At 63.0% G+C, this 223142-nt stretch carries 223 protein-coding genes, 1 tRNA gene and 4 pseudogenes (2 of these 228 cut by a window edge); 111 read left to right on the forward strand and 117 right to left on the reverse strand.

Annotation, left to right across the window (positions count from 1 at the left end; translation table 11 throughout):
• A protein-coding gene (locus NKI52_RS05630; protein ID WP_023676998.1) for an HAD family hydrolase crosses the window boundary here: on the forward strand, positions 1-224 show its 3' end. It extends 409 nt beyond the left edge of the window; only the last 224 of its 633 coding nucleotides appear in the window; the start codon falls outside the window, past its left edge; the stop codon is at positions 222-224.
• A 22-nt stretch (positions 225-246) separates the two neighbouring features.
• On the opposite strand, the gene NKI52_RS05635 is transcribed toward NKI52_RS05630, so the two are convergent.
• From NKI52_RS05635 to ureC, 7 genes are all read right to left on the reverse strand, one after another.
• Complete coding sequence (locus NKI52_RS05635) at positions 247-1014, reverse strand: class II aldolase and adducin N-terminal domain-containing protein (protein WP_023676999.1); 768 nt, start codon at positions 1012-1014, stop codon at positions 247-249.
• A gap of 80 nt (positions 1015-1094) precedes the next feature.
• On the reverse strand, positions 1095-1736 hold the full coding sequence (gene ureG, locus NKI52_RS05640) for an urease accessory protein UreG (protein WP_023677000.1): 642 nt from the start codon (positions 1734-1736) through the stop codon (positions 1095-1097).
• Complete coding sequence (locus NKI52_RS05645; protein WP_023677001.1) at positions 1733-2173, reverse strand: DUF3995 domain-containing protein; 441 nt, start codon at positions 2171-2173, stop codon at positions 1733-1735. Before NKI52_RS05645 ends, ureG begins: the two co-directional genes overlap by 4 nt.
• Complete coding sequence (locus tag NKI52_RS05650) at positions 2170-2871, reverse strand: urease accessory protein UreF (protein WP_031211833.1); 702 nt, start codon at positions 2869-2871, stop codon at positions 2170-2172. The genes NKI52_RS05645 and NKI52_RS05650 overlap by 4 nt, the downstream gene beginning before the upstream one ends.
• Positions 2852-3436: an urease accessory protein UreE gene (locus tag NKI52_RS05655; RefSeq protein ID WP_023677003.1), complete on the reverse strand. Its 585-nt coding sequence runs from the start codon at positions 3434-3436 to the stop codon at positions 2852-2854. Before NKI52_RS05655 ends, NKI52_RS05650 begins: the two co-directional genes overlap by 20 nt.
• Before the next feature lie 57 nt (positions 3437-3493).
• Positions 3494-4087: a hypothetical protein gene (locus tag NKI52_RS05660; protein WP_023677004.1), complete on the reverse strand. Its 594-nt coding sequence runs from the start codon at positions 4085-4087 to the stop codon at positions 3494-3496.
• A 47-nt stretch (positions 4088-4134) separates the two neighbouring features.
• Positions 4135-5847 carry an urease subunit alpha gene (gene ureC / locus NKI52_RS05665; RefSeq protein ID WP_031211834.1) on the reverse strand — a complete coding sequence of 571 codons (1713 nt, stop codon included), beginning with the start codon at positions 5845-5847 and terminating at the stop codon, positions 4135-4137.
• Positions 5848-6026: 179 nt separating this feature from the next.
• Here ureC and NKI52_RS05670 point away from each other — a divergent pair, with 179 nt between their 5' ends.
• Positions 6027-6410, forward strand: coding sequence for a hypothetical protein (locus tag NKI52_RS05670; protein ID WP_023677006.1), 384 nt, complete (start codon positions 6027-6029; stop codon positions 6408-6410).
• A 126-nt stretch (positions 6411-6536) separates the two neighbouring features.
• A complete protein-coding gene (locus NKI52_RS05675; RefSeq protein ID WP_023677007.1) occupies positions 6537-7031 on the forward strand; it encodes a hypothetical protein in 495 nt (164 codons plus the stop codon).
• A 26-nt stretch (positions 7032-7057) separates the two neighbouring features.
• Here the strand turns inward: NKI52_RS05675 and NKI52_RS05680 are convergent, their stop codons facing one another.
• The 5 genes from NKI52_RS05680 to NKI52_RS05700 are packed head-to-tail and all read right to left on the reverse strand — an operon-like array spanning position 7058 to position 9443.
• Complete coding sequence (locus NKI52_RS05680; RefSeq protein ID WP_023677008.1) at positions 7058-7363, reverse strand: urease subunit beta; 306 nt, start codon at positions 7361-7363, stop codon at positions 7058-7060.
• A 7-nt stretch (positions 7364-7370) separates the two neighbouring features.
• Positions 7371-7964, reverse strand: coding sequence for a HupE/UreJ family protein (locus tag NKI52_RS05685; protein WP_352697270.1), 594 nt, complete (start codon positions 7962-7964; stop codon positions 7371-7373).
• Between the two features lie 28 nt (positions 7965-7992).
• Positions 7993-8250, reverse strand: coding sequence for a DUF1272 domain-containing protein (locus NKI52_RS05690; RefSeq protein WP_352697272.1), 258 nt, complete (start codon positions 8248-8250; stop codon positions 7993-7995).
• A 19-nt stretch (positions 8251-8269) separates the two neighbouring features.
• Positions 8270-8572: an urease subunit gamma gene (locus NKI52_RS05695; RefSeq protein WP_023677011.1), complete on the reverse strand. Its 303-nt coding sequence runs from the start codon at positions 8570-8572 to the stop codon at positions 8270-8272.
• 28 nt (positions 8573-8600) lie between these two features.
• Positions 8601-9443, reverse strand: coding sequence for an urease accessory protein UreD (locus NKI52_RS05700; RefSeq protein ID WP_502897740.1), 843 nt, complete (start codon positions 9441-9443; stop codon positions 8601-8603).
• 202 nt (positions 9444-9645) lie between these two features.
• On the opposite strand from NKI52_RS05700, the gene NKI52_RS05705 reads away from it, so the two are divergent.
• From NKI52_RS05705 to NKI52_RS05715, 3 genes are all read left to right on the forward strand, one after another.
• On the forward strand, positions 9646-9900 hold the full coding sequence (locus NKI52_RS05705) for an acyl carrier protein (RefSeq protein ID WP_023677013.1): 255 nt from the start codon (positions 9646-9648) through the stop codon (positions 9898-9900).
• Between the two features lie 4 nt (positions 9901-9904).
• Complete coding sequence (locus NKI52_RS05710) at positions 9905-11113, forward strand: beta-ketoacyl-[acyl-carrier-protein] synthase family protein (protein WP_352697274.1); 1209 nt, start codon at positions 9905-9907, stop codon at positions 11111-11113.
• 136 nt (positions 11114-11249) lie between these two features.
• A complete protein-coding gene (locus NKI52_RS05715) occupies positions 11250-11954 on the forward strand; it encodes a glutathione S-transferase family protein (RefSeq protein ID WP_352588686.1) in 705 nt (234 codons plus the stop codon).
• Positions 11955-11975: 21 nt separating this feature from the next.
• Here the strand turns inward: NKI52_RS05715 and NKI52_RS05720 are convergent, their stop codons facing one another.
• From NKI52_RS05720 to NKI52_RS05735, 4 genes are all read right to left on the reverse strand, one after another.
• Positions 11976-12104, reverse strand: a complete 129-nt coding sequence (locus NKI52_RS05720) for a hypothetical protein (protein ID WP_302893450.1) — start codon at positions 12102-12104, stop codon at positions 11976-11978.
• Positions 12091-12351, reverse strand: a complete 261-nt coding sequence (locus NKI52_RS05725; protein ID WP_352697276.1) for a hypothetical protein — start codon at positions 12349-12351, stop codon at positions 12091-12093. The genes NKI52_RS05720 and NKI52_RS05725 overlap by 14 nt, the downstream gene beginning before the upstream one ends.
• Before the next feature lie 70 nt (positions 12352-12421).
• Positions 12422-13042: a nucleoside triphosphate hydrolase gene (locus tag NKI52_RS05730; RefSeq protein ID WP_352697278.1), complete on the reverse strand. Its 621-nt coding sequence runs from the start codon at positions 13040-13042 to the stop codon at positions 12422-12424.
• Between the two features lie 76 nt (positions 13043-13118).
• A complete protein-coding gene (locus NKI52_RS05735; RefSeq protein WP_352697280.1) occupies positions 13119-14225 on the reverse strand; it encodes a hypothetical protein in 1107 nt (368 codons plus the stop codon).
• 237 nt (positions 14226-14462) lie between these two features.
• Between NKI52_RS05735 and NKI52_RS05740 the strand changes: the two genes are divergently transcribed.
• Positions 14463-15353 carry a D-alanyl-D-alanine carboxypeptidase family protein gene (locus NKI52_RS05740; protein ID WP_352588698.1) on the forward strand — a complete coding sequence of 297 codons (891 nt, stop codon included), beginning with the start codon at positions 14463-14465 and terminating at the stop codon, positions 15351-15353.
• 33 nt (positions 15354-15386) lie between these two features.
• On the opposite strand, the gene NKI52_RS05745 is transcribed toward NKI52_RS05740, so the two are convergent.
• A complete protein-coding gene (locus NKI52_RS05745; RefSeq protein ID WP_352697282.1) occupies positions 15387-16193 on the reverse strand; it encodes an AraC family transcriptional regulator in 807 nt (268 codons plus the stop codon).
• A gap of 202 nt (positions 16194-16395) precedes the next feature.
• On the opposite strand from NKI52_RS05745, the gene NKI52_RS05750 reads away from it, so the two are divergent.
• The 6 genes from NKI52_RS05750 to NKI52_RS05775 all read left to right on the forward strand — a co-directional run bounded on the left by NKI52_RS05750 (position 16396) and on the right by NKI52_RS05775 (position 27124).
• Positions 16396-17316, forward strand: coding sequence for a zinc-binding dehydrogenase (locus NKI52_RS05750; RefSeq protein ID WP_352697284.1), 921 nt, complete (start codon positions 16396-16398; stop codon positions 17314-17316).
• Positions 17317-17481: 165 nt separating this feature from the next.
• Positions 17482-17558 (forward strand) — tRNA-Arg (locus NKI52_RS05755).
• A gap of 171 nt (positions 17559-17729) precedes the next feature.
• Entirely contained in the window at positions 17730-21053 is a 3324-nt protein-coding gene (locus NKI52_RS05760) for a helicase-related protein (RefSeq protein ID WP_352697286.1), read from the forward strand.
• A complete protein-coding gene (locus NKI52_RS05765; protein WP_352697288.1) occupies positions 21046-25146 on the forward strand; it encodes an Eco57I restriction-modification methylase domain-containing protein in 4101 nt (1366 codons plus the stop codon). The genes NKI52_RS05760 and NKI52_RS05765 overlap by 8 nt, the downstream gene beginning before the upstream one ends.
• Positions 25143-26684 (forward strand): AAA family ATPase, encoded by a 1542-nt coding sequence (locus NKI52_RS05770; RefSeq protein ID WP_352697290.1) that lies wholly within the window; start codon positions 25143-25145, stop codon positions 26682-26684. Before NKI52_RS05765 ends, NKI52_RS05770 begins: the two co-directional genes overlap by 4 nt.
• Before the next feature lie 206 nt (positions 26685-26890).
• The gene (locus NKI52_RS05775; protein WP_352682983.1) at positions 26891-27124 is read left to right on the forward strand and encodes a hypothetical protein; all 234 of its coding nucleotides are present in this window, start codon (positions 26891-26893) and stop codon (positions 27122-27124) included.
• A 106-nt stretch (positions 27125-27230) separates the two neighbouring features.
• On the opposite strand, the gene NKI52_RS05780 is transcribed toward NKI52_RS05775, so the two are convergent.
• The 3 genes from NKI52_RS05780 to NKI52_RS05790 all read right to left on the reverse strand — a co-directional run bounded on the left by NKI52_RS05780 (position 27231) and on the right by NKI52_RS05790 (position 29492).
• Entirely contained in the window at positions 27231-27545 is a 315-nt protein-coding gene (locus NKI52_RS05780) for a hypothetical protein (protein ID WP_352697436.1), read from the reverse strand.
• A gap of 73 nt (positions 27546-27618) precedes the next feature.
• A complete protein-coding gene (locus NKI52_RS05785; protein ID WP_352697293.1) occupies positions 27619-28914 on the reverse strand; it encodes a cytochrome P450 in 1296 nt (431 codons plus the stop codon).
• Positions 28915-28964: 50 nt separating this feature from the next.
• The gene (locus NKI52_RS05790) at positions 28965-29492 is read right to left on the reverse strand and encodes a metallophosphoesterase (protein ID WP_352617723.1); all 528 of its coding nucleotides are present in this window, start codon (positions 29490-29492) and stop codon (positions 28965-28967) included.
• A gap of 227 nt (positions 29493-29719) precedes the next feature.
• Here NKI52_RS05790 and NKI52_RS05795 point away from each other — a divergent pair, with 227 nt between their 5' ends.
• Together NKI52_RS05795 and NKI52_RS05800 are read left to right on the forward strand one after the other, a co-directional pair.
• Positions 29720-30049, forward strand: coding sequence for a hypothetical protein (locus NKI52_RS05795; protein WP_352697295.1), 330 nt, complete (start codon positions 29720-29722; stop codon positions 30047-30049).
• Positions 30050-30143: 94 nt separating this feature from the next.
• The gene (locus NKI52_RS05800; RefSeq protein WP_352697297.1) at positions 30144-30692 is read left to right on the forward strand and encodes a DNA-3-methyladenine glycosylase; all 549 of its coding nucleotides are present in this window, start codon (positions 30144-30146) and stop codon (positions 30690-30692) included.
• Positions 30693-30729: 37 nt separating this feature from the next.
• On the opposite strand, the gene NKI52_RS05805 is transcribed toward NKI52_RS05800, so the two are convergent.
• Positions 30730-30996, reverse strand: coding sequence for a DUF3606 domain-containing protein (locus tag NKI52_RS05805; protein WP_352697299.1), 267 nt, complete (start codon positions 30994-30996; stop codon positions 30730-30732).
• Positions 30997-31171: 175 nt separating this feature from the next.
• Here NKI52_RS05805 and NKI52_RS05810 point away from each other — a divergent pair, with 175 nt between their 5' ends.
• Both NKI52_RS05810 and NKI52_RS05815 read left to right on the forward strand, forming a co-directional pair.
• Positions 31172-31690, forward strand: coding sequence for an EF-hand domain-containing protein (locus NKI52_RS05810; RefSeq protein WP_352697301.1), 519 nt, complete (start codon positions 31172-31174; stop codon positions 31688-31690).
• A gap of 153 nt (positions 31691-31843) precedes the next feature.
• Positions 31844-32173, forward strand: a complete 330-nt coding sequence (locus tag NKI52_RS05815; RefSeq protein WP_352697303.1) for an antibiotic biosynthesis monooxygenase family protein — start codon at positions 31844-31846, stop codon at positions 32171-32173.
• A 26-nt stretch (positions 32174-32199) separates the two neighbouring features.
• Here the strand turns inward: NKI52_RS05815 and NKI52_RS05820 are convergent, their stop codons facing one another.
• The 11 genes from NKI52_RS05820 to NKI52_RS05870 form a co-directional block, all read right to left on the reverse strand.
• Positions 32200-33033, reverse strand: coding sequence for an SMP-30/gluconolactonase/LRE family protein (locus NKI52_RS05820; protein ID WP_352697304.1), 834 nt, complete (start codon positions 33031-33033; stop codon positions 32200-32202).
• A gap of 13 nt (positions 33034-33046) precedes the next feature.
• On the reverse strand, positions 33047-34822 hold the full coding sequence (locus tag NKI52_RS05825; protein WP_352697306.1) for a CoA-transferase: 1776 nt from the start codon (positions 34820-34822) through the stop codon (positions 33047-33049).
• Positions 34819-35604, reverse strand: a complete 786-nt coding sequence (locus NKI52_RS05830) for an enoyl-CoA hydratase/isomerase family protein (protein WP_352697308.1) — start codon at positions 35602-35604, stop codon at positions 34819-34821. The genes NKI52_RS05825 and NKI52_RS05830 overlap by 4 nt, the downstream gene beginning before the upstream one ends.
• Before the next feature lie 2 nt (positions 35605-35606).
• Positions 35607-36812 carry a CaiB/BaiF CoA transferase family protein gene (locus NKI52_RS05835; protein ID WP_352697310.1) on the reverse strand — a complete coding sequence of 402 codons (1206 nt, stop codon included), beginning with the start codon at positions 36810-36812 and terminating at the stop codon, positions 35607-35609.
• An 18-nt stretch (positions 36813-36830) separates the two neighbouring features.
• Positions 36831-37616, reverse strand: a complete 786-nt coding sequence (locus NKI52_RS05840) for an SDR family NAD(P)-dependent oxidoreductase (protein WP_352697312.1) — start codon at positions 37614-37616, stop codon at positions 36831-36833.
• A gap of 1 nt (position 37617) precedes the next feature.
• Positions 37618-38613 carry an ABC transporter permease gene (locus NKI52_RS05845; RefSeq protein ID WP_352571836.1) on the reverse strand — a complete coding sequence of 332 codons (996 nt, stop codon included), beginning with the start codon at positions 38611-38613 and terminating at the stop codon, positions 37618-37620.
• 30 nt (positions 38614-38643) lie between these two features.
• The gene (locus NKI52_RS05850) at positions 38644-40176 is read right to left on the reverse strand and encodes a sugar ABC transporter ATP-binding protein (RefSeq protein WP_352571837.1); all 1533 of its coding nucleotides are present in this window, start codon (positions 40174-40176) and stop codon (positions 38644-38646) included.
• Complete coding sequence (locus NKI52_RS05855) at positions 40166-41149, reverse strand: ABC transporter permease (protein WP_352571838.1); 984 nt, start codon at positions 41147-41149, stop codon at positions 40166-40168. The genes NKI52_RS05850 and NKI52_RS05855 overlap by 11 nt, the downstream gene beginning before the upstream one ends.
• A 139-nt stretch (positions 41150-41288) precedes the next feature.
• Positions 41289-42320: a sugar ABC transporter substrate-binding protein gene (locus tag NKI52_RS05860; protein ID WP_023677042.1), complete on the reverse strand. Its 1032-nt coding sequence runs from the start codon at positions 42318-42320 to the stop codon at positions 41289-41291.
• Between the two features lie 23 nt (positions 42321-42343).
• Positions 42344-43195 carry an IclR family transcriptional regulator gene (locus tag NKI52_RS05865; protein WP_023677043.1) on the reverse strand — a complete coding sequence of 284 codons (852 nt, stop codon included), beginning with the start codon at positions 43193-43195 and terminating at the stop codon, positions 42344-42346.
• The gene (locus NKI52_RS05870) at positions 43195-44337 is read right to left on the reverse strand and encodes an ABC transporter substrate-binding protein (RefSeq protein ID WP_352697314.1); all 1143 of its coding nucleotides are present in this window, start codon (positions 44335-44337) and stop codon (positions 43195-43197) included. Before NKI52_RS05870 ends, NKI52_RS05865 begins: the two co-directional genes overlap by 1 nt.
• 623 nt (positions 44338-44960) lie before the next feature.
• On the opposite strand from NKI52_RS05870, the gene cyoA reads away from it, so the two are divergent.
• The 4 genes from cyoA to cyoD are packed head-to-tail and all read left to right on the forward strand — an operon-like array spanning position 44961 to position 48965.
• Positions 44961-45884, forward strand: a complete 924-nt coding sequence (gene cyoA, locus NKI52_RS05875) for a ubiquinol oxidase subunit II (protein WP_352620540.1) — start codon at positions 44961-44963, stop codon at positions 45882-45884.
• Positions 45885-45886: 2 nt separating this feature from the next.
• On the forward strand, positions 45887-47893 hold the full coding sequence (gene cyoB, locus NKI52_RS05880) for a cytochrome o ubiquinol oxidase subunit I (RefSeq protein ID WP_023677047.1): 2007 nt from the start codon (positions 45887-45889) through the stop codon (positions 47891-47893).
• Complete coding sequence (cyoC, locus tag NKI52_RS05885) at positions 47890-48540, forward strand: cytochrome o ubiquinol oxidase subunit III (protein ID WP_023677048.1); 651 nt, start codon at positions 47890-47892, stop codon at positions 48538-48540. Before cyoB ends, cyoC begins: the two co-directional genes overlap by 4 nt.
• Positions 48537-48965: a cytochrome o ubiquinol oxidase subunit IV gene (gene cyoD, locus NKI52_RS05890; RefSeq protein WP_023677049.1), complete on the forward strand. Its 429-nt coding sequence runs from the start codon at positions 48537-48539 to the stop codon at positions 48963-48965. Before cyoC ends, cyoD begins: the two co-directional genes overlap by 4 nt.
• A gap of 153 nt (positions 48966-49118) precedes the next feature.
• Here cyoD and NKI52_RS05895 read toward each other — a convergent pair whose 3' ends face one another.
• Positions 49119-49607, reverse strand: coding sequence for a YbhB/YbcL family Raf kinase inhibitor-like protein (locus NKI52_RS05895; protein ID WP_352571840.1), 489 nt, complete (start codon positions 49605-49607; stop codon positions 49119-49121).
• A gap of 136 nt (positions 49608-49743) precedes the next feature.
• Here NKI52_RS05895 and NKI52_RS05900 point away from each other — a divergent pair, with 136 nt between their 5' ends.
• The 3 genes from NKI52_RS05900 (at position 49744) to NKI52_RS05910 (ending at position 51619) form a co-directional block, all read left to right on the forward strand.
• On the forward strand, positions 49744-50925 hold the full coding sequence (locus NKI52_RS05900) for a DUF3182 family protein (protein ID WP_023677051.1): 1182 nt from the start codon (positions 49744-49746) through the stop codon (positions 50923-50925).
• Positions 50926-51014: 89 nt separating this feature from the next.
• Positions 51015-51386, forward strand: a complete 372-nt coding sequence (locus NKI52_RS05905) for a SpoIIAA family protein (RefSeq protein WP_023677052.1) — start codon at positions 51015-51017, stop codon at positions 51384-51386.
• A 17-nt stretch (positions 51387-51403) separates the two neighbouring features.
• Complete coding sequence (locus tag NKI52_RS05910) at positions 51404-51619, forward strand: hypothetical protein (RefSeq protein WP_031211849.1); 216 nt, start codon at positions 51404-51406, stop codon at positions 51617-51619.
• Positions 51620-51658: 39 nt separating this feature from the next.
• On the opposite strand, the gene NKI52_RS05915 is transcribed toward NKI52_RS05910, so the two are convergent.
• Together NKI52_RS05915 and NKI52_RS05920 are read right to left on the reverse strand one after the other, a co-directional pair.
• Positions 51659-51982 carry a hypothetical protein gene (locus NKI52_RS05915; RefSeq protein ID WP_023677054.1) on the reverse strand — a complete coding sequence of 108 codons (324 nt, stop codon included), beginning with the start codon at positions 51980-51982 and terminating at the stop codon, positions 51659-51661.
• A 204-nt stretch (positions 51983-52186) separates the two neighbouring features.
• Positions 52187-52624 carry an Lrp/AsnC family transcriptional regulator gene (locus NKI52_RS05920; protein WP_023677055.1) on the reverse strand — a complete coding sequence of 146 codons (438 nt, stop codon included), beginning with the start codon at positions 52622-52624 and terminating at the stop codon, positions 52187-52189.
• Positions 52625-52753: 129 nt separating this feature from the next.
• Between NKI52_RS05920 and rocF the strand changes: the two genes are divergently transcribed.
• Together rocF and ocd are read left to right on the forward strand one after the other, a co-directional pair.
• On the forward strand, positions 52754-53674 hold the full coding sequence (gene rocF, locus NKI52_RS05925; protein WP_023677056.1) for an arginase: 921 nt from the start codon (positions 52754-52756) through the stop codon (positions 53672-53674).
• Between the two features lie 3 nt (positions 53675-53677).
• Positions 53678-54745, forward strand: a complete 1068-nt coding sequence (gene ocd / locus NKI52_RS05930; protein ID WP_023677057.1) for an ornithine cyclodeaminase — start codon at positions 53678-53680, stop codon at positions 54743-54745.
• A gap of 16 nt (positions 54746-54761) precedes the next feature.
• Here the strand turns inward: ocd and NKI52_RS05935 are convergent, their stop codons facing one another.
• A complete protein-coding gene (locus tag NKI52_RS05935; protein ID WP_023677058.1) occupies positions 54762-54923 on the reverse strand; it encodes a hypothetical protein in 162 nt (53 codons plus the stop codon).
• Between the two features lie 271 nt (positions 54924-55194).
• Between NKI52_RS05935 and NKI52_RS05940 the strand changes: the two genes are divergently transcribed.
• From NKI52_RS05940 to NKI52_RS05955, 4 genes are read left to right on the forward strand one after another with little or no spacing between them, the layout of a single operon-like run.
• A complete protein-coding gene (locus tag NKI52_RS05940; protein WP_023677059.1) occupies positions 55195-57144 on the forward strand; it encodes a PrkA family serine protein kinase in 1950 nt (649 codons plus the stop codon).
• Positions 57145-57163: 19 nt separating this feature from the next.
• Entirely contained in the window at positions 57164-58486 is a 1323-nt protein-coding gene (locus tag NKI52_RS05945) for a YeaH/YhbH family protein (RefSeq protein ID WP_023677060.1), read from the forward strand.
• On the forward strand, positions 58486-60024 hold the full coding sequence (locus tag NKI52_RS05950) for a SpoVR family protein (RefSeq protein WP_023677061.1): 1539 nt from the start codon (positions 58486-58488) through the stop codon (positions 60022-60024). The genes NKI52_RS05945 and NKI52_RS05950 overlap by 1 nt, the downstream gene beginning before the upstream one ends.
• 11 nt (positions 60025-60035) lie before the next feature.
• A complete protein-coding gene (locus tag NKI52_RS05955) occupies positions 60036-60620 on the forward strand; it encodes a DUF1772 domain-containing protein (protein WP_352620755.1) in 585 nt (194 codons plus the stop codon).
• 112 nt (positions 60621-60732) lie between these two features.
• On the opposite strand, the gene NKI52_RS05960 is transcribed toward NKI52_RS05955, so the two are convergent.
• Both NKI52_RS05960 and NKI52_RS05965 read right to left on the reverse strand, forming a co-directional pair.
• A complete protein-coding gene (locus tag NKI52_RS05960) occupies positions 60733-60978 on the reverse strand; it encodes a hypothetical protein (protein ID WP_023677063.1) in 246 nt (81 codons plus the stop codon).
• Positions 60979-61026: 48 nt separating this feature from the next.
• Positions 61027-63027, reverse strand: coding sequence for a protein-L-isoaspartate(D-aspartate) O-methyltransferase (locus tag NKI52_RS05965; protein WP_023677064.1), 2001 nt, complete (start codon positions 63025-63027; stop codon positions 61027-61029).
• 298 nt (positions 63028-63325) lie between these two features.
• On the opposite strand from NKI52_RS05965, the gene NKI52_RS05970 reads away from it, so the two are divergent.
• Together NKI52_RS05970 and NKI52_RS05975 are read left to right on the forward strand one after the other, a co-directional pair.
• The gene (locus NKI52_RS05970; RefSeq protein ID WP_352697317.1) at positions 63326-65737 is read left to right on the forward strand and encodes a phosphoketolase family protein; all 2412 of its coding nucleotides are present in this window, start codon (positions 63326-63328) and stop codon (positions 65735-65737) included.
• Positions 65737-66918, forward strand: a complete 1182-nt coding sequence (locus NKI52_RS05975) for an acetate/propionate family kinase (RefSeq protein ID WP_352697319.1) — start codon at positions 65737-65739, stop codon at positions 66916-66918. Before NKI52_RS05970 ends, NKI52_RS05975 begins: the two co-directional genes overlap by 1 nt.
• Positions 66919-66955: 37 nt before the next feature.
• Here NKI52_RS05975 and NKI52_RS05980 read toward each other — a convergent pair.
• Positions 66956-67111: pseudogene (locus NKI52_RS05980) on the reverse strand (histidine kinase); the annotation flags it as partial.
• A 163-nt stretch (positions 67112-67274) separates the two neighbouring features.
• Complete coding sequence (locus tag NKI52_RS05985; protein WP_352697321.1) at positions 67275-67490, reverse strand: KTSC domain-containing protein; 216 nt, start codon at positions 67488-67490, stop codon at positions 67275-67277.
• Between the two features lie 111 nt (positions 67491-67601).
• On the opposite strand from NKI52_RS05985, the gene NKI52_RS05990 reads away from it, so the two are divergent.
• Positions 67602-68204 (forward strand): alpha-ketoglutarate-dependent dioxygenase AlkB, encoded by a 603-nt coding sequence (locus NKI52_RS05990; RefSeq protein ID WP_352684387.1) that lies wholly within the window; start codon positions 67602-67604, stop codon positions 68202-68204.
• Between the two features lie 54 nt (positions 68205-68258).
• On the opposite strand, the gene NKI52_RS05995 is transcribed toward NKI52_RS05990, so the two are convergent.
• Complete coding sequence (locus NKI52_RS05995; protein WP_352684389.1) at positions 68259-68723, reverse strand: NUDIX hydrolase; 465 nt, start codon at positions 68721-68723, stop codon at positions 68259-68261.
• A 119-nt stretch (positions 68724-68842) separates the two neighbouring features.
• On the opposite strand from NKI52_RS05995, the gene ku (NKI52_RS06000) reads away from it, so the two are divergent.
• The 4 genes from ku (NKI52_RS06000) (at position 68843) to NKI52_RS06015 (ending at position 72161) form a co-directional block, all read left to right on the forward strand.
• Positions 68843-69676 carry a non-homologous end joining protein Ku gene (gene ku, locus NKI52_RS06000; RefSeq protein ID WP_352697323.1) on the forward strand — a complete coding sequence of 278 codons (834 nt, stop codon included), beginning with the start codon at positions 68843-68845 and terminating at the stop codon, positions 69674-69676.
• 93 nt (positions 69677-69769) lie between these two features.
• Positions 69770-71170 (forward strand): PAS domain-containing HWE histidine kinase family protein, encoded by a 1401-nt coding sequence (locus tag NKI52_RS06005; RefSeq protein ID WP_352684393.1) that lies wholly within the window; start codon positions 69770-69772, stop codon positions 71168-71170.
• 75 nt (positions 71171-71245) lie between these two features.
• Positions 71246-71617, forward strand: coding sequence for an avidin/streptavidin family protein (locus NKI52_RS06010; protein ID WP_352577667.1), 372 nt, complete (start codon positions 71246-71248; stop codon positions 71615-71617).
• 127 nt (positions 71618-71744) lie between these two features.
• A complete protein-coding gene (locus NKI52_RS06015; protein ID WP_352697325.1) occupies positions 71745-72161 on the forward strand; it encodes an HD domain-containing protein in 417 nt (138 codons plus the stop codon).
• 31 nt (positions 72162-72192) lie between these two features.
• Here NKI52_RS06015 and NKI52_RS06020 read toward each other — a convergent pair whose 3' ends face one another.
• Positions 72193-72603: a DUF427 domain-containing protein gene (locus NKI52_RS06020; RefSeq protein ID WP_023677075.1), complete on the reverse strand. Its 411-nt coding sequence runs from the start codon at positions 72601-72603 to the stop codon at positions 72193-72195.
• Positions 72604-72785: 182 nt separating this feature from the next.
• Here NKI52_RS06020 and NKI52_RS06025 point away from each other — a divergent pair, with 182 nt between their 5' ends.
• From NKI52_RS06025 to NKI52_RS06035, 3 genes are all read left to right on the forward strand, one after another.
• Positions 72786-73601, forward strand: coding sequence for an endonuclease/exonuclease/phosphatase family protein (locus NKI52_RS06025; RefSeq protein ID WP_023677076.1), 816 nt, complete (start codon positions 72786-72788; stop codon positions 73599-73601).
• A 62-nt stretch (positions 73602-73663) separates the two neighbouring features.
• Entirely contained in the window at positions 73664-75064 is a 1401-nt protein-coding gene (locus NKI52_RS06030) for a phospholipase D family protein (RefSeq protein WP_352637313.1), read from the forward strand.
• A 479-nt stretch (positions 75065-75543) separates the two neighbouring features.
• The gene (locus NKI52_RS06035; RefSeq protein ID WP_352577673.1) at positions 75544-75831 is read left to right on the forward strand and encodes a hypothetical protein; all 288 of its coding nucleotides are present in this window, start codon (positions 75544-75546) and stop codon (positions 75829-75831) included.
• A 47-nt stretch (positions 75832-75878) separates the two neighbouring features.
• Here NKI52_RS06035 and NKI52_RS06040 read toward each other — a convergent pair whose 3' ends face one another.
• From NKI52_RS06040 to NKI52_RS06095, 12 genes are read right to left on the reverse strand one after another with little or no spacing between them, the layout of a single operon-like run.
• Positions 75879-76133, reverse strand: a complete 255-nt coding sequence (locus NKI52_RS06040) for a cytochrome C oxidase subunit IV family protein (protein WP_023677081.1) — start codon at positions 76131-76133, stop codon at positions 75879-75881.
• Complete coding sequence (locus tag NKI52_RS06045) at positions 76130-76768, reverse strand: cytochrome c oxidase subunit 3 (RefSeq protein WP_352577674.1); 639 nt, start codon at positions 76766-76768, stop codon at positions 76130-76132. The genes NKI52_RS06040 and NKI52_RS06045 overlap by 4 nt, the downstream gene beginning before the upstream one ends.
• Entirely contained in the window at positions 76765-78402 is a 1638-nt protein-coding gene (gene ctaD / locus NKI52_RS06050; protein WP_023677083.1) for a cytochrome c oxidase subunit I, read from the reverse strand. Before ctaD ends, NKI52_RS06045 begins: the two co-directional genes overlap by 4 nt.
• Positions 78399-79370, reverse strand: coding sequence for a cytochrome c oxidase subunit II (gene coxB, locus NKI52_RS06055; protein ID WP_352697327.1), 972 nt, complete (start codon positions 79368-79370; stop codon positions 78399-78401). Before coxB ends, ctaD begins: the two co-directional genes overlap by 4 nt.
• On the reverse strand, positions 79367-80116 hold the full coding sequence (locus NKI52_RS06060) for an SCO family protein (protein WP_352577676.1): 750 nt from the start codon (positions 80114-80116) through the stop codon (positions 79367-79369). The genes coxB and NKI52_RS06060 overlap by 4 nt, the downstream gene beginning before the upstream one ends.
• Positions 80113-80565, reverse strand: a complete 453-nt coding sequence (locus tag NKI52_RS06065; protein WP_352577677.1) for a hypothetical protein — start codon at positions 80563-80565, stop codon at positions 80113-80115. The genes NKI52_RS06060 and NKI52_RS06065 overlap by 4 nt, the downstream gene beginning before the upstream one ends.
• Positions 80558-81706: a hypothetical protein gene (locus tag NKI52_RS06070; protein WP_352697329.1), complete on the reverse strand. Its 1149-nt coding sequence runs from the start codon at positions 81704-81706 to the stop codon at positions 80558-80560. The genes NKI52_RS06065 and NKI52_RS06070 overlap by 8 nt, the downstream gene beginning before the upstream one ends.
• Complete coding sequence (locus tag NKI52_RS06075; RefSeq protein WP_023677088.1) at positions 81703-82236, reverse strand: c-type cytochrome; 534 nt, start codon at positions 82234-82236, stop codon at positions 81703-81705. The genes NKI52_RS06070 and NKI52_RS06075 overlap by 4 nt, the downstream gene beginning before the upstream one ends.
• A gap of 2 nt (positions 82237-82238) precedes the next feature.
• The gene (locus NKI52_RS06080; protein ID WP_023677089.1) at positions 82239-82766 is read right to left on the reverse strand and encodes a DUF3341 domain-containing protein; all 528 of its coding nucleotides are present in this window, start codon (positions 82764-82766) and stop codon (positions 82239-82241) included.
• Entirely contained in the window at positions 82763-84130 is a 1368-nt protein-coding gene (nrfD, locus tag NKI52_RS06085; protein WP_352697331.1) for an NrfD/PsrC family molybdoenzyme membrane anchor subunit, read from the reverse strand. The genes NKI52_RS06080 and nrfD overlap by 4 nt, the downstream gene beginning before the upstream one ends.
• Complete coding sequence (locus NKI52_RS06090; protein ID WP_352697333.1) at positions 84123-87113, reverse strand: TAT-variant-translocated molybdopterin oxidoreductase; 2991 nt, start codon at positions 87111-87113, stop codon at positions 84123-84125. The genes nrfD and NKI52_RS06090 overlap by 8 nt, the downstream gene beginning before the upstream one ends.
• Entirely contained in the window at positions 87097-87687 is a 591-nt protein-coding gene (locus NKI52_RS06095; protein ID WP_352697335.1) for a cytochrome c3 family protein, read from the reverse strand. Before NKI52_RS06095 ends, NKI52_RS06090 begins: the two co-directional genes overlap by 17 nt.
• Positions 87688-88014: 327 nt before the next feature.
• On the opposite strand from NKI52_RS06095, the gene NKI52_RS06100 reads away from it, so the two are divergent.
• From NKI52_RS06100 to NKI52_RS06125, 6 genes are all read left to right on the forward strand, one after another.
• Positions 88015-88290, forward strand: a complete 276-nt coding sequence (locus NKI52_RS06100; RefSeq protein ID WP_051406139.1) for a hypothetical protein — start codon at positions 88015-88017, stop codon at positions 88288-88290.
• 9 nt (positions 88291-88299) lie between these two features.
• Positions 88300-89397, forward strand: coding sequence for an FAD-dependent oxidoreductase (locus tag NKI52_RS06105; RefSeq protein WP_352588836.1), 1098 nt, complete (start codon positions 88300-88302; stop codon positions 89395-89397).
• 62 nt (positions 89398-89459) lie between these two features.
• The gene (locus tag NKI52_RS06110; protein ID WP_023677096.1) at positions 89460-90431 is read left to right on the forward strand and encodes an SDR family oxidoreductase; all 972 of its coding nucleotides are present in this window, start codon (positions 89460-89462) and stop codon (positions 90429-90431) included.
• A 4-nt stretch (positions 90432-90435) separates the two neighbouring features.
• On the forward strand, positions 90436-92151 hold the full coding sequence (locus NKI52_RS06115) for an HAD family hydrolase (protein WP_023677097.1): 1716 nt from the start codon (positions 90436-90438) through the stop codon (positions 92149-92151).
• Positions 92152-92352: 201 nt separating this feature from the next.
• Positions 92353-92505, forward strand: coding sequence for a peptide ABC transporter permease (locus NKI52_RS06120; protein ID WP_352457805.1), 153 nt, complete (start codon positions 92353-92355; stop codon positions 92503-92505).
• Between the two features lie 24 nt (positions 92506-92529).
• A complete protein-coding gene (locus NKI52_RS06125) occupies positions 92530-92973 on the forward strand; it encodes a PPC domain-containing DNA-binding protein (protein WP_352697337.1) in 444 nt (147 codons plus the stop codon).
• A gap of 10 nt (positions 92974-92983) precedes the next feature.
• On the opposite strand, the gene NKI52_RS06130 is transcribed toward NKI52_RS06125, so the two are convergent.
• The gene (locus NKI52_RS06130) at positions 92984-94246 is read right to left on the reverse strand and encodes a DUF763 domain-containing protein (protein ID WP_352697339.1); all 1263 of its coding nucleotides are present in this window, start codon (positions 94244-94246) and stop codon (positions 92984-92986) included.
• 202 nt (positions 94247-94448) lie between these two features.
• On the reverse strand, positions 94449-95153 hold the full coding sequence (locus tag NKI52_RS06135; protein ID WP_352577685.1) for an MgtC/SapB family protein: 705 nt from the start codon (positions 95151-95153) through the stop codon (positions 94449-94451).
• 225 nt (positions 95154-95378) lie between these two features.
• Between NKI52_RS06135 and NKI52_RS06140 the strand changes: the two genes are divergently transcribed.
• Complete coding sequence (locus NKI52_RS06140) at positions 95379-95546, forward strand: hypothetical protein (protein ID WP_023677102.1); 168 nt, start codon at positions 95379-95381, stop codon at positions 95544-95546.
• 30 nt (positions 95547-95576) lie between these two features.
• A complete protein-coding gene (locus NKI52_RS06145) occupies positions 95577-96575 on the forward strand; it encodes an ATP-dependent DNA ligase (protein ID WP_352697341.1) in 999 nt (332 codons plus the stop codon).
• Between the two features lie 136 nt (positions 96576-96711).
• On the opposite strand, the gene NKI52_RS06150 is transcribed toward NKI52_RS06145, so the two are convergent.
• Together NKI52_RS06150 and NKI52_RS06155 are read right to left on the reverse strand one after the other, a co-directional pair.
• Positions 96712-97239, reverse strand: a complete 528-nt coding sequence (locus NKI52_RS06150; protein ID WP_352571875.1) for a YciE/YciF ferroxidase family protein — start codon at positions 97237-97239, stop codon at positions 96712-96714.
• A 169-nt stretch (positions 97240-97408) separates the two neighbouring features.
• Positions 97409-98083 (reverse strand): Crp/Fnr family transcriptional regulator, encoded by a 675-nt coding sequence (locus NKI52_RS06155; RefSeq protein WP_502894902.1) that lies wholly within the window; start codon positions 98081-98083, stop codon positions 97409-97411.
• Positions 98084-98641: 558 nt separating this feature from the next.
• Between NKI52_RS06155 and NKI52_RS06160 the strand changes: the two genes are divergently transcribed.
• Positions 98642-98839, forward strand: coding sequence for a hypothetical protein (locus NKI52_RS06160; protein WP_292655400.1), 198 nt, complete (start codon positions 98642-98644; stop codon positions 98837-98839).
• A gap of 262 nt (positions 98840-99101) precedes the next feature.
• Here NKI52_RS06160 and NKI52_RS06165 read toward each other — a convergent pair whose 3' ends face one another.
• A complete protein-coding gene (locus tag NKI52_RS06165; protein WP_023677107.1) occupies positions 99102-99266 on the reverse strand; it encodes a DUF3309 family protein in 165 nt (54 codons plus the stop codon).
• 308 nt (positions 99267-99574) lie between these two features.
• Here NKI52_RS06165 and NKI52_RS06170 point away from each other — a divergent pair, with 308 nt between their 5' ends.
• Positions 99575-99886 carry a hypothetical protein gene (locus NKI52_RS06170; RefSeq protein ID WP_023677109.1) on the forward strand — a complete coding sequence of 104 codons (312 nt, stop codon included), beginning with the start codon at positions 99575-99577 and terminating at the stop codon, positions 99884-99886.
• A 75-nt stretch (positions 99887-99961) separates the two neighbouring features.
• On the opposite strand, the gene NKI52_RS06175 is transcribed toward NKI52_RS06170, so the two are convergent.
• Positions 99962-100192, reverse strand: a complete 231-nt coding sequence (locus tag NKI52_RS06175) for a hypothetical protein (RefSeq protein ID WP_156937349.1) — start codon at positions 100190-100192, stop codon at positions 99962-99964.
• Between the two features lie 245 nt (positions 100193-100437).
• Here NKI52_RS06175 and NKI52_RS06180 point away from each other — a divergent pair, with 245 nt between their 5' ends.
• Positions 100438-100992: a DUF4142 domain-containing protein gene (locus NKI52_RS06180; protein WP_023677111.1), complete on the forward strand. Its 555-nt coding sequence runs from the start codon at positions 100438-100440 to the stop codon at positions 100990-100992.
• A gap of 247 nt (positions 100993-101239) precedes the next feature.
• Positions 101240-101482, forward strand: coding sequence for a polymerase (locus NKI52_RS06185; RefSeq protein ID WP_352571521.1), 243 nt, complete (start codon positions 101240-101242; stop codon positions 101480-101482).
• Positions 101483-101587: 105 nt separating this feature from the next.
• On the opposite strand, the gene NKI52_RS06190 is transcribed toward NKI52_RS06185, so the two are convergent.
• On the reverse strand, positions 101588-102484 hold the full coding sequence (locus NKI52_RS06190; RefSeq protein ID WP_352571522.1) for a DUF1236 domain-containing protein: 897 nt from the start codon (positions 102482-102484) through the stop codon (positions 101588-101590).
• A 96-nt stretch (positions 102485-102580) separates the two neighbouring features.
• Here NKI52_RS06190 and NKI52_RS06195 point away from each other — a divergent pair, with 96 nt between their 5' ends.
• From NKI52_RS06195 to NKI52_RS06210, 4 genes are all read left to right on the forward strand, one after another.
• Positions 102581-102880 (forward strand): DUF1236 domain-containing protein, encoded by a 300-nt coding sequence (locus tag NKI52_RS06195; RefSeq protein WP_023677114.1) that lies wholly within the window; start codon positions 102581-102583, stop codon positions 102878-102880.
• Between the two features lie 345 nt (positions 102881-103225).
• A complete protein-coding gene (locus NKI52_RS06200; protein ID WP_352571523.1) occupies positions 103226-104074 on the forward strand; it encodes a MetQ/NlpA family lipoprotein in 849 nt (282 codons plus the stop codon).
• A gap of 133 nt (positions 104075-104207) precedes the next feature.
• On the forward strand, positions 104208-105272 hold the full coding sequence (locus tag NKI52_RS06205) for a methionine ABC transporter ATP-binding protein (RefSeq protein ID WP_352697435.1): 1065 nt from the start codon (positions 104208-104210) through the stop codon (positions 105270-105272).
• Entirely contained in the window at positions 105253-105909 is a 657-nt protein-coding gene (locus NKI52_RS06210; protein WP_023677117.1) for a methionine ABC transporter permease, read from the forward strand. The genes NKI52_RS06205 and NKI52_RS06210 overlap by 20 nt, the downstream gene beginning before the upstream one ends.
• Positions 105910-105954: 45 nt before the next feature.
• On the opposite strand, the gene NKI52_RS06215 is transcribed toward NKI52_RS06210, so the two are convergent.
• From NKI52_RS06215 to NKI52_RS06225, 3 genes are read right to left on the reverse strand one after another with little or no spacing between them, the layout of a single operon-like run.
• The gene (locus NKI52_RS06215; protein ID WP_023677118.1) at positions 105955-106329 is read right to left on the reverse strand and encodes a hypothetical protein; all 375 of its coding nucleotides are present in this window, start codon (positions 106327-106329) and stop codon (positions 105955-105957) included.
• A complete protein-coding gene (locus NKI52_RS06220; protein ID WP_352571524.1) occupies positions 106326-108011 on the reverse strand; it encodes a hydantoinase B/oxoprolinase family protein in 1686 nt (561 codons plus the stop codon). The genes NKI52_RS06215 and NKI52_RS06220 overlap by 4 nt, the downstream gene beginning before the upstream one ends.
• 1 nt (position 108012) lies before the next feature.
• On the reverse strand, positions 108013-110097 hold the full coding sequence (locus NKI52_RS06225; RefSeq protein ID WP_352697344.1) for a hydantoinase/oxoprolinase family protein: 2085 nt from the start codon (positions 110095-110097) through the stop codon (positions 108013-108015).
• A 218-nt stretch (positions 110098-110315) separates the two neighbouring features.
• On the opposite strand from NKI52_RS06225, the gene NKI52_RS06230 reads away from it, so the two are divergent.
• The 5 genes from NKI52_RS06230 (at position 110316) to NKI52_RS06250 (ending at position 116661) form a co-directional block, all read left to right on the forward strand.
• Positions 110316-111143, forward strand: a complete 828-nt coding sequence (locus tag NKI52_RS06230) for a ferredoxin--NADP reductase (protein ID WP_352571526.1) — start codon at positions 110316-110318, stop codon at positions 111141-111143.
• A 162-nt stretch (positions 111144-111305) separates the two neighbouring features.
• Entirely contained in the window at positions 111306-112355 is a 1050-nt protein-coding gene (gene deoC, locus NKI52_RS06235; protein ID WP_031211867.1) for a deoxyribose-phosphate aldolase, read from the forward strand.
• A 13-nt stretch (positions 112356-112368) separates the two neighbouring features.
• The gene (locus NKI52_RS06240) at positions 112369-114741 is read left to right on the forward strand and encodes an aldehyde dehydrogenase family protein (RefSeq protein WP_352697346.1); all 2373 of its coding nucleotides are present in this window, start codon (positions 112369-112371) and stop codon (positions 114739-114741) included.
• Between the two features lie 176 nt (positions 114742-114917).
• The gene (locus NKI52_RS06245; protein ID WP_023677124.1) at positions 114918-115649 is read left to right on the forward strand and encodes an SDR family oxidoreductase; all 732 of its coding nucleotides are present in this window, start codon (positions 114918-114920) and stop codon (positions 115647-115649) included.
• 166 nt (positions 115650-115815) lie between these two features.
• Complete coding sequence (locus NKI52_RS06250; RefSeq protein ID WP_352697348.1) at positions 115816-116661, forward strand: fumarylacetoacetate hydrolase family protein; 846 nt, start codon at positions 115816-115818, stop codon at positions 116659-116661.
• A gap of 210 nt (positions 116662-116871) precedes the next feature.
• Here the strand turns inward: NKI52_RS06250 and NKI52_RS06255 are convergent, their stop codons facing one another.
• The 6 genes and pseudogenes from NKI52_RS06255 to NKI52_RS06280 form a co-directional block, all read right to left on the reverse strand.
• Entirely contained in the window at positions 116872-117870 is a 999-nt protein-coding gene (locus NKI52_RS06255) for an ABC transporter ATP-binding protein (RefSeq protein ID WP_352527632.1), read from the reverse strand.
• Positions 117871-117885: 15 nt separating this feature from the next.
• Positions 117886-118947 (reverse strand): Gfo/Idh/MocA family protein, encoded by a 1062-nt coding sequence (locus NKI52_RS06260; protein WP_352697350.1) that lies wholly within the window; start codon positions 118945-118947, stop codon positions 117886-117888.
• Positions 118944-119782: pseudogene (locus NKI52_RS06265) on the reverse strand (carbohydrate ABC transporter permease). The gene NKI52_RS06260 and the pseudogene NKI52_RS06265 overlap by 4 nt, the downstream one beginning before the upstream one ends.
• 8 nt (positions 119783-119790) lie before the next feature.
• Positions 119791-120714: a carbohydrate ABC transporter permease gene (locus tag NKI52_RS06270; protein WP_352575248.1), complete on the reverse strand. Its 924-nt coding sequence runs from the start codon at positions 120712-120714 to the stop codon at positions 119791-119793.
• A gap of 239 nt (positions 120715-120953) precedes the next feature.
• Complete coding sequence (locus NKI52_RS06275; RefSeq protein ID WP_023679841.1) at positions 120954-122213, reverse strand: ABC transporter substrate-binding protein; 1260 nt, start codon at positions 122211-122213, stop codon at positions 120954-120956.
• Between the two features lie 2 nt (positions 122214-122215).
• Complete coding sequence (locus NKI52_RS06280; RefSeq protein ID WP_352697352.1) at positions 122216-123175, reverse strand: N-acetylmuramic acid 6-phosphate etherase; 960 nt, start codon at positions 123173-123175, stop codon at positions 122216-122218.
• Between the two features lie 199 nt (positions 123176-123374).
• Between NKI52_RS06280 and NKI52_RS06285 the strand changes: the two genes are divergently transcribed.
• Genes NKI52_RS06285 through nagA form a run of 4 tightly spaced genes read left to right on the forward strand, consistent with a single transcriptional unit; the run spans position 123375 to position 127229 of the window.
• A complete protein-coding gene (locus NKI52_RS06285; RefSeq protein WP_352697354.1) occupies positions 123375-124256 on the forward strand; it encodes a glucosamine kinase nucleotide-binding domain-containing protein in 882 nt (293 codons plus the stop codon).
• Positions 124253-125035, forward strand: a complete 783-nt coding sequence (locus NKI52_RS06290) for a GntR family transcriptional regulator (RefSeq protein WP_023679844.1) — start codon at positions 124253-124255, stop codon at positions 125033-125035. The genes NKI52_RS06285 and NKI52_RS06290 overlap by 4 nt, the downstream gene beginning before the upstream one ends.
• Entirely contained in the window at positions 125032-126063 is a 1032-nt protein-coding gene (locus NKI52_RS06295) for an SIS domain-containing protein (RefSeq protein WP_036239401.1), read from the forward strand. The genes NKI52_RS06290 and NKI52_RS06295 overlap by 4 nt, the downstream gene beginning before the upstream one ends.
• Positions 126060-127229 (forward strand): N-acetylglucosamine-6-phosphate deacetylase, encoded by a 1170-nt coding sequence (gene nagA, locus NKI52_RS06300; protein WP_352697355.1) that lies wholly within the window; start codon positions 126060-126062, stop codon positions 127227-127229. The genes NKI52_RS06295 and nagA overlap by 4 nt, the downstream gene beginning before the upstream one ends.
• Positions 127230-127231: 2 nt before the next feature.
• On the opposite strand, the gene NKI52_RS06305 is transcribed toward nagA, so the two are convergent.
• The 4 genes from NKI52_RS06305 to NKI52_RS06320 all read right to left on the reverse strand — a co-directional run bounded on the left by NKI52_RS06305 (position 127232) and on the right by NKI52_RS06320 (position 135444).
• Positions 127232-128755: a malonate--CoA ligase gene (locus tag NKI52_RS06305; protein ID WP_352697357.1), complete on the reverse strand. Its 1524-nt coding sequence runs from the start codon at positions 128753-128755 to the stop codon at positions 127232-127234.
• 40 nt (positions 128756-128795) lie between these two features.
• The gene (rpe, locus tag NKI52_RS06310; protein ID WP_352697359.1) at positions 128796-129473 is read right to left on the reverse strand and encodes a ribulose-phosphate 3-epimerase; all 678 of its coding nucleotides are present in this window, start codon (positions 129471-129473) and stop codon (positions 128796-128798) included.
• Positions 129474-129692: 219 nt separating this feature from the next.
• The gene (locus NKI52_RS06315) at positions 129693-133472 is read right to left on the reverse strand and encodes a DUF7929 domain-containing protein (RefSeq protein WP_352697361.1); all 3780 of its coding nucleotides are present in this window, start codon (positions 133470-133472) and stop codon (positions 129693-129695) included.
• A gap of 10 nt (positions 133473-133482) precedes the next feature.
• The gene (locus NKI52_RS06320) at positions 133483-135444 is read right to left on the reverse strand and encodes a hypothetical protein (protein ID WP_352697362.1); all 1962 of its coding nucleotides are present in this window, start codon (positions 135442-135444) and stop codon (positions 133483-133485) included.
• Positions 135445-136015: 571 nt separating this feature from the next.
• On the opposite strand from NKI52_RS06320, the gene dnaK reads away from it, so the two are divergent.
• The 6 genes from dnaK (at position 136016) to NKI52_RS06350 (ending at position 141683) form a co-directional block, all read left to right on the forward strand.
• On the forward strand, positions 136016-137932 hold the full coding sequence (gene dnaK / locus NKI52_RS06325) for a molecular chaperone DnaK (protein WP_023679851.1): 1917 nt from the start codon (positions 136016-136018) through the stop codon (positions 137930-137932).
• Between the two features lie 213 nt (positions 137933-138145).
• On the forward strand, positions 138146-139276 hold the full coding sequence (gene dnaJ, locus NKI52_RS06330) for a molecular chaperone DnaJ (RefSeq protein ID WP_023679852.1): 1131 nt from the start codon (positions 138146-138148) through the stop codon (positions 139274-139276).
• A 117-nt stretch (positions 139277-139393) separates the two neighbouring features.
• A complete protein-coding gene (gene pmtA / locus NKI52_RS06335; RefSeq protein WP_023679853.1) occupies positions 139394-139999 on the forward strand; it encodes a phospholipid N-methyltransferase PmtA in 606 nt (201 codons plus the stop codon).
• Between the two features lie 60 nt (positions 140000-140059).
• Positions 140060-140656: an NADPH-dependent FMN reductase gene (locus tag NKI52_RS06340; protein ID WP_352571544.1), complete on the forward strand. Its 597-nt coding sequence runs from the start codon at positions 140060-140062 to the stop codon at positions 140654-140656.
• Positions 140653-141366, forward strand: a complete 714-nt coding sequence (pyrF, locus tag NKI52_RS06345; protein ID WP_023679855.1) for an orotidine-5'-phosphate decarboxylase — start codon at positions 140653-140655, stop codon at positions 141364-141366. Before NKI52_RS06340 ends, pyrF begins: the two co-directional genes overlap by 4 nt.
• Positions 141367-141395: 29 nt before the next feature.
• Positions 141396-141683 (forward strand): DUF1330 domain-containing protein, encoded by a 288-nt coding sequence (locus NKI52_RS06350; RefSeq protein ID WP_023679856.1) that lies wholly within the window; start codon positions 141396-141398, stop codon positions 141681-141683.
• On the opposite strand, the gene NKI52_RS06355 is transcribed toward NKI52_RS06350, so the two are convergent.
• From NKI52_RS06355 to NKI52_RS06380, 6 genes are all read right to left on the reverse strand, one after another.
• Positions 141680-142738 carry a D-alanine--D-alanine ligase family protein gene (locus tag NKI52_RS06355; protein WP_352620806.1) on the reverse strand — a complete coding sequence of 353 codons (1059 nt, stop codon included), beginning with the start codon at positions 142736-142738 and terminating at the stop codon, positions 141680-141682. The genes NKI52_RS06350 and NKI52_RS06355 overlap by 4 nt on opposite strands.
• A gap of 267 nt (positions 142739-143005) precedes the next feature.
• Positions 143006-143887, reverse strand: a complete 882-nt coding sequence (locus NKI52_RS06360; protein ID WP_352620807.1) for an SMP-30/gluconolactonase/LRE family protein — start codon at positions 143885-143887, stop codon at positions 143006-143008.
• Complete coding sequence (locus NKI52_RS06365; RefSeq protein ID WP_023679860.1) at positions 143887-144525, reverse strand: 2-dehydro-3-deoxy-6-phosphogalactonate aldolase; 639 nt, start codon at positions 144523-144525, stop codon at positions 143887-143889. Before NKI52_RS06365 ends, NKI52_RS06360 begins: the two co-directional genes overlap by 1 nt.
• The gene (locus NKI52_RS06370; protein WP_031212749.1) at positions 144522-145472 is read right to left on the reverse strand and encodes a 2-dehydro-3-deoxygalactonokinase; all 951 of its coding nucleotides are present in this window, start codon (positions 145470-145472) and stop codon (positions 144522-144524) included. Before NKI52_RS06370 ends, NKI52_RS06365 begins: the two co-directional genes overlap by 4 nt.
• Positions 145472-146239, reverse strand: a complete 768-nt coding sequence (locus NKI52_RS06375; protein ID WP_023679862.1) for an SDR family NAD(P)-dependent oxidoreductase — start codon at positions 146237-146239, stop codon at positions 145472-145474. Before NKI52_RS06375 ends, NKI52_RS06370 begins: the two co-directional genes overlap by 1 nt.
• A 132-nt stretch (positions 146240-146371) precedes the next feature.
• Positions 146372-148174, reverse strand: a complete 1803-nt coding sequence (locus NKI52_RS06380) for a hypothetical protein (protein ID WP_023679863.1) — start codon at positions 148172-148174, stop codon at positions 146372-146374.
• A gap of 130 nt (positions 148175-148304) precedes the next feature.
• On the opposite strand from NKI52_RS06380, the gene NKI52_RS06385 reads away from it, so the two are divergent.
• The 4 genes from NKI52_RS06385 to NKI52_RS06400 all read left to right on the forward strand — a co-directional run bounded on the left by NKI52_RS06385 (position 148305) and on the right by NKI52_RS06400 (position 152547).
• Positions 148305-149312, forward strand: coding sequence for a glycosyltransferase (locus NKI52_RS06385; protein WP_031212751.1), 1008 nt, complete (start codon positions 148305-148307; stop codon positions 149310-149312).
• A gap of 7 nt (positions 149313-149319) precedes the next feature.
• On the forward strand, positions 149320-149694 hold the full coding sequence (locus NKI52_RS06390; protein WP_023679865.1) for a GtrA family protein: 375 nt from the start codon (positions 149320-149322) through the stop codon (positions 149692-149694).
• Positions 149695-149912: 218 nt separating this feature from the next.
• On the forward strand, positions 149913-150854 hold the full coding sequence (gshB, locus tag NKI52_RS06395; protein ID WP_352575276.1) for a glutathione synthase: 942 nt from the start codon (positions 149913-149915) through the stop codon (positions 150852-150854).
• Positions 150855-151017: 163 nt separating this feature from the next.
• Positions 151018-152547 carry a YifB family Mg chelatase-like AAA ATPase gene (locus NKI52_RS06400; RefSeq protein WP_352636259.1) on the forward strand — a complete coding sequence of 510 codons (1530 nt, stop codon included), beginning with the start codon at positions 151018-151020 and terminating at the stop codon, positions 152545-152547.
• A 253-nt stretch (positions 152548-152800) separates the two neighbouring features.
• Here the strand turns inward: NKI52_RS06400 and NKI52_RS06405 are convergent, their stop codons facing one another.
• From NKI52_RS06405 to lepA, 7 genes are all read right to left on the reverse strand, one after another.
• Positions 152801-154972, reverse strand: a complete 2172-nt coding sequence (locus NKI52_RS06405; RefSeq protein ID WP_352697364.1) for a malate synthase G — start codon at positions 154970-154972, stop codon at positions 152801-152803.
• A 259-nt stretch (positions 154973-155231) separates the two neighbouring features.
• Complete coding sequence (locus tag NKI52_RS06410; RefSeq protein ID WP_352697366.1) at positions 155232-157259, reverse strand: hydantoinase/oxoprolinase N-terminal domain-containing protein; 2028 nt, start codon at positions 157257-157259, stop codon at positions 155232-155234.
• 245 nt (positions 157260-157504) lie between these two features.
• Positions 157505-158128, reverse strand: coding sequence for a CDGSH iron-sulfur domain-containing protein (locus NKI52_RS06415; RefSeq protein ID WP_352620813.1), 624 nt, complete (start codon positions 158126-158128; stop codon positions 157505-157507).
• 547 nt (positions 158129-158675) lie between these two features.
• Complete coding sequence (locus NKI52_RS06420; protein ID WP_023679031.1) at positions 158676-159047, reverse strand: hypothetical protein; 372 nt, start codon at positions 159045-159047, stop codon at positions 158676-158678.
• Positions 159048-159314: 267 nt separating this feature from the next.
• Positions 159315-159827: a hypothetical protein gene (locus tag NKI52_RS06425; RefSeq protein ID WP_023679030.1), complete on the reverse strand. Its 513-nt coding sequence runs from the start codon at positions 159825-159827 to the stop codon at positions 159315-159317.
• A 126-nt stretch (positions 159828-159953) separates the two neighbouring features.
• Complete coding sequence (locus tag NKI52_RS06430) at positions 159954-162740, reverse strand: NACHT domain-containing protein (protein WP_023679029.1); 2787 nt, start codon at positions 162738-162740, stop codon at positions 159954-159956.
• Between the two features lie 304 nt (positions 162741-163044).
• Positions 163045-164850 (reverse strand): translation elongation factor 4, encoded by a 1806-nt coding sequence (gene lepA, locus NKI52_RS06435; protein WP_352509385.1) that lies wholly within the window; start codon positions 164848-164850, stop codon positions 163045-163047.
• A 191-nt stretch (positions 164851-165041) separates the two neighbouring features.
• Between lepA and NKI52_RS06440 the strand changes: the two genes are divergently transcribed.
• From NKI52_RS06440 to msrA, 4 genes are all read left to right on the forward strand, one after another.
• Complete coding sequence (locus NKI52_RS06440; RefSeq protein WP_352640911.1) at positions 165042-166094, forward strand: TadE/TadG family type IV pilus assembly protein; 1053 nt, start codon at positions 165042-165044, stop codon at positions 166092-166094.
• 179 nt (positions 166095-166273) lie between these two features.
• Positions 166274-166984 carry a DUF1223 domain-containing protein gene (locus tag NKI52_RS06445; protein WP_352620818.1) on the forward strand — a complete coding sequence of 237 codons (711 nt, stop codon included), beginning with the start codon at positions 166274-166276 and terminating at the stop codon, positions 166982-166984.
• 79 nt (positions 166985-167063) lie between these two features.
• On the forward strand, positions 167064-167384 hold the full coding sequence (locus tag NKI52_RS06450) for a hypothetical protein (protein ID WP_352571561.1): 321 nt from the start codon (positions 167064-167066) through the stop codon (positions 167382-167384).
• A 77-nt stretch (positions 167385-167461) separates the two neighbouring features.
• Complete coding sequence (gene msrA, locus NKI52_RS06455) at positions 167462-168190, forward strand: peptide-methionine (S)-S-oxide reductase MsrA (protein WP_352697368.1); 729 nt, start codon at positions 167462-167464, stop codon at positions 168188-168190.
• 199 nt (positions 168191-168389) lie between these two features.
• On the opposite strand, the gene NKI52_RS06460 is transcribed toward msrA, so the two are convergent.
• The 3 genes from NKI52_RS06460 to NKI52_RS06470 all read right to left on the reverse strand — a co-directional run bounded on the left by NKI52_RS06460 (position 168390) and on the right by NKI52_RS06470 (position 173398).
• Entirely contained in the window at positions 168390-170924 is a 2535-nt protein-coding gene (locus tag NKI52_RS06460; protein ID WP_352620822.1) for a mechanosensitive ion channel family protein, read from the reverse strand.
• Positions 170925-171023: 99 nt separating this feature from the next.
• Positions 171024-172028 (reverse strand): cytochrome d ubiquinol oxidase subunit II, encoded by a 1005-nt coding sequence (locus tag NKI52_RS06465; protein WP_352571564.1) that lies wholly within the window; start codon positions 172026-172028, stop codon positions 171024-171026.
• Complete coding sequence (locus NKI52_RS06470) at positions 172025-173398, reverse strand: cytochrome ubiquinol oxidase subunit I (RefSeq protein ID WP_352571565.1); 1374 nt, start codon at positions 173396-173398, stop codon at positions 172025-172027. The genes NKI52_RS06465 and NKI52_RS06470 overlap by 4 nt, the downstream gene beginning before the upstream one ends.
• A 263-nt stretch (positions 173399-173661) precedes the next feature.
• On the opposite strand from NKI52_RS06470, the gene NKI52_RS06475 reads away from it, so the two are divergent.
• The 4 genes from NKI52_RS06475 (at position 173662) to NKI52_RS06490 (ending at position 176694) form a co-directional block, all read left to right on the forward strand.
• Positions 173662-174588 carry an ABC transporter ATP-binding protein gene (locus tag NKI52_RS06475; protein WP_352571566.1) on the forward strand — a complete coding sequence of 309 codons (927 nt, stop codon included), beginning with the start codon at positions 173662-173664 and terminating at the stop codon, positions 174586-174588.
• A gap of 14 nt (positions 174589-174602) precedes the next feature.
• The gene (locus NKI52_RS06480) at positions 174603-175364 is read left to right on the forward strand and encodes an ABC transporter permease (RefSeq protein ID WP_352451914.1); all 762 of its coding nucleotides are present in this window, start codon (positions 174603-174605) and stop codon (positions 175362-175364) included.
• A gap of 161 nt (positions 175365-175525) precedes the next feature.
• Positions 175526-176017 carry a MarR family winged helix-turn-helix transcriptional regulator gene (locus NKI52_RS06485; RefSeq protein ID WP_023679020.1) on the forward strand — a complete coding sequence of 164 codons (492 nt, stop codon included), beginning with the start codon at positions 175526-175528 and terminating at the stop codon, positions 176015-176017.
• Entirely contained in the window at positions 176014-176694 is a 681-nt protein-coding gene (locus NKI52_RS06490) for a GNAT family N-acetyltransferase (RefSeq protein WP_352697370.1), read from the forward strand. Before NKI52_RS06485 ends, NKI52_RS06490 begins: the two co-directional genes overlap by 4 nt.
• Positions 176695-176794: 100 nt before the next feature.
• On the opposite strand, the gene NKI52_RS06495 is transcribed toward NKI52_RS06490, so the two are convergent.
• A complete protein-coding gene (locus NKI52_RS06495; protein ID WP_352697372.1) occupies positions 176795-178786 on the reverse strand; it encodes a PhoX family protein in 1992 nt (663 codons plus the stop codon).
• A 201-nt stretch (positions 178787-178987) separates the two neighbouring features.
• Here NKI52_RS06495 and NKI52_RS06500 point away from each other — a divergent pair, with 201 nt between their 5' ends.
• The 3 genes and pseudogenes from NKI52_RS06500 to NKI52_RS06510 all read left to right on the forward strand — a co-directional run.
• Positions 178988-179326, forward strand: coding sequence for a hypothetical protein (locus NKI52_RS06500; protein WP_023679017.1), 339 nt, complete (start codon positions 178988-178990; stop codon positions 179324-179326).
• A gap of 14 nt (positions 179327-179340) precedes the next feature.
• Positions 179341-180042, forward strand: a complete 702-nt coding sequence (locus NKI52_RS06505; RefSeq protein ID WP_352571569.1) for a phosphatase PAP2 family protein — start codon at positions 179341-179343, stop codon at positions 180040-180042.
• Positions 180043-180300: 258 nt separating this feature from the next.
• Positions 180301-180550, forward strand: a pseudogene (locus NKI52_RS06510) (sodium-independent anion transporter); the annotation flags it as partial.
• Positions 180551-180566: 16 nt separating this feature from the next.
• Here NKI52_RS06510 and NKI52_RS06515 read toward each other — a convergent pair.
• The gene (locus NKI52_RS06515; RefSeq protein WP_352571571.1) at positions 180567-181427 is read right to left on the reverse strand and encodes an SMP-30/gluconolactonase/LRE family protein; all 861 of its coding nucleotides are present in this window, start codon (positions 181425-181427) and stop codon (positions 180567-180569) included.
• Between the two features lie 115 nt (positions 181428-181542).
• On the opposite strand from NKI52_RS06515, the gene NKI52_RS06520 reads away from it, so the two are divergent.
• Positions 181543-182346 (forward strand): helix-turn-helix domain-containing protein, encoded by an 804-nt coding sequence (locus NKI52_RS06520; protein ID WP_352571572.1) that lies wholly within the window; start codon positions 181543-181545, stop codon positions 182344-182346.
• A 126-nt stretch (positions 182347-182472) separates the two neighbouring features.
• Here NKI52_RS06520 and NKI52_RS06525 read toward each other — a convergent pair whose 3' ends face one another.
• From NKI52_RS06525 to NKI52_RS06535, 3 genes are read right to left on the reverse strand one after another with little or no spacing between them, the layout of a single operon-like run.
• On the reverse strand, positions 182473-183273 hold the full coding sequence (locus NKI52_RS06525; protein ID WP_352571573.1) for a C40 family peptidase: 801 nt from the start codon (positions 183271-183273) through the stop codon (positions 182473-182475).
• A gap of 41 nt (positions 183274-183314) precedes the next feature.
• Positions 183315-184262: a CHAD domain-containing protein gene (locus NKI52_RS06530; protein ID WP_352571574.1), complete on the reverse strand. Its 948-nt coding sequence runs from the start codon at positions 184260-184262 to the stop codon at positions 183315-183317.
• A complete protein-coding gene (locus NKI52_RS06535) occupies positions 184259-184732 on the reverse strand; it encodes a CYTH domain-containing protein (protein WP_352571575.1) in 474 nt (157 codons plus the stop codon). The genes NKI52_RS06530 and NKI52_RS06535 overlap by 4 nt, the downstream gene beginning before the upstream one ends.
• Before the next feature lie 88 nt (positions 184733-184820).
• On the opposite strand from NKI52_RS06535, the gene NKI52_RS06540 reads away from it, so the two are divergent.
• Genes NKI52_RS06540 through NKI52_RS06555 form a run of 4 tightly spaced genes read left to right on the forward strand, consistent with a single transcriptional unit; the run spans position 184821 to position 188549 of the window.
• Entirely contained in the window at positions 184821-185537 is a 717-nt protein-coding gene (locus NKI52_RS06540) for a CerR family C-terminal domain-containing protein (protein ID WP_352571576.1), read from the forward strand.
• On the forward strand, positions 185534-186487 hold the full coding sequence (locus NKI52_RS06545) for an HlyD family secretion protein (RefSeq protein ID WP_352571577.1): 954 nt from the start codon (positions 185534-185536) through the stop codon (positions 186485-186487). Before NKI52_RS06540 ends, NKI52_RS06545 begins: the two co-directional genes overlap by 4 nt.
• Complete coding sequence (locus NKI52_RS06550; RefSeq protein WP_023679007.1) at positions 186484-187404, forward strand: ABC transporter ATP-binding protein; 921 nt, start codon at positions 186484-186486, stop codon at positions 187402-187404. Before NKI52_RS06545 ends, NKI52_RS06550 begins: the two co-directional genes overlap by 4 nt.
• A gap of 8 nt (positions 187405-187412) precedes the next feature.
• Entirely contained in the window at positions 187413-188549 is a 1137-nt protein-coding gene (locus tag NKI52_RS06555; RefSeq protein WP_023679006.1) for an ABC transporter permease, read from the forward strand.
• A gap of 36 nt (positions 188550-188585) precedes the next feature.
• Here the strand turns inward: NKI52_RS06555 and NKI52_RS06560 are convergent, their stop codons facing one another.
• The 3 genes from NKI52_RS06560 to NKI52_RS06570 all read right to left on the reverse strand — a co-directional run bounded on the left by NKI52_RS06560 (position 188586) and on the right by NKI52_RS06570 (position 190833).
• On the reverse strand, positions 188586-189239 hold the full coding sequence (locus NKI52_RS06560) for a glutathione S-transferase family protein (RefSeq protein ID WP_352571578.1): 654 nt from the start codon (positions 189237-189239) through the stop codon (positions 188586-188588).
• 92 nt (positions 189240-189331) lie between these two features.
• Positions 189332-190309, reverse strand: a complete 978-nt coding sequence (locus NKI52_RS06565; protein ID WP_352571579.1) for a threonine ammonia-lyase — start codon at positions 190307-190309, stop codon at positions 189332-189334.
• 206 nt (positions 190310-190515) lie between these two features.
• Positions 190516-190833, reverse strand: coding sequence for a hypothetical protein (locus tag NKI52_RS06570; RefSeq protein WP_023679003.1), 318 nt, complete (start codon positions 190831-190833; stop codon positions 190516-190518).
• A gap of 181 nt (positions 190834-191014) precedes the next feature.
• Between NKI52_RS06570 and mbfA the strand changes: the two genes are divergently transcribed.
• Complete coding sequence (mbfA, locus tag NKI52_RS06575) at positions 191015-191998, forward strand: iron exporter MbfA (protein ID WP_352451856.1); 984 nt, start codon at positions 191015-191017, stop codon at positions 191996-191998.
• 6 nt (positions 191999-192004) lie between these two features.
• Here the strand turns inward: mbfA and NKI52_RS06580 are convergent, their stop codons facing one another.
• The 3 genes from NKI52_RS06580 to NKI52_RS06590 form a co-directional block, all read right to left on the reverse strand.
• A complete protein-coding gene (locus NKI52_RS06580; protein ID WP_352571580.1) occupies positions 192005-192349 on the reverse strand; it encodes an antibiotic biosynthesis monooxygenase family protein in 345 nt (114 codons plus the stop codon).
• Positions 192346-192678, reverse strand: coding sequence for an NIPSNAP family protein (locus NKI52_RS06585; protein WP_352571581.1), 333 nt, complete (start codon positions 192676-192678; stop codon positions 192346-192348). Before NKI52_RS06585 ends, NKI52_RS06580 begins: the two co-directional genes overlap by 4 nt.
• A 97-nt stretch (positions 192679-192775) precedes the next feature.
• A complete protein-coding gene (locus NKI52_RS06590) occupies positions 192776-192991 on the reverse strand; it encodes a DUF1127 domain-containing protein (protein ID WP_352571582.1) in 216 nt (71 codons plus the stop codon).
• Between the two features lie 69 nt (positions 192992-193060).
• Between NKI52_RS06590 and NKI52_RS06595 the strand changes: the two genes are divergently transcribed.
• A complete protein-coding gene (locus tag NKI52_RS06595; protein WP_352571583.1) occupies positions 193061-193735 on the forward strand; it encodes an ArsR/SmtB family transcription factor in 675 nt (224 codons plus the stop codon).
• A gap of 111 nt (positions 193736-193846) precedes the next feature.
• Here the strand turns inward: NKI52_RS06595 and ligD are convergent, their stop codons facing one another.
• From ligD to NKI52_RS06610, 3 genes are all read right to left on the reverse strand, one after another.
• Complete coding sequence (gene ligD, locus NKI52_RS06600) at positions 193847-196345, reverse strand: DNA ligase D (RefSeq protein ID WP_352571584.1); 2499 nt, start codon at positions 196343-196345, stop codon at positions 193847-193849.
• A 9-nt stretch (positions 196346-196354) separates the two neighbouring features.
• Positions 196355-197206 (reverse strand): non-homologous end joining protein Ku, encoded by an 852-nt coding sequence (gene ku / locus NKI52_RS06605; RefSeq protein WP_352571585.1) that lies wholly within the window; start codon positions 197204-197206, stop codon positions 196355-196357.
• Positions 197207-197325: 119 nt separating this feature from the next.
• Entirely contained in the window at positions 197326-197832 is a 507-nt protein-coding gene (locus NKI52_RS06610) for a YciE/YciF ferroxidase family protein (RefSeq protein WP_352473615.1), read from the reverse strand.
• A gap of 407 nt (positions 197833-198239) precedes the next feature.
• Here NKI52_RS06610 and NKI52_RS06615 point away from each other — a divergent pair, with 407 nt between their 5' ends.
• From NKI52_RS06615 to NKI52_RS06625, 3 genes are all read left to right on the forward strand, one after another.
• Complete coding sequence (locus NKI52_RS06615; protein WP_023678994.1) at positions 198240-198386, forward strand: hypothetical protein; 147 nt, start codon at positions 198240-198242, stop codon at positions 198384-198386.
• Positions 198387-198643: 257 nt separating this feature from the next.
• Positions 198644-199024: a thiol-disulfide oxidoreductase DCC family protein gene (locus tag NKI52_RS06620; protein ID WP_245274773.1), complete on the forward strand. Its 381-nt coding sequence runs from the start codon at positions 198644-198646 to the stop codon at positions 199022-199024.
• Positions 199025-199073: 49 nt separating this feature from the next.
• Positions 199074-200825 carry a saccharopine dehydrogenase family protein gene (locus NKI52_RS06625; protein WP_352697377.1) on the forward strand — a complete coding sequence of 584 codons (1752 nt, stop codon included), beginning with the start codon at positions 199074-199076 and terminating at the stop codon, positions 200823-200825.
• Here the strand turns inward: NKI52_RS06625 and NKI52_RS06630 are convergent.
• The 3 genes from NKI52_RS06630 to NKI52_RS06640 form a co-directional block, all read right to left on the reverse strand.
• Positions 200714-201097: a DUF1850 domain-containing protein gene (locus NKI52_RS06630; protein WP_352571587.1), complete on the reverse strand. Its 384-nt coding sequence runs from the start codon at positions 201095-201097 to the stop codon at positions 200714-200716. The genes NKI52_RS06625 and NKI52_RS06630 overlap by 112 nt on opposite strands.
• Entirely contained in the window at positions 201094-203190 is a 2097-nt protein-coding gene (locus NKI52_RS06635) for a TRAP transporter permease (RefSeq protein WP_352575331.1), read from the reverse strand. Before NKI52_RS06635 ends, NKI52_RS06630 begins: the two co-directional genes overlap by 4 nt.
• A 161-nt stretch (positions 203191-203351) precedes the next feature.
• Entirely contained in the window at positions 203352-204311 is a 960-nt protein-coding gene (locus NKI52_RS06640) for a TAXI family TRAP transporter solute-binding subunit (protein ID WP_352697380.1), read from the reverse strand.
• 258 nt (positions 204312-204569) lie between these two features.
• Here NKI52_RS06640 and NKI52_RS06645 point away from each other — a divergent pair, with 258 nt between their 5' ends.
• Both NKI52_RS06645 and NKI52_RS06650 read left to right on the forward strand, forming a co-directional pair.
• Positions 204570-204923: a YciI family protein gene (locus NKI52_RS06645; protein WP_023718846.1), complete on the forward strand. Its 354-nt coding sequence runs from the start codon at positions 204570-204572 to the stop codon at positions 204921-204923.
• The gene (locus NKI52_RS06650; protein ID WP_352591729.1) at positions 204923-206179 is read left to right on the forward strand and encodes an RNA polymerase sigma factor; all 1257 of its coding nucleotides are present in this window, start codon (positions 204923-204925) and stop codon (positions 206177-206179) included. Before NKI52_RS06645 ends, NKI52_RS06650 begins: the two co-directional genes overlap by 1 nt.
• 15 nt (positions 206180-206194) lie before the next feature.
• Here NKI52_RS06650 and NKI52_RS06655 read toward each other — a convergent pair whose 3' ends face one another.
• From NKI52_RS06655 to hrcA, 6 genes are all read right to left on the reverse strand, one after another.
• A complete protein-coding gene (locus NKI52_RS06655) occupies positions 206195-206818 on the reverse strand; it encodes a glutathione S-transferase family protein (protein WP_352575452.1) in 624 nt (207 codons plus the stop codon).
• 175 nt (positions 206819-206993) lie between these two features.
• A complete protein-coding gene (gene cysK, locus NKI52_RS06660) occupies positions 206994-207974 on the reverse strand; it encodes a cysteine synthase A (RefSeq protein WP_023678986.1) in 981 nt (326 codons plus the stop codon).
• Positions 207975-208140: 166 nt separating this feature from the next.
• A complete protein-coding gene (locus NKI52_RS06665) occupies positions 208141-208758 on the reverse strand; it encodes a LysE family translocator (RefSeq protein ID WP_352591732.1) in 618 nt (205 codons plus the stop codon).
• Positions 208759-208845: 87 nt separating this feature from the next.
• On the reverse strand, positions 208846-210201 hold the full coding sequence (locus NKI52_RS06670; RefSeq protein WP_023678984.1) for a PQQ-dependent sugar dehydrogenase: 1356 nt from the start codon (positions 210199-210201) through the stop codon (positions 208846-208848).
• A gap of 99 nt (positions 210202-210300) precedes the next feature.
• Positions 210301-210498 (reverse strand): hypothetical protein, encoded by a 198-nt coding sequence (locus NKI52_RS06675; protein WP_023678983.1) that lies wholly within the window; start codon positions 210496-210498, stop codon positions 210301-210303.
• A 36-nt stretch (positions 210499-210534) separates the two neighbouring features.
• Positions 210535-211647 carry a heat-inducible transcriptional repressor HrcA gene (gene hrcA / locus NKI52_RS06680; protein ID WP_036239090.1) on the reverse strand — a complete coding sequence of 371 codons (1113 nt, stop codon included), beginning with the start codon at positions 211645-211647 and terminating at the stop codon, positions 210535-210537.
• A 146-nt stretch (positions 211648-211793) separates the two neighbouring features.
• On the opposite strand from hrcA, the gene rph reads away from it, so the two are divergent.
• From rph to NKI52_RS06705, 5 genes are read left to right on the forward strand one after another with little or no spacing between them, the layout of a single operon-like run.
• On the forward strand, positions 211794-212510 hold the full coding sequence (gene rph / locus NKI52_RS06685) for a ribonuclease PH (protein ID WP_352697382.1): 717 nt from the start codon (positions 211794-211796) through the stop codon (positions 212508-212510).
• A gap of 32 nt (positions 212511-212542) precedes the next feature.
• A complete protein-coding gene (locus NKI52_RS06690; RefSeq protein ID WP_023678980.1) occupies positions 212543-212953 on the forward strand; it encodes a VOC family protein in 411 nt (136 codons plus the stop codon).
• Positions 212953-213615, forward strand: coding sequence for an RdgB/HAM1 family non-canonical purine NTP pyrophosphatase (gene rdgB, locus NKI52_RS06695; RefSeq protein ID WP_352697384.1), 663 nt, complete (start codon positions 212953-212955; stop codon positions 213613-213615). The genes NKI52_RS06690 and rdgB overlap by 1 nt, the downstream gene beginning before the upstream one ends.
• Positions 213612-214775 (forward strand): radical SAM family heme chaperone HemW, encoded by a 1164-nt coding sequence (gene hemW / locus NKI52_RS06700; protein ID WP_352575340.1) that lies wholly within the window; start codon positions 213612-213614, stop codon positions 214773-214775. Before rdgB ends, hemW begins: the two co-directional genes overlap by 4 nt.
• Before the next feature lie 4 nt (positions 214776-214779).
• Positions 214780-215103: a low molecular weight protein tyrosine phosphatase family protein gene (locus NKI52_RS06705; protein WP_023678977.1), complete on the forward strand. Its 324-nt coding sequence runs from the start codon at positions 214780-214782 to the stop codon at positions 215101-215103.
• Between the two features lie 70 nt (positions 215104-215173).
• On the opposite strand, the gene NKI52_RS06710 is transcribed toward NKI52_RS06705, so the two are convergent.
• Together NKI52_RS06710 and NKI52_RS06715 are read right to left on the reverse strand one after the other, a co-directional pair.
• Complete coding sequence (locus NKI52_RS06710; protein WP_023678976.1) at positions 215174-215359, reverse strand: hypothetical protein; 186 nt, start codon at positions 215357-215359, stop codon at positions 215174-215176.
• A gap of 7 nt (positions 215360-215366) precedes the next feature.
• On the reverse strand, positions 215367-215552 hold the full coding sequence (locus NKI52_RS06715; protein ID WP_023678975.1) for a hypothetical protein: 186 nt from the start codon (positions 215550-215552) through the stop codon (positions 215367-215369).
• A 176-nt stretch (positions 215553-215728) separates the two neighbouring features.
• Between NKI52_RS06715 and rsmI the strand changes: the two genes are divergently transcribed.
• From rsmI to NKI52_RS32720, 5 genes and pseudogenes are all read left to right on the forward strand, one after another.
• Complete coding sequence (gene rsmI / locus NKI52_RS06720; protein ID WP_352697386.1) at positions 215729-216655, forward strand: 16S rRNA (cytidine(1402)-2'-O)-methyltransferase; 927 nt, start codon at positions 215729-215731, stop codon at positions 216653-216655.
• Positions 216648-217025 (forward strand): YraN family protein, encoded by a 378-nt coding sequence (locus tag NKI52_RS06725; protein WP_023678973.1) that lies wholly within the window; start codon positions 216648-216650, stop codon positions 217023-217025. Before rsmI ends, NKI52_RS06725 begins: the two co-directional genes overlap by 8 nt.
• 192 nt (positions 217026-217217) lie before the next feature.
• Positions 217218-218186 carry a complex I NDUFA9 subunit family protein gene (locus NKI52_RS06730; protein WP_352620850.1) on the forward strand — a complete coding sequence of 323 codons (969 nt, stop codon included), beginning with the start codon at positions 217218-217220 and terminating at the stop codon, positions 218184-218186.
• 83 nt (positions 218187-218269) lie between these two features.
• Positions 218270-218506, forward strand: coding sequence for a metallothionein (locus NKI52_RS06735; RefSeq protein ID WP_254817997.1), 237 nt, complete (start codon positions 218270-218272; stop codon positions 218504-218506).
• A 99-nt stretch (positions 218507-218605) separates the two neighbouring features.
• Positions 218606-218733: pseudogene (locus NKI52_RS32720) on the forward strand (YraN family protein); the annotation flags it as partial.
• 75 nt (positions 218734-218808) lie between these two features.
• On the opposite strand, the gene NKI52_RS06740 reads toward NKI52_RS32720, so the two are convergent.
• Positions 218809-220059: a flavin-containing monooxygenase gene (locus tag NKI52_RS06740; protein ID WP_352575346.1), complete on the reverse strand. Its 1251-nt coding sequence runs from the start codon at positions 220057-220059 to the stop codon at positions 218809-218811.
• Positions 220060-220153: 94 nt separating this feature from the next.
• Positions 220154-220960, reverse strand: coding sequence for an undecaprenyl-diphosphate phosphatase (locus NKI52_RS06745; protein ID WP_352575348.1), 807 nt, complete (start codon positions 220958-220960; stop codon positions 220154-220156).
• 162 nt (positions 220961-221122) lie between these two features.
• On the opposite strand from NKI52_RS06745, the gene NKI52_RS06750 reads away from it, so the two are divergent.
• The 3 genes in view from NKI52_RS06750 to NKI52_RS06760 are tightly spaced (each overlapping or abutting the next) and all read left to right on the forward strand, a layout consistent with a single transcriptional unit that may run on beyond the window.
• Complete coding sequence (locus NKI52_RS06750; protein ID WP_352476844.1) at positions 221123-221815, forward strand: glutathione S-transferase family protein; 693 nt, start codon at positions 221123-221125, stop codon at positions 221813-221815.
• The gene (gene queG / locus NKI52_RS06755; RefSeq protein ID WP_023678967.1) at positions 221796-222956 is read left to right on the forward strand and encodes a tRNA epoxyqueuosine(34) reductase QueG; all 1161 of its coding nucleotides are present in this window, start codon (positions 221796-221798) and stop codon (positions 222954-222956) included. The genes NKI52_RS06750 and queG overlap by 20 nt, the downstream gene beginning before the upstream one ends.
• A protein-coding gene (locus tag NKI52_RS06760; protein WP_352570185.1) for an SDR family oxidoreductase crosses the window boundary here: on the forward strand, positions 222953-223142 show its start. 719 nt of this gene lie beyond the right edge of the window; the window shows 190 of its 909 coding nt (coding positions 1-190); it begins with the start codon at positions 222953-222955; its stop codon lies beyond the right edge, outside the window. Before queG ends, NKI52_RS06760 begins: the two co-directional genes overlap by 4 nt.

The following is a 223142-nucleotide window of genomic DNA, read 5'->3' on the forward strand; positions in this document are numbered from 1 at the left end:
TGCGTGAAGGCAAGCCGCATGCCGAACCTTTCCTGCGCGCCGCCTGGTTGGCCGACGTCGATCCCGCCGAGGCCGTGGCGGTCGACGACAGCGTGACCGGCGCCACGGCGGGGCTGGCAGCTGGAATGAAGACGATTTTCTGGCCAGAGGTGCCCATGGAGGGGCCGCCGGGGGCGATTGTCATCAACAGCGCCGGCGAATTGCGGGCCGAACTCGGGCTTTAAGCCAGGCCCGGCGGGACCGCGCTCAACTCCGGTAGGCAGGCTCCTGCTCGTCGAGGATCGCCTTCAGTTCGGAAAGGTGGCGCTCGGCCTGGCCGGGATAGTCTTCCTGTTCCCTTGCCGCTTTCTCCGCGATCTCATCCGACAGTACCCGCAGCGGCCGGCCGGTCCACAGCGCCTTGATATAGGTTTCGGCGGCGCGCTCGAAATAGAACATGCGGTTGAAGGTGTCGGCGACGCTGTCGCCGATGACCAGCACGCCATGGTTGCCCATCACCATCACCTTGACCTTCGGGTCGACAAGAAGCTGCGAGCAGCGCTCGCCCTCTTCCTCGAAGGCCAGCCCGCCATAATGAGCGTCGACGACATGGCGGTTGAAGAAGATCGCCGAGTTCTGGTCGATCGGCGGCAACGTCGAGTCAGCGAGCGAGGCAAGCACGGTGGCGTGGATCGAGTGGACATGCATGACGCAGCGTGCATGACGCACGTTGCGATGGATGGCACCATGCAGGCCCCACGCCGTCGGGTCGGGCGCATTCGGGCCGACCAGCGTGTCGGGATCATTGGCGTCGATCAGAAGCAGATCGCTCGCCTTGATACGCGAGAAATGCACCTGGTTAGGGTTCATCAGGAATTGCGAGCCATCGTCGTTGACCGCCAGCGAAAAATGATTGGCCACCGCCTCATGCATGTTAAGCCGCGCCGTCCAGCGGAAGGCGCAAGCCAGATCGACGCGCTCCTCATAGAACGGCAGGTTGGTCAGCACTTCCTTCTGCAGGCGCGTGATGCTCATCGTAACCTCCGTGAAAGAAGCAAGGATGCCGCGCGGCTGGAACACGCGCAACCGGTTTCGTTTGGTACAGGCGAGCGCCGTTATGCCGCCGTGCTGGTGGCCGCGCCGACCCGAAGCCCGCCATGCTCGACGATGAAATCGATCACCTCCTGCAGGCCCTTGCCGCGCGACAGGTCGGTGAAGCCAAACGGCCGTTTGCCGCGCATGCGGGCAGCGTCGCGTTCCATGATGTCGAGATTGACGTTCACATAGGGCGCAAGGTCGCTCTTGTTGATGACCAGGAAATCGGACCGGGTGATCGCCGGTCCGCCCTTGCGCGGAATCTCCTCGCCCTGGCAAACCGAGATGACATAGAGCGTCAGGTCGGCAAGGTCCGGCGAGAAGGTGGCGGCGAGGTTGTCGCCGCCCGATTCGATGAAGACGATGTCGAGATCCGGGAATTTTTTGGTCATCTCGGCGATCGCCTGCAGATTGATCGAGGCGTCCTCGCGAATGGCGGTGTGCGGGCAGCCGCCGGTCTCGACGCCGATGATGCGATCCTCGGGCAGCGCCTGAAGCCGGGCCAGCATCATGGCATCTTCCTTGGTGTAGATGTCGTTGGTGACGACGGCGATCGAGAACTCGTCACGCAGCGCCTTGCAGAGCTTTTCGGTGAGCGTCGTCTTGCCGGAGCCGACCGGGCCGCCGATGCCGATGCGAAGAGGACCGTTGGCTTGTGTCATCTAGGGAACTCCGTGATGGCAAGAATGGCGAAGCCGAGCCCGATCAACAGACAGAGCGGCGAATAGTAGCTGACATCAAGCCGCGCGAAAGGCTGTTCGGGCGCCAGCCGGCGCCACCACGGCGTGAAGCCGGCAATGCCGCGCGCCAGGAAGACCAGCGCGATGAGCAGCGCCGTGGCGGCCAGCCCGGCCTTGGGAAAGGGCGTGGCGAACACGCCTTCGAGCGCCATCGGCCACAGCGTCGCCAGGCCGAGGCAGGCGGCAACGGCGAAGCTGGCGAAGGGTGCCGGCATCTCGTCGACGCCGCGAAAGCCGATGACCGCGCGAGCGCAGGAGGCGGCGTCCCTGCCCGGCCAGATGCCGCCAATGCCCCAATAGACATGCAGTGCTGTGATCAACAGCAGGACCAGCGAGAGCGCGAAAGCGAGGACGATCATGAGCGGAACAGCCGCGAATACTGGGCTTCGTGCTTCATCGCCGTGACGTCGGAGATGAAAGCGCAGCCGCCGAGATCATCGAGGGTCGAGCCGGCAGCGCGGTCGGCCGTGGCCAGGGCAAGCGGTTCGAAGGCGGCCAGTAGCGTCATCGCGGCACTCTGGCCAACGATGCCGAGCCGGATCGCGGCCTGGACGAGATTGGAGAAGAAGGCCTGCAGAAAGGCCGCCAGGGCGTCCCGCAGCGCAATGCCGTGATCGCCGGCAACGGCGCCGACGGCAACGCAATAGGCACATTCGGCCGGCAGGCGATCCAGCACCTGGCACGGCCAGGCGAAGGCCGCCTTCAGGAAAGCAGCGCCCTGCAGCATGGTCTCGGCATGGCGCTCGCGCGAGCCTGCCAGAGCTTCGGCAAGGGCGACGATTTCATCGAGATCGCCGGTTTCGCGCCCCCTGCGCCAGCTTTCGGCAAACAGCACCGCATCATTCCAGCCCGAACCCATCTCGACCAGCGTTTCCAGCCACGCGGCGAGCTCTTTGCTGTCGGCAACCAGCCCGGCATGCACGGCTTGCTCGAGACCATGGCTGTAGGAAAAGCCGCCGACCGGGAAGGAAGGCGACAGCCACGCCATCAGCCGCAACAAAGCAATATTGGAAGGCTGGGCAACGTTGGAAGGCTGGTCAGTCATGGTCATGGTCATGCGAATGGCTGTGGGAATGCGATTCGCTATGGGTATGGGAATGCGCTTCGGCGTGGCTGTGCGCATGCGCCTCGGCATGAGCGTGGCCGTGGCCGCCATGCCCGGAATAGGCGCCGCGCACCGGCTTGAACGGCTCGGAGACGTCGCTAACGGTGGCGCCCAATCCCTCCAGCATCGCCTTGATGACATGGTCGCGCAGAATGAGGATGCGCCCAGCTTCGATGGCGGCTGCGAGATGGCGGTTGCCGATGTGCCAGGCAAGCTCTGCCAGATGGACAGGGTCGCTGGCCCGGACGTCGTAGAGCGCCTCCTCGGCCGCGATGATCTCGATGTGGCGGCCATCCTCCAGCACCAGCCGGTCACTATGGTTCAAGGTCACCGGTTCGGGCAGGTCGACCAGCACCTTGTCGCTACGGGCCGTTTCGATGGCGCGACGGCGCAGATGCCGCTCGTCATGGGCAAGCACCGCACTGTCGTATGGCGTGGTGGTTCCGGCTTCGCCCGCGGCCAGGACGGAGACGGCGCGCGGGAATTTGGTGAAGTCGGTGCGAATATCGAGCTTCATGTAAAAACTGCCTCTCCCAAAAAGCCTAGCCTATCGCGTCCGCCGCCCCAATGGGGCTCAGACGATCGTGTCGAAGAGCCGCAGGATGAACGATATCTGATAGACGAGCGCGCCGGCGACAAAGGCGATGTGAAAGCGGCGGTCGCGCAGCAGGATCGCAATGACGCAAAGCGCGACGAAAACCGGCGTGCGGATCAGATATTCGACGCCAAAATGGGCGAAATGCTCCGGCCCTTTCAGCAGCGTATCGATCACGTCGAGCAGATAGGTCGCCGCCAGCAGGCCGAAGAACCAGGCCCGGCGCGAATAAAAGAAATCCTCATAGCTGGTGTAGTCCAGCATCGAATCCGGAAACAGCAGTGCGCAGAGCAGGAACAGCGTGACGGCGTAGAAGATGATGAACAGGTATTTGCCGAAGGTCCAATTCTCGATCTGGAACAGGCCGAACTCCCACCACCAGAAATGCACCAGCATTAAAAGCACCGACGCAACCCAGGCGAGGTGCACGGGATAGAGCCGGTATTGGCCGGGATGCTGGACGATGCGGGCGACCCCCGACAGCAGGCGGGTGACGCCGAGGCCGATCACCATGCCCAGGACGATGCGGATATGCGGGAAAATGTCGTGGGCGTAGGGGAGTTGCGGGTCCATAAGCCTGGCGCGGCATGTTCTACATCGGTCGTTCTAACGCCTATGGTTCAGAACAGGAAGTAGCGTTGCGCCATCGGCAGCACGGTAGCCGGCTCGCAGGTCAGGAGTTCGCCGTCGGCGCGGACCTCATAGGTTTCGGGGTCGACCTCGACATGCGGCGTGGCGTCATTGAGCACCATCGAATGCTTGCCGATGCCGCCGCGGGTGTTTTCGACCGCGACCATCTGCTTGTCGACGCCGAGCCTGCCGCGCAGGCCTGCGTCGAGCGCGGCCTTCGAAACGAAGGTCACCGACGAATTGGTCATCGCCTTGCCGTAGGCCCCGAACATCGGCCGGTAATGCATCGGCTGCGGCGTCGGGATCGAGGCGTTGGGATCGCCCATCGGGGCGGCGGCGATCATGCCGCCGATCAGCACCATGTCCGGCTTGACGCCGAAAAAGGCCGGATTCCACAGCACGAGGTCGGCGCGTTTTCCCACCGCCACCGAGCCGATGTCCTTCGACAGACCATGCGCGATGGCCGGATTGATGGTGTATTTGGCGATGTAGCGGCGGACGCGGAAATTGTCGTTGTCGCCGGTCTCCTGCGGCAGCGAACCGCGCTGGCGCTTCATCTTGTCGGCGGTCTGCCAGCAGCGGATCGCCACTTCGCCGACACGGCCCATGGCCTGGCTGTCCGACGAGATGATCGAGAAGGCGCCGATGTCGTGCAGAATGTCTTCGGCGGCGATGGTTTCCTTGCGGATGCGGCTTTCGGCAAAGGCGATATCTTCGGGGATCGACGGCGACAGATGGTGACAGACCATCAGCATGTCGAGGTGTTCGGCCAGCGTGTTGATCGTGTAGGGGCGTGTCGGGTTGGTCGAGGACGGAATGACGTTAGGCAGGCCGCAGACCTTGATGATATCAGGCGCGTGGCCGCCGCCGGCGCCTTCGGTGTGGAAGGCATGGATGGTGCGGCCCTTGATCGCCGCGACCGTGTTTTCGACGAAGCCGGACTCGTTCAGCGTGTCGGTGTGGATCATCACCTGCACGTCGTAATCGTCGGCGACCGACAGGCAGCAGTCGATTGCAGCCGGCGTCGTGCCCCAGTCCTCGTGCAGCTTCAGCGAGCAGGCGCCGGCGAGCACCATCTCCTCGAGCGCGGCAGGCAGCGACGCGTTGCCCTTGCCCGACAGGCCGATATTCATCGGGAAGGCGTCGAAAGACTGGATCATGCGCGCCAGATGCCACGGCCCAGGCGTGCAGGTGGTGGCCAGCGTGCCGTGCGCCGGGCCGGTGCCGCCGCCGAGCATGGTGGTGATGCCCGACATCAGCGCTTCCTCGATCTGCTGCGGGCAGATGAAATGGATATGCGCGTCGAAGCCGCCGGCGGTCAGGATCTTCCCCTCGCCGGCGATGATCTCGGTGCCGGGACCGATGATGATGGTGACGCCGCCTTGGGTATCCGGATTGCCGGCCTTGCCGATCGCGGCGATACGGCCGTCCCTGAGGCCGATATCTGCCTTGACGATACCGGCGGTGGCATCGACGACCAACGCATTGGTGATGACGGTGTCGACCGCGCCTTGCGCGCGCGACACCTGGCTCTGGCCCATGCCGTCGCGGATGACCTTGCCGCCGCCGAACTTCACCTCCTCGCCGTGAAGAGTGAGATCCCTTTCGACCTCGATGAACAGCTCGGTGTCGGCGAGCCGGACCTTGTCGCCGACGGTCGGGCCGTACATCTGCGCGTAGGCGGCGCGGGTGATTTTAGCCATCAGCAATTGCTCCCGAAATACAGCCCGGAAATACCGCTTGTCGAAGCCGGGCCCCACATTGCCGCCATCCTATGGTCACGCAATGACCCGCTGAGCGACACTTTCCGATCCCATTTAGCGTTTGAGGTGGCCGGGCCACCCCAAAACGACCATTTGCCAATCGATGGAAAGGAACATCCATGCGCAAAACGACCCTTCTGGCAGCCGCCGCCACGCTGGTGCTCGCAACCGCCGCCAGCGCCCAGCAACAGCCTGCGCAGCAGCCCAGTCCGGCGCCGGCTGCGCCTGCTCCTGCCGCGCCCGGGGCGCAGCCGCAGGCGCCCACCATCCAGGCGATCAACGTCGTCGATATCAAGGATCTGCCCGCGGACACTCAAGCCAAGGTCAACGAGGTGATCGCCAAGCGCAGCGATGCCGACCTGCAGAAACTGCGCGGCTCGATCGACGCGACACCGCAGGTCAAATCCGCGCTCGAAGCCAAGGGGCTCACCTCGGCGCAGGTGATCGCCGCCAGCATGAGCACCAATGGCGCGCTGACGCTGATCACCAAGAAAGCGAGCTGACGAGACGAGGCGGCGGGCCGGCGCCCGGCCAGCCCGCCGCATCGCAAAGGGAACCTTCACGGGGGACGTTACGTTTCGGTCCTGTCGCCCTGACACGAGCCTCGAAAAGGACCCTGAGAACGAGCGATGGCGATCACCACCTTCTCCGACACCAGATGGCTGCATGGGATTGCCGCGACCGCGTTTCTGGCAGCCAGCATTCCGCACGCCGCGCTGAACGCGCAGAGCCTCGACAGCGCCGAGACCGTCAACCGGATCGTCGGCTCGGAGGTCGGCCAGGAAGAGACCCAGACAAATGCGGAAGCCGGCAAGGTCAGTTCGGCGATCGACCGCACGCGTGAAAACATCGCCGCCGTGCGCAAGACATCCAAGCTCGACAAGGTCGATATCGTGTTTCTTACCGATGCCGCGCGCACCGAAGGCGGCCCGCCGCCGGCGATCGAAAACAAGGTCAGGCAGCATCGGGACGACATCGCCGAGCTGCGCAAGGAGATCGAGGCGAACGCATTGCTGTTCAACGCCATCGATTCGCGGCGAGTGCAAACCGAGGACGTTCTGGCGGTGGAATTCGACGATCCGGGAAAGGTCGTCATCTATGCGGCGGCCAAGCCGCCCGGCTGAGCCGAAACTGCTCAACGCCTTCGATCTCACAGCGCGCCCATGATCTTCTGCTGAAATCCGTAGACCTCGCGCTTGCCGCCGAACGGCACCAGGGTAACGTCGCGCTCTTGGCCGGGCTCGAAGCGCATGGCGGTGCCGGCGGCGATGTCGAGGCGCATGCCGCGGGCCTTGTCGCGATCGAATCTCAGTCCCTCATTGGTCTCGAAGAAATGATAATGGCTGCCTACCTGGATCGGCCGGTCGCCGCTGTTGGCTACCTTCAAGGTGACCGTCGCCAGACCCTTGTTCAGTTCGATCTCGCCGCTTGCCGTGATGATTTCGCCGGGGATCATCGCGGCCTCACACGACGCCGAAAGCGAGGCCGGCGCCAATCGCGGCACAAGCGGCGCCAGCGGCGCGGGCAAGCCCGCGGAAGCGCCAGCCGAGGCCGAGACCGGCCGCGATGCCGACGGCGTGGAGCAGTGCCGTGGCAACGGCAAAGCCCGCCATATAGCCGAGTCCGCCGACATTCTCAGGCACCTCGGTGCCATGGGCATAGCCGTGGAACAGCGCGAACAGACCGATGACGGCAACGCCGGCCGAGACGGGAAGATCGACGGCGAGCGCAACCAGCAGCCCGAGCACCACGACGGACGCCAATATAGCAGGCTCGACGAAGACCATCGGCACATGCAGCATGCCGAGCGCGCCGCCGGCCAGCATGACGCTTACGAAGGCCAGCGGCCATGCCCAGATCGCTTTGTCGCCCTTGAGCGCGGCCCATAGCCCGACGGCAATCATCGCCGTCATGTGATCGAGGCCGGAGAGCGGGTGGGAGAAGCCGGCGGTGAAGGACCAAACCGTGCCGACGCCGACATGGGCATAGGCTGGCATTGCTGCCGCCAGCAGCAGGACCGCCGACAGCGTTGAGCGTTTCATCGTAGCGGTGATCATCGGCGTAGCTTCCATCTTCGAGTACCTCTCACGCCGCCTTGCGGGCCGGAGCGCAGCCCTCTGCCTTGAGGACGCGCTTGGTGGAGGCCGGATATTTCGTCAGCAGCGCTGCCGGACGGATCGGGCGGGCCGAGAAGTTGCCGCCGCAATTCGGACAGGCGCCGCCGAGCACGTTTTGTGCGCAGTCGGCGCAAAAGGTGCATTCGAAGGTGCAGATCACCGCATCCGTCGCATCGGGCGGCAGATCCTTGTCGCAGCACTCGCAGTTGGGACGCAGCTCAAGCATTTTCCTCTCCTTGGCGGTGTTATCTGATCGGCTCGTGCACAGTCACCAGCTTGGTGCCGTCTGGAAACGTCGCCTCGACCTGCACATCGTGGATCATTTCTGCAATGCCTTCCATCACCTGGGCCCGGGTGACGACATGGGCGCCGGCCTCCATCAGCTCGGCGACCGCGCGGCCGTCGCGGGCACCCTCGACGACGAAATCGGTGATCAGCGCGATCGCTTCCGGATGATTGAGCTTGACGCCGCGTTCGAGCCGCTTGCGGGCCACGATCGCCGCCATGGCGATCAGCAGCTTGTCTTTCTCCCTCGGCGTCAGATTCATGCTTTTTCCTGCGGTGGCAAAATCGAAATCAGAGTGACCATAATTTGGGCAGGCCCGCCCGTCCGTTGAGCAATTCGACAAGCGGCACCAGCCGCTTGCGGAGCTGGTAGCCGTCCTCGGCGAACAGCCTCGCAAGAAGCTTGCCAGATTTCCGCACGCTCCAGAAACTGACGCCGCCCTGGCCGCCGACTATGCCCCGGGCCGGCTCGAGCAAAGCCTCTGCCCGTGGCGACACCATCAGCAGCGTCGCCACGGCGACGGCACCGCCGGCCGCTGCGGGACGGCTCAAGGTGGCCGCAACGTCCGGCCCGATGCGGAACTCCTCTGCATGGACCAGCGCCCCGTCCTGGCGGACGCGCCAGCGGTCGTGGAAATGGCCTTGCGAAGCCCGTTCACCCATGGCCAGGCGGCCGAAGACGGTAGCCTCCAGGATCAGCGCCTCGGCTCCGGTGGCAAGCTCCACGTCAAGGCTGCGGGCAAAGGCCGAGCGGTCGAAGACGATGGTTTCCTGTGGCAGCCAGGCAATGTGGCCGTCTTCTCCGACAGTCAGCTGCACCCGCACTTCGGCGCGGTCGGATGCGGCGCGATAGATTTTCTCGCAGGCCTGCGTTGTTATGGTTGCGGAGGCGCCGGCACCGACATCGACCTCCCAGGCGAGACGGTCGCCACCGGTCAGCCCACCGGCGGTGTTGATCAGGACGGCTTCGAGCGGATCGGCCGAGACCGCCGGCATGCGGATCTTGGCCGAACCGTCCTGGTACAGACGCCGAAGACGCGTGCGGCCTCCGTTCCAGTCGCAGCCAAGCCGCGCGACGCCGGCAACACGCTGGGCCGGCGGCACTGAAGTCTGGCTATATGCGATCGTATCCACGACACCAACGTTAAGCACTGCGGCGGCTTTGTCGATATATAGCTTGTTGCTTGACAGCGTTTCGGTTTCTATAGAGGGAGCCACCTTGGTACGGTCACCGGCGCCTGGCGGGGGTAAAAGGCGACGATGACGACGTAATCGAGGACAAAAGGGGCGCTGATCAGTTGGCGTCGGGAAACGACAGAGTTGGGGAAGAAACCGAATGGCTGACCAGCTGGCAAACGATATCATCGCCAAGATCAAGGCTCATGCCGAGCCGGGCGGCGAGGAAATCACCACCAGTACCGAACTGACCGCCCTTGGCATCCATTCGCTGGAACTGACGGAGATCATCTTCGATCTCGAGGAAGAGTATGGCATCGAAATCGAGATGAACACTGTCGATGCCTGGAGCAATCTGAAGAATGTCGGCGACATGGTCGAGGCGGTTCGCGCGCTGATCGCGAAAAAAGCCTGACTGAATGCACAAGCGCGTCGTCATCACGGGCATCGGCGGATTATGCGGGCTCGGCACCAATGCACCGGCAATCTGGAATGAAATGCGCGCCGGCCGTTCGGCAATCGGCGCGATCGACAATCCGCTGCTGCATGATCTGAAGGTCAAGGTCGGCTGCGAAATCAAGGCGCTTCCCGAGCACGGCATCGACCGCAAGCAGGTCGTGTCGATGGACCGCTTCAGCCTTCTGGCGACGATCGCCGCGCGGGAGGCGGCACAGCAGGCGAGATTGAACCCGCACGCGGCCAACACCTACCGGATGGGCACCATCGTCGGCGTCGGCGTCTGCGGCTGGGAGGCAATCGAAGAGAACTATCGCGCCATCCTGCTCGAAGGCAAGAACCGCGCCGGCATCTTCACCGTCCCGAAAGTAATGCCGGGCGCTGCAGCCGGCCATGTCAGCATGAATCTTGGTCTGCGCGGGCCGGTGTTCGGCATCACCTCTGCCTGCTCGTCATCCAACCACGCCATTGCCTCGGCGGTCGATCAGATCAGGCTCGGCCGGGCCGACGTCATGGTCGCCGGCGGCACCGATGCGCCGCTGGTCTGGGGCATCCTCAAGGGCTGGGAGGCCCTGCGGGTACTGTCGCCGGACACCTGCCGGCCGTTTTCGGCCGACCGCCAGGGGCTCGTGCTCGGCGAAGGCGCCGGCATGGTGGTGCTGGAAACATATGAGCATGCCATGGCGCGCGGCGCCGCCATCCTTGCCGAAATCGCCGGCGTCGGCCTTTCCGCCGACGCCTCCGATATCGTCGCGCCAACCATCGAAGGGCCTGAGGCGGCGATGCGCTTCTGCCTCGTCGATGCCGGGCTCAATCCCGAGGACGTCGACTATCTCAACGCGCATGGCACCGGCACCAAGGCCAACGATCAGATCGAGACGGCGGCGATCAAACGCGTGTTCGGCGGCCATGCCTACAAGCTTTCGGTGTCCTCGACCAAATCGATGCACGCCCACTGCCTCGGCGCCTCCGGCGCGCTGGAAATGATCGCCTGCGTGATGGCGATCCGCGAAGGCATCGTGCCGCCGACCGCCAATTATCGGGAAGCCGACGCCGACTGCGATCTCGACATCACGCCGAACGTGGCGCGCGAACGCACCGTGCGCACCGCGATCAGCAACAGCTTCGCCTTCGGCGGCACCAATGCGGTGCTGGCGGTCAAGGCCGTGTGACCGCACCCCTTGCGGGTCCTTCACCGGGGCCGGCGAAACTTTCCATGCGCATATTGATCGCGCCAGGCGTCGCGCCTAATTCTCTGCGACCTGCCATGACCGTGCCGCTCGGCGCGGTCCCCTACCAGGAGTTTCGATGACCGATCTGTCCGCGTTTCCGATTGCCAGGCGCTGGCCGGCGAGCCACCCCGACCGCATCCAGCTTTATTCGTTTCCGACGCCGAACGGGGTGAAGATATCGATCGCGCTGGAGGAACTTGGCCTGCCTTACGAGCCGCATGCCGTCGATCTCGGCAAGAACGAGAGCTGGACCCCGGAATTCCTGTCTTTGAACCCGAACGGCAAGATACCGGCGATGATCGATCCGGACGGCCCGAGCGGCAAGCCGATCGGCTTGTTCGAATCCGGCGCCATCCTGCTTTACCTCAGCGACAAGACCGGCAAGCTGGTGCCGGCAGACGCGACGCTGCGTTATGAGACGATCCAGTGGGTGTTCTTCCAGATGGCTTCGATCGGGCCGATGTTCGGCCAAGTCGGATTCTTCCACAAATTCGCTGGGCGCGAAATCGCCGACAAGCGCCCGCTGGAACGTTATCGCGACGAGTCGCGACGGCTGATCGGCGTCCTCGAAACGAGGCTCAAGGGCCGCAGCTGGATCATGGGCGACGATTACACCATCGCCGATATTTCGATGCTTGGGTGGGTGCGCAATCTGATCGGCTTCTACGAGGCGCGGGAACTCGTCGGTTTCGACGATTTCCCCAGCGTGGGCGCATGGCTGGAGCGTGGCCTCGCCCGGCCGGCGGTGCAGAGGGGCCTCACCATTCCGGCCAGAAGCTGATCTTACATCGATTCCGCTCGGCTATTTTGCCTTGGTCCGGGGTTTTGAGCCGCCCTTGCCGACTACGGAAGCAGCAAGCGACGCCGCACCTTTGGCGGTGGCAAGCACGGCACCGGCGGCGACATTGGCCGTTGCTTTAACAGTGCGCATTGCGCTGCCTGCGATCGATCCTCTGCTGCTTGCCGATCTTTTGGGCTTGGGTGCAGCGGCTTTGGTCGCGGCAGGCATCACCTTTTTCGGCGCCGCCTTGCCAAAGCTGGGCTTTGCCGCATCCTTGGAGCGGGCCGCCGCTGCCGGGCCGGCGCTGGTTTTCACTCGAGTGGCTTTTGATCGTGTTGCCCTGCCCTTGGCGGGCGCAGGCTTTCTTGCCATGGTTTCCATCGAACGGTTCCCTCATGGGCACAATTGCCGTATCCGGGATAACGGCCTGAAACTGTCAAGGTTCCGGCCGGGCGGTTCCTTGCAAGTCAGGCCAGGTCGCCGACCACCAGGTCGGCGGGCCGCCGACGGGCAAGCACGCGGTCGATGTTCGGCATATCGTTAGAGGCGATCCAGGCGCGCGCGTCCTCGTCGGAGCGGCCGTGCTCGTGCCATCGCGCCAGCAGTCGGCGCTCGAGCTCGGCGCGCGGCACATCGACGAAGATCGAGAAGTCGAACAGCGGCGCCAGCCGCGTCCAAGGTTCTTCGTCGAGCAGCAGATAATTGCCTTCGACCAGGATGAATTTGGTCTCGGCGGCGACGATAGCAGCGGCGGCGCGCGACAGCTCCATGCTGCGGTCGAAGACCGGGATGGCGATATCCGGCTCGCCGGCGCGGATGCGCTTCAGCAACGCTTCGAAGCCGGCAAAATCAAAGGTTTCCGGGGCACCTTTTCGCGCGCGAAGGCCGCGCCGCTCGAGCATGACATCATCGTAATGGAAGCCATCCATCGGCACGACTTCCGCCGTGCCTTCCGGCAGCAAGTCGTGCAAGCCTGCCGACAATGTCGATTTGCCGGCGCCGGGAGGGCCCGCAATGGCAACGATGAAGCGCGGTGCCTTGCCGGCGCGCTTGAAAATGACAGCAGCGATGTGGGCGATTTCTGACATTGGCATCCATAAGATGGTTCTGGCGCATTTTGGCGGCAGTTTTCGAAAATTTCAAACGCCGGATTGTGCCAAGCCTTCAATCGGGCCTGGATTGACCGATCCGCAGGAAATCGCCGTCGAAGCCGATGTCGCGCACGGCACCGTCAGCCGCCAGGATGCGCATGCGGCCCGGCGAGGTCGTGACGTCGTGCGGCGGCTCGCCGGATAGCCATGGCAGTGCGCCGATGACATGGCGGAACGAAAAGCGGCGCCCTTCGGAAAGGGCAAAGGCGGTCGCCACGCCTTCGCGCTTCAGCCAATTGTCGCCGAGCGATGCGGCGTGGCCGACGGCCGTGCGGCCGTCCTCGATGCCGAGCACGCCGCGGTGGCGGCCACTCCATGGCGCATAATCGCGCCCGCCATTGCTGACCCACAGCATGGTGACCGGCAGTTCGGCCGGGTTCTTCAGCACCAGCAAGAGATCGGCTTCCGCCTGGCGCGCCAGCGCGGTCCAGCCCGGCCCGCCATGATCAGCCTCGACCAGCGTCACGAAGTCCTCACGCAGCTGGTCCATGCGATAGGTGGTCAGGTCAATCGTGCCGCCGTTGGCGGCGGGAAAGCGCGTCAGGTCGGCGGTTCGCGCCGGGTAGGCGAGCAACGAGCGGCCGCGGGCGGGATTGGGCTCCGGCGCCTCACTCGGCGTTGCGGCAAGGCGCTTGGGCGAGAAGGCCAGTCTGCCGCCGGCCGTCATCACCGTCATCGGGTGGTGGGCGACGGGAATGGCGCCGGCGCCGCCGGAAAAGACGTGTTCCTGATAGAGAAAGGGATGATCGTCGCGCAAGGTCAGGATCTTGTCGACGGTTGCGCCCATAACCGGGCGCTGCAGGCGGAAGACGGCGCGCCAGCCGTCGGCCGTTGCCGCGCTGTCGACGACGTCCCAGCGACTATTTGCCGGCCAGCCATGCAAAGGTGCCGCTTCGACGTCGCTGATCGAGAAGGGTGCGCAGAGGAAATCGCCGGACAGGTGGACCGTCCCTTCAGGCAGGTCTTTCGGCAGCATCTCGCGCGGCTCGCCGACCCAGGGCGCGCGATGCAGCGGCTTCAGCCGGCGGCCATCGATATCGATCGCCATGTCGGCGAGATGGCCGACGGCAAGATCGACCGATACCGAAATGCCCTTCGCCGTGATCGTGACCATATCCATGTGCACCTACCGATTCTGCCAGCCCGATTCTGGCGGCCCGATTCTGCCGGCGCCAGCAAAGCCCACTCGCCGCCGGTTGCGCAAACGCGGTGGCCGGCAATTCACATCAGGCGGCGCCACGTCGGCCTGTGGACAGGGCACCGTTCGAGGGCCAGACCGATATTAACCAAATGGACTGTGCCTTTGCGTTAAGATAGCTTCGCCTCGTCTCAGAAACTGCCTGCCTTCGGAACTGACTTGTCCGCCTTCCGGTTCTTTTCGTCCATCCACAAATGCGTCGCGGTGCTGGCGCTGCTGCTGTTTGCTGCCGGCTGCACGACTGTCACGCCGCCCGACAGCGTGCTGGCGGTACCGGCGCCGCCGCAGAAATATGCCGCCATGGTCATCGATGCCGGCACCGGCAAGACGCTGTTCGAGGTCAATTCGACGGCGCCGCGTTATCCGGCGTCACTGACCAAGATGATGACGCTCTACCTCCTGTTCGAGGCGCTGGACCAGGGCCGCATCAGCAAGGAGACGCAAATCCCGGTGTCGGACAACGCCGCCCGGCAGCCGCCGACCAAGCTGCGGTTCAGGCGCGGCGAGACCATCGACGTCGATTCGGCGATTCGCGCCATCGTCGTCAAATCGGCCAATGACGTGGCGGTCGCAATTGCCGAATATCTCGGCGGCAGCGAAGAGGCGTTCGCCGGCATGATGACCGCCAAGGCGCGTCAGATCGGCATGAGCAGCACCGTTTTCCGCAACGCCTCGGGCCTGCCGGACGGCGACCAGCACACCAGCGCGCGCGACATGGCGGTGCTCGGCATGGCGCTGCACGCCCGCTTCCCGCAGCATTTCCACTATTTCTCTGAAAGCGACTTCATGTTCCGCGGCAGGCTGGTGCGCGGCCACAACGACATGCTCGGCCGGGTGCGCGGGGTCGACGGCATCAAGACCGGCTACATCAGGGCTTCGGGCTTCAACATCGTCACCTCCTATAATGCGGACGGGCACAGGCTGATCATCGTGGTGATGGGCGCCGACAGCGCGCGCCAGCGCAACGACCACGTCGAGGCGCTGATCCAGCGCAGCCTGTTGCCGACCTCCGAGGCAAAGACGCGGCTGCTGTATGCCGAGGAGCAGTGACAGTTGAAGTCCGAGTGTTGACCGCGTGCGGGTTCAGGCGACAAACGCAGAGCCGCCGTTTTGCGCGACACTGCTGAGATACTTTGCCGGCGGCTTGCCAAGCGCTTTCTTGAACATGGTGATGAAGGCGGTGACCGATTCGTAACCGAGATCGGCCGAAACCTGCTGCACGCTGGCGCCGGAGGCCAGCTCGCGCATTGCGACGATCAAGTGCAGTTGCTGGCGCCAGCGCCCGAAGGTCAGCCCTGTCTCTTTCACCACGAGACGTGCGAGACTGCTCTCGCTGAGCGCGACGCGACTGGCCCATTCCGCCAGGGTACTGCGATCGGCAGGATCTTGCGCCAACGCCGCCGCGATGCGCCTCAAGCGCGGCTCGGACGAGATCGGCAAATGCAGCTGCTGGACAGGCATGCGCGGCAGTTCGGTGAGCAGAGCCCTGGTCAGGAGCTCGCCCCTCGCGTCATCGTCCTCAACGCGATCCGTCAGCTCTAAGATGAGCTCGCGCAGCAACGGCGTGATCGAAAGCGTGCAGCACCGGTCCGGCAGGTCGGCAGCTCCCGGCTCGATATAGACGAAGAAAATCCGGGCATTGGCGGTCGCGATATTGCTGTGCTCCATGTCGCCGGGAATCCACACCGCGCAATGCGGCGGCACCATCCACAGGCCGCTGGGGACGCGACATGTGACGCCACCGCCCAGTGCGAAGACGAGTTGCCCTTTGCGGTGGTGGTGGTCCGGCACCTCCGCCCTGGTTTCGGTAACGTCAACGCGCACGGCGATTGCCGGCGCGAGGACATCATCCGGATCGAAAGGCCAGGGGTAGCGGAGAGGCTGTCTCATATTGACTGATTTTAGCGATCAACTGCCAAGATATCTAAATTACTCAAACAGGAAAGTCGATAGTTTAGGGATGAGTAACTCAGAAGCCGACAGGCGGCCTTCCATTTAGTCATGCCCTGCTTGCGTTCTGAACGTCGGACCAACAAGCCCGGCGCACGAAAACAGGCTGGCGTCCGCCACGCAGCAAGAAGGGACGATAGCAATGCTCGCCTTGGTCACATCTTCCGACAGCGCCACCGGGTTGCGGCTCGCCGAGCTTGGCGAGCCCGAGCCCGCCCCGCATGAGGCGCTGGTCTCGGTCCGGGCAGTCTCGCTGAACCGCGGCGAACTGCGCCTGCTCAACATCCGTCCGAACGGCTGGGTGCCTGGCCAGGACGTCGCCGGAATTGTCGAGCGCGCCGCGGCCGACGGCTCCGGGCCGGCCGTCGGCGCCCGGGTTGCGGCTCTGGTCGACGAGGCCGGGTGGGCCGAACGGGTCGCCGTTCCGACCGACCACCTCGCCGTCCTGCCGGACGACGTCAGCTTCGTCGCCGCCGCCACTGTTCCGGTCGCGGGCACGACCGCGCTGCGGACCCTGCGCCTCGGCGGCGACCTGGCCGGCCAGCGGGTCCTGATTACCGGCGCAAGCGGCGCGGTCGGCCGTTTCCAGATCCAGATCGCCCGCCAGCAGGGCGCGTCGGTGGTGGCGGTCGCCGCTGAACGGCATGCCGACGATCTCCGCGGCCTCGGAGCCGAGCGGGTCGTCGAAACGATCGAGCTGGCCGAAGGACTGTTCTCGCTGATTACCGAATCGGTGGGCGGCGATAGCCTCGCCCACGCGATCGAACGGATCGGGCCCGGCGGGACCGTCGTCATGTTCGGCTCGAGCAGCGGCGAACTCACGCCCATCGGCTTCCGCCAGTTCGTTCCGGGTCACGAAGGCGCGCGGCTGCAGACCTTCGCCTACTACGCTTCCGGTCCGGAGGTTGGCGCCGACATCGCCTCGCTGCTCGCGCTGATCGCAGCCGGCCGGCTGGAAACGCGCGTGGTCCTGACCGTGCCGTGGCGGGACGTCGCCCAGGCTCTCGACGCGCTGCGGCAGCGCAGCATCAGCGGCAAGGCAGTGCTTACCGTGACAGAATGAGCAGGCGGTGGCGCCGGACGGGACGGTGTCTGTCTCCCCCCGGGCTGCTACGGCAACTTGAGCCCGCTGGCGATTGCCCGTTGAAGCCGGCGCCTGCTTCCGCTAAGAAGCCGTGGCTGGCCGGTTTACCGGCTGGTTCGTTTTTTGGGATCACCGATCCTGAAGGCACCCGTAGCTCAGCTGGATAGAGCGCTGCCCTCCGAAGGCAGAGGTCACAGGTTCGAATCCTGTCGGGTGCGCCAATTCTGTCTGATTTCATTTGGAATTTCTGCTCGTCGCTTGACACGGGCATACATCAAAATTGCTAACCTTGGCGCACTTAGTTTTTATGGTGATGCAACCCGCGATCGGTTATAGCCAACACGCGGCGACCGAGAAAGCTATTGATCCGTCGCCTACGGCGGGATGGAAAGATGGCTGATTTGTTGCCAGGATCGATGAGCGGAATACGCGATAACCATTCGCGAGGAAGTGTCGCAGACTTCTTGAAGTTAAGGATTTTGGATGGAAGTGCGCTGTCAGTTGTTTCAGCATACTTCACAATCCATGCCTACCAAGCCCTCAAGCCCACTCTCGATGGAATTGATCGGTTGCGGTTCCTATTCGGTGAGCCCCGGTTCATCGGATCCTTAGACCCTGAGAAAACGGAGCGGAAGCGGTTCGCTCTCGAAGACGACGGTTTGGAGCTCGCAAACCGCCTCCAGCAACGACAAGTGGCGTTCGATTGCGCCCACTGGCTGAACGAAAAGGTCGACATTCGTTCTGTTCTCGACGCAAATTTCCTCCATGGGAAAATGTATCACGTCGACGACGGCCGTCGTGAGCATGCGATCGTTGGAAGCTCAAACTTCACCCGGCGTGGATTGGGTATATCAAGCGCGCCAAACATCGAACTCAACCTGATCGTAGATAGCGACCGCGATCGCTCGGACCTGAAGGCATGGTTCGACGCAATATGGGATAATCAGAACCTCGTTTCGGATGTAAAGGAAGAAGTTCTTCGCTATTTGGAACAGCTCTACGTCAATCATCCGCCAGAGTTCATCTATTTTAAGACGCTTTACCATGTGTTTGAGCGGTTTATTTCGGGACAAGACGCGGATGCAGCACTTTTCGAGCAAACCGCGATCGTCGACACGGATATCTGGAACGCACTTTTTGATTTTCAGAAAGACGGTGTGAAAGGTGCAATCCATAAGATCAACGCGCATAACGGCTGCATTCTTGCGGACAGTGTCGGTCTAGGTAAGACGTATTCGGCTCTCGCGGTAATCAAGTACTTCGAGCTCCGAAACCACCGGGTTCTGGTGCTCTGCCCTAAAAAACTTCGGGATAACTGGACCGTTTTCCTCGCGCATAACAACAGCGATCTGAACCCGTTCCTGCGGGATCGCTTCAGCTACACGGTGCTCTCCCATACAGACCTGTCGCGCGAAACCGGGAAGGTTGACGGGATCGATCTATCAACGATCAACTGGAGCAACTTCGATCTGATCGTGATCGATGAATCACATAACTTCAGGAACAACACCAAGGGCAAGCGCGACGAGGACGGTAACATCGTCCGAAAAAGCCGTTACGAACGGCTTATGGACGATGTGATCAAGAAGGGCGTCAAGACCAAAGTCCTTTTGCTGTCGGCGACTCCTGTCAACAACGATCTTCGCGATCTTCGAAACCAAGTTTACTTTGTCACGGAAGGCCGCGACGCGGCGTTTGCTCCAGACTTGGCGATCAACAGCATCAAAGACACTCTATCTACCGCTCAAAGGACCTTCATGGAGTGGGCTCGGCGCAGCGGCGAACGAGATGCGCGCGACCTTATGGATCGACTTCCGGCAGCATTCTTTACGCTGCTCGACGAGCTTACGATTGCCAGGTCTCGGAACCACATCAAAAAGTACTACCGAGCATCGCTCGAAAAGATCGGCCATTTTCCAAGGCGCCGCAAACCGCTTTCGGTGTTTTCCGAGATCGATCTTAGGGGCAGGTTTCTGTCCTACGATCGGCTGAACGACGAGATTTCGAAATACGAACTCTCGCTATTCAATCCTTCGCGATACGTCCTGCCCTCTTTTTCGGCCGAATACGAAGAGCGGAAGATCGCGAACTTTTCGCAAGCAAATCGCGAAAGGTTCCTGATCGGGATGATCAAGGTCAACTTTCTCAAGAGGCTTGAAAGCTCGGTCCACGCTTTTGCGATCACGATGGAACGGACACTCACAAAGATTGAGGGGCTTGAGAAGCGGCTCCGCGATTACAAGCTTCACACACGGGCAACGGCCGAAGCTTTGCAGCCTGATTTATTTGCAGCCGAGGATGAAGACGACGAGGATCTGACGCAAGCCTTTCAGGTCGGCTCCAAGCTCAAATTCGAGATGGCGCACCTCGATGTAGATCGTTGGCTAAAGGACCTCGCCACGGACAAACAGCAGCTAGCGTTGCTCGCCGATGCAGCGAAATCCGTCGATAGTTCTCGCGACGCGAAATTGGCCGAAATTAAGAAGCTAATCGAGCACAAAGTCAGGTATCCCGAACGCAACACTCAAGGCGAGGAGAATCGCAAAGTCGTTGTGTTCTGCGCCTTCGCTGACACCGCCGCCTATCTTTACGACTCCTTGCAAGAATGGGCGCGTAAGACGCTTGGCGTTCACATCGCGCTTGTGTCCGGAGGCTCGAAGTCAAACCGCACGACCTTCGGAAAGGCCGAGTTTTCGCAAATTCTGGCCAATTTTTCACCCCGCGCGAAACAACGCGCAAGGATCAAATCTATGCCGCAGGATGGCGAGATCGACATTATGATCGCCACCGACTGCATTTCGGAAGGCCAGAACCTTCAAGATTGCGACTATCTCATTAACTACGACATTCACTGGAACCCGGTTCGGATAATCCAGCGCTTCGGGCGAATTGATCGTATCGGCAGCCTTAACCGCGATATCCAACTGGTGAATTTCTGGCCCACGCCCGATCTCAACAAATATATCAACCTCAAAAATCGGGTCGAAGCGCGTATGGCGCTTGTCGATATCTCGGCAACATCTGAGGACAACATCCTTCAAACCAAGGATATCGAAGAGCTAATCCAAGACGATCTCCGCTATCGAGACAAGCAATTGCTCCGCCTGAAGGATGAGGTTCTCGACCTTGAGGACTTCAACGAATCGGTTGCCTTGAATGAATTCACGCTCGACGATTTCAGGATAGAGTTGTTGGGCTATATCGAGGCGAACCGTGAACGGCTCAACGATGCACCGCTAGGACTCTATGCGGTGGTGCCGCCGCATCCTGATTATCCCACCATTCAGCCCGGAACGATCTACTGCCTCAAGCAACTGATCACGTCGACGGGAACCGAAACGGTAAACCCGCTCCAGCCATATTTTCTTGTCTATGCGCGCGAAACAGGCGAAATCCGTTACAATTTCACGGCGCCGAAGCAGGTGCTGGAAATCTTCCGTGCGGTTTGCCAGGGAAAAACCGAGCCGTATGCAAAGCTCTGCAACTTGTTCGATGAAGAGACATCGGACGGCAGGGCAATGGGGCGGTACAGCACCTTGCTTGACGCCGCCATCAGCGCCATTGCATCCCAGTCCGACAAGAAGAATATCGGAAATCTTTTCGCCGGGCGCGGCGGTAAGCTGGTCGACGATACAAAACTGCCGAAAACGGCTTCCGACTTCGATCTCGTGACATGGTTAGTCATCAAGCGGGAAACGGAAGCCCCCGATGTCTGACATGCGCGCCCAGGTTCAAGCTGCTTTGAAGGCGCTGGCGGGGCATCCCGCTAAGCAGGCCACCACGGGGCTTTTTGGTGCGCTTGGTTACGCCAGCCGCAAGACAGTTGATCTCGACGGCACGCCAGCAGCCTTCCTTCAGTTCATCGACAGGTCAGAGACACTTGCGACCAAGCGCGACGCCCAGACAGCCAAATGGAAACACGTTGATTTCTTATTCCAACTGACAAACGACGAAATTCCGATCCTTGCTCAAGGCAACCGCGATTTGTTTGCGAGCCAGCAGGATTATCGAACTTCGATCATCGAGTCCTTCGTCTTCCTGGCGATTGAACTTGAGGGTGAGGAGTGGAGCCGTGGCGCGCTGGCGGGTATCACCCGCGAGATCAACCGGCTGTTCCCGATGCCGGCCTTGATCCTGTTCAAGCACGGTGGCTTCGCTTCGCTCGCCGTCATCGACCGCCGCCCGAACAAGAAGGACGGCTCGCGCGATGTCGTCGAAAAACGCATCTCGATCGTCAAAGACATCAAACTTGCCGCGCCACATCGCGCTCATGTCGATATTCTCTGCGATATCGCGCTGGCCAATGTGAGAGTGCGCGGACGTGGTACGCCAACGAATTTTCGGGATCTCTATGACGGCTGGATCGAGGCTCTGTCGGCGCAGACGCTCAACAAGAAATTCTATCAGGAACTGGCGAACTGGTACTTCTGGTCGGTAAAGCAGGTCGAGTTCCCTGCAGCCTTCCGCGCGCGCGACAACGCGTCCGATCCGAAAGCTAAGAAGGAAGCCTTCGAGGCACAGAACCAGATAGCGGTCATCCGCCTTCTCACACGGCTTATCTTTGTCTGGTTCATCAAGGAAAAGGACCTCGTCCCCGATGCCTTGTTTGATCCGGTCGAGCTGAAAAAGCTGCTGAACGAAGACGCGGCCCTCCGACGCGAGAGCAGCACCTATTATAAGGCGGTGTTGCAAAACCTGTTCTTCGCCACCCTCAACACCGAGATGTCCGATGATCGGAAATGGAGAACCAAGGCGACCGCTGGCGGCCTCGATGGACAGTATCTGATCCACACGGTCTATCGGTTCCGGGACGCCTTCCGCGATCCTGATGATGCACTAAGGCTGTTCAAGCAGGTTCCGTTCCTGAATGGCGGGCTCTTCGAATGCCTGGATCGCGAAGTCTCGGCGCGCGATCTGGAACGCAATCCAGATCTTAGGTGGCGCCTAGTCAAAGAAGGCACGCGGGATGTCATCCGCATCGACGGCTTCTCCGAGCGCACGGAAAACCCGCTTAAGGTGCCCAACAAGATTTTCTTCGCCAAGGCCGAGAAGGTCGATCTCAACGAGGAATACGACACCAAGGGCAGGACCTATGAGGCAGATGGCCTGATCGAACTCTTCTCCCGCTACAAATTCACTGTTGAGGAGAACACGCCAGTCGAGGAAGAGGTAGCGCTCGATCCGGAACTGCTCGGCAAGGTCTTCGAGAACCTGTTGGCAAGCTACAACGCCGACACGCGCACTACGGCGCGCAAGAAATCCGGCTCGTTCTACACCCCGCGCGAAGTGGTCGACTACATGGTCGATGAGGCGCTGGTGGCGTATTTCGAGCGCCGCCTGTCGACAAAGCCCGTGGAGCCCGAGCGCGGTAAGCCGAAGCAGCAGGCGCTCGACATGGCAATGCCCGGCGAGTTCGATCTTACCGGCGCGTCGCAGTCGAACGGCGGCACAGTGGCCGACAGCGCCGATCTTGGCTCGCGCTTAAGAAGCCTCCTATCTTTCAAAGAGAGCGGCAACCCGTTCGGCAATACCGAAACAGGCACGCTGATCGCCGCGATCGACGGTTTGAAGGCGCTTGATCCGGCCTGCGGATCGGGCGCGTTCCCTATGGGCCTGCTTCAGAAACTCATACATGTGTTGCACCGGCTTGATCCGGACAACGCACGGTGGAAGGCACAGAACCGACGCCCGCTCGAAATCCGCCTGGTGGCGGCAAAGCAAACACCCGATCCTTCTCGCCGCGAAACCGAGATCGACGAGGCCGAAGCCGTCCTTGCTAAACTCGATCACGATTTCTCGGACGCTAACAAGCCGGACTACGCGCGCAAGCTGTATCTAATCGATAAATGCTTGTTCGGTGTCGATATCCAACCCATTGCCGTGCAGATCGCGAAGCTGCGCTTCTTCATCTCACTAGTGGTGAGCCAGAAGATCGACCGCGATCAGGATAACGCCAATATCACGGCGCTTCCCAATCTGGAAACCAAGCTCGTCGCTGCCAACAGTCTGATCCCGATCGAGAGGTCCACTCAAACCGATCTGTTCCGCAATACAAAGATCGCGGAGAAGGAAGCTGAACTCCAGTCCATGAACGCTCGCTACTTCAGCGCTCGCACAGCGCGGACGAAGCGCCTGCGTCGCGAGGACATCGCCCGCCTGCGCGATGAACTGGCGGACCTTCTCAAATCCGATCGCGGCCTGCCGGAAACAGATGCGAAGCTGATGGCGTCGTGGGACCCATTCGATCAAAATGCAGCCGCCCCCTTCTTCGATCCCGAATGGATGTTCGGCCTGTCCGCGCGGTTCGATCTCGTCATCGGCAACCCCCCTTATGTCCGCCAGGAGGCAATCAAGGATCAGAAGCCGCTGCTCGAAAAATACTATGGCGGTAAGGACAAAAATGGGAACCCGCTCGGCGCCTACGCGGGCACAGCGGATTTGTTTGTCTACTTCATCCAGCGCGGCGTCGAACTTCTCAATCACGGTGGCGCCTTTGCCTACATCACGTCGAACAAATGGTATCGCGCCAAGTACGGCACGAACTTGCGCGGCTGGATGAACAGGCAGACGAAGCTCCGCCGCATTGTCGATTTCGGCGACGCCGAAGTGTTCGACGCCATCGCCTATCCCACCATCATCATTGCCACACGCCGCACTGCTCTGGTCCAGATGCCGAAAGATACCGATAGCCTGCGTGTGATGAACTGGCCGGCAGATCGTGACAAATCCGAGGTCGAGGGCTTTCCGAAGCTGGTGGATGAGATCGGCTTCGACATGCCGCAGAGGGCGCTTACCACTGATGGCTGGCAACTGGAGCCGCAGGCAGAACGCGGGCTTTTGGAACGCATCCGAGCGGCGGGCATGCCGCTTGGCCAATACGTTGAGGGGTGCTTCTACTATGGCATCAAAACCGGCTTCAATGACGCCTTCGTCATCGACGGACAAACCAAGGATCAGCTGATCGCCGATCATGCGAGCTCCGCCGAAATCATCAAGCCATTTCTGCGTGGACGCGATATCAAGCGCTGGCGCGTAGAACCGCAAGACTTGTGGCTGATCTTCACGCGGCAGGGGATTGACCTTGAAGCCTATCCGGCGATAGCGGCTCACCTTGCACGCCATCAGGAGGCGCTAGCTCCCAAGCCCTCAAGCTGGAAAGATGCTCAAAATGGAGCATGGAGAGGCCGGAAGGCCGGTTCGTACAAATGGTATGAAATCCAAGACAATGTTGCGTATTGGCAGTCGTTCGAAAAGCCAAAAATATTTGTCCCTGAAATTCAAGGCAGCGCTCAATATGCCTTGGACTATGACTCATTCTACTGTGTGAACAAGGCGAGCTTCATTGTACATGAGGATATTGAATATATAATAGGAATCCTAAATAGCGCGCTCTCATGGTGGATAACGCAGCACACTTTTGCGAGCAAGCAGGGTGGTTTTTTTGAGTTTACGCAGCAATACGTTTCCCAGATTCCGATTCCGAAAGCTCCGAAATCGCAACAGGCGCTGATCGAGACGCTGGTTCTGGCAATCATAGGCAATCGTGACGACAACCGTCTTGAACAACTACTCAACGGGCTCGTCTATGAACTCTTCTTCCAAACCGATCTCCATGCCCGAGGCCTTACCCTGTTCGACGAGGCCGAACGCGCGGGTCTTGGCCAGCTCGCGGGCCTAGAAGGTGTGGTGCTGGTGAAGGCGGCCGAGGAGTTCAGCAATCGTGTGTTCGTGTCCTCGCACCCGCTATACGCGATGCTCTTCGATCTACAGGCCCTCGAGGTCGTGCGTATTATTGAGGGCAAGGAATGACCCAGGAAATCAATGTCGTACCACCTCCCGCTGGCGAGCAAGCTGCGGCGCCAAAGGCCTTGCGGATCAATACACTTTCTCTTTGCGATTTCCGTGCCTTTCCGAACCCCATCACGTTTGATCTGGCAGGAAAGAATCTGCTGGTCTATGGGGAAAACGGCGCCGGCAAGTCGTCGATCTTTCAAGCGTTGCGCCACTTCTTCGCAATGCGGCCGCCGGTAATCGCTTCGGTCAAGAATGTCTTTTCGGGCCGACCCGACACAGACTTTCGGATAGATGTTGTGTTCAACGACGGAACTCCTTCAATTCCTTGGTCGAGCACTCGGCATCCTATACGCTTGCCCGGCGCTGATGCGCGTGTAGCTGAAGCCGCATTACGGAAATCGTGCCTCGATTATCGTGCTCTTCTGGATACCAACTACATCCACGGCAACGATCGACCGAATCTCTTCGACATCTCGGTGACGGTGCTGCTCGCCGATTTTGCTGTGGCAACGGAAGGCGGCATCATGAAGACGATCGGCCAACTTTGGGCGGAAATTGAGCGTTCAAAGCCCTGGAACTACAATAGTTCGCTAGAGCCGGTTCAGAAGGCTTGCATTGCATTCAACGAAGGCTTCCGCATAGCGCTTGAGGCCCTGCATCCTCGATTAGTTAAGCTGGTTCACACAATGCTAGGTGCTTCCGTCGAGGTCAAATCATTCACATTTGGCGGGGTCACCTATCAGCACCAATGGTGGAAGCGGGACCGGATTATCACCGGACGGGAGCTATTCCCCGCGATCGCTTTCAACGGCAAGGACCTGCGTACGCCCCAGACGTTTCTCAACGAGGCGCGCCTTTCTGCTTTCGCGCTAGCGATGTATCTCGGCGGGCGCCTTGCCTGCGTGCCGGAAGGCGGCGAACGACTGAAACTGCTCGTTCTCGATGATGTTTTGATCGGCCTTGATCATGACAATCGCATTCCCGTGCTTCGCCTACTCCGAGAATATTTTCCGGATTGGCAGACTGTGATCCTTACCCACGATCGGGTCTGGTTCGATATGGCCCGTCAGTTCCACGATGGTTCAGATGCATGGACCTGGGCCGAGATCTACGCTGATGGGGATGGTGGTAGAGCCACCCCATCGGTGAAGACGCCCAACGGCGATGTGCTTCGCGCAACGCTGGACGAATGCGCGGCGCAGCTCGCGGCCAATGCAATTCCTTCGGCCGCAACATCAGCGAGAAGGGCGTTCGAGTGGGGTCTGAAGCGTTTCTGCGAACGACGCCGAGTTCAAACGGCTTTCACGATGAATCCCAAAGACAACGATTCTGAAGTCTTGTTGAATGCAATAGCTGCATGGACTGCTCTACCCGGCCAAAATCGTGCGCAGAGATTGGGGCCAATACTTAATGATCTTCGGATGTACCGCGCTGGCGTTTTAAACCCGCAAACGCATGCCAACGCACCTAGTCCCTCCAGGCAAGAAGTAGAAGGTGCGACGACAGCAATACAGGCGCTCGAGGCCGTACGAACCGACAATACGATCACCTAGCTGAACCGTGCGGCGTGGGGCTAGCGCGCCCGGCCGGCAGGCACTAGAATTTTTAGCCGCTCGGTCGACCATTGCTGCATCGCCACCTCGTAAAGCTGAACGTCGAATCAGTCCTGCCCACCGCGCTCACGTTTTATCTAACCGGTGGCCTGGAACCCAATCCGCTTCGGAAAACTTTTCTGGGTAGTTCTCGAAAGGAGCGCCCCGTGTCCGCACCGCCCGAAATGGATGTCGTCCTCGAAAAGCTGCCTTTGAGGATCGGCGCCTATATCCCCGACGACTTGCTGGAGGACTGGTTTGCGCCGGGAACCGGCATGAACCCGGTCAGCAAGGAGGCGCTTGCCGCCGCCAAGAATTACGGTTGGCGCTTCGAATGCGAGTTCAAGCACTACCCCGAACGCAAGGAAGGCGTGTTCTGGAAGTGGGTGCCGGCGATCTGACCGGCGCTGGACGGTTCATCGTTCCGCGGAAACGCAGAACCGGCCTATCTTATTGTTTGACGCAAATACCGGACGGAAAACCGCTTCACACTTTTCCTGGAATTGCTCAGCCTCCGCCTATCGGCGTCGTCACCTTGCCGGTTCCGCCGCATTCGGGGCAGGTGCGGCCGTCGATCATGCCTGACCCTGCACAGCGGCGGCAAATATTCTCGCCAGCGCCTGGAGTGCCTGCGGGGACTTCGTCCGTGTTGGTCTGACCGGCTTGCCGGGGCTTGCCCCGCAGCTTGTTTCTCAGCCGGGCGACCCAGCCTTCGTCGACCTCGAGCGGCCTGCTGCTGTCGTCCGGCAGGCCTTCGCCGGATTGGCCGATGGTTTCATTGCGCGGCCGGTCGTTCGCGCCTGTCGTGATCTTCTGAGCCATTGCGTTTGCCTTTACGCCTTGCAATTTTCGAACGCCTCAGCTCCGCAGAGGTTCCGGTTCGACCGGCAGCCTTTCAGCCGGGTTTTCGCCGCACATTATCTATCCTGAACCCGGATTTCGGCCGCGCCGGCATGCGGGCAAGCGAGACGGTCATATCCTGATCAGGCACCTGGTAGGCCATCGACCGCGTCAGCAGGCGAACCGCTTCCATGATCAGCGCGACGGTGACGGCTTCTCCGGGGCAGCGATGGGTAGTCGCCGGATCTCCGCCGCCATGCGGGATGAAGTCGAAGCCGTGGGTTTTCCAGCTCAAGCCGCGCTCCGGGATAAATCGGTCCGGCTCCACAAACAGGCGGCGATCGTGGTTGGTGCCGTGCAGGTCGAGCAGAACCCAGTCGCCTTTGCCGAAGCGGTAGCCCTTCCATTCGAAGGGGTGGCGGGCGCGGCCGCCGATGAACGGGAAGAACGGATAGAGCCGGCGAACCTCCTCGGCGAAGGCTTCCAGCCCGTTGTCATCGCCGGCGGCGAACTTATCGTACCATTGGCGGTGCTGGTGAAGCGCCAGCGCCGCAAACACGATGAAGCGGCCGATGGCGACAACCGGCCGGATGACGTTGATGATCTCGACCGCAGCACTGGCAAGATCGAGCGGCATTCCCTCGGCATCGACATATTCGCTGACCAGGCGGACCGGGCTGTTTGCCGGCAAATCAAGCGCGCCGCTTCGAACGCGCCATACAAGCTCGCCGATAGTGCGTTCGGTCCGGCGTCGCCGCCACAGCGCCAGCATGGTCGATCGCCCAATGCCGCCGGCGTTCTCGACCATGCCGCTGAGCTCGCGGCAGAGTTCGGCGCGATCCTTGTCGGCGGGGATGCCGGCCCAATCCGCTGCCGCCTGGGTCAGGACGAGGTTTACGGCGTCGAACAGGACGATCTCGTCACGCCGCTGCCAGTCTTCCAGCTGGTCGAGCCAGGCGCGACAGAAGGTTGCGCGGAGCCGCTCGATCTGGTCACCATCCAACAGGATCGACAGGAAAAGCGCCTTGCGGTGGCGGTGAGCGGCGCCGTCGAGCGCCTGGACGCTGCCCTTGTCCTGCAGCAGACGCAGCGTGGTCTGCGGCATCGCGCCAATTCGGGTAAAATGGTCGCCGCCATAGAACATTTCGGCAGCCTCGGCACCGCGGACACAGATTGCCGGCCGCAGCATCAGGCGCGTGGCAAAGATGTCGGTGTTCATGCGCCGGCAGCGGGCCGAAATGAAGTCATAGCCTTCGCGCAGCAGGGCCAAGGTGCTATCGAACGCGGCGCGCGGAATGGGTTTTGCGGCATGATTGCCGCCATCGGCATCGATCAGTTCACGTCTGTTCATGGCGTGCTCCCTGGCGTTGAAATTCCTCAACGCACGGCCGGCACTTTCGATCACTCGACTTTTTGACGGCTTTGCCGCGCCGCCCTTCGGCCGCGGCCGGCAAGGATGGTGGTCAGCGTGACCGGACGAAAATCCCAGCTGTCGACGCCGACGTCATACTGGCGCGTCACCGGGGTCAGCCTGCCGTGGGAATGGCCATGCAGGTCGATCGATTTCCTGCCGATCTGGTTCCAGGTGCGAAAAGGGTAGTGACAAAGGATCAGCAGACTGCCGTCGAGCGCCAGCTCCTTGTAGTGCTGGGTGCTCGCCCAACCTGTGGCCTCGATGGTGGCCGCAGCATCGTTGTTGCCGATGATCAAATGCTTGCTGCCATGAAGAGACGCCAGAAGCGACGACACGAACGCGGCCGATCCCCTGGCAAAATCGCCGAGATGCCAGACCTCGTCGTCCGGCCCGACAGTCTCGTTCCAGAACGCAATGAGCGACCGGTCATGTTCCGCCAGCGAGCCGAACGGGCGGCGGTCGATGCGCAAAATGCGCGGGTCGCTGAAATGCGTGTCGGCGGTGAAGTAGATCATGCGCTGGAGCCTGTTTCGAACTGCCGATCTGGGCGCGTGGCGCACCAAGTCCATGTTGCTCTCCCGATGCTTGCTCAACCCGCTCGATCGCCGGTTGTTCCTGGAAGCAGGCCTAGGCGGTTTCCGCTCGTTGGCACTTTGAAACGGGGGAACCTTGAAACGGGGGAACTTTGAAATGAGACGCAGGTTAGAATGCTTGAGGCCGATGCTCTGAAAGGACCTCGACGATGACCGACGCAGAACCTCTTGGGCGAAGCCCGGCGCAAGCGCGGGGCGATATCGATGCCGGGCGCGAAGGGGACAAGACCCCGGGCATCGATCCGGCTGCGGCTCCCATGGAGACCGACGCTGAATCAGCCGGGAACGCTCCGCCGAAGAGCCCTGCCGCGCGCCATGAAACGCCGAAGTTTAGCAACCAGGCGAGCTATGCCAATGCGATGCGCCCGCTGAAGGATGAGCCCGACGTCCAACCGAGCAGATATTGGCCGGTCCTGGTGATTGCCGCCATCGTCGTGCTGGCCGCGGCGGTTTTCATCGGCGCAGCCATGCTGCACTGAATATCTTCATCCGAGCGCTGCGGCTGGACATTTTGTGTCCGGTCCGGGACCTTGTTGTCGCGTCAGGTTCAGGCGCGACCGAGTCTGCTGCACAATGACCACCACCCATCAATTCTTTGCCCGTGACGCCACCATCGTGGCGCGCGACATGATTGGCGCCACGCTGCTTGTGCACGGCGTTGGCGGCGTCATCGTCGAGACCGAGGCCTATCGCCCGGATGACCCGGCTTCGCATGCTTTCGGTGGCAGGACGGTGCGCAACGGTGCAATGTTCGGCACCCCAGGCAGCGCGTACGTCTATCGCTCCTATGGCCTGCATTGGTGTCTCAATGCCGTGTGCCTGCCCGGCAGTGCCGTGCTTATCCGCGCAATCGAACCGCGATTAGGGCTGGAGGTGATGCGGGCCAATCGCGGCGTTGACGACCCCCGGCTGCTTTGTTCGGGACCGGGTCGCCTTTGCCAGGCGCTGGCAATCGACAAATCCCTTGACGGGCTGCCCCTGGACCTGCCGCCATTCGAATTCAGGCCGCCGGGCGACGCCGGCGCCGTTCTGACAGGCCGCCGGATCGGCATTTCCAAGGCTGTCGATGCCGAGTGGCGGTTCGGACTGCGCGACTCGGATTATCTGAGCCGCAGGTTCTGATGCCCGCGGCAGCGGCAGAGCAGCTGCCCCCGCGGCATCACTCGTCGGGTTTGCCGAGATGCATGGGTGTCGCCTGCTGGCGGGCTTCCCTGGTCACCTCGTCGGCTCCGGCAGGTGAAATCCCTCGCAACGCTTTCGCGGCTACGGTCAGCCGGCCGCGATCATTGCCAAAGCTTTTGATCAACTGACGGACCTGGTCGGCGGTGATGCCGTTCTGTTGGGCAAAATACTCGACCTCACGGTCGTCTTCCGCAGCAACGCGATCGCGGTTGCGGAAATCCCGCTTGCTCTTATCGTCAGCCATTTTTTCCTCCTGGTGGAGCTTCGCATCAATGGCAACGTGGGCAAGCGGCTTTCGTTGCCGCGACCAGGCGGACTTTTGCGCCGTCGTGCCGACTGCCCAGGAACCATGAGGCGAGCAGCCGGTTTGGCTTGGATGCAGACATATTCGGCTACAATTCATACCGATGGAGAATACGATGACGCTCGCAAGCAAAACCACCGTAATTGCCGCGGCGCTGGCCATGTTGGCCGCGCCGGCATTCGGCCAGACGAGCCCACCTGCGCCCGCCGCGCCGGCACCGGATCGTGGCGCCGAACCGTCGCCCGCAATGAGCGGGCAGAGCCAGGATGCCATGCGCGAAATGATGCGCCAGATGATGACTGAAATGCTGGAGGAGAGAATGCAGGAGGATCGCGCGCCCCGGGCAGAACGGCGAGGTCCCGACCGCTGGCATCGCGGCTACAGGATGGGCCCGCCTGACCGAGGTTGGGAGATGGGAGGCCGCGGTGACATTGCACGCGGGATGCATGGCGCGAGGATGCGCATGATGTTCGCCACAGTAGATGCGGACGGCGATGGCGCGGTTTCTCAAAGCGAAGTCCAGGATTTCGTCGGGCGAATATTCAACGCCGTCGATGAGAACGGTGACGGCAGCGTCGACATGCAGGAAATCCGGTCCTTCTTCCACGGAGGAGGCGCCGAGGATCAGGAGTAGGTCTCCTAGCGGTCGGCAATGAGGCCCCTAGCGGAGGTAGCGCCCACGTCAACCGGGGGGCGAAAACCGTCGCTTGCAGATGCATTCCCTGGCTGGCCTTGCCAAGCCGAATGCCGGGTCGGAACGGTTCAAGACAGCAGGAATTCAATGGCTATGACAGAGAAAACTCCAAACATCGCCCGTGTCTGGCGCGGCAGAACCGTGCCTGAAAAGGCGGATGCCTATGAGAGTTACAACTATCAAGCCGGCATCAAGCCGCTGATCGAGAAGGCGCTGGGCGTGCAGACCTTTCGCGAGGACACGCCGACCCATTCGGAATTCGTGACGATCTCCTATTGGGAAAACGTCGAGGCGATGGCGGCGTTCACCGGCGGCGATCCGACGAGGATCCACCATCTCGAGCGGGACGAAGAGTTCCTGATCGAGCTGCCGTCGCGGGTGCAGGTGTTGCGCATCCGATCGAGTCACGGGCGGCTGGGATAGGGCAGCGCCGCCCGGTTCGGCCCGATCTAAGAAATCGCCGTCAAGTCGATTTCGGTGATGTGCCAGCGGCCGAGATTTGCGGTGTAGAGCTTGTCGCCCTTGAAGGCGATGTTGGTGGGGTGGGCGAGCGTCGTTGCCGCCGGATCCTCGATCACCACCTCGAGCCCGCTATCCTTTCGCCAGCGGTAGATGCGGCTCGGCTCGTAGCAAGAGATGAACAGCGACCCGTCCGGTGCCAAGGCGACGCCATCGGGAACGTTGTTCACGCCCTCCACAACGAGCTGGCGAGACCCTGCCGTGCCGTCGGCACGGATCGGCACATAGCTGAGGCAGGCCGCATGGCTTTCCACGACGTAAAGCCCATCGCCACCCGGCGCCATCGCCATGCCGTTGGCGAAGGCCATGGTCTCGCGGCACCACAGGCCGCCTTCGCCGGTCTTCAAATCGTAGCGAAAAATGCCGGAGCGGTTGTCTTCGCCTACGCTGTCCGACACGTAGAGCCAGCCGCGTGTCTCGTCGATCACGGGATAGTTCGGCACGCGGATGCCGGCCGAGGCGAAGCGCGTCATATCAGCGGTCGCGGCATCCCAGCGAAAGATCGCCGAATGTCTCAAATCGCATGCAAAACAGTTTCCCGCGCTATCGAAGGCGATGCCGAGCAGAAAGCCGTCCGTGCCGCCCATGCGTTCGACCGAGCCGCCATCGGCGGCCAAGCGCAGCAGGTCGCCGGTTTCGGTGCCGCACCAGATCGAGCCGTCGCGATGGATGGCCACGCCTTCCGGATGGGCGACGCGCGGGCTGGTGAAGATGCCATCGAAGAAGACCCTCGCGGCCGACATTTCGAGCAACGGCTTTGCCATGCGCCACCCCTCTTCAATCCGGTGCAGCATGCGACCGCTGTGCGGCGATGCAGCGCTCGACCATCCGCCGGTCGGTGGCCAGGATCTCGGCGATCAGCGCGCTGCGCTCCCTGGCGCTGACGAATTCGAGGCGCCGCAGGCCGAGCGGGTCGATGCGGTTTCGCAGGATGTCGAGCGTCTCGTTCGAGGGTAGCGCAACTTGGCGGCAATCGGCATCGAATGTCAGGGCAAAGCCGGTGGCATCCTGGAGCTGCTGGCGCGTCACGCCCGGCATGGTCTCGATGACGGCCAATTGCCGGCTCTCCCCGTCGAGCCGAAACACGCAAAGGTCGGTGAACACCAATGCCGCGCCGGTCCGATAGCCCATCGGCTCGCGTTCGGCCTCAGTCAACAGGCCGCGCGCCGAGCTGGCAATCTCGACCGTCTCGACCAGCGACTGCACGGAATGGCGGGGGACGTAGAGCAGATAATCGCGATGCATGTTGGCGACGTCGGCCATGCCGCCTTGCCCGGGCAGCCGGATAAGGCTGCCGTCACGCTTGCGCAGCGCAATGGTGTTGACGCGCCCACGGCGGTCGACCTGCGCGGCACCGACGATCTCATGCGTCACCGCGCCGGCCTGGTAGTAGGTCGAATAGGTGTCGTCGCCGCCGGCATGCGCCACCGCCGTCTCGCAATCGAGGCTTTCGATCAGCGACAGGATCATCGGGCTCGGTGCTATGTCGAGATGGCCGCAACTCATGGTGGCGATGATCATGTCCGGCGCGTGCGTCGCTTTGGCCAGCCGGTAGGCGACATTGGCGAGCGGCGACACCGCGCCGGCACTGGCAAAGCTCTCATTGTCGAGCTCAGCGGCGATGCGGGCGGCGATGATCTCGTCGATGGACGCCTCCTTGTTGCCGTGCACGAGCCTGGGCATTGCGAGGACTGTTTCAGCGCGGACTTTTGCAGCGTCTTGAACCCGCTCCGGCACGCCTTCCGAAGGCATGCTCAGGCTGTCCGACAAAGGTATTTCCTTGGCCGCGAACGCCCCCGCCAACGCTTGATAATCCGTCACATAGAATGGCAGGCAGGAGGCGGGATAGGCGCCGCCTGGTGCCAGCGCGATCGCCGACACCTGGTTGCGGGTCAAAATGCTCTGCCGACCATCATGCCGCAGCGCTCCGACCGGGACGATTTCCTCGACCGTGACCAGCACCTGGCGCGCCGCCCCGGCCATGGCGAAGTCCAGCGCCCGTGGCCCGATGATCTGGACATTGCCGCTCTCGTCGGCACGCTGGGCATGGACGACGAACGTATCGAGCCGCAAGGCCGGGATGATCCCGGTCGTGATTCCCGCGATCGGATCGGGCGCGGCGATCGCACCCGGCACGCGCGCCAGCATGTCCGAACCCTCCGGAAGCTGAAACGGCATCGACGGCAGGTTCTGCTGCCCCGCCCGCAGCGCCTGGATCATCGCCAGCGCCGTCCAGTCGCGAACCGGCACGGCATTCGTCTCGGCAGCCGCGCGGAAGCGCGGCGGCAAGCCAAAAATATCGAGGCTGGAAAAGCAGATATCGACCTCCGCCACGGCATTCGCTTCGAGAAGCAGTTCGAGCGGCAGGCCGCCGGCCCAGCAGACATAGCGAAGATCCTTGACGCCCAAGCGGGCGATGGCCCGCAACAAGGCGATCGGCAGCCGGGCAAAATGATGGCCACCGACACCGAAGACGTCGCCGCCGCCGACCATCGCGGCCAGGCCCTCGACATCGGTGAAGCGCGGCCGGTTTTGCTTGACCAGGGACGTCATTTCGCAGCCTTCGGCCGCGTCGCGCTCTTTTCAGCAAATTCCTTGACGCGCCGCTGGCCGGTCTCGCTGCGGTACAGGCCACCCAGGACATCGCGCTCCATGGCAAGGCCGTCGGCCAGATCGCCCGAAACGGCATGCGCGGTCAGCGCTTTCAGCCCTTCGATCGCTGCGGCCGGTTCGGCGGCGATCATCTCGGCAAGGTCCAGCACCCGCGGCATCAGCCTTTCGGCATCGACGATCTCGTTGACCAGACCGGCGCCGACGAACTCGGAAGCCGGCACGATGGCGCCGGTCATCAGCAGAAAATTGGCGCGGTTGCGGCCGAGCTTCTGGACGCTGCGCTGGGTGCCGCCGCCGCCGGGGACCAGCCCGAGCTTGATCTCGGGCAGGCCGAGCTTCGCGAACTGGTTGGCGATGACGATGTCGCAGCACAGCACCAGCTCCATGCCGCCGCCGAGCGCAAAGCCGTTGACCGCGGCGATGACCGGCTTGCGGTTGTTCTCGACCGCCGCATACATGCGCGTGCCGGCGGCCTGGAAGGCGTCGAACTCGATAGCTGTCTGGGCAGCGTATTCCTTGATGTCGGCGCCGGCCATGAAGCCGCGCCCCTCGCCGGTCACCACGATCGCGCCGACGCCGTCATCCTGCGACAGCGCCTCGAAAACATCGGTGATCTCGCTTTGCATCAGCTGGTTCATGGCGTTGAGCTGATCGGCGCGCCGGAAGGTGACGACTGCGACGCGCCCGGATATTTCCAAGCTGAGTGTCTGGTAAACGCTCATCGTCAGACAGCATCCACGGTCATGTCGCCGGACGCCTCAAGCGCTGCAATCTCGCCGCTGGAGAGGCCGAACTCGGCCAGTATCTCGCGGCCATGCTGGCCGACCAGCGGTGCCGGCCGCTCTATGGTAGGCGGCGTCTCGCTCATCTTGACCGCCGGCGCGACCACCCTGACCTTGCCGCCGCGCGGATGATCGTAGCTGGTGATCATGCCCAGGTGCTTGACCTGCGGGTCCTCGGCTGCGCGCCTTATGTCCTTCACCTCGGCACACCAGATGTCGGCTGCCAGCAGCCGCGCCAGCAGGTCCTGCGTGGCAAACTTCCTGGTTTCGGCGTTGACCTTGTCGAACACCTCGTCGCGCCTGTCGAACAGCGTCTTCAGATCGTCGTAGACAGCAAGCTGCGGCGCCTCCAGCACTTCATACAGCGTCTTGAACGGGCTCATGGCGATCGACACATAGCCGCCGTCCTTCGCTTCATAGACACCGAACGGCGCCTGCATGCCGGGGTGGCCGATGCCGGAATTCGGGCGCACGAAATCCTCGCCGAGATTGAGCACGGCGACATATTCCTGATTGAGATGCGCCAGCATGCCGGCGAGCAGATTGACCTCGATCTTCTGGCCCTTGCCGGTCTTCTCGCGATAGTAGAGCGCCGACAGGATACCATAGACCATGTTCATGGCGCCGATCTGGTCGGCCAGGCCGGCACCGGCCGGAACAGGAGCCTGATCGCCGCGGCCGGTGTTGGAGATCAGCCCGGACAATCCCTGGATCAGCATGTCCTGGCCGGGGCGCTCGACATAGGGGCCCTCCTCGCCATAGCCGGAGCCCGAGCAATAGATGATGGCGGGATTGACCGCCTTGAAGTCCTCGTAGCCATAGCCGAGCCTGGCGAGCACGCCGGGGCGGAAATTCTGCACCACCACATCGGCCTTCTCAGCCATGTCCATGATGATGGCATGCACCTTGCGACTTTTCAGGTTGAGCGCGATGGAGCGCTTGTTGCGGTTCCAGGCGAGGAAATTCGGGCTTTCGGAGCCGCCGACCCATTTGGCGAAGAAGGTCATGCCGCGGAACATGTCGCCGGCGCCGGCACGCTCGATCTTGATGATGTCGGCGCCCATGTCGCCGAGCAGCTGCGTGGCGAACGGCCCTTGCAGCAGATGGCTGAAATCGAGAATGCGGACGCCTTCGAGGGCTTTGTTCATTTCATGTCTCGTTGGTTGTCAAAGCAGGTCGGGTACGTAGCGGGGTGCTGCGGTGAGGCCGCCGTCGACGCGCAGGTCGGTACCGGTGGTGAAGCCGGCGGCGTCGGAGGCCAGATAGACGGCGGCTTCGGCCACCTCGGACGGTTTGCCGATGCGGCCGAGCGGATGCATCTTGACCCAGGCCTTGGCGAGATTGCCGCCGATCTCCTTGACCAATTTGTCGTTCATCGGCGTGTTGATGGTGCCGGGCGAGATCGAGTTGACGCGGATGTTGAGCGGGCCGAACTCGACCGCCATCTGGCGCGTCATCGCCATCACCGCACCCTTGGCGCCGGCATAGGCGGTCCAGCCGTCGAGCCCGATATGACCTTGCGCCGAGGCCATGTTGATGATCGAGCCGGATTTCTGCGCGATCATGTGCGGCAGCGCATATTTGCAGCCGCGGAACACGCTGGTCAGGTTGACCGCGATCAGCCGGTGCCACTGCTCGTCGGTCATCTCATGGACCGGCATGCCGCCGATGGCGATGGCGGCATTGTTGACGAGAATGTCGAGATGGCCGGTCTTGCCGACGGCTGCGGCGATAAGAGCGGCGATATCGGCCTCGTCCGCGACGTCGCAATGGATGTAGTCGGCGCGGTGGCCGGCGGCGCGCAGCTCGGCTGCGAATTTTTCACCCTTCTCGTCGGCGATGTCGCCGAGGAAGACGTGCGCGCCTTCCCTTGCCATCGCCTCGCTGATCGCGTGGCCGATGCCGTCGGCGGCGCCGGTGACGATTGCGGTTTTCCCTTTGAGACGATCCATATCAGCCTCCAATGGCGTGCCGGCGCTTTGCTTCGTCGAAGGCGACGGCGGCAATGATGATCATGCCGGTGATGACCAGTTGCCACTCGGTCGGCAGGCCGAGACCGCGCAGCCCGTTGGACAGGAACTGCAGGATCAGCACGCCGAGCGCCATGCCGGTCAGGCTGCCTATGCCGCCGGCAAGGCTCACCCCGCCGAGCACGGTGGCGGCAACGACCTGGAACTCGAAATTCAGCCCGGCCGTATGCTGCGCCGAACCGACGCGGGCTGCCAGGATGATGCCGGCTACCGTCGCCAGCAGCGCGCTGATGATGAAGCAGGTGAACTTGACGCGGCGCACGTCGTAACCCGCCAGCCGTGCCACTTCCGGATTGCCGCCGACGGCATAGATCTGCCGCCCGAACGGCCGGTGCTGCATCACGTAGGCGAAGACGGCGAGCAGGACGATGGCGATGACAGCCGAATAGGGAACGACGTTGAACAGGCGGCCGTCCGACAGCGCGATGAAGCTGTCGAGCGCGGCATCGTCTGGAATAGCACGCTGGCCGGTATAGAGATAAACGCCGCCGCGCATGATGAACATCGTGCCCAGGGTCACGATCAGCGAGTTGATGCCGGCATAGGCCGTCAGATAGCCATTCACGACGCCGATGATCAGCCCGAACAGCAGCGCGCCACTGATGCCGAGCACAAGCGAGTTGGTGTCGTTCATGATGATGATCAGCGGCAGCGCGATCGTCGCCAGCAGCGAGCCGATCGAGATGTCGACCTCGCCTGATATGAAGACGATGGCGCAGCCGATGCCGGCTGTCAGCGCCAGCGAAGCCTGACCGAGCACATTGGTGATGTTGCGCACGGAGAAGAAATTCTCGGCGGTGAAGGAAAAGAACGCGATCACCAGGATGAGGCAGAGGAGCAATGCCAATTCCTGCCGCGCGACGAGCCGCGCCAGCATGGACGGCCCAGCTTTCATGGTGTCGGTGCTTGCCAGGCTCATCGCTTGGTCCCTTTGCGAAGCGTCATCGTCTTAGCCGATCGCCGCATTGAGGATGTTCTCCTGCGTGGCCTCGTCGCGAGGCATGATCGCGGTGAGGCGGCCTTCGCACATCACCGCGATGCGGTCGGCAAGCCCCAGCAGCTCGGGCATTTCGGACGTCATCATGACGACCGCCAGGCCCTCGCCGGCGAGCCGGTCGATGAGCGCAAAAATCTCCGACTTGGCGCCGACGTCGATGCCGCGGGTCGGCTCGTCGACGACGATCACCTTCAGGCCTCGCATCAGCCAGCGCGAGATCAGCACCTTCTGCTGATTGCCGCCGGACAGATTCTTGACCTGCTGGAACAGGCTGGGCGTCCGGATGCGGAAACGGTCGACATAGTCCTGCACCGCCTTGCGTTCGCTGACCTTGTCGACGAAGCCCATTCTGGCGAAGGCGCCGAGTGAGGCGAGGCTGGCATTCTGGTAGACCGGCAACTCGCCCATCAGCCCCTCGCTCTTGCGGTCCTCGGTGAGCAGGCCGATGCCGAGCCGGACGCCGGTGTGCGTTTCGTGCGGCAGCAGCCGGCTGCCATCGACCGAAATGGCGCCGGAAGTGATCGGGTCGAAGCCGACGATGGCCTTGGCGAGCTCGGTCCGGCCGGCCCCCATCAGGCCGAAGAAGCCGAGGACCTCGCCGGCATGCGCCTCGAACGACACATCCTTCAGCTTCTTGGCGGTGCTGAGCCCTTCAACGGAAAGCGCGACCTTGCTGCCCGGCGCGCCGCGCTTGCGAGGGAACAGGTTTTCGATGCGCCGGCCGATCATGTCCTGGATCAGCGTGTCGTTGGTGTGCTCGCCGATCGGCCTGGTCGAGACGTGGCGGCCATCGCGCAGCACGGTCACGGTGTCGGCGATCTCGAAGACCTCGTCGAGCTTGTGGCTGACATAGAGCACCGCGATGCCGAGCGCGGCCAGCCGGCGGATGACGGTGAACAGCAGCGAGACCTCGTTCGGCGTCAGCGAGGAGGTCGGCTCGTCCATCACCACGACGCGGGCCTCATGGGCGAGTGCGCGGGCGATCTCGACCATCTGCTGCTGGCTGACCGGCAGCGATCCCGTGCGCGCCGCCGGGTCGACATTGAAGCCGATACGCTTGAACAGAGCGGCCGCATCGGCACGGATCTTCTTCCAGTCGATCGAGCCGCCTTTGCCGGTCGGATAGCCTTCGAGGAAGATGTTTTCGGCGACGCTGAATTCAGCGATCAGCGCGATCTCCTGGAACACCACCTTGATGCCCTCTTTCAGGCTATCGCGCGGCGACTTGATGTCGGCCTCGCGGCCGCGCAGGCGGATGGTGCCGGCATCCTTGCCGTAGACCCCGGCCATGATCTTGATCAGCGTCGACTTGCCGGCGCCGTTCTCGCCCATCAGGGCATGGATTTTGCCGGGTTCCAAGGTCAGATCGACATTGTCCAGCGCCACCACGCCGGGAAAACGCTTGCCGATGCCGCGCATCTCCAGCGCCGGCACGCTTTTGTCGACGGCCGCGGTTTTGCCGGGGTGAAGGAAATCAACCGACATTGGCTCTGTTCCGGACGATGTCGAGATAGGTCGCCAGGATGATGACGATGCCAGGCACCACCATCTGCAGGTCCTGGTTCCAGCCGAGGATGATGATGCCGTTGTCGATGACCTTCAGCACCAGCACGCCCAGCAACGTGCCGAGCAGCGAACCGCGGCCGCCAAGCAGGCTGGTGCCGCCGAGGATGACGGCGGCAATCACCGTCAGCTCGAAGCCGCGGCCGGCGGTCGGCTGGCCGGCATTCATCAGCGACGACAGGATCATGCCGGCGATGCCGACGCACAGGCCGGTGACGACGAAGGCGAACAGTTTCAGCCGTTGCGAGCGCACGCCGGAGAGACGAACCGCGCGCTCGTTGGCGCCGACAGCGTAGAGATAACGGCCGAGCGTGGTGAAGCGCAGCGTTGCCGCGGCCAGCGCGAAAATCAGCGCGGCAATGACTACGGGCAGCGGGATCGCGCCGAGATAGCCGGCGCCGAGATCGGTGAAGCCGGCAAGCCGGTGGTGGTTCTGCACCGCCTCGCGGGTGAACAGATAAACGCCGCCCTGCAGCATCATCATGGTGCCGATGGTGGCGATCAGCGAGTTCACTTTGAGCCTGGTGACGACCAGCCCGTTGAACAGGCCGACGGCACCGGCAAAGGCGAGCGCCGCCAGCAGCCCGAGCGTCAGGCTGTGCGTTGAATTCAGCACGGCCATGCCGATGCAGCCGACAAAAGCCAGCGATGCACCGACCGACAGGTCGACTTCCGCGGTGATGATCAGCATCGTCATGCCGGAGGCGACGATCAGCACCAGCGCGCATTGGCGCAGGATGGCGATGATGTTGGCCTCGGAATAGAATTGCGGCGCGGCAATCGAAATGGCGATGCAGAGCACGGCCAGGATCACGCCGAGCACCAGCTGGCTGCTGCCCAGCAGCTGGCCGCCGATGAAACGCCTTGGCGCGGAGGATTGCGTAAGCTCGCTCATGTCCATTTCATTTCCGGGCCCGTATCGGTGCCGTCGCCGTCTGGAACTGCCGGCCAAAACAGGACGGTTGCCCTGTTTTGCCGTCGGCATATCCGATCCGCCACCCTTCCCGCCGTGCGGGAAGGGCTACCCGGAATCCTTACTTCTTCAGATCGGCGGAAGTTTTCATGCATTTTTCCGGTGGCTGAAGCGCATTGACGGCATCCCATTTGATTTTGCGTGTGGTGCCATCGTAGTCGTAGAACTTCTTCCAGTCGTCACCGTTCATCGGCGCGGTGGGGCTGACGATGTGTTCCGGCACCTCTTCGCCGTTGAAGAGCTTAACCGCTGCATCGATGGCGGTGTAGCCTTCCTTTTCCGGGAACATCGCGGCTTCGATGCGATAGGACGGCTCGTTCTGCATTGCATTGATGAAGGCGAGGCCTTCGCCGCCGGTGCCGACCGTCAACAGGCCGTCCTGCGACTTGCCGGCCGCTTTCCAGGCCTGAAGGCCGCCGAGCGAGGAGGAATCGTTGATGCCGTAGATGATGTTGATGTCGGCGTTCTTGGCAAGTGCCGCCGAAGAGACCTCGAGCGCGCGATCGGGATTGCCGCCACCGTCGAGGTCGTGGACCATGACCGCGTCGGGGATGATGGTCTTCAGGCCATCCATGAAACCCTGCGACCGCAGCACCGTGGCGGACAGCAGCGGCAAGCCGACATTCATCACCTTGGCTTTGCCTTCGAGCTTTTCCTTGGCGTATTTGCCGGCTTCGACGCCGGCGGTGTAGCCGGTGTCGTAGTCGCAGATCGCGACCATTGTGGTCATGCCCTTGACCGGATTGCCTTCGAGCACGACTGGAACGTTGTTGGATTTCGCCTGGCGCAGCAGCGGCACGACGCCTTCCTCGTTGACGGGCGTGATGATCAGGACGTCGACGCCCTTGGCCATGAAATCTTCGGCGGCGGAGACCTCCTTGGCAACGTCCAGATTGGCGTCCTGCACCTCGAGCTCGATACCAAGTTCCTTGGCGCGGGACTGCATGCCCTTGATGACGTTCTGATACCACTCATGCGTGGCGTAGTTGGTGACGTAGCCGATGCGCTTCGGCATGTTTTCGGCGTGTGCCGCGGCGGCGCTCAGAGCAAGCACCGCCGCCGAGGCAAACAGCATCGATTTGGACCAGTTCATGTTTCTTCTCCCTGTATTTCTTGTCAGTTGCTGAACGGATAGTCCCGCCGTTCCGGGTCGGCACGTGAAGAGGCGGCAGCTTCGCCCGCGCCCAGCGCCGCCGATATCGTCTCGGCCGCCGCCTTCGTCCGCTCGAAGACGGTGCTGCGATCGAAGCGGGCGGCCTTTTGCGGCAGGAAGGGGACGGTGAGCGCGGCAATGACGGCGCCGGTATGGTCGCGCACCGGCATCGAGATGTTGGTGCAGCCCTCGACAGCCAGCGAGGCGCGCATTTCATAGCCGAGCCTTGCGACCTCGTTCAGCCGCGCTTCGATTTCCGTCCGGCTGCCTTGGCCTTCGCCTGCGGCGACGATCCGTTCGACGATGCGGTCGCGCTCGGCGCGGCTCGAATGCGCCAGCAGCACCGCGCCGGAGCTCGTTTCGAGTATCGGGAAATGCGAGCCAAGGGCAACCGAATAACGCATCGGCAAAGGCGAATCGATCTGCAGCACGACCAGTGCGCTCTCGCCTTCGCGCACGACGAGATGGCAGCTCTGGTCGGCATTGGCGGCCAGGCCGCGCATCACCGGCAGCGCACATTCGACCAGGCGGTTTACCGGCGGATGCATATGCGCCAGCTCGAACAGCTTCAGCGACAGGCGGAAGCGGTCCGATTGCGTCCGGAAAATGTAGCCGCGCTTCTCCAGCAACAGCAGGATGCGGTAGATCTCGTGAATGGAGCGCCCCATTCCGGTGGCGATCTCGGTTTGGGTCAGCGGCTCGCCGCTGGCAGCCATGAATTCCAGTATGTCGAGCGCCTTCTCCACCGCCGGCACCCGATAGCCGTTGCGGCCGCTTTCGCCTTCGTCGACGATCTGGGCAATATCGGCGGCCATTACGCGACGCTCCGTTGCGGCTGGCCATGCCTGGTCTCGCGATAGAGCCGGTTCAGCCGATCCGCGAGCTCGGCCGCCTGCAATTCGCCGGCGATCGCCGCCGCGGCATGAGGGGCGCATTGGCGGAAGAAGCTGATGAAGCCCGGATGGGTCGGGCGCAGATAGGAGGCTTCGATCGTCGCCAGAGTCGAGGCGAAGAAGCCGCCCGAGAGCGCGTTGACCTCGGTATCCTGCCACGCCGCCAGCGACCCCGGCTGTCCGCCGGATTTCACATAGTCGCCGCGCTGATAGCCGGGCGAGCACAGAAATAGCGCATAATCGATGGCTGCCTGCTTGTCTTTCGATTGGGCGCTGACGCCGATGCCGGCGCCGCCGAGCAAGGCGCCGGCGGATCGCGGCGTCGGCACGTCGGCGAAGCGCAGATACGGCCTGTCTGCCTTAGAGGCGTAGTTCACATAGCCGAAGGCGAACGGCACGTAGACCACGTCGTCATGCGCGATCATCTGATCGTAGCAACGGATCGGGTTCCATTTCGGCGAGTTCGGGTGCGACAGCGCCGCAAGCTGGCGCAACTGCCCGACGGCCTGCTCGATTTTTTCCCCGGCGATGAACTCGTCGCCGTCTTCCCGGGGCTCACCCAGCGTCAAAAGCAGGCACATGGCGTCAGTCGGCACCAACGGCAGCCCAAGCCATTTGCCGTCCTTCAAGGCGCGCCGGCCGAGCTCCAGCACCTCGTCATGGCTGCGCGGCAGCGGCCCGTAGCGCTCCAGCAGATCGGGGCGATATGAGGCAACCTGACAGGCAGCATCGATCGGCAACGCCCATTGGCGCCCGTCCCTTGCGTAGGATTGCCAGGACGCGCCGACCGAATCCCGTTCGAAGCCGCGGCGCTGCTCGGCCGACAAATCGAACGGCACCATCAGCCCGCCTTCGGCAATATCGCCGATGAACGGATGGTCGAACACGACAAGATCATAGGCGCCGAGCACCGGACCAAGCGCGCCCTCGCCGAACTCGTAGAGGCTGCGGCGGTCCCATTCGATCTCAAGACCGGGATTGGCGGCACAATACGGCCCGATGCTGGCGTCGAGCGGACCCCAGCAGCGTCGGTGATCCCACGCGAGGCCGCGCAGTCTTGTCATGCCGAAATTCCTCCCAGAGGCGGCCATGCGCCGGCCCAGCCGATTAGTAGCAACTATTTTCACCTAGACAAGTAGTTTTTACATACGCAAAGCCAGTCCTCGCTTCTGTTTGGCGAGAAAGCCGCCCAACCATCCTTGGTGCGCATCGCGTTGCCGCCGGCCTGCAACCAAAGGCTGCGATGGATCTGGCTTTTTGGGAACTTTCGCGACGAACATTCGTTCGGTTGGCGCAGCCATCTGGAGCAGCATCACTGGGCAGCGTCACTGGATTCAGCGCCGAGTCGCGGGGAGCGGACTAAAATGGACAACGGTGGGCGCGGCCATGAACCGGTTTACCGCCTTGGCATTCGCCACGTTTCTGGCGATAACTTCGATCTGGGTCCTGTCGCTGGTTTCTTAAGATTTGGCTCTGGTTGCTTGGGATTTGCCGCTGGTTTTTAGGATTTGGAGGGGTTCTCGACAGGTCGACCGCTTAACGATGACGTCCGCCGCATGTGGTTCTGCCAGCCGGAGCCGCGTGCGTGAAGAAACTGTCGCCAGGAGCACACCGGCGCGCACATTCGGGGTTGGCAGCCACGCTGCCTGCAACGTTCCAATCGGTTTTCAGGAAACGGCGAGATCTCATGCTGCTGAGGGTGATCGTTCGAAACTGTGCCGCCATCCGTCTTGGCTGCCTCGGCGCGACGATTTTGCTGGTCGGGCTGCTTGCCGGCTGCCAGGGCGGCGTGCTCGATCCGCAAGGGCCGGTGGGGGCGGCGCAGCGGACGATCCTGCTCAATTCGGTCGCCATCATGCTGGCCATCGTCATCCCGACGATCGTGGCGACGCTCGGCTTTGCCTGGTGGTTCCGGGAAACCAACACAAGAGCGCGGTACCTGCCGGAATGGGCCTATTCCGGACGCATCGAACTGGTGGTCTGGTCGATCCCCATCCTCGTCATCCTGTTTCTGAGCGGCATCATCTGGATCGGGTCGCATGACCTCGATCCAATGAAGCCGCTGGATTCGCAGCAAAAGCCGCTTGAGGTGCAGGTCGTCTCGCTCGACTGGAAATGGCTGTTCATCTACCCCGAGCAGAATGTGGCGAGCATCAACCAGCTCGTGGTGCCGGCGGGCAGGCCGGTGCATTTCTCGCTTACCTCGGCAAGCGTCATGAACGCGTTCTTCGTGCCTCAGCTTGGCGGCATGATCTATACGATGAATGGCATGACGACGCAGCTTCACCTGCAGGCGGATCAGCCCGGCGAATTCTATGGGCGGTCGGCCCATTTCAGCGGTGACGGTTTTCCAGGCATGCAATTCGTGCTGCATGCCGTCGCAGCGGATGCCTTCGACGCGTTTGTCAATTCGGCGCGAAGCCAGGGACAGGCACTCGACAAGGCCAGCTACCAGGAACTGGCCAGACAGAGCATCGACGTGCCGCCTTCGACCTATCGCTCGGTCGAGCCGGACCTTTTCCATGAAATCGCGACGCAGGGCGTTCCGCCCGCGCCCGGTCCCCAGGCCGGTCGCCCCGAGCCGAGCGTATCGCCCGCGACAGGAGGCTGACAATGCTCGGAAAATTGAGCTGGGACGTCATTCCGTTCGATCAGCCTCTGCCGATGATCGCCTCGGCGGTCGTCGCCCTGGCAATTCTCGGCGTGCTGGCCTGGGTCTTCCTGGCCGGCCATTTCCCCTATCTGTGGCGCGAATGGATCACCAGCGTCGATCACAAGCGGATCGGCGTGATGTACACGCTGCTGGCGCTGCTGATGCTGCTGCGCGGCTTCAGCGACGCCGTCATGATGCGGTCCCAGCAAGCCCTCGCCTTCCAGGCGCCCGGCTATCTGCCGCCCGATCACTTCAACCAGGTCTTTTCCGCCCACGGCACCATCATGATCTTTTTCGGGGCGATGCCGTTCGTCATCGGCCTGATGAACCTGGTCGTGCCGCTGCAGCTCGGCGTCCGCGACGTTGCCTTTCCGACGCTCAACTCGGTGAGCTTCTGGCTCACCGCCACCGGTGCGCTGCTGGTCAACATCTCGCTGGTGATCGGCGAATTCGCCCGTACCGGATGGCTGCCCTATCCGCCGCTCAGCGAGACCGCCTATTCGCCGGGCGTCGGCGTCGACTATTATCTGTGGGCGGTGCAGATATCGGGCGTCGGAACGCTGCTCACCGGGATCAATTTCGTCACCACGATCCTGAAGATGCGGGCGCCCGGCATGAGCTACCTCAGGATGTCGATGTTCTGCTGGACCTCACTCGCCGCCAGCCTGCTCATCGTCGCCGCCTTCCCGATCCTCACCGCCACGCTCGCGATGCTGACGCTCGACCGCTATTTCGGCTTTCATTTCTTCACCAATGAAGCCGGCGGCAACATGCTGATGTTCGTGAACCTGATCTGGGCCTGGGGTCATCCCGAGGTCTATATCCTCGTCCTGCCGGCGTTCGGCATCTTCTCGGAGGTCATCTCTACCTTCTCCAGCAAGCCGCTGTTCGGCTACCGCTCGATGGTGGCCGCGACGCTCTTCATCTGCATCGTCTCCTTCATGGTGTGGCTGCACCACTTCTTCACCATGGGCGCCGGGGCCGACGTCAACGCCGCGTTCGGCATCGCCACCAGCATCATTGCTGTCGGTACCGGCGTGAAGATCTACAACTGGATGTTCACCATGTATGGCGGCCGCATCCGCTTCGCGACGCCAATGCTGTGGTCGCTGGGCTTTATGGTGACGTTCGTCATCGGCGGTATGACGGGCGTGTTGCTGGCCGTGCCGCCAGCCGATTTCCTGCTCCACAACAGCCTGTTCCTGGTGGCGCATTTCCACAACGTCATCATCGGCGGTGTGCTGTTCGGCGCCTTCGCGGGATATACCTACTGGTTTCCAAAGGCATTCGGTTTCCGGCTGCACGAGGGCTGGGGCAAGCTGGCCTTCTGGCTGACTCTGATCGGCTTCTACGTCACTTTCGTGCCGCTCTACGCTGTTGGCCTGCTCGGCATGACCCGCCGAATGCAGCATTTCGACGTGTCGGCATGGTATCCCTGGGTGCTGGCTGCCGGCGTCGGCATGTTAATCACTACCGCCGGCGTGGTCGCGCAGATCGTACAGCTCGTCGTCAGCATCCGGCAGCGCGCGGCGCTTCGCGACGCCACCGGAGATCCCTGGGACGGCCGCTCGCTGGAATGGGCCACGCCCTCGCCGCCGCCGGTCTTCAACTTCGCCGCGCTTCCGCATGTCGAGGGCGAAGAGCCCTACTGGAGCATCAAGCAGCGGGCACGCGAACAAAACCGGCTGCGCGACGAGCCTGACTACGAGCCGATCGAGATGCCGCGCAACAGTCCCACCGGGTTCATCTGCGCCTTCTTTGCGACCGTAATGGGTTTTGCCCTCATCTGGCACATCTGGTGGATGGTGGCGCTCGGCGCTCTCGGTGCTTTGGCCACCTTCGTCGTATTCGCGTGGCGCGACATCCCCGAATACGTCATTCCTGCCGCCGAAGTCGCCCGGATCGACCGCGCCAACCGAAGTGCCCGCCGCGAGGCGCTGGTTACCTACACAGGGCCAAGGCCATGACCGCGATCGATGTTCGAGAGCGTGACCCTTACCGCCTCCATGGCGGGCACGGCCATGCACCTGGCCACGGCGACGGCGGCCCGGCACCGATCCGGATCGTCGTCGGCTACGGCTTCTGGATCTTCCTCCTGAGCGACATCGTGATGTTCTCGGCCTTCTTCGCGGCCTACGCCGTGCTGGCGGGCAAGACGGCGGGCGGACCAAGCGGGGCCGAGCTGTTCGACCTGCGCAACGTCGCGATCGAGACGGCGGCCCTGCTTTTGTCGAGTTTTACCTGCGGTCTCGCCAGCCTCGCCGTGACAGCGCGGCGAAGCTCCTGGTTCTATGTCGCGATGGCTGTCACTTTCGTGCTCGGCGCCAGCTTCATCCTGCTCGAGTTGCGCGAGTTCGCGCATATGGTTGCCCGCGATGCCGGACCGACGCGCAGTGCTTTCCTGTCGGCGTTCTTCACGCTGGTTGGATGCCATGGCCTTCACGTGACGGCGGGGCTGCTGTGGCTGCTCACGATGATGGCGCAGATCTTCGCCAAGGGATTCCGTGACGATATTCTTCGGCGTTTCATGTGCTTCAGCCTGTTCTGGCACGCCCTCGACATCATCTGGGTCGCCCTGTTCACGGTGGTCTATCTCCTGGGAGCAAGTCGATGAGCAATGCGGACGATCGCCACGCGCAACGGCGCGACACCGATGGGCTGGAGCGCTACGACATCGATACGGCGCCGGGTGACGAATACCTCGGCGACACCGAAGTCGGATCCGGGCTACGCGGCTATGTGATCGGCCTCGGGCTGGCAACGCTGTTGACCATCGCCTCGTTCTGGTTGCTCGGAACCAACCTGATATGGGCACCCGGCATTCCGGTGGCGCTGGTCGTGCTTGCGATCGCCCAGATGGGCGTGCATCTCGTCTTCTTCCTGCACATCACGACGGGGCCGGACAACACCAACAACGCTCTAGCGCTTGCCTTCGGCGTGCTGATCGTAGTTCTGGTGATTGGCGGCTCGATCTGGATCATGGCCAACCTCGACCACAATTTGATGCCGATGAACGCGATCATGAACATGAACCGCTGATGCATGTCGCGCAAAAGTGTGCAGCGGTTTTGTGATAACGACATGCGTAAAAACAAGAATCTAAAGCGCGTCGCATGAGGCCGATCGAACGCGACGCGCTTTAGCGATTATTCCGGCCGTTCGCCGCAGTTCATGCGACAGCGAGCTCCGGTCTCAAGCCCGTTCGAATGTGCCGACGAGCTCGGCCTCTCCCACGACGTGCGGCGCGGCCTGTTTCAGCACGTCTTCGACGGCAGCCTTCTCGTCGAGACGCAGCGTCTCGACGTCGACCGCAAGAAGCCGGAAATGGTAATGGTGGAGCCCATGCCCAGGCGGCGGCTGGGGGCCGTCATAATGAGGATTGCCGAAATCATTGACGCCGTGTCCGAGGCTCTCGGTCTTGGCGCCGGCGGTCGTGCCTTCGGGAAGAAAGTTCCGCTGTGCGTCGATGTCGTAGACCGCCCAATGACGGAACATGCCTGAAGGGGCGTCGGGGTCCTCGACGGCCAGGACGAAGCTTTTGGTTCCTTGCGGCGCGTCCGTCCACTCCAATGGCGGCGAGACGTTGCCGCCGTCGCGGGAATAGCGCGGCGGTATTTTTTCGCCATCGAGCTTTGAGCGTGAAAGCCATGGTCTCGATCTCCCTGGCTGAGGTTCCCGCATAACAACCGCGAGCCACCGATGTTCCGGGCAGCCACCTGGTCAAACCCGCAGCCGGCCGTTGGCCGGAACATTCGCCGAGGAAGCGGGTTTTTCGGTTCGGACGCATCGCCGCGGAATGGCGGCAAGAGGCTCGGCAATGGACGAAGGGCGCGACATGACCGGGCTAAGCGGTAAGCAACCAAGCGGGGCGAAAGGTGTTGTGGTCGCATTCTCCGTGCCGGGCGGCGAGACAATCTATACCCACGAGCGGGAAACCGTCGCTGCCGTTGCGCGCACGATTGCGGCGTTGAAGGGCTTTGCCTTCCGCCAGGGCCTGCGTGACGGCGGCGGTGACAGTGGCCGACTGTATTTCGTGCCGGACGACAGCCTGCTTGCCGTCGATGCGCTCCAACTGGGCATAAACGGGCCGGACGACCTCTTCGGCGGTGTGGTGCCCTGGCGCCTCGCAACCACCAAGGCCATAACCCACGAGCTGGTGGACGGATCGGCGGCACGGCCAAAAGAATGGCACGCCGGCTTCGGCAGGGCCGTCGCCGCGGCCGTACTGCCCGGTTACACCGCATTTTCACGCCACGACGCGCTGCGCGCAGCGCAACGTCTGCTGGAGCTCGGGCTGGTCCGGTTCAAGCCACCGCGCGCTTCGCGGGGCCGCGACCAGCACACCGCCGCGACGGTCGGCGATGTCGAAAGGCTGCTGGACCAATATCCATCCTCTGACCTAAGCGAATACGGCCTTGTTCTCGAAACGCAGCTTCGCGACATCGTTACGCTGAGCGTTGGCAGAACCATGATCGACGAATTGTCGATCAGCTATTACGGCACCCAGCGGACGACGACCGACAACGACGGACAGCCCGTTTACGGCGGATCCGATCTGGTCGTCGTGCGCGGCGGATGGGAGGCGCTGGATGAGCTGCGATTATCGCCGACGCTGGGTTTGGCCGTGGCGCAGGCGAGGACCTACGACGCGGCGATGGATGGCTATCCCGGATTTTTCGCCTCACGGCGCAACTACGACATCGGCCAAGGTGTCGATTCCTCGGGCATCTGGCGATCGGGAGTGCTGGAAGCCAGTTGGCGGATCGGCGGCAGCAGCACGGCCGAGCTTGCGGCAATGGACGCCATGACGCGTGACCCCGACGTGCAGATTGTGCATGTCTCCGCCGTCAAGCAGTTCGGCAACACCGCGCAGCTGCCGCTGAATGCAGAAATCCACTTCGACGGAGAGGACCCCGAGGAGGGCCAAATCACGCGTTACACCGTCGTCACCCAGGTGATCCGAGGGCCGGTCGGGGAAGCCGGCCGATCGTCATTTTAGGTCGAAGTGAAACACGCCTTTGGCAGGGAACATCCGCGAATGGCCCGAGTTTGTTTCAGGCAGCCAGCCAGTCAGAAACCGGGGGAAAAATGATCGAGATGATTTCCGCTCCCCAGAACGTCGCCGCCTTTCGTGTCACCGGCACTGTGACAGCGGACGACTACGACAGAGTCATCCCGGCAATCGAAGCCAAACTGAGCGACCATAAGGACATCGGCGTCCTGACCGATCTTACCGATTTCGAGGACATGACGGCTGGCGCCTTGCGGCGCGACCTGCAGTATGGGCTGAGCAAACTTGGCGAGCTCCACCGCTTCAAACGTGCCGCCGTGATTTCCGACAAGCAGTGGATCAAGGCAGCTACGGAAATGACGGACGCGCTGTTTCCGCAAATCGAGGCGCGGGTGTTCCCGGAGGACGAAAAAGCCCAGGCCCTGAAATGGGTGGCAGGCGTACAATAGCGGTGTTGGAGAGTGCCATGCCGTTCGACAAACGACAGGATTCAGAAGGCCTCTGGGAGGTCTATGACAGCGAGAGCGACGAAGCCGTCGTGGTCGGCGGGTTGCCGCTTTCCGGTCTCGACGAAAGCGAAGCCGATGAAGCGATCGAAAAGCTCAATCGGGGCGATCTGACGTCGGACAACATCCCCGAGACGGTTCGGTCAGGGTGGCCTCCGACCAAGGACGGCTTGTGATGACAGCCTGACGGACGTCACCGAGGACCGGTCGCGGATCTACGACGAGGCCTTGACCCCGAGCTTGCGGGCTTTGTCCTCAAATTCGTCGCGAATATCCTCGATCGTCGGCAGATGCAGGCGCCGCAGCTGGGAGTGCAACTTTTTGGCGGCATCTGAGCTCAGGTCGCGCTTGAAATTGGTCGCGACCTCCTCGGCCGAGCCGTAATGGCGATAGCGCTCGATCTCGGTCTTCGTGGCTTGCTGGACGTGCTCGAGCGTCTTGCGTTCGGCATCGGATTTTCCGTCTGGTTTGGCCCGCACGACCGGATTGAACGCTTTGCTGATAACGAATTCGACCAGTTCCTGCTGGGCGTGAGCCATGATTGTTCTCCCTCGAAGAAGGGCTGTCCGAGCCTAGAACGGTTCATCGGGGGAAACGCTGAACCGATCTCTCTTGTTTGACGCAATTCCGAACGGAAAACCGTTTCACACTTTTCCTGGAATTGCTCTAACCGCACCGGCAATTGAAGGTTCTGTGGCTTCGGATTTCGTTATCGCTACAGGCCCAAGGCGGTTCCTCGAAGGTCACAGCCGCGCCTTGGTGGTGCGCGGCGTTGCCAGGAGCAGGCTTGTTTCGCTGCCGGTAATTCCGGGGATCAGGCGGATACGTCTCAGCACCGCGTCGAACTCGCTCAGGGTCTGGGTTCCGAGTTCTATCACCAGATCCCAGCGGCCATTGGTGGTGTGGATGGTCGAGACCTCGGAGAAGCCGCCCAGCGCCCGAATGACGCGATCGGCGGCGTGGCCTTCGATCTCGATCATCATGATGCCACGCACGCGCTGATCGACCGCGTCGGCGCGCAGAATGACGGTGTAGCCGACGATGACGCCGTCTCTTTCAAGCCGCTCGATCCGGGACCTTACCGTTGCCCGGGAGACACCCAGGCTAACGGCAAGGTCGGAAATGCTGCGCCGGGCGTCGTGCCGCAAAGAGGTGATGATCTGCTCGTCGAGGTGGTCCATGATTGCTCACAACGGAAGTAGATGCTGCCGCTATGGTAAGGCACTTCGACAAATTTGCCAATTTGACATGTTCATTCTGCCAGCGATGCCGGCTTCAATAAAGGCATCGTAATTGGCGGGGTATGACAAATGCATTGCACGATCGTTGGGGCGCCGATCCAGGCCGGCTCAGGCCGCATGGGCTGCGAGATGGGGCCGAGTGCGCTGCGCACGGCCGGCCTGGCCGGCGCACTGACCGAGCTCGGCCATACGCTGACCGACCTCGGAACGATCGTCCCTGCCGACATGCGTCCTGTCGTACACGGCAACGCGGCGGTGAAGGCGCTGCCGGAAATTGCGGCCTGGACGGCGGCAATCAGCGAAACGGCCTATGCCGCGAGCGCCGATGCGATGCCGATCTTTCTCGGCGGCGACCACAGCATTTCGGCCGGCACGCTCGCCGGCATTGCCCGCCGGGCGGCGAATGCCGCCCGGCCGCTCTTCGTGCTGTGGCTCGATGCGCACCCCGATTTTCATACGCTCGACACGACGACCAGCGGCAATTTGCATGGTGTGCCGCTGGCTTATGCCAGCGGGCAGCCCGGCTTCGAGGGCTATTTCCCCCGCCTTGCAGCGCAGGTGGAGCCGGCTCGCATATGCGCGCTGGGGATCCGCAGCGTGGACCTGGCGGAAAGGGATGCATTGCGCAGAGCCGGCGTGACGGTCCACGACATGCGTTCGATCGACGAGCACGGCATCGCGCAACTGCTTCGCGCCTTTCTCGAACGGGTGAGCGCCGCCAACGGCATGCTCCACGTCAGCCTCGACGTCGATTTTCTCGACCCGTCGATCGCCCCGGCGGTCGGCACCACCGTCCCAGGCGGCGCCACCTTCCGCGAGGCGCATCTGGCGATGGAAATGCTGCATGACAGCGGCCTCGTCACCAGTCTCGATCTGGTCGAGCTCAACCCTTTTCTCGACGAACGCGGCCGCACCGCCACGCTTTTGGTCGACCTGACCGCAAGCTTGATGGGCCGGCGGATCATGGATCGCCCAACGAGGGGGTTCTGAGCCATGACGGTCAATTTGAACATCGTTCCCTTCGTCAGCGTCGACCGCATGATGAAGCTGGTGCTTGCCATCGGCATCGAGCGCTTTCTGGTCGAGCTTGCCGCCTATATCGAAGAGGATTTCACGCGTTGGGAGCTGTTCGACAAGACGCCGCGCGTCGCCTCGCACAGCATTGACGGCGTCATCGAGCTGATGCCGACCAGCGACGGGCAGCTTTACGGCTTCAAATACGTCAACGGGCATCCGAAGAACACGCGTGACGGCCGCCAGACCGTGACCGCTTTCGGCGTGCTTGCCGATGTCGGCAACGGCTATCCGATGCTGCTTTCGGAAATGACCATCCTGACGGCGCTCAGAACCGCCGCAAGCTCGGCCGTCGCGGCGAAATACCTCGCTCCCGAGGCCGCCCGGTGCATGGCGATCATCGGCAATGGCGCGCAATCGGAATTCCAGGCGATTGCGTTCAAGGCGCTGCTTGGCGTCGACAGGCTGCGCCTCTACGATATCGACCCGGCGGCCTCGACCAAATGCATGAAGAACCTTGCCGGCATGGGTTTCGACATCAAGCTCTGCGCGTCGGCGCAGGAGGCCGTCGAAGGTGCAGAGATCATCACCACGGTGACCGCCGACAAGCGGTCGGCAACAATCCTGACCGACAACATGGTCGGGTCCGGCGTGCACATCAACGCGGTCGGCGGCGACTGCCCGGGCAAGACCGAGCTGCATCGCGACATTCTGCTGCGCTCGAATATTTTCGTCGAGTATCCGCCGCAGACGCGCATCGAAGGCGAGAGCCAGCAGCTCGATGCGGACCATCCGATCACCGAATTGTGGCAGGTGATGACAGGAAAGGCAGCAGGCCGGACGGACGCCGGACAGATCACGCTGTTTGATTCCGTCGGCTTTGCGATCGAGGATTTTTCCGCGCTGCGCTACGTCCGCGATCAGCTTCAGCGGACCGGCCTTTACGAGGAACTAGACCTTCTGGCCGATCCCGATGAACCGCGTGACCTGTTCGGCATGCTGCTGCGCGCCGAAAAAGTGGCCGGGCTGGCGGTTGCCGGCAGCTGAGCTGCGATCCTGTCGGTCAGTCCTTCTTTTCCTGGTACAGGCGCTCGGTGGCGCGGTCGCTTTCCCTGCGCTCCGCCGGGCCGCGACGGCGCTGCGTGAGCAGGGCGTAGGCGATCAGGATTGCCAGCAGCAGTGGACCGCCTGCAACAACGAGCAACCACAAACTAGTCTCAAACATCGAACCGTCTCCTTTCCTTCACAACCGGGAAGGACCAGAACCGTTCCTCCGTCTTATCGGAGGTCGCCCGCACGGCGTGGCGCGATTCAGGATTTAATGCTTCGAGCGGGGCGTTCCACGCCTTGTCTGCACTCAGGATGCCCTTATCTAGAGTCTTATCATTCGGTCACAGGCACTCTCTGCAAAGTGAAGGGAACCACAAGGGCTTTCCGACATTTGGTTGTTCAAGAGACAAACGTGCAGCCACACCGGCTCCGGGGCTAGGAATACCATGCGTGAGAATCAATCCGACGTCTTCGATCTGTTTTCCGAGGTTTACAAGAATGCGGCGCAGGAGGAGATAAGCCTCCAGCAATATCTGCTTGCCTGCCGCGAGGACAAGTCGATGTACGCCTCGGCGCCCGAGCGGATGGTCGAGGCGATTGGCGAGCCGACCTTTGTCGATACCAGCAAGGACGAGCGGCTTGGCCGTATTTTTTCGAACCGGACGATCAAGATCTATCCGACCTTCGCCGACTTTTACGGCATGGAGGATACGATCGAGCGTATCGCCGGTTATTTCCGCTATGCCTCGCAAGGGCTCGAGGAACGCAAGCAGATACTCTATCTCCTCGGCCCGGTCGGCGGCGGCAAGTCCTCGCTTGCGGAGCAGCTGAAAAGGCTGATGGAGCAGCGTCCGATCTATACGCTGAAGGTCGGCGGCCAGGTCAGCCCGGTGTTCGAATCGCCGCTCGGGCTGTTCGACCCCGACCGCATGGGCGACCTTTTGGAGGATAAATACGGCATCGCCCGGCGGCGGCTGAACGGCCTGATCTCGCCCTGGGCGGCCAAGCGCCTCGACGAATTGTCCGGCGACATCTCCAAATTCAGCGTCGTCAAGCTGATGCCGTCCAGGCTTCGCCAGATCGGCATCGCCAAGACCGAGCCGGGCGATGAGAACAACCAGGACGTTTCGGCCCTGGTCGGCAAGGTCGACATCAGGCAGCTGGAAAACTTCAGCCAGTCCGATCCGGATGCCTATTCCTATAGCGGCGGCCTGAACCGGACCACGCAAGGACTGCTCGAATTCGTCGAGATGTTCAAGGCGCCGATCAAGGTGCTGCATCCGCTGCTGACCGCGACCCAGGAAGGCAGCTACAACGGCACCGAGAATTTCGGCGCTTTCCCCTATCAGGGCATCATCGTTGCCCATTCCAACGAATCGGAATGGCTGCAGTTCAAGAACAACAAGAACAACGAGGCGTTCCTCGACCGTATCCTGGTGGTCAAGGTGCCGTATTGCCTGCGGGTCACCGAAGAGCGGCAGATCTACGAGAAGCTGTTGCGCGAAAGCGAATTGGCCTCCAGCCCCTGCGCTCCGGAAGTGCTCGATATCCTCAGCCGGTTCACCGTTTCGACCCGCCTGGCCGAACACGACAATTCGCCGCTCTACACCAAGATGCGCGTCTATGACGGCGAGAACCTCAAGGAAACCGATCCCAAGGCGAAGTCGGTCCAGGAGTACCGAAACGCGGCCGGTGTCGATGAAGGCATGACCGGCGTCAGCACCCGCTTCGCCTTCAAGATCCTGTCGCAGACCTTCAACTACGACACCGAAGAGGTGGCCGCCGATCCGGTGCATCTGATGTACATCCTGGAAGAGGCGATCAAGCGCGAGCAGTTCCCGAAGGAAACAGAGGCGGACTATCTCGATTTCATAAAGTCGGAGCTGGCGACCCGTTATGCCGAGTTCATCGGACACGAGATCCAGAAGGCTTATCTGGAATCCTATAGCGAATACGGCCAGAACCTGTTCGACCGCTACATCGCCTATGCCGATGCCTGGATCGAGGATCAGGACTACAAGGATACCGATACCGGCCAGATCCTCAATCGCGAGGTTCTGGACAACGAACTGTCGCAGGTCGAAAAGCCGGCCGGCATCGCCAATCCCAAGGACTTCCGCAACGAAGTGGTGAAGTTCACGCTGCGCGCGCGGGCCAGAAACCATGGCCGCAACCCATCATGGACAAGCTACGAAAAGCTGCGCGAAGTCATCGAGAAGCGGATGTTCGGGCAGGTCGAAGATCTGCTGCCGGTGATCAGCTTCGGCTCCAAGCAGGACAGCGTGACGGAGAAGCGGCATACCGAATTCGTGCAGCGGATGATCCAGCGCGGCTACACCGAGCGCCAGGTCCGCCGGCTGGTGGACTGGTACATGCGGGTGAACAAGGCGGGTTGAAGCCAGCCCGGGGTAACATATGCCGATCTTCATCGATCGCCGACTGAACCCGAAGGACAAAAGCCTCGGCAACCGGCAGCGTTTCCTGCGGCGGGCGCGCGAAGAGTTGAAGCGCACCATCCGCGATCAGATCCGCACCGGCAAGATCGCCGACGTGGACGCCGAGCATGCCGTTTCGATGCCGGCGCGAGGCACCGGCGAGCCGAGCTTCAAGGATGCCCGGAACAGCGGCAGCCGCCAGCACGTCCTGCCCGGCAACAAGCATTTTGCCCGAGGCGACCGGCTGCCTAAACCCGGCCAGGGCGGCGGCATGGGATCCGCCCCGGGGAGAACCGAATCGGAGGACGATTTCCGTTTCGTGCTGTCGCGCGAGGAGGTGCTCGACCTCTTTTTCGAAGACCTCGAACTGCCTGATATGGTCAAGCTCAACCTCAAGGAGATCCTCGCCTTCAAGCCGCGCCGGGCCGGCTTCGCCGCGACCGGCTCGCCGACCAACATCAATGTCGGGCGCACGATGCGCAACAGCCATGGCCGCCGCATAGCGCTCAGGCGCCCCAAGCAGGAGGCGGTCGACGCTGTCGCGCAGGAGATCGCGACGCTGGAGACGAAGCCGCAAAACGCCGAGATGCGGCAGCGCATCGTGGCGCTGCAGGAAGAGCTTGAGCGGCTGGAGCGCCGCCGCAAGCGGATCGCCTTTGTCGATCCGGTCGATATCCGCTTCAACCGCTTCGACGCCCAGCCGGTGCCGAACGCCAATGCGGTGATGTTCTGCCTGATGGACGTGTCCGGTTCGATGGGCGAACGCGAGAAAGATCTGGCCAAGCGCTTCTTCGTGCTGCTGCACCTGTTCCTGAAACGGCGCTATGACCGCACCGAGGTCGTCTTCATTCGCCACACGCACGAGGCGCAGGAGGTGGACGAGGAAACCTTCTTCTACAACACTCAGAGCGGCGGCACGGTGGTTTCCACGGCGCTCGAGGAGATGCACCGCATCGTCGAGCAACGCTATCCCAGCCGCGAATGGAACATCTATGTCGCCCAGGCCTCGGACGGCGACAATTTCGTCACCGATTCCGAGCGCTGCATCGCCTTGCTCGACGAACAGATCATGCGGCTTTGCCAGTATTTCGCCTATGTCGAGATCCTCGACGAGCGTGAGAGCCACATCTTCGGCGCCACCGACAACGGCACGTCGCTGTGGCGTGCCTACAGTGCGGTCAAGCTGAGGTGGTCGAACTTCCAGATGAGCCGCATCGCCACGGCGGCCGACATCTACCCGGTTTTCCGCCAGCTCTTCGCCAGACAGCCGGGTTATCAAAAGAGCGCTGAAAGAGGGGGCTGATGGCGAGCAAATCCGGGTTGCTGTTTTCCGGTTCCGACTGGGATTTCAGGACGCTGTCGCGTGCCTACGAGACCATCGAGGCGGTCGCCACGGAAGAGCTCCACCTCGACGTCTATCCGGTGCAGATGGAGATCATCTCCTCAGAACAGATGCTCGACGCCTATTCCTCTGTCGGCATGCCGCTGATGTACCGCCACTGGTCGTTCGGCAAGCACTACCTCTACCAGGAATTGCTCTACCGCAAAGGCGGACGGGGGCTCGCCTATGAACTCGTCATCAATTCCAATCCCTGCATCGTCTATCTGATGGAAGAAAACACCATGGCCCTGCAGGCCCTGGTGACGGCGCACGCGGCACTCGGCCATAACCATTTCTTCAAGAATAATTATCTGTTCCAGCAGTGGACTGACGCCAGCGCCATCCTCAGTTATCTGGACTTCGCCAAGGGCTACATTGCCCGCTGTGAGGAGCGGCATGGCGTCGATGCGGTGGAAGAGATCCTCGATGCCGCACATGCGCTGATGGAACAGGGCGTGTTCAGATATCACCGGCCGCCGAAACTGTCGTCGGAAAAGCAGCGCGAGGGCGTTCGCGAGCGCCTGGAATACGAGGAGCGTTCCTACAATGACCTATGGCGCACGCTGCCGCCTTCGAAGGACGGCACCAAGCCCCGCGAGACGGATACAATGGCGGAGCGCAGGAAATCGCTCAAGCTGCCCGAGGAAAACCTGCTTTATTTCCTGGAGAAGAACAGCCTGATCCTGGAACCCTGGCAGCGTGAGGTCATCCGGATTGTCCGCGTCATCGCGCAGTATTTCTATCCGCAGCGCCAAACGCAGGTGATGAACGAGGGCTGCGCCACCTTCGTGCATTACACGCTGATGAACCTTTTGTTCGACCGCGGCCTGATCGGCGAAGGCGCCATGCTGGAAGTGCTGCGCAACCATTCGAACGTGATCTTCCAGCCGGGCTTCGACGATCCGCGCTTTTCCGGCATCAACCCTTACGCGCTGGGCCTCGACATGATGCAGGACATCCAGCGCATCTCGACCGCGCCGACCGCCGAGGACCGCGACTGGTTTCCCGATATCGCCGGCAATGGCGACTGGCGCCAGACCCTGCTGGACGCCTGGGCCAACCATCGCGACGAGTCCTTCATCCGCCAGTATCTGAGCCCTACCCTGATCCGGAAATGGCGGTTCTTTGTGCTTGCCGATGCGGCCAACGATCCGCACTACGAAGTCGCCTCGATACACAATGAGCGCGGCTACGAGAGCATCCGCGCCGCACTCGCCCACAGCTACGACATCGGCGCCAGCCGGCCGGACATCCAGGTGGTGGACGTGGACCTGCTCGGCGATCGGCATCTGCGCCTGCAGCATAAGGTCAAGGACGGCATAGTGCTGGAAGGCGGCAGCCGCGACGCCACGCTGCGCCATATCCGCAAGCTCTGGGGCTACGAGGTCAGCATGGCTGCGGTCGACGCACAGACCGGCGCCACAGTCCACGAACGGTCGACCAGCCAGATCGGGGAATGACCGAACCGGACTTGCCGGCGAAGTCGGGTGTCGTTGCCTTTATAGGATCACCAACCACCCTAAGTACGCGCGCGCCACGAGGGCATCATTCAGGGAGCAGGAAAATGCGCGCATTGATGATCGCCACCCTTCTTCTGGTCGCCGTCTCGATGGCGCTCTCGCTCGCGCACGCACTGGAATTGCCCGGCAAGTTGCGCCTCAAGGAGGCCACCTACAGATCAGTGCAGGCGATCTACTATCCCGGCTTCACGATCGGCGGCTTTGCCGAGATCGGCGGCATCATTGCCCTCGCCATCCTGCTCTACCTGACGCCTTATCCAAGCGCTCGATTCTGGTGGACCTTGGCGGCGCTTGCCTTCTTGCTGGCGGAACATGCGACCTATTGGTTGATCACGCATCCCGTCAATAATTTCTGGGTGCAAGACGTTGCCATGCCGCAATCAGCCGCGACGTTTTTTTCAATGTTCTCTCGAAAGCAGACCGGCGACTGGAGAGACTTGCGCAACGTCTGGGAGGCTTCGCATGTCGCCAAGGCAGGCCTGGCGATGCTGAGCCTCGTCTCAATTGCTATCGCCGCGACATTTTTTGCTGAATAGCGCCAGGGATCAAGACGGCCCTCGTCCGCCAACTTGTCGCCACGAACGCTGCATCCGTCAGATCAGGGAACGGAACCGGCGTACTATCTTAACGTCAAGCGATCCTGCCGTTTCAGCGGTCGGTGCGATGCTTGTTGTGGGCGCTTTCCTGGTGCTCGCCGCGGATGATGTTGCGGTCGTCGGGATCGGCAATGTCCTTCGGGTCCGATCTGAGCTCGGCACCGCGCCGGAACGCCTCGCGCTCTTGCCTGGTCTTTTTCAAATCCGCTTCCGCGTCGAAATCCTTGCCGGCGTTTTTCGTGTTCTCGCGCTCTTCGATGACGCGCAATTGCTGCTCATGAGTCTTTTTTCCGGCCATCGGTGACCTCCTTCTTTTGATTTTCCACTTTCCCAGGGTCCAAATTCGCTACAGCCCGAAAGGATAGGTCTCGGGAAGGCCTGTCCCCGCATGTTCCGGCCCAAGCGGCGTCACGGCACTGGTTTCATCGAACCAGACGAAAGCATCGAACTGGCGGGCGAGCGAGGCGTCCGCATAATGGCTGTGGAGCTCGGTTTCGGGCCGGTAGATGACGCCGATAAAGCGTTCCAGCCGGCGCTCCAGAAGCCGTTCGCGCAGCGTGTCGTCGCGATCGAAATCGAGCAGGAAAGGCGAGACGCCGCTGTCGTGGCAAAGCCGCTCATAGCTGTCGTTGTGGGAAGGCCGAACCGGTTTCACTTCCATGTCGCCGTCCCAGTCGGTGGCGGCGGCCACCGTCCCGGAATGCGTACTGAGCCCGATCAAGGCAACCTCGTCGCCAAAACGCTGGCGGCAGAGCTGGCCGATATTCAGTTCGTCCCTGACGATCCCCATTTCGGTATAGCGGGCATCGCCGATATGGGAATTATGTGCCCACACCACCGCCTTGGCGTTCGGGCCGCGGGCCTGCAGCAGGTGCTCCAGCGTTTCGAACATATGGGTGTCGCGCAGGTTCCAGGATTGCGCGCCGCCGTAATACATGGTGCGGTAATAGCGCTCGGCGGAGGCGACCAGACGGGCATTCTGGCTCGCGTCGAGGAAATCGATGCCGTCCTGCTGCGCGTAGTCGAGCTCTCTGGAAAGCAGTTCCCGGCATTGCTCGAGCACGGCCTTCTCGCATTTCTGGTAACCGGAGGTGAGTGCGACACGGCCATAGGTGGCCGGGTCGTTCTGCCACGGCGTCAGGCAGCCATAGCGTTCGCGCGCGATCCTCGCCGCCTGCGGATCGACCCGGTCGAGATATTGCAGGACCGCCGCAATCGATCCACCCATATTGTAGATGTCGAGGCCATAGAACCCGGCCCGCCGGGAGGATAGCCTGATCCGCTCATTATGCTGTCGCATCCAGTCGACGAACTCGGCGACGTCGGTGTTGCGCCACATCCAGGTGGGAAAGCGCTGGAACGGCGGATCTGCGCCAGGCCGCGGCGGCCGATGGCGGACGTAGCGGTCGATCGCCGCGGCATCGGGCCAGTCGGCCTCGACCGCGACGATGGTGAAGCCATGCTTCTCGATCAGCCTGCGAGTGATCGCGGCGCGCGCACGGTAGAACTCCGACGTGCCGTGGCTGGCTTCGCCGAGCAAGACGACGCGGCGGTCGGCAAACCGGTCGAACAGCGCACCGAAGGCCGGATCGTCGAAATCCGGAAGCGGTTCGGCGGCGGCCGCGATCATCTGCGGCAGGCTGCTCCTGCGCTGATGCCGGTGCGGAAGATCGGCCGCTATCTGGCTGTCGCTGCCTGGCTCGCCCCAGCCTTGCTCGCCGATCAGCGGAACAAACCGCACGCCGCCGAAATCCTCCTCAGTGTAGGTTGCGGCGCCGGTACGGGTGACCTTGAGCAGGCGCTGCGAGTCGAATTCATCGCCGACCGGGATGACAAGCCGGCCAGCGACGTCGAGCTGTTCCTGCAGAGCGAGCGGTGCGCCGGGTCCGGCGGCCGCAACCAGGATCGCATCGAAGGGTGCCGCCTCGGGCCAGCCTTTGGTGCCGTCGCCGGTGCGGACTTCGATATTGTCGTAGCCAAGCTTTTTGAACCGCTGCCTTGCCGTTTCAGCCAACGCGGCGTGGCGCTCGATCGTGTAGACGCGTTCGACGATCCGGCTCATTACGGCAGCCGCATAGCCCGAGCCGGTGCCAACCTCGAGGACGTGGTCGCCGGCTCCGACCTCGGCCATTTCGATCATGAACGCAACGATGTAGGGCTGCGATATCGTCTGACCTTCGGCGATCGGCAGCGGCCCGTCCTCATAGGCGAATTCTTCAAAGCCAGGATCGACGAAAGCCTCGCGCGGGACCTCGCGCATCGCCTGAAGGACATTGCGGTCGCGAATGCCACGGCGGCTCAAGTGGATGTCGACCATTTGGTTGCGGGCATGGGAGAGATCGAGCATCTTTTTGCTCCTCCTATGGGCCTCCGCTACAATCGCCCAAGCTGCTCAACGCCTCCTCGGCCGGCTCGTATCTCAGGGCCTCGGCAGTCCCTTTGGATCCAAGCAATGCGGTGCATCTCCCTAACCGTTGGCAAGCCCCGAGGTTCCCCAAAAGACCGACCCGCTTTTGTCCGGCGAGGCGGGTTGCAGGATCGGCAATCGCTAGCCACGCCGCCCAAACTTATTTCAAGGCAAATCCTTTCTCCGACGCGACGCCACTCCAGATAACGACGGACGAGGGTATTCCGGAGGCATTTCCATGAACGACGAGGTCCGCACCGCTGCGCACACGACCGGCCTTGACCAGATCGATCTGATGGACCGCTACTGGCGCGCCGCGAACTACATCTCGGTTGGCCAGATCTACCTGCTCGACAATCCGCTCTTGCGCGAGCCCTTGCGGCCCGAGCACATCAAGCCGCGGCTGCTCGGCCATTGGGGCACGACGCCCGGCCTCAATTTCATCTATGTGCATTTAAACCGGATTATCCGTGAACGTGGTCTCGATGTCCTGTTCATCTGCGGCCCGGGTCACGGCGGCCCGGCAATGGTCGCGAACAGCTGGCTCGAGGGCACCTACAGCGAAATCTATCCCGAGGTCGGCGGGGACGAAGACGGCCTGCGCAAGCTGTTCCGGCAGTTCTCGTTTCCCGGCGGAGTGCCGAGCCACGCGGCTCCGGAGACGCCCGGCTCGATCCACGAAGGCGGAGAGCTCGGCTATGCGCTGGTCCATGCCTTCGGCGCCGCCTTCGACAATCCGAACCTTGTGGTTGCCTGCGTCGTCGGCGACGGCGAAGCCGAGACCGGCCCGCTCGCCGCGGCCTGGCATTCCAACAAGTTCCTGAACCCGGCATCCGACGGTGCCGTCCTGCCGATCCTGCATCTCAACGGCTACAAGATCGCCAGCCCGACCATCCTCGGCCGCATGGAAGACGAGGCGTTGCGCAGCCTGTTCCTCGGCTATGGCTACGAAACCTTTTTCGTGGAAGGCCATGAGCCTGCCCCGATGCATCGGGAGATGGCCCGCACGCTCGATACCGTGCTCGGCCGGATCCACTCCATCCAGGAGCCCGCACGAGCCGCGGGCTGGAAGGGAGAGCGGCCGCTGTGGCCGTTGATCGTGCTGCGCAGCCCAAAGGGCTGGACCGGGCCGAAAGAGGTCGACGGCAAGAAGGTCGAGGATTTCTGGCGTTCGCACCAGGTGCCGGTGTCGAATGCACGCGGCGATGCGGCGCACCGGCAGATCCTCGAAGACTGGATGCGCAGTTACGAGCCGGAGATGCTGTTCGACGAAGGCGGCCATCTACTGGCGGAGCTTGCGGCGCTGGCGCCAACAGGACCAAGACGAATGGGCGCTATCCCCTACGCCAATGGCGGCCTGCTGAAACAAGACCTGGTGCTTCCCGACTGGAAAGGCCTGGCGCTCGACGTACCGCGTCCGGGCGGCACTGTCGGGGAGGCGACGCGGACCGTCGGCAGCTATCTTCGCGATGTGATCCGCTTGAACGCCGAGGCCAGGAATTTCCGGCTGATGGGACCCGACGAGACGTCCTCCAACCGCCTCGACGACGTGTTCGAGGTTACGGATCGGGTCTGGATGGAGCGGATCGAGCCTTACGACGTCCATCTTTCCCGTGACGGCCGCGTCATGGAAGTGCTCAGCGAGCATCTTTGCCAAGGCTGGCTGGAGGGCTATCTGCTGACCGGCCGCCACGGCCTGTTCTCGTGCTACGAGGCGTTCGTCCACATCATCGATTCCATGGTCAACCAGCACGCCAAATGGCTGAAGACCTCCGGCGAACTTGCCTGGCGCAAGCCGATCGCCTCGCTCAACTACCTGCTGACCTCGCATGTCTGGCGACAGGATCACAACGGCTTCAGCCATCAGGACCCAGGCTTTGCCGATTTCGTCGCCAACAAGAAGGCCGACACGGTCAGGCTCTATTTCCCGCCCGACGCCAACACGCTGCTGTGGATCACCGACCATTGCCTGAAAACCTACAACCGCATCAACGTCATCGTCGCCGGCAAGCAGCCGGCGCCGCAATGGCTGTCCGCCGAAGACGCGGAAGCACACTGCAAGGCCGGCGCCGGCATCTGGGAATGGGCCGGGACGGTTGCCAAGGGCGAAGATCCGGATGTGGTCCTGGCCTGCGCCGGCGACGTGCCGACGCTGGAGACGCTGGCTGCAGCCGATATCCTGCGCTCGGGCATTCCGGACCTGAATATCCGCGTCGTCAATGTCGTCGACCTGATGATTTTGCAGTCGAATTCCGAGCATCCGCATGGCTTTGCCGATGACAGGTTCGACGCACTGTTCACCAGGGCCAAGCCGGTCATCTTCGCCTATCACGGCTATCCCTATCTCATTCACCGTCTGACTTACCGGCGCGCCAACCACGACAACATGCATGTGCACGGCTTTCGCGAGGAAGGCACGACGACGACGCCGTTCGATATGGTGGTGCTCAACCAGCTCGACCGCTATCATCTGGCGCTCGCCGCGATCGCGCGTGTGCCGGGGCTGGCCGAGCGGGCGAAGGATCTTGCCGCGGCGTTGCACGGGAAATTGGCTGAGCACACGGCCTATGTCCGCGAACATGGCGAGGACATGCCCGAGATCCAGAAATGGTCTTGGCCGCAGGACGGCGCGACGAGGGCCGGCGATTGATGCGACGATCGATCCTTGCGTTGAATGCCGGCTCTTCCAGCATCAAGTTCGGGCTTTACGATCTTGAAGCGTCCGCCGAACTGGATCTTGCCTCGCGCGGTTCGCTGGATCTGGGCGATGCGCCAAGGCTGACCGCGAAAGCCGCCGATGGGGAGCTGCAGTGCGATCGGCCACTTGCCGCGGACGCATCACGCGACATGGGCATCGGCCAGATGCTGCAATGGATCGAGAACGAACTTGGCGGAAGGAAATTGATCGCCGCCGGCCATCGCATCGTCCATGGCGGGCGCGAGTTCGTCGAACCTGTCCGCCTGACGCCGACAATTATCGAGGCTCTCGACAGGCTGACCCCGCTTGCGCCACTGCACCAGCCGCGCAGCCTCGCGCCGATCCGGGCGCTTGCCGCGTTGCGGCCCGACCTGCCGCAGGTCGGATGCTTTGACACCGCCTTCCATCGGACCATCGAGCCTCTGGTCAGCCGTTTCGCGCTGCCGCGCCGCTATGAGGCAGACGGCATCCACCGCTACGGCTTTCACGGGCTTTCCTACGAATATGTCGCGGGCCGACTCGAGCAGATATCGCCCGATCTGGCGGCAAAAAGAACCATCGTCGCCCATCTCGGCAATGGGGCGAGCCTGTGCGCCATGCGCGACGGGCGCAGCGTCGATACGACGATGGGCTTTTCGGCGCTTGACGGCCTGGTCATGGGCACACGCTGCGGCGCCATCGATCCGGGCGTGCTTTTGTACCTGCTGCTGGAAAGAGGCGTTTCAGGAGAGGCGCTGCAAGACATGCTCTACGAGGAATCCGGCCTGCTCGGCGTGTCCGGTATTTCCGGCGACATGCGCTCGCTGGAGGCCAGCGACGACGGCCGGGCCCGCGAAGCGGTGGAGCTTTTCGCCTTCCGCGCCGCCAGGGAAGTTGCCGCCCTCGCCAACACGCTGGGTGGCCTCGAATGCCTGGTGTTCACCGCCGGCATCGGCGAGCACTCGGCCACGGCCCGTAAAGCGATTTGCGACAGGCTTGACTGGCTCGGCGTGGCGATCGACGAGGCCGCCAACAGCTCTCATGCCGCGCTGATGAGCCAGGCGGAGAGCAAGGTGGAAGTCCGCATCGTGGCGACCGACGAAGAAGGTGTCATCGCCCGCCACACGCGCAAGGTGATCGACGGCCCCGGCTGAGGCGGATGGCCTCGAATGGCGGCGCTTGCTCGACCGGCTACGCCGCGAGGGCGGCCGATCTGTTGAACACGATGGTCACCCGCGTTCCTTTGCCGGGGGCAGAATCCACCTCGAACCGGGCTTTGGCATTTTCGGTCAGCGATTGAGCGATCAGTGCTCCGAGCTTGCCGGGTTTCGGCCAGGTCTCGCCTTCGCTCGGTTTTTTCGGCTTCGGCGGACATTCCAAGCTTTCGATGTTTTCGGCGGGGGGATTATGGTCAATATCAGGTCACTCGCCAACTGCGAAGTCCGCTCATTGCGCCGTGCGGCCAGGAATGGCGGACAGCCGAGTTCATGAATGAGAAGCGTCTGAAAGTTCAGCTGGAGTGGCTCTGCTCGATCAGGTGGTATTTGTACCGGTCGCGAATATGCTCGTTGAAGAACCGGCCTTTTGATGAGGATTTGCGGAACGCGGCGTGGACCTGCGGCGGCACGTCCTCGTAATCATAGCGGTTTCCGCTCGGGACGAACCATACGGAGAGGATCCTCGTCGCCGGTTGGTAATCGATGCTTCTGATCGCAGTTGAAGGCATTCTCAACAGGTCCAATCCACGCCGTCGTGTGAATAACCCTGCACGGAGAGCGAAGTTCCTTGCTGCCGAAGCAGCCTTGCCGCTACGGGCCGGCTTCACCAAATACGGTTGATGCCATCGCCCAAGACATCGGCTGCAGCCCGCCAGGGCGATCTCTTTGCCGCCGCCGACGACCTGCCGGAAGGATTCCGCTACCGGCCCGAACTGATCACGCCGGACGAACAAGCAGCGTTGGCGAGCCAGCTCGCAAGCCTGCCTTTTCAGGCCTTCGACTTTCACGGCCATCTGGCAAACCGGCGGGTGGTCGGTTTCGGGCTGCGTTATGATTACGACCGGCGCGAAGTCGTCGAGGCACCGCCGATACCCGGCTTTCTGCTGCCGCTCAGGGAAAAGGTTGCAGCCTTCGCCCGCCTGCCCGCCGAGACCTTCGTGCAGGTGCTGATCAACGAGTACCGGCCGGGCGCCGGTATCGGCTGGCACCGCGACAAGCCTCATTTCGAGGCCGTCGCCGGGGTTTCCCTGCTGGCCGCCTGCAGCTTTCGCCTGCGGCGGAAAAGCGGCACGCGATGGGACCGCAAGACGGTCACCGTCGAGCCAAGATCGGCCTATCTGATGACGGGTGCTGCGCGCAACGAATGGGAGCACAGCATTCCGCCGGTTGCGGAGCACCGCTATTCGATCACGTTGCGCACGCTGCGGCCGCAACGCGCTTAAAGCAGAGCGGTGAGGAAGCCCGAGCACTGCCCTAAGAACTGGGCTGAAACAAATTCATCCGTCGCCATGCCGGCCGGCAAAGTCCGCCAACATGGCGCGCTGGCCTTTCAGGATCTTGAGGTTGGCTTCAGGCAGGGAGAACCAGCCCGCTTTGTCGACTTCGGCAAATTCCTTCATCGAGCCGGACCTTGGCGGCCATTCCATGACGAAGGTGTTGCTGCTGATGGCGTCGCTGTCGAAATCCGTCTCGACGCACCATGCGATGACGAGCTTGCCGCCCGGCTGCCTGTAGCTGCCAAGGCTTTCGAAATCCCCGTCGATGGCAAGACCGAGTTCCTCTTCGGCCTCGCGTTTTGCCGCCGCCAGCTCGTCCTCGTTCTCGTCGACCAAGCCCTTCGGGATCGACCATGCGCCGTCGTCCTTCTTCGCCCAGAATGGTCCGCCCGGATGCACCAGCAAGACCTGGAGATGTCCTTCCCTTCGGCGAAAGATGAGCAATCCTGCGCTGCGTTGGGCCATTCCGCTATTCCCCTGACGAAAATGAAACAAACGTCCGGGCCGGCATATGGAACAGCCTGCCATGGCGGAACGATTTCCGCGCGCAGCCGTTCCGTCCGTTCGACAAATGAGTGATCGACATGGCGACGCCGCGAGCTGCCTGGAAGGGCTTTATGAAAGTCGGATCGGTTTCCTGTGGCGTCAAGATCATGGGTGCCGTCAGCGAGGCCGAGAAAGTGCATTTCAGGATCCTGAACCGCGAGGACGGTCTCCCGGTCAAGAGCGCCTATCTAGACGAGGAGACTGGCGACACGGTCGAGGCGGCCGAGCAGGTAAAAGGCTATGAGGTCGAAAAGGGTGAGTTCATCCATATAGAGCCGGACGAAATCAAGAAACTGAAGATGGTATCGCAGCATACGCTCGAGATCGGCGAGTTCGTGCCTGCCGCCGAAATCGACGCACGCTACCTCGAAAAACCCTACTATCTCGTTCCGGCCGACGCGCCCTCCACGGAGGCTTTCGCGGTGATCCGGGACGCCATGGCCAGGAAGAAAGTGGCAGCCCGCTCCTGCGTCGTGCTGTACCAGCGAGGCCGAGAGGTGCTGATCCAGCCGCTGGGCAAGGGCATGGTAATGACGGAATTACGCAACCACAATGAAGTGGTCGCGGCGGACGCGGTGTTCGAAGGGCTGAAGGCTCGCAAGGTCGATCCCGAGATGCTGGAAATCGCGCAATTGCTGATCGACAAGAAGCCCGCCAAATTCGACCCGTCGAAGTTCGACGATACTTATGAAAAGGCGCTGGTTGCAATGATCGAGGCCAAGCGCAAGGGCAAGAAACCGCCCAAGCCGGCACCTGAGCCCAAGACGAACGTCATCAATCTCGCCGATGTTCTGCGCAAAAGCCTGGCGCAGGAAGGCGGCAAGGCTCCCAGCAAAAAGCCGAGAACGGCCCCAAAACGCAAATCAGCCTGAATGTCCGAAAGCGGATCGAACGGAACCGAAAACGCTCGCGCGCATTTAGATGACGTAGCAATCCGTCGGCAAGCCAAGCGGAGCGGGGGACTGGTGGACGTCGTTGAACTAAGGACTGGCGGGATCCCGCAAGTTTCCTCCGCCGATCTGATGCAGGCGTTGCCTGTGGCCGTCTACACCACCGACAAACAAGGCTACATCACCTTCTTCAACGAACCCGCTGCCGATCTCTGGGGATATCGTCCGGTTATCGGCCAGGATCGCTGGTGCGGGTCATGGAAGCTTCGCCACCTCGACGGGCGGCCGATGGCGCATGACGAGTGTCCAATGGCCGTTGCGTTGCTCGAGGAGCGGGACGTTCGTGGGGGCCGAGCCATCGCCGAGCGGCCGGACGGCCAACTCATCCCGTTCAGTGCGCATCCGGTCCTGCTTCGCAATGAAGCCGGCGAGGTTGTCGGCGCCATCAACACCCTGCTCGACCTGCGCGTGCAGACGCTGGCCGACGACGCCGGCATAAGGCTCGCCGCCATCGTCGAATCCTCGATGGACGCCATCGTGTCCAAAGACCTGAACGGCATTATCACCAGCTGGAACGACGCGGCACAACGCCTGTTCGGCTATACGCCCGCCGAGGCGATCGGGCGCCCGGTGACGATCCTCATCCCGCCCGACCATCTGGATGAGGAAGCCATGATCATCAGCCGCATTCGCGCCGGCGAACGGATTCCCTCATACGAGACTATCCGGCAGCGCAAGGACGGCACCCTGGTTCCGGTTTCGCTCACCATCTCGCCGATACGCGACGGCATCGGGCGTATCATCGGCGCCTCCAAGATCGCGCGCGACATCAGCCCCCACAAGGAAAGCGAACGGCGCATCCGCACACTCATGCGCGAAGTCAACCATCGCGTTAAAAACCAGTATTCGGTGATCGTCTCGATGATCCGCGAGACCAGCAAGCTGGCGGGTACGCCAGAGGCCTTCCTTTCACGGGTCCGGGAACGCATCATGGCCCTTTCGGAATCGCACGACCTCCTGGTCGATGCGGAATGGCGTGGCGCGACCATCGGCGAATTGATCCATGCACAGACCAAGGCCTTCGCGACACAGGCCCGTCTGTCGATGAGCGGGCCGACGATCATGCTGCAGCCGAACGCCGTGCAATATCTCGGCATTGCCTTTCACGAGCTGGCCACCAATTCGGTAAAACACGGAGCGCTGTCGCACCATGACGGACGGGTCGAGGTCGAATGGACCGTGACCCCAGCCGCCGATGGCAGCGACGGCTTCCGCCTTGTCTGGCGGGAACTGGACGGACCATTGGTGGATGAAAACACGCGACGCGGTTTCGGAACGGTTGTGCTCAAACGCGTCACGCCGCAGGCGCTCAGCGGCACCGGCCGCCTGGAATTCGCCAGGCACGGCATCACCTGGACGCTGGAAGCGCCGCTGCGCTTCGTTCAGATGTCGATGGCTGGCATCGCGGCTGATTGAAGGCCGCTACACCGGCCGCGGCTTGGCGGCCGTGTGGCAACGCAATCCCTTTGGTAGCAATCAGGAGGAGCAGCGATGAGTTGGCTGGGCACCTGGCGGAATCAGTACGGGTCGGTGGTCGAACTGACCACCGAAGAGGGCGGACGGATCAGCGGAACCTTCAGGACGGCGCTAGAGGACAGCGCCTTCTTCGGCATGACCGTGCCGCTGTTCGGAGCCTGCCATGGAGACGTCATCGGCTTCACCTGCGCGGCCGAAGGGCGGGTCGGAGCCGCGGCGGTGAGCTATACCGGCATCCTCAGGAACGGGAAGCTGGAGATGCTGTGGCACACCGTTGCGGATGCCGCTCTGTCGGCGGAACAGGAAGGTGCCCCGGCCCGTGCCAGGAAACTCCCCGCCTGGCGCGCGTTTGGAACCAGCCTCGACAGTTTTGAACGCGTCTCCTGACTATCGCGCCCGCCGCCGCGGCATTCAGCTCGCAAGTGAGGCAGCAGGGTTCCCGCGGTGCATCGGAACTCGCGCTGACGATGGCGCGTTAGCCGGGACATGCGCTGTTCGTTACGGGGTCGACCCAATGAGCGTGCTTTATCGCGCAGCGAAAATCGCCGAACAGGCTCATGCCGGGCAGACGGACAAGACAGGGCGGCCTTATATCGAACATTGCCGCCGGGTCGTCGATGCCGTCGAAACGCTCGACCAGAAAGCCATCGCCTATCTTCACGACGTCGTCGAAAAAGGCGACGGCTGGAACCGCGACCGGCTTGAGGCGGCCGGGTTCGGGCCGTCCATCGTGTCTGCCGTCGACGCCATGACGCGGCTGCCAAACGAGGATGATGCCGCTTTCGTTCGCAGGGCCGCGGCCAATCCGTTGGCGTTGCCAGTCAAGCGCGCCGATCTCGCCGACAATCTATGGCAGGCACGGCAGATCGGTGCCTCGACAGCGAAATACGAAGACGGCCTGCGCATTCTCAGGGAAGAGTTCGCGAGCTGACGGACAGCTGGCGGCTGTCGCCGATGTGGGTTTACTCGGTGACGTGCGGCGTGTGCCGCTTGTCTTCCGCGGGATCGGCGTCGATCCGCGCCCTGCCGGGATCGAACGCACCATGGCGGGCGATCGCCAATGCCGGGGTGTCGGGCGTCTCGTAGGCCCACATGAAGTCTTCTGCCGACGAACCGACCGCATGAACACGCCAATAGCTTGCCGTGCCCTTCAGCGGGCCGTGGCTCGTCGTGTTCGTCTTCTCCAAGAGGTCGAAATAGATGTCCTCGAAGGGTATGTAGAAAACAGGATCATGGCCGTCTTCATAGAGCAGCTTTGCCCGCTCGCTCGACGCAATAATGGCATCGGAGAACCGGACGGTCACGGTTCCATCAAACGGGACAATCCTGAGCGGGCCTGGGCGGGGGGCGGAATCTGCGGCTAAGGACTGCATTCGACTTCTCCGTTGACTGCGCTGCCTTCCCGAAACGTGTTGTTGCCCGTCAGGGTTCCAGACCGCGGGCGCGCCGAGGCCGGGTGGTGGAACGGTTTTGCAAGGTCGTCGTTGTTTCAGACCTCCGCACGCGCCATAATCGCAATGGCCGCCACTCACCGACTCAACAGCAAATGGATAACATGCTGGATCGATCGCCTACCCTTCCAAGGTCGCTTGGCGCTGCGCTGCGAAGGGAAGTGCCGCGGTTTGCGGCACCCGGCAATGAAATTTCATGCACTACGGTCGCATCCTACAATGTGCATAAATGCGTCGGCACCGACGGCAGGTTCGATCCGGAGCGGGTCGCGGCCGTGGTCAAGGAACTCGACGCCGATATCATTGCTTTGCAGGAGGCCGACGAAAGAACCGGAAGCAGGCAGGGATTGCTGGATCTCGCAGCACTCGAGCGCGACAGCGACCTCGTCCCCACACACATCCCGGAAAACCGCCGCAGCCATGGCTGGCACGGAAATCTGATCCTGGCACGCCGCGGCGTGGTCGAAAGCGTGAACCAGATCCGGCTGCCCGGCCTCGAGCCGCGCGGTGCGGTTATCGCGGACTTGGAACTGAAGGGCGTCTCCCTCAGGATCATAGCCGCACATTTCGGCTTGCTGCGGCGGTCGCGCTCGCAGCAGGCCAACGCACTTGTCGAAGCCACGCACCCGGTTCTGCGGCCAACAATCCTGCTCGGCGACCTCAACGAATGGCGGGTCCGCAACAGGTCTTCGCTGCTGGCCCTGCTGCCGCATTTCGGTCCGATCGATGCGGTTCTGCCGAGCTTTCCGTCGCGCTTTCCGCTGTTTGCGCTCGACCGCATCCTGGCCAGGCCGCCGCACCTGATTTCCAGCATCGAGGTGCACAAGACGCCGCTGGCGCAGCGCGCCTCCGACCATCTGCCCATCAAGGCCCGCCTGAACCTTGACGCGATAAGGCAGCCGCGACTGCAACCAGAATGAACCTGGAGGGTTGTTAGTCAGATTCAGATCGTTTGCTTCGCTGATATTTGCCGGTGTATTTCATGGATACGGCCATTTCGCGGGTTGCCCGGGACAAGATCGCGGCCGGCGATAGCGGGCTGCTGCTGATCGCCGACAATTATGATGCATTTGCCGCACGAATCCTTGCCGCGCGCAGTGCCACCAGCAGCCTCGACTTGATGTACTATCTCTGGCACGACGACCATAGCGGCCGGCTGCTGATGCAAGAGGTCGTCAGGGCGGCGGAGCGCGGTGTCCGCGTCCGCATGCTGCTGGACGATATAAATCCGCGCAACAGCGACGCCGCTTACCTGGCGCTCAACAGCTACAAGAACATCGAGCTGAGGCTGTTCAACCCCAGCGGCATGAGGAACGGCAGCATCTTTCGCTCGCTGGAGATGGTCGCCCGGCTGTTTGCGATGACCCGCCGCATGCACAACAAGGCCTGGATCGCCGACGGGAGCCTGGCCATCGTCGGAGGAAGAAATATCGGCGATGCCTATTTCGACGCCGCGGAGACAAATTTCCGTGATCTCGACCTGTTGCTTCTCGGTCCTGCCGTTGGGCAGACGATGCAGATCTTCGAGGCGTTCTGGAATTGCGAGGCGGCAAAGCCGATCCAGCTGCTCAACCCGGCTGCGGTGGGCTCGCGCGCCGATTTCCTCGATAATCTCGATGCGTCGATGGACGGCCAGCTTTTGAACAGCCTCAGTGCCTGGCGCACGATCACGGAGTTCATTGCGGCGCATAACGAGGTCTGCTGGACGAAAGGCGTTCGCGTCATTTCCGATCCGCCGGAAAAGGTGCGCGGCAAGCGGCGCAGGAACTGGCTGACCAAGGAGCTGCTTCCCGCTATCGCGGCGACCAGACAGCGGCTCGAAATCGTCTCGCCCTATTTCATCCCCGGCCGCACCGGGTTGGCCATCCTGTCGAAGCTGGTGGACCGTGGCGCCGAGGTTGCAATCCTGACCAACTCGCTCGCCGCGACGGACGTCGCCGCAGTGCACGGCGCTTATGCCAAATACCGCCGCAAGCTGCTTAAAAAAGGTATCCAGCTTTTCGAATTGCAACCCTTCAACCGCCAGGCCAACATCTCCGTTTTCGGCTCAAAGGGAGCCAGCCTCCATACCAAGGCCTTCACGGTCGACGATACGCTCGGGTTTGTCGGTTCCTTCAATTTCGATCCGCGTTCGGTGTCGTTGAATGCGGAAATGGGCGTGCTTTTCCACGATGCCAATCTGGTGATGGAGTTGCGCCGGCTGTTCGAGCACGAAAAGTCGCCGCAGACGAGCTATCAACTGGTCCTGGACAAAGGCGCCGTGCGGTGGCTCGGCATCGCGGATGGCGAGATGCGGCAATGTTCGCGTGAACCGGAGGCCAGTCTCTATCGGCGTATCGTTGCAGCGTTGGTTGGCTGCCTGCCGATCGAATCGCAATTATAGAAGCGACGGATTTGTCGGAACGCAACTCTTTGTCGGAACGGAAATGCGGGACCACGAGTTGTAACCGTTGTCCGGAGCATGCCGATGAAGACCACGATATACAGTTTTCTTGCCGAGCTCTTGCCGTTCTGGATGGCGCATAAACGCAAAATGCGCGCCGACCGCGCCGCTGAGCGGCCGACACGACCGGCTGCTGCCGATGACGATGGTCGGCCGACAAGCGATCCGAATCGAGCAACACCGGCGCGTCGGCGCAACACGTCTTAGGGCGGGATGCTTTCAAATTAGATCCCGCTCCAACTGTCTGGTTAGACGCAATTCCGCGACGCCAAGTGATTCCATTTGGCTGCAGAAGCTCCAGTTCCTAAGCGATCACGCTATCGTCAAGTATCGCTACCCGAAATCCGGCGTTGCCAAGCATCCATTTTGCAACACGTACGTTAATGTGCACTACAGGGTTGCCGCTATAGGTGAGCGCCATGAGCGACAGTGCGATAGAATTCTTGCAGGACTGGATCCACGAAAACGTTCATGTGCCGCCGCCTCCGATCAAGCTTGAAAGGGAGGCGGAAATCCTCGCCAGGGAATGCAAGGAAGAGGCGGCCGACGCCGGCGTACCCATCGAAGACATCGAGGAAGAGGTTGGCGACCTCAAGGATCTGCTCGTCGCCAAGCTCGAAGACGCAGCCGAGGACGAGGCCAGGCAACTCAACGGCCATGGCCAAAAGATTTCTACGTCGGCGGCCGAGCAAATGCCGGCCCTGTAAGGCCGGTCCGAGCGCAGGCAAGGCATCACGAGGTGCGCCGCTTCGGCCTATTGTCCGATCAGCGTCAGCCCGAACAGGATCATCAGCCAAAACCCGGCAGCAGCGACCGCAAGACGCGGCAGGACGCCGTCGCTGGCCAGATGCATGAACAGGATGGCGATGACGGCGGTCTTGGCCGCGGCGATCACCAGATTGAGTGCCGAATTGAAGCCGCCGAGCGCGAGGAAGGACGAGCCGACGGTCAGGGCCAGCAAGGCTAAAAGCCCTATATAAGCAAGCGTGAGTTTGCGGAACTCGCTCATCTGTTGATCAGATAGAGGACGGGGAACAGGAAGACCCAGACGATATCGACGAAATGCCAATAGAGGCCGATTGCCTGCACGCGCCGGAACCGGCTGGCCTCGATCGTGCGTGGCCACAGCGCGAGGATGCCGCCGATGACGATTACGCCGCAAATCAGATGCAAGGCGTGCAGTGACGTCATCGCGAAATAGAGGCCGAAGAAGAATTCGGCATGAACAGTATCCGGGCCCTTATAGATGAAAGGTGCGCCGAGCACCGGCGCCAGCCCTTCGCTGAATTCCCTGGCGTACTCCGTCGCCTTGATCGCCAGGAAGACGACGCCGAGCAGCGCCGTCGCAGCCAATGCCCAGCCAGCGGCGCGCCATCGCCGCGCGGCCGTGTACATATGGGCGAGCGCCATAGCGAAACTGCTGGTGATCAGGACGACGGTGTTGGCCGTGCCCAACGGCAGCGACAGATGCTTCGCCGCGCCGGCGAAGGCGTCGCCATAACTCAACCGGGCAAACATGAAGACGAGCAGGATGGCGCCGAACAGCATCACCTCGGAGCCGATGAACACCCACATGGCGAAGCTGTCGGCTGCCGTTTCGCGAGCCGGCCGGTCGAAGGCGATGCTTGTCGTTGGTGACTTCAAACCAGATCCTCCACCGGGTCCGACCGTTTCTCGGTCAGGCCTTTCATCGGATAGTCGTAGGCTGGTCTGGTGACGGTCGGCATGCGATCGAAATTATGCGCTGGCGGCGGCGAGCTTGTTTGCCATTCCAACCCGGTCGCTCGCCACGGATTGGCCGGCGCCTGCGCGCCTCGAAACAGCGACCATGCCAAGTAGAGGAGCGGCATCAGATAGCCAATCGCCAGCACCACGGCGCCAGCCGACGACAGGATGTGCCAGAAAGCGAATTCCGGCGGATAGGTATGGTAGCGCCGCGGCATGCCCAGAAAGCCGAGCACATATTGCGGAAAAAAGGTCAGGTTGAAGCCGATGAAGGTCACAGCCGCGGCTATACGGCCCCAAACCTCCGAATACATTCGGCCGGTGAGTTTCGGCCACCAGAAATGCAGCCCTGCCATGTAGGCGGTCACCATGCCGCCTACCATGATGTAGTGGAAATGGGCGACGACGAAATAGGTGTCGTGAACGTGGACGTCGATGGCGAGCGCGGCAAGGAAAAGGCCGGCCAGCCCGCCGAAGGTGAACAATGCCAGGAAGAACAGCGCATAAAGCATCGGCGTCTCGAAGCTGATTTCGCCCTTGCGCAGCGTCAGGCTCCAGTTGAAGACCTTTATCGCCGATGGGATCGCGACGCAGAAGGACAGGAACGAAAACACCACGCCGGCATAGGCCGACTGCCCGCTGACGAACATGTGGTGGCCCCAGACGAGAAAGCCGAAGACGGCGATCGCCATCGAAGCCAGGGCGACGGCCTTGTAGCCGAACAGCGGCCGGCGGCTAAAGCAAGGCAGCACTTCCGAGACCACTCCCATGCCTGGCAGGATCATGATGTAGACGGCGGGGTGCGAGTAGAACCAGAACAGATGCTGGAACAGCAGCGGATCGCCGCCGAGGTCGGGATTGAAGATGCCGATGCCGAAAACGCGCTCCAGCACGATGAGGATCAGCGATGCTGCAAGCACCGGCGTCGCCAGCACCATCACCAGGCTGGTGGCGTACAGCGTCCAGACGAAGATCGGCAGCCGGAACCAGGTGAGGCCAGGCGCTCGCAAGGTGTGGACGGTGACGATGAAATTGATGCCGGTCATGATCGTCGAAAAGCCGACGATGAAAACGCCGAATGCCGCGGTCGAGACAAACCCGTTGGCATAGAGCGTCGACAGCGGCGTGTAGAAGGTCCAGCCGGTGTCGACGCCGCCCAAAACCACCGAGGCGAGCGCGAACAGGCTGCCGAACATGAAGACGTACCAGCTTGCCAGGTTGAGCCGGGGAAAGGCGAGGTCGCGCGCGCCGATCATCAGCGGCAGCAGGAAATTGCCGAGCGTTGCCGGGATCGACGGCACCAGGAAGAACCACACCATGATGATGCCGTGCAGCGAAAACAGCCGGTTGTAGACATCGTCGGAGACCAGGTCGCCGGCCGGCGTCGCAAGCTCGATGCGCATCAGCACGGCAAAGGTTCCGCCGAGGAAGAAGAAGGCCGTCAGCGAGACGAAATAGAGCCACGCCACCCGTTTGTGGTCTGTTGTCAGCAGCCAGGAGCGCGGCCCGGCACCTTCTGCGAGATAGCTTGCCGACGCCAAATCGCTGCTCATTGCGGCGCCTCGTTTTTTGCCGCCGGGAACGAGGGAGATTGGAGCGATAGGGATTTGAGATAGGCCATCAGCATCTGCAGTTCGGCTTCGTCAACGAGACCGTCGAAGCTCGGCATCACCGGCTGGTAGCCGGCGGCGATTTCCTTGTTCGGGACAAGGATCGAATCGCGCAGATAGCGTTCGTCGGCGATGACCGTCTGCCGGTTGGCCAACGCCACCGGCTGGCGGAAAACCCCATCGAGGCCGGGCGCCCGCACTTTGCTGGAATTGCCGTGACAGCCGGAGCAGCCGAGCGCGCGGAACAGTTTCCCGCCGCTCGTGGCAAGGCTTTCGCCTTCACCTTGACTGCCGAGCCATGATGCATATTGCTCCGGCGCCACCACCGTCACCCAGCCGCCCATCTCGGAATGCTGCGTGCCGCAATATTCGGCGCAGAACAGGTGATAACGCCCCGGCTGCGTGGCGATGAACCAGACATTGGCCGTGCGTCCGGGAACGGCATCCTGCTTGACCCGAAAGGCTGGCACGTAGAAGGAGTGGATGACGTCCTGTGATGCCAGCGACACCACCACCGCCTTGCCGACCGGCACGTGCAGCTCGTTGATCTCGCGCTGGCCGCCGGGATGGCGGAATTCCCACATCCATTGCTTGCCGAGGCCGGCGATCTCGACGGCGTCCGGTGGCGGACGGTCGCGCCGGACAAAAAGGACTGCGCCCCAGCCGAAGAAGATGAAGGCCATCACCAGGCTGGCAATGGTCCACGCCATCTCCAGCGGCAGGCTGCGGGCACGCGCCCCTGTACGGTCGGCTGCGGAGCCGATACGATATTTGACGGCGTAGCCGACAACGAGAACGGTCAGGAACAGGCCGAGCGCGACTGCGAAAGCCAGCAATGTGTAGAACAAGGCATCGACGCTGCCTGCGATGGACGAGGCTTCCTGCGGGAAAAACCGGATGCCGAAGCTCACGCCCGCCTCCCGCGCGCCAGCAGTATGGCCGTCGCCAACCCCACCACCATCACGATGCTGGCGAGCTTCAACGCAGCCCAGATCGCCGGCGTATATCGCCCCTTGGACGCATCGAAGCCGGCGCAGAGCAGGAAGACATGATCGGCGATCGAGCCGAGCCTGCCGGAAGATGCCTCGACAAGGGCAAGCTCAAGATCGCGCGGCGTGAAGCTCAGCGCCGGCAGCACCTGCGCTATCCGGCCTTTTGGCGTCAGCGCGATGACCGCGATCGGATGGGCGAATTGGTCGATCCGGGCGCGGGTGTCGAAACTGATGCCGGCTTCCGCGGCAAGGGCGCCGCCGGCGCCGTCGGCACTGGTCAGGAACCGCCACGCCGACAGGTTCCTCGCGTCGGCCGCCGCGGCGACCGTGGCTTGCGCATCGCCCGCATCTTCGGGCGTGTCGGCGGCATCGATCGAGACGAACAAAGCGCGATAGGTGTCGGGGTCGAGCGAGGTCTTTTTCAAATCCGAGGCGACCGCCTGTTGGGTCACACCACAAAGGTTCGGGCATTTGTCGTAGCCGAAAATCAGCAGCGCCGGCCGGCCGGCAAGCATTTGGCCGATCGTGCGCTGCTCGCCGGACGCATCGCGAAACACCCGGTTGAGGCTGAGCTGCGCGCCGATCTCGGGATCGAAGGCCGGGCGTGCGAAGGCCATGGCCGGCAGTGCCGCGAGAAGGGAAAAAGCGGTTAGCCAGGCCTTCACGGCCGGCCTCCCTGGGCTGGCGCGGTCCGGCAGCGAGCGGCCTGTGGCGCGCGTGGTATCTCGGCCTCGACCAATCGGCAGTCGGCGCCGGCGGCCGGCGCCGGCTGCCCCCAGTTCGGCAAACCATGGCTGACGATCGCCCACATGGCGTCCTCGATCGGAATGCGGGCAATGCCGGCGGTGCGGTCGACCCAGCCGACCTTGTTCAGCTCCTGCTCCTCCGCCTTGCGGAAGGCAGCGAGGTCGTCTTCTGGAAAGCGCTGCAAGGCTGGACTGGCCCGGTTGCCGACCGATGATGGCCCCGGCAGCGGCCCGAACGGCCTGGTGTCGAAGACGAGCCCGAGGACGATGACTGTTGCGGCCAGGAGCAGCAGCAGGCCGGCCGCGAAGGCAAGCAGCGCGCCCGGCCAGACGTCGCGCGTTTCGGGATGGCGGGCTGCCCTAGCCATGGACCGGCCTCCGGCACCAGAGGGCGATCCGGTCCGGCCGGCCAAGCACGAAAAGCAGCAGCGCAAGCCAGAGGCCGCCAGCTCCTGCCAGCGCGGCAAGATCGTACCAGAATGCGATCACATTGCCGTCCGCCAACGGCGGTCTGATCCGCCAAAGGACATCGACGTAGTGGCCAGCCAGCACGATGCCGCAGATCGACAGCAGGCCGGCATGGCTGCGCTTCAGATCCCGGCTGAGCAGCCCGGCAAAGGGGACCGCGAATTGCAGCGCAATCAGCAGCCAGAGCAGATACTGCCAGCCATTGCTGCTGCGGATGAGGTACCAACGGATCTCGTTTGGCAGGTCGCCGCCCCAGGTCACCAGCCATTGCATGAACGACAGGTAGGTCCACAGCAGCACGAAGCCGAACAGCATGTTGGCCAAATCCTCGCTGAGCGCGACATCCTCCTCGCCGCCCGCCATGACCTCGATCGAGCGGTTAACACACAGTACCGTCATCGCCAGGGCGTAAGCGCCGACGACTTCGGCCGACGCTTCCAGCAACGCATAGATGGTCGAGGAGAACTCCGGCTCCAGCGAGAGCATCCAGTCGATGGCAAAAATCGTCACAGCCAGCCCATGCGCAATCAATCCAGCGGCATAGGCCTTGCCGCGGCCGGCGCTGCCACGACCGCTATCGGTCGTTGTCCAGTCAAGCACGCGCCACGCCAGCACCAGCCAGATCGCGGCGCAGGCGGCAAAGCGCAGCAAAAAGAACGGAACGTTCAGATAAGAGAATTTCTGGCGCACCGTCTCGGGCAATGCAGCCGCGTCGGCACTCGCCCAGGGAAAGACCAGGTCGAGCCTGAGCAGAACCGGCAGCAGCAGAAGCAGCGCCAGCGGCAGCGTCGCGACGAGAGCGCGCAGCGGCTGGCGGATTGCCTCGCCCCAGCGGCCGCCGGTCAGCCCATGCACCATCAGGATGGTCAGCGCGCCGAGCGGCAGGCCGAGCAGGAAGAGCGCCGCAGGCAGCCAGCCGGCCAACATGGCTCTGAAGTCGAAGGCCAATCCCGTGGCGCAAAGCACAAGTCCGACGGCGGCCACGGCAAGCGCCGGCAAAATCAAACGTTCGGTGGCAAGCCGCATCATCGCCCGCATCATCGATCCGGCTCCGCATTGAGCTCGGCACGGAGGCTTTCCGGCAGCTCGGCAATTGGTGCATCGCGCGAATATTGCAGGGCGCGGATATAGGCGACGATCGCCCAGCGGTCGGCAGGCGGGACACGCGCCGCGTAGGAATACATGGCGCCATAGCCGTTGCTGATGACGTCGTAGAAATGCCTGTCGCTCGCCTTGCGCAACGCGTGCTGGTGATAGGTCGGCGGCGCCGGAAAGCCCCGCTCGACGATCATGCCGTGGCCGTCGCCGGCGCGGCCGTGGCAAGGCGAACAGAAGATGTCGAAGCGTTGCTGGCCTCGCCGCAGCAGCATCATCGTGACCGGATAGGGAAAAGTGTCGGGTACCGGCGAAAGATCGGCATCGCGTGCGACCGTGTCCTCGACCGGCGCCCGCGCCGACATGCCGTCGGCGAACTGGTTGCTGCTTTCGAGCGGATCGTAGCGCGGCTGGTCCTCCATGTCCTGCCGGCAGCCGGCGACCAGCAAGGCTGCCGACAGCAGGATCGTGCGCATGTTCACGCCTCCACCTCCTCGACGGTTTCGGCGCCGAGCCGTGTCAGCTGGCCCTTGGTCACGCCCTTGCGGAACTTCGGATCGGCGGCCTCGACGAGCAGATAGAACTTGCCGCCGCGCGCATAGGTGAAGCTCGTGGCGTTGAAGACCGGGTGGTAATATTCGGGCAGGCGATTGGCGGCCAGCATGCCGAAGAATGCGGCCAGCGCAGCGCCAAGTATCGCGGCCTCGAAGGCGATGACGAGAAAGGCCGGCCAGGAATGCAGCGGCCGGCCGCCGACATTGAGCGGAAAATCGATCTCGACCGAATAGAGGATCAGGCCATAGACAAACACCGCGCCGACGATGGCGCCGCCAAGGATGGTCCATGGCAAGCGCGTCTTGCGCATGCCGAGCATGTCGGCCAGCCCATGCACATGGAACGGCGAGAACGCGTCCATGCGCCGGTAGCCGCGCGCCCGCATGGTGCGGACCGCCTCGGTCAGCGCTTCGGGATCGGCGAAAGCCGCAATGACGCCGTAAAGGCTCATCTTGCGCCGCCCCTCTCCCCGGCCAGCTCCTCGACCTCGAAAATGGTGATGGCCGGCAGGACGCGGATGAACAGGAAGACCAATGCGAAGAAGGTGCCGATCGAGCCGAACAGGATGCCGAAGTCGAGCCATCTCAGTGATTGTTCGCCCCAGGACGACGGCAGGTAATCGCGGCTTGGCCCGGTGACGACGATGACGTAGCGCTCGATCCACATGCCGACATTGATGATCAGGGCAATGGCGAACAGCACTGGCATGTTGAGGCGCACCCGCCGGAACCAGAGCAATTGCAAAACAGCGCCGTTGCAGGCGAGCATGGTCCAGAACAGCGGCGCATAGGGTCCGAAGGCGCGCTGCCACATCATCGTGCGCTCATAGGTTTCGCCCGAATACCAGGCGAAGAAAGCCTCGGAGGCATAGCCGTAGATGACGATCATGCCGGCGGCGATCATCAGCTTGGCGGCATTGTCCATGTGCCGCAGCGTGATCAGATCCTGGACCGAAAACGCCCAGCGCAGCGGGATGGCGATGGTAAGCACCATGGCGAAGCCGGACAGCAGCGCGCCGGCAACGAAATAGGGAGGAAAGATAGTCGAATGGAAGCCCGGCGTGATGGCGAAGGTGAAGTCGAGCGAGACGATCGAATGCACCGAGACGACCAGCGGCGTGGCCAGTGCCGCCATCAGGAAATAGACCGTCTGGTAGCGCGCCCAATGAAAGGCCGAACCGCGCCAGCCGAGCGCCAGTATCCCGTAGAACAGCTGCGCCGGGCGCGATTTCGCCCGGTCGCGCAGGACGGCGAGATCGGGCAGCAGGCCCATATACCAGAACATCAGCGAAACGCTGGCATAGGTGGCGATCGCCGCGAAATCCCAGACCAGTGGGCTGCGCCATTGCGGCCAATGCATATGCGTGTTGGGTAGCGGCAGCAGCCAGTAGAAGAACCACGGGCGGCCGAGATGCAGGATCGGGAAAAGCCCCGCCATTGCCACGGCAAACAGCGTCATCGCCTCGGCAAAGCGGTTGATCGAGGCGCGCCATGGTTGGCGCAGAAGCAGAAGCACCGCCGAGATCAGCGTGCCGGCATGGCCGATGCCAATCCACCAGACGAAATTGCCAATCATCGTGCCCCAGACAACCGGAATGTTGACGCCATAGGCGCCAACGCCGACCGAGATCAGATAGGTAATCGAATAGAGAAAGATGAGGACGAAGACGAAGCAGGCGAAAAACGCGGTCCAGAAATAGCGCGGCAGCCTGCCGTTGAGGACGATCGCACTGATACGGCCGCTGATCTCCGGAAGGTCGTGCCGGCCGCGCAGAACGGGCAGTGCGCCCGGTTTTCCAGCAATAGCCTCAGCCATCGGCTTTCCCGCCTGGCGAGAGACGGCCGTTGATATTCCTGATCTTGCCGAGATAGGTGGTGCGGGGTCGCGTGTTGAGGTCCTCGAGCAAGGCGTAGTGTTGCGGCGCTGCTTTTTCCTGCACGACAGCGGCGCCCTTGCTGTTGAGGTCCCCGAAAACGATCGCCTGTGTCGGGCAGGCCTGCTGACAGGCGGTCACCACTTCGCCGTCGGCGATGTGGCGGTTTTCGATCTGCGCCTTGATGCGTTTTTCGGAAATGCGCTGGACGCAGTAGGTGCATTTTTCCATCACACCGCGCGAACGGACGCTGACGTCTGGATTGTGCGCGGCCTGTTCCGGTCCGGCCGCATCCTTGTCGAATTCCTGGAAGTCCAGGAAGTTGAAGCGCCGCACCTTGTAGGGGCAGTTCTGCGAGCAGTAGCGCGTGCCGATGCAGCGGTTGTAGACCTGCGCGTTCAGCCCGTCATGGGTGTGGGTGGTGGCGTTGACCGGACAGACGACCTCGCACGGCGCCTTCTCGCAATGCATGCAAGGCACCGGCTGGAAAAAGACGTCGGGATCGTCGAGCGGGCCGGAGTAGTAGCGGTCGATCCGCAGCCAATGCATCTCATGGCCGAGTGCCGACTCGTCCGGCCCGACGGTGGCGATGTTGTTTTCCGCCTGGCAGGCAGAAACGCAAGCCATGCAGCCGATGCATGCCGACTGGTCGATCGACATGCCCCAGGCTTCCTGGCTGTATTGCCAGTCGGGATAGAGCGATCCGGTTGGCGCGGGCGGGGCGCCGTCGCGCACGAAGTGTGGATTTTTGCGGAAGGCCTCGAGCGAGGCATGGCGAACGATCGCCCTGCCCTCCATCGCCTGATGGTGTTGCGTGGTGATGACCCGCGCACTGCCGTCCCGCGGCGCGACCGTGGCGCCATAGACGATCCAGGGAGCCTCGAGGCTTCGCAGCCTGTACGCGTCGTGGCCGTCGGCGAGTGCTGCCACCGAACCGAGCTTCCGGTCGAAGCCCAGAGCAAGTGTCACGGTCTCGTCGGGATGGCCAGGCATGATCCAGACCGGCGCATCGATGTCCGTGCCGTTCGAGGCGATATTGACGACCCGGGCGTTTTCCACCTGAAGCCGCCCCGCCGTCGCTGGCGATATCAGCGCTGCATTGCCCCAGACGATCTTGCTCAGTGGCCGCGGCAATTCCTGCAGCCAGGACGAGTTGGCATTGCGTCCGTCGCGCAGCCAGGGATCGGCGACGAAACGGATTTCGACGCCTTTGGCCGCTTCGACGCGCGGGTTCAGGCCGCGCAAATCCGCCGGCATCGCAACATCGACTGGAGTGCTGGCACTTCCGGATACAAAGCCGTCGCGAAGCGCCTTTCGCCACGCGGGATCGTCCAGTGCTTGCGCCCAAGTCGTTTGTGCCCATGTCCGGCGGACGAGCGGCAGCGCAGAAACAGCGAATTCACCGCCAAGCACGGCCAGGATTTCATGCACCGCCCGCCCCTGGTAAAGCGGCCTGATCAGCGGCTGCACGATCGACGCGGTTCCGTCATGGGCGCGCAGGTCACTCCAGCTTTCGAGATCATGCGCAGCAGGGACATGCCAGTGTGCGGCGAAGGCGGTTTCGTCGCGGTAGAGACCCCAGTGGACAAGAAGCTTCAGCTGCGAAAACACGTCGCGGACATCGAACCCCGCAGGTGCGGTGTGGAGAGGATTGGCGCCGAGTATGACAACGGTGTCGATATCTCGCGCGGCGATCGCCTGGCAAAGTGCAGCGAGGTCGCCCTCGATGGGCATCGCGTCGGGCGGCTCGATCAGTTCCACGGTGTTGCCAAGCGCACCAAGCCGCGCATTCATGGCAAGAGCCGCGGCATGGACGAACGGTGTTTGATGGACGCCCGGCACGATCAGCGCCGAGCGGCCGGCCGCCTTCAGATCGTCCGCAGTGGCAGCCAGCCAGGCCGGGTCCAGTGCCAAGGCGCTTGGCGCCGCTTCGCCGCCAAGCACCGCGCTCAGCGCCGCGGCGACGGCTTCGACCTCGCTCGGCCGCACCGGCCTGCGGTGATCGGCGGCAGCGCCGGTGATCGTCGGCGTCGATTCCACCGCATAGACCCGGCTCATCGTATCGTCCGCCCGGCGCACGCGACGCCGCGCGGCAAAGTCACGGGCGTAAGCGAGACGGCCGGGGCCCTCGCCCAGGAAATCCGCGTCGAGACTGACAATCGCGTCGGCGCGATCGAACCGGTAGACCGGTGCAAGCGCCCTGCCGAAAAGGGTCTGCGTGGCTTCGGCGCCGGACGGCGTTGCCAGGGGATCGTGCTGGAACAGCCTCAGCCTGGGGTAGCGCGCGCGCAGCGCCTCGAGCTGCGCCTTCATGGTGGGCGAGGTCGTCGCCTCGATCAGCAGCGCCGCGCCGGCACCGCCTGAGCCGGCCAGCCGCGAGGTGAGCTCGGCCATGTCGGCAAGGAAGTCGCCATAGGCCGCCGGTTCGCCGTGTTTCAGCGGCATGCGCGAGCGATCGGGGTCGAAAAGCGACAGCACCGCCGCCTGCATGATGGCGTCCGTCGCACCGCGCGAGGCCGGATGGTCGGGATTGCCTTCCACCTTGGTCGGCCGGCCCTCATGGCTTTCGACCACCGCACCGATACCGTAGCCATCGCTCGAAAGCGTGGTCGCGTAATAAAGCGGCTTGCCGGGAACGATGTTTTCCGGCTGGCGGATATAAGGCAGGATGTCTTCGGCCCGGCTGCAGGCGGCAAGCCCGGCCAGCGTCAGCGATGCACCCATCAGCTTCAGCAGCGTGCGCCGGTCGAGCCGCGGGATGCGGCGCTCGGCGATCGAGGGAAATTCGGCATCGACGAAGCGGCGGAATTCCGGCGTATCGGCGAGCTCGTCGAGGCTTCGCCACAGCTCCGGGCCGGGCGAAAGCCGTTCGCGCAGGCCGGCCATGTCTGGAGCCGCGATCGGTTTGTCAGCGGTGGCAGACATAACAGTCGGTCATGGTCTCGGGGTGGATATCGAGAAGGCTGATGAGTGACCGGCGGATTTCGGCGATGCCGGCCGGTGGCTTCCAGTGCATCAGGAACACGTCCTCCGGCGGACGCAAATTAGGCTCGGGATCGCGATGGCATGCCAGGCACCATTCCATCGATAGTGCGTGCGCCCGCCGCATCAGCGGCATGTCGTCGACCTCGCCATGGCACGTCTCGCAGGCGACGCCTTTAGCGATATGGATCGAATGATTGAAATAGACGAAGTCGGGGACACTGTTCACCCGCTGCCACTGCAATGGCTGCCCGGAAGCAAGGCTTGCCCGTATCGGCGCCAGCATGTCCACGTTGGTGAACAGCTGCGAATGGCAGGTCATGCACACCTCGGTCGCCGGCAGACCCGCCGATGACGAAGTCTCGGCGCCGCTATGGCAATAACGGCAATCGAGGCCGAGCTCGCCGACATGGTGCCTGTGGCTGAACGGCACTGGTTGCGCCAACGGCCGGCCAACGCCGGTGACGAAGTCCGAACGCAAGACGGCGGTACCGCCGAGAGCCGCAAAGATCGCCATGAAACACGCGCCCCACAGAGCGAAGCGTGAAATGCCGTTGGCACTCCTTGAAAAGACCTGCGGCATCCCCTCGCCGATTTCGCATCCAGCAAACCGTATTCACCCCCCAAAGTGCCTAACTAAGGCTGCGTGGGTAAGTTCCGGCTGGAGCAGCGGAGATCACAGAATGGTTACCCCGCCCTGGCCCATCAGGTCGGGGTGACCGGAAACCATCGAACCCTCCATACGTTCGGATGAGGTCACGTTCTGTTTCACCCGGATAAGCATCATGACCATCCCCCACCCCATCCCATTCGCCGCCGGTCCGGCGTTGCCTTCTGGTGGACGATGTTCGTCGGCGCGCTGCTGACGATCCTCGGCCTGCCGATCGGAGGGGGCGGTGCCTGGCTGATCGCGCTGGGCGGATCCTGGTACTATCTGCCCGCCGGGATCGCCCTGCTGGCCGCCGGCAGCCTGCTGCTTGCCGGCAATGCCGCCGGTGTATGGCTTTATGTCCTGACCTGGCTGGCGACACTTGCACCCGGCGGACACCATTTCATGGAGACCAGGATCGGCGACGACGTCATTGCCGACGTCATTGCCTACGCATTGCCTAAAAGCTGACGCCAGACGATGACGGCTTCGCGGGACGCTTCCATCCTGATCGTCGGCGCCGGCCCGACCGGGCTGACGGCGGCAGTCGAACTGGCAAGGCGCGGCATTGCACCTCGCATCATCGACCGCAAGGAAGGCCCGACGCCGCTCGCCAAGGCGGTCGGCATCAGTTCGCACAGCCTCGACATCCTTGAACCGTCCAAAGTCGCTGCCCGATTGCTCGCCGAAGGATTGAAAATTCGCCGAGCCCGTTTCTACTTCGAAGGACGAGCGCTCGGCGAGATCGATTTCTCGATCCTGCCGCACCGCCATAATTTTCTGCTGTCGCTGCCGCAGCGCGACACCGAATCGCTGATGACCGATACGCTCAAGGGATTTGGCATCGACGTCGAATGGCGAAGCACATTTGTCGGCATGGCCGAGCACAAAGGTCGGGCCGAGGTGCGGATCGAGGCGCCAGACGGCCGTGACGAGGCAAGTTTCGACCTTATCTTCGGAGCCGACGGTGCGCAAAGCACGGTGCGTGATGCCATGAGCATCGGCTTCGATGGCTACACGCATCGGCGGCAATGGAGCATTGCCGACGCCGACATCGACGATTGGCCCTATGAGCCGATGGCCGCCCACGCATTTCTTCACAGGAACGGCGACGTCGGTTTCATCATCCCGATCGGCGAGAAGCGCCATCGCGCGGTCTCCAACACCGAGGATGCGCTGGCCCGCATCCCCGGCAATTACCGGATCACGCGGTTGTTGGGGACCGACCGCTTCCATATTCCGGTACGACAGGCGCCGCGTTATCAAACCGCATGCGTCTTCCTGGGAGGCGATGCCGCGCATGTGAATTCGCCGTTGGGCGCGCGCGGCATGAATCTCGGCATCGAGGACGCCGCGTCATTCGCCAGGCGTTTCGTCGACGGCACGCTTGCCGGCTACACAAGCGAACGCCACCCGGTGGGGCAACGGTGGATCACGCTCAGCGAGCGCATCCTCTCGCTGGCCCAATCGGACAACGGCATCATGCAAGGCGTCAGGAACGCGGCCTTCAGCGTCGTCGGCCATCTGCCGCTGCTGCAACGGCCGCTGCTGGAGCGTGTCGCCGGGCTCAAGGAATGACGTGGTCGCATCAACCTTTTCGCTGGACATGCGTTGTTGGGTTTCAAGCCAGGGAGATGACCATGCAGATAAAATCGGAAATCGCCGGCGAGGCCGCCAAGCAGCGGCATATCCAGCGCCGTATCGACGAGAAGGACAAGTCCAAATCCAATGGCAAGCAAAAAGGCGCCATGCAGGCCGGCGCCCGCAAATATCCGGAGCCGCCCTTCCCCGAGCAGCACCAGCCGAAGCCGGGCCATGAATGGGCGATCGAGCCGGCGCCGCTTTACGATGCGCCATTTTATATCGGATCGAAAAAGCTCGACGGCAAAGTGGCCGTCATTACCGGCGGCGATTCAGGCATCGGCCGTGCGGTGGCCGTGCTCTATGCGCGTGAAGGCGCCGATGTGGCGATCGTCTATCTCTCGGAGGATAGGGACGCCAAAGATACCAAAAGGGCCGTCGAAGCGGAAGGCCGGCGCTGCATCCTGATCAAGGCCGACGTCAGCGAACGCAACCACTGCCACAACGCGGTGGCTGAGATCGTGCAGGAGTTTGGGCGGATCGACGTGCTGGTCAACAACGCCGCTTTCCAGATCCACTCCAGCGATTTCAGCGAGCTGACCGAGGAGCATTTCGACACGACGCTGAAGACCAACCTCTACGGCTATTTCCACATGGCGCAGGAGGCCGTGCCGCACATGAAACCCGGTTCGGCGATCATCAATACCGGTTCAGTGACCGGCATCGAGGGCTCGAAGCAACTGGTCGATTACTCCATGACCAAGGGCGGCATTCATGCCTTCACCCGCGCGCTCTCAGGCAACCTTGTCGACAAGGGCATAAGGGTCAACGCCGTGGCGCCAGGCCCGGTTTGGACGCCGCTCAACCCCTCGGACAAGGAAGCCGGCGATGTTTCGAAATTTGGCGCCGATACGCCGATGAAACGGCCGGCCCAGCCGGAGGAGATCGCGCCGGCCTACGTGTTCCTCGCCTCGCCACACTGCTCGAGCTACATCACCGGCGAGATATTGCCGATCGTGGGCGGCTACTGACGGCATGTATTTCATTGCCCTGGCCACTGACTATGACGGCACGCTGGCGCATGAAGGGGTCGTTGCCGAGAAGACGCTTGCGGCGCTTGAACGCTTCAAGAAGAGCGGCCGCAAACTCATTCTCGTCACCGGGCGCGAGCTGCCCGACCTGAAACGCGTCTTTCCCGAAGTCGCGATCTTCGACAAGGTGGTCGCGGAAAACGGGGCGCTGATCTACACGCCGGCCAGCGAGGAGGAGCGGACGATATCCCCGCCGCCCGCCCCCGAGTTCATCGCCAAACTCAGGAAACGCGGTGTCAAACCGCTTTCGGTCGGACGCTCGATCGTCGCAACCTGGGAACCGCATCAGGCTACCGCGCTCGAGGTCATCAAGAAATTGGGGCTGGAGCTGGAAATCATCTTCAACAAGGGCGCGGTGATGATCCTGCCCAGCGGCATCAACAAGGCGACCGGGCTGACAGCCGCGCTTCAGGACCTCAGATTGTCGCCGCACAACGTCGTCGGTGTCGGCGACGCCGAAAACGACCACGCCTTCCTGCGCGCCTGCGGCTTCAGCGTGGCCGTCGACAACGCACTGCCGGCAGTCAAGGATACGGCGGATCTCGTGACACGCGGCGCGCGCGGAAAAGGCGTCGAGGAACTGATCGCCAAGGTGGTCGAGCGCGATCGCGAGCTTGTGCCGAACCGCGACGGCATTCTGCTTGGCTCGGAGGATGGCAAGGAGGTGTATCTGTCGCCAACCGATACGGTGCTGATCGCCGGCAGCTCCGGCATCGGCAAATCGACCCTGGCGACTGCACTGACGGAGCGCTTCGTCGAGAGAAAGTTCCAGTTCTGCATCTTCGATCCGGAAGGCGACTATGACGGTCTCGAAGGCGCCGTCCGGCTGGGCGACGGCTCGAACGCGCCGACGAAGACGCAGTTGCTCGATCTCCTGGAGAAGCCGGACAACAATCTGGTCGTCAATGGCCTGGCGCTGCGCGTTAACGAGCGGCCGGACTTCTTTGCCGACCTGCTGCCGGGCCTTGGCGGTGTTCGCTTCCGCACGGCACGACCACACTGGCTGATCATCGACGAGGCGCATCACCTCTTGCCGAAGCGGCGCGACGACACGCCAATGGTGCTGGCCATGGAATTGCCGGGCACGATCCTGATCACGGTTCATCCGGACGCGATCTCAACCGAGGCATTGCGGCTGGTCACCGCCGTCATCGCACTCGGCCCCAAGGCGAAAAAGGTCATCAAGACGTTCTGTCACGAGACCGGCACCGAACCGCCAAAGGACAAGGACCTGAACTCTCCAAAAGACGAGCGCGTGCTGTTCTGGCGGCCGCAGGCGCGCAAGAAACCTGCCATGGTCGAGCCGATCGAACCGCGACAGTCGCTCAAGCGGCACAGCCGCAAATATGCCGAGGGCCAGCTGGACGAGAAGGGCAGCTTCTATTTCCGCGGCCCCGACAATGCGATGAACCTCCGCGCCCATAATCTGATGATTTTCGCCCAGATCGCCGAGGGCATCGACGACAGGACCTGGGAACATCATTTGCGCGCCGGCGACTATTCCGAATGGTTTCGCCACCAGATCAGGGACAAGGAACTGGCGCGCGAAACCGCCGAAGCGGAGAAAGACGGCACACTTTCGGCGCAGGAGAGCCGCAAGCACGTCCTGGACGCGGTGCGCCGCCGCTATACCGCGCCCGCGACCGCGCCGAAGGAATAGATGCAAACGGCGCCCAGCCGGTCCCAAGCCGGCTGGGTTCACCTCGTGGTCGATCTCCGTCCCACCTCGGCAGACGGCCGAGTCCCAGTCAGTTCCAACCGTCGATGGTCCATCGTGGAACCTCATCCGCCAAACGAAATTGTGTTCTATCGGGCGCCAGATCTATTCAATGCTGAATAATTGCTCGAAAGGAGACGATGGATGAGCAACGACCGGGACAAGGATGGTCCTGTCTTTTCAGCGGAACAGGCGCGGCAGGGCGAGATCATCCTGCGGACGCGGGCGCGCCGGATCATTTTCATCGCCGGCCTAGTGGGTCTCGTCTTGCTGGCATTGCTGGTGTGGTGGATTTGAATTCCTGACGGCTGGAGCGAAATCATGAAATCACAGCTTGTTGCCGAAAGCGCCGGACAGAGAACGTTCGTCGTTGTGCTTGATCCCGGCGAAGAGGCGTTTGCGCAGCTGACGTCATTTGCAGTCGACCGTGGCGTCGGCGGCGCGTCGCTGACCGCGCTCGGCACTTTCGAAAGCGCAACCGTCGGCTGGTTCGACCCTGGAGAAAGGACCTACCGGAAAATCCCCGTCCGGGAACAGTGCGAAGTGCTGAGCGCGATCGGCGATGTTGCTATCGGCGACGACGGCAAGCCCAGCCTGCACGTCCACGCAGTCCTTGGATTGAGTGACGGCACCACGAGGGGCGGTCATCTGCTGGACGGCATCGTGCGGCCGACGCTCGAGGTCACATTGGTGGAGACGCCTGGCCATCTGCGCCGCAGGCACCGTCCCGAACTCGGCGTCGCCCTGATCGACTTGGAGGCTTGATCCGAGCCGATCACTTCGTTGATTTGACTGCGGCCGTTTCGGGTACGACCTCCCAACCGAAGACGCTGCGGCCGCCGAGCAGATGCGATTGCTCGAACTCCCCGGCGACGATTTCCTTCAGGCTTGGGCCGGTGACATAGCGCTCGACCTGCCTCGACTGGTCGTCCAGCCGCCGCAACGCGCCGATCTCTTCGTCACGGCCGAGCCTGGCCTTCTGGACAGCCGACTTCAGCACGCCGATCGTCTCGTCATAGACCTTCAGCGGCACGGGGAACGGGTGCCTGTCCTTACCGCCATGCGCCAGCGAGAAACGGCCTGGATCGGAAAAACGGCACGGCGCGCCATGCACGACTTCGGCGACCAGCGCCAGCGCCCGCACCGTGCGCGCGCCGACATTGGGCACCAGGAGAAGCCCGGCGAAATCTGTCGGGCCGCGCTCGGCCGCCGCCGCGATGTTGCCGTGCAGGCGGCGCATGACGACGTCGCTTTCGCGCACATCGTGGTGCGCCGGCATCACCAGATGCGGCAGCAGCTTTTGTGCCGGCTCCGGCGCTGGCGCCGAACCCCGCTCCAAAGCGGCAAGCTCCCTCACGATGCGATCCGGTCCAAGGTCGTGCAGAAGGTCCAGTTGTCCCTGGCGCGACGCTTCAGCGCGCCGGTCGGTCAGGTTGACGATCTCGCCCTGGTTGGCGCCCTCGATGGCAGCATGCGGCTGGTCGACAAAGCTCTTCAGGCCTTCGGACAGCCAGTGATAGCGGCGCGCCACCTTGCTGTCGCCGTTCATGCCCTGCTGCACCACCACCCACTTGCCGTCGTCGGTGACGATAAAGCCGTGCAGATAGAGATCGAAACCGTCCTGGACCGCGGCGCTGTCCACCTTGGCGACAAGCCGGCTGGCAGTCGCGAGGCCTTGCCCGTCGAGGCCGACACGCTCGCCGATCAGGGCAAGCTCGTGCGGGGTCTTGCGCGAATGCGCGCCGCGGCCGCCGCAAACGTGGATGCCGAGTTCGCCGGAAATCGGCGACAGACCGCGCTTCAACGCTCCGACGACGCTGGTGGTGATGCCGGAAGAGTGCCAGTCCATCCCCATTACGGCGCCAAAGGACTGGAACCAGAACGGATGCGCCAGCCGGCGCAGCAACTCATCGCGGCCGTAATGGTGGATGATCGCCTCGCACATGACCGCGCCAAGCCGCGTCATGCGGTCGCCGAGCCATTTCGGCACGCGTCCGCCGTGAAGTGGAAGATCAGCACTTCCCGATCGCTGTGCCACGCTCTTTTGCTTGCTCCTTGAGTCCTGCCTCCACAGATAGGTATCGAAAGCGCCGCGAAGAAGCGATGGCCTGATTCCAGGCCGCGATCGTTGCGAGCCGCTAGAGCAATTCCAGGAAAAGTGTGAAACGGTTTTCCGTCCGGGATTGCGCAGAAACAAAGAGATAGAGCGTTTCGGCGTTTCCGTGAAACGATGAACCGCTCTAGCGGGCAGGCTCGCTGAGGAGATCAAACTTTTGAATCTCGCAATGCTCGCCCACCGATGCCAGCAGATCCATTGGCGGTGCGCCAGTGTCGGGCCGCCTCCAACTGATCTCGAACGAGAACACAGGGTCCTTGAGATCTGGGCGCCTCTCTATTGCGACGAGGCGTGCCTGGTAGCCAAGCGGCCCGATGAGCGCATCGATCTCCTGTCGAGCCGCGGCCTTCCACGTCAGTGCCAACTGGGCATGGTGTTCGCGCGACATTCGAAGGTCCACCCATTTCAGGACCAGCAAGGTGGCCAGCGTCAGCGCCGTGCCGGCAGCGCCCAAGCCGTATTGGCCACCACCGAAAGCCAATCCGATCGCCGTCATCACCCACAATGTGGCCGCCGTGGTGACGCCGCTGACAAGATTGCCGCGGCGAAGAATGGCGCCACCGCCGATAAAGCCGACGCCGGTCAACACGCCCAGCGGAAAGCGCAAGACGTCCATCGATGCAAACGAATCCGGGTGCTTGCCAACGGTCTCGAGCAGAATACTGGCCTGGATCATTGTGATGGCGGCGGCCAATCCGACCAGCACGGTGGTGCGTAGCCCCGCCGCGTGCCCGCGCGCCTCGCGGTTGAGGCCTATCAACAGGCCGGCGAGCGCGGTCAGAAGCAGTCGTGCCGCGATGTCCTGCCAGACCGGAACAACGAGGAGCATCGCGGTCACCCGTCAGGCCAAGCGCTGCTGGCCAGGAATAGCGCCAGGGTCAAAGCGAACAAGGGCAAGAGCGTCTTCATCGCAAATTCTTTTCGTCGATAAGCAACAAACGATGCGCTTGGATTTTGGTTGCGCCGCCGACGATTCGCCCCGGCGATGGCCGCGGCGGAACAAAACCTTCGGCCTGCGGGTTGGTGGGTTCACGCCAACGAAGGATTTGCAGTCATGGTCCGCTTGCTGCTTGCCGGAGCCGTCGCTTATCTGGCCTATCGCATCACCAAGGAGATCGGTGGGTCCGACGAGGTCGATCCGCGGTCGCCTTCACCCGACCAAACCGGCCGCAAGGTGCCGAGGCGGGAAAGCGGGGCGCAGGGGAATGGCCGACGGCGGTAGCGAATGCCTCAGCGGCGGCGCGGACCAGCCATGACCGCATTTCCGTTGCCGCTCGACCTTCGTCCGATGGAAGCCAAAGCCGCCGACGCAATTCCTGGCGGCGACGGGCTTTGGCAGTACGAACCGAAATGGGACGGGTTTCGCTGCCTCGTGTTCAAGGGCGACGATGCCGTCGATCTGCGTGCAAAATCGGGCAAGCCGCTTGGCCGCTATTTTCCCGAACTGGTCGCGGTGCTGCGCGATTTGAGGTCGCGACAGTTTGTGGTCGACGGCGAGATCATCATCGAGGTCGACGGATCGACTTCATTCGAGGCCCTGCAAATGCGCCTCCATCCCGCCGAAAGCAGGATCCGCAAATTGAGCCTCGAGACGCCCGCCATGCTTGTCCTGTTCGATGTGCTGGCCGAACCCGGCGGCAAGGTCATCATCGAACAACCGCTCAGCGCCAGGAGACGGGCGATCGAGGCCTTTGTCGCGTCGGCGGCACGGCCCGAACTGCGCCTGTCCAAATGCACGCACGATGCCGCTGCCGCCGAGCGCTGGCTGCAGGGCTCCGGCCATGGCTCGACCGACGGTGTCGTTGCAAAACTGATCGCCGGGCCATACCGGCCCGGCGAGCGCGCCATGGTCAAGGTCAAGCGGCTGCGCACTGCGGATTGTGTGGTCGGCGGCTTTCGCTATCTCGCCGGCAGCAACGAAGTCGGATCCCTGCTGCTCGGCCTCTACAACAACGAAGGCAGGCTGGACCATGTCGGGTTCACCTCGACCATCGGCAAGGACGACCGCGCGACGCTGACCAGGCGGCTGGAAAAACTGCGGGCCAAACCGGGTTTCACCGGCAAGGCGCCGGGCGGGCCAAGCCGCTGGAGCACGGAGCGCAGCGGACAATGGGAGCCGATAAAGCCTGAACTGGTGGTCGAGGTTCGTTTCGACCATGTGACAGGCGACCGGTTCCGGCACGGAACCAAGCTGTTGCGCTGGCGGCCGGACAAAGAGCCCCGGCAATGCACGTTCGATCAGATCGAGTAAGCCCGCAGCGATGCACCGCTTCAAGGCTCTAGCTGCCCGCTCTACCGTTCATGACAGACCAATGCAGAATTCACCGGTTCACCGCGGCCAACCGAGCCTTGGCAACCATTTCCGAGGCTCGGTTGCGGTTTTGAAATCAAGCGGCTTCTTGCATTGCGCGTTCGTTGACACCGCTTTCGCCGAGCTTGGAAAGCGCTTCGTCGGTCGCGACCTCTTCCTTGAGAGTTGCCCTGAGCAGCTCGACAACGTCGCTCTTGCCGAGTTCTTCCGCCCACGCGATCAAAGTGCCGTAGCGAGCGATCTCGTAATGTTCGACGGCCTGCGCCGCGCCGACAAGCCCGGCGTCGAGCGCGGGAGCACCGTTATACTCCTCGAGCACTTCCGAGCCCTCTTCGATGATGCCGTCAATCGCCGGGCAGGTCTTGCCACGGGCCGGCTTGCCGAACTTCTCGAACACCTCCTCCAGGCGGTCGACATGTCCTTCGGTTTCCATGCGGTGTTTCTCGAAGGCGGCGGTCACTTCTTCCGACTCCGCGCCCTTGGCCATTTTAGGCAGCGCTCTCAGTATCTTCTTCTCGGCGTAGTAGAGGTCTTTGAGCCCGTCGAGGAACAGATCCTCAAGGCCCTTGCTTGCCGCCTTCGCGGCCTTTTTCGTGGTCGCCATGATCCTCTCCCGAATGGTTGGTGCCGCCTCGCAAAGTAGAGGCGTCCCATAACCCTCCGACGGGAAACAAGTTCCCTGACGGTCCGGGAGCCTTGAAAATTTTTCCGACCCGCCGTGTAGTGTCGCAAGGGGCCTCGACCTGCGGCAGCAATCGGCCAGGAAAGCGCCGTCAGCGCTCGCCGATATGCTCGACCAGGCGGGTATATTCGGCCTCGGCCAGGCCGTAGCCGCCATCCGCCAGTGCGACGAGACCATCGCGATCGCGAATGATAATTTCGCCGCGGCGGGACCGGATGAGCCCTCGCCCCTCGAGCAGCTGCAGCGCGACCGTGACACCCGGACGCCTTACGCCAAGCATGATCGACAGGAATTCGTGAGTGATCGTCAGCCGGCCGCCGTCCACCCGATCGTCACACATGAGCAGCCAGCGCGCCAGCCGGTCTTCAAGTTTCGATCGCGCGTTGACCAGCGCCGTATAGCCGGTCTGGACATGCAGATATTGCACGTAGCGCAGCAAGAACAGCCGCAGCGTCGGGCTTTGCGTCAGCGCCGCCTTGAACGGCTCGGCGTCGATCCTGGCGGCTTCTCCCGCCAGCTGCACATAGCAATCATGGACCGTACGGTCGTCGCCCATTATCAGGGCCGAGCCGGTCATACCTTCCAAGCCGACAAGGCCAACTTCCGCATCGCTGCCGTTCGGCATTTTCGCAACCACCGAACCGATGCCGTCCTCGAGGAAATAAATGGCCTCGATCGGGGATCCGGACACTTCGAGCGATTGCCGTAACTCCAGTGAACAGCGCTCGATGTGCGGCTCGAGAGATGCGAAATCGCCGGCGCTCATCCGGCGCAACAGCTTGTTTCTGTATCGATTTCTATTGGAAATTGCTGGATCAGACATAGCTAGCCCCAAAACAGGGCAAGAGCTTTTTTATCTCCCAGCCGTCCGCGCCCGGTATAACCTGCGGACGATAACGCTCATATAGGCACTGAAAGGTATGGAGCCTACTAAATAAAAAAATGAATCGATGCACGACAGTTTCTCCTGCCGCTTGCCTACGAAAACATCCGACTGAAAGTTAGAGTTGGAAACGTACCAAAGACGGCTTGGTACGAAAACGACAATTGAGGTCACCGGACGCGAAAGAGCCCGTCGCGAGGGATGCAACGGGCTCCATTCGGGCGTCGTGGGCTACGCCCAATGATCCAAATGAGGGGTGGGTTGGATCGCAGCAACAATGCAGGTGCAAGGCAGTCGTTCCCAAACTGTCTGTTTGGTAATTTCCGTACATTGAGTTTGGACGAGAGCGGCGCTAATTGAATTGGAGTCGTCCACACAGACATGGCGAGTGGACGCTTGAAAGACGCTTCGCGCTTTCGCCCTTTTTCAAGGGAGGATGGCATGTCGATGCAAGGTGCAGCAACTCCAGCCGAACTGAGCGTGCTGAAAAAAGCGCTCGACGACTGCTGCCGCGAGTTGGGTGTTGCGGACGACAGTCCTGTCCGCGAGCGGTTGGCCGCCCGTATCATGTCGCTGTTCAACGAAGGCGTGCTCAGCGCCGATCTGAAAGAAGCGCTGGCCGCCGATCGCCAACACTAAGCTGCTGCTATGGTGGTGTCCTCGGTGCCGAAAGGTTCGGCACCGGGTCGCCCTTTTTAGCCAGGGATCCTGGTTGGCCAAGGATCATGGAAATCTTGTCTCCAAAACGCCCGGCGCTTGTTACCAAGCGGCAGGCGTTTTTGTCGCGAGCGTGACACTAAGGCGCGTCGCGTTCGACTGGCCTCATGCGATGCGCGCTTTAGGTTCCTGTTTTATGCATGTCGCTATCACAAAACCGCTGCACACTTTTGCGCGACGTGCATCAAATGCGCCCAAGCAGGACCAGGATAATGACGATAAGCAGCACCAGGCCGAGGCCGCCACCACCGTAATAGCCGGTGCCATAGAACGGTCCGCCGCCCAAGCCGCTGAAGCCGCCAAGCAAGGCAAGGACCAAGATTATGATGAGAATGGTTCCAAGGCCCATGATGTCTGCTCTCCTTGTTTGCGCTGCCGCCATTCGCATCAGCGCGTCGCATTGTACAAAGGTATGAACTCGCAAGAAGCATTCCTGTTCCGGCGGAACGGTAAGGCGTACGCTCATGCGGCGAGCAAAATGCCGGGCTGTGCCGTTAGAAAAGTCCACAGATGCGTGCCCGCGGAGAATGGCATGGCGGCCACCTTGAACACCTGAGAACATGCTGAATTCATAGGAAATTTGTCGGAACCTTCGCTCGCCCGAACGGTTGTTTTCGTAGTCGCAACGCGACGACCCTCGTAAAAAGGAGAAGCATCATGCTCACGAAAATTCTCGCAGCTTCGGCGCTTACGATCGGTCTGGCTACGTCAGCGATGGCGCAGAACGTCGGCGACCCTTCCGGAGCCGCTGCCGACGGTAGCGGGCGGACGATCGTAGTCCCGGATAATGGCGGCCCTGACACCGGCACGGATTCGACCATCACCAATAGCATTCGCGATTTCTCAACGACGAATTCGAATGCCGACCGGAATTGCCCGCCGGGCCCGCAAGGGGCTCTGCCCGATGCGACCGGCAAGGCTCCGGGCACGATGGCGCCGACGGTGAACGACAACCACTGCGGCAAGTAAGCGCCCGGTCATCACAGCCTGACGAGGCCGCGGAGCTTAAGCTCCGCGGCCGGCTGGTTTTGCCGTAAAATCAGCCTAGCGGCCGCGGTGGTCGAAGCTGACCGCGATATCCCGACCGTCCAGCGCCCGAACGATGAAGCCAACCAGCTCCTCGTCGGTTTGCCGGAACCAGGGAAAGCGTTTGCGCAAATCGGCTATGACGACGGTGGTCGAGAGAATGTCGCCGGAATGATAGTCGGCCATGATGGTATGAACGGCAGCGTCGGTGTCAATACCGATTCCTAGCGGCGACTTGATCTGCCCCACGGAAGCCTCCACCCATCTCTCCCAGCCAACGATAGCAAGACTGCCGCAAAGCGAAAGAGCTTGTACGATTCCGTACGATCTCGTGGCTTGCGTTGCACTTTGCAGGACGCAGCCGGCGTCTTTTGTTTTGCGTTTCCAAACCATTGTCTGGCGTGGTGGGGGTGGGCCCCCCCACGACCAGGCAACCTCGCCGCAGCTTGCGCGTTGAGCCATCGGAGGGATGACATCAGCCTCGGAGAACCCCCATGAAAACCCTTCTATCCATCACTGCGGCAGCGATGATGGCTGGCGCACCTTTGGCTGCTTTTGCCCAATCGGCGACGCTGACGCCTCTAACGACCGACACCATGAGCAAGGTTGACACCGCGACGTTCGTCAAGACCGTGCCCATCGCCAATACATTCGAAATCGAATCGAGCCGACTTGCGCAGACGCAGGCGACTGCCGACGACGTGAAGGCATTCGCGGCGCAAATGGTCACGGACCACACCAAGGCCGGCGAGGACTTCAAGGCGGCGCTCAGCAAGGGTCAGACGACTTCGGCCACCGCGCCAGCCGGCCCGTCGCTGGACACCAAGCACCAGGCGCTGCTCGACCAACTCAAGGAGGCCAGCGGGGACAGCTTCCAATCGAAATATATCGACATGCAGACCCAGGCGCATAAGGAAGCGGTGGCGCTGTTTTCCGCTTACGCGAATTCCGGCGACGATCCGGCGATGAAGGAGTTTGCCAAGAAGACGCTGCCGGTGCTGCAAATGCACGAACGTCATGTCAAGAACCTCGCTGCCGCGCATCAATGAGAGCGAAGAGTGCCTTTTGCAAACGAAAGGCCGCCCCACACACGGCCTGTGTGACGCGGCTGTCGTCCGGCCACACGGCCGGGAACAAAGCACCGAGAGTGCCGTTATTTATCCGGCTTGTTCGGGGAGGATCCAATGGAAGGCGGCATTCGCGCGGCCTCAAGGATAGTAGCGCCGGCTTTCGGCGCCGTCCTGGTCGCCGCTGTCACAGGCTGAAATCGCTTTCCGAACGGGACAGGCTGCCTTCATGCGCTACGGCGAGATATTTGCAAATGTTACGGCACTCATGTTGCTGGCCTTGATGATTGGCGGCGTCTTCGTCCTGTTTGGAGAGCCGCTGTGGCCGCGGCACTACGCGAGAATGGCGCTGGTTACGGATATCGATGCCATGACCACCGCGTCAGTCCGAACAAGCTGCGTGCCCAGTCCCTGCCTGCCCGACACCATCGATCACACAGTGCTCACTCCTCGCCCCGAGGACGGACCTTGATTTGCGATTTGCAGACGCTGGAGCCGGGTACGGAAAAGCCCGCCGCCCGAGCTGCGCGGCGGGCTTTTTTGGTGCATCAACCCACGGTAGACCGTCTGGCCACGACTAGGTCAGGATAATCACGATCTCGTAGGTATTCGGGTCGACGATGACGATCCGGCCGTCGGCGAGCACGAAATACTCATAGCCTTCGTAAGCCGGAATGATCTTGACGATGCGCGCCGGCAGGCGATGCAGCCGGACCTTCTTTCGCGGAACCTCGACACCGACAGAGATGTCGAAATCGACGCTGGAAACCGGTTGGACGTTCGTCTCCTTGATGACCTGCGTGATCTCCGTCTTCTGTTCAACGGTCACATTGTTGATGGAAGCGGTCGAACTCTGGTCTTGCGTCTGCGTCGAGGCATTGCCCTGAGTCTGCTCGGTGGTCGTGGTCCCAGTCTTGCCCTGAGCCTGCTCCTCGGTCTTCATTTTCGTGCTGCCTTGGCCCTGCTCGGTGGTGGTGGTTCCGGCCTTGCCTTGGGCCTGTTCGTCGGTCTTCATCTTGGTGCTGCCCTGGGCCTGCTGGTCAGTCGTGGCGCCAGCCTTGCCCTGAGCCTGCTCGTTGGTCTTCAGTTTCGGTTTGCCCTGGGCTTGCTGGTCAGTCGTTGCGCCGGCCTTGCCTTTGGCTTGCTCATCGGTCTTCAGCTTCTTGTTGCCTTGCGCCTGTTGATCAGTTGCAGCGCCGGCCTTGCCCTGAGCCTGCTCGCCCATTTTGGCGCCGTTCTGGCAATTGGCAGTGCCGGCTGCACAATTGGCGCCGGACTGGTCGTCGGTCGACTGCTGCGTCTGGGCAAGTGCAGCCCCGCAGCTGACGCTGATTGCTAGCATGCTGGTGATCAGAACGCCTTTCATGAGAGATCTCCTTGGAAAACGCGTCCCTTCACCGCGTAAAACTGCGGCTAAAAAACTTTGTTCCAAACTAATGGAGCGAAACGGCAAGCGATCCGAGTGGCGGAACAAGCTCCACCTGATGACGTTACCGGCCTATAGCGACCCCGCTGCGAACAGCATGACGCGGCGCAGCGCAGAGGTGGCTCACCATGAAAGGAGACGATCATGAGAATGCATCTTTCGGCAGCCGCGGCTGGGTTCTTGCTGCTTGCGGGTATTGGCGCCGCTGCCGCTCAGGACGTGGTCATCGAACCGCAGCAGGAGACGATCGTACGCGAGTATGTGAAAAAGCAGCCTCTGGCGTCCGTCCAGCTTCCCGGCGTGGAGCTCAATGTCGGCTCGACACTGCCCGATACCGTCGAGCTTCATGAGGTTCCCGACGTCAAATACCGCTATGTCGTCGTCGACAATCGGACCGTCCTGGTCGATCCTGGCACGCGCAGGATTGTAAAGGTCATCGAGTGAGCAAGCGCGTCGCTTTGAAGGGACATGCGGCGCGTCCAGCATTGTCGACATCCCACACCGCTGCCCGTGTTGGGCATTCGGACGCAGAAAGGCCCGCCGCTTCGAAGCACGGCGGGCCTCATAGCGGAGACGACGTCCGGACAATTTCTGAACCAGCATTGGCTTAGAACGCATGATCCCAGCACGCCCTGTGCTCGCCAGGCCCGAAACTTTAAGAGAATATTCCTGGCTTCGCATTTCGCGGGAAATACGGTGCTTTGATCCGACGGTCAGCATTCCCGATGATGCCGGCAAGGCTTGGCACTCCGCCTGGCCGCAACGACTTCAGAACCGACGGGATAGATCATGTCTGGGAATACCAACACTTTGCTCTCATTTCTCTCCGCAAGTATAAACCGGCGCGCCGGTCTGGCTGTACTTTTCGCGTCGGCGGTTGCGATTGTCGGCCTTGCTGCGCCGTCGTTCGCCGAAGACAAGACGGCGGTCAAGGTCGGCATCATGAGCGGCGAGGACGAGGATGTGTGGCGCGTCGTCACCGCCCAGGCGGCGGAGAGGGGGCTGACGATCGAGACCGTGGTGTTCAACGACTACACCCAGCCGAATGAAGCACTCGAGCGTGGCGAAATCGACGCCAACGCCTTCCAGCACAAGCCCTATCTCGACAACCAGATCAAGACGCAGGGCTATCACATCGTCCCGGTCGGCTATACCGGGGTCTGGCCGATCGGCCTCTATTCCAAGAAGTACACGAAGATTGCCGACCTGCCCGAAGACGCCGTCATTGGCGTGCCGAACGACCCGTCCAATGAGGGCCGCGCACTGCGCGTTCTGCAGAGCGAAGGTCTGATCAAGCTCAGGGAAGGCACCGGCATTCTGGCTACGACGACCGACATTGCCGAAAACCCGAAGAAATTAGTCGTCAAGGAGCTTGACGCCGGGATTGTCGGGCGCTCGGTGGAAGACCTCGACGGGGCCGTGGTCAACACGGATTGGGCGCTTAAAAGCGGCCTCACACCGGAGAACCGCATCGCCCAGGAGGCGGTGGCCGACAATCCCTACCGCAACTTCATCGCGGTCAAGGCCGGCAATGAAAACCAGCCCTGGGTAAAGACATTGGTCGCCTCCTACCAGAACGAAAAGGTGAAGGCCGAATTCGACCGAGTCTACAAGGGAACCGGCATCAGCGCCTATTGATACCGAGCTCGACTTGGCGCTGAAGCCCGGCATGATAAAGCGGTCCGCGCTCCAACGCGGACCGCGATCGCGTTTTGCGGGCACGAATACAGGAACTTTCATGAACCAGCATTTCGCCTCGGTCACCGAAGTCATGCATCCCGTCGGCGGCCGCTCCGCGGGACCGAACGATGTCGTGCGCCTCATCGAGCTGAAGCGCAGCTTCGGCGCGACAGCGGCGCTGGACGGCGTATCGCTCAGCGTGCGCCAGGGCGAGATCCTCGGCATCATCGGCCGGAGCGGCGCCGGCAAGTCGACGCTGATACGCTGCCTGAACGGCCTGGAGCGGCCGGATACAGGACAGGTCTTCATCGAAGGCCGCGACATCAGCCGGCTCGGCGAGCGCGAATTGCAACCGCTGCGCCGGCGTATCGGCATGATCTTCCAGCATTTCAACCTGCTGTCTGCCAAGACGGTCGAAGACAATGTAGCGCTGCCGCTCAAGATCGAAGGCCGGCCAAGGGCCGAACGCCTGGCGCGCGCTGCCGAGCTGCTCGAGCTCGTCGGCCTGTCGGAGAAGGCGAAAGCCTATCCGGCGTCGCTGTCGGGCGGGCAGAAGCAGCGCGTCGGCATTGCCCGGGCGCTTGCGGCGCGCCCGGCGCTGCTGCTGTCCGACGAAGCGACCTCGGCATTGGACCCGGAGACGACGCGCTCCATCCTCGCCTTGCTCAGAGATATCAACCGGCAGCTCGACCTGACCATCCTGCTCATCACCCATGAGATGGAGGTGATCCGTTCGATCGCCGATCGTGTCGCGGTGATCGACGCTGGGCGGATCGTCGAGCAAGGGCCGGTGTGGTCGGTGTTTGCCGATCCGAAGTCGGCGATCACACAAAGCCTGCTCGGCGGCATCCGGCCGCAATTGCCGGCGGAGATCGCAAGCCGGCTAACGCAGAACGCCGGCGTGGAGGCGATCCTCAGGATCGACGTGGCGGGTGAGGCCGCCCGAAGCCCGCTTTTGTCCGATCTTGCCTCGGCAGTTCCCGGCTCGTTCCGCCTCGTGCATGGCGGCATCGATCACGTCCAGCAGCAGCCTGTCGGTACACTGTTCGTGGCGGTCGCCGGCAGCAATGAAGCTCACCTGGCAGAGGTGATCGCGTTCTTGAAAGCCCGCCAAGCGCGGGTGGAGGTGCTTGGCCATGTCGCCGGTTCTGTTTGAGCTTCTCGCCCGTTCGATCTGGGAAACGATCCTGATGACGGCCGCCTCCGGCCTCATCTCGCTGGTTTTCGGGCTGCCGCTCGGCCTGGCGCTGGTCGCCACCGACCGCGGCGGTATCGCCGAAAACCTGTGGATGAACCGCGCGCTCGGAGCGGTCATCAACGGCTTCCGCTCGGTGCCTTTCATCATCCTGCTGGTTGCGCTGATCCCGGTGACGCGGCTGATCGTCGGCACCTCAATCGGCACCTGGGCAGCGATTGTGCCGCTGTCGATCGCGGCGACGCCCTACTATGCCCGGATCGCCGAAGTGTCACTGCGCGAGGTCGACCACGGGCTGATCGAGGCAGCACGCGCCATGGGCGGCAACCGCTGGACGATCATTCGAGAGGTGCTGGTGCCGGAAGCGTTGCCCGGCATCGTCGCCGGCTTCACGGTGACGCTGGTGACGCTTATCGGCGCCTCGGCCATGGCTGGCGCCATCGGCGCCGGCGGGCTCGGCGACCTCGCCATCCGCTACGGCTACCAGCGCTTCGAGACGTCCGTCATGATCGCCGTGGTCATCGTCCTGATCGTCCTGGTCTGCGGCATCCAGTGGGCCGGCGACCGGCTGGTCGCGAGGCTGGACCACAGGGCATAGCGGTGCGCAGCGGTCTGGGCGATATGCCAGCACCCGGTAAAACCCTCACTGCCGGTCCGGCTTCTCCACCGCGCTCAGCGCCGCCAAGCCTTGTAGCGGCGGCTCTCCGGCCTGCAGATATCGTTGGATCAGTTGCTCATCCTCTGCGCCTTTATAGGCTAACGGAATACCTCTGATTTGAGCGGGCATGTCCCAATCGAGCGGCCGATCCTCCGGCGCGAACCACTTGCATCGCCGAACCTCCACCCAATGCCGGCGAATTGACAAACAATTGCCGAGGCCGTCGTCTTCGTAGCCGAACTCCACTCCACAGCACGAACATATGATGGAGCTGGGTTCTTTGCCGTTCTCGCCCCATGGCAGATCGGGAGATTGATCGAGGCCGCAGACACGGCATTTGAATTTGTCTTGTGGATTCATTTGATCCCGAACAGGTCCCTGGCTTGCTCGGCGGTATAGTACTCTAGCCTGACGTCCCGAGCGACCAATTCCGGATCCCGCTGCAACGGATCGCCGTAGCCGCCGCCGCCCGGCGTGCTAACGCGCACGCGGTCGCCTGCCTTCAGCGCGATGTCCTGTTCCTTGGAGAGGTGCGGCGGCACATGTTCCTTGCCGTCGCGGAACACGGTGACCGTGTTGACCGCGCCGTCCTTGCCGCCGAGCGCGCCTTGCGGGCCGAAGCGGCCGTGATCCATGACGAAAGAGGCGCGGGCGTCGCCGCGCAGGATCTCGACCTCATAGGCGAGGCCAAAACCGCCGCGATGCTTGCCGGCGCCGCCCGAGCCTTCGCGCAGGGCGTAGTGGCGGTAGAGCACCGGGAAGGCCTGCTCCATGATTTCGACCGGTGGCGACTTGGAAATGCCGATGGTCGAGCAGCCATTGGTCAGGCCGTCGTGACCGGCATTGCCGCCATAGCCGCCGCCGGAGATCTGGTACATGACATAATCGCGGCCGCGGGCCGGATCGTTGCCGCCGAGCGCGAAATTGCCGCTGGAGCCGGCGGGGGCCGCCGTCACCTTGTCCGGCAGCGCCTGCACCATCGCCGCGAACACCGCTTCGGCAATGCGCTGCGAAACCTCAGCCGCGCAGCCCGATACCGGCCGCGGATATTTGGCGTCGAGGAAGGTGCCTTCCGGCCGCTTGACGATCAGCGGCTCGAAGGCGCCAGCGCTGATCGGCACGTCGGGGAAAATGTGCCGCATGGCGAGATAGACCGAGGACAAGGTCGTCGCCAGCACGCTGTTCATCGGCCCAGCGCAGGGCTTTGACGAACCGGAGAAGTCGAAGCTGAGCGTGTCGCCCTGTTTTTCGACCGCCAGCGCGATAGTCAGCGGCTCGTTGACCACGCCGTCGGAATCAACAAAAGCCTGCGACCGGTAAATGCCGTCGGGAATGGCTGATATGTTCGCGCGCATCTGTTCGGCGGCGCGGCGGCGCAGTTCGGCGATCGCACCGACGACCGTTTCATCTCCGTAACGATCCAGGATTCCGTTCAGTCGGTCTTGACCGATCAGCAGTGCCGCCGCCTGCGCCCGGATGTCGCCGATGCGCTGGTCGGCAACCCTGATGTTCGAGCAGATGATGGCGTAGATCTCAGGGTCGAGCACGCCCTTCTTGAATAATTTCACCGGCGGCAGTCGCAAGCCTTCCTGCTCGACCGCTGTTGCCGAGGCGGAAAAGCCGCCCGGCACCGAACCACCGATGTCGGGCCAGTGGCCGGTGTTCGACAGCCAGCAGAATATCTTGCCGTCCCGATAGACCGGCATGGCGAAGCGCACATCCATCAAATGGGTGCCGCCGAGATAGGGATCGTTGACGATGTAGATATCGCCTGGCTCGGGCGGCAGGCAGCGACCGTCGGCGATCATCTCGATCACCGTTTTGGTCGAATACTGCATGACGCCGACGAACACCGGCAGGCCCTGGCTGCCTTGCGCGATCAGCGAACCATCGAGCGCCGAATAGATGCCATCCGAACGGTCATTGGCCTCGGCGATGACAGGCGAGAAGGCGGCGCGCGAAAATGTCAGGTCCATTTCGTCGCAGACTTGCTGTAGCGCCGCCTGGATGACCGAAAGGGTGATGGCGTCGAGTTTTTCCATCTCAGGCCTCGCCGATATCGATGATGATGTTGCCGTCGGCATCCGATCGCGCCCGGTCACCGGGCTCCAGCACAGTCGTCGCGTCCATCTGTTCGAGGATCGCCGGACCTTCGATTGTTGCGTCGAGCGGCAACTTCTCTCTGCTGTAGACCGGCGTGTCGCACCAGCGCCCGCCATACCAGACAGGCCGGATCTCGCGCCGCGCCTCTTCGAGCGTTTTGGCGCGCCCAGCCGGGTCGATCAGCCGGGACAGATCGATTGCCGGCCGCACGCCGGTGACCGAGGTGTTGAGGTTGACCAGATTGGCGCGGATTTCCGGCAACTGGACCTTGAAGCGGGCGAAATAGGCCTTCTCGAACAGTTGCTGCAGTCCCTCGCGTGTCACCGCAGATGACGGCAGCGGCACGTTGATGATATGCGTCTGGCCGACGAACTGCATGTCGGCGGAATGCGTGACGCGGATCATTTCCGGCTTCACCGCCTCCTTGCCGATCAGCTCCTTGCCTTCGTTTCGGTGCCGTTCCAATGTCTCGTGGAGTTGGATTTCATCGAGACGGGCCACCGGCTGGTTGACCGTATTAACGAAATCATGGCGCAGATCGGCGACGACGCAGCCGAGCGCATTGGTGATGCCCGGCCGCGCCGGCACCAGCACCTTGGGCAGGCCGAGCTCGCGCGCCAGTGCCGTCGCATGCAGCGGCCCGGCGCCGCCGAAGGCGAACAGCGCGAAATCGCGCGGGTCGTGGCCGCGCGACACCGACACCATGCGGATGGCGCCGGCCATCTTCACGTTGCCGAGCCGCAGCACCGCACCCGCCGCCTCGACGCCGGACAAGCCTGTGGCGCGGCCGATCCTGTCCTCGAATATGCCGGTGACCCGTTCGACGGTGACCGGGTTTTCCACCGCGAGCAGCTTCTTCGGCGCCAGCCTGCCGAGCACCAGATTAGCGTCGGTAATGGTCGGCTCCAAGCCGCCGCGTCCGTAGCAGATCGGGCCGGGATTGGCGCCGGCGCTTTCCGGGCCGATCTGGATCAGACCGGCCGCATCGACGCGGGCGATCGAGCCGCCGCCGGCGCCGACCGTATGCACCGCCACCATCGGCACGTGGATCGGCATCGCATACTCGATCTCGATCTCGTTCGACACCGCCGGCTCGGCGTTGCGGATCAGCGCCACGTCGGTCGAGGTGCCGCCCATGTCATAGGTGACCAGGTTTTCGAAGCCGGCGCGTTTTCCCGTATAGGCGGCAGCAATGACGCCGGAAGCGGGGCCGGACATGACGGTCTTGGCCGACTCACGTGTGACAAAGCGGGCCGAGATCATGCCGCCATTGCCGTTCATGATCAGGAAGTCGCGGGCGTAGCCTTTTGACGCCAGCTCCTTGCGCAGCCGCTCGACATAGCGTTCGAGGATCGGTTGCACCGAGGCGTTGACCGAAGCGGTGACGCCGCGCTCGAATTCGCGCGCTTCCGAAAGCAGCGCATGGCCTGTCGTGATGTAGCCGTTCGGCCAAAGCTCGGCCGCGATCTCGGCGGCACGCCGCTCATGCCTCGGGTTGGCGTAGGAATGCAGGAAATGGATGACGAGGGATTCGCAGCCGGCCGCGATCAGTTGTGAAATCGCTGCCCGCATCTCGGCCTCGTCGAGCGGTATGCGCACCGCGCCCGAGGCCTCGACCCGCTCCGACACTTCGAGCCGCAGATTGCGCGGAATGATCGGCACGAACGTGCCTGTCATGCCATAGGCTTGCGGCCGTGTCCGCCGGCCAAGCTCGATGACGTCACGAAAGCCGCGCGTGGTGATCATGCCGGTTTTGGCCAGCCGGCGCTCCAGCACCGCGTTGGTGGTGGTCGTCGTGCCGTGCACGATGAGGTCGATGCCGTCGACGGGAAAGCCGGTGGCACCAAGAGCTGCAACGACGCCGAAAGCCTGGTTGTCGACCGTCGTCGGGGTCTTGGCGATATGCACCCGGCCGCCGTCACGGCCGTCGATCAGAAGCAGGTCGGTAAAGGTGCCGCCGACATCGATACCGGCGACGACGCTGCCCGTCGAATCCAGAGCTTGCGCCGAAAAATTCTGTTCCATTGTCGAAACCCGAAATGCCCGAACTGCTTACATGCCTCAGTTTGGAAAGCTGTTTTACGGCGGCGTCTTGACGCAAATATCGTTTGTATACTAATAAATTCCGGACACAAGAGCTTACCGCTTCGGAGTGTGCAAACGGCACGCTGGAACCTGACCGGTTCGGGCGCGCAGGTGAAGATTTGGCGCGGGCGCTGAGCTGGCCCGGAAGGTTAGGTTTGATGAACACCATATCCGCGTTCAACACTGCCGGCGCCCGGCCGTTGCAGTTCCCGATACCGGCCAATGTCTATGCCGAAACCGTCGTCTCGGTGAAGCATTATACCGACCGGCTGTTTTCGTTCCGCATCACCCGGCCGCAATCGCTGCGCTTCCGTTCCGGCGAGTTCGTCATGATCGGCCTGCCCAATGCCGAGAAGCCGGTGTTCCGCGCCTATTCGATCGCCAGCCCTGCCTGGGACTACGAACTCGAATTCTTCTCGATCAAAGTGCCGGACGGCCCGCTTACCTCGGAGCTGCAGAAAATCGAGATCGGCGATACCGTCATCATACGGCAGAAGTCGACCGGCACGCTGGTGGTCGACGCGCTGACGCCGGCCAAGCGCCTGTTCATGATCTCGACCGGCACCGGCATTGCTCCATTCGCCAGCCTGCTGCGCGATCCCGATACCTATGAGAAGTTCGAGCAGGTTATCCTGACCCATACCTGCCGCGACAATGCCGAGCTCACCTACGGCCAGGAACTGGTGGCCGCACTGGAGAACGATCCGCTGATCGGCGAACTGACCGGCGGCCGCGTCACGCTGTATAATTCGACGACGCGCGAGACCTCCGAGCGCATGGGCCGCATCACCGCGCTGATCGGCTCGGGCAAATTCTACACCGATCTCGGCATCGACAGGCTCAATCCCGAAACCGACCGCATCATGATCTGCGGCTCGATGCATATGCTGAAGGACGTCAAGGAACTGGCCGAAAGCCACGGCTTCCAGGAAGGCTCGCTGCATCATCCGGCAAGCTTCGTCGTCGAGCGCGCCTTCGTCGGCTGAGACGCGCAGTTCAGCGTCCACTGGTTCGAGACCCTGATTTTGATCATGCGGTCAAAAATCGGCTGCCTTGACTGTCTTTTTCCGCTATGACCGCTTGAAGGACTCGTGAAGCGCTGCTTCACGGTCTATCTTCGGCATAAGTCGCTGAACAAGGGGCAGGAGATGAGCAGCACAATCCGCGAAACCGACGTCGGCATATCGAAGGTCACGCCGCTGCCGGCACGCGCCGCCGCCAATGCACCAATCCCGCAAGCCCATGGCATTGCTCGCAATCCCGGCATGAGGCTCGATCTCGGCTTCATGGAATCGATGCGCGGCGTCAACCGCTCGGCGCTGGAACGCCGCGTCGCCAGCCTGACCAAAAGACGCTCGATCAAGGCCGATAACCAGGCCGCCTGGCTGCTGCGCGCCGTCGCCTGCATGGACCTGACGACGCTGAACTCGAACGACACGGAAGAGCGCGTGCGCCGGCTTTGTGCCAAGGCGGTCAACCCGTTCCGTCGCGACATTGCCGAGGGGCTCGGCATTACTGGTGAAAAGATCCGCCCGGCGGCGGTCTGCGTCTATCAGCCCTTCGTCGCCACTGCCGTCGAAGCGCTGCGCGGCAGCGGCGTCCATGTCGCCGCCGTTTCCACGGCTTTCCCGCACGGCCTTGCACCGCTTTCGACACGTCTGCAGGAGATCGAAGCATCGGTAAGGGACGGCGCCGACGAGATCGACGTCGTCATCCCGCGCGGCCTGGTATTCGGGGCGAAATGGCAGGAGCTCTATAACGAGATTGTCTCGATGCGCGCCGCTTGCGGCGAGGCCCATCTGAAGGTGATCCTCGGCACCGGCGACCTCGCGACGCTGCGCAACGTCATGCTCGCCTCGATGGTGGCGATGATGGCGGGTGCAGATTTCATCAAGACCTCGACCGGCAAGGAAAGCGTCAACGCGACGCTGCCGGTCGGCCTTGCCATGGTGCGCGCCATCCGCGCCTATTTCGAGGAAACCGGCTATCTCATCGGCTTCAAGCCGGCCGGTGGCATTTCCACGGCAAAAGCCTCGCTCGACTGGCTGGTGCTGATGAAAGAAGAACTGGGCCGGCCGTGGCTGGAGCCGGAGCTGTTCCGCTTCGGAGCATCGAGCCTTTTGACCGACATCGAGCGCCAGCTCGAGCATCATCTGACCGGCCACTACTCGGCCAATCATCGCCACGCGATGGCGTGATTCGGAGCGCGCCATGAACATTCTCGAACGCTATCACGCCATGGAATACGGCCCGGCGCCGGAGGCGCGCAACGAGGCCGATGCGTGGCTTGCCGCGCGGGATTTCGGCAAAGCGCTGTTTATCGGCGGCGACTGGAAGGCAGCCAGCGGAGGCAAAACCTTCGACACCAGCGATCCGTCCTCGAGAAAGCTGCTGGCCAAGGTGTCGGATGCCGGTGCCGCCGATATCGACGCGGCGGTTTCGGCCGCTACAAAAGCGCTGCCGAAATGGAGCGCCAGCACCGGTTATCAACGCGCCAAAGTGCTCTACGCCATCGGCCGCGCCATGCAGCGCCACCAACGGCTGTTCGCGGTATTGGAATCGATCGACAACGGCAAGCCGATCCGCGAAAGCCGCGACATCGACGTGCCGCTGGCCATCCGCCATTTCATCCATCATGCCGGCTGGGCGCAGGCGCTGGACAGGGATTTTCCAGGCCATAAGGGGGTCGGCGTCGTCGGCCAGATCATCCCGTGGAACTTCCCGCTCTTGATGCTCGCCTGGAAGATCGCGCCGGCGCTCGCTGCGGGCTGCACCGTGGTGCTCAAACCCGCGGAATTCACGCCGCTCACCGCGATCCTGTTTGCCGAGATCTGTGGACGCGCCGGCGTGCCGAAGGGCGTCGTCAACATCGTCCAGGGCGGGCCGGAGGCGGGTGGGGCAATCGTCAATCATCCCGGGATCCAGAAGATTGCCTTCACCGGTTCGTCCGAGGTCGGCAAGATCATCCGCAAAGCCACCGCCGGTTCGGGCAAGAAACTGTCGCTGGAGCTTGGCGGCAAGTCGGCCTTTGTGGTCTTTGAGGATGCCGATCTCGACAGCGCCGTCGAGGGACTGGTCGACGGCATCTGGTTCAACCAGGGCCAGGTGTGCTGTGCCGGTTCGCGGCTTCTGGTGCAGGAGGGCATCGCCGATGCCTTCATCGCCAAGGTCAAGACGCGGATGAGCCGGCTGCGCGTCGGCAGCCCGCTCGACAAGAACACCGATATCGGCCCGCTGGTCGATTTGACCCAGCTCGATCGCGTCAAGGGCCTGATCGCCGAGGGCGCCAAGCAGGGCGCAATCTGCTGGCAGCCGGACTCGGCGCTGCCCTCCTCGGGCTATTACCATCTGCCAACGCTGGCGACCGGTGTTTCGCCGGCTAACATCTTGGCACAGGAAGAGGTGTTCGGGCCGGTGCTCGCCACTATGACCTTCCGCAACACCGAGGAAGCGGTCGAGCTCGCCAACAACACACGCTATGGCCTGGCCGCTTCGGTGTGGAGCGAGAACATCAATCTTGCCCTGCACGTCGCGCCCCAATTGAAGGCGGGCGTCGTCTGGGTCAACGGCACCAATATGTTCGACGCCGCCTGCGGCTTCGGCGGTTACCGCGAGAGCGGCTTTGGCCGCGAAGGCGGGCGCGAGGGCATGTTCGAATATCTCTCGGCAAAACTGCCGCTCGGCCCGTTCATCAAGCCGGCAACGTCTTCGGCTCAACCTGTCGAGCAGGCGGAAGGTGCCGCCATCGACCGCACGGCAAAGCTGTTCATCGGCGGCAAGCAGGTCCGGCCGGACGGCAATTATTCCATCGCCATCGCCACCGCCAAGGGCAAGCTTGCCGGCGAGGTCGGTCTCGGCAACCGCAAGGATATCCGTGACGCTGTCGCGGCCGCGCGCGCCTGCAAGGCCTGGCCGGAGGCGACCGCCTACAACCGCAGCCAAGTGCTCTACTACCTGGGCGAAAATCTGTCCGGCCGCGCCGACGAGTTTGCCGCCCGTTTGACCCAGCTCACCGGCGCGACCGCCAAGGCGGCGCGTGACGAGGTCGAGCTGTCGATCGAGCGCCTGTTCCTCTATGCCGGCTTGGCCGACAAAATCGAGGGCCGCGTCCACCAGCCGCCGGCCCGCGCCATCACGCTGGCACTGCACGAACCGGTCGGGGTCGTCGGTATCGTCGCGTCGGACAACGCACCTTTGCTTGGCTTGATATCGCTGGTGGCGCCGGCGCTCGCCATGGGCAACACCGTGGTCGCCGTGCCGTCCGAAAAATACCCGCTGCTTGCCACCGACCTCTACCAGGTCATCGAATATTCCGACGTTCCGGCAGGCGCCATCAATATCGTCACCGGCCGTAGCGCCGAGCTTGCCGGCGTGCTGGCCAAGCATGACGATGTCGACGGGCTCTGGGTGTTCGCCGATGCCGAGACTTGCGCCAAGGCCGAGGCCGAGTCCATCGGCAATCTCAAACGCGTCTGGACCGGCAACGGCCACAGCCTCGACTGGGCGTCGAACGAAGCAGCCGGCGATGCCTTGCTGCGCCGTGCGATCGAGGTCAAGAACGTCTGGGTGCCCTACGGCGACTGAGTGCCCCGGAGAGACGTCCGGGCTTGACGGGCCAAAAGATGTTCTTTACCGAGAAAAAACATTTGGCTGGCAGGCGAATATCGAAACAGGCGGGATGGTAGTGCCCGGCTGGCACATTGCGCCCCGGCCTTGCGCCGGTAAAAGCCGGACGACCACAGACGGGCGAGGAGAAAAGCATGGCGGATCTGACAGGCAAAATCGTTGTCGTCACGGCGGCGGCGCAAGGCATCGGCCGGGCGAGCGCGCTGGCGTTCGCCAAGGTCGGCGCCGTCGTCCATGCCACCGACATTAACGAGGTGGTGCTCGCCGACCTCGGCAAGACGCCCGGTATCAAGACCCGCAAGCTCGACGTGCTGAACGACGAGGCGGTGAACGCCGCTTTTGCCGAGATCGGCGCCGTCGACGTGCTGTTCAATTGCGCCGGCTTCGTCCATTCCGGCTCGATCCTCGAGATGAAGGACGGCGATCTCGACTTTGCCTATGATCTCAATGTCCGCTCGATGATCCGCACCATCCGCGCCGTGCTGCCCGGCATGCTGGAGCGCGGCGACGGCTCGATCATCAACATGGCGTCGCTGGCCAGTTCGACCAAGGGCGTGCCGAACCGCTTCGTTTACGGGCTGACCAAGGCAGCCGTCATCGGCCTGACCAAATCGGTCGCCGCCGACTATGTCGGCAAGGGCATACGCTGCAATGCGATCTGTCCGGGCACGGTCGAAAGCCCGTCGCTGCAGGACCGCATGCATGCGCAGGGCGACTACGAAGCAGCTCGCGCCGCCTTCATCGCCCGCCAGCCGATGGGCCGCCTCGGCACGCCCGAGGAAATCGCCGATCTCGCCGTCTATCTGGCCGGCGCCACCTATACGTCGGGGCAGGCTTATAATATCGACGGTGGCTGGTCGATCTAAGAGGCCATTTGAAAACCCTACTCCGCCGGGCGCCTGACGCGGCTTTCTGCGCTTCCGGTGCTCACGTACTTTAAGTACGCTCCGCTCCGGTTCTCGAAACCCACGCCATTCGCCGCAGCGGAGCGAGTTTGCAAACGGCCTCTGGTCGCAACTGGGAGAAAACTGCATGAAACTGCTGCGCTATGGCGAGGCGGGGAGCGAACGCCCCGGCCTGCTCGATGCCGATGGAACGATCCGCGACCTCTCCGCCCGTGTCACCGACATTGCCGGCAAGGCACTTGACCCGGCATCGCTCGAGACATTGTCGAAGCTCGACCCGAAGACGCTGCCGGCGGTTTCCGGCAAGCCGCGGATCGGCGCCTGCGTCGCCGGCACCGGCAAATTCATCTGCATCGGTCTCAACTATTCCGACCACGCCGCCGAAACCGGCGCCACCGTTCCGCCGGAGCCGATCATCTTCATGAAGGCAAGCTCGGCCATTGTCGGGCCGAACGACGACGTGCTGATCCCGCGCGGCTCGGTCAAGACCGATTGGGAAGTCGAGCTCGGCGTGGTCATCGGCAAGACCGCTAAATATGTCACCGAGGCCGAGGCGCCGGATTATGTCGCCGGCTACTGCGTCGCGCATGACGTCTCCGAGCGCGCCTTCCAGGCCGAGCGCCAGGGCCAGTGGACCAAGGGCAAATCCTGCGACACGTTCGGGCCGATCGGCCCGTGGCTGGTGACCAAGGACGAGGTCAAGGACCCGCAGAACATCCCGATGTGGCTGACGGTCAACGGCAAGACGATGCAGAACGGCTCGACCAAGACCATGGTCTTCGGCGTCGCTTATCTCGTCTCCTATCTCAGTCAGTTCATGTCGCTGCACCCCGGCGACATCATCTCGACCGGCACGCCGCCCGGTGTCGGCCTCGGCATGAAGCCGCCGGTCTTCCTGAAGCCCGGCGACGTGGTCGAGCTCGGTATCGAGGGGCTGGGCATCCAGAAGCAGACGTTCAAGGCGGATTTGTAGGCGCTCTTCCTTCTCCCCTTGTGGGAGAAGGTGGATCGGCGCGCAGCGCCGAGACGGATGAGGGGTGCTGGAAGAAACGCGACGAGAAAACATCGAAGGATTTCCGTCGCTTACGCCTTCAGCGTAGCGATCCGTCCAACACCCCTCATCCGACCGAGCTTCGCTCGGCCACCTTCTCCCACAAGGGGAGAAGGGGAGTCGGCGCCTGCGCTACTTCAGCACCTTCCCATCGGCTCCAAACCGGTATGTCTTTGCCGGATCCGGCGTCGCATAGAGCGTGGCACCCGGCTCAGCGTTATAGACGCCGAAGATGCGCACTGTGATCAACCCGGCCTTCTCGCAGTCGAGATAGAGGTTGGTGTCGGCGCCAAGGTGCTCGGCATGGACGACCGTGCCTTTCCAGGCGCCGGATTTGGGATCGACGGTCAGATGTTCGGGACGGACGCCGATGGTCTTGGCCGTCTCGCCAAGCCTGGCGCCGTCGACGAAATTCATCTTCGGTGAGCCGATGAAGCCGGCGACGAATTCATTTGCCGGCGAATTGTATAGCTCCATCGGTCCGCCGATCTGCTCGATCTTTCCCGCGTTCAGCACGACGATCTTGTCGGCCAGCGTCATCGCCTCGACCTGGTCGTGGGTGACATAGATCATCGTGGCCTTCAGCCGGCGATGCAATTGCGCGATCTCCAGCCTGGTGTTGACGCGCAGTGCGGCGTCGAGGTTCGAGAGGGGCTCGTCGAACAGAAAAAGCTTGGGCTCACGCACCACGGCGCGGCCGATGGCGACGCGCTGGCGCTGGCCGCCGGAGAGCTCGGCCGGCCGCCTCGAGAGGTAGGGCTCCAGCGACAGCATCGACGAGGCGATGCCGATGCGGCGGTCGATCTCGGCCGCCGGCGTGCCCGCCTGCTTGAGGCCGAGGCCCATATTGTTCTTCACCGTCAGATGCGGGTAGAGCGCATAGGTCTGGAACACCATGGCGATGCCGCGCTTGGCCGGCGGGGTGGCCGAAACGTCCGCCCCGTCGATGACCACGCGGCCTGAGGTCGAGTCCTCCAGCCCGGCAATGACCCTGAGCAGCGTCGACTTTCCGCAGCCGGATGGACCGACGAAGACGACGAACTCGCCATCCGTCACCTCGAGGTTGATGCCCTTCAGCACCTCGACCGGTCCAAAGGCCTTTTTTACATTCTCGATGTTCAGCGAGCCCACGGCGTCGTCCCTGTTCTAGAGTTTCACGGCGAGGCCGCTGCGCACGCTCTCGTCTGCGGCAAGGCAGACGGCGAGCGACTTCACCGCGTCGTCCATGTGACGGGTCAAGTCCAGATCCTCGCGGACCGCCTTCAGCACAAACGCCTGTTCCAGGTCGCAGAGGTCCTGATGGCCGGGCTCGCCTTGCATCGACAGCATCTCGTCCGGTTTGGCGAACTTGCCGTCGGCTCCGGTCGCCGCACTGTGCAGGCGGATGGTCGAGGTCTTGGTGTGGGTGCCGATGTCGTCGGACCTGACACCCTCCTTCATGACGATCGACACGCAGCCATTGGGCGAGATCACGTCTTTCACGAAAAAAGCCGTCTCCGAAATCATCGGCCCCCAGCCGGCCTCGTACCAGCCGACCGAACCGTCGTCGAACAGCACCTGCAGATGACCGTAATTGTACATCGACGGCGCGATCTCGTCGCTCAGCCGTAGCCCCATGCCGCGCACCTCGACTGGTCTGGCGTCGGTGATCTGCAGCATCACGTCGAGATAATGCACGCCGCAGTCGACGATCGGCGACGTCATCTGCATCAGCTGCTTGTGCGTCTCCCAGGTATGTCCGGAGGATTGCTGGTTGAGATTCATGCGGAACACGTAAGGGCCGCCGAGCTTCCGCGCCTCGGCAATCAGCCTGATCCAGGACGGATGGTGGCGCAGGATATAGCCGATCACCAGTTTTTTGCCGTTGGCCTTGGCGGCGGCGACGACGCGCTCTGCATCCGCGACGGTGGTTGCCAGCGGCTTTTCGAGGAAGACGTGGCAGCCGGCCTCGAACGCCTTGACGGCATAGTCAGCATGGCTGTCGGAATAGGTGGCGATGCAGGCGACGTCGGGCTTTTCGTCGCGTAGCGCCTCGTCGAAGGAACGCCGGATGGCGTAGGTCGAAAGCCCTTCCCGCAGCGGCACATCGGAGCGGTTGACCAGCGCGGCGATCTGGAATCCCGGATTGGTGTGATACGCCAGCGCATGGCTGCGCCCCATGTTGCCGAGGCCGGCGATGACAACGCGAAGAGGTTGTTGCGAACTCACTTGACTGCTCCCGAGGTGATGCCGCGGATCAGCTGCCGTGAGAAGATGACGTAGAGGATCAGTACCGGCATGATTGCCAGCGACAGCGCCGCCAGGATGGCGTTCCAGTTGGTGACGAACTGGCCGAGAAACAGCTGGGCGCCGAGCGTCACCGTCTTGGTCTCCTCCGACGGCGCCAGGATCAGCGGGAACCACAGATCGTTCCAGATCGGGATCATGGTGAAGACGGCGACGGTCGCCATCGATGGGCGCACCAGCGGCAGCACCAGCCGGAAAAAGATGGTGTATTCGGACAGGCCGTCGATCCTGCCCGCATTCTTCAGATCGTCCGAGACCTGCTTCATGAATTCCGACAGGATGAAGACGGCAAGCGGCAGGCCTTGCGCGGTATAGACCAGGATCAGCGCCGTCAGCGTGTTGACTAGCCCGCTCGCCACCATCAATTGCAGATGGCGACGGTGGCAAGGCGGATCGGGATCATGATGCCGAGCGCCAGATAGAGCCCCATCAGCGAATTGCCGCGGAAGCGGTATTCCGACAGCGAGAAAGCCGCCATGGCGCCGAACAAAAGCACGAAGAACAGCGAGGCGACGGTGACGACAAGGCTGTTCTGGAAATAGTGGATGAAATCGCCCTGGCCGATCACCGTCGTGTAGCCGATTAGATCGAAGGTTTTTGGCGTCGGCGGCGCCAGCGGCGCACCGAAGATGGCGGCGCGCGATTTGAACGAATTCATGATGACGAGGATGACCGGAAACAACGCGATGGCGGTGTAGGTCAACAGGATCGCGTGGGCGCCAATGGTGCGGGGCAGCGAGCGGGTTGCCGTGCTCATGTCACGCCTCAGAACTGGTAGCGACGCAGGCGCGTCTGCACGAGGAACAGGTAGACGCAGACGCCGCCCAGGATGATCAGGAACATCATCGTGGCGATTGCCGCGCCCATGTTGGGATCACCGATCTGCAACTGGAAGCCGAAGAAGGCGCGGTAGAGGAAGGTGCCGAGGATATCGGTTGAATAGTTCGGTCCGGCGAGCGCCCCTTGCGCGGTGTAGATCAGGTCGAACGCGTTGAAATTACCGACGAAGGTCAGGATCGAGATGATGCCTATCGACGGCAGGATCAGCGGCAGCTTGATCTTCCAGAACTGCGACATGCCGGTGATGCCGTCGCATTCAGCCGCCTCGATCACCTCTTCGGGGATGGACAGCAGCGCAGCATAGATCAGCATCATCGGGATGCCGACGAACTGCCAGACCGAGATCAGGCTGAGTGTGGTCAGCGCGTACTGCTCCTTGCCCAACCAGGGCGTGAACAGGCTCTTGAGGCCGACCAGATCGAGCAGATGCGGCGCCACGCCCCACAGCGGCGACAGGATCAGCTTCCAGGCGAAGCCGACAATGACGAAGGACAGGATCGTCGGCACGAAGATCGCCGTTCGGTAGAAGGCGGAGAATCTCAGCCGCGGGCTCGACAGCAGCGCCGCCAAAAGGACGCCGATCGGATTCTGCACCAGCATGTGGATGATGAAGAACCAGACATTGTTCCGGAGAGCATTCCAGAAGCCCACCGACCAGTTAGGATCGCCGAACAGCGTGCGGAAGTTTGCCAGTCCCACGAAGACTTGGGACTGGTCTATGTTGCGGAACAAGGAGAGCTGCAGCGTGCCGGCCAGCGGCAGGATCATGATCGCCGTATAGACCAGCACTGCCGGCGCCAGAAAGACGCCGATGTGCCAGCGGAACGGTCTTTTCGGTGTTGCGGCCATGAGTTCGATCCCGCCGATCAGGTTCTTGCAATTGCCGTCAAAGGGCGCGGCGCCTCCCTCCCCTCGAGGGGAGTGTGCCTCGCAAAGCGAGGCGGGTGGAGTCGGCAGAGGCAGCGCGCCATCGTCGTTCGACCGTGCTTTCCAGCAGCGATCAAGCCGCAGCCTGCCTCGACCGACCCCCTCTGTCGCTTCGGCGACATCTCCCCCCTCGAGGGGGGAGACAACACTTCGCCGCACTCTTACTTCGCCGGCTTGTACCAGCTGTCGAGGCCGTCCTGCAGCTTCTTGGCGGCAGCTTCCGGCGTGTCGGTGCCGTTGATGACGTTGGCCGATTCAACCCATGTCTCGTTTTCGAGATTCGGCGTACCGCGGCCCAGGATCTGGTAAGTCGAGCGGATCGTCGACTTGCACTTGTCGCGCCAGGAGACGAATTCCTGCGCCAGCGGGTCTTCCATCTTCACCGGTGTGTTGTTCAGGCTGAAGAAGCCCGGCAGCGCGTTGGCGTAGATGGTAGCGAAGTCCGGCGAGGCGACCCAGGACAGGAAGGTCTTGGCCGCGTCGGCGTTCTTGGACGCCGCATTGAGGCCCATGCCGATGTCGGTGTGGTCGGAGATGTAACAGGTGTCGCCGGCCTTCTGCACCGGCGGCGGGAAGGCGCCCATCTTGAACTGCGCCTGCGTGTTGAACAGGCCGATCTCCCACGAGCCGGCCGGGTAGATGGCGGCGCGGCCGAGCGTGAACAGGTTCTGGCTGTCCGGATAGGTCTGCGCCTCGAAACCGTCGCCAAGATAGGGCTTCCACTTGGCAAGCTCGGCATAAGGTGCGACCCACTGAGGGTCGGTCAGCTTCTGCTCGCCCTTGATCAGTGCGGCGCGGCCTTCCTCGCCCTTCCAGTAGTTCGGGCCGATGTTCTGGTAGCCCATGGTCGCGGCTTCCCAGAGGTCCTTGGTGCCCATCGCCATCGGGATGTAGGTGCCGTCGGCCTTGATCTTGTCGAGCGCGGCGAAGAATTCGTCGCGCGTCTCCGGCACCTTGATGCCGAGCTTGTCGAAGGCGTCCTTGTTGTAGATGAAGCCATGGATGACCGAGGCCATCGGCACGCAGAATGTCGCCTTGCCGTCGTCGGTCTGCCAGGCCGACTTGGCCACCGGGGAGAAGTTCTCCATGCCCGGCAGCGCCGACAGATCGGCGAGGTTGCCCTTCTTGAAGAGTTCCAGCGACTTGTCGAACGGGCGGCAGGTGATCAGGTCGCCCGCCGAGCCGGCGGCGAGCTTGGCGCCGAGGGCGGCGTCATATTCGGTTGGCGCCGACGGCGCGAACACCACCTTGATGCCCGGGTTCTTGGCTTCGAAGGCCGGGATCAGCTTGTCCTTCCAGATGGCAAGGTCGTCGCCGCGCCAGCTTTCGATGTTGAGCGTTACGTCGTCGGCATAAGCCACCCCGGCGGAGCCGAGAATGCTGGTGCCGAGAAGAAGTGCCGTCAGTAGCTTCGTTGTCATGCTCAGTCTCCCTGTTGACCTTTTTCAGGTTCGGTTTTGATGAGAACAGAGGCATTGCGCCCCTTGCTCCCCTCGATCGCGGAAAGGGCCGGCCGCAGCTTGTGGCCGGTCCCTTCCAATATCTTCTCGGCTGCATCGGCGCTGGCGGCGCCGGCGGCGAGCAGAATAGCGGTCTTGACGACGCCGCCGCTCCTTTCGAGCAGGCGCGCCGCCTCGTCCTTGTCGCGCCCGCTGACGGCGGCAACGATGCGTGCGGCGCGGTCGCGCAGCTTGATGTTGTCGGCCATGAGGTTGACCATGTAGCCGTCATGGACATGGCCGAGATGGATGGCGGCGAGCGTCGACAGCATGTTGAGCGCGATCTTCTGGGCGGTGCCTGCGCCCATGCGCGTTGAGCCGGCAATCAGCTCCGGCGGCGTTTCGAGCAGGATGGCGATGTCGGCCAGCCGCAACAGCGGCGCATCCCTGTTGTTGGCGATGGCAATGGTCGCCGCACCGCGGCGCCTGGCGTCCTCGATCGCCCTGACTGCATAAGGTGTCGAGCCGCTGGCCGAGACGGCGATCAGGCAGTCGCCCTTGCCGATGCGGGCGGCGGCAACTGCTGCCGAAGCTTCCTCGGTGTCGTCCTCCGGCCCGCCGGCCAGTGTCTTGAAGGCCTCGTCGCCGCCGGCGATCAGGATGGCGATGCGGTCGCGTTGGATGCCGAAAGTGCCCGGCAGCTCAAGCGCATCGGCCAGTGCCATCAGGCCCGAACTGCCGGCAGCCGCATAGGCGAGCTTGCCGCCGCTTTTCAGTCTGCTTGCGATGATTTCGGCTGCCGCGGCAATGGCAGGAATGGCGCCGTGCACGGCCTTGGCGGCCTCGATCTGTGCGTTGGCCAACGAGGAAAGGATGGCTTGCGGGGCCTGGATATCCAGTCCCTCGGCATTCTGGTGAAGCGCTTCGGTGCGCGTTTCGGCCATCCGCTTTCCTCCAATCGAGAAAACCATACCAAAAAAATACCACTTGTCCACACGCATTAATGAAATCCTTGCGGCGGTGCAGGCTTGCGAACGAAATTGGCTGATTTTCCAACAAACTACGCCTTAACTTTTTTGAAACGGAAATTAATCCTTGGCTATTGGTATTTTATTGGTATTATCCGCCCGGAGGAGAAATCGCGTGAAATTCGTGCTCGGCATCGATGGCGGCGGCACCAGCTGCAGGGCGGCCCTTGCAACGGCCGACGGCAGCGTCCTCGGCCGCGCCAAAGGCGGTGCCGCCAACATCCGAACCGATCTCACCGGCGCCAGGACGAACATCGTCGACGCAGCGCAGCAGGCCTTTGTCGCCGCGGGCAGGGATCCCGCACAGATCCCGCAAACTCCGGCCGTTCTCGGTCTTGCCGGCGCCAATGTCGGCACCTACCGGCAGCAGCTCGAAGCGATCCTGCCGTTTCGCATCAGCCGTGTCGAGACCGACGCCGAGATCGCGCTGGAAGGCGCGGTTGGCTCCGGCGACGGCGCCATGGCCATACTCGGCACCGGCACCGCCTATATGGCGCGCAGACGAGGCAAGTCGCGCGCCATCGGCGGCTGGGGGTTCCAGGTCGGCGACCAGGGCAGCGGCGCCCGCATCGGCCGCGACCTGCTCGAGCAGACGCTGCTCGCCTATGACGGCATCCGCCAGGGATCGCCGCTGACGGAGACCATGCTCGCCATTTTCCGCAACAATCCCGAGGATGTGGTCGAATTCACCACCAATGCCAAGCCCGGCGATTTCGGCGGCTTCGCGCCCAAGGTGTTCGAACATGCCGAAAAAGGCGACGCCGTCGCTATCTGGATCCTCGACAAGGCGGTCGCCGATGTCGAGGCAGCGCTTGGCGTGCTCGACCTCGGCGGCGACGATCCGCTCTGCCTGCTCGGCGGGCTGGCGCCGCTTTATGCGCCGCGCCTGTCGGCCCGCTACCGGGCGCTGCTGAAACCGCCGCTCGATGACGCGCTGGGCGGCGCGGTGCAGATGGCGGTTCGGATTTTCGCAAACACGGCGGAGGCAGCTCGATGAGCGAGGCCGCCGACCAGATATTCGCGGCGCTGAAACAATCGTCGCAGAGTGGCGCGCCGCTCTATCTGCAGCTCAGGAAGAGCATCGAGGATGCGGTCAAACGCGGGCTGATCGGACCTGGCGATGCGCTGCCTTCCGAGCGCGACATCGCCAGCAAGGCCGACATTTCGCGCGTCACCGTGCGCAAGGCGGTGCAGGACCTGGTCAAAGGCGGCATCCTCGTCCAGCGCCATGGTTCCGGCACCTTCGTTGCGCCGCGCATGGAGCGCGTCGAGCAGTCGCTGTCGATGCTGACCTCGTTTACCGAAGACATGGCGCGGCGCGGCATGGCGGTGCGTTCGGCTTGGCTCGACCGCGGCCTCTATCCGCCGTCGCCCGACGAGATGATGGTGCTCGGCCTGGCGTCGAACGAATTGGTTGCGCGCGTGGCGCGCCTTCGTATCGCCAACGACACGCCGCTGGCGATCGAGCGCGCCTCGCTATCGACAAGCGTGCTGCCCGATCCGGCGGCGATTGGTTCGTCGCTCTACGCCGCGTTGGAAAAGACCGGCAACAGGCCGGTGCGGGCGGTGCAGCGCATTTCCGCCACCAACCTCGGCGATGGCGACGCACATCTGCTGGAAGTACCGCCGGGCATTGCCGGCCTGCACATCGAGCGTATCTCCTATCTGGCGAGCGGCAAGGTGATCGAGTTTACCCGCTCCATCTACAGGGGCGACGCCTATGATTTTGTCGCCGAACTCCGGCTGAGCGGGCCGGGCGAAGAGGGCCGGCCATGACCGCGACAACAACCCATATGCGGCGCGAGATCGAGGAGATCCCGGAGGCCACCGCCCGTCTGCTCGATGGCTCGGCCGCGGTGCTGACGGAAGCTGGACGCGGCATTCGCGAGCGCGACCCGAATTTCGTCGTCACCGTGGCGCGCGGCTCGTCCGACCATGCCGCAACCTTCATGAAATATGCCGTGGAGTTGACCGCCGGGCTGGCGGTTGCATCGGTCGGCCCGTCGATCGCCTCGATCTATGGCGCCAAGCTGAAGCTGGGCGGCTCGGCCTGCCTGGCGATCTCGCAGTCCGGCAAGAGCCCGGACATCGTTGCAATGGCGCAAGCGGCGAGGACCGGCGGTTCGCTGACCGTCGCCATCACCAACACCGCCGATTCGCCGCTGGCGCGGGCTTCGGACTACGCGATCGACATCCTGGCCGGACCGGAGCGCAGCGTCGCGGCGACGAAGACCTTCGTCAATTCAGCCGTCGCAGGACTCGCCTTGATGGCGCATTGCACCGGCGACGAGAAACTCCTGGTGGCGCTCGCGCGCTTGCCGGAGCATTTTCGCAAGGCGATCGCCTGCGACTGGATGGCGCTGGCTGGGGCACTCGAGACGCCGAAATCGCTGTTCATTCTCGGCCGCGGCCCGTCGGCGGCGATCGCCAACGAGGCGGCGCTGAAATTCAAGGAAACCTGCGCCATGCATGCGGAAGCCTATAGTGCCGCCGAGGTCATGCACGGCCCGCTGGCGCTGGTCGGTCCCGGTTTCCCGGTGCTGGCTCTGGCTGCTCGCGATGCGTCCGAGCCATCGGTGGCCGATGCCGCCGACAGCCTGGCCGGCAAGGGCGCTGCCGTCTTTGTGACGTCGAACAAGGCAAAGAGCGCTCAGCGCCTGCCGCATGTCGCAACCGGTCATCCGCTGACCGACCCGCTGACGCTGATCGTGTCGTTCTATGGTTTCGTCGAGGCTTTTGCCCGCCATCGCGGCCTCGACCCCGACACGCCGCCCAATCTGCGCAAAGTAACGGAAACCCTATGAGCGACCGTTTTGCCCTGACTGGCGCCCGGATTTTCGATGGCGACGACTGGCACGACAATGCGGCGCTCGTGTGCGACGGCCTCGTCGAGGCCATTGTTGCCGCCGGCGCCATTCCATCCAATGTTGCGCGTATCGAGACCGGCGGCGGCATGCTGGCGCCTGGCTTCGTCGATCTGCAGGTCAATGGCGGCGGCGGCGTCATGCTCAACGACCATCCGGACGTCGCCTCGATCGAGACCATCTGCCGGGCGCACGCACCCTTCGGCACGGCGGCGCTGTTGCCGACGCTGATCACCGACACGTCCGAGATCACCGCCGCGGCGGTTGCGGCCGGAGCCGAGGCGGCACGGAGGAAGGTGCCGGGGTTCCTGGGCCTGCACCTCGAAGGGCCGCATCTGTCGATCGCCCGCAAGGGCGCACATGACCCGGCTTTGATCCGGCCGATGCTAGACTCCGACCAGACGATGCTGATCGCCGCACGGAAAAACCTGCCCGTGCTGCTGACGACGGTGGCGCCCGAATCCGTCGAGCCCAGCCAGGTGTCGGCGCTTAGCAAGGCCGGCATTGTCGTCAGCATCGGCCATTCCGATACCGGCTATGCCACGGCTCGCGCCTTTGCCGAGGCCGGCGCAACGGTGGTCACCCATCTGTTCAATGCTATGAGCCAGATCGGTAATCGCGAGCCAGGGCTAGCGGGCGCCGCAATCGATACCGGCACATTCTATGCCGGGATCATCGCCGACGGTATCCATGTCGATCCGGCCACCATGGCCATCGCCTTGCGCGCCAAGCAGGGGCCGGGCAAGATCCTGCTCGTTACCGATGCCATGGCGACGATCGGCACCGACATGACCTCGTTCACGCTGAACGGCCGCACCATCCACCGCAAGGATGGCAGGCTGACACTTGCCGACGGCACGCTGGCGGGCGCGGATCTCGATATGATTTCCGCGGTGCGCTTCATGCACCGCGTCGTCGGCCTCGACCTCGACGAAGCCTTGCGCATGGCCTCCCTCTATCCGGCGCAGGCGGTCGGCCAGTCGCACCGGTTCGGGCGCTTCGCCAACGGTACCGCGGCCAACATCGTTTCGCTGTCGGACGATCTGGACATTAAAAGCGTCTGGATCGATGGTGCCAAGGTTTTTGCAGGCAGCCCTGCTCGTTAGGGTTAGCCGGCTTTGGACGTATAGAGGTCCTTGTAGGCTTCGCGCAGCAGGTTCTTCTGCACCTTGCCCATCGTGTTGCGCGGCAGTTCGTCGACGAAGATCACCCATTTCGGATGCTTGTACCTGGCGAGGTGCCCGGCGATGGCCTCGACGATCCCTGCGGCGCTGATGGTCGAGCCCGGCGCCCTCACCACGACAGCGGTGACGCCTTCGCCGAAATCCGGATGGGCAACGCCGATGACAGCGCTTTCGGCGACGCCAGGCAGCGCGTCGATCTCGCTCTCGACTTCCTTTGGATAGATATTGTAGCCGCCGGAAATGATCAGGTCCTTGCCGCGGCCGACGATGTGGACATAGCCGTCGGCATCGATCAGCCCGAGATCGCCGGTGATGAAGAAACCGTCGTCACGGAATTCGGCCCTTGTCTTTTCCGGCATGCGCCAGTAGCCGCAAAAGACGTTCGGGCCCTTGACCTCGATCATGCCGACCTCGCCCCGGGCAAGTGTTTCGCCGACATCGGGATCGGCGATGCGCAGGGAGACGCCGGGCAAGGGGAAGCCAACCGTGCCGGCTCGCCGCTCTTCCTCGTATGGATTCGACGTGTTCATGTTGGTCTCGGTCATGCCGTAGCGCTCGAGGATGGCGTGGCCGGTGCGCTCTCGCCAGGCTCTGTGCGTCTCGGCCAAAAGCGGCGCCGAGCCGGAAATGAACAGGCGGATGTTTTTCGCCGCTTGCCGGTTCAAACCGTCCTGCTGCAGCAGGCGGACGTAGAATGTCGGCACGCCCATCAGCACGGTGGCGCGCGGCAGCAGCGAGACGATGCGGGCCGGGTCGAATTTGGTTTCGAACAGCATCGAGGCGCCGGCCATCAGGACGACATTGGTGGCGACGAAAAGGCCATGCGTGTGGAAAACCGGCAGCGCGTGAATCAGCACGTCTGCGGCAGTGAAGCGCCAGAGGTCGACCAGCACCCGCGCATTGGAGGCGAGGTTTTCGTGGCTGAGCATGGCGCCTTTCGAACGGCCGGTGGTGCCGGAGGTGTAGAGGATCGCAGCAAGGTCGTCCGGTCCGCGCGCCACGTCGTGGAAGTCCACGGCCGCCTCAGAGGCGCGATAGGTCAACGAACCCTCGCCCTTGCTGCCGAGTGTCGCGACCGCAGCGCCCGAGGCCTGCGCCAAGGGGCCGATCTCGCCCGCTCGCGCCGGGTCGCAGACGATCAGTCGCGGCTCGGCATCCCTGAAGAAATAGTCGAGCTCGGTCAGCGTATAGGCGGTGTTGAGCGGCAGGAAGATCGCGCCGGCACGCAGACAGGCGAGATAGAGGAAAATGGCCTCCGGGCTCTTCTCGACCTGAACGGCGACGCGGTCGCCGGCTTCGACGCCCAGCTGCGACAGCACATGTGCCAGTTGAGCGGAGCGCGCCAGCATTTCGCCATAGCTGATCGAGCGCCCGTCCTCTGCCTCCATCAAAAGGCGTCCGGGCGTGGGCATCCGGGCACGGAAAGCATCGAACAGATGGTTGCTCATAAGTCCCCCCGAGCGGCTGTCTCCGGCCGAACGGCGGCGGTCAGCCGGCCGCCTTGTCCGCCGCCGCCCTGATTGCCTCGATATTTGCCCGGTAGGCCTCGACGCTGCCGCCCTTGAAGATGGCCGCACCGGCGACCAGCACGCTGGCGCCGGCGGCGGTGACCAGGGGCGCAGTTTCCGGCGAAATGCCGCCGTCGATCTCGATCCGGATCGGCCTGTCACCGATAAGCGCCTTCACCCGCTTCACCTTGTCTACGATCGCCGGAATGAAGGCCTGGCCGCCGAAGCCCGGATTGACCGTCATGATCAGGATAAGATCGAGCCGGTCGAGCACGTATTCGATCATCGTCTCCGGTGTCGCCGGGTTGAGCGACACACCGGCCTTCTTGCCAAGGTTTTTGATCGTCTGCAGCGAGCGGTCGAGATGCGGCCCGGCTTCGGCGTGCACCGTGATGCCGTCGCACCCGGCCTCGGCGAAGGCGGTCAGATAGGGGTCGGCGGGGGCGATCATCAGATGGCAGTCGAAGAAGGCCTTGGTGCGGTTGCGGATCGCCTTGATCACCGGCGGCCCGAAGGTGATGTTGGGGACGAAATGCCCGTCCATGACGTCGAGATGGATCCAGTCGGCGCCGGCGGCCGCCACCGCCTCGACCTCGTCGCCGAGCTTCGAGAAATCGGAAGCCAGCACCGATGGCGCGATCAGGGTTTTTTTGCTCATGACGCGGTCTTCCCGAACACCTCGGTTTACGGCCCCTCTGTATCGCCTGCCTAGACCATGAGTCGAGTCCGGAAAGTGGAAGCCGGTTTGTCCTTCCGCTGATGCCACGGCTTCAGGTTTTCGCTGCTCTTTCATCTGCCAGCCAAAGAAAAACCCGCCGGATCGCTCCGGCGGGGTTTTCTTGATCGAATGATCACCGTTTGAAGTTCGCGCGCGATCCTATTGCTCGAGCTGCGGCTTGCGCCTTGGCAGCTGCTGAAGAACATCTGGATTCAGCAGCAGGCTCGGTTTGCGGATCGGCTGGCACTGGCCATTAATCGGCCGCGCGCCCGGTGCGCACTCCAGCCGCCGTTTGCGGCAGGCGCCGTCGCGCAGCTCTGTCCCACGCGGGCAGACGCAGACGCCACGCTTGTTGTGGATCTGACCAGGTATCGAGCACTCCACCACAACAGGCTTCTTGCGCCTGCAGGCATTGCCTTGCACTTCCGTACCCCGCGGGCAGACACAATCGCCCTCGGCGTCGTGGATCTGGCCGCGGATGGTGCACTGCTCCGGCTTCGGCTGGATCGGCCGGCAGACATTGCCCCTGACTTCCGTACCCCGCGGGCAGACGCAATCGCCAGCGGCGTTATGGATCTGGCCCCGAATGGTGCACTGCTCGGGTTTTGGCTGGATTGGCCGGCAGGCATTGCCTCTGACTTCCGTACCTTTCGGGCAGACACAATCACCACCGCCGTCGTGGATCTGGCCACGAATGGTGCACTGCTCGGGTTTCGGCTGGATTGGCCGGCAGGCATTGCCTCTGACTTCGGTGCCCCGCGGGCAGACGCAATCGCCAGCAGCGTCGTGGATCTGGCCACGGATGGTGCACTGCTCGGGCTTCGGCTCTTTCCCCACGCAAGCGCCGTTCTCCAGTTCGGTTCCGTGCGGGCAGACGCAGCGTCCGTCTTCGGTACGGATCTGGCCTTTGAGCAGAACGCAAGGTTTTGGCTTCGGCACGATGACCGTGCCGCCGCCGGACGAGCATTGGCCGTTGCGGAAGGTCGTGCCGGGCGGGCAGACGCAGTTGCCGGCGTCATTCATGACGAAGCCTGCCGAGCATTCCTTCTTCACCTCATTCCTGATGGTGAAGGGATGACAGGCATAGGCCTTGCCGCGATCGCCCTGCACGTTGGCCGCACCGCGGGACAACACGTCGCCACCGCCTTGCACCGGCGTGTCGGGAGAGAGCACGCCGACGCAGTTCTGACCATTGACCGTGCCCTGCAGATTTGCCAGGCGACCGTCGTCGGGAAGCACCACGGTCACGTTGTGAACGTGGCTTTCCCCGGCGCCGATCGTCAAATTGGCAATGCAGGAGGCAGGCAAGATTGCCGGCGCCGGCGAGCAGCCGAAGGGCGGATCGATCGAGGTGATCGCAACGCCCTCCAGCCGGCCGAGGCCTTCGACGCCGATGGCATCGCCGATGCGAACCGGGCCGGAGAAGGCGCTCGCCCCATCGTTCGTGATGGTGATCTCGAACGAGCAGGGCTGGCCGGGCTTGCACTCGGCGTCGCCGGTCTTCTCGACGCGAATGGTCGAGGCGCCGCCGCCCTTGGCGCAGGCCTGGCCGATGGGATAGACGATGTCATCTCCCGGAGCCGGGCCGTAGGAGCCGCGTGCGCAGTTCTCGAATTCGCCGTTCGCGGCAACCGTCAGGTCGAAATGGCGGCTGGTTCCAGGCGTCATAACAGCGCCGGGAATCTGGCAGGACAGTGTGTTGGCCGGAAGCGGTCCGCAAGCCCATTCCGCGCCGTCTGGGGTGACGGTCTGGATCTGGACCGGCGCTCCGCCGGCTATCAGCGTCGCGGCATCGTTGACCCGTACCGGACCGGTCGGGGCAATGGTGCCGAGGCTGATGACGGTAATGCGGCAGGAAACGACCGCAGCACCGGCCAGCGAGGCATTGCATACCTTGGTGATGCGCAGGGCCGGCTGGCCGCCATTCGGATGACGGATGCGTTCCTTGGCGCAGGCCCTGTTGTTGGTGATGTCGTTCTCACCGGGAATAGCCTTCACCTCGGCGCAGTTCTCGACACTGTCGGGCCGGTAGTTGGCCGGCATCACCGCCCTGACGAAGATCGGCGTCGAGGCGCCAGGCAACAGCACGATTCCGGCGTTGTCGCAGCGGAACTGGCCGGGGCCGTTCGGTCCGCATGTCCATGGCGGCGTCGGGCCGAAGGTCGAGGATGCCGGCGCGCCGCCCGGATAGGTATCGACGACCGTCAGCGGCCCATTATAGGGGACGCTGCCATTGTTGATTATGTCGACCACGAAGGTGCAGACGCCATCGGCCGAACAGAATTCGGTGCGGGCGCGCTTCTTCAGGATCAGGTCGACCTTCTTTTCCACCGGCGGCCGGCAGTCGCGGTCACGATCGCCACGCCGGCAGACCGGGATCGAAGCACAGCCGCGATCGTTTTGCTGGCTGCCGAAAAGCGGCTTGCCGCTGGCGCCGTAATTGTAAGTGGCGCAGTTGCGCAAGACGCTGCCTCGCCAGCCTGCGGCCGGCTTGAAGCCGAGCTTGAGGTCGACAGAGGCACCCGGATTGAGCGTGGTCACCGGATGAGTGCAAATCATCGGGGTGGTTCCAGGCGCGCAGACCCAAGGCGGGTTCGGCCCTGAATCGAGGGTGGAGCCGGCCGGCAGGGTGACTTCGTCGAGCACGATCTTGCCGTGGTAGGGTGCATCGCCGACATTGGTGACCCTGATGGTGAAGTCGCAGCCGCCGCCCATCGTGCAACGTTGCACGTCGGCGCGCTTTTCGACTTTCAGATCCGGTTCCTGGTCCTTCGGTGGGCAGCGCTGATCACGCGGGATGACGATATCGATGGTGTGCGTACAGCACAGGCCCCAGCCCTCCCTCGGGCCGGCATAGGTTTCGATACCGGTGACGATGATGTGGATGACGTCGCCGGGTGAAGCGCCGACGATCTTCCAATTGAGCACACCGCCGCCGGCCGGCACCAATTGCGTGTCGGGAATGATGGTGATGCCGGGTGTCGTCGTCGAAAGCTGCACCCATTTGCCGGCCATCTCTGGGCCGACCGGCATGTGGTAGATGAAGGCGCCGCCGCCGGGCAAGCAATCGACCGTGCCGCGCTCCACCTTGAAGCATTCCTTGCCGGGAGGTGGAGGCGGCGGGTTGCACCTGGTGACGTCGATCTTGATCGAGGTCTTTGCACCCGTGAGATAATTGCCGTCGTCCGGCTTGCCCGGATCCTGCGACGGGATTTCGATGCCGGCGCCGCGTTCGCGGCTCACGTTGACCACGCCCTGGTTGTGAACGATCGTCGGCGACGGAAACGCCGCATGGTCGATCTTGGCGGTGATCTGGAACGTGATGACGCGCTCGTTCGCAGCGCCGATGCCGTCGAGATCGCTGGCGGAAATCCGGAAATCGGACACCGTCGCGGTATCGTCCGGGCCAGCCGAACTGCTGATCGCAGCACCGGGCAGCGGTCCGCCGGACGCATCGGTGCCGTCGCCGGTCACATGCACGCCGACGACGCGCAGGCCGTGCGGGAGCTGGTCCCTGAAATCGAGCCTGACCTTTTTCAGCATGGCGGCGAGGCCCGGGCTGGCAAAACCCTGCGGATTGCCGCGCAAGCCAAAGCTCAGCGAATATACGACATAGTCGCAGCCTCTCTGGGTGCCTTTCTTGGTGAAGAAGGGCACGATCCGGCCCGGCTCCGGATTGACGATACGAGGATTGTCGAAATCGAGCTTGGTATCGGGAATGACAGTGACCGCATCGGCAGGCTTGGTCTTGGCCGGAGCAAGGTCTTCAGCGAAGCCTTGCAGCGGGCTCAGCATGGCGACCGCGATACCGGCCGCCATCAGCCAGCGCGCGCCGCGCCTGGCGAGTGACAGGGGTTTCATGATGGTCTCCATGACGAATGATTGTTTGCCGGTTGTTTGGCTGCTTGTCGCAGGCGGGAAAAATGCGAGATTGCTCATCTTCCCCTCCTCACGGTTCGCAGCTGACGGCTGGGGTTCTGAGCCGCAAGGTCATCTTGCAGCAAGGGTAGTAGCCACCCTTGTCGCTATCGGACTGCCTGTAGAAGCAGAGCCCGACATCGACCGTATCGCCAGGGTAATGGCCGGTGATGCCGATCGTGTATGGCGCACCGGGCGCATGCGACAGAGGTGAAGTCACCCCAACGCCAGGCGTCCTGGACAGAGCCTTGATCGAATCGCCGCCAAAGCCGGCATGGTCATGGAGATAGAGATCGGCCTCGAGGCCGGAGGGCGTGCAGAGATACCTGACATCCTCGACATCGAGGCAAGGAGGCAGATTGCCGGCGGGCGGAAAGTCCGGCGGATAGAACGGTGGCAGATAGCCGCCCGGCACCTGCTCGTAATAGCCGGCACGGCCTTCGCAGGGGCGCCAGACCTCGACGTCGCCGACATGGCCTTCGACTTCGGGGTCTTCGAAATAATTGTCGAAGTCGACGAACCACGAGCCGAAAGGCGGCATGTTGGCCGGCTTGACCAGTGCCGTCGGCGTGATTTGCACGCCGTGCACGGCGAGCGGCCCGCCGGCTGCGAGTTGTTCGGCAAGCTCCGGGTTGTCGCGCAACTTGTCGCCGGTATCGACCAGCGTGTCGGTGCAGACGCCGGTATCGAGATTGCCTTCGGCATCGTAGCCATATTGCAGGTCGAGGCCGCCGGCCGACTGTCGGTTGTCTTGCGGGAAGCCGACCGCATATTCCTGCGGCACTTCCACCCAGGCCGATTCCGTCGCCGGATCGTCCGGATTTTCGCGCCAGTAGCGGATGACCTCACCCTTGCCGGAATCGGCGAACTGGCTGTAGTCGTAGCGGTTCTCCACCGGGCCGCGCTGGGCCAGGTACATGAAGCCCTCGTTGTCGAAGGCGATGTCGGTGACCGCGTAATCCTTGTCGGCCTTGACCGTCAGTTCCCAGCGCGGGTCGCCGGCGAAACTGCCGTCGCCGGCAACGCCCACCGACCAGATCTCCGCCTTATCACCGACCGAATAATAGAGCCGGCCGCCACGATAGGCGACCGACCAGACGCGGCGCTCGTCCTGCGTGTAGCCCCAGCTGTCGGGGTCCTCGCTGTCGAAGGCAGCACCCTGGATGTCAATCACCGAGCCGTCGTCGGCAAGGGCGGCAAGCCCGTGCGCCGGGCGGCCGGCTATGCCGTGGTCGAACGTGTCGAGCAGCGCGCCATTGGCGTCGATGCGGTGGATGAGGCCGGTGTCGAGATCGCTGGCGAAGAACTGGCGGTGGATATTGTCGAAAGTGACGTCGCCGATGCCGGGACCGCTATTGGCGTCGATATCGGCGAATTTCGAGACGGCGCCGGTGATGCCGTCGATCTTCCAGATCGTTCCGGAGCCGCCGCCGTTTTCGGTGCCGAACTGGCCGTCCATGAAGACCGCGTCAGCCGTGCCGCGGCGCTGCCGCTCCGGCCGGCCGTCGGCGTCGCCGTCTGGCGTGACTATGCGGATGCCGTGCAGCGACGTGGCGCCGGCATAGAGGTTTGGAATGGCCGATGGAACGCCGTCGCGCACGCCGTCGTCGTAGGTGATGCCGAACACCTGGCCGATTTGCCCGGCCGTGACCTCGAACGGTGGCGGGGTGAAGACCAATTGGCCAGACGCCGGCCCGCCCAGCCTTGAGACGTCGAAGATGCGCAAGGTCGCGCGCGCCGTGTCGATGAAGGTTTCGTCGACGGGATCGACGCCCGGCGGCAGGCCTTCCTCGAAATTGGGAATGATGGTGCCGGAGAATCCGGTCACTGCCATTGAGCCGGGATAGATGATCTGGGTTTCCTGAGCCTGGGCCGAGCCACCGAGCCAGAGCCCAGCGGCGAGCGCCAAGATCGACAATCCGCTGGCAGCCTGGATGGCGCGGCGCAAACGGCCGGCACGAGAGCGCACGAACGCGCCGTGGTCGCAAGACATGGATCTCCCCCCACAGGTCATGGGAGAAGCATCCGGTCCCGGCGCGCAAATCAGGGCAAGGCGCGGCGTTCCGGCACGTTCATCCCTGATCGAATTGTCTGCTTTCCTCAACGTCACGATACGCCTGCGTCCGCGCAGGGTCAACGGAACCAGCGAAAAGCCCAGCGCATCGACCCGGTCCCGAAGGCGATGGTCGCGCTGAGTTCCTGCTGTTCCCGGAGACCATGGAGCCTCTGGATCTGTGGTCATGGGGCTTTCCTTTCCGGGGCCGCACCACGCGGCACCTGAGCGTCAGTCGCGGGGCGAGGCGGAAAGGTTCATGGGCCGGGGGCCGGGCCGGCTGGATCACCGCCGGAAAATACGGGCCTGCCGGTCCCGAATCCGATCAACCGCGATGAAAGGTGAACGCCTTGCGCAGAATGCTTGCGCGCCACGCAGCCTGTTCTTATATACGCGCCAAGCCGTCCAGCGCCGAATGCCGGTTGCCGGAGCGGAATTTCTTGTGAACAGGGGCTTTCGTCGGAACGCCTGTACGGGTCCTGAGAGCCTGCTTAGCGGAGAGATTAGAGAAATGGCAAAAGTAATCGGTATCGATCTGGGAACAACCAATTCCTGTGTCGCCATCATGGACGGCAAGGAATCCAAGGTCATCGAGAATGCGGAAGGCGCGCGCACGACCCCTTCCATCGTCGCCATCAACAGCGACGGCGAGCGCCTCGTCGGCCAGCCGGCAAAGCGCCAGGCGGTTACCAATCCTGAGAACACCATTTTCGCGGTCAAGCGCCTGATCGGCCGCCGCTACGACGATCCGGTGACGGAGAAGGACAAGAAGCTTGTCCCCTACAAGATCGTCAAGGGCGACAATGGCGACGCCTGGGTCGAGGCCGGCGGCAAGAAGCAGTCGCCTAGCCAGATCTCGGCGATGATCCTGCAGAAGATGAAGGAAACAGCGGAGGCCTATCTCGGCGAGAAGGTCGAGAAGGCGGTCATCACCGTTCCGGCCTATTTCAACGACGCCCAGCGCCAGGCGACCAAGGATGCCGGCAAGATCGCCGGCCTCGAAGTGCTGCGCATCATCAACGAGCCGACGGCGGCCGCGCTTGCCTATGGACTGGACAAGAAGGAAGGCAAGACGATTGCCGTCTATGACCTTGGCGGCGGCACGTTCGATATTTCGGTGCTCGAAATCGGCGACGGCGTGTTCGAGGTGAAGTCGACCAATGGCGACACCTTCCTCGGCGGCGAGGATTTCGACATGCGTCTGGTCGAATATCTGGCAGCCGAGTTCAAGAAGGAACAGGGCATCGACCTGCGGAACGACAAGCTCGCCCTTCAGCGCCTCAAGGAAGCGGCTGAAAAGGCCAAGATTGAGCTGTCGTCCACCACGCAGACCGAGATCAACCTGCCCTTCATCACCGCCGATGCCACCGGCCCCAAGCACCTGACGCTGAAGCTGACGCGGGCGAAGTTCGAGAGCCTGGTCGAGGATCTCGTCCAGCGCACGATCGATCCTTGCAAGGCGGCGCTCAAGGATGCCGGCCTGAAGGCCGGCGAAATCGACGAAGTCGTCCTGGTCGGCGGCATGACCCGTATGCCCAAGATCCAGGAGATCGTGAAGCAGTTCTTCGGCAAGGAGCCGCACAAGGGCGTCAACCCGGATGAAGTCGTCGCGTTGGGCGCCGCTATCCAGGCCGGCGTGCTGCAGGGCGACGTCAAGGACGTGCTGCTGCTCGACGTGACGCCGTTGTCGCTCGGCATCGAGACGCTGGGCGGCGTGTTCACTCGGCTGATCGAACGCAACACGACGATTCCGACAAAGAAGAGCCAGGTGTTCTCCACGGCCGAGGATTCGCAGTCGGCGGTGACCATCCGCGTCTTCCAGGGCGAGCGTGAAATGGCCGCCGACAACAAGGCGCTCGGCCAGTTCGATCTGGTCGGCATCCCGCCTGCGCCGCGCGGCGTGCCGCAGATCGAGGTCACCTTCGACATCGACGCCAACGGCATCGTCAACGTCTCGGCCAAGGACAAGGGCACCGGCAAGGAGCACCAGATCCGCATCCAGGCGTCCGGCGGCCTTTCGGACGCCGACATCGAGAAGATGGTCAAGGACGCCGAGGCCAATGCCGAAGCCGACAAGAAGCGGCGCGCGCTGGTCGAGGCCCGCAACCAGGCCGAGGCGCTGGTGCATTCCTCGGAGAAATCTCTGAAGGAATACGGCGAGAAGGTTTCCGAGGCCGACCGCACGGCGATTGCCGATGCGATCGCGGCGCTGAAGACCGCTGCCGAAGGCGACGATGTGACCGAGATCGAGGCCAAGACGCAGACGCTCGCCGAAGTCTCGATGAAGCTCGGCCAGGCCATGTACGAGGCTTCGCAGAAGGAAGCCGCCGAGGCCGACGCCAAGGCTGATGCCGCCAAGGACAGTGACGTCGTCGATGCCGACTTCGAGGAAATCGACGAAGACGACGAGAAGAAGAAGTCGGCCTGAACCGCCTGACGGTACAGGTAAGGGAAAAAGCCCGGCGCACAGCCGGGCTTTTTTGCAACCCTTTGCCGGAAAAACGCTGAGCTGCCCGAAAAAATGCGGACAAAGCCTCGTAGACACTGGCATCGCGGCTCCATCACACCTAAATCGGAACAGCGTGCCGGCAAACGACGCAACGATGCTTCAAGACGTTGACTATCCGGACTGCGGGAAAACATGAAAGCTGATTTTTACGAAACGCTAGGCGTGCAAAAGGGCGCCGACGAGAAGGAGCTCAAGAGCGCTTTTCGCAAGCTCGCCATGCAGTTCCATCCCGACCGCAACCCAGGCGACCATGCCTGCGAGCACAAGTTCAAGGAAATCAACGAAGCCTATGAGACACTGAAGGACCCGCAGAAGCGCGCCGCCTATGATCGCTTCGGCCACGCCGCCTTCGAGCACGGCGGTATGAATGGCGGGGCGCAAGGCTTTGGCGCCGGCGGTTTCGCCGACATTTTCGAAGACATTTTCGGCGACATGATGGGCGGGCGCCAGCGCCGCTCGTCCGGCGGCCGCGAGCGCGGCGCCGACCTGCGCTACAATATGGAAATTACGCTGGAAGAGGCATTTTCCGGCAAGACCGCGCAGATTCGGGTGCCAGCCTCGATCTCCTGCTCGGAATGCTCGGGCAGCGGCGCCAAGCCTGGCACCCAGCCCGTCACCTGCTCGATGTGCAACGGCCACGGCAAGGTGCGCGCCACGCAAGGCTTCTTCTCGATCGAGCGCACCTGCCCGCAATGCCAGGGGCGCGGCCAGACCATCAAGGATCCGTGCCCGAAATGCGCCGGCCAGGGCCGTGTCACCGAGGAGCGCTCGCTGTCGGTAAACATCCCTGCCGGCATCGAGGATGGCACCCGCATCCGGCTGGCCAATGAGGGCGAGGCCGGCCTGCGCGGCGGCCCGTCGGGCGATCTCTACATCTTCCTCGCGGTCAAGCCGCACGAATTCTTCCAGCGCGACGGGGCCGATCTTTATTGCAAGGTGCCGATCTCGATGACGACGGCAGCGCTTGGCGGCTCGTTCGAGGTGACGACACTGGACGGTACCCAGACGAAGGTGAAGGTGCCGGAAGGCACCCAGAACGGTCGCCAGTTCCGCCTCAAGGGCAAGGGCATGCCGGTGCTGCGCCAGCCCAATATCGGCGACCTCTACATCCAGACCGTGGTTGAGACGCCGCAGAACCTTTCGCGCCGTCAGCGCGAATTGCTGGAGGAATTCGAGCAGCTTTCCTCAAAGGACAATTCGCCTCAGTCGAGCGGATTTTTCGCCCGCATGAAAGACTTTTTCGAAACGTTCGGCGAGCACTGAAGCTGATCCCTGGAAAACGCTTCCCGAGCGTCATCAACACCTTATCCGGGGATTCGACTTGTCTTGCACCTCGTAACTGTTAAGTAGCATGCGAGGGAGCGTTGAGGAGGACTTTCGATGACGCGTAGTCCCGGACTGCGAAAGACGCTGGCGGAAAAGTTCGACGACGAGCTGAAGTTCTTCAAGGGCTGGATCGACAAGCCGAAGGCGGTCGGTTCGATCGTCCCGACCAGTTCCATCACCGCAGGCAAGATGGCCTCGATCGTCGATCCGACATCCGGCCTGCCGGTGCTCGAGGTCGGGCCCGGTACAGGCGTCATCACACGCGCCATCCTCGCCCAGGGCATAAAGCCTGAGAACCTCTACGCGGTCGAATATTCCACTGATTTCGTGCGCCATCTGCGCCAGCTTTATCCAGGCGTCAACGTCATCGAGGGCGACGCCTTCAATCTCGACGCGACGCTTGGCGACAAGCGCGACCTGATCTTCGATTCTGTGATATCGGGCGTGCCGCTGCTCAATTTCCCTGTCGCCCAGCGCATCGCCTATGTCGAGAGCCTGCTCGACCGTATCCCGGCGGGCCGGCCGATCGTGCAGCTGACTTACGGGCCGCTGTCGCCGATCCCGCCGGGCCGCGGCGACTATACGGTCGAGCATTTCCATTTCGTCATCCGCAACATTCCGCCGACGCAGCTTTGGATCTACCGACGCGGGGCCGCATGAATTGAAGCGTTGGGTTTGAATAGCACTTGTCTTATACCCATCGGGTGACAAGGCAGACCCATGGCTGTGATCCCGAAAATTCTCGTCGTCGCCGGTTCGTTGCGCAGCGGCGCCTATAGCGGCAGGACCGCCGACGTGGCACAGAAGGAACTTGCCATGCAGGGCGCCGAGGTGACCCGCATCTCGCTCGCCGACTATCCGCTGCCGATCCTCGACCAGGATTTGGAAAAGGACGAAGGCATTCCCGAAAACGCCGTCAAGCTCGGCCGGATGATCGCCGCCCATGACGGGCTGCTGATCGCGACGCCCGAATATAACGGCTCCATTCCACCGCTGCTCAAGAACAGCATCGATTGGGTGAGCCAGCTGCGCAAGGATGGCGGCCGGACGTTCAGGCCGCTTGCCGGCAAGGTCGCCGGCCTCTGCTCGTCTTCCAACGGACCCTTCGGCGGGATACGCTGCATCAACCATCTGCGCGCCGTTCTGGTACGCTGCCGGATGGAGGTGGTGACACCGGAGTGTTCGGTGCCGGAGGGCGGCTACGCCTTCGACGACGAGGGCAACTTCCGGGACGAAAGACTACGCCAATCGATGGAGCACCTATGCCGAACGCTGATCGAAACCTCGCGCATGCTGTCGACGCGGATCGAGGCATGATCCCGGACGCCGCGCATGCCGACACGATGCAGGAACGGCTGATCGTCGGCCTCGACCTGCCGACGCTGAAGGAAGCCGAGAAAGCGGTGCGCGAGCTCGACGGGATCGTCTCCTTCTACAAGATCGGTTACCAGCTCGCCTTTGCCGGCGGGCTCGATTTCGCCCGCGAGCTGGCCAGCGGCGGCACTAGGATCTTTCTCGACATGAAGCTCCTCGACATCGATAACACCGTTGCCAAGGGGGTCGACAACATCGCCAGGATGGGCATGAGCATGCTGACCATCCATGCCTATCCGAAGACGATGAAGGCGGCGGTCGAGGCCGCGAGGGGCAGCGACCTTTGCCTGCTCGGGGTCACCGTGCTGACCTCGATGGACGAGCAGGACGTGATCGACGCCGGCTATGAGTATGATCCGCATACACTGGTGCTGAGGCGCTCCGAGCAGGCGCTGCATGCCGGCATGGGCGGCATCGTCTGCTCGGCCGAGGAAGCTGAGGCGGTGCGCCGCATCGTCGGCCCCGACCTGGCGGTCGTGACGCCGGGAATCCGGCCGAAGGGCAGCGACCATGGCGACCAGAAGCGGGTGGTGACGCCGGCGCAGGCGATCCGTAACGGCTCCAGCCATCTCGTCGTCGGCCGGCCGATCGTCGGTGCGGCCGACAGGCGGGCGGCGGCGGAAGCCATCCTTGACGAAATGCGCTCCGCGTAACATCCCCAAAACCATTTCGGAGAAATGCCATGCCCAAGGGATACTGGATCGCTCGCGTCGACGTGCGCGATGCGGAAGGCTACAAGGACTATGTCGCAGCTGCCAAACCGGCCTTCGACCGCTTCGGCGCCAAGTTCCTGGCGCGCGGCGGCGCGCATGAGAAGGCCGAGGGGCCGGGCCGCGACCGCAACGTGATCATCGAGTTTCCGTCGCTTGCGGCGGCGCATGACTGCTACCACTCTCCCGAATACCAGCGCGCCGTCGCGATCCGCCAGAAGGTGGCCGAGGGCGAAATCGTGCTGGTCGAGGGGATTTAGGCGAGAAGCCGGTTCGCCGCTGCCTCCGCCATCGTATCGGCGAGGCTCAAGCCCCATTGCTGGCGACAGTAATCGCGGAAATCGAAGCAGGGCAGGCCGGGGCAGACCTCGAACTCGATGAGGTGGACGCTGTCGTCGGCTTCGACCCGGAAATCGATGGAAAACACATCCCGCAGGCCAAGCCCGACCATCAGGCTTTCGGCGATGTTGCGGATCCTTGCATCAGCCAGAGGCTGGCTGCCGGCGACCGGCAGCAGCAACGGCTCGGCGTAATTTCCCGTGGCTTTGGCCGCTTCGCCGGTATTGCCGTAAAGCGCCAGGCTGTCCTGCATGGTCTGGAAATCGCCGCCTGAATCGACAAAGGCGATGCCCAGCGCCTCGACGCCGGTATCCGGCCTCAATCCGAGAAAACTGGCGCGCGCGTTGCGGCCGGCGACATAGGGCTGGACGACGACATCGTCGCGATAGGCGGCGAAGACGCGCCGGCTAAGCTCCAGCGCATGGCCGAGATCGTGGCAGCGCGAATCGGGCCAGATACCGATCTTGGCGCCGAGCCGGTTCGGCTTGACGAACCAGCCGGCGGGCGAAGCCGGCGGCGCGACCAGCCAGGCGCCGTCACGGGCAAGGCCCGCCTGCGGCACCGGCAAGCCGAACGCGCCGAGCACGGCGCCTGAACGGAACTTGTCCTGGCAGAGCGCGAAAAGCGCATCGTCGGCGCCGATCGCCTCCAGGCCGTTCAGCCGTGCCAGAGCTGGTGCCGCGCCGCCGCGGAAATAGGCGATGCCGTCGGTCAGCGTCCAGACTAGCGTGGTCTTCGGGTCCTCGCCGGCGAGAACGCTTGCGGCGTCGTCGAGCGCCACCGGCGCAAACGACGGGCCGCGCTTCTGGCAAGCGGCGGCAAGTGCGTCGAATTCAGCAGCGATATCGGTCGATTGCGCCAGATAGGAGGCAATTTCGGCGGCACGCTCCGGCACGTGGTTATCGGCAACCAGCCGATCGAAGCAAGCCTTTTCTGGCTCGTAGACAAGGATCAGCTTCGGCTTGCGGCTTGACATGATCGAACGATTTCCCGGCAGCACGATTGCTAAAGCAATTCCAGGAAAAGTGTGAAACGGTTTTCCGTCCGGAATTGCGTCAAAACAAAGAGATAGAGCGGTTCAGCGTTCCCGCGAAACGATGAACCGTTCTAGCATCGCACGGCGAATGCATTCGGCTTTCGCGGAACCGACGTCAGCCGGACGCCTGCACGACAGCAACGGCGCCATCTTCCTGTTTGACCATGATCTTTTCCGAAAACCGGTTCCCACTTTTCGGGATCATGGTCAGCCAATCAGCACACGCGGCTCGAAGCGACCATTGACTGGAATGTCGAGCATAAATGTCATGCCGGCTTGCGGGTCGAGCAGGCGCTGCTTCTCGCTCTTGCCCGACCAGGCGGAGGTGACCGCCAGCCGGTCGGCATTCCTGCCGACGAAAGCCGGACAGGAAGGCTGCGTCGCCGGCATCGCCACCGAACGGACGAGCTTGCCGTCGGGTCCATAGGCTTCGACGACGCTGCCGCCCCAGCAGGCGTTCCACAATATGCCGTCACGGTCGAGCACCGAACCATCGATATAGCCCTTGGCCGAACGGTGGTCGACGAAGACCTTCGGTTCGCCAACCGGCAGGCCGGTCGCCGGATCGCAGCCGACGCGCATCAACAGCCCGGTGCTGGTGTCGGTGTAATAGGCGATCGTCCCATCCTCGGAAAAGCAGATCGAATTGGGCACCGTGACGTCGGCATAGAGCCGGCGCAGCTCGCACTTGAAGAACCAGTAGATCGAACCGGCGGCCTTCTCCTCGCCCTTGCCCATGGTGCCGACCCAGAGGGCGCCGCAAGGGTGAACGCGTGAATCGTTCGAGCGGGTGACCGTATTGTCGGCCTCGATCGGCGTGTGCAGCGTCAGCTTGCCGGTCGCGACGTCGCGGACATGCAGACCGGTCTCGGTGGCGATCAGCTGGCGTTGGTCGTCGATGATGCAGATGGCGCTGGCCATCTGACCGAGCTCGTGGATTTTGACGGCACCGCCCGACAGGCGCTGTTCGAGGAGCTGGCCGTTGACGATGTCGAACCAGTAGAGCGTGTCGGTGGCAGGGTCATAGCTTGGTCCCTCCCCGAGTTGGCAGACATGGTCGGAAAAAACCGAAACAATGGTCTCGCTCATCATGCCACTCCAAACGCCGCGTCCCAGGCCTGAACTGCGGCTTTCGCTCGCGCTGCCACTTCGTCGACGCTCATGCCCGGCTTGAACAGGCTGGAGCCAAGACCGAAGACGCTGACGCCGGCTGCCTTGTAGCCGGCAAAATCCTTATCCGAAACGCCGCCGACCGCGCCGACCAGCACACTGGCCGGCAGCACCGCGCGCATCGCCGAAATGCCCGCCGCGCCAAGCACGCTCGCCGGGAAGAATTTCAGTGCCGAGGCGCCGAGCCGGATTGCTTGAAATGCCTCGGTCGGCGTGAACACGCCGGGCATCGTCACCATGCCGTAGTGCATGGCACGGCCCATGACCTCGGCATCGATATTGGGGCTGACCAGCAGCCGCCCGCCGGCCTTGTGCAGGCCGTCGACATCGGCGGCGCTGAGCACCGTGCCGGCACCGACCAAGGCTGTTGGAGGAAGCGCTCCGACAATGCTGGCGATGGAGGCGTAAGGATCGGGCGAGTTGAGCGGCACCTCGATCGCTTCGATACCGGCGCCGAAGATCGCCTGGCCGATCGCCACCGCCTCGCTTGGCTTGAGGCCACGCAGGATGGCGACCAGACCCCGCTCGAGCTTTGGAAAAGGTGCGGTCTCTGTCATGCGGCAACTCCATTTCCGGCGATCATGCCATTTTCGCGCGCGGCTTCGGCAAGACCGGCACGCACCGCCTCGTCGGCGTCGACCACCCTGACCGCGAGCCCGGCAAGGCCGAGCGCGTCGGCATAGAGCGTGCCAAGTGCGCCCGACGCGATCAGCACGACGGGCACGGCACTCGCCCCATAACGGCGATTTGCCGAAGCGATCTCGCCGCCGATCAGCAGGCCGGACAGGCACGCGGCGGCATCCTCGGGCTTCAGATCCTGCAGCAGGCTGGCGGCGCGGATCGAGAACAGTCTTGAACCGATGTCACCGCCTTCGGCCAACGCCTTCAGGCACCACTCCCGGAAAAATGGATTTTCGGCGGCAACCGGCTTCGGCGGCTCGCCCAGCGAATGGCGCAGGATCGAGTGCGCGGCCAGCACCGAAAACAGCTCGCCGGTCGGCCAGGTGCCGAAACCGGCAACGGCACCGTCCTCGACCAGCACCCATTTCGAATGCGTGCCAGGCATGCAGACGACATGGCGTCCCTTTGCCGGCAAACCGGCGCCGGCAAGCTGCGTCTCCTCGCCGCGCATGACATCCGGGGCGTCGGCCAGACGCTGGGCAAGGCCGGGCACGATGCGGATGTCGCGGCGCTGGCCGGGGATGCGGGCAGCGCCGGCGAGAATAGCGCCGATCGGCGCCGGCACGCTGACATAGGGCGCCTCCAGCCAGCCCTGGCGCGAACCGGCCATGCCGCAAATGATGACCGGCAGCGCCTCGGCTGCGCCCAGTGCAGCCAGATGCCCTTCAAGAATGGACGAAAATCCTTTAGCCTGGGCGGTGATCAGCCCGTCATCGCCGCGCCGCTCGGCGAGAACCTTGCCGGCGCCGTCGAGCAGCCAGACCCTCATACGGGTGGTGCCCCAGTCGACGGCCGCGACGGAAGCTGCCTTGCTCGATGAGATCACAGGAACCCCCCATCGACGATCAGCATCTGCGCGGTCAGCATGCGTGAGGCATCCGACGCCAGGAACAGCACGGTGCCGACAATGTCTTCCGGCTGCATCACCTCTTTGATGCACTGTTTGGCGACATGAGCGGCGAGCGCTTCTTCGGTGACCCAGAGCTTTCTCTGCCGCTCGGTGATCACCCAGCCGGGCGCGATCGCGTTGACACGGATGCCATCGACGCCGAGCTTGCCGGCAAGACCCTTGGTGAGACCGACGATGCCGGCCTTGGCGGCGGTGTAGGCCGGCATATCGGGATGGTTGATGAGAAACGACGTCGAGGTGAAGTTGATGATCGAGCCGCCGCCGGCCCGCTTCATGCCCGGCGCCACCGCCTGTGCGCTGAAGAAATGCGGGCGCAGGTTGATGGCATGGTTGTTGTCCCAGAACTCCACCGTGACGTCTTCGACGGCATGACGGTCATCCTGAGCGGCATTGTTGACCAGCACGGTCACGTTGCCATGCGCCTCGGCGGCTTTGGCGATTGATACCCGCAATGCCTCGATGTCGCGTATGTCGGTCTTGAGATAGAACGGCCGCCGGCCGAGCTCCTTGTCTAACCGATCGGCCAGCGCCAGGCTCGGACGGTCGGCGATATCGATGAAGGCGACCTTTGCCCCCTGGCGGACAAAACCTTCGGTCAAGGCAGCACCAATGCCGGAGCCGCCGCCGGTGATCAGCACCGAAGCGCCTTCGAGGTCGGCAAAGCGTGCCGATGGCATCATGAAATTCTCTCCCGGTCCAATGATCGCGGTCGGCCGGCGCGCATCCTATCCAGCCATGTCGGGCGGGCAAGGGCGAAAGAGTGGATTGTCAGGACTTATGTCCGACAAAAGGCCGCACGGGCCGCCGATCGATCAGTTGCCCAGCCGGACGCGGTACAATTCGACGGCGGCTCCGCTGGTCCCGGCAACCGGCTCAAGCCATTCCGGCACGCTGCCGCGCATCAGCCCGGCAAGAAAGCCTGCCGGCGCCTTGGCTGCGAGGAGCTTGCTTTCGGCGCTGCCGGGGCACAGCGCGACGAGGCCGACGTGATGATCCGCCACGACCGTCCTGGCATCGGCATCAGACCCAAGGAAGGCATCGAGCGCCAGCAGGTTGCCGGCGACATTGCGATGATAAGGCCCAGCGAAGACGCGATGTCCGGAATAGGCCAGGATAGGCGATCCGAGATTGGAAATTGCCAGTACGGTGGTGCCGGGCAGGCGGCCGAGTGCCGCAAAGGAGGCCATGCGCTGGCAAGCGACATCGGTGCCGTCGCCATTATCCGCCGTGGTGTTGCTGTCGTCGAAGGCTACCGAGGTCGCCGCGGCAGCCCCAGTCCAGACCGCATTCACCGAAACCAGCCAGACGGCAGCCATGCGCAGCGCCACCCCGCGCGACGCGCTGGCCTCGGCCCGTTGACGCCATTTGGCAATCCAGGCGGCAAGCGGGATGACGGCGAAGGCGATCGAGAATGTCGAACCGCGTACCTGCCAGGCGCTGACGATGAAGGCCACGACAAGCAGCGCGCCGACAAGGCTGTCCTGCCGCCGCCAGCCACCGCGGCCAAGGCGAAGCGCCATCAGCACGAGCGCAATGAGCGGCGTGGCATAGCGCGCCACCACCCCGGCCGGATCTTCAGCGAGCAGCTTGAACAGCGATTGCGCCTCGTCGATGTGATCAAGCCATAGCTCCTTGAGGCGCGGATCGAGGTTGGCGTAGGGCGCTGCCAGGCATTGTGGGAACAACAAGACGACGACAGCGCCCAATAGCAGGGCAAGCAGGCCAAGTGAGGCGATGCGCCGTTGGCGCGTGCGGCCGGCCGGCTCGATCGACGCTATCGCCGCAAGGCCGGTTCCGGCAATCGCCGCGACGACGAACTGCACGGTCGAAAAGGCGTCGCATTGCGCCTGACCCCAGGCAGACGGCGCAATGGTGGCGACAAAGACGAGAGCGGACACGCCGGCAAAGCCGAGGCCGAAATCCCTGGCGATCAGCCTCTCGCCATTGGCGCCGAGGGCGAACAGCATGGCGACAGAGGCGCCGATGGTGGCCACATAAGGGGCGGTCTCCATACCGACGGCCAGCATCAATCCGGCGCACAGGCCGGAGAGCAATGCCGCCGGCCTGCGCATTGGCGCTTCAAGCAATAGGCTCAGGCTGGCCATGCTCAGCATCAGCTGGATATTGTGGTGATCGAGCGCGCCAGGCGAAAAAATGCCAATGAAATACAGTGCGGCAGCGCCGACCACGACAGCGGGCAGCACGGCGCTGTCACCGGCAAAGCTGCGTGCGGCGCGGGCGGTGAAAAACACGGTCAGGCAGAAGAGCAGCGTCGGCCACAGCACTTGCGCAACATTCTCGGCAAAGGCCGCGCTGCCGGTCAGGGCCGATACGGCGATGATGATGGCGGCGATCGGCGCATCGACCAGCCGCGACCAATGCATGACGAAACCGCCTTCCAGGCCCATCCTGTACTGGTGCAGATCGAACCAGCCCTGGCTGGCCAGCATGTCGCGAACTTCGACAAGGCGCAGCAGATTGTCGTTGTCGCCGCCGGCATTGGTCAATTCCGGGAAGCCGGCAAGGGCATTGACGGCAAGTGCCGGCAACGTGGCAAGCAGCGCCAGCGCGATATCGGACCTCCAAATGGAGGCGCCATCGTCGGCTGTGCTCATATCAGGACCTTTGGAAGGAATACGGTGCGGTTTAAACCTAGCCTTAACAGCTTCAATAAATAGTAAAGCCGCCCGAGCGAGGCCGGCGCTTGAGCGGTCAGGGGCCTCACAGGGCATCCGGAGACGAAAAATGCCACAAGAAGTGCGCCATGAGCCGAGCATCGCCGTGCTCCTGCCTTGCTACAATGAGGAGCTGACGATCGGCGAAGTGGTGCGGCGCTTTCGCGAAACGCTGCCTGCCGCCGCGATCTATGTCTACGACAACAATTCGCGCGATCTGACGGCGCTCCGAGCCCGCGCCGCCGGCGCCATCGTGGTGCGCGAGCCGCGCCAGGGCAAAGGCAATGTCGTGCGCCGCATGTTCGCCGACATCGAGGCCGACATCTACCTGATGGCCGACGGCGACGGCACCTATGCGCCGGAGGACGCGCCGCAACTGATCAACACGCTGCTGACCGAGCGCTCCGACATGGTGGTGGGCACCAGGCGCGGCGTCGCCAACGACGCCGGCAGGACAGGCCACGCCTTCGGCAACCGCATCTTCAACAGCCTCTACAAACGTTTGTTCGGCTCGGACTTTACCGATATCTTCTCGGGTTACCGCGCCTTCACCAGGCGCTTCGTCAAGAGTTTTCCCGCCGTTTCCGGCGGTTTCGAGATCGAGACCGAAATGTCGGTGCACGCCTCGCAGCTCAAATTGCCGGTCAGCGAGATCGGACTCGACTATGGCCGCCGGCCGGAAGGCTCCTCGTCGAAGCTGTCGACCTTTCGCGACGGCGCGAAGATCCTGTGGATGTTCGCCATGCTGATGAAGGAGACGCAGCCGCTGCGTTTCTTCGGCGCTTTTTCGGTGTTCTTCCTGGCATCAAGCCTGTTTCTGATGGCGCCGGTGCTGATCGAGTTCGCCGAAACCGGGCTTGTGCCGCGCATGCCGACCTGGGTTCTGTCGGTCGGCCTGCTGCTGCTGTCGATGCTGGCGGCGGTGACCGGGGTGATCCTCGATTCGGTGTCGCGCGGCCGCGCCGAGCAGAAGCGCATCTTCTATCTGTCGATGCCTTCCGGTCGCGTCGAACGTGAACGTGCAAGCGCGCTCGCGACTTTGAAGGCCGGACCGCGCAAGACCCCGCGCGCGGCCTAGAGCCTAAATGGGACGCCTCGCCCGCTTCATTGTCGCCGGCGGCATCGGCTTCGTCGCCGACGCGGGTGCGCTTTGGCTGGTGCTGGCGGCAACGCCGCTTGGCCCCTTGGCAGCCCGCATCATTTCGATCGGTTTTGCGCTGTCCGCCACCTGGCTGATCAACCGCCACCTGACCTTCTCGCCTTCCAGCCGGGGCATCGCGCATGAGGGCGCCCGCTACGGCGGCGTCGGCATTGCCACCAGCGTCGTCAATTATCTCGTCTATTGCGTCATGTTGTTCGCACTGCCGATGGTGTCGCCGCTCATAGCCCTTGCGGTCGCCTCGCTGGTCGCCATGGCGCTGTCCTTCCTCGGCTATTCCAAGCTGGTGTTCGACCGCTGAAGGCACATCGCGTTGGGATCTGCGCCAAGCGAAGCGCAGCCTCATCATGACCTTGGCCGATTGGCAGAGGCCGCCGATTTCCTTATATCGCTGTCGTCGATGCATCGGCCCGAAAAATCGGAATCGATTTTCGGAAAGCACGATGCATGGATTCAAAAAATGTTGGAGCGTACTTTGTGCGTCCAAGTGGATCGCTCCAAGTGCGCCGGAGAGCTGCCATGCCCCTGAAAGTCGCCGTCCAGATGGACCACATCTCCAGCGTGTCGGTAGCCGGCGACACGTCGTTTGCGCTGTCGCTGGAAGCGCAGCGGCGCGGCCACCGGCTGTTCCACTACACGCCCGACCGGCTGTCGCTGCGCGACGGCAAGGTGTTTGCCCGTATCGAGGCGATGCAGGTTCGCGACGAGAAGGGCAATCATTATTCGCTGGGCGAAGAAGTCCGCACCGATCTTTCGGAGATGGACGTCATCCTTTTGCGGCAGGATCCGCCCTTCGACATGAACTACATCACCACCACGCATATTCTCGAGCGCATCCATCCGAAGACCCTGGTGGTCAACGACCCGGCCTGGGTGCGCAACAGCCCGGAAAAGATCTTCGTCACCGAATTTTCCGACCTGATGCCGGCGACGCTGATCACCAAGGATCCGCTCGAGGTCGCCGCCTTCCGCAAGGAGTTCGGCGACATCATCGTCAAGCCGCTCTATGGCAATGGCGGCGCCGGCATCTTCCACCTGCACGAGGCCGACCGCAATCTCGCCTCGCTGCTCGAAATGTTCGGCCAGATGTTCCGCGAACCCTACATCGTGCAACGCTATCTGAAAGAGGTGCGGGCCGGGGACAAGCGCATCATCCTGATCGACGGCGAGCCGGTCGGCGCCATCAACCGGGTACCGGCCGAGCATGATTCGCGCTCCAACATGCATGTCGGCGGCCGCGCTGAAAAAACCGAGCTGACGGTGCGCGAACGCGAGATCTGTGCCCGCATCGGCCCCGCGCTGAAGGAGCGCGGCTTCATCCTTGTCGGCATCGACGTGATCGGCGACTACATGACCGAGATCAACGTGACCTCACCGACCGGCATACGCGAAGTGCAGCGCTTCGGCGGCGCCGACATCGCCAGCCTGTTCTGGGATGCCGTGGAGGAGAAGCGCAACTAGCCTCGCTTCGCGAGCGGCCGCGTTGCAAACCATTGCCGCCGTTGCGCTCAGCTGTTCCCCAAATGTTCTTGCCTTCGCCGGAAATCTGTGGTTGTCTCGGGTGACGCCGTTCGCGGCATGATCGCAAAGGCTTGGGGCAAAAGCCTGCATCCGGGGTGAAGACATGGTGGCGCGGGTTCGCACGGTTGCTTTCCAGGGCATCGAGGCCGTGCCGGTCGACGTGCAGGTGATGATCGCGCCGGGCAAGGTCAACATGCACATCGTCGGGCTGGCCGACAAGGCCGTAGCCGAAAGCCGCGAGCGGGTGCAGGCAGCACTTCATGCATCCGGCCTGTCGATGCCGTCGAAGAAGGTCACCGTCAATCTGGCGCCCGCCGACCTGCCCAAGGAAGGCAGCCACTACGATTTGCCGATCGCGCTCGGGCTGATGGCGGCGCTCGGCGCCATTCCGGGCGACATGCTGGCCGGCTATGTCGTGCTTGGCGAATTGTCGCTCGACGGCACCATCGCCGCGGTGGCTGGCGCGCTGCCGGCGGCAATCGGTGCCAATGCCGAAGGCAAGGGCTTGATCTGCCCGTTCGCCTGCGGGCCGGAAGCGGCCTGGGCCGGCAAGGATTTCGACATATTGGCGCCGCGCAGCCTGATCGCCATCGCCAATCATTTTCGCGGCACGCAGGTTCTGTCGCGGCCGGAAGCCGGCATCCATGCCTCGGCGCGCGACCTGCCCGACCTTGCCGACATCAAGGGCCAGGAGACCGCCAAGCGGGCGCTGGAGGTGGCGGCGGCCGGCGGCCACAATCTTCTGATGGTCGGACCGCCGGGGTCGGGAAAGTCGATGCTGGCGCAGCGGCTGCCGTCGATCCTGCCGCCGCTGGCGCCCAGGGAATTGCTCGAAGTCTCGATGATCGCCTCGGTGGCCGGCGAACTCGGCGAAGGAAAACTCACCGACCGGCGGCCGTTCCGCGCGCCACATCATTCGGCCTCGATGGCGGCGATGGTCGGCGGCGGTCTGCGCGTGCGGCCGGGCGAGGCCTCGCTTGCCCATCACGGCGTGCTGTTCCTCGACGAGTTCCCCGAATTCTCGCCGCAGGCGCTCGATGCACTGCGCCAGCCGCTCGAGACCGGCGACTGCATGATCGCGCGCGCCAATCATCGCGTCACCTATCCGGCGCGTATCCAACTGGTCGCGGCGATGAACCCGTGCCGTTGCGGCATGGCCGGCGAGCCGGGCTATCGCTGTCTACGCGGCGATCGCTGCCGCACCGACTACCAGGCGCGCATTTCCGGCCCGCTGCTCGATCGCATCGATCTCAGGATCGAGGTGCCGGCGGTCTCGGCCAGCGATCTGATCCGGCCGGACCGGGCGGAGAAAAGTGCCGCCGTCGCACTACGTGTTGCCCGCGCCCGTACGATCCAGCGCGAGCGCTTCGAGCGGCTCGGCGCGACCGCCACCACCAACGCCCATTGCTCGCCGTCAGTCATCGAGGAGATCGCCATGCCCGATGCCGCCGGCCTGTCTCTGCTCAGGGACGCCAGCGAAAAGCTTGGCTTTTCCGCGCGGGCCTATCACCGCGTCCTGAAGGTGGCGCGGACCCTGGCCGATCTCGAGGCCAGCGAGACGGTCGGCCGCATCCATCTGGCCGAAGCGATTTCCTACCGCATGAGCTCGGAACGGATGGCACAAGCGGCGTAGCGTTTTTCCCTCCCCCTCGAGGGGAGGGTGGCCGCGAAGCGGCCGGGTGGGGTCGCCGGTGAGACGCTCGGCCTGTCGCATTTCGAAACCGGCCGAGGTGCGGAGCGTTGCGATGCTCCTCCTAGGGCGCACCGTCAGAATTGGGTTGGCGCACTGCATTGGCGACCCCACCCGGCCCTTCGGGCCACCCTCCCCTCAAGGGGGAGGGGGACGCCGGCGCTTACCCTTGGCCTGCGTGCATCGTGCTTTCGGTTCAGCCGTTATCCCGCGCCTTCAGCTCCAGCCGCCGCGCGTGCAGCACTGGCTCGGTGTAGCCGTTGGGTTGCACGCGGCCTTTGAAGACCAGGTCGCAGGCGGCGAGGAAGGCGATGGACTTGTCGAAATCCGGCGCCATCGGCCGGTAGAGCGGATCGCCTTGGTTCTGGCGGTCGACGATCGCCGCCATGCGTTTCATCGTCTCCATGACCTGCTCGGGCGTGCAGACGCCGTGATGCAGCCAGTTGGCGATGTGCTGCGAGGAGATGCGCAGCGTGGCGCGGTCCTCCATCAGACCGACGTCGTTTATATCCGGCACTTTCGAACAGCCGACGCCCTGGTCGATCCAGCGCACGACATAACCCAGAATGCCTTGCGCATTGTTGTCGAGTTCCTTCTGGATGTCTTCAGGCGACCAGTTCGGCCGCCTTGCTACCGGCACCGACAGGATGTCGTCGAGCTTCGCCTTCGGCCGGTTCTTCAGCGCCGCCTGGACGGCATGGACATCGACCTTGTGGTAGTGCGTGGCGTGCAGTGTCGCCGCCGTCGGCGACGGCACCCAGGCGGTATTGGCGCCGGCCTTGGGATGCACGATTTTCTCGGCCAGCATCGCCGCCATCAGGTCGGGCATCGCCCACATGCCCTTGCCTATCTGGGCGTGGCCGGCCAACCCACATTCCAGCCCGATGTCGACGTTCCAGGCTTCGTAGGCGGCAATCCAGGCGGCCTGCTTCATGTCGCCCTTGCGGATCATCGGGCCGGCCTCCATCGAGGTGTGGATCTCGTCGCCGGTGCGATCGAGGAAGCCGGTGTTGATGAAGACGACGCGTTCTTTCGCGGCGCGGATCGCCTCCTTGAGGTTGACGGTGGTGCGCCGCTCCTCGTCCATGATGCCCATCTTGATGGTGTTTTTGGCCATACCGAGCAGCGCTTCGACGCGGTCGAAAATCTCGACGGCGAAGGCAACTTCGTCGGGCCCGTGCATCTTGGGCTTTACGATGTACATCGAGCCGGCGCGAGAATTGGCGCGGCGCCCGTTCACGCCGATGTCATGCAGCGCGATCAGCGCCGTCAGCGCCGCATCCATGATGCCTTCCGGCACCTCGTTGCCGTCGCGGTCTGATATCGCCGGATTGGTCATGAGGTGGCCGACATTCCTGACCAGCATCAGCGAGCGGCCCGGCAAGGTCAGCGTGCCGCCATCGGGCGCGGTATAGGAGCGGTCTGGGTTGAGCCTGCGGACAAAGCTCTTGCCGGCCTTGGTGATCTCCTCCGCCAAGTCGCCCTTCATCAGGCCGAGCCAGTTGCGGTAGACCAGCACCTTATCTTCGGCATCGACGGCCGCCACCGAATCCTCACAGTCCTGGATGGTGGTCAGTGCCGATTCCAGCACGACATCGGCAATGCCGGCCGGATCGGTGCGGCCGATCTGGTTGTTGCGGTCGATGACGATTTCAATGTGCAGGCCGTTCTTGACCAGCAGGACGGCTTCGGGGTCGGCGGCATCGCCGCGATAGCCGGCAAACTGTCTGAGGTCGGCAAGCGTGGTGGCGCCGGCACCCTCGCCCAGCCGCAACATGCCGTTGGCGACCGAAAGCCCGTTGACGCCGGCCCATTTGCCTGTGGTGAGCGGCACCGCCTCGTCGAAGAAGCTTTTCACCCAGGCGACGACCTTGGCGCCGCGCGCCGGATTGAATTTGTTGCCTCGCTCGGCGCCGGCCGTCTCCGGGATGGCGTCGGTTCCGTAGAGCGCATCGTACAGCGAGCCCCAGCGCGCATTGGCGGCGTTCAGCGCATAACGCGCATTCATCACCGGCACCACCAGCTGCGGCCCGGCGACCGAAGCGATTTCCGGGTCGACATTTTCGGTCGTCACGCTGAAGGCCGGCCCCTCGGGCAGCAGATAGCCGATCTCGCGGAGGAAGCTCGTGTAGGCCTCCATGTCGACGGGCGCGCCGTTGTCGCGATACCAGCGGTCGAGCTTGTCCTGCATGGCATCGCGCTTTTCGAGCAGCGCCCGGTTTTTTGGCGAGAGATCATGGACGATCGCCGAAAAACCGCTCCAGAATGCCTCCGCTTCAATGCCGGTGCCCGGCAGCGCCTCGTTCACGACAAAATCATGAAGCGCGCGGGCAATCCGCAATCCGGCGATCTCGACGCGATCGGTCATCAGGGCTTCTCCAAGGCGAACGGCTAGGCCGGGCCTTTGGCATGTCACGGTGGCAGGGTCAATTCAGCTTAGGGTGAAGGTAGGGCGTTTTCGCTGCCGATCTCCCCCTTTGTGGGGGAGATGGCCGGCAGGCCAGAGGGGGTCGCCTCGCGTGGAGTGCAACCTCTTCTTTGCACCAAATCGCGTCGCGCTTCATGCGAGGCGACCCCCTCTGTCGCCTTCGGCGACATCTCCCCCCTCGAGGGGGGAGATTACGCGCTCACACCGCAATCCTTGGCCGTCCCGACGCCACCGCCACGACATGCGCCTCGATGAACATGCGCTGGCCCTCTACGGTGGAGACGCGGTATTCGCTGGCGATTTCGATCTCGGCGCTGTCGGTGCCGGCATCCTTAGCCCGCCCGGCGGCAATCGCCCGCACATCTTTCTCCGCCGCCGCGATTGCCGCCGCCTCGTCGTTGAAATCGCGCACGCTTTCGCCTGAGGCGACGCGGAATAGCCCTTCCTTGGGCTGGCTGACCCGCGCCTCGGCCGATACCCGGACCTGGCCGACGACGGCGCCGAGCGCGTTGGCGACATCGGTATCCTGCGGCACCACGCATCGATTGCCGACCAGCTCGGCCAGGCCGGCATAATGCAGCGGCGCCGAGGCGCCGAGGCCGATGACCGGACGGTCGAGGGCGACGCTCAAGCGGGCGATGCCGGGATGCGCGTCGACGGCGCGCTGGACCAGGGCATGGGCGACGGTCGCCGCGCCATCCAGCCCGTCCTCGGCAAAGGCGGTTTCGAGGATGACTTCGGCCGACAGGCGGGTCAGCGCGGTCAGCACCCGTTCCGAGATCGCCTCCGGCGAGGCGGCGATGAACTGGCCGCGGCCGTCACGCCTGCGCGCGAACAGCTCGGCACCCAGACGCGCCGCGGCCGCATCCCAATTGGCCTGGCTGCCCAGCACATGCGCGGCGTCCGACGGCGTGAAGCCGGCGACATGCACCAGCCCGCGCGACACCAGCCGGTTCAAGGTGGCGTTCTGGGCGTTCGAGGTCAGCAATCTGTCGAGAGCCTGCGGCACGGCGCCGATCAGCTCGTAGAGCTTGACTTCGGCACCGGTCAGTCCGGCCGCCAGCCGCTCCGGCACGCCGGTGCGCACCGCCAGCCGGCCATCCATGCGGCCGGGGTTGGGCGCGCGCAGCTGGCGTTCGAGCTCCGCCGTGACGGCATCGCCATGGATCATGCCGGCCAGCGCCAGCGGCACCAGGCGGCGCGGCCCGAGCAGGATTCTCGGATTGAGCGCGCCGTCCTCCAGCGCCACTTCGGAATCGCCGCCGAGGCCAAAGGTGCGCATGGCGACGGCCTCGACCATGGTGCGGAACCCGCCGACGGTGGCGCCTTCCGGATCGAGCCGCGGCCGGCCCTTGTCGAGCACGGCGACGTCGGTGGTGGTGCCGCCGATATCGGAGACCACAGCATCGTCGAGGCCGGTCATGTGGCGGGCACCGACGAGGCTGGCGGCCGGGCCGGACAGGATGGTCTCGATCGGCCGCTGGCGGGCAAAGGCGGCCGAGACCAAAGCGCCGTCGCCGCGCACCACCATCAGCGGGGCGGCGATGTTGCGCGCGGCCAAAAAACCTTCGGTTGCCGCGACCAGCCGGTCGATCATCGAGATCAGCCTGGCGTTGAGCAATGTCGTCAGCGCCCGGCGCGGGCCGCCGAGCTTGGCCGACAGTTCGTGGCTGGCGGTGACCGGCAGGCCGGTCCTGTCGCGGATCAGGTTCCGCGCGCTTAGCTCATGCGCCGGGTTGCGGGTGGCGAAATAGGCGCAGACGGCAAAGCCGGACACCGACTTTTCCAGTTCCGGCAAAGCTGCCTCCAGCGCGGAAAGATCGAGCTTTGCCGCATTGCCATGGACATCGTGGCCGCCGGGGCAGAACACCACCGGGTCGGTGCCGAGCGCCGCCTTCAGCCCGTCGCGGGCAAGGTCGCCCTCGGCAAAGCCGATCATCACCAGCGCCACGCGGCCGCCCTGGCCCTCGACCAGCGCATTGGTGGCTAGCGTCGTCGACATAGACACCAATTTGATCGCTGCCGGGTCGGTGCCGGCCTTTTGCAGCACCGCATCGACCGCGCCGGAGATGCCGACCGCCAGGTCGTGCCGTGTCGTCAGCGCCTTGGCCTTTGCCAGCACTTTGCCGTTAGGGCCGCCGGCTTCCGACCACAGCACGGCATCGGTATAGGTGCCGCCGGTGTCGATGCCGAGGAACAGGGGTGAGGGTTTGGGCTTGGCGGTCATTGGCGGGTCCGGAGAATTCTCTTGCCCCGCCCTTAGCCGATATGAACGGGCCGATAAAGGCACGAGCGCTGGGCCAAGGCAGCGTAATCTCCCCCCTCGAGGGGGAGATGGCCGGCAGGCCAGAGGGGGTCGTCTCGCGTGGAGCCCCGGCATTCTCTGGCCGCGATGGCATTGGCGTCAGGACGTACCGACCCCCCTCTGTCGCCTTCGGCGACATCTCCCCCTCAAGGGGGGAGATCGCTAGGCTACCCCACAAACCCCACGCGCTTGTGCGAGCCATCGCAGAACGGCTTGTTGGCGGAGTGGCCGCAGCGGCAGAGGAAGGTGCGTTGCGTACGGTCGACCGTGTGGCCGGTGCCGGTGACGATTTCGACATTGCCTTCGAGCTTGAGCGGGCCGTTGGTCGTCGGTGTGACGGTCAGCGGGCCATTCCGCACCTCCAGCGCCGGCGTGTCCTTCAGCGCCGGCTCGCCGGTGGCGGTGAAGCCCGATTTGGTGTGGCTACCATCGCAGAACGGCTTGTTTTCCGAGGCGCCGCAGCGGCACAGCGTGGCGCGGTAAAACGTTTCGCCGCCCAACACGATCTCGGCATGGACGGCAAGCGGACCGTTTTCCCTTATGCGCACAATGTTGACCACCGGCGGCTGTTCCTGCGGCCCGCCATCCTTGCGGATATAGGTGATGGCGCCGGACGGGCAGGCTTCGGCGAGCGCCACAATCTTCTCGACGCTGGCCGCATCCGGATGGATCCACTGGCCGGGCGCGTTGGGCACGAAAACATGCGGATCGCCAAGCACGCAGTTGCGCGAATGGATGCAACGTTTTCCCGAAAAGCCGATGTCGATCTTCTCGCCTTCGACCACTGCCATGGGTGGGTCTCCTGTCGGACTACGCTATGGCGACAGTCAGGACGACGTCAAGGCAGCATTCTCCCCCTCGTGAGGGCCGACCTCGGGCGCGGCGGTAAGGGAATTCCCATTTTTTGCTCGCAGCACCACATTTTGTTCTTGCTTTGTGCCGGCAGCTATGCTACTAATTTGCGTATGGTGCCAATTGGCTCCAACGACCCGCCTGCCGAGGCGGGTTTTTTGTTTCAGCTTTGAATTCCGGCGTTGCCGGCCGACGTTGGCGGGACGCCCCTGCCCGCTTTGCGCTGGCTTCTCCCCCACAAGGATGGAGCAATCGCCTATGAAGTCCCCCGGCCGCGGAGCCTGCCCTCGGGCTTGCGGAGGCAAGACTCGTGGGCGGCCACCTTCTTCCCGCCGGGGAGAAGAGCCTGGCGCAGCGCAGGCGACCTCCTCTCCCCTCGGGGAGAGGTCGGATCGCCCCGAATTGCCCTTCGCAATTCGGTTGGCAATCCGGGTGAGGGGGCACTTGCCTATACGCGATTGCCCCAACAAGAGGGAGACGGGCAACTCACGGAACCAGATCGATTTCCTCGGTCTCGCCGCCACTGCAGGTGTAGCAGCAATCGTCGCACTTTTCCGTATTGCCGGGGCCGACGCCCCAATAGGTATTCTCGTCGCCATCGACCCAGGCGCCGTAGCAGATCGATTCGCCGTCACTGCAGGACAGCGGGATCGCCTTGGTCTCGCCGTCGTTGAGATAGTAATCCTGATTGTTGCCCGGCCAGACATGATCGCGGTCCTGGCTGTAGAGCTCGACGCGCATGGCGTTGGGATGGCTGTTCTTGATCTCGAAAGTGACATCGCCGGCATGCGCGACGGGCGCAAACAGTGCGGCAAGGCAAAGCGCCGCGACGGCGCGGCGCGCGAAAGCATAGGACAACATTGCAATTTCCCCCGGAATGAAGCGGCCTGCCCGACCGCGAGGGGGAACATGGCATGGCGGCGGGATGGGTGGAAGGGGGTGCGCCATTTGCACATCGCGAAAGCGCAGCGTTGCCAAGGAAGACCCCTCTCCGGTTTGCTTCGCAAACCACCTCTCCCCACTTCGTGGGGCAAGGAAATGCCAATCGCCGAAGCCTCACAAGACCTGGGTTCCTCGCCCCCACAAAGTGGGGGAGAGGCCGGAGCGGGGGCGGTTCGACCGGGCTCAACGGCCAGGCTTCAGCAGCGTCCAGATCCAGCCGATGAATGTGAGCACCAGGAAGGGATATCCGGCAGCGGGCAGCGGCTCCGAGGTCGGCAGCAGAGGCGTACCCCACAGGATCAGGCCCGCCGACGCAACAAACAGCAAGGCGGCCACGACAGCGGTAAGCCGCATCCACAGCGCGAAGGTTTTCGGCGCACTGACCATGACCAGCGCCGCCGCCCAAAGCGAGATACCGCCGACATAGGAGGGTACGCTGGCCTCAAGCCCGGCCGCATTGCCGGCCAGCAGCAGGCTCTCGCCGGCGAGAAAGGTCAGAAATCCGGCCGCCACCCAGTCATTGCCCTGGCGCTGATATTTCATCGTCAGCAGCGCGGTCGCCACCACGAGCGCCACGCCGTCGATCGTCCAGAGCGTTTCGCGGAGCGGGGCGCTCGCCACGAAGGTGCCGGCGAGGCCGAAGGCGCCACCGATGGCGAGGCCGATTGCAGCGACGATGTCCAAAGTGGAACGCATTTGATATCTCCTCACGCCGCGAAGAGGATACGTCAGCGTGGGGCGTCCTCAAAGCGCACGTCGAGGGGAACGCCAGGAGGACGGGGACGAGACAGCCGAGGCCAGTCAGCTCACGATTGGCTTTATCTAGCGGATTCTCCCTAGTGCTTCGTGCAGGGTTCTTAGCCGGCGCGATATAGTCTCCGACCGAGACCGCCTCTCGCCCCTCTGAAATGCCCTATGTCCAGCGACGAGTTCGAGCAGCCTTGCTTTTGGGATCGCCGGAGCGAGAAACCATGAAGATAAAGCGGCCCCAGAACTAAGGCCAAGTGCCAGCAGGCCGGCGCGGATCAACTTGTCAGGTTCAGACGTTGGCAAAGTGACGAAACCGATCAGGACGCCGATGGCCATACTAAAAACAGAGCCGATCACGAAAAACTTGCCTGTGGATACCCGTCGAAAAAACGACGCTACGTCGTCAAGAACGGCCTCTATAGTATCCTTGTCCTCACTGGATGGCCTTCGTACATTTCTGCCGAGAAATTCGGAGATTCTCCGCATAGACAAAAGGAGGTTTATGGTTGCAATCTCTAGCAATAGAACCACTCTAACCGGCACATCCTTGAACCAAGTAAAATCTTCGCCACAAACCGCTGAAAAGTACGCAGCCGAGTTCGGCTCTTTCAAAATAAAACGAGCAATTACCGTGTCGTTCTTTTCATTCTCAATAAGAAGCAATCTTGTTGTGCTCGACTTCTTCGTAGCCGCAAAAGCCGACTCAGCAATGATATATTCATAGTATTGCTTGTGCGGAAGCATCAAGTTGCTTACTCCGCCTGCAGGATCGCTGACGAATAGCCCAGCGCTCGCTACCTCGTTGGCAATCATCTCCGATAACTCCTGCGGACTATGATCCGCATACTTAGCCTCAAGGCGCCGAATTGCTTCTACAGTATCGACACTTGAGCCTGAAGTCTGAAAGATATTGAATACTTTCTTGTAGCTATCGAACACCACCTTATCCAAACGGGCCCGCGTTATCGTGTTCCTTGTATCGCGAGCGACCATGTCCCAGACAAGCAGCCTTGTGAAAGTTTCTCGCAATTCCCGCCGCAGCATCAGATACGTTGCTCCTATTGGTGCACCCGTCGTGCGTTGATAATTTTCGATTTCCGTCTCTTTTCGTTGATAGGCGGCGTCAAGATAGCGCTGAATGAGAACCGCGTCCGTTAACTGCTGTCCTTGTTTTTGCAGGTGTTCGATTTCGGGCCAGATTGTTGCCACCACAGGTAGCATTGATGGCCTAGAAACAATGTCGCGAAAGTTTCTATATTGATTTGCTGCGGCTATGACGGACGTCGCTAGCTCAATGTCAAATCCAGAAAGAGCTTTCATCACTTCGCCCGGCGTAAGGCGGTCAATTTCCCAGAGATCTGTATAGGCATTACCTGCAGCTCCTTTCGAGCCATCGACTCGAAGCGTTCTATTCTTCTCAGCTTCATCTATGAAGAAATTTGGCCTCCCGGTAAAAACGAGTTTTGTACCCGGATAAGCTAGTCGCCAAAGCGCATTGAAGTGCTCATGCCGATCAAAGGCCCGCCCTGCATTCCGGAGTTCGTCAAACCCTTCAAAAATTAAGACAGCCTCCCCAGCCTGGATCAGATTGTAGATCCGACGGGCGTCCAGCCCAAACCGAATTGCCCACGGCGCCAAAAAAGATGCAGGGTCCGTTTCTGCCGGGCTCTGACTTCTCAGTTCCATTAGCAACGGAACCGGCCCCGAAGATGCTTTCCTCTTGAGGTAGGCGCGTGCCCACTCCACACACAAGGCCAACATTGCCGTGCTCTTTCCTTGTCCGTACTCACCGACAATTGCCAAATGCCTGCGCGAGTTCTCTCGAATCCACGCTTCATACACCGCGGCAAGATCGTACCGCTGATGTGAATGTCTGTCGCGCAATACGTGAGTACCCACGTAGGTGTCCGAGAGCGTTGACTGCGTCCCGCCTAAGGTTTCGTGGTCAAAGCGGTGAATTAATTCCCTAGCATACGAATCAAAATTCAATCCCTTTCGTAGTAACGAGGACCGTCCCCAGACCTCTATTTTCCTCCCTTTTACAAACACATTTTTATGAAGGTCGTTCTTTGTATCGAAAATGGCAAAAATGCGAACCGCACCTAGTTCGTATTTTTCATAGCCAACTGCATCAAGCCTACTTACTATTTCGGCGCGATTAAATTCACCGCTGAATACTAATACTATTACATTCTGCTTATCGTTATTTGCGGCTAGATACATGAACCCCAGCCAGGCAGAAATCCTACCCCGCCATCCGCCGCTTTCAATGATGATCTCCGAAAATGCACCGCACAGAAGACTCCTTGCCAAATCGTTCCATTTTGGTGGAGCTGGCGCCTCGGCGATTCGTTGTTTCCAATTAATTGCGGCATCGCTCGCTATTAGATCAGGCTGCCCCTTTGCAATTCGGGCGGCTTCTGCCAAAGCCAGAGAAAAAAGATTATTGTCCCGATTTTGTTTCGCTAGTTCGCTGACCGTAATAGTCGGCTTTGCGTCCCAATTGACCATCGCTCTGTCTCCAAAGCGCCAGATAGCCATCATCGCAACGAATGCTAAGCCTGAACCAAGAAGGCCATAGATTGAGGGGGGTCCTGGCGGGAGATCTCTTACAATCTCACGACCAGCTAGATCGTTAATTACTGACAGAGCAAGTGAGGCAATTTCAAAGAAAAAGGAACCAGACAAGAAATTAAGCAAAGTCGCAAGACACGTAATAATCGAAAAGACCACAAAAAAGGCAAAGCGCGCCTTAGACGCGGTCATTCTATATCTCAGGTATGCTATGTAAATAACTGAGCAAAGAAAAGAAATCCCTAAGAATAGCGACAAAGCGTTGTCAAACAACTTTGCTATCATTTGAAAGCCCCCAAGCCGTTACCTTATTGTTGTTTCCGGCAAATAGCAAGAGTGGAGGATTGGCGGTCGTATACACAACGATCCGCAAAATATTCTCAACTGCGGATATTTGGCGGACGCAGACTGAACAACTACCCAAAGAGTCCTGCTGGCAGCCCTGATGGCGCTTGCGCCCCATCTCCACCCTGCCGCTTCAGCGTCGCGCTGGCGGGGGGCCCGCTGCCTCCGGCAGCTCCCCCGCTTTCGAAGCCTGCCATCGATTCACTGGATCGATGGCTTGGCGCTGTGCGCGCCAACCGGCTTCTCAATCCCCCATCTTCAAGGCCTGGATAAACGCCTCCTGCGGGATGTCCACCTTGCCGAACTGGCGCATCCGCTTCTTGCCCTCTTTCTGCTTGTCGAGCAGCTTGCGCTTGCGTGATACGTCGCCGCCGTAGCATTTGGCGGTGACGTCCTTGCGCAGCGCCGAGATGGTCTCGCGGGCGATGACCTTGCCGCCGATCGCCGCCTGGATCGGGATCTTGAACAGATGATGCGGGATCAACTCCTTCAGCTTCTCGCACATCTGGCGGCCGCGCTTTTCCGCCGCCGTGCGGTGGACCAGCATCGATAGCGCGTCGACCGGCTCCTCATTGACCAGGATCGACATTTTGACCAGGTCGCCCTCGCGATAGTCGGTCAGGTGATAGTCGAAGGAGGCGTAGCCCTTGGAGATCGACTTCAGCCGGTCGTAGAAGTCGAAGACGACTTCGTTGAGCGGCAGGTCGTAGATCAGCATGGCGCGCTTGCCGACATAGGACAGGTCGGCCTGGATGCCGCGCCGGTCCTGGCAGAGTTTCAGGATGCCGCCGAGATAGTCGTCCGGGGTGAGGATGGTGGCGCGGATCCACGGCTCCTCGATGGCCGAAATCTTGACCACGTCGGGCATGTCGGCCGGGTTGTGCAGTTCCTTGACCGTGCCGTCGTTCAACAGCAGGCGGTAGACGACGCTAGGCGCGGTGGCGATGAGATCGAGATTGAATTCGCGCTCCAGCCGCTCCTGGATGATTTCGAGATGCAGCAGGCCAAGGAAGCCGCAGCGATAGCCGAAGCCAAGGGCGGCACTGGTTTCCATTTCAAAGGAGAAGGAGGCGTCGTTGAGGCGCAGCTTGCCGACGGCGGCGCGCAGATCCTCGAAATCGGCGGCGTCGACCGGGAACAGGCCGCAGAACACCACCGGCTGCGCCGGCTTGAAGCCGGGCAGGGCCTGTGCCGTCGGGCGCTTGTCCTCGGTGATGGTGTCACCGACGCGAGTGTCGGCGACTTCCTTGATCGAGCCGGTGAAGAAGCCGAACTCGCCGGGGCCGAGCTCGTCGACATTGATGCGGGCGGGCGTAAAGACGCCGGTGCGCTCGACCAGGTACCTGGCGCCGGTGCCCATCATGCGGATGGTCTGGCCCTTCTTCAGCACGCCGTCGATGATGCGGACCAGCACGATAACGCCGAGATAGGCGTCGTACCAGCTGTCGACCAGCATCGCCTTCAGCGGGGCCGCGATGTCGCCCTCGCGCGGCGGCGGCAGATCGTTGACGATCGCTTCGAGCACGTCGGGAATGCCGAGGCCGGTCTTGGCCGAAATCAGCACGGCGTTGGAGGCGTCGATGCCGATCACCTCCTCGACCTGTTCGCGGATGCGCTCGGGCTCGGCGGCGGGCAGGTCGACCTTGTTCAGCACCACGACGATCTCGTGGTTGTTGTCGATCGCCTGGTAGACATTGGCCAGCGTCTGCGCCTCGACGCCTTGCGAGGCGTCGACGACCAGCAGTGAACCTTCGCAGGCGGCGAGCGAGCGCGACACTTCATAGGCGAAGTCGACATGGCCGGGCGTGTCGATCAGGTTGAGGATATAGTCCTCGCCATTGTTGGCGCGGTATTTCAGCCGCACCGTCTGCGCCTTGATGGTGATGCCGCGCTCGCGCTCGATGTCCATCGAGTCCAGCACCTGCTCCTTCATGTCGCGCAGCTCCAGCCCGCCGGTCGACTGGATCAGCCGGTCGGCAAGCGTGGATTTGCCATGGTCGATATGGGCAACGATGGAGAAGTTGCGGATGTTTTTGATCGGCGTGGTCATGCGGCGCGCTTTAGCAGGGGCACGCTACATCGGCAAGCGGCGGGGCGCGGGTGCGGCGGCGGGGCGGCAAAGTCGTTAAACTTTGATCCATGAGATTAGAGCATAGTTCGCGCCCGGCGTGATAGCCCACTGGCCATCGCCGTTTCGGGGGGATCGGAATGCCGTTGTCAGCACGCAAATTTCTCAGATCGGTGAGCGGCTCGTTCGCGCCATTGCTCGCCATCTTGCTTATCCCGATGGTTGCCGCATTGGGTTTTTCCATCGACTATACCTCTGCGGTTTCAACCAGGGCATCGATGCAGAACGCCCTCGATGCAGCGTCGCTGTCGATCACGACGCTTTCGACGGACACCTCACTGGCGGACCGCCAGGTAAAACTGCAGGAGGCATACCTGGCCAATGGCGGGCAAGGCACGGCCAAGCTCGACAGCTTCGTCGTCGCCACCGACGGCGCCGCCAGCATCAAGGCTTCGGCCGGCTTTGCCATGCCGACGAATTTCATGCAGATCGCCAGGATCAACACGGTGCAGATCGGCGTTGCGTCGGCAGTGACAAAGCGGCCGGCATTGGTGCAAGCCACGTTCAAGGTCGACAAGATCTCTGGCTGGTGGGACAAGACGGTGACGCTCTACGGCACCAAACCAGGTGACGCGGCGGCCAACAAGCTGATGAGGATCTCCTACGCGTACAACAGGTTTGGCGATCCCAAAGGCTACGGGACGTCCTCTGTTTACACGATCAACGGAACGACGGAGACGCTGGTCCAGAAACAAGTATGCACGACCGTCACGGTGACCAGCTTCTATGGCTTGCCCACCGGCACAATCACTCAGATCAGCGGTACCAGGAAATACGCAACCACCTGCGTCAACACGATGTATCCCGCGACCGGCGCCGGTGCGGTGATCGACGTGAAGGACATGGATAACCTGTCTCTGGAGATGAAGATTCCGAATCCCAATCCTGGTCTTGGCGGCGGCTATCTGGCCTCGGGCACGAAAGAAACCCTGCGATCGGACGATCCGGCCACGTCCGACCGATTGTTTATCGACAAGGTCAAGACGCTGGCCAATACGACTGTCGACATCTTTGAGGCCGTGCCGTGCGGCATCACCAGCAGTCAAGCGTGGGAAGATGGCGGATCACTTACCAACAACACCATAGACGATGCCGATTTTTCCTATTTTGTGACCGGCAAGTGCGCGTTCAACAAGCGGCCTTCGGAAACCGTGCTCACACAATAGGGGCGACTTGAGTGCCGATCTCCCCCTTGTGGGTCCTCAAGGGGGGAGATCGGACATCCCCTCGGCTCTCGCTAATGCTCTAGGAACTCGGACTTCTCCTCAATCACGAAGCGGTGATGCTGTAACGAACCGTGTGTCGGCGGCGAAGTGTGGACATGGAACCGCACAGGAGAACAGCGATGACCGGATCGGAACGAAGCACAGCCCTGATGGGGCTCGCCGCGGCACTGTTTTCCGCGACTGTGCTGTCGGCAACCAGCGCGGCCGCCGGCCAGACGCTGACCGTCGTAGAGCTGTTCACCAGCCAGGGCTGCTCGTCCTGTCCGCCGGCCAACGCCAATCTGATCAAGGTCAAGGACCGGCCCGGCGTGCTGGCGCTGTCCTTCAACGTCACCTACTGGGACTATCTCGGCTGGAAGGACACATTCGGCAAAGAAGAATTCACGCAGCGCCAGGTCCGCTATGAACCGTCGCTCGGCCGTTCCGGCCCGTTCACGCCGCAAGTGGTGGTCAACGGCAGGGCCGATGCCGTCGGCGCCAGGCCGGGCGAGATCGAGCAGTTGATTTCGAGTGGCGGCCACGGTGACGGACCTTCGTTGTCGCTCGCCGGCGGGAAGGTCAGCATCGGCGCCGGTCCGGTGCCCGGCGGCAGGGCCGATGTCTGGCTGGTGCGTTACGACAAGGGCGTCGTCGAGGTGCCGGTGGCGCGCGGAGAAAACACCGGCCGCACGCTGCCGCACGCCAATGTCGTGCATTCGCTGACCAGGCTGGGCAGTTGGACCGGCGACGCCACCGCACTGCCGCTGCCGGCGGCGACGGGCGGCCTCAGCACAGCGGTGCTGGTGCAGGTGCCGGGCGGCGGGCCGATCCTCGCTGCCGCAGCGAATTAGAACCCGTTCCGAAATTTGCGCAACGCCGCAGCGGCGCCGCTGCATGCCGTCAACCCCTGCCAAACCCTAGGAGATCATCATGACCAATCCTTTGACCAATCGCCCGACCCTGGCGGCACTCGCCTTCGCACTTTGCTCGACGGCGCTGTTCGCAGGAGGCGCGGCGCGGGCCGAAGATGCGATGAAGCCGGCGAACGCCATGGCAACAAACGCCATGAAACCGGCAACGGACGCAATGAAGCCGGCCGGCGCCATGGCGGCTGACGCGATGGCCACGACCGCGATGAAGGCGACAGATCCGATGAAGGCCGACTGCATGGCCAAGGCCGCCGCCGAGACGGACGCCATGAAGAAAGCCGAAGCGACCAAGGCCTGCGATGCCATGGCTCCGGCCAAATAGGCGATGCGCACAGCAATGTGAGAGCCCGGCGGACCTATCCGTCGTATAATCCACACCAGCATCATGGGAGATCAGACATGACGGGAGCCCTGAAACGATCGTCGATTTTCGCAAAAGCAGCACTTGCCGCGCTCATCCTCACGGCCGCCGCGGCCGTGCTCTGGCAGACGCCGGCAGTCTCGGCCGAAGACGCGGTGGTGATCCCGCCGCCGGCATTGGACGAGAAGGCCACCGCCGGCACCGAAAAGGCGGTCTTCGCCGGCGGCTGCTTCTGGGGTGTGCAAGGCGTGTTCCAGCACGTCAACGGCGTCACCAGCGCCGTTTCCGGCTATGCCGGCGGCGACAAGGACACGGCCGTCTATGAAATGGTCGGCACCAACCGGACGGGCCATGCCGAATCCGTCGAGATCACCTACGAGCCGTCCGAGGTGACCTACGGCCAGCTGCTGCAGGTGTATTTCTCGGTCGCGCACAATCCGACGCAGCTGAACTACCAGGGGCCGGACAGCGGCACCCAGTACCGTTCGACGATCTTTGCCGAAAACGACACGCAGAAAAAGATCGCCGAAGGCTACATCGCCCAGCTCGACAAGGCCAAGGTGTTTCCCAAGCCGATCGTGACGACGCTGGAGACCGGCAAGACCTTCTATCCGGCCGAGGACTATCACCAGGACTTTCTGACGCTCAACCCGACCTATCCCTATATCGTCTACAACGATCTGCCCAAGGTCGAGAATCTGAAGCGGCTCTTCCCCAACCTCTACCGCGAAAAGCCGGTACTGGTGCTGGCCGCCAGCAAGAGCTGAGTTTTGCGGCGGGGCCTGCTGATCTCCCCCCTTGAGGGGGAGATGGCCGGCAGGCCAGAGGGGGTCGGTTCGGTTGGCGCGACGCGGTCCGGCATATCGAGGAAGACGAAGTTGGCACTCCACGCGCGGCGACCCCCTCTGTCGCTTTCAGCGACATCTCCCCCTCAAGGGGGGAGATCAGCAGTTTCCGCGCTTCGCACTACTCCCCCTTTTTCCAGGGCAGGCTCCAGCGCACCTTCTCCAGCGTCGCCTTTGCCTCGGCCGAGTCCGGGTCGGGCTCTGTCTCGCGATAATGCGCCGAGCCCTCAGGCGGGTAGGCAAGTGTGTTGTTGAGGGCGAATTTGTCGATCTGGCTGAAGTCGGGGAAAGGCAGGTTTTGCGCCTCGCGCCAATCGCTGACCCTTTTCTCCGCGGCGATGCGTTTTTCGTCGTCGACCGGAAGGTCGGTGGCTCTGTATTCCAGTGACGAAGGGAAGGCGAACTGCGCGCCGGCATCATCCATGATGTTGATCATGGACAACAGGATGTCCTCGCGGATGGCTTGAAAATCGGCCACGTCGGCGGTTTTGATATAAGTGAACACGTCGATATCGAGCGAATAGGCGCCGAAGCCGGCAAAGCGCACGCGGCACGGCTCATCGATGACGCGCGGATGGGCAATCAGCAACTTGCGCAGCTCGGCCAGGACGTAACGTAGCTGATCGGGCGTCGTTTCGTAGCGCAGCTGCAGCGTCGTCGCGAACCGGGTGCGGTCGCGATGCGCGTAGTTCTCGATCTGCATGCCGGCGAAATCCGAGTTTGGCACCGAGATGATCGTGCGGTCGAGCGACCGGATGCGGGTGGAGCGCATGCCGATATGCTCGATCGTGCCGGACTGGTCGCCGAACTTGCAGAAGTCGCCGACGCTGACCGGCCGGTCGGCATAGAGCGTCAGGCCGGAGAGGAAGTTCTGCAGCGTCGGCTGCGCCGCCAGCGCCACCGCCAGACCGCCGATGCCGAGACCGGCAATGACGCCTTCGTAGGGGATGGCGAGCACTTCGGCCAGCAGCAGGAAGGCGACGACCAGCACGGCGACGCGCGCCACGCCGGTGGACAGCGAAATCAGCGTGTCGTGATAGCCGGGCACCTGCCACAGTCCACGGTAATGGTCGGCGACCTTGCCGATCAGGTGCCAGACCACCGGCACGGCGCCAATCACGACCAGGCTCCAGGCGATTGCCTTGACCGGGGCGGCGACCACTTGCGGCAGACCGAGCGGGCGCAGCGTCAACAGCAGGAAGAGGCCAAGCACGATCGAGCGCACCGCCCATTCGACAATGCGGAAGAAGGCCGGGCTGTCCGTCCTTCGCACAAACAAGGAAATCAGCGCATTGGCGATGAAGCCGAAGACGATGCCGGCCAGTGCGGCAAGGCCGAGCATCCACCATTGCCAGTGCTCCATCGGGCCGGCGCGGGTGAGCAGGCCGGGGCTGATCTCGCGGGCGAGGCCACGGGCGATGAAGAACGGGTCGGTGCTGGCGAAGGCGGCGAATTCCGGCGCCACCGGCATGTCTTCGACATCGGCGTAGAGCGCGCGGATGTGGGCGAGCGTCTCGGGCGTGAACTGCCAGATCTTGCCCTTCTCAGTCTCGACTGGGCCGATGACGATGTTGCCGGCGGGATGCTCGAAATAGACGAAGGGGGTGTTGCTCTTCGGATCGTCGGGGATCTCCTGCCAATAGACGTAGCCGATGCGGTCGATGACCTTTTTGAGATAGCGCTCGAGCAGGAACGCCTCGTCGCCACGCACCGCCTGACTGTAGTTGCGCAGGTCGAGCGCCGCCTGGGCCGGGTCGCCGGCTTCGGTGAGGCCGCTCAACAGTACCTTGAACGTGTCGCGCGGCGAGGCGAGCCTGCTCGGATCGTCGACCATGTCGACGGCTTCGCCACGCGCTTCCTGGAATTCGGCGAGCTTTGCCTGGAGTTGGCCAAGTGGCGGCCCGACGATGAACCAGTCGCCATTCTTGCGGCGAAAAGTGACGGCGAAGGAGACCCTGGTGCCGTATTGCGGCAGCGTCGCCGTCACCTCGTCTCCGGAAATCGCATCATGCGGCAGGCTCCACAGACGGAACGTCGCGTTGTCGATGACGGTGAACAGAAGCTTGGTGTAATCGGGCATGTTGAGGCCGCCGCGGTCGGCCTCGGTGACGTCGACGAGACCCGCTGCCAGACCGGCAAGACCCATGCCGCCACCGGTGGCGCGCGGCACGTTGTCGGCGCCGCTCTCGTTCATCGTCTGCAGGAACGAGCGCATGGTGCTCATCGGGCTCGACTGGTCGACACGGACGTCCTCGACGGCGCTGACGCGCACACCTGTCCACCATTCGGCGGTGGCGGCATCGAAGCGGCCCATGAAGCTGCCGCCGTCAGGCGATTGGACGAAGGTGAAGGCGCCCTGGCGGTCGCCTTCGAACCAGTGGCCGACAAGCTTGTCGCCTTCGGCCTTGGCCTCGATACGGCCGTTATAAAGCGGGTACACGCCCTTTACGTCAGTGCCCGTCTGCTCGAACTTGATCTGGGCGCCGCCGCCGCGCCACTTCGTGTCCCACACGCCCGTCCAGTTGGCCGCGTCCTGGGCATGCGCCTGCGGCATGGCCGGCAGCAGGCCGGCAAGCGCGAGTGCGCCGATCAGCGCGACCGTCCGGATCAGCAAAAGCAGCAGCCGATCCTGTCCTGCCGCAGAAAAGGGGTTCATTCTGTTGCCCTTCTTCTTGCCGGCGATTCTGCTGGGCCGGCCAGAGAAGGTTATTCCGCTTGAAGATGAATATTCTGTTTCAGGCGACGGCGATACCGGTCAGTCATAGGTCAGATCCGTCGCCTTGCCGGCGAACACCCGGTAGGCAAAGAACGAATAGAAGATGATGATCGGCAGCACGACGACCGTCCCGACCAGGATGACGGCCAGGCTTTCGGGTGCCGAAGCAGCCTGCCAGATGGTCAGCCGGTCGGGCACCACGAAGGGGTAGAACGACCAGGCGAGGCCGGCAAAGCCGAGCGTGAAGATCGCGGCCAATGTCAGGAACGGGAGCAGCGCGTGGCGGTCGTCGGGCTTCGGCAGATGGAAGGTCTGGCGCCACAGCCACAGGAACAGCACTGCCGACAGGATCGGCAGCGGCGACAAATAGAGCATGGCCGGCCAGACGAACCATTTGTCGAAGATGCGCGCGCTGGCAAAGGGCGTGGCCAGCGATACCGCGACCATGCCGAGCGCGGTCAGCACCAACGCCGTGCGCAGCCACAGCACCGCCTTCTTCTGCAGATCGCCTTCGGTCTTATAGATGACCCAGGCCGCGCCCATCGCCGCGTAGGCCGCGGCAAGGCAGAGCGCCACCAGCGCGCCGAACGCCATGCCGCCAGGGCCGACGTCGAGGCCGAGCACATAGACGCCGAGCATATAACCTTGCGCCAGCGAAGCGATGACCGAGCCGAGGAAGAAGATGCGGTTCCAGCGGTGCTTCCTGCCGGCCGGCACCTTGGCGCGGAAATCGAAGGCGACGCCGCGCAGGATCAAGCCGACCAGCAGCACGAAGACCGGAATGTAGAGCGCCGTCAGAATGGTGCCGTGCGCCAATGGAAAGGCGACCAGCAGCAAGCCCACCGCCAGCACCAGCCAGGTCTCGTTAGCGTCCCAGAACGGGCCGATGGCGGCGATCATCGTATCCTGTTCGGTGTCTTCGGCTGCGGCGAACAGGATGCCGATGCCGAGATCGAAGCCGTCGAGGATGACGTAGATCAGGATAGCGAGGCCCATCAGGCCGGCGAAGATCAGAGGCAGCAGGGTCGGCCAGTCGAAGCTCATGATGTTTCTCCTGGTTGCGCAACCGGCTGCGACAGCGGCCTGTTCATGACGCCCGGTAGCGGCGAGGTGTCACCATCCTTCGCCGCCTTCAATGCCAGATGCACCAACACGCCGAGATAGGCGATCAAGAGCAGCACATAGAGGATGAGATAGACCGCGAGCGACAGCGCGACATGGCTGCCGGCGACCGGCCCGACAGCATCGGCGGTACGCAGCACGCCGGTGACCAGCCAGGGCTGGCGGCCGATCTCGGTGGTGTACCAGCCGGCCAGCGTCGCCAGCCAGCCGGACAGCGCCATCGGCACCATGACAAGCGCCAGCGGCTTGGGCAGGCCGTGGCGGCGCTTGAGGAAGAAGGCCGCCGACCAGGAGACGGCGAGCATCAGGAGGCCGGTGCCGACCATGATGCGAAAGCCCCAGAACACCGGAAATACCGGGGGATGGTTGCCGGCATAATCGTTCAGCCCCGGTACGACGCCGCCGGCGCTGTGCCTGAGGATGAGGCTGGCGCCATCGGGAATGGTGAGCTCGAACCTGTTCTCCTTGGCCGCTTCATCGGGAAGCGCAAACAGCACCAGCGGCACGTTGGGACCGGTGTTCCAGTTGGCCTCCATCGCGGCGATCTTCTGCGGCTGGTGTTCCAGCGTGTTGAGGCCGTGCTGGTCGCCGGCAAAGATCTGGATGGGGATCAGGATCGCGGCGGTGAAGACGCCGGTGCGCAGCGCCTTCCACATCGATTCCGAGCGATCGCCGTAGAGATAGCGCAGCGCCGACAGGCCGGCGACCAGGAACGAGACGGTCAGGCCCGAAGCAAGCAGCATATGGACGAGCCGGTAGGGCATGGACGGATTGAAGACAACGGCCCACCAGTCGGTGGCGTGCGCAACACCATCGCGCATTTCGAAGCCGGCCGGCGTCTGCATCCACGAATTGAGCGCGATGATCCAGAAGGCGGACAAGGTGGTGCCGCCGGCCACCAGCACCGTCGCCAGCGTGTGGACGCGGTTCGAGACACGGCGGAAGCCGAACAGCATGATGCCGAGGAACGCCGCCTCGAGGAAGAAGGCGGTCAAGATTTCGTAGGCCAGCAGCGGGCCGGCAATGTTGCCGACCGTCTCCATATAGCCCGGCCAGTTGGTGCCGAACTGAAAACTCATGGTGACGCCGGAAACCACGCCCATGGCGAAGGACAGCGCGAATACCTTAACCCAGGTGAAATAAGCGCGCATCCAGGCGGAATCGTTTGTCGCGTTGTAGCGGAGCTTGAAGAACAGCAGCACCCAGCCGAGCGCGATGGTGATCGCCGGGAACAGGATGTGGAACGAGATGTTCGCGCCGAACTGTATGCGCGACAGAATGAGCGGGTCCATGGCGGCTCCGGCTGCTGCTTGTTTGTTGAAGGATAGGCTTGATGCACCGGACGGTCAAAGCGGCGTCCCGCCGCGAGGCGGAACGCCGCAGTGCGGTTAATCTGCTTTTGCGTGGAATTTGGCTGGACGACCGGGCAGGTGTTGCCTATTCCGGCGAACCTCGATGGTCCAGAACTGTCAGGAGCGCCATTGACATCCGGATTTGCGAACCGACATTCAGCGGATTAAATCAACAACTCTGTTTCAAGCAGTCGTTTTCAGCCATGCAGCCGATCATCTCGATTTCCGGGGTCACCAAGACCTACGCCACCGGCTTCAAGGCGCTGAAGGAGATCAATCTCGACATCGTGCGCGGCGAGATCTTTGCGCTGCTCGGGCCGAATGGCGCCGGCAAGACAACGCTGATCTCGATCGTCTGCGGCATCGTCAACCGCTCGTCGGGTTCCGTCACCGTCGACGGCCATGACATCAACCGCGACTACCGCGCCGCGCGCAGTCTGATCGGGCTGGTGCCGCAGGAACTGACCATCGACGCCTTCGAGAGCGTGTGGGCGACGGTTAACTACAGCCGCGGCCTGTTCGGCAAGCCGGCGGACAGGGCGTTCGTCGAAAAGGTGCTGCGCGACCTGTCGCTCTGGGACAAGAAGGACGCCAAGGCGATCACGCTGTCCGGCGGCATGAAGCGCCGGCTGATGATTGCCAAGGCGCTGTCGCACGAGCCGCGCATCCTGTTCCTCGACGAACCGACGGCAGGCGTCGATGTCGAACTGCGCCAGGACATGTGGGCGATGGTGCGCCGGCTGCGCGAAGACGGCGTCACCATCATCCTGACCACGCATTACATCGAAGAAGCCGAGGCGATGGCCGACCGCGTCGGCGTCATCAACCGCGGCGAGATCGTGCTGGTGGAGGACAAGGCCGAGCTGATGCGCAAGCTTGGCCGCAAACGGCTTGTGCTGGAACTGCGCAGTCCCCTGGCCACCGTTCCCGATGCTTTTTCGCACTACGCGCTGGAGCTTTCGCCGGATGGCGGACAGCTGACCTATACTTATGACAACCAGAGCGAACGGCCGGGCGTCGCCTCGCTGATCCGCGAGCTCGAGGCGGCCGGCATCCAGTTCCGCGACATCGATACGGAAAACAGCTCGCTCGAGGAGATCTTCGTCAATCTGGTGAGGAAACCGGCATGAACCCGCGCGCGGCCATGAATCTTCATGCGGTATGGGCGATCTATCGGGTGGAGATGGCGCGCGCCCTTCGCACTGTGCTGCAGAGCATCGTTTCGCCGGTCATTTCGACGTCGCTCTATTTCGTCGTCTTCGGTTCGGCCATCGGCTCGCGCATCACCGAGATCGACGGCATCAGCTACGGCGCCTTCATCGTACCGGGGCTGATCATGCTGTCGCTGCTGACGCAATCGATCTCCAACGCCTCCTTCGCCATCTATTTTCCGAAATTCGTCGGCTCGATCTACGAATTGCTGTCCGCGCCGGTGTCCTATCTGGAGATCGTCATCGCCTATGTCGGGGGCGCGGCGACAAAGTCGATCGTGCTTGGCCTGATCATCCTGGCGACGGCCTCGCTGTTCGTGCCGCTGACGATCGAGCATCCGTTCTGGATGCTCGCCTTCCTGGTGCTGACGGCGGTGACCTTCAGCCTGTTCGGCTTTATCATCGGCATCTGGGCGAAGAGCTTCGAGCAGCTGCAGCTGGTGCCGCTGCTGATCATCACGCCGCTGACCTTCCTCGGCGGCAGCTTCTATTCGATCAACATGCTGCCCGGCATCTGGCGCACGGTGACGCTGTTCAACCCGGTGGTCTACCTGGTCAGTGGGTTCCGCTGGAGCTTCTACGGCAAGTCCGACGTTTCGGTCGGCGTCAGCCTCGGCATGACGGTGGTCTTCCTGCTCATCTGCATAGCGATCGTCGCCTGGATCTTCAGGACCGGCTACCGGCTGCGCAACTGATCGAACGGGCCTCGTCCAGGCGAATCAGCCTTATCGATCGACCTTTCCTTGCCGAAGGCGACATACGCCCGATGCCTGGAACCCGCGCTTGAATGCCTCGATCTTGCTTTTCATGCATTGTTATATATCATGTTATCGATGTTCATGGGATGAATTGACCTATGGAAGACGTCATACGATCGCTTGGCTTCCTGTGCCTGGGCAGCAGGCTGAAGCGTATAGGCGAGCAACTGCAAGCGGAGGCGCAGCGCCTGCTCGACAGGCTGGATGTCCCGGTTCAGGCGAGCCAATACCCGCTGCTGGCCGCGCTCGACAGACTGGGTCCGCTGTCGGTCGGGGAACTGGCGCAATCCCTTGGCATCGCGCAGCCAGGCGTAACGCGAAGCGTCTCGCTTCTGGCCGGATTGGGACTGCTCGAGGTCAGTCCGTCGACCGATGACCAGCGGCGCAGGATCGTCTCGCTTACTCGGGACGGCCGGCGGCTGGTCGATGTCGCAAAGCGCGACGTCTGGCCTTGCATCGAGAACGTGGTTGCGGATTTGTGCGCAGGTTTTTCGGGGCCGCTTCTTGAGCAGCTGGCTGCCATCGAGGACGGCCTCGCCGCTGCCCCTCTCGACCGTCGTGTAAATAAGCCTGAGGGTGCCGCGCAATGAGACATCTGCTCGACCGCCCTATCTGGAGCGCGCTTCAGACGCGACATCGGGCCTTCGCGGAGGGTGACAACCTCGCCATGCGATATCGGCCGTCGATCGTCCCTTTCGCCGCCACTGGCGCGGACGACCCGGAAAGCCTGCGGGCGCTCGAAAACCTTGTCTCCCCGGGCGAGAGTGTGATCCTGCTTCAAGCGGACGCGATTGCTCTGCCCACGGTGCTTTCCGCGACTTCGACCGCAGCCGGGGTTCAGATGATCGCCGAGCAGCCATTGCAGATCGTCTCCGACCCGCGCGTGCATCGTCTGACCCGAGACGATGCTGCTGAGATGCTCGCCCTGGCATTGCTCACCAAGCCTGGCCCATTCACGCTCGAAGCCTTGAGCCTGGGCGATTTTTGGGGTGTGAAAATCGAGGGCAGGCTTGCGGCAATGGCCGGTGAGCGCACGAAGCAACCTGGCTATACCGAACTCAGCGGGGTGTGCTCACATCCGGAATTTCGCGGCGGTGGCCTGGGCAAGCTGCTGTCCCTATTCGTGGCAAACCGGATAGTGGCGCGCGGCGAAGTTCCCTATCTCCACGCCTATGCCAGCAACGCCGCGGCCATAGCGTTATACGAGTCCATCGGCTTCAGGTTGCGAAGCACAATGAATGTCGCCGTGGTTCAGCGCACCGAATGATTAGTCGGCGCATGATGCGCAGCATGGATGCATCCCGTATCTCAAGGAAGGATTTCGTGTCGCCGAAATCCTTCCTCGAGATGCAAGAGCTGGCTGCGTGTCAGACCGCGATCTTGCCGCCGCCTTGCCTGGTGATGGCAACGACCGCCGGGCGCACCGGCATGTCCGGCTTGAAGTCGGGCCAGCGCGTCGACAAATCCTCATAGTAGGACGGACGGCCGAAAGCCTCCCAGTCCTCGCCGCCGTCGCCCGGATGCTGGACGGCAACGAAGGCGGTCTGGTCGTCCGGCGCAAACAGGGGACCGCACATTTCGGCGCCGATCGGCACGCGGAAGAACAGCTTTGATGTCGCCCGTGCCTTCCCCTCCGTATCGACAGCCCACAGACCATCGGTGCGGCCGGTGGCTTTCGGGCCTTGGCCGTCGGTGGCGACCCAGAGGCGGCCGGCCGAATCGACCGCGCAATTATCCGGCATGCCGAACCAGCCATTGGCGGTGGTTGCGGTCGAGAAGGTGGCGCCGACGTCGGCCACAGCGGGATCGCCGCATTTCAGCAGGATTTCCCACCTGCCCTTTGTCGCGGTGAAATCACCGCCGTCCTCGACGATCTCGATGATGTGGCCAAAGGCATTTTCGGCACGCGGGTTGGCGGCGTCGACCTGGTCGGCCTTGCGCTTCGAATTGTTGGTCAGCATGACATAGACCCTGCCGTTGGTGGCATTGGGCTGGATGTCTTCCGGACGGTCCATCTTGGTGGCGCCGAGCAGGTCGGCGGCGCGGCGCGTCTCGATCAGCACGTCGGCCTGGCTGGCAAAGCCGTTCTCCGCCGTCAGCGGCCCTTGGCCGAAGACGATCGGCAGCCATTCGACCGAACCGTCCTCGGCGAACTTGGCGACATGCAAGGTGCCGTCGTCGAGCAAATCCATGTTGGCGGCGCGGTTGTCCGGATCGAACTTGCCTGTGGTGACGAACTTATACACATAGTCGAAGCGCTCGTCGTCGCCGAGATAGAAGACGACACGGCCATCCTTGGCGACGATCGATTCGGCGCCCTCATGCTTGAAGCGCCCCATCGCGGTGCGCTTCCTCGGCGCCGAAGTCGGAGCCTGGACGTCGACCTCGACGATCCAGCCGAAGCGGTTCGGCTCGTTCGGCTCCTTGCCGATGTCGAAACGGTCGTAATGCGCTGCCCATTCATAGGCACCTTCGGGAATGCCGAGGCGCTTGTAATTGGCGGCTTCCTTATGCCCCTGCGGCAGCTCGCCCGAGAAATAGCCGTGGATGTTCTCCTCGGCCATGACATAGGTGCCCCACGGCGTGACGCCGCCAGCACAATTGTTGACGGTGCCGATGACCTTCGTGCCGGTCGGATCGGCGCTGGTCTTGACGCGGTCGTGGCCGGCGACCGGGCCGGAGAGCGCGATCTCGGTGTTGGAGGTGATGCGGCGGTTGAGCTTGCCGTCGCGAACGACCTGCCATTTGCCTGATACCTTGCGTATCTCGACGATAGTGCCGCCATGCGCCGTCATCTCGACGTCGACTTGTTCCTTGCTGAGGGGCGCCTGCTTGGCCTTGCCGTCGACGATGGTGACGAGGCCCGGAAACATCAGGTGCGGATTGGTGTATTCGTGGTTGACCACCAGCAGGCCGTGCTCGGCCGAGCCGTCGATCGGGATATAGCCGACATAGTCGTTGTTGTAGCCGAATTGTCTGGCCTGGGCTTCCGCCGACTGTTTTCTCGGATCGAATTCCGGCGAATCGGCGAACAGCGGATCGCCCCAGCGCAGCAGTACATCGGCGTCATAGCCGGGTGCGACGTGATGCTTGTCGTCGATGCCGGCCTCGAGCTCGTCAAAAGCGAAGGCGGAGCCTTCGGCGGCGCGGGCGTTGTCGGCGGTGATCAGCGCCAGCGGGCTGACGGTAGCGGCTATGGCCGAGACGGCAAGCGAGCTCTTGAGGAAGCCGCGGCGCGAGAACCGCGCGGCGATGATCTCACCCATGGTGCGGTTGTCGGTGAGATTGGCTCCTGGCCCGTCGTTTTCCTCGAGCAGGCTGGTTCGGAAATGGGCGTCAGGGGTGCGATGTTCGGTCATAGGGCCTGCCTCTGGCTGGATGGATTGCTGGAGCGTGTTGCCTGGCCAGTCCGGTATCGCCGGCAGGTCACAGTTTGATGACATGCCGGCTAATTGCCACCTGCGATTTCGTATCCAACATCGGCCCCGCTTGACCGCGACCGTCGCTTCGGAAACAAGAGCTGCGGCAGGCGCGTAGGGACACATCGGGAGAGAACAAAAGTGAGTTTCTGGGGACTTGGGCAGCTCTGCGTTTCGACGGTGATCTTCCTGCTGGCGGCGATGGCCGCAAAACAGTGGGGGCTGGCGCCGAGCCTCGGCAAGATTGTGCTGACGTTGGCGCTCTATTCGCTGGGCAATCTGATCATGCTGAGGCTGATCCGTGAATTCGGCATGTCGGTGTCGTTCAGCCTGTCGGCGGTGATCCAGCTGGTGTCGGTGAATGTGGTGGCGCTGGTCTTCTTCGGCGAGCGCGTCAATGCCTTACAGGCAACCGGCATCGTGCTTGCCATCGCAGCTGTGGCGCTGATCACGCTCGGGCCCTATCTGCAAAGGCTGTAACTGCGATCGGGCCGATGAAGAAGATTGCAAGCAGACTGCGCAACTGGCTGGAGTTCCCGGTTCTGCTTGCCGGGCTGGTCATTGCCGGCGGGCTGTGGGGGTTCGAGGAGCTGATGGAGCTGGCGCGGGCCACCACGCCGCATGCCTTCGACACCGAAATCCTGCTTGCCTTCCGCGAGGCCGGGCAGCCCGACAATCCGATCGGACCGGCGTGGCTGGAAGGGGCGATGCGCGACATCACCAGCCTCGGCAGCGCCAGCGTACTGGTGCTGATCACGGCAGCAATGATCGTCTATCTGCTCCTTATCCGCAGGCCAGGCGCGGCGCTTCTCATGTTCGTCGCGGTAGCGGGCGGCCAGCTCCTGTCAAGCGTGCTGAAATTCGATATCGACCGACCGCGCCCTGATCTGGTCTCGCATCTCGCCGATGTGGCATCGCTTTCGTTTCCGAGCGGCCACGCCATGCTGTCGGCGGTGACATATTTGACGCTGGGCAGCATGGCGGCGCGGTTTTTGCCCGGGCGGACAACGAAGATCTATGTACTCGGGCTGGCGGTGCTGACGACGGTGGTGGTCGGCATCAGCCGCATCTATCTCGGCGTCCACTGGCCGTCCGACGTATTGGCCGGCTGGTGCGCCGGCTTTGCCTGGGCGATGCTGTGCTGGCTTGCGGCACGGTTCCTGCAGCGATGGCTTGGGCGGGCCGACGGCACCTGACTCAAATCAGCCTATTGATCAGGCCATGACCGCAGCCTGCCAGCAGGAAAACCATCGACAGCAAGCTGTCGAGGTCGCCAACGCTTTGAATATCTTCACCCGCTCATCCTTTTGAAGTCGTGCCTGTGCATTCGGGATCGCAGTGGATGTCCCGCCAAACGATGCCGAGGTTTGTAGCATGACAGCGCATCGGCTGGCAAAGAGTGCTGCATGTTTGGAGGCAGACCATCAATCCTTGGTGCAGGAAGACCTCGCCGACCGCGCCAGCGCCGGAACTTCATCCTCGACTGTTCGGCGGTGCCGTTCTTCGATTCGACGGCAGCAAATGTCATCGAGGGTGCGGCCCACAAGGCGAGCCGCGCCGGCGTTCGCTTCATTATATCAGGCGCTTCACCGCAGGATACGCCGCATGCTGATCAACCACGGTGTCAAGCGGCCGCTGGTGACTTATGCCGCCTCGATCACGGATGCGCGGGCGCAGCTGAGGAAAGCCGCGCCCGCCGCCTGAGCCGGCAACTGCCGGCTTAGTCGAGGCCCAACGCTGAGACCTCGCCCTCGTTCATCAGCGGCACGAAGATTGTCGACCTGCCGTCGGTGCCGATGTCGGCGCTGCCCGGTTTGAACGTCGCAACCACTTGCGGCGTACCGCCGGCTTTGTAGCGGTAGAGCGTGCCGGTCATATAGGCAGTGGCGTAGATGCTGCCGCCGATGGCAACGACGCCATCGAGGTTGGCAAACTTTTCCGCGCCAGCCAGTGGCGAAACGGCCTTGGTAGCAAGATCGACCGAGAGCAGGCCGCCCGGCTCCGCGGTGCTGAAGTCGGGCTTGATGCCCTTGCCCCACGAAGCGACGATCAGCCGGCCGCCATCGGCGAAGATGCCATTCGGCGAAGCAAGCGCCGCATCCCTGACGAACAGTTCGGGCCGGCCGCCGTCGATGCGATAGATCGTATCGGCAAGCATATCCGTGACGTAGACCTTGCCGGATGCATCAGCGGTCATGTCGTTGAGAAAGACCGCGTTCGGCACGTCGATCGTCGATGTTAGCTTGCCGCTTGCGAGGTCGACGACGCGCACATGGGTGAGGTCGGCGACGTAGAGTTTGCCGCCGACAATCGCCATGCCCTTGGGCGCGTCCATGCCGCCGGTCCAGTGTTGCGTGACTAGCTTGCCGTCCATCGACAGGATCGACAGATAGCCGTTGCCGTCGGCTTCGCCGGGATTGCCGACGATGTTCGAGACGATAACGCGCTGGCCGGCGGCGTCGAACAGCGCCGATTCAGGCTGCTCGAGGCCGCCGGTGCGCCAGAGTTCAGCGGCCTGAACTGCTGGCGCGGCCGCGATGCCGACCAGGGCGAGAAGTATCGAGGTGAAGAGGCTCTTCATGGCTAGTCTCCTGTAATGGACTGGCGGAGAGCTAGGCCTTTCGATACTTTTCGGGAAGATCTATCAGGACTAGTACCGAAGGCTGATACCAAATCGTGCAAAAGAGGTGCATCCCATGAACGGCCTGATCTTCGAAGCGCTGAAGCGGACGCTTAAGGCAAAGGGCATCACCTATCGCGTCCTTGCCGAGCGGATGGGTGTTTCCGAGCCGACGGTGAAGCGCATCTTCCACGAGCGCAACTGCAAGCTCGACCGGCTGATGGAGATCTGCACTGCCGCCGGCGTAGAGTTGGAGAACGTGCTCGGCTCTATGAACAGAGGACCAGGACCCGCCAACCAGATCGCGCCGGAGATCGAGCGGAAGCTCGCCGGGCGGCCGGCACTGCTGTTCGTCTTTGTCATGCTTTCCGAGAAATTCACGCCCGAAGGCATCATGCGCTCACAAGGGCTGAGCGAGGCTTCGATGTTCCTCTATCTGCGCGAGCTCGAGGAACTCGGCCTGGTTGCGCTCGGTCGCGGCCTGTCGGCAAGGCTGCTCGTCGAGGCGCCGATCCAGTGGAACTTCGACGGGCCATTGCGGCCGCTGTTCGAGATGACCAACAAGAATTTCATCGGCTGGGCCATCACCCATCTTGAGCGCGAGTCGACATTCGTCAGCTTCTCCAGGCGGATGCGGCCGGAAACGGCGGAAATGGTCAGGCGCGAGGCGGAGGAGTTGGCGGAGCGCGCCAAATTGCTTGCTCATCACGACCAGCACACGACGCCCGAGGACCGGCTGGTTGGTTACAAATGGACGTTTGCGTTCGGCGCAACGCCGTTCCCGGTGATCATGCCGATCGGGCCGCATCCGCGCGACGCAGGCGCACGGACGGACGATCGAGTTGCGGCTGCCGCAAACGGACGACGTCTGCCGGCCTAGGTCAAAATGCAGAACGACCGAGTCCTGGCTGTTGGCGGCAGCCAGTCTGACTGAGCTTCTCACCCCTGAGTATCGGCCGCAAACCGGTTCTCAGAGCGTCCCTTGCTCAACCACAAGATCGAGCGGCTATTCCGCGGTCTTGTTCGCCGCCACCTTGTCATCCCAGACCATCTGCCGGTAGTCGAAGCCGTATTCCAGCGTCGGCTTGACGATGCGGAAATAGGGCGACAGGTCAAAGTCGCGCGGCGTGTAGAGCGAGTGGTGGCGGATGTGCAGGATTTCCTTGCGCGAATAGCTCGACTGGGCCGAAGCACGGCCGGGCGCCCGGGTAATCTCGGGCAGGATCGGGTAGCGGATCCGGCCGTATGCCTCGGCGATCAGCGACGAGCAGATGGCGCGCGTCGGGTCGCCGGAACCGAAAGCCAGCATGCGGCGGCGCCAACGCACCGGCACCGGCGGCGTCGGCAAGAAGTAGCGCAGCATGTCGAATATGTTCTTGAGATCGTATCTGAGACCGAGCCTGCCGATCATGAAGGCGACGACCGTGTCGCGGTCTTCGGGAGCCAGGCCGCTCGCCCGGCAGATGCGGGTGTTATAGCTGCGGTAGCGCGACAGCGGCACGGCGGTGCAGCCATCGCCAAGCGTGACCTCGATCAGGCGCCGCCGCTCCGAGCCGTCCTCGGGTTCCGGCAATGCATCGCCGACATAGAAGGCGGCATGCGACCAGGTCGACTGGGTGAGGTATTTGATCGCCGCCGAGATCTTCTGGTTGCCTTCGATGAGCAGGATGTCGCCGGGCTCGAGCGTGCGGCGCAGCGTTTCAGCGTCCGACGGCGTGTAAGGCTCGTAGCCGGACGATTCCTCCTGCAGCCGGCCGGCAAGCCAGCGGCCAAGTCGGTCCAGAAGCGTGTCGCCGGGCTCGGTCATGCCAGACGGCGATTACCACAGGGCGGCAAATTAGACCATGATCAGCCCACGCCAGGCGCGCCGGCGTCTTCGTGCTGCGGTGCCGCTGTGAGATCTTCGCGCACCTTGCGGGCGAGCTTCCTCGTCGAGCGCTTCGGACTGTCGCCGAAAAGCTCGGCCGCCTCGGCGAGGCAGGTCTTTTTCAGGCCCTTTTCCGAGCGCTTCAGCAGCTTGGCAAGCAACCGCGTCTCCTCAGGGGGGCCGAGCGGTTGGTCCTCGGCATCTATAAGCGCGCGCATGACGAACACATCGTGGAGCTCGCCAAGCCGCTCGCCCAATTCGTCGACGGCCTTGCGCCGCGTCTTGATCGGCGTCGGCCACAGCCTGCCAAGCAGCGACAGGTGCATGCCATGCGTCTTGGCCGCCTTGCGCAGATCGTGAAAGTCATCGGCTTCGCCGCGCGAAGCCGCCTTGTCCAGCGCTTTCCTGGCGCGGCGCAAAGTGGTGCGCGCGCCTTCGGCGAGCACGTCGGCAGCCTGCTCCGGCTGGTCGGGCAGAGCGAGCTTGTCGATCCGGGCGACACCTTCCTCGCAAGCGGAAATCGCCGCGCCTATCGCAGCATCGAGGCCTGCTCCGCCATGCAGTTCATGCTGGCGCGCGACGAGCCTGTCACGCACGGCACCGAGGCCATCGCCGGCACTTTGCTCGGGAAAGCTTGCCGCCAGCCGGTCGATTGTTTCCACCAGTGCGGTCGCCTCGCGCGGGCCGGCAAGCAGGGCCGCCACCTGGCGGTAGCACTGATTCTCCGTCACGCAGAATGTTTCATCTCCGGAACGGACAAGGCGCAGCAAGGCGCGGACGTTCTTCAGCCGTTTGCGGCATTTGTGCAGCCCCTGTTCGGGCCTGTCACGCGCGGCGTCCAGATGGACAAGCGCCTTGCCGATCTCCTCGGCGAAGATGCGCCTGACCTCTCCGGTCAGCGACATGCGCGGATCGATACGAAAGCTCATGCGACGATCTCCGGAATCCCCCCAAGGGCGAGCGACGCGTTGTAAAATCTTGGCTCGCCGGTGACTTCACGGCCGAGCCAATGTGGCAGCATTTCGTCCTGTACATCATCCGGCGTCTCGAGCTCGGCGATCACCAACCCCGCAAGCGTCCCGCCGAAGACATCGACTTCGTAGCGATAGCCGCGGTGTCTAACATGGTGGCGTGTCTTCTCGATGACATGTCCGATGGCAAAGGCCTGCATCTCCTGCGCCTCCGCCAAAGGTACCGGATATTCGAATTCATCGCGCTCGCGTGCCTGGCTGCCGAACTTGAGCGTCAGCTTGGCGGCCGCATCGTTGCTGATGCGCACACGCACCGTGCGGCTGGGTTCGGCGACTAGGTAGAATTGACGGATATGAATGTCCGCCTCGACCATTGCCCGCCATTCGTCACCTGAGACCAGGAACTTACGCTCGATTTCCTTGCCCATGGCCAGGCACTAAAGCGCGCACGGCCAGAGTTGGCAAGCCGCTTGACCGCACTTGACTTTAATCATTCGATTGATTAAATTGTTGGCCATGATCAAATCGCCCAGCGCCAGCGGCCTTCCTCATGAGGCGCCCAAGACCGCCGCGGATATGACGCGGACGGCACTCGTGCGCGCGGCGCTGAAGCTGTTCGGACGCCAGGGTTTCGACGGCACGTCAACGCGCCAGATCGCGGCTGAGGCCAAGGCCAATATCGGCTCGATCGCCTATCATTTCGGCGGCAAGGAAGGGCTCCGCAACGCCGCGGCCGACTACATCGTCGACACCATCCAGACCGTTGCCGGCCAGGCGATCGGCAATCTGCAAGCGCCGGCCGCGGCATTGGCGGACACCGAGGCCGCGCGGGCACATTTGGCCGTCGCACTGGAGCGGATGGTCGCCTTCATCGCGGCAAGGCCGGAAGCCGGCGAGATTGTACAGTTCGTCCTGCGTGAGCTGTCGCATCCAACCGCCGCGCTCGACCGTATCTATGATGGCGTGTTCGAACCGGCGCATCACCGACTCTGCCTGATCTGGGAACAGGCGACGGGCGAGCCGGCCGAGAGCGAGCGCACTAAACTCACCGTATTTACGCTGATCGGCCAGGTCGTCTATTTCCGCATCGGCCGCGAGGCAGTTATGCGCCGGATGGGCTGGCGCGAGATCGGCGACGACGAGGCCGGCAAGATCGCGGCAACAATAACCGACAATCTCAGCGCGATTTTAGCTCGGCGCGATTTGGCTGTCCGGAAGGATCGTGGATCATGAGCCTGCTCTGTTCTTTGCCGTTTGCCGCCCAGCTTTTCAGCGCCTGCGCGCCGGCAGCACCGCTCGCCGTCGGCTACGTCGAGGGCGACTACGTCCTGCTCGCGCCGATCGAGGTGGCGCAGGTCGAGACGATTGCGGTCAAGCGCGGCGACCGCGTCGCGCCCGGCACGCCGGTGGTGACGCTGGAAAACGCCGACGCCAAGATCGCCATCGCACAAGCCGAGGCGGCCCTTGCGCAGGCCCAGGCGCAACTTGCCGACCTACAGGTCGGCAAGCGGCCGGAAGAGATTGCGGTGCTCAAGGCGCAGGTCGACATGGCCAAGGCGCAAGCCGCCGACGCCAAACGCCGTTACATCCGCGCCAGCGATCTGTTCAAACGCGGCACCGGCACACAGGCCGACTACGACACGGCTTCCGCGACGCTGGAGACGGCCAACGCGCAGGTCGGCCAGGCGGAGGCCAATCTCGCGGTCGGCGGCCTGCCGGCACGGCCCGAGACTATCAAGGCCGCCGACAATCAGGTCAGGCAGGCGCAATCGGCGCTGGAGCAAGCGCAATGGCGGCTGTCGAAGCGCGTGCTGACGGCGCCTTCGCCCGGCCGGGTCAACGACGTGATCCGCAATCCCGGCGATACGGCCGGGCCGACGGCACCGGTTATCTCGATACTGCCGGACGGCGCGGTGAAGCTCAGCGTCTATGTGCCGGAAAGCGCGTTCTCCTCGGTCGACGTCGGCACGCTGCTCAACGTCCATTGCGACGGCTGCGGGTCGGGCGTGAAGGCACGCGTCAGCTATGTGTCGCCCGATCCGGAATTCACGCCGCCGGTGATCTACTCGCTCGAGACCCGGCAAAAGCTGGTCTATCTGGTCGAAGCGCGGCCGGAGGGCGACGCCAGCGCCTTGCAGCCCGGGCAGATCGTCGACGTCGATCTGGCGGACATCGGAAAATGAACGTCATCGACGTGCACGGCCTGGTCAAACGCTTTGGCGACAAGACCGTCGTCGATCATGTGACTATGGCTGTGGCCGAGGGCGAGATCGTCGGCTTCCTCGGGCCGAACGGCTCGGGCAAGACGACGACCATCCGCATCATGTGCGGCTTGCTGACGCCGGATGAGGGCGAAGGCACGGTTCTGGGCTTCGACATCCGCACCGACAGCCTGCGGATCAAACGCGAAGTCGGCTACATGACGCAGAGATTCTCGTTCTACGAAGATCTGACGATCGGCGAGAATCTCGAATTCGTGGCTCGGCTGTACCGGCTGAAGCCGCTCGACGAGCACGTGGCTAAGACGCTTGAGGAGCTCGGCCTGACATCGCGCAGGAACCAGTTGGCCGGTACCCTGTCCGGCGGCTGGAAGCAGCGGCTGGCGCTGGCCGCCTGCATCATGCACAAGCCGAAACTGCTGCTGCTCGATGAACCGACGGCGGGCGTCGACCCGAAAGCGCGACGCGAATTCTGGGACGAGATCCACCGGCTGGCGAGCGGCGGCCTGACCGTGCTGGTCTCCACCCATTACATGGATGAGGCCGAGCGCTGCCATCGCATCAGCTACATCTCCTACGGCAAGATGCTGGCCACCGGCACTGTCGAGGACGTGGTGAGGAATGCCGGGCTGACCACCTTCGTCCTGCAAGGGCCGCGGCTCGATCAGGTCGCTGCCGCACTTCATGGCCGCCCCGGCGTCGACCAGGTGGCGCCGTTCGGCGCGACGCTGCATGTCGTCGGCTCCGACAGGACGGCACTTCAGGCAGCGCTCGCCGATGTCGAGAAAGAGCACGAGGGCGTTACGGTGACGCCCGGCGAGACCAGCCTGGAGGATGTGTTCATCCAGTTCATGTCCGGTTCGAAGGACAACATGGGATGAAAAATGGGATAAACAGCATCTTTTCGTTCGCCAGGCTAGGCGCGCTGCTGATCAAGGAGTTCATCCAGATGCGGCGCGACCGCATCACCTTCGCCATGATGCTCGGCGTGCCGTTGATGCAGCTGGTGCTGTTCGGCTATGCCATCAACAACGATCCGAAGAGCCTGCCGGCAGCGCTGGTGGCGATGAGCAGCGATCCTTACACACGAGCCATGGTTTCGGCGCTGCAGACCACCGGCTATTACCGCTTCGACCACGTCGCGCAAAGTGCCGCCGAAGCCGAATTCCTGATGGCGCGCGGCGACGTCGCCTTCGTCGTCACCATTCCCGCCGATTTTGCCCGGCGGGTCGAGCGCGGCGACAGCCCGCAGATTCTGATCGAGGCGGATGCGACCGATCCGGCCGTCGCCAGCGGCGCCATCTCGACGCTCGGCACCGTCGCCAACCAGGCGCTGCTCAGGGCACGCGGCATGCAGGAAACGGCGGCCGAGGCTGCCCGGGGCCAGCTCCAGGTGGTGGTGCACCGGCGCTACAATCCGGAAGCCGTCTCGCAATACAACATCGTGCCCGGCCTGCTCGGCGTCATCCTGCAGATGACGATGGTGATGATGACCTCGATCGCGCTGACGCGCGAGACCGAGCGCGGCACGATGGAGAACCTTCTGGCGATGCCGTCAAGCCCGCTCGAGATCATGCTGGGCAAGGTGCTGCCCTATCTGGCGGTCGGCGCCGTGCAGGTGCTGGTGGTGCTGGCAGCCTCGAAGCTTCTGTTTGCCATCCCCTTCACCGGGTCGATGTCGCTGCTGTTGACGGCGGTCCTGATCTTCGTCTTGGCGCTGGTGCTGCTCGGCTACACGATCTCGACGATCGCCCGCACGCAAATGCAGGCCCTGCAGCTCACTTTCTTCTTCTTCTTGCCGTCGATCATGCTGTCCGGCTTCATGTTCCCCTATCGCGGCATGCCGGACTGGGCGCAGGTCTTTGGCGAGGTGCTGCCGCTGACGCACTTCCTGCGCATCATCCGCGCGGTGATGCTGAAGGGCGCCGAACTGCCGGCGGTGGCAACGGAAATCGGTTGGCTGGTGGTGTTCGTGGCGCTGTTCGCCGGTATTGCGCTGGTGCGGTTCCGCCGGACGCTGGATTAGGGTCGAACTCGATCCGCTTGTGCAAATGATCGAGATTCACACGGACTCGGCCTGGCCCGGGACCGGTGTCAATTCAGGCGCATTGAGCCCTTCGAAGGGATCGCGCCAGGCGTCGATTTCTTCGAGTTGAAGATACCAGCGACTGACAGAGGGATAGTCATCGAGCGGCAATCGGGCGACATCGTTGAAGGGCAGAAACGTCGCCATTCGAAAGTCGGCGTAGGAAACCGAATTGCCGACCAGCCAGTCGCGCTCAGAAAGCTCGGCATCAAGTATTGCAGCGGCGGTACTGAAGTCCCTCAGGCCCTCCTCAACCCGCGCCTGATCTATCGGGCCGAGCCCATAGCGCTGTTTGGTCCCGCGTTCGAAATGCACGACATCGCAGGCTCGTGCGAAGTTCTCTTTCCCCCAACTCAGCCATCGGATCATCTCGGGCTCGTCGTCGCCAGCGCGCCAGAAATCCGAATGCATATCGCGCGAAAGCCGACAGGCTATGGCGTCGGCCTCCCAGAGGCTTTTTCCCGAACCTATAAGGATGGGCAATGAAAGATTAGGATTGAGCGGCCGAAATCGCTCGGCCTGGCCCGGAGCGAAGGGAGAGGCGAATTCAAACTCGACCTTGGCGTTGAGATACCGTGCCACCGCGACCGCGAGGCGAGGATTGGGATTGCGGCTGAAGAACAGTTTCATTGATCTCAGTCTTTGAAGGGTACCGGTTCGACCGGGTGCAACGGACGCTTGAGCACCTCGAATCGGCACATGAGCTGGAACTGGTTGCTATCCTAGCCGGCAGCAATGATCTCGGCATAGGTGCTGAGATCGACATTGCCGCCGGAGAGCACCACGGCAATGCATTTGCCGGCAAGGTCGATTTCGCCTGACGACAGCGCGGCCAAGCCGACGCAACCGCCAGGTTCGACCACCAGCTTCAGACAAGCCATCGCGTCGCGCATCGCCTGTGTCACCGCGCTGTCGGAAACGGCGATGGCGCCGGCGAGATTCTTGCGGTTGATTTCGAAAGTGATCGCGCCGGGCTCGGCGACGAGAAGGGCATCGCAGATCGAGGTGTGGCCGGGCGCGTTCGACACCCTGGCGCCTTTGATCAGCGAGCGGCGTGTGTCGTCGAAATGCTCGGGTTCCACGGCCAAGACGGCGGTGCCCGGCGAGGCGTCCTTGACCGCGATCGAAATGCCGCTGCTCAACCCGCCGCCGCCGCAGGGAACCACTACCGCATCGAGGCTGACGCCAAGCGCTCTTGCTTGGCGCATCAATTCGAGGCCGATCGTGCCCTGGCCGGCGATGATGGCCGGATCGTCGTAGGGCGGCACCAGGACCATGCCCTTTTCCACGTAAGAACGGACGACGGCAGTGCGATCGTCGCGGACCCGGTCGAAGGTGATCACTTCGGCGCCCATCTTCCTGACATTGCCGACCTTCATCGCCGGCGCGTCGGTAGGCATGGCGATTACGGCCTTGACGCCGAACATCGCCGCCGCGGCGGCGACGCCTTGCGCGTGATTACCCGACGAGAAGGCGACGACGCCGCGGGCGCGTTCTTCCGCCGAGAGCGAGGAGAGCTTGTTGTATGCACCGCGGAACTTGAACGAGCCGGTGCGCTGCAACGTCTCGGGCTTGAACAGGATCCTGGCGCCGAAGCGCTTGTTCAACTCCGGCGATTCGATCAGCGGCGTTTCGACGATCAGTCCGGACAATCGCGCTGCTGCGCTGTGAATATCGGCGATGCCGGGAGGGGTGGTCATGGCTAGGGTCCTGCAAGAGATGAGACCGCCTATGCTGCACGGAAAGGGAGGCGGCGCACCAATGAAAAAATGTGACCGTTACAATTCGTCCTTGGAGGCAGGAGAGTGGGGCGTGAATGTCCCCACCGCCTCCTCGGCCCTCTGCCATGCATTCGTCGCTTCAGTCGACAAATCGTTGTCGATTGACCGGCATAGCCTGCCGCTCCTCACCCCAACAGCGTCTTTTGCCGTTTGGGGCCGCCCATCTTGCGCCAGGTGTTGAAGCGGTGGGTGGCGGCGGCGAAGGAGATCTTCATCTGTTGGGCGACCGAATAGCGCGACTTGCCCTCGTCGAACAGCCGATAGCAGCACTCGACGCCCTCCTCGGTCAACTTGCCGTCGGGAGCCTTGTTGTGCGGATTGGCGGGATCGAATTTTTCGACCTGCTGCTCGACTAGGCCTTTCAGGCGCTGCAGATCCGCCTCAATATTAGCGATAAGGTCGAGAACCGGTTTGGGATCAAACAGCTGCTGTTTTTCCGGCATCTGCGGCGTTCCTTTCTCTTGGTTGAGATTCGGTTATATAAGTGAACGTTTGCCGATAGCAACGGCGATGTGTTCGGGATTTTGAAGCCTGTACCTTTTGAGCATGAGTGGAGCGCACACGATTGACCGGCGACGTGCGAGGTCATAGTTTAGAACTATTCTAAACTAGGGTGAATTTCTCATGCTTTCCCGCGTTTTCGGCTTCGGCCGCCGTCCCTTTGAATCGCTCTCGGAACAGGAGATCCTGGCGCTCGCCATCTCCTCCGAGGAGGATGACGGGCGCATCTATCGCGCCTATGCCGACGGGCTGGCGGAGAGCTTTCCGCAATCGGCCAAGGTGTTCGAGGAGATGGCGGAGGAGGAGGACGGCCATCGCGATTCGCTGATCGAGCTTTACCGCAAGCGTTTCGGCGAGCGCATACCGCTGATCCGGCGCGAACATGTGAAGGGCTATTACGAACGCAAGCCGGACTGGCTGGTGAGGCCGCTCGGCATCGATCATGTGCGCAGCCAAGCCGAGGCCATGGAGCGGCAGGCCTACCTGTTCTATATCGAGGCGGCCAAACGCACAGGCGATGCGTCGACGCGAAAGCTGCTCGACGACCTGGCGATCGCAGAACAGGGCCACGAGACACTGGCGCAGCGGCTGGAGCAAAAGCATGTGCCGGGCGCGGTCAAGGACGAAGAAACGGCAGCCGAGCAGCGCCAGTTCATCCTGACCTATGTCCAACCGGGGCTGGCCGGGCTGATGGATGGCTCGGTGTCGACGCTGGCGCCGATCTTTGCCGCCGCCTTTGCCACGCATGATACGTTCCAGACCTTTCTGGTCGGGCTTGCCGCCTCGATCGGCGCTGGCATCTCGATGGGTTTCACCGAGGTGGCTTCCGACGACGGCAAATTATCGGGCCGCGGCTCGCCGGCAAAACGCGGGCTGACCGTCGGCGTCATGACGACGCTGGGCGGGCTCGGCCATGCGCTGCCCTATCTAATCCCGCTTTTTTGGACGGCGACCATTGTCGCCGCCGTGGTGGTTTTCTTCGAGCTGTGGGCGATCGCCTTCGTGCAGAACCGCTACATGCAGACGCCATTCTGGCGCGCCGCCTTCCAGGTGGTGCTGGGTGGCGCGCTGGTGTTTGCGGCAGGGGTGCTGATCGGGAATGCCTAACAGTCCTTAACCATTTACCGCCTGGCTGTCCTGAGGCGCCTCGGCGCGTTCGGTCAGGCCGTAATCGCGCACGACATGGGCGATGCGCAAACGATAGTCCGCAAAGATACCGCCGCGCCCGGCCTTCTGCGCCTGCCGATGTTCCTGCGTGTTGTGCCAGGTCTTCACCGCGTCCTCGTCGCGCCAGAAGGACAGCGACAGGATGCGGTTCGGATCGGCAAGGCTCTGGAAGCGCTCGATCGACAGGAAACCGTCGATGCCGTCGAGCAGTGGGCGCAGGTCGGCGGCGATGCCGAGATAGGCATCGCGCTTGCCCGCCGCCGGCTCGACCTCGAAGATGACGGCGATCATGGCTTCACCGAAGGAGCATGCGGCCCGGAGGCCAGCTTGAGGAAGATGCGGTCCTCCTTCAGAATGAATTTTTCCCGTCGGGCGAACTCGTAGTTCGCCTTGCCGGCGGGATCGGCGGCGAGCCGGGCGCGGTAGGCTTCGTAGGCCGCAAGACTGTCGATGTTGTAGGCGGCATAAGCCGTGGTGGCCGAGCCTTCGTGCGGCGCGAAATAGCCGATCAGATCGGCGCCGCAGCGCGGGATCGCCTGCCCCCAATTGCGTGCATATTCCTCGAATGCCGCCTTGCCGAACGGATCGATCTCGTAGCGGATGAAGCAGGTGATGGTCATTTTCGCCTCCTTGGCGGTGGATGTTTTCTGGCGGTCACAGTTCGAGCCGGGTCGAAACGTTCCGAAGATCGATATGCTAGGCAAATTCGCTGGCCGGTCAGGTTTGCCAGAAGGATTTCGCGCACTCGCGACGGACGTCTTCGGGTGTCAGGCCAAGGTCACGCAGCAGATGATCGTCGATCTCGGCGAGGTCGAGACGCTGCAAATGACGGTCGTACCACCGCTTCAGGAGCCGCAGCCGCAAGCGGCGCAAGACGATGAACGGGAACGGCCGGCGAGCAGGCGCGGCGCTGAGAATGGTCCTTGCAGGCATCGTTGTCTCCTTGATTTGCATCGAGACTAATGCTTTATCTGACGAGGATGCTTCGATGAGGAACGAACTATGCGCGAAGGACCTGACATAGCCCGCATTGCCAGCCTGGTGGGCGATCCGGCGCGGGCAAACATGCTGTCCGCACTGATGGGCGGCACGGCACTGACGGCGAGCGAACTGGCACTCGAAGCCGGGGTGTCGCTTCCGACAGCGAGCTCGCATCTGTCGAAGCTGATGGAAGGCGGGCTGCTGACACTGGCGAGCCAGGGGCGGCACCGCTATTACGGCCTCGCCGGCCCGCAGGTGGCGGGAATGATCGAAGCCATCACCGGCGTTGCCGCTGCGGTCGGACCGCAGAGGGTGCGACCCGGCCCTCGCGACGCGGCCATGCGCGTGGCGCGGGTCTGCTACGATCACCTCGCCGGCGAGCAGGCGGTGGCGATGCTGGACCGTCTTGTGGCTCGACAAGTGCTCCTGCGCGACGACGAGGTGATCCAGCTTGGGCCGTCGGCCGCCTCGCATTTCGCCGCGATCGGCATCGACATCCATACCAAAGCGCGGCGACCGGTGTGCCGCGCCTGCCTCGACTGGAGCGTGAGGCGTTCGCATCTTGCCGGCGCGCTGGGCGCCGCCATTCTCGACAAGGTCCTCGCCGAGAAATGGGCACGGCGCGAGAAGGACAGCCGTGCCGTGATCTTTTCACCGGTAGGCAAGCAGGCCTTCGAGAAGACGTTTCTCGCCTGACGGCGCGCTTCGATGCGCGTTCGGCGTTTCACGGGAACGCCGAACCACTCTATCTTTTTGTTTTGACGCAATTCCGGACGGAAAACCGTTTCACACTTTCCTGAAATTGCTCTAGCCGCGCTTGAGCGGCTTTGCCTGCTTGAAAAAATCCGCCCAGGGATCGGCTTGCCCGAGCCGCTTCAGCGTCGTCTTGTCGCCGATCGGAAAGGCGTTCGGCGGCAATCCGGCCTCGATCTCCGCCCAGGTCACCGGCATCGATACCGTGGCTCCCTTTTTGGCGCGCGACGAATAGGGCGCAACCGTGGTGGCGCCGCGGCCGTTGCGCAGATAATCGACGAAAATCTTGCCGGTGCGCGCCCTCTTCGACAGCGTCGCCGTGTAGCGGTCGGGCGCGGCCTGTTCGAGCGCTCGGGCGAACTCATGGGCGAAGCCTTTGACCTCGTCCCAATCCGCCGACGGCTTCAGCGGCACGACGACATGATAGCCCTTGCCGCCCGAGGTCTTGACGAAATTCGGCAGGGACAGTTCGTCGAGCCGGCCGCGGATATCGAGCGCCGCGGCACGCACCGCCTTCACGTCGACGCCCTCGTCCGGATCGAGATCGAAGATGATCTGGTCGGGTTTTTCCAGCTCGTTGGTGGTCGAGCCCCAGATGTGGATCTCGACGACGCCCAGTTGCACCAGCGCCGCGACGCCGTCGAAATCGCGGATGAACAGGATTTCCTCGCCGTCCGTCGGATCCTTCATCACGGCTATTTTTTCACTCATGCCGGCCGAGGCATGTTTTTGGAAGAACCGTTGGCCGCCAACGCCGTCCGGCGCCCGCACGAGGCTGAGCGGCCGGTTGATGACGAATTGCTTCATGCGCGGCCAGACCAGCGCGTAGTGATCAACCAGATCCTGCTTCGATACGTTCTCCTCGGGCCACAGAAGCTTGTCGGGGCGGGACAGTGTAACCGAGGTTTTCGCCGCGCCGGCGGGTTCGGCGGGCTTTGGCCTCGGCTCGGCCGTGGCTGAGCGTGCTTTCGGTTTCTCCTGCACGACTTCCTCCGCCGGCTTGTCCTCGCGCAATCCCTGGAACGACGCGTGGCGTATTATACGGTCCGACGTCCAACTGCGAAACTCCACTTCGCCGACAAGTTCGGGCTTGACCCAGACCAGCCCCTTGCCCCTTGGCACCGCCCTGTCGAAGGGCGAGGTTGTCGTCTTCAGCGCATCAAGCCTCTTCTTCAGCTCGTTGGTGCTTTTGGCCGTGAAGCCGGTGCCGACGCGGCCGGCATAGCGCAGCTTGCCGCCCTCGTGATAGCCAACCAGCAGCGAGCGCAGGCCGCGCCCGGTCTTGTCCGACGGCATATAGCCGCCGATGACGAATTCCTGGCGCGCCGTGCATTTCGACTTCACCCACGAGGGAACACGACCGCTGCGGTAGGGCGCATCGGCACGCTTGGAGACGACGCCTTCGAGCCCCAGCCGGCAAGCATGCTCCAGCATGATCTTGCCGGGCTCGGCAAAGTGGTCGCTGAAGCGCACGGCCTGATCCTCGGCCTGTCCGGCGAGCAAAGTGCGCAGCCTTTCCTTGCGCTCGACCAGCGGCTCGGAACGGATATCCTCACCGTTGAGACGCAACAGGTCGAAAACGTAGTAGATGAAACGATCCGTGCGGCCCGCCGACAGATCTTGCTGCAGCAGCGAGAATGACGAGACGCCGTTATCCGCCAGCACGACGATTTCGCCGTCGATGATCGCATCGGTGCATTTCAGGCCGCCAAGTGCCGCGACAATTGCGCCACCGAATTTGTCGGTCCAGTCGAGGCCGGCGCGTGTCAAAAGCCGCACCTCGGTGCCGGCAAGCTGCGACTGCATGCGATAGCCGTCGAACTTCACCTCATGCAGCCAGTCCTTGCCGGGCGGCGCGTCCCGCTCCAGCGTTGCGAGCGCCGGTTCGATGAATTCGAGCCGCCTTGCCGCGACTGCCTTCTTGCCGGTAGCCGGCCTGTCGGACTGCCAGACCCTTGGCTTCTTGCCGTCGGCGGTCTTGCCTTCGCCGACCTCCTCGATGGTCAGGCCGGATTTCACCGATTGCGGCGCCTCCTGCAAAATGTCCTCGCCTGGACGCGCGGCGGCATCGTCGGATTTGATCAGCAACCAGTTGTCACGCTTTTCGCCCGGACGCGGCTTCAGCCGCACCAGATGCCATGCGCCATGCAATTTGTGGCCATGCAGTTCGAAACTGATATGGCCTTTCTTCATCGCCTTTGCCGGGTCGCCATCGGGGACCCAAGTTCCCTCATCCCAGACAATGACCGAGCCGCCGCCATATTGGTCCTTCGGGATGGTGCCTTCAAACGGCGCATAGTCGATCGGGTGGTCCTCGACATGCACGGCGAGCCGCTTTTCGTGCGGGTCGAGGCTCGGGCCTCGCGTCACCGCCCAGCTCCACAGCACGCCGCCGTGCTCGAGACGAAGGTCGTAGTGAAGCCTGGTGGCGGCATGCTTGTGGATGACGAAGATGCCACCCGGCACGGCTTTCTTGCCGCGCGAAACCTTGCCGGCTGGTTCGGCCGTCTTCTTGAAATTGCGCTTGGCGTGATACTGCTCGAGGCTGGCCATGGGCGGATCCTAAGCAGATTTGCGCCGGGCGGCTTTGGACTTGGCGCCTTTTGCCGGGCGTCCGGTCTTTGCCGGCGCACCGGCTTCCGACGAAAGGCTCTTCTTCAGCGCATCGAAGAGGTTGACGACGTTGGAGGGCCGTGGTTCCGCCTTGGTCTTCGGTGCCTTCTTGCCGGCCTTCTTGGCGCGGACCAGCTCGATCAGGGCGTTTTCGTATTTGTCCTCGAATTCGGAAGGATCGAACTTCGCCTGTTTGTCATCGACGATGTGTTCGGCCAGCCTGATCATCTCGGCGTCGGTCTTCACCGGCTTGATGTCGCCGAACACCATCTCGGGCCTGCGAACCGTATCGCCATAGCGCAGGGTCGTCAGCAGCAGACCCTTGCCCAACGGCTCAATGACCACCGGACGTTCGCGGCGATAGAGCACAATGCGGGCTAGCCCCGCCGTCTTCTTGGCGGCCATGGCGTCGCGGATGACGGCGAAGGCCTCTTCCGAGACCTCGTCCGCAGGCGTCACATAATAGGGCGCATCGAGATAGATCTGCTGGATCGAGGATTTTTCGATGAAACCATCGAGGCTCATCGTATGCGAGGAGTCGATCAGCACGGCTTCGATCTCCTCCTCCTCGATTTGGACGAAGTCGCCGTCGCCGATCTCGTAGCCCTTGATCTCGTCGCCTTCATCGAGCGGCTTGCCGCTTGCCGAATCGACATAGACGCGCTTGACGGTATTGCCGGTCTTGCGGTTGAGCACGCGGAACGAGACTTTCTCGGCCTGGGTGACGACATTGGTCAGTTCGACGGCGCAAGTGACCAGCGAAAGCTTGAGATACCCTCTCCAGGCCGGGCGCGGCGCCATGACAAACTCCCTGCGCGACAATGTTCAACCGAGAACGGGCAAAGTCCGTTCCGGTTCCGGCGGCGCAAAAGGCAAGTCCGGGCTTTCAACCCAGCCTTGCCTTGTTCTCGCTCACTGCCCTACTCGGCGGCTTGCAGGTTGACCTTGCTTTCCGCTATTTCGGTAAGCTTGCGGTCGGTTGCCTGCTCCTCCTTGAGGTTGTTGGCCAACACATTGGCGCAGTCGCTGCGGCCCAGTTGCTTGGCCCAAGCAATCAGGGTGCCGTAACGGGTCATCTCATAATGCTCGACCGCCTGGGCGGAGGCGATCAGCGCAGCGTCGAGGACCTCCTTGTCGGCGATGTCGCCGCTGACGTCGTCGGCTTCTTCGAGAATGCCGTCGATGGCCGGGCAGTCGACCTGCTTGGCCTTCACGCCGTGCAGTTCGAACACCTGCTCGACACGCTGGATATGACCCTTGGTCTGAGCGAGATGTTTCTCAAAGCCGGCTTTCAGCTGCGGATCACTCGCCTTGTCGATCATCTTCGGCAGCGATTTTTCGATCTGTTTTTCAGCGTAATAGATGTCGCGCAGCGTGTGCACGAAGAGGTCGTCGAGGGTTTTGATATCCTTCGAAAAGAAACCCATGGCCTTTGCCTTTCCATTGCTCTTGCAGTTTCGCATTTTTTGGCTGCGGCCCACCCGAGCACCACAGCCTGCGGAGCCAGTTCGTCCCGGCACTGGGAAATCAACGTGCGGCTGACGGGCCGGTTCCTGGTTTTCCGGCCGCGTGCACGGAAATTTCGCGGTCCGGCAAAACCTGAAACAAAACCGCGCCTCTGCGACATTCAGGCGAAACATATGTGATGCAAAAGTCACACTGGACGAAATGCCGACGGACTGCATGGAAACACCGCGAATCAGCCGCATTCCAGCCATGAACAAAGGCATTTTCGACCAGAGATTAACATCGCGTTCACCGACTATTCACGCCTGGACGCTATGATCCCCGCAATTCGGAAGGGACATCCGAAACGGGACAGGGACCGAGTAAAATGAGCTTCTGGAATCAAATCGCCGGCTATGCCGCCGCCATCCGCGAATTCGTCGCGCCGACCTATCGGCCTGAGCGCTATTATATGCGCGGCCCAGGCCCCGCCTGCGCGCGCCGTGGCAACACGCTTGGGATCAGCGTGCGCTGATGATGAGCATGGAGAGCCGTCACGACAGCCGTATCTGCCGGCCCGACGCCGACAATCGGTCAACGACTTATCGCGCCGAGCGCCCTGCGCTGACCGACAGACGGCGTGCGACAACGCCAAGCCTTCAGCATTCCGGGCTTTGATCCAGCCGCCGGCAGGCCTAGTGTCGCCTGACACCAGCTGCCGGGCGTCACGTGATCGTCAAGCCGAACCATTCTCCTGAGCCGCCAGAATTCGAATCAAGTCGCCCGTTGATCGTGTTCGACGGTATTTGCGTGTTGTGCTCGGGCTTTGTGCGCATGGTGGTGAAGCTCGACCGCAAGGGCCGCTTTCATTTCGTAACGGCGCAGTCGCCCTTCGGCGAGATGCTGTTCAAGAAATACGGGCTGCGGACGGATCGCTACGAGACCAATCTCGTCATCGTCGATGGCGCGGCTTTCACCCGCCTGGACAGTTTCGTTGCCGTCATGGCCGAACTCGGCTGGCCGTGGCGGGCGGCGCGGATCCTGCTGCTGTTGCCGCGCCCGCTTCGCGACTGGCTCTACGACCGCATCGCAAAGAACCGCTACGCCCTGTTCGGCAAGAAGGACAATTGCGAAATCCCTTCCGCTGAGGTGAGGGCAAGATTGATCGGCTAGGTTCGTTGCCGTGGCCGGGAGCGGGCGGGGCATTTTGGGGGAACTGCGGATGAAGGTTCTTGTCGTCGGCGGCTATGGCACCTTTGGCGGTCGCACCGTCGAGCTTTTGGAGGGCGAGCCGCATCTGATCCTCTTTGTCGCCGGGCGCTCGCTCGCCAAGGCTGACGCGTATTGCAAGAAGCGCGCCCCGACAGCAGCCCAGCTGGTGCCGGCACTGTTCGACCGTGACGGCGATCTCGCCGCGCAACTCGCTGCATTTGAGCCTGATATTGTAGTCGACGCGAGCGGTCCGTTCCAGGCCTATGGCGAGGGACGCTATCGCCTGATCGAGGCCTGCATCGCCCGGCGCATCAACTATCTCGATCTAGCCGACGGCTCGGATTTCGTCGCCGGGGTCTCTGCGTTCGACGAGGCGGCGCGAAACGCCGGCGTCTTCGTGCTGTCCGGCGTCTCGAGCTTTCCGGTGCTGACGGCGGCGGTGGTGCGTCGCCTGTCTTCGGACCTGACGCGGGTCGACGGCATTCGCGGCGGCATCGCGCCTTCGCCCTTTGCCGGCGTCGGCGGGAACGTCATCCGGGCTATCGCCGGTTATGCCGGTCGGCCGGTGCGGCTTGTTCGCAATGGCCGTCCCGAACAAGGCCGTCCGTTTACCGAGCAGCTGCGCTACACTATCGCGCCGCCGGGCCGGCTGCCGCTTCGAAACACGCTGTTTTCTCTGGTCGACGTTCCAGACCTGCGCGCCTTGGCCGCGCTTTGGCCGGAGGCGAGGACCATCTGGATGGGAGCCGGGCCGGTACCCGAGGTGCTGCACCGCGCCCTGATCGGCCTCGCCTGGCTGGTGCGCGCCGGATGGATCGGTTCGCTTTCGCCGCTGGCGCCGCTGATGCATGAGGCAACGAACCGGCTGCGCTGGGGCGAGCATCGCGGCGGCATGTTCGTCGAGGTCGAGGGATCGGACCGGGCGGGCGCCATCGTCAAGCGCTCGTGGCATCTCTTGGCCGAGGGCAATGACGGGCCGCTGATCCCGTCGATGGCGGTCGAAGCACTGGCCCGCAAAGCGCTGGCCGGACATCAGCCCGCGCCGGGCGCACGGGCGGGGGTGCGCGATTTGGAGCTCCGGGATTATGAAGCCCTGTTCGCCGGGCGGACAATCTACACCGGCTTCAGGAACGGGGCGGCGGACGAGGACAAGCCGCTTTATGCCGAGCTGCTCGGTGCCGCCTGGCAAGGCCTTCCCGAGGCAATTCGGTCAATGCATGACCGTACGATCACGGCCGCAGGCCGCGCGCGCGTCGAACGCGGGCGCAATGTTCTTGGCCGGCTAATGGCCTGGACGGTCGGCTTCCCCGGGGCAAGCGAGGACATCCCGGTTCATGTCCGCTTCGACACCGACAAGGACGGCGAGACCTGGACCCGGACATTCGGCAAGCACAGTTTTTCGAGCCTACAGTCCGCAGGCCGGGGTCGATCGCAGCGCTTGCTGTGCGAACGCTTCGGCCCGCTGACCTTCGCGATGGCGCTGGTTGCCGAAGACGGCCGGCTGGCGCTGGTCTTGCGCCGCTGGAGTTTTTTTGGCCTGCCGCTTCCGATGTGGCTCGGTCCACGCTCGACTTCCTACGAAACGGTGAAGGATGGCCGCTTCCGCTTCCATGTCGAGATCTCGCATCCGCTTGCCGGCATGATCGCCCGCTACCGCGGCTGGCTGGAGCCCTCCGGCCCGCACGGCTCCAACGAGATCGGGCCGCCTGCCAGCTTGCCCAGTTCGCGACAGTCCTGCGCCGTGCACAGCGTCCAGCCCTGACCCGTGGCGCCCGAGGCGGCGAGCGCGAGGCGCCGCTGTGGCCCGACCTTGGGCGCATAGACCCACCAGCCGTTTCTCAGCACCGAGCCTTGCGGCGGCTCCACCCCGGCGCCCGATCCCTTGATGCGGGCCTCGACCAGCTGCAGGCCGGACGGCAGCACCTTCCAGTCTTCCTGCCACTGGGTCTTCTCCACCGAATGCACCCAGGAGAGCGTGAAGGCAGCAACGGCGAGCGTCACCGTCTTGCCGGCCGCGACGATGCAGAGGCTCATGCTGAATTAGCCAGCGAAGCCTGCCGCGCGCGCCAGCAGTGCCAGCCGATCCAGGCAAGGGACAGCGCCCAGCCCGCCTCGTCGGTGAGCGGCAGCGCCGCAACCAGCAGCACGCCGGCGGCGAAGGCGACGAGGCGTTCCCACCACGCCATGCGCCGGGCGAGAAATCCGACGGCCGCGGCGCCCCACAGGACGATACCCATGCAGGCTTTGATGACGATATAGGCGACCTCGACGGGATAGCCGAACTGGGCGGCGATCGGGCCGGGGTCCTGCAGCATCAGCGCCGGGGTATAGACCGCCATGAACGGCACAACGAAGCCGGCAATGGCAAGCTTGGTGGCCTGGATGCCGATCTTGAGGCCGCTTTCCTTGGCCATGGGCGCGGCGGCGAAGGCGGCCAGCGCCACAGGCGGGGTGAGATCGGCCATGATGCCGAAATAGAAGACGAACATATGGCTGACCACCAACGGCACGCCGAGCGACAGCAGTGCTGGCCCGGCCAGCGACGAAGTGATGATGTAGTTGGGAATTGTCGGTATGCCCATGCCGAGCACCAAGCAGGTGAGCATGGTCAAAAGCAGCGACAGGAACAGATTGTTCTCGCCGATCGAGATGATCCAGCCGATGAAGGTCGAGGCGATGCCGGTAAGCGTCAACGTGCCGATGACGATGCCGACAATGGCGCAGGCAATGCCGACCGGCAGCGCGTTCTTCGCTCCTTCGGCAAGGGAATCCACGCATATGCGCAGCGTCTCGCGCCCGCCCTTGAAGGTGAGGCAGGCGGCGACCAGCACGGCGATGACCAGGCTGAGGATGTTGACGCCGAATTTCATGAAGGAAGCCGCGGCAAGCCCGAGCGCCAGCCAGAAGACGATGCGGAAGGCGAGCGGCCCGATCGATGCTGCCAGCGGCGTGCCGAGGATAAGCACAATGGTCAACGCCAGGCCCATGGTGCCGGCGAAGACCGGCGTATAGCCGGCAAACAGCAGGTAGATCAGCGCTGCCAGCGGCAGCACCAGCGGCCAGTGTTGTTTCACCGCATCCCACGGATTGGGCAGGTCGGCCTTGGCCATGCCGTGCAGGCCGGCCTTGCCAGCTTCCAGGTGCACCTGCCAGAAACAGGCGCCGAAATAGAGCAGCGCCGGAATGATCGCCGCCTTGACCACCGCGGCATAGGGGATGTTCAGGGTCTCGGCCATGATAAAGGCAACCGCTCCCATCACCGGCGGCATGATCTGGCCGCCCATCGACGAGGTCGCCTCGACGGCGCCAGCGAAAGCCGAGCGGAAACCGAAGCGTTTCATCAGCGGGATGGTGAACTGGCCGCTGGCCACCACATTGGCGACGCCGGAGCCGGAAATGGTGCCCATCAGCGCCGAGGACAGCACGCAGACTTGCGCCGGGCCGCCGCGCCATGAGCCGACCAGGCCAAGCGCAAAATCGTTGAACAGCGCGATCATGCCGGCGCGCTCAAGAAAGGCGGCGAAAACGACGAAGATGAAGATGTAGGCGGCCGAGACATAGATCGGCGTGCCGTAGATGCCTTCGGTGCCATAGGCGAAGGTGTCGACGAGCTGGGCGAAATCATAACCGCGATGGATGAACGGCGGCGGCAGATGATTGCCGGCAAATGCGTAGGCGAGAAAGATGAAGGCAATGACGGCGAGCGGCAGCCCCATTAACCGCCGCGCCGCCTCGAAGACCAGCACGACCAGCACCGCGCCGACGATCAGGTCAGGCGTGGTGAGAAAGCCGGAGCGGCGGATGAGGTCGGCATAGAACACCCAATTGTACAGACCGGTGGCGAAACCAAGCAGGCCGAGCGTCCAGAACACTGCTTTCGCCGGGACGCTTTTGGCGCGCAGATTGGCGATTAGGGCAAAGCCGAGCAGCAGCAGGAAGCCGACATGCATGGCGCGTATGACCTGGCTCGGCAGGCTGCCATAGGCGGCGATGTAGATTTGGAAGATGGAGAAGGCGATGGCGATAAAAAAAGCCGCCTTGCCGGCGATGCCTTCGCCGAAGCCAGGCGGCAATCCTTCGACAGGAGCTTCCGCTGTGGGGGAAAGAACGGTCGGGGTTACGGTCATTAGCGGGGTTCCTGGCGGGGCGGTCCCCTCCTCGAGGGGAGGGTGCCGAGCGAAGCGAGGCGGGTGAGGTCGGTGCGGCAGTGCGCGGCCTCAACCGACCCTACCCGTCCATTCGCCTTCGGCAGCTGTTCACCTTCTCCTCAAGGGGGAGGGATGGCTCCTTACTTCACCAATCCCTTTTCCTTGTAATACCTCTCGGCGCCTGGATGCAGCGGCACCGGCATGCCGTCGAGCGCCTTGGCCGGGTCGATCGCCTTGGCGGCGGCGTGGGCAGCGGTGAGCTGGTCGAGATGCTCGAACAGCAGTTTCGTCATCTGGTAGGCGGTCTCGTCGGAGACATCGGCGCTGGTGATCAGGAAATTGCCGACGGCGGCGGTCGCAACATCCTCGGTCTGGCCCTCGTAGGTGCCCTTGGGGATGACCACGGAAAGATAGGGCGAGCCGATCTTGGCGACGTCCTCCGCCGGCACGGCAACGACGTTTACCGGCACTGAGGTGGCGAGGTCACGGATCGACGCGACCCCAAGGCCAGCCGACTGCAGCGTGGCGTCGAGCTGGCGGTTCTTGATCAGCTCCACCGATTCGGCGAAGGGCAGATATTCGATCCGCCCGAGGTCTTCGTATTTCAGCCCGGCAGCGGCAAATATCGTGCGGGCGTTGAGCTCGGTGCCTGAGGCCGGCGCGCCGACCGAAAGGCTCTTGCCCTTGAGATCGGCGAGCGTCTTGATGCCGGATTCCTTGCTGGCGACGATCTGGATGTAATTGGGATAGATGGCGGCAATGCCGCGCAGCTTGTCGAGCTTGCCTGGGAAGCCTGCTTCGGTATTGCCTTCGGCGGCCAGCTTGACGGAATCGCCAAGCGCGAAAGCAATCTCGCCCTTGCCCTGCTGCAAGAGATTGAGGTTTTCGACCGACGCTTTCGTCGCCTGCACCTGGGTGCGCGCGCCTTCGATGCCCTTGCCGTAGATTTCCGACAGGGCGACGCCGAGCGGATAGTAGACGCCGGACGTGCCGCCGGTCAGCACGTTGATGAATTCCTGTGCCTTGACCGATGCCGCGCCAAGGCCAAGCGACAGCGCCAGCACGCCGGCTGCAACAAATTTCGTCCTGAAATTGAGCATGCGATTTCCTCCCTGAAAATTCGCCGCCGTGCCCTCCTCGGCGGCACGAAGCGAAGCGAGTTTAGACAGCGGGCGGGAAATGCCAACCCGCAATAGCAGCGATTAGACGAACGGCTAAGCAGTGCCGCAACACGTTGGCGCTTGCGCGAGGTCGCATCGCGGCAGAAAGATTTTTCCAGCGCTTGTCGAAATCCGGCAGGGCCGCGCGACATAAGTCCGGCTCGCAACGATGCGGCCTTCGAGAAACGGGAGAAGACCATGCGATACATGCTTTTGATCTATGGAAACGAAGCGGGGATGGCAGCCGCGCCAGCAGATGCGGTGACACAGATGTCGAGCGCGTACGTCGCCTACACCGAAGCGTTGAAGAAATCCGGCGCCTGGCTCGCCGGCGACCGGCTGAAGCCGACGCAATCCGCTACCTCGGTGCGGATGGCCAATGGCAAGACCAACGTGCTCGACGGCCCCTATGCCGACACCAAGGAGCAGCTTGCCGGCTTCTATATGATCGAAGCGGAGGACGTCGACGCCGCCATTGCCTGGGCGGCGCGCTGCCCGGGCGCCAGCACCGGCACGGTAGAGGTGCGGCCGATCTGGGAACTCACCATGTGATGCCGGAATTGCCCGATACTGCGCGGGCGGCGGCGGAAGCGGCCGCCCGGCAAAGCTACGGCAAGCTGGTCGCCTATCTCGCCGCACGCACGCGCGACGTGGCCGCTGCAGAGGACGCATTGGCCGATGCCTTTGCAGCGGCGCTCGAGCGTTGGCCACAGGCGGGCGTGCCCGACAAGCCGGAAGCCTGGCTGCTGGCGGTGGCACGCAAGCGCCGCGTCGACGCGGTCAGACGGCGGCTGACACGCGAGGCGGGCCGCGACCACCTGAGACTGATCGCCGAGGAGATGGAGGCGCGCATGGCCGAGGAAGACCTGCCGGACGAGCGGCTCAGGCTCATGTTTGCCTGCGCCCATCCCGCGATTGAGGCCGGCGTGCGAGCACCGCTGATCCTGCAGACGGTCCTGGGCTTCGACGCAGCGACCATCGCCTCGGCTTTTCTTGTCTCGCCAGCCACGATGAGCCAGCGGCTGGTGCGCGCCAAGACGCGAATTCGCGAGACAGGCATTCCGTTCCGCGTGCCGGAGCGGGCCGAGCTCGGCGAGCGGCTGGGCACCGTTCTGGAAGCGATCTACGCGGCGTTTGCCGAAGGTTGGTCCGACCCGGCCGGCACCGAAACGCGGCGCCGCAATCTCGCGACCGAAGGCATCTGGCTCGGCCGTCTGATCGCCTCGCTGATGCCGGATGAGCCGGAAGCACTCGGCCTGCTGGCGCTGATGCTGTTCGCCGAGGCGCGGCGTGCAGCCCGGCGCAATGCGGCGGGTGACTATGTGCCGCTGGCCGAGCAGGATCTTGCATTGTGGGACGACACCCTGATCGATGAAGCGGAGGCGCTGCTCGGGCGCGCGGCCGCCGAGGGTGTTGTCGGCCGCTACCAGCTCGAGGCCGCCGTGCAATCCGCCCATACGACACGGCGGCTGACCGGTTGTACCGACTGGGTCGCGATCAAGGAGCTCTACGACGCGCTGTCGGTGATTGCCGGCTCGCCGGTGGTGTCGATCAACCGTGCGGTGGCGATTGCCGAGGCCGAAGGTGCTTCAGCAGGATTGGGCGCGCTTGATCAACTCAGCGGCGACAAGCGGCTGTATGACTATCAACCTTACTGGGCCGCCCGCGCGGGCCTGCTGGCCAGACTCGGCAAAGTTCCGCAAGCGAGCGAGGCCTATGACCGGGCTATCGGCCTCGAACGCGATCCGGCCGTGCGCCGGTTCCTGCAGGAACGACGGGCATGGCTCGGCCACGCGGAAAGACACTGAGACAAGGCGGAGTGCTTAGGCCGGCCACATGTCGTGGGAAGCATTCAGCCTCTTTATCACTCGATGTTCCCGCAAATTGGCCCACAGGCGTTCGATATTCGGCCAAGCGGTTGGAACCTTCGCGACCTCCGGATGCCAGGCCACCAACATGACGAGATAGATGTCGGCCAGCGAGAGCCGGTCGCCGGCCAGCCAGTCATGGCCTGCGAGGGCGGCATCGAGAATGGCGAAGCTGCGATCCATTTCCGAGACCGCCGCCCGTTTGACAGCGTCCACGCCGCGGGGATCGGTCGTGTAGCGATGAGCGTAGAAGAACCGCAGGTCAGCCGAATAGATGACGGAGGACATGAAAAACATCCAGCGCAGGAAGTCGGCACGGTCAGCCGAACTTGCTGCGGGCGCCAGTCCTGCTTCCGGGTGGCGCTCGGCCAGCAGGATGCAGATCGCCGCCGATTCGGTCATCGAGCGTCCGTCCGGCAAGATCAGGACCGGCACCTGGTTCAAGGGGCTGATATCTAAAAAGGCCTGGTCGGGTCGGCCCTTCGGAACGTCGATCTGGTCGAAAGGCACGCCCGCCAAAGCGAGCGCCGCCTCGATGACAAAGCCGCCGGTATTGGCACGCGTATAGAGCTTGTACATGAAGTCCTCCACCTGCCGGGCAGCGACGATTTGATACGGAAGGGACCCGCCGCTCAAGCGAACGACGCCCGCCACAGGTGGTTTTTCAGCGGTCCACGCCGACGCGTGATACAGAGTATTTGATGTCGGAGGGCATCGCGAAGGATCGCTACTGACCGGTCAAAAACGCTCGTGTCTAAGCGCCCAATCCCTCGAACAGGATCGTCGAGAGATAGCGCTCGGCGAAAGAGGGGATGACGACGACGAGGTTCTTGCCCTTGTTCTCGGCCCGCGAGCCGACGACGATCGCCGCTTGCAGGGCGGCACCCGACGAGATGCCGACCGGCACACCTTCGAGCCGAGCGACGAGCCGTGCATTGGCAACCGAATCCTCGTTCGAGACCTTGACGATTTCGTCATAGATCGTCGTGTCGAGGATTTTTGGCGCGAAGCCGGCGCCAATGCCCTGGATCTTGTGCGGGCCTGGCTGGCCGCCCGACAGCACCGGCGAGGCTTCCGGTTCGACGGCGACGACATGCACCGAGGGCTTACGCTTCTTCAGCACCTGGCCGACGCCGGTGATGGTGCCGCCGGTCCCGATGCCGGCAACGAAGATATCGACTTCGCCATGGGTGTCGTTCCAGATTTCCTCGGCCGTGGTGCGGCGATGGATTTCCGGATTGGCCGGGTTTTCGAATTGCTGCGGAATGACAGCGTCGGGCAGCGTTGCCGCCAGCTCGTCCGCCTTGGCGATGGCGCCCTTCATGCCTTTCGGCCCTTCGGTCAGCACCAGTTCGGCACCGAGCAGAGCCAGCATCTTGCGGCGTTCGACGGACATGGTTTCCGGCATGGTCAGGATCAGCTTGTAGCCCTTGGCAGCGGCGGCAAAGGCGAGCGCGATGCCGGTATTGCCCGAGGTCGGCTCGATCAGGGTGGTCTTGCCGGGCGTAATCCTGCCCGAAGCCTCCAATGCCTCGATCATCGACACGCCGATGCGGTCCTTGACCGAGGCGATCGGGTTGAAGAATTCGAGCTTGGCCAGCAGATTGGCGACGACGCCCTTCTCCCTGGCGAATTTATCAAGCCGCACCAGCGGCGTGTCGCCGATCGTCTCGGTGATCGAATTGTAGATGCGGCCGCGGCCGGGCACGTGTGCGGGGGTGGCGGGCTTGTTCATTGATTTCCTCCCAGAGGTCAAGCGGCAAGAGTCGGGCGGGGCCTAGGATAGAGCCATCCGCCGCGCAAGATAGGCTGTCGATCGAAAAATATCCGAGTGAAGTTCGTGCTGAGTACCCCCGCCCTTGCAAGGCGTGGCAATCCTTGGGCGGATTGGCGAAGGAGATCTATTGGCGGGCGGCAATTGCCGCCGCCGCACCGACCATGAAGCCCGCGGCGGTGCGGTTGAGTGCCCTCAGCGCCCGCGGCGACTTCAGGAACCAGCGCGCCTTGGCCGCCAGCGCCAGATAGGGCACCAGCACGACGAGCAGGACGACGATGGTGAGCGCGACGAGGATGCCGTAATCGGCCAGCGTGATCGTCTTCAGATCGACGATGGTCGGGGTGATGGCAAGATAGAAGATCATCGTCTTCGGATTGCCGAGCGTGACGGCGAGGCCGGCTACAAAGCTGGATGCCAAGCCGCCCTTGCCTTTCTTCGCCTCCACCGTCTCCGGCGTGATGCCGCTCGTCCAGAAACGCCAGCCAAGAAAGGCGAGGTAGGCGACGCCCAGCCATTTGATGGCCAGGAAGACCATGCCGAAAGTTTGCGCGACGAAAGCCAGGCCGAGCACCACGGCAGTGAGATAGGTCAGGTCGCCGAGCATCAGCCCGAACGACATGGCCAGCGACGAGCGGAAGCCGGAACCCAGCGCACGCGCAACGAGCGCGGTGACGCCGGGGCCGGGGATGGCCGCGGCGATGCCGAGGGCGGCGCTATAGGCGAGGAACCCGGTGAGTGTCATGATTGGCGCTTGTCGCACAATGTTGAAGTTGGGTGAATTCCCTCGGGCCGAATTCGATTGCGCCAGCGCAGCAGGCGACACCGCCGTTCAGGAGCGGCCGTCTTCGTAGGTAATGCGCCAGATGGTGCCGTTGCCGTCCTCGGTGACGATCAGCGAGCCGTCCTTGGCCATCGCGACACCGACCGGTCGGCCCCAGACGGCGTCGTTCGAGATGACGAAGCCGGTCATGAAGTCCTCATATTCGCCTGTCGGCTTGCCATCCCTGAATTTGAGCCTCACCACCTTGTAGCCGGTCCTGGCGCCACGGTTCCACGAACCATGCATGGCGACGAAGGCGTCACCCTGATAATCCGCCGGGAAGTTCTTGCCGTCGTAGAAGGCTATATTCATCGGCGCCGAATGCGCCTGCATCAATACATCGGGGACAGTGGCCTTGCCGGCGAGGTCTGGCCGCTCGCCCTGATGGCGCGGATCCTCGTTATTGCCGATGTAGTACCAAGGCCAACCATAGAATCCGCCGTCCTTGACCGCTGTTGCAAATTCGAACGGCACATTGTCGCCGAGTTCGTCGCGCTCATTGACGACGCACCACAATGCGCCGGTGGCGGGCTGCACGGTCATGCCCGTACAGTTGCGCAGGCCGGTGGCGACAGTTCGGGGATTTTTCCCATCCGGGTCAAAGGCGAGCACATCGGCACGGCCGTCCTCGGAGCCCCAGGCCGCCCCGAGCGGCTTTGATTTGGCCCAGGCGTCGAGGCCGCTATCCGGCTCCTTACCTATATCCTCGGCGACGTTCGAGGCGGAGCCAACCGACAAATAAAGCGTTTTGCCGTCCTGCGAGAAGGCGATGTCGCGGGTCGTGTGACCACCCGACGGGATTTGGGCGACAATGGTTTCTGGTTTGCCGGATGTCTTCAGGTCGCCATCGCGATAGGGGAAGCGGACGATGCTGTCGCTGTTCGCGACATAAACCCATTGCGGTTTGTCTCCTGGCGGATAGAAGGCGATGCCGTAGGGATAATTGAGCCCCTTGGCGAAGATCGCTTTCTCGATGGGCTTGGCGCTGCCCTCGGCGAGACGATAGACGCGTATTTGGTCGGCATGGCTGTTGGCAACAAACAGGTCGCCATTCGGAGCGACGCGCACGACACGTGGATTGACGATGCCGGATGCGATCATTTCAGCCGAAAAGCCCGACGGCAATTCTGGCTTGGCGCGTTCGGGCCGTTCCGCCACGCCGGCGCCGTTCGAAGCGGATTGGGCGGGGTCGGCTGCCGGCATGTCTCGCGGCCCAATCAGGCGTCGGACGCCAGGCCTGTCGGCGTGCCAATCGCCAAACGCGGCTTCGCCTTTGAGCACATTCTGGTCCGCCTGCTGGGCGGCTGCCGGTGTCGCAACAAGGAGGGCAGCGGCAACAGCCGCAAAGCCGCCAGATCGGATCATCAACGTCCTCCGGGATTCGCCTCGAACAGGGCAAACGGCATCAGGTATTGATCGTTCCAAGCGGCCGTCCAGCACACGAGGATTTGAAGCCGAACCCGTTCAGTTGCCAGAGGCGTAAAAGTCGTCGTCGAGGCGCTTTTCCAGCGCGACCAGATCGGCCGGCAGCGGCAGACCCATCGCCCGCATCTCTTGCAGCTTCTCGCGCAACTGCTCTTGCACCTCGTGCTGATCCTCTGGCTGGTTGATCATTTCTTCGAGCAGCAGACTGATCTGGGCCTTGAACGATTCCAGCGCCATTCTTTTCTCCTCCTTGCGGCAGGCCCGCGGCGGCTCCTAGCTCAGCATGCGCGAAATCAGCTGCGCGGTATAGTCGACCATCGGTACTATGCGCGCATAATTCAGCCGCGTCGGCCCGATGACGCCGAGCGCACCGACGACGCGCGCGTCCTTGTCGCGATAGGGTGCCACCACCAGCGAGGAGCCAGACAGCGAAAACAGCTTGTTTTCCGAACCGATGAATATGCGCACGCCTGGGCCTGCCTCGGCGAGGTCGAGAAGCTGGATCAGCCCATCCTGCGTCTCCAGATCCTCAAACAGATGCCGCAGCAATTCTATGTCGGCCTGGGCAGTGACGTTTTCCAGGAGATTGGCGCGGCCGCGCACGATAAGCCGCCCAGGCACGCCGCTTTCAGCGCCTGCCCAGACCGCCAGGCCCTTCTCGACCAGATCCTGCGACAGCGTGTCGAGGGCTGCCCTGGTCTCTTCCTTGATGCGGGCGATCTCGACCCGCGCCTCGGCCAGGGTGCGGCCGCGGATATGGGCGTTGAGGAAGTTGGAGGCTTCGTGCAATTGCGAGATGGTGATGCCGGCGGGCAGATCGATGACGCGATTTTCGACGTCGCCGTTCTGCGAGACCAGCACGGCCAGCGCCTTGGTCGGCTCGAGCTGGATGAATTCGATGTGCTTAAGCGCCACCTCATTCTTGGCGGCGAGCACGAGGCCGGCGCCGCGCGACATGCCGGACAGCATCTGGCTGGCCTCGGTCAGCATATGCTCCAGCGTCGCGCCCGAGCCGGAGGCGCGCACCTGGGCCTCGATGGTACGGCGCTCCTCGTCGGAGAGGTCACCAAGTTCCATGAAAGCATCGACGAAGAAGCGCAGGCCTGCCTGGGTCGGCAGCCGGCCAGCCGAAATGTGCGGCGCATAGATCAGGCCGAGATGCTCAAGGTCGCTCATCACGTTGCGGATGGTGGCCGGCGACAGCGACGACGGCAGGATGCGCGACAGGCTGCGCGAACCGACCGGCTCGCCATCCCTCAAATAGGAATCGACGATGCGCCGGAAGATGTCGCGCGAACGCATGTCGAGCGATTGAAGCGCGGGCGATTGCAGCGCGTGCGACGGGAGCACGTGCGACTGCAAACCGGGATCGACTGCCTTTGTCATTTCGAGCCAAAAACCTCCGCCCCGAAGATATAGACTTCCGCGGTGTCGGCGCAACCGGTCCATTTTCCTTTGCGCCTCACGCCCCGTGCGGCTACAAGCCGGCCAAGATTCCCCGGCCAAGATTCCGAAGAAAGAAAGAAGCCTGAATGCGCCCTTCCAAACGCCAATTCGACGAAATGCGCCCCATCTCCTTCGAGCGCGGCGTCTCCAAGCATGCGGAAGGCTCGTGCCTGGTGAAGTTCGGCGACACGCATGTGCTGTGTACGGCCAGCCTGGAGGAAAAGGTGCCGGGCTGGATGCGCAACTCCGGCAAGGGCTGGGTGACGGCGGAATACGGCATGCTGCCGCGTTCGACCGGCGAGCGCATGCGCCGCGAGGCTTCGGCCGGCAAACAAGGCGGCCGCACGCTGGAAATCCAGCGGCTGATCGGCCGCTCCCTGCGCGCCGTGGTCGATCTGCAGGCGCTCGGCGAGCAGCAGATCACCGTCGACTGCGACGTGATCCAGGCCGACGGCGGCACGCGCACCGCTTCGATCACCGGCGGCTGGGTGGCGCTCTACGACTGCCTGCGCTGGATGGAAACCCGCCAGATGGCGAGCCTGGGCAAGGTGCTGAAGGATCACGTTGCGGCGATCTCCTGCGGCATCCATGATGGCCAGCCGGTCATCGACCTCGACTATATCGAGGATTCCTCGGCCAGTACCGACGCCAATTTCGTCATGACCGGCAAGGGCGGCATCGTCGAGATCCAAGGCACGGCCGAGGGCGAGCCGTTCTCGGAAGAGCAGTTCGCGGCGCTGATGGGGCTCGCCAAGAAAGGTATTCAGCGCCTGGTCAGCTTGCAGCAAATGGCGGTGGCTTAGCTGCGGTCAATATTGATGAGATTGGCGATCCTGTGACCCCTTCTGCAATCCTGGAATCAGCACTCTACGTGACGGACCTTGCTGCCGCGGAACGGTTCTATTCGGGCGTGCTCGGGCTCGATCTGCTCGGCAAGGTCGATGGCAGGCATCTCTTCTTCCGCTGCGGCGACAGCGTGCTGCTTATGTTCAATGCCGAGGCGACCAAAGTGCCGCCGCCGGCCGACGCCAAGCTCAAAGTACCGCCGCATGGCGCGGTCGGCCAGGGCCATCTTTGCTTCGCCGCAAGCGCGGATGAAATCCCACGCTGGAAAGCGCATCTTGAGGCGAAGAAAATTGCCATCGAAAGCGAGTTCGAATGGCCGCAGGGCGGCCGCTCGATCTATATTCGCGACCCGTCGGGCAATTCGATCGAATTCGCCGAGCCAAGAATCTGGGGCATCTGATGCATTCGCCAACTGTTCATTCGCTTGACGGGCATAAGATCGTCGTCGCCAGCCATAACGCCGGTAAATTGCGGGAATTCGCCGATCTGATGGCGCCATTCGGCATTGAAGCGAAGTCCGCAAAGGAATACGGCCTGCCGGAACCGGACGAGACCGGCACCACTTTCGAGGAGAACGCCCTCATAAAAGCCTTGGCTGCCGCCAAGGCCACTGGACTGCCGGCGCTGTCGGACGATTCCGGCCTGTGTGTCGATGCGCTCGACGGCGCACCCGGCGTCTACACCGCCAACTGGGCTGAGACGCCGGACGGCTCCCGCGACTTCGGCATGGCCATGCAGCGCACGGAAGTGGCCTTGCAAGAAGTTGGCGCGATCACGCCTGCCCAGCGCAAGGGCCGCTTTGTCGCGGTCATCTGCCTGGCCTTTCCCGATGGCCAGGCGGAATATTTTCGCGGTGAGGTCGAGGGCACGCTGGTATGGCCACCGCGCGGCGAGCTCGGCTTCGGCTACGATCCGGTGTTCTTGCCCAACGGGTTCGAAAAGACCTTCGGCGAGATGAGCGCGAAGGAAAAGCATGGCTGGAAGCCCGGCCAGCCAACCACATTGTCGCACCGTGCCCGCGCCTTCCAGAAATTCGCGCAAGCCCGATTGGCCGGCGTATGACCATGCTGCTCGACCGCAGGCCTGGTTTCGGCGTCTACGTCCACTGGCCGTTCTGCGCGGCCAAATGCCCGTATTGCGACTTCAACAGCCATGTCCGCCACCAGCCGGTCGACCAGGAGCGTTTTGCCCGCGCCTTCGAGACCGAGCTGGCGACGATGCGCGGCCGCACCGGACCGCGCGAGGTGACCAGCATCTTTCTTGGCGGCGGCACGCCATCGCTGATGAAGCCGCAGACCGTGGCGGCGGTGCTGGATGCAGTGGCGAAGAACTGGACGGTGCCTGATGGCATCGAGGTGACGCTGGAGGCCAATCCTTCCTCGGTCGAGGCCGAGCGCTTTCGCGGCTATCGCGCGGCCGGCGTCAACCGGGTATCGCTTGGCGTGCAGGCGCTGCACGACAAGGATCTGCGCTTCCTCGGCCGTTTGCACAATGTCGATGAGGCCCTGCATGCGATCGGCCTGGCGCGCGAGATATTCCCACGGCTGTCGTTCGACCTGATCTACGCGCGGCCGGGCCAGACGCTTAAAGCGTGGCAGACGGAGCTCGAGCAGGCGATCGGCCACGCCGCAGACCATCTGTCGCTCTATCAGCTGACCATCGAGGAAGGCACGCCGTTCCATGCACTGCATGCGGCAAGGAAATTCATCATTCCAGACAATGAGCTTGCCGCCGATCTCTACGCGTTGACACAGGAGATCACCACCGCGCGCGGACTGCCGGCCTACGAGATTTCCAACCACGCCAGGCCCGGCGCCGAAAGCCGGCACAATCTCACCTATTGGCGTTATGGCGAATATGTCGGCGTCGGTCCCGGCGCGCATGGCCGGTTCGTCGAAAATGGCCGCCGCGTGGTGACGATCGCCGAGAAAATGCCGGAGACCTGGGCCAATCTGGTCGAGGCCAAGGGTCATGGCGTTACCGGCGGCGAGGTCCTGACGCGGTCGGAAGAGGCCGACGAGTTCCTGCTGATGGGGCTGAGGCTGGCGGAAGGCATCGACCTTTCCCGCTACGAGGCATTTTCAGGGCGCGGCCTGTCGACGGCACGGCTGTCGGTGCTGCAGGACGAAGGCCTGGTGGCGCCGATCGGCAATGCCCGCCTGCGCGCCACGCCGGCCGGCATGATCGTGCTCGATGCGGTCGTGGCGGATTTGGCCAGATAGCACGTTGAAGAACGTTCTCTTCATCTGCAGCCAGAATCGCTTGCGCAGCCCGACGGCGGAGCAGGTGTTTTCCAAGCGGCGGGACATCGAGGTCGCTTCGGCCGGCACTAATCACGATGCCGACATACCGTTGACGCATGAACTCGTCGCCTGGGCCGACATCATCTTCGTGATGGAAAAAACGCACCGCGCCAAACTGCAGCAGAAATTCAAGACAAGCCTGAAAAAGGCTCGAGTAATCTGCCTCGATATTCCCGACGACTATGCATTCATGGACCCGGCTCTGGTGGGCCTGCTGGAGGCGCGTGTCTCGAAGTATCTGGGTTGAATGATACATCGCGGAGCATTCGCAACCGCGCTTCGAGAACTGTCTCGACCGATCGCTAAGGTTTGCGGGGTCAAGCCTCGTGCTTGTGGCGGTGTTTGGCGCGATCTTTTTCGCTGGTCTCTCCGGAACGGGCCGGCTTGATCTCGCTTTTGTCGCGTGAGGCATGGTGCTGGTCGTCTGTGGAATGTGACGCTGCGCCATCGCGGGCGCTTTTTGTTTCGAGGCGGGTGATGAAAATGTCGAAGCGATTGGGCATCGTCCGGTCAGTGCTCCATCGTGCGGTCGGTTTCGTTTGCGGGCTTGCTCTCTGCCGATCGCTGGCGTGCAAGCGGCTTCTTGGCTCTGCCATCTGCGGCTTCGGCAGGCAGGCTCTTGTCGCATGGCGCGGCGAAGCGTTTGCGGCCGGCATAGTAGGGTTCGAAAACGTCCTGTATCGTCAGGCTGTTCATCCTGCTCCTCCCGAGATCAGGGGTAAAATTCGCCGGCAACGGTTTCGTTCCCTACTGTGGCGAAGGCATGGCGGCCGGTTCACGTCGGCATCCCTTTTGGAACCAGGGCCTTTGCAACCCAGGCTTTTGCAACCAAGCGTGAGCCGTGCCAAACAGGGTCGAACGGAGTTGTGCAGGTGACCGGCGAATCGGCCAAACGCAGTTATGTGGTCGGGCAGACCGAAATCGCCGCCCGGCCGCTCGAGCCGGCGCTCTACCTGGTGGCGACGCCTATCGGCAATCTCGCCGACATCACGCTGCGCGCGCTGGAAACGCTCGCCGCCGCCGATATCGTCGCTTGCGAGGACACACGTGTCAGCCGCGTGCTGCTCGACCGCTACGGCATCCGCCGCCGCACCACCGCCTACCACGAGCACAATGCCGGCGAGGCCGGACCGAAGCTGATCGCGGCGCTGCTGGCCGGCCAAAGCGTAGCGCTGATCTCGGCTGCCGGCACGCCGCTCATCTCCGACCCCGGCTACCGGCTGGTCGGTGAGGCGCTGGAACGCGGCATTCGTGTCGTGCCGATCCCCGGCCCATCAGCAGCACTTGCCGCTTTGACGGCATCCGGCCTGCCCTCGGACGCGTTTCTGTTTGCCGGCTTCCTGCCGGTGAAGACCGGGCAGCGGCTGACGCGGCTGGAAGCGCTGAAGGCGGTGCCGGCAACGTTGATCTTCTTCGAATCGCCGCGCCGGCTGGCCGAGACGCTCAGTGCCATGGTCGAGGTGCTGGGCGGTGCCCGCAAGGCGGCCATCGGCCGCGAGCTGACCAAGACCTTCGAGGAGATGCGGACCGGCACCCTGCAGTCGCTCGCCAGCCATTACGCCGCAGCTGATACGCCGAAAGGCGAAATCGTCATCTGCGTCGGCCTGGCGGATGTTGTCGCTGATGAGCCTGAAGACATCGACCGGCTGCTGCTTTCGCTCGCCGCCGAGATGCCGGCCTCCAAGGCAGCGGCGGAAGCCGCCAAGATGACGGGTGGCCAGAAGCAGACGCTCTATCGTCGGCTGCTCGACCTCAAGAATGCCGGAAGAGACGGGACCGGCGGAGACGGCGATGGCTGAACGGCCGAGCGCCAGCCGGCAAAAGGCCTACCGGCGCGGCCATCACGGCGAATGGCTGGCGGCGGCGGCGCTGATGCTGAAAGGCTACCGAATTCTGGCCCGCCGCCACCGCACCAGGTTCGGCGAGATCGACCTGATCGCGCGGCGTGGCGATCTGGTGCTGATCGTCGAGGTCAAGGCGCGCCGCACGCTGATGGAGGCAATGGAAGCCGTCGGTCGCGAATCGGAGCACCGCATCGAAGGCGCCGCCGATTTCTGGCTGTCGCGCCAATCCGACTACGGAAAATTATCGGTGCGCTTCGACATGGTGGCGGTGCTGCCGTGGCGCTGGCCGGTGCATGTCGAGAATGTGTTTTACGGGCGAAACTAGGCCATTCTCGACGTGGGGCCGTTTTGCTGCGCCTGCGGTTCAGATCATGGTTTGCCGATCTGTCAAGCATCCGCCCAGCGCTGACTGGAACAAAAGCGTTCCTGCGTTGTTCCCCAATCGTCCTGATGTTCGACGGGCTGGTTCAAATGCCGGCCAGGGCAGTCCGCGTGGCAGCTATGCGAGGACAAAGGGATGGCGAGGCAAATGGATCCCGACGATCTCAACCCGGAACGGATCGTCACCGTGTTCGGCGGAACTGGCTTTCTCGGGCGCAGGATCGTGAAGCGGCTCCTGGAAAGAGGTTTCACGGTGCGCGCCGCATCTCGCCATCCGGCTCGCGTGGCCCTGGTCTTTTCCTCGGTTACAAGGATGCCCGAAGCAGTCGAGGCGGATATATTGGATGCGTCCTCGATCGGGTCGGCCATTACCGGATCACAGGCGGTCGTGAATGCCGTCAGTCTTTACGTCGAGCAGGGCGTCCAGACCTTTGAACGCGTGCATGTGAAAGCCGCGGCCGATCTCGCTGCCGCGTCGCGCGACCGCGAGATCGACCAGTTCGTCCAGATTTCAGGGATCGGCTCCGATCCTCAATCGGATTCGAATTACATAAGGGCGCGTGGGCGCGGAGAAGGTGCCGTGGAAAGCGCATTTCCCGGCGCTTTCATTGTGCGTCCCGCCGTCATGACAGGACCTGACGACGCTTTCCTCACGACCATTGTGAGGATGATACGCCTCCTGCCGGTCTATCCGCTGTTCGGCGATGGTGGCACACGGCTTCAGCCGGTCTATGTGGCAGACGTCGCAGAAGCAGTGAGCCGGCTGATCGACGGGCGAACCCAGGGTTCATCCATATTCGAATTCGGTGGCCCGCGTATCTATACCTATAAGGAACTGCTTCGGGAGATCGCCCGACAGCTCGATACGCACGTCAAGCTGATGCCGGTGCCGTTTGCGGTATGGAACGCCTTGGCTGGCGTCGCGGAACTCCTCCCGGCTGCCCCCATAACGCGCAACCAGATCGATCTTATGCGTCAGGACAATGTGGCAGCAATCGACGCGCCTGGCCTGAAGGAACTCGACATCGAGCCGCGGGATATCGACGAGGTGATCCGTGCGATCGAACAGCGCCGTCGCGTAGGCTCGCTCTCGTCTCCGGCTTAGGACGGCCCCCTGATCCTGGCGGGAACCTATCGCCGCGCGACAGGTTGGTCGAGCTTGAAGCCAGTGAAAGAAGGAGAAGAACTATGGCCAGATGCGATCAATGCGGGAATGACTACGACAAGGCTTTCAACGTGACGATGGCCGACGAGACCTACACATTCGACAGCTTCGAATGCGCGGTCCAGAAACTTGCTCCGACGTGTCCGCATTGCGGATGCCGGATCATCGGACATGGCGTCGAACAGGATGACATCATCTACTGCTGCGCACATTGCGCCGCGGAGGAAGGCGCGAGCGCGCTGACCGATCGTGCGCCTTGACGCACCTCCTTTGGCGTCTCCAGGTCGACCATTCCGAACGACTGCGCCGGCTCATCCCATATGGCCAGTGCTGTCAGCACGACGACGACCAGCCGAGGTCAAAGCCGCCGCACGCTGATGGAGGCAATGGATGCAGTCGGCCGCGAATCGGAGCGCCGTATCGAAGGTGCTCGCGATTTCTGGCTGTCGCACCAATGGACTACGGAAAATTGTCGGTGCGCTTCGACAAAAGGCAGCGTGCGTCGTCTTGATCGCGCCAGAGCTGTCATGTTCTTGCACGTTCAAGAACCCGCGTTCGACGGTTAGACGCCGTTCCGTGGCAAGTCGGCTCCCGCTTGGACAAGTCGCTCCACGACGGCGGCCGCCTCCTCTGGAATGGCCGGTATGGTGCCCGACTTCCGCGTCGATCCGAAATCGAGGCCGGCGAAAAAGAGACCTGGAACAGCGCCGACGCCATCCTCGTGGACGGGCTGGCCGGCTGCATCGAGGGCGCCGGGGAGCCGGACCCATGAGAAATCGCCGGTGAAGCCCGTGCACCAGATCACTGATCTGATGCCGCTTGCCGTCCAGTCGAGGGAGCGGATCGGAGGATCGGGCAAGCGCGGGTCAACCGTCTCGGCCGGATCATCCTCGGCCAGTGGCGCATCGAGGCCGGCGCGCTCAATGTACCCGTCGACCAGGCGCTTGGTATTCGCGGAGACCTCGTCGGCAAATCGCATGTGGTCGTCGAGCTCGTCGCCGAAGACGAGGCTGCCATTCTCCACTCCCCTGAAGCGGCCGAGCAGCACCACGCCTTGCGCACTCAGCGATTGCAAACTGATCGTGTGCGTCGCGCCGACCAGCGCGCGGGCCTGCAGCTTGCCGGAAGGGAGGACGAGTTCCTTGCGCGGAACGTCGAGAAAACCGGACAGCGTCAGCCATTTAAGTATGTTGCCCCCGCGGTAGCGCCGCACCCAACGGCCGTTGCGGCTGGTCGCCAAAAAGACCACACGTCCTGCCAACGCCAGATCCTCGGCGATCTGGCCGCCCGACTGGCCGCTGCCGACCACCAGCACCGCGCCACTCTCGAACTCGGCCGGGTTGCGATAAGCCGAGGAATCGACTTGGCCAATTGCGGTTGGCAAATCCGCCGACCCTGCTGGCCGGACCTGCCGATTCTGGTCGCCGGTGGCGATCACCACGTTGCGCGCCAGAAATGCCCCGTCCGTCGTGGTGATGCGAAAGATCCCGTCGTCTCTCGTCAGCTCTTGCACCGGAGTTTGGGTGCTTACCGGCAGGCGGTGCCGCTCGGCATAGCCTTCGAGATACGCGACAAATTCGTGGTGGCTTATCGCGCCCCACGGCTCGGGCCCCTCGTAGGAATCACCGGGTAAGATGGAGCGAATGGTCGGCGAATTCAGTCGAAACGAGTTCCACCGCTGCGTTCGCCACGTCTCGCCGATCCGGCCTCGATCGAGCACGCGGTGGTCGCGGTCCTGCCGTTTCAAGAAGTAACTGACGCCGAGTCCCGCCGGACCGGCGCCAATAACGAGGGCGTCAAGAACTTCGCTCATGCATTCCCCCTGCCAACCATACGTCCACAAGATCGTATGGCTCGGCTTCGGGCAAGAATAGAGTTCCGGCTGGGATTGCGCTATCCGCGCCGGCTCACCCCCAGATTGCCAGCCCCGCCAGCCCGACGATGCCGACGACCAGCCGCCACCAGCCGAACAGCGCATAGCCGTGGCGCGAGACGTAGTCGAGCAGGAAGCGCACGACGATCAATGCCGTGACGAAGGCGGCGACGAAACCGACGGTGATGATGGGCAGGTCGGCGCTGCTCAGCACATTGCGATTCTTGAACAGGTCGAAGGCGAAGGCGCCGACCATCGTCGGTATGGCGAGGAAGAAGGAGAATTCCGCCGCCGCCCGTTTGTCGACCCCGAGCAGCAGCGCGCCGACGATGGTCGAACCCGAGCGCGACGTGCCGGGGATCAGCGACAAGCACTGGAACAGCCCGATCTGCAGATAAAGCCTGGTCGGGAACCGCTCGACATCGTGGTAATACGGCTTCGGCTTCATGCGATCGACCAGCAGCAGGATGACACCGCCGATGATCAGCATGATGCAGATCAGCCGCGGCGATTCGAACAGCACCGTCTTGATGAAGTCATGCGCCAGTGCGCCGATAATGGCCGCCGGCAGGAATGCGATGAGAATGCCAAGGACGAAATGCCGCGTCAGCCGATCGTAGGGTAGCTCGAGCAGCATCTTCCAGAGACGGCGGAAGTAGACGCTGAGGATCGCCAATATGGCGCCGAGCTGGATCAGGATCTCGAAGGCCTTGCCGGTCGAATGAAAGCCGAGGAAATGGCCGGCGAGAAGGATGTGACCGGTCGAAGATACCGGAATGAACTCGGTCAGGCCCTCGAGCAGGCCGAGCAGCAGCGCTTCGACGACGGTCTGGCTTTCCATGGCAACCTCGGCGTTGGAGTGAGGGCTTGAGAAAAGGGCTTGCTTGTCACGGCGCGGAACTCCCCCTATAGGTCGCAGCACCCTGACAGCCCGCTGAATCGGGCGGCCAAGACTTACCGGCGCAGCCGGCGATTTGCCAGTGCGCTCTATTATCGCGGGACCATGCTGACGCTTTTCCACCATCCGATGTTCGCCAGCTGCCGCTTCGTCCGCCTCGCCTTTGGTGAGTATGGCGAGGAACTAGCGCTGATCGAGGAGAAGCCGTGGACGCGGCGCAAGGAGTTCCTGGCGCTGAACCCGGCCGGCACGCTGCCGATCCTGCTCGCCGAAGGCGACGTGCCGATCGTCGGCGCGATGGTCATTGCCGAATATCTCGACGAGACGCGCGGCGTACTCAAGCGCGACAAGCGGCTATTCGCCGAGGATCCGATGGAGCGCGCCGAAATCCGCCGGCTGACCGACTGGTACCTCAACAAGGCGGAAAGCGAGGTTACCCGGCATCTGGTGCGCGAACGCGTTCTGAAGCCGGTCATGCCGGAAACGGCAGGCGGCGGCTCGCCCGATTCGGCGGCGATCCGCGCCGCCCGCGCCAATATCCGCCAGCACATGAAATACACCAACTGGCTGGCCGGCACCCGTCATTGGCTGGCCGGCAACAAGGTCACCTATGCCGATCTCGCGGCGGCGGCAGCACTGTCGGTGCTCGACTATCTCGGCGAGATCGACTGGCGCGAACACAGCGCTGCGCGCGAATGGTATACAAGGGTGAAATCACGGCCTTCGTTCCGGCCGCTTCTGTCCGACCGGGTGCGCGGCCTGTCGCCGGTGTCACATTATGCGGACCTCGATTTCTGATACGGCAAAGCTGCGCGCGCTGATCGACCGCGAGGCGCGGAATGCCGGCTTCGACGCCGTTGCCGTCACCACGCCCGATGCGATTCCGCAGGCGCCGGAACGGCTGGCCGAATTCGTTGCCGACGGCTTTCACGGCTCGATGGGCTGGATTGCCGAAACGCTCGAGCGGCGAGGCAAACCGACGACGCTTTGGCCAGAGGTCCGCTCGATCATCGTGCTGGCGATGAATTACGGCCCCGACCACGACCCACGCGACATCCTGGCAAAGCGCGACCGCGGCGCGATCTCGGCCTATGCGCAGAACCGCGACTATCATGACGTGATGAAAGGCCGGCTGAAGGAGATCGCCGGCAAGATCGTGGCACGCGCCGGCGGGGACGTGAAAGTGTTTGTCGACACCGCGCCGGTGATGGAAAAGCCGCTGGCCGAGGCGGCCGGCCTCGGCTGGCAAGGCAAGCACACCAACCTGGTCAGCCGAACGCATGGCTCCTGGCTGTTCCTCGGCACCATCTTCACGACGGCCGAACTGGTGCCGGACGCGCCTGAGGACGACCATTGCGGCTCCTGCCGGGCCTGCCTCGACGTTTGCCCGACGGATGCCTTTCCGGCGCCTTACCGGCTCGATGCGCGGCGCTGCATTTCATACCTCACCATCGAGAACAAAGGACCGATCCCGCATGAGTTCCGGGAAAAGATCGGCAATCGTATCTATGGCTGCGACGACTGCCTGGCCGCCTGCCCGTGGAACAAGTTCGCCCAAGCCGCTTCGGAGGCAAAGCTTGCCGCCCGCGCGGACTTGCGCGAACCGCCGATCGCCGAGCTGCTGCGCCTCGACGACGCTGCCTTCCGCGTGCTTTTTTCGGGCTCGCCGGTCAAGCGTATCGGCCGCGCCCGTTTTATCCGCAACGTGCTGATAGCGGCCGGCAATTCCCAGGACTTGTCGCTGGCCGGCGCCGTTCGCGCGCTGCTCGACGACGCCTCGCCCCTGGTTCGCGGACCTGCGGTATGGGCGCTGTCGCGGCTGGTGCCGGGTCGGGAATTTGCCGAACGTGCCGCAGCCGCTTTGCAAGCAGAAGATGACGAGGCGGTGAGAGGCGAATGGCTTCTGGCCCTGCCAAAGCCGATCGAGGCGCATACATGACAAAAAAGCAGATTTTCATCTTCGGCGCCGGTTATTCGGGCAAGGCCTTCGCCCGCGCCAACAGGGATGCCGACACAGCGATCTTCGGTACAACACGGTTGCTGGAAAAATTCGCGGCGCTGCGGCAAGCCGGTATCGTGCCGCTGCGTTTCGATGGCACGCTGACCTCCGAAATCGGCGATGCGC

The organism is Mesorhizobium sp. M0590, from assembly GCF_040320905.1.
GTDB lineage: Bacteria > Pseudomonadota > Alphaproteobacteria > Rhizobiales > Rhizobiaceae > Mesorhizobium.

Coding starts and splice junctions, on each gene's coding strand:
- NKI52_RS05990 (WP_352684387.1), top strand. CDS start 67,602: ATGCCATCGCCCAAGACATCGGCTGCAGCCCGCCAGGGCGATCTCTTT.
- NKI52_RS05730 (WP_352697278.1), bottom strand. CDS start 13,042: ATGTCAGAAATCGCCCACATCGCTGCTGTCATTTTCAAGCGCGCCGGC.
- NKI52_RS06570 (WP_023679003.1), bottom strand. CDS start 190,833: ATGCCGGAAAAACAGCAGCTGTTTGATCCCAAACCGGTTCTCGACCTT.
- NKI52_RS06630 (WP_352571587.1), bottom strand. CDS start 201,097: ATGAGCCTCTGCATCGTCGCGGCCGGCAAGACGGTGACGCTCGCCGTT.
- rph (WP_352697382.1), top strand. CDS start 211,794: ATGCGCCCTTCCAAACGCCAATTCGACGAAATGCGCCCCATCTCCTTC.
- NKI52_RS05660 (WP_023677004.1), bottom strand. CDS start 4,087: ATGGACCCGCAACTCCCCTACGCCCACGACATTTTCCCGCATATCCGC.
- NKI52_RS06350 (WP_023679856.1), top strand. CDS start 141,396: ATGCCCAAGGGATACTGGATCGCTCGCGTCGACGTGCGCGATGCGGAA.
- NKI52_RS06415 (WP_352620813.1), bottom strand. CDS start 158,128: ATGGCAGTGGTCGAAGGCGAGAAGATCGACATCGGCTTTTCGGGAAAA.
- NKI52_RS06730 (WP_352620850.1), top strand. CDS start 217,218: ATGGCGAGGCAAATGGATCCCGACGATCTCAACCCGGAACGGATCGTC.
- NKI52_RS06560 (WP_352571578.1), bottom strand. CDS start 189,239: ATGAAACTGTTCTTCAGCCGCAATCCCAATCCTCGCCTCGCGGTCGCG.
- NKI52_RS05670 (WP_023677006.1), top strand. CDS start 6,027: ATGCGCAAAACGACCCTTCTGGCAGCCGCCGCCACGCTGGTGCTCGCA.
- NKI52_RS05845 (WP_352571836.1), bottom strand. CDS start 38,613: ATGAGCCTGGCAAGCACCGACACCATGAAAGCTGGGCCGTCCATGCTG.
- pmtA (WP_023679853.1), top strand. CDS start 139,394: ATGACGCGTAGTCCCGGACTGCGAAAGACGCTGGCGGAAAAGTTCGAC.
- NKI52_RS06355 (WP_352620806.1), bottom strand. CDS start 142,738: ATGTCAAGCCGCAAGCCGAAGCTGATCCTTGTCTACGAGCCAGAAAAG.
- NKI52_RS06615 (WP_023678994.1), top strand. CDS start 198,240: ATGAGCTTCTGGAATCAAATCGCCGGCTATGCCGCCGCCATCCGCGAA.
- NKI52_RS06715 (WP_023678975.1), bottom strand. CDS start 215,552: ATGAACAGCCTGACGATACAGGACGTTTTCGAACCCTACTATGCCGGC.
- NKI52_RS05710 (WP_352697274.1), top strand. CDS start 9,905: ATGCACAAGCGCGTCGTCATCACGGGCATCGGCGGATTATGCGGGCTC.
- NKI52_RS06480 (WP_352451914.1), top strand. CDS start 174,603: ATGAATCTTCATGCGGTATGGGCGATCTATCGGGTGGAGATGGCGCGC.
- rocF (WP_023677056.1), top strand. CDS start 52,754: ATGCATTGCACGATCGTTGGGGCGCCGATCCAGGCCGGCTCAGGCCGC.
- nagA (WP_352697355.1), top strand. CDS start 126,060: ATGAGCGACCGTTTTGCCCTGACTGGCGCCCGGATTTTCGATGGCGAC.
- NKI52_RS05725 (WP_352697276.1), bottom strand. CDS start 12,351: ATGAGGGAACCGTTCGATGGAAACCATGGCAAGAAAGCCTGCGCCCGC.
- hemW (WP_352575340.1), top strand. CDS start 213,612: ATGACCATGCTGCTCGACCGCAGGCCTGGTTTCGGCGTCTACGTCCAC.
- NKI52_RS05985 (WP_352697321.1), bottom strand. CDS start 67,490: ATGCCTTCAACTGCGATCAGAAGCATCGATTACCAACCGGCGACGAGG.
- ctaD (WP_023677083.1), bottom strand. CDS start 78,402: ATGAGCAGCGATTTGGCGTCGGCAAGCTATCTCGCAGAAGGTGCCGGG.
- NKI52_RS05945 (WP_023677060.1), top strand. CDS start 57,164: ATGCCGATCTTCATCGATCGCCGACTGAACCCGAAGGACAAAAGCCTC.
- NKI52_RS05915 (WP_023677054.1), bottom strand. CDS start 51,982: ATGGCTCACGCCCAGCAGGAACTGGTCGAATTCGTTATCAGCAAAGCG.
- cyoD (WP_023677049.1), top strand. CDS start 48,537: ATGAGCAATGCGGACGATCGCCACGCGCAACGGCGCGACACCGATGGG.
- NKI52_RS05940 (WP_023677059.1), top strand. CDS start 55,195: ATGCGTGAGAATCAATCCGACGTCTTCGATCTGTTTTCCGAGGTTTAC.
- NKI52_RS06195 (WP_023677114.1), top strand. CDS start 102,581: ATGAGAATGCATCTTTCGGCAGCCGCGGCTGGGTTCTTGCTGCTTGCG.
- NKI52_RS06535 (WP_352571575.1), bottom strand. CDS start 184,732: ATGGGCAAGGAAATCGAGCGTAAGTTCCTGGTCTCAGGTGACGAATGG.
- NKI52_RS06035 (WP_352577673.1), top strand. CDS start 75,544: ATGAGCGACAGTGCGATAGAATTCTTGCAGGACTGGATCCACGAAAAC.
- NKI52_RS05635 (WP_023676999.1), bottom strand. CDS start 1,014: ATGAGCATCACGCGCCTGCAGAAGGAAGTGCTGACCAACCTGCCGTTC.
- NKI52_RS06360 (WP_352620807.1), bottom strand. CDS start 143,887: ATGAGCGAGACCATTGTTTCGGTTTTTTCCGACCATGTCTGCCAACTC.
- NKI52_RS05830 (WP_352697308.1), bottom strand. CDS start 35,604: ATGAGCGTTTACCAGACACTCAGCTTGGAAATATCCGGGCGCGTCGCA.
- NKI52_RS06065 (WP_352577677.1), bottom strand. CDS start 80,565: ATGGCTAGGGCAGCCCGCCATCCCGAAACGCGCGACGTCTGGCCGGGC.
- lepA (WP_352509385.1), bottom strand. CDS start 164,850: ATGACCACGCCGATCAAAAACATCCGCAACTTCTCCATCGTTGCCCAT.
- NKI52_RS06245 (WP_023677124.1), top strand. CDS start 114,918: ATGGCGGATCTGACAGGCAAAATCGTTGTCGTCACGGCGGCGGCGCAA.
- NKI52_RS05780 (WP_352697436.1), bottom strand. CDS start 27,545: ATGGCTCAGAAGATCACGACAGGCGCGAACGACCGGCCGCGCAATGAA.
- NKI52_RS06405 (WP_352697364.1), bottom strand. CDS start 154,972: ATGACCGATCGCGTCGAGATCGCCGGATTGCGGATTGCCCGCGCGCTT.
- NKI52_RS06155 (WP_502894902.1), bottom strand. CDS start 98,083: ATGAGCGCCGGCGATTTCGCATCTCTCGAGCCGCACATCGAGCGCTGT.
- NKI52_RS06590 (WP_352571582.1), bottom strand. CDS start 192,991: ATGCCTGCAAGGACCATTCTCAGCGCCGCGCCTGCTCGCCGGCCGTTC.
- NKI52_RS06165 (WP_023677107.1), bottom strand. CDS start 99,266: ATGGGCCTTGGAACCATTCTCATCATAATCTTGGTCCTTGCCTTGCTT.
- NKI52_RS05965 (WP_023677064.1), bottom strand. CDS start 63,027: ATGCTCGATCTCTCCCATGCCCGCAACCAAATGGTCGACATCCACTTG.
- NKI52_RS05760 (WP_352697286.1), top strand. CDS start 17,730: ATGGCTGATTTGTTGCCAGGATCGATGAGCGGAATACGCGATAACCAT.
- NKI52_RS05750 (WP_352697284.1), top strand. CDS start 16,396: ATGCTCGCCTTGGTCACATCTTCCGACAGCGCCACCGGGTTGCGGCTC.
- NKI52_RS06295 (WP_036239401.1), top strand. CDS start 125,032: ATGACCGCGACAACAACCCATATGCGGCGCGAGATCGAGGAGATCCCG.
- NKI52_RS06150 (WP_352571875.1), bottom strand. CDS start 97,239: ATGGCGACCACGAAAAAGGCCGCGAAGGCGGCAAGCAAGGGCCTTGAG.
- NKI52_RS06450 (WP_352571561.1), top strand. CDS start 167,064: ATGACCAATCCTTTGACCAATCGCCCGACCCTGGCGGCACTCGCCTTC.
- NKI52_RS06025 (WP_023677076.1), top strand. CDS start 72,786: ATGCTGGATCGATCGCCTACCCTTCCAAGGTCGCTTGGCGCTGCGCTG.
- NKI52_RS05970 (WP_352697317.1), top strand. CDS start 63,326: ATGAACGACGAGGTCCGCACCGCTGCGCACACGACCGGCCTTGACCAG.
- NKI52_RS05675 (WP_023677007.1), top strand. CDS start 6,537: ATGGCGATCACCACCTTCTCCGACACCAGATGGCTGCATGGGATTGCC.
- NKI52_RS05870 (WP_352697314.1), bottom strand. CDS start 44,337: ATGACAAGACTGCGCGGCCTCGCGTGGGATCACCGACGCTGCTGGGGT.
- NKI52_RS05860 (WP_023677042.1), bottom strand. CDS start 42,320: ATGAACTGGTCCAAATCGATGCTGTTTGCCTCGGCGGCGGTGCTTGCT.
- NKI52_RS06520 (WP_352571572.1), top strand. CDS start 181,543: ATGAACGGCCTGATCTTCGAAGCGCTGAAGCGGACGCTTAAGGCAAAG.
- NKI52_RS05865 (WP_023677043.1), bottom strand. CDS start 43,195: ATGGCCGCCGATATTGCCCAGATCGTCGACGAAGGCGAAAGCGGCCGC.
- NKI52_RS06020 (WP_023677075.1), bottom strand. CDS start 72,603: ATGCAGTCCTTAGCCGCAGATTCCGCCCCCCGCCCAGGCCCGCTCAGG.
- NKI52_RS05770 (WP_352697290.1), top strand. CDS start 25,143: ATGACCCAGGAAATCAATGTCGTACCACCTCCCGCTGGCGAGCAAGCT.
- NKI52_RS06315 (WP_352697361.1), bottom strand. CDS start 133,472: ATGAGCAATCTCGCATTTTTCCCGCCTGCGACAAGCAGCCAAACAACC.
- rpe (WP_352697359.1), bottom strand. CDS start 129,473: ATGAGCAAAAAAACCCTGATCGCGCCATCGGTGCTGGCTTCCGATTTC.
- NKI52_RS05720 (WP_302893450.1), bottom strand. CDS start 12,104: ATGCGCACTGTTAAAGCAACGGCCAATGTCGCCGCCGGTGCCGTGCTT.
- NKI52_RS06430 (WP_023679029.1), bottom strand. CDS start 162,740: ATGATAGCAAAGTTGTTTGACAACGCTTTGTCGCTATTCTTAGGGATT.
- NKI52_RS05650 (WP_031211833.1), bottom strand. CDS start 2,871: ATGACCATGACCATGACTGACCAGCCTTCCAACGTTGCCCAGCCTTCC.
- NKI52_RS06740 (WP_352575346.1), bottom strand. CDS start 220,059: ATGAGCGAAGTTCTTGACGCCCTCGTTATTGGCGCCGGTCCGGCGGGA.
- NKI52_RS05685 (WP_352697270.1), bottom strand. CDS start 7,964: ATGATCACCGCTACGATGAAACGCTCAACGCTGTCGGCGGTCCTGCTG.
- NKI52_RS05785 (WP_352697293.1), bottom strand. CDS start 28,914: ATGAACAGACGTGAACTGATCGATGCCGATGGCGGCAATCATGCCGCA.
- hrcA (WP_036239090.1), bottom strand. CDS start 211,647: ATGACAAAGGCAGTCGATCCCGGTTTGCAGTCGCACGTGCTCCCGTCG.
- NKI52_RS06525 (WP_352571573.1), bottom strand. CDS start 183,273: ATGACCGAGCCCGGCGACACGCTTCTGGACCGACTTGGCCGCTGGCTT.
- ureC (WP_031211834.1), bottom strand. CDS start 5,847: ATGGCTAAAATCACCCGCGCCGCCTACGCGCAGATGTACGGCCCGACC.
- NKI52_RS05855 (WP_352571838.1), bottom strand. CDS start 41,149: ATGAGCGAGCTTACGCAATCCTCCGCGCCAAGGCGTTTCATCGGCGGC.
- NKI52_RS06170 (WP_023677109.1), top strand. CDS start 99,575: ATGCTCACGAAAATTCTCGCAGCTTCGGCGCTTACGATCGGTCTGGCT.
- NKI52_RS06105 (WP_352588836.1), top strand. CDS start 88,300: ATGACGGCTTCGCGGGACGCTTCCATCCTGATCGTCGGCGCCGGCCCG.
- NKI52_RS06635 (WP_352575331.1), bottom strand. CDS start 203,190: ATGACCGTAACCCCGACCGTTCTTTCCCCCACAGCGGAAGCTCCTGTC.
- NKI52_RS05695 (WP_023677011.1), bottom strand. CDS start 8,572: ATGAATCTGACGCCGAGGGAGAAAGACAAGCTGCTGATCGCCATGGCG.
- NKI52_RS06275 (WP_023679841.1), bottom strand. CDS start 122,213: ATGACAACGAAGCTACTGACGGCACTTCTTCTCGGCACCAGCATTCTC.
- NKI52_RS06610 (WP_352473615.1), bottom strand. CDS start 197,832: ATGGGTTTCTTTTCGAAGGATATCAAAACCCTCGACGACCTCTTCGTG.
- NKI52_RS05895 (WP_352571840.1), bottom strand. CDS start 49,607: ATGCGGGAACCTCAGCCAGGGAGATCGAGACCATGGCTTTCACGCTCA.
- NKI52_RS05815 (WP_352697303.1), top strand. CDS start 31,844: ATGACAGAGAAAACTCCAAACATCGCCCGTGTCTGGCGCGGCAGAACC.
- NKI52_RS05910 (WP_031211849.1), top strand. CDS start 51,404: ATGCCGTTCGACAAACGACAGGATTCAGAAGGCCTCTGGGAGGTCTAT.
- NKI52_RS05745 (WP_352697282.1), bottom strand. CDS start 16,193: ATGAGACAGCCTCTCCGCTACCCCTGGCCTTTCGATCCGGATGATGTC.
- NKI52_RS06015 (WP_352697325.1), top strand. CDS start 71,745: ATGAGCGTGCTTTATCGCGCAGCGAAAATCGCCGAACAGGCTCATGCC.
- NKI52_RS05820 (WP_352697304.1), bottom strand. CDS start 33,033: ATGGCAAAGCCGTTGCTCGAAATGTCGGCCGCGAGGGTCTTCTTCGAT.
- NKI52_RS06145 (WP_352697341.1), top strand. CDS start 95,577: ATGACCGCATTTCCGTTGCCGCTCGACCTTCGTCCGATGGAAGCCAAA.
- NKI52_RS06665 (WP_352591732.1), bottom strand. CDS start 208,758: ATGACACTCACCGGGTTCCTCGCCTATAGCGCCGCCCTCGGCATCGCC.
- NKI52_RS06240 (WP_352697346.1), top strand. CDS start 112,369: ATGAACATTCTCGAACGCTATCACGCCATGGAATACGGCCCGGCGCCG.
- NKI52_RS06545 (WP_352571577.1), top strand. CDS start 185,534: ATGAGCCTGCTCTGTTCTTTGCCGTTTGCCGCCCAGCTTTTCAGCGCC.
- NKI52_RS06625 (WP_352697377.1), top strand. CDS start 199,074: ATGAAGGTTCTTGTCGTCGGCGGCTATGGCACCTTTGGCGGTCGCACC.
- NKI52_RS06710 (WP_023678976.1), bottom strand. CDS start 215,359: ATGCCCAATCGCTTCGACATTTTCATCACCCGCCTCGAAACAAAAAGC.
- pyrF (WP_023679855.1), top strand. CDS start 140,653: ATGATCCCGGACGCCGCGCATGCCGACACGATGCAGGAACGGCTGATC.
- NKI52_RS05850 (WP_352571837.1), bottom strand. CDS start 40,176: ATGTCGGTTGATTTCCTTCACCCCGGCAAAACCGCGGCCGTCGACAAA.
- NKI52_RS06280 (WP_352697352.1), bottom strand. CDS start 123,175: ATGGCCGAAACGCGCACCGAAGCGCTTCACCAGAATGCCGAGGGACTG.
- NKI52_RS05805 (WP_352697299.1), bottom strand. CDS start 30,996: ATGGCTGACGATAAGAGCAAGCGGGATTTCCGCAACCGCGATCGCGTT.
- NKI52_RS06475 (WP_352571566.1), top strand. CDS start 173,662: ATGCAGCCGATCATCTCGATTTCCGGGGTCACCAAGACCTACGCCACC.
- deoC (WP_031211867.1), top strand. CDS start 111,306: ATGAGCAGCACAATCCGCGAAACCGACGTCGGCATATCGAAGGTCACG.
- NKI52_RS05790 (WP_352617723.1), bottom strand. CDS start 29,492: ATGATCTACTTCACCGCCGACACGCATTTCAGCGACCCGCGCATTTTG.
- NKI52_RS06075 (WP_023677088.1), bottom strand. CDS start 82,236: ATGCGCACGATCCTGCTGTCGGCAGCCTTGCTGGTCGCCGGCTGCCGG.
- queG (WP_023678967.1), top strand. CDS start 221,796: ATGCGGACCTCGATTTCTGATACGGCAAAGCTGCGCGCGCTGATCGAC.
- NKI52_RS06490 (WP_352697370.1), top strand. CDS start 176,014: ATGAGACATCTGCTCGACCGCCCTATCTGGAGCGCGCTTCAGACGCGA.
- NKI52_RS06530 (WP_352571574.1), bottom strand. CDS start 184,262: ATGAGCTTTCGTATCGATCCGCGCATGTCGCTGACCGGAGAGGTCAGG.
- NKI52_RS06515 (WP_352571571.1), bottom strand. CDS start 181,427: ATGAAGAGCCTCTTCACCTCGATACTTCTCGCCCTGGTCGGCATCGCG.
- NKI52_RS05765 (WP_352697288.1), top strand. CDS start 21,046: ATGTCTGACATGCGCGCCCAGGTTCAAGCTGCTTTGAAGGCGCTGGCG.
- cyoB (WP_023677047.1), top strand. CDS start 45,887: ATGCTCGGAAAATTGAGCTGGGACGTCATTCCGTTCGATCAGCCTCTG.
- NKI52_RS06495 (WP_352697372.1), bottom strand. CDS start 178,786: ATGACCGAACATCGCACCCCTGACGCCCATTTCCGAACCAGCCTGCTC.
- NKI52_RS06390 (WP_023679865.1), top strand. CDS start 149,320: ATGGGACGCCTCGCCCGCTTCATTGTCGCCGGCGGCATCGGCTTCGTC.
- NKI52_RS06140 (WP_023677102.1), top strand. CDS start 95,379: ATGGTCCGCTTGCTGCTTGCCGGAGCCGTCGCTTATCTGGCCTATCGC.
- NKI52_RS06135 (WP_352577685.1), bottom strand. CDS start 95,153: ATGCTCCTCGTTGTTCCGGTCTGGCAGGACATCGCGGCACGACTGCTT.
- NKI52_RS06230 (WP_352571526.1), top strand. CDS start 110,316: ATGAACACCATATCCGCGTTCAACACTGCCGGCGCCCGGCCGTTGCAG.
- NKI52_RS06200 (WP_352571523.1), top strand. CDS start 103,226: ATGTCTGGGAATACCAACACTTTGCTCTCATTTCTCTCCGCAAGTATA.
- NKI52_RS06365 (WP_023679860.1), bottom strand. CDS start 144,525: ATGACAGAGACCGCACCTTTTCCAAAGCTCGAGCGGGGTCTGGTCGCC.
- NKI52_RS06550 (WP_023679007.1), top strand. CDS start 186,484: ATGAACGTCATCGACGTGCACGGCCTGGTCAAACGCTTTGGCGACAAG.
- NKI52_RS06585 (WP_352571581.1), bottom strand. CDS start 192,678: ATGACCATCACCTGCTTCATCCGCTACGAGATCGATCCGTTCGGCAAG.
- NKI52_RS05935 (WP_023677058.1), bottom strand. CDS start 54,923: ATGTTTGAGACTAGTTTGTGGTTGCTCGTTGTTGCAGGCGGTCCACTG.
- NKI52_RS06735 (WP_254817997.1), top strand. CDS start 218,270: ATGGCCAGATGCGATCAATGCGGGAATGACTACGACAAGGCTTTCAAC.
- NKI52_RS06180 (WP_023677111.1), top strand. CDS start 100,438: ATGAAAACCCTTCTATCCATCACTGCGGCAGCGATGATGGCTGGCGCA.
- NKI52_RS06465 (WP_352571564.1), bottom strand. CDS start 172,028: ATGAGCTTCGACTGGCCGACCCTGCTGCCTCTGATCTTCGCCGGCCTG.
- NKI52_RS06125 (WP_352697337.1), top strand. CDS start 92,530: ATGAAATCACAGCTTGTTGCCGAAAGCGCCGGACAGAGAACGTTCGTC.
- NKI52_RS05715 (WP_352588686.1), top strand. CDS start 11,250: ATGACCGATCTGTCCGCGTTTCCGATTGCCAGGCGCTGGCCGGCGAGC.
- ku (WP_352697323.1), top strand. CDS start 68,843: ATGGCGACGCCGCGAGCTGCCTGGAAGGGCTTTATGAAAGTCGGATCG.
- ocd (WP_023677057.1), top strand. CDS start 53,678: ATGACGGTCAATTTGAACATCGTTCCCTTCGTCAGCGTCGACCGCATG.
- NKI52_RS06290 (WP_023679844.1), top strand. CDS start 124,253: ATGAGCGAGGCCGCCGACCAGATATTCGCGGCGCTGAAACAATCGTCG.
- NKI52_RS05950 (WP_023677061.1), top strand. CDS start 58,486: ATGGCGAGCAAATCCGGGTTGCTGTTTTCCGGTTCCGACTGGGATTTC.
- ureG (WP_023677000.1), bottom strand. CDS start 1,736: ATGACACAAGCCAACGGTCCTCTTCGCATCGGCATCGGCGGCCCGGTC.
- NKI52_RS06030 (WP_352637313.1), top strand. CDS start 73,664: ATGGATACGGCCATTTCGCGGGTTGCCCGGGACAAGATCGCGGCCGGC.
- NKI52_RS05905 (WP_023677052.1), top strand. CDS start 51,015: ATGATCGAGATGATTTCCGCTCCCCAGAACGTCGCCGCCTTTCGTGTC.
- NKI52_RS05705 (WP_023677013.1), top strand. CDS start 9,646: ATGGCTGACCAGCTGGCAAACGATATCATCGCCAAGATCAAGGCTCAT.
- gshB (WP_352575276.1), top strand. CDS start 149,913: ATGCCCCTGAAAGTCGCCGTCCAGATGGACCACATCTCCAGCGTGTCG.
- cysK (WP_023678986.1), bottom strand. CDS start 207,974: ATGAACAAGCCCGCCACCCCCGCACACGTGCCCGGCCGCGGCCGCATC.
- NKI52_RS05655 (WP_023677003.1), bottom strand. CDS start 3,436: ATGAAGCTCGATATTCGCACCGACTTCACCAAATTCCCGCGCGCCGTC.
- NKI52_RS06385 (WP_031212751.1), top strand. CDS start 148,305: ATGCCACAAGAAGTGCGCCATGAGCCGAGCATCGCCGTGCTCCTGCCT.
- NKI52_RS06580 (WP_352571580.1), bottom strand. CDS start 192,349: ATGATCGCCGTCATCTTCGAGGTCGAGCCGGCGGCGGGCAAGCGCGAT.
- NKI52_RS06225 (WP_352697344.1), bottom strand. CDS start 110,097: ATGGAACAGAATTTTTCGGCGCAAGCTCTGGATTCGACGGGCAGCGTC.
- cyoC (WP_023677048.1), top strand. CDS start 47,890: ATGACCGCGATCGATGTTCGAGAGCGTGACCCTTACCGCCTCCATGGC.
- NKI52_RS06380 (WP_023679863.1), bottom strand. CDS start 148,174: ATGAGCACAGCCGACGATGGCGCCTCCATTTGGAGGTCCGATATCGCG.
- NKI52_RS06460 (WP_352620822.1), bottom strand. CDS start 170,924: ATGAACCCCTTTTCTGCGGCAGGACAGGATCGGCTGCTGCTTTTGCTG.
- NKI52_RS06340 (WP_352571544.1), top strand. CDS start 140,060: ATGGCTGTGATCCCGAAAATTCTCGTCGTCGCCGGTTCGTTGCGCAGC.
- NKI52_RS06185 (WP_352571521.1), top strand. CDS start 101,240: ATGCGCTACGGCGAGATATTTGCAAATGTTACGGCACTCATGTTGCTG.
- NKI52_RS05995 (WP_352684389.1), bottom strand. CDS start 68,723: ATGGCCCAACGCAGCGCAGGATTGCTCATCTTTCGCCGAAGGGAAGGA.
- ligD (WP_352571584.1), bottom strand. CDS start 196,345: ATGGCCAGCCTCGAGCAGTATCACGCCAAGCGCAATTTCAAGAAGACG.
- NKI52_RS06305 (WP_352697357.1), bottom strand. CDS start 128,755: ATGAGCAACCATCTGTTCGATGCTTTCCGTGCCCGGATGCCCACGCCC.
- NKI52_RS06655 (WP_352575452.1), bottom strand. CDS start 206,818: ATGTACAAGCTCTATACGCGTGCCAATACCGGCGGCTTTGTCATCGAG.
- NKI52_RS06410 (WP_352697366.1), bottom strand. CDS start 157,259: ATGACCGCCAAGCCCAAACCCTCACCCCTGTTCCTCGGCATCGACACC.
- NKI52_RS06320 (WP_352697362.1), bottom strand. CDS start 135,444: ATGTCTTGCGACCACGGCGCGTTCGTGCGCTCTCGTGCCGGCCGTTTG.
- NKI52_RS05835 (WP_352697310.1), bottom strand. CDS start 36,812: ATGAACAAAGCCCTCGAAGGCGTCCGCATTCTCGATTTCAGCCATCTG.
- NKI52_RS05795 (WP_352697295.1), top strand. CDS start 29,720: ATGACCGACGCAGAACCTCTTGGGCGAAGCCCGGCGCAAGCGCGGGGC.
- NKI52_RS06565 (WP_352571579.1), bottom strand. CDS start 190,309: ATGACCACCCCTCCCGGCATCGCCGATATTCACAGCGCAGCAGCGCGA.
- rdgB (WP_352697384.1), top strand. CDS start 212,953: ATGCATTCGCCAACTGTTCATTCGCTTGACGGGCATAAGATCGTCGTC.
- NKI52_RS06505 (WP_352571569.1), top strand. CDS start 179,341: ATGAAGAAGATTGCAAGCAGACTGCGCAACTGGCTGGAGTTCCCGGTT.
- NKI52_RS06640 (WP_352697380.1), bottom strand. CDS start 204,311: ATGCTCAATTTCAGGACGAAATTTGTTGCAGCCGGCGTGCTGGCGCTG.
- NKI52_RS06100 (WP_051406139.1), top strand. CDS start 88,015: ATGTTCGTCGGCGCGCTGCTGACGATCCTCGGCCTGCCGATCGGAGGG.
- dnaJ (WP_023679852.1), top strand. CDS start 138,146: ATGAAAGCTGATTTTTACGAAACGCTAGGCGTGCAAAAGGGCGCCGAC.
- NKI52_RS06080 (WP_023677089.1), bottom strand. CDS start 82,766: ATGAGCCTTTACGGCGTCATTGCGGCTTTCGCCGATCCCGAAGCGCTG.
- NKI52_RS06250 (WP_352697348.1), top strand. CDS start 115,816: ATGAAACTGCTGCGCTATGGCGAGGCGGGGAGCGAACGCCCCGGCCTG.
- NKI52_RS06485 (WP_023679020.1), top strand. CDS start 175,526: ATGGAAGACGTCATACGATCGCTTGGCTTCCTGTGCCTGGGCAGCAGG.
- NKI52_RS05840 (WP_352697312.1), bottom strand. CDS start 37,616: ATGGATCGTCTCAAAGGGAAAACCGCAATCGTCACCGGCGCCGCCGAC.
- nrfD (WP_352697331.1), bottom strand. CDS start 84,130: ATGGCTGAGGCTATTGCTGGAAAACCGGGCGCACTGCCCGTTCTGCGC.
- NKI52_RS05825 (WP_352697306.1), bottom strand. CDS start 34,822: ATGACGTCCCTGGTCAAGCAAAACCGGCCGCGCTTCACCGATGTCGAG.
- msrA (WP_352697368.1), top strand. CDS start 167,462: ATGACGGGAGCCCTGAAACGATCGTCGATTTTCGCAAAAGCAGCACTT.
- dnaK (WP_023679851.1), top strand. CDS start 136,016: ATGGCAAAAGTAATCGGTATCGATCTGGGAACAACCAATTCCTGTGTC.
- NKI52_RS06220 (WP_352571524.1), bottom strand. CDS start 108,011: ATGGAAAAACTCGACGCCATCACCCTTTCGGTCATCCAGGCGGCGCTA.
- NKI52_RS05960 (WP_023677063.1), bottom strand. CDS start 60,978: ATGGCCGGAAAAAAGACTCATGAGCAGCAATTGCGCGTCATCGAAGAG.
- NKI52_RS06160 (WP_292655400.1), top strand. CDS start 98,642: ATGTCGATGCAAGGTGCAGCAACTCCAGCCGAACTGAGCGTGCTGAAA.
- NKI52_RS06115 (WP_023677097.1), top strand. CDS start 90,436: ATGTATTTCATTGCCCTGGCCACTGACTATGACGGCACGCTGGCGCAT.
- NKI52_RS06010 (WP_352577667.1), top strand. CDS start 71,246: ATGAGTTGGCTGGGCACCTGGCGGAATCAGTACGGGTCGGTGGTCGAA.
- NKI52_RS05975 (WP_352697319.1), top strand. CDS start 65,737: ATGCGACGATCGATCCTTGCGTTGAATGCCGGCTCTTCCAGCATCAAG.
- NKI52_RS06670 (WP_023678984.1), bottom strand. CDS start 210,201: ATGATCCGATCTGGCGGCTTTGCGGCTGTTGCCGCTGCCCTCCTTGTT.
- NKI52_RS05735 (WP_352697280.1), bottom strand. CDS start 14,225: ATGGATATGGTCACGATCACGGCGAAGGGCATTTCGGTATCGGTCGAT.
- NKI52_RS06745 (WP_352575348.1), bottom strand. CDS start 220,960: ATGGAAAGCCAGACCGTCGTCGAAGCGCTGCTGCTCGGCCTGCTCGAG.
- NKI52_RS06725 (WP_023678973.1), top strand. CDS start 216,648: ATGGCTGAACGGCCGAGCGCCAGCCGGCAAAAGGCCTACCGGCGCGGC.
- NKI52_RS06070 (WP_352697329.1), bottom strand. CDS start 81,706: ATGATGCGGGCGATGATGCGGCTTGCCACCGAACGTTTGATTTTGCCG.
- NKI52_RS06110 (WP_023677096.1), top strand. CDS start 89,460: ATGCAGATAAAATCGGAAATCGCCGGCGAGGCCGCCAAGCAGCGGCAT.
- NKI52_RS06645 (WP_023718846.1), top strand. CDS start 204,570: ATGCGATACATGCTTTTGATCTATGGAAACGAAGCGGGGATGGCAGCC.
- NKI52_RS05680 (WP_023677008.1), bottom strand. CDS start 7,363: ATGATCCCCGGCGAAATCATCACGGCAAGCGGCGAGATCGAACTGAAC.
- cyoA (WP_352620540.1), top strand. CDS start 44,961: ATGCTGCTGAGGGTGATCGTTCGAAACTGTGCCGCCATCCGTCTTGGC.
- NKI52_RS06750 (WP_352476844.1), top strand. CDS start 221,123: ATGCTGACGCTTTTCCACCATCCGATGTTCGCCAGCTGCCGCTTCGTC.
- NKI52_RS06375 (WP_023679862.1), bottom strand. CDS start 146,239: ATGATGCCATCGGCACGCTTTGCCGACCTCGAAGGCGCTTCGGTGCTG.
- NKI52_RS06090 (WP_352697333.1), bottom strand. CDS start 87,113: ATGTCTGCCACCGCTGACAAACCGATCGCGGCTCCAGACATGGCCGGC.
- NKI52_RS06270 (WP_352575248.1), bottom strand. CDS start 120,714: ATGGCCGCAACACCGAAAAGACCGTTCCGCTGGCACATCGGCGTCTTT.
- NKI52_RS05690 (WP_352697272.1), bottom strand. CDS start 8,250: ATGCTTGAGCTGCGTCCCAACTGCGAGTGCTGCGACAAGGATCTGCCG.
- NKI52_RS06095 (WP_352697335.1), bottom strand. CDS start 87,687: ATGGCGATCTTTGCGGCTCTCGGCGGTACCGCCGTCTTGCGTTCGGAC.
- NKI52_RS06675 (WP_023678983.1), bottom strand. CDS start 210,498: ATGGCGCTGGAATCGTTCAAGGCCCAGATCAGTCTGCTGCTCGAAGAA.
- mbfA (WP_352451856.1), top strand. CDS start 191,015: ATGCTTTCCCGCGTTTTCGGCTTCGGCCGCCGTCCCTTTGAATCGCTC.
- NKI52_RS06120 (WP_352457805.1), top strand. CDS start 92,353: ATGAGCAACGACCGGGACAAGGATGGTCCTGTCTTTTCAGCGGAACAG.
- NKI52_RS05810 (WP_352697301.1), top strand. CDS start 31,172: ATGACGCTCGCAAGCAAAACCACCGTAATTGCCGCGGCGCTGGCCATG.
- NKI52_RS06445 (WP_352620818.1), top strand. CDS start 166,274: ATGACCGGATCGGAACGAAGCACAGCCCTGATGGGGCTCGCCGCGGCA.
- NKI52_RS06210 (WP_023677117.1), top strand. CDS start 105,253: ATGTCGCCGGTTCTGTTTGAGCTTCTCGCCCGTTCGATCTGGGAAACG.
- NKI52_RS05800 (WP_352697297.1), top strand. CDS start 30,144: ATGACCACCACCCATCAATTCTTTGCCCGTGACGCCACCATCGTGGCG.
- NKI52_RS05920 (WP_023677055.1), bottom strand. CDS start 52,624: ATGGACCACCTCGACGAGCAGATCATCACCTCTTTGCGGCACGACGCC.
- ku (WP_352571585.1), bottom strand. CDS start 197,206: ATGGCGCCGCGCCCGGCCTGGAGAGGGTATCTCAAGCTTTCGCTGGTC.
- NKI52_RS06650 (WP_352591729.1), top strand. CDS start 204,923: ATGCCGGAATTGCCCGATACTGCGCGGGCGGCGGCGGAAGCGGCCGCC.
- NKI52_RS05645 (WP_023677001.1), bottom strand. CDS start 2,173: ATGATCGTCCTCGCTTTCGCGCTCTCGCTGGTCCTGCTGTTGATCACA.
- NKI52_RS06400 (WP_352636259.1), top strand. CDS start 151,018: ATGGTGGCGCGGGTTCGCACGGTTGCTTTCCAGGGCATCGAGGCCGTG.
- NKI52_RS06425 (WP_023679030.1), bottom strand. CDS start 159,827: ATGCGTTCCACTTTGGACATCGTCGCTGCAATCGGCCTCGCCATCGGT.
- NKI52_RS06470 (WP_352571565.1), bottom strand. CDS start 173,398: ATGGACCCGCTCATTCTGTCGCGCATACAGTTCGGCGCGAACATCTCG.
- NKI52_RS06540 (WP_352571576.1), top strand. CDS start 184,821: ATGATCAAATCGCCCAGCGCCAGCGGCCTTCCTCATGAGGCGCCCAAG.
- NKI52_RS06040 (WP_023677081.1), bottom strand. CDS start 76,133: ATGAGCGAGTTCCGCAAACTCACGCTTGCTTATATAGGGCTTTTAGCC.
- NKI52_RS06215 (WP_023677118.1), bottom strand. CDS start 106,329: ATGAATCCACAAGACAAATTCAAATGCCGTGTCTGCGGCCTCGATCAA.
- NKI52_RS06595 (WP_352571583.1), top strand. CDS start 193,061: ATGCGCGAAGGACCTGACATAGCCCGCATTGCCAGCCTGGTGGGCGAT.
- NKI52_RS05900 (WP_023677051.1), top strand. CDS start 49,744: ATGGACGAAGGGCGCGACATGACCGGGCTAAGCGGTAAGCAACCAAGC.
- NKI52_RS06205 (WP_352697435.1), top strand. CDS start 104,208: ATGCATCCCGTCGGCGGCCGCTCCGCGGGACCGAACGATGTCGTGCGC.